We start from the raw sequence: 230,686 nt of genomic DNA, 5'->3' as shown, positions 1-230,686 counted from the left end.
GCGAGGGCCACACGCTGTTTCTGTCCGGAAGCCAGCATGTGAGGATAGTAATCCGCGTGATCCGGCAGCAGACCCACCTGACGCAGTGTTGCGTTAATCCGCAGACGTCGCCCGGCAGCATCGAGATCTGTATTGAGCATCAGCGGCAGCTCAAGGATTTGCCCCGTGCGCTGGCGCGGATTAAGCGAGGTGGCCGAATCCTGGAATATCATGCGGATGCGCTGGCTGCGGTAGCTGTAATCACCAAACGTCAGTTTGTGTTTGTCGATCAGGATTTCCCCGCCACTCGGTTCGATCATCCCGGATAACATCCGCGCGAGGGTGGATTTGCCGGAGCCGTTTGCGCCGGTAATGGCAAGTGTCTGGCCGGGTTGCAGTGTAAAACTGACCGGTTTGACCGCCTCAAGCTGATGACGGCGGAAAAAACCATCCCGGTAACGGAAGGTTTTGCTCAGGTTTTTGACTTCCAGCAGCGGACCGGGCATCACACATCCTCCATATTCAGCGGGAAGTGGCAGGCAAAACTGCGGTTTTTGACTGTCCGCAGACGCGGCGCGTCAATACACACTTTCTGAGCATACGGACAGCGCGGCCCCAGGCGGCAGCCGACCGGCAGATGCTCCAGTGACGGAATCGCGCCCGGCAGGGTATTCAGGCGGCATTTGTGTGCCAGTGCCTTTTCAAAATCAGGGATAGCCCGCATCAGTGCCTGAGTATACGGGTGATGGGGTTTGAGCAGAAGGTCATCCGGCTCGGCACTCTCCACGGTCTGGCCGCAGTAGAGCACATTAATGCGATCCACCAGCTGGCTCATTAACTGCAAATCGTGGCTGATCAGCAGGATGGTCATATTGTTGTTCTGGTTCAGCCGGGTCAGCAGGCGGAAAATCTGCGCCTGAGTATCGGGCTCCATGGCGTTGGTCGGCTCATCGGCGATCAGCAGGCGCGGCTGATTGGCCAGCGCAATTGCAATCATCACCTTCTGGCATTCCCCTTCGGTCAGTTCGTAGGGGTAGCTGCTCATCACATCTTTGTGATCCTTAATACCGACACGGTGCAGCAGCTCAATCGCCCGGCGCTTACGCCAGTTAAAGCGTTGCCACCAGCGGCCTTTGTATGTCCAGCCGGGGATGGACTGAATCAGCTGTTTACCGATATTTTCTGACGGATCCAGACAGGATTGCGGCTCCTGGAAAATCATCGACACATTGTGGCCGATCACCCGGCGGCGCTGGCGGGGTGTGAGTTTCAGCAGATCGATATCATTAAACCGGAAGCGGTCTGCCGTTACGCGCAGATTATCTTTGGTGATACCGGCAATCGCTTTGGCGATCAGACTTTTACCGGAACCGGATTCCCCGGCCAGGCCGCGGAACTCCCCTTCGGTCAGGGATAATGTCACGCGGTCAACGGCTTTGACCGGCCCTGCGGCAGTCATAAATTCAATGGTTAAATTGCGGATATCCAGTAACGGCATTATTCAACCCCCGCATTAATAGCACGCTGTAACCCGGTACCGAGCAGATTCACCAGCAGAACACTGATAAGGATGGCGGTTCCCGGCAGAAGTACGGTCCAGGGCGCCACATAAATCAGTTCCAGAGAATCCCCGAGCATCGCTCCCCATTCCGGGGACGGCAGTTGTGCCCCCAGCTCGAGAAAACCGAGCGCGGCAATATCAAGGATAGCAATGGACAGAGCGCGCGTCAGTTCGGTGACGGTCACGGCACTGATATTCGGCAGCACAGTATGGATCAGAATATTGAGGTTGGACGCGCCGTCGAGCCGGGCGGCAATAACATATTCCTTATCAAGCTCATCATGTACTGCGATATAAATCATCCGCACAATACGCGGCAGCAGTGCCAGTGCCACGGCAATCATGGCGTGGCTGAGACTGGCGCCAAAAAAAGCCACCACAATAATTGCCAGCAGCAGAGAGGGCAGCGCCAGCAGGGTATCAAACATATGGTTAAAAATGGCTGAGCGCAGACCGGTGGTCATCCCTGCCAGACAGCCGATGATAATCCCGGCGACGGCGGCAATGACGGTAACCAGCAGTGCACCGCCGAAGGTGGATTGTGTACCGAGGATCAGACGGCTGAAAATATCACGGCCGAGATCATCCGTACCGAGGAAGAAGGCGACATTCCCGTAATGAGACCAGGAAGGCGGCAGCAACTGATGACCGGCAAATTGCTGGTCGAGCGCATAAGGGGCTATCCAGGTGCCGCCGATCGCCAGCGCAATCAGAAACAGCACGCCGTAAAAACCGATCATAGCCGGAATATCTGCAGTGAAATGCTGCCAGATAACCCGCCCCGGTGACGGCATCCGGTCTTCACGGTAGAAATTATCTGAAGGCATACCATTCCTTATGTTTCAGCGGGCTGCTGACGGCACCCAGAATATCCGACAGCATATTGATAATCATCACCATAGTGCCGACCAGCATGACACCGGCGGAAATCGCGGCAAAGTCCTGCTGGCGGATTGCGGTGATCAGCCAGCGGCCGATTCCCGGCCAGTTAAAGACCACTTCTGTGACCATCGCCAGCGTCAGCATGGTGGAAAACTGTAACCCGAGTTTCGGGATCACCGGCGGCAGCGCATTGTGCAGCACATGACGGCGGATAATGGTCAGCCGGGATAAACCACGGATAGCGGCGGCTTTAATATAGTTCTGGCTGATAATCTCTTCGGTACTGGTGCGCATCAGGCGGATAACTTCCGTCATCGGCGCAATGGACAGCGTGATCACCGGCAGCACCATGTGAGACAGCACATTGAGGATCATCGCCTGACGGTATGGTGAATCCGACAGCCAGGCATCAATCACCGCAAATCCGGTAACCGGTGTTAAATCATACAGCAGGTCAATGCGTCCGGAGACCGGCAGCCAGTCCAGCCGCAGAGAGAAGAACAGGGTAAGCAGCAGTGCCAGCCCGAATACGGGAATCGAAAACCCGACCAGCGCAAAGGTGCTGATGGCGATATCCGCCATTTTATTACGCCAGACCCCGGCAATAATCCCGGCGGGAATACCGACCACCAGCGCCAGCAGAAACGCCAGGCCGCACAGCTCCAGGGTGGCGGGCAGTGCTGCCCACAATTGCCGGCTGACCGGCTCACCGTTAATCACGGAACTGCCGAAGTCCCATGAAAACAGACTCTTATAGTAGAACAGTACCGCATCCGTCAGAGAAGCGCCGCTCAGCGGTGCATTTGCCGGGAAGTAACTCAGGCTGAAACTGAGCACCGACAGAAAACAGAGCGTGATCAGCACCAGCAGCAGACGGCGCAGAATAAAAATAATCATGGTTCAGCCTCCGGCTCCGGGTCATCCCCGGTATCACGGTAGACACCGGCAAAAGAGGTATTACCGAATGCGCTCAGTACCAGCCCTTTAATATCATAGCGGAATGCCTGTAACCGCAGTGAGTAGGCCAGCGGCAGTACCGGCAGATCCTGTGCCAGAATCTGCTGTGCTTTGTGATAATACTCAATCCGGCTGCTCAGTTGCTGCTCAAGCAGCGCCTGGTGGATCACATCATCAAATTCCGGGGAACACCAGTGGCTGAGGTTGGTTTGCGAACCGATAGCCGCACAGCTGAGCAGCGGACGGAAAAAACTGTCCGGGTCATTACTGTCGGTTGACCAGCCTGCAAGGGTAATATCGTGGCTGCGATCCATCAGGCTGTTTTCCTGAAAACGCCCCTCAACCGGGCGGATATTCATTTTTATCCCGACACGGGCCAGATCCGCCTGAATCAGCTCGGCCATTTTCAGCGGGCTGGGGTTGTAAGACTGCGAGGCGGTCGGTACCCAGAGATTCAGCGTCATACCGCTCAGTCCCAGCTCATTGAGCATTGCTTTGGCTTTTTCGGGATTATATTCCGTCACCCTGGTCTGGTTATCATACGCCCAGGAGACGCGCGGCAGAATAGACGCAGCAGTTTCCGCCGTGCCGTAATAGATGGATTTCATCAGGCGCTCATTATTAATTGCGAAAGCAATCGCACGGCGCGCCTGCGGATTATTAAACGGCGGTTTGCTGGTATTAAACGCCAGATACGCGATATTCATTCCCGGGCGCAGCATCAGGCTCAGGCGCGGGTCATCGCGCAGCACCTGTAGCTGGCTGGCGGCGGGATAGGCCAGCACATCACACTCACCGGTGATCAGTTTTGACATCCGTCCGGTGCCGCCCGCCCCGAGATCAACCACCACTTCCTGCATGCGGGGTTTGCCTTTGCGGTAATTATCATGGCGCTGCAGACGGACAAACTGGCCGCTCTGGTAATCATCCAGATAATACGGCCCGGTGCCGACCGGTTTCCAGTCGAGCTGTTCCTGACGGCGGGCTTTCAGCAGGTTATCGGCATACTCTTTGGACAGAACCGGCGCGTAATGGGTTGCCAGATGCCACAGGAAGGAAGCGTCCGGCGTATTCAGTTTAAATTCAACGGTATAATTATTGATTTTGCGGATGGATTTAACATTGGACGCGAACTGCAGACTGTCAAAATAAGGATAGCGGCCGCCGTTGATATAGTGATACGGGTTCTGTTTATCCACCACGCGGGAAAAGCTGAACACCACATCATCCGCATTCATTTTGCGGGTCGGTTTAAACCAGTCAGTAGTCTGAAAATCGGTATCACGGCGCAGATAAAAACGGTAGGTCGCGCCGTTATCCAGCACTGTCCAGCGGGCGGCCAGTTCCGGGATCAGGCGGTAGGTGTAAGGGTCAACATCCAGCAGGCGATCGTAAATCTGTGCCGCCAGCGGCTCGACAATCAGCCCGCTGCTGGCCAGCTGCGGGTTAAATGTACTGACGTTGCCGTTCACACAATAGACAAAACCGGTATCGCGGACCGGCGGCAGCGGAGCGGCCTGAGCCGTGACCGGTTTTACCGGCTGGTCTGTCTGCGGGGCAGGAGCGGCGGCAAAGCCTGAAACAGGCAGGAGAACCGCACAGGCCCGGATAATCCAATGGCGCATAAATCAGTTACCGTTAAAAATGAACAGGGCATTGTATCGCAATTTGTGCGACTAACCAAAAACGGAAGCATTTAATCCGGTTGCGGGCTGCCGGCATGTTTTTTCAGTAATCCGCGAAACTGATGATAGGTCAGATTCAGCAGTTGTGCTGCTTCCCGCTGATTAAACTGCGCGCGCTGTAATGCGGCATCCAGCGCGTCCTTCTCCTGTGTGTGCTGCCACTGCTTCAGGGAGAACGGCAGCGGCGGCAGAGCCTGTGCTTCCGTGTCCGCTGAAAGCACCGGCGAGGTGACAAACGGATTGATCACCAGTTCTGCCAGCGGTTCGGTGGTCTCTCCCTGACGGTACAGGGATCGCTCAATCACATTTTTCAGCTCACGGATATTGCCCGGCCAGTGATAGCTCTGCATCTGCTGCAGGGCGTGCGGGGAGAAACCGGCAAAAAACGGCGTGCCCATCTCCTGACACATCTGCACAGCAAAATGACCGGCGAGTTCGGTCAGGTCGCGCGGGCGCTCGCGCAGCGGCGGGATATTGACGACATCAAAGGCCAGCCGGTCGAGTAAATCGGCGCGGAATTTTCCCTCTGCCGCCAGCGCCGGTAAATCCGCATTAGTGGCGCAGACAATCCGTACATCCGCTTTCAGGGTCTGCTGTCCGCCGACGCGCTCAAATTCCCCGTATTCAATTACCCGCAGCAGCTTTTCCTGCACGGTCAGCGGCGCAGTACCCAGTTCATCAAGAAACAGTGTGCCGCCGTCCGCTCTCTCAAAACGGCCCTGATGGCGGCGCTGAGCCCCTGTAAAAGCCCCGGATTCATGTCCGAACAGCTCGGAATCGAGCAAATTATCGTTAAGTGCCGCACAATTCAGCGCAATAAATGGCTCATCCCAGCGGGGAGAGAGATAATGAAGACGGTGAGCAAATAATTCTTTACCGGTACCCCGTTCTCCGCAAATCAGTACCGGCCGGGCAATTTTTGCCAGCCGCGACACTTTTTCCAGTGCATCGAGGAAGGTATTATCAATACCGATCAGGGTTTCTGTATTATTTTTCATGATTAATTTGACCACTAAATGGCGAATGTCACCACTTTACAAAAAGTCATGATAAAAGGGAAATAAATAAACCTGAGGAAAAACAAACGGGTAAAAAAATCACGGAGTTGGCACGCATCTTGTAATAGTGAATGTGTCATAAGACATAACTGCTGATAAAAGGACATCAATCATGGGAATCTTTTCACGTTTTGCCGATATCATTAACGCCAACGTTGCATCATTGCTGGATAAAGCGGAAGATCCGCAGAAAATGATCCGCCTGATGATTCAGGAAATGGAAGATATGCTGGTGGAAATCCGCTCCACCTCTGCCCGCACCCTCGCGGAACGCAAAAATCTGTCACGTCAGATTGAAAGCGGTGAGCGTCAGGTGAGTGACTGGCAGGAAAAAGCGGAACTGGCGATTGTCAAAGGAAAAGAAGATCTGGCCCGCGCCGCACTGCTGGAAAAACAGCGCGTGGAAGGCCATGTCGATACACTGCGTCATGAGCTGATTATTCTGGACGAAACTATCGCCCGGCTGAAAAATGAAATTAACGAACTGGAACAGAAACTGACTGAAACCCGTGCCCGCCAGCAATCCATGGTGGTGCGTCACGAAGCGGCAAAATCATCCCGTGCGGTGCGCCGTCAGCTCGACAGCGGCCGGATGGATGAGGCAATGGCCCGTTTCGAGCAGTTTGAGGCGCGGATTGACCATATGGAAGGTGAAGCCGCAAGCTATGGTCTGGGGAAAGAAAAATCACTGGAACAGCAGTTTGCCGAGCTGAAAGCGGAAGATGAGATCAGCGCGCAAATCGCGGCCATCAAAGCACGTCTTGAAAAAGAAGAAAAGGGCGAATAAGGTCGGTAACAGGCTTTCCTGAATTAATACCATTAAGGACAAAAATATGGCATTTGTATTTTTAGGTATACCACTGACAATTTTCGTGTTGTTCGTGCTGCCGATCTGGTTATGGCTGCACTATAACAGTCAGCGGGGAAGCCGGGCCGGTGAATTTGAAACCCGCCGTCTTGCGGCGCTGGCGGAAAATGCTCAGCAGATGGAAGCGCGGATCAAAACCCTGGAATCGATTCTGGATGCGGAAAATCCGGGCTGGAGGCAATCATAATGGAATTTCAGTCACGCAAACTGTACCGCTATCCGGATGAAGGTATGTTCCGGGGCGTATGTGCCGGTATTGCCAACTATTTTGATGTACCGGCCTGGATGATCCGCATTATCGCGGTGGTGGCAACATTTACCGGCTTTTTCTGGCTGACTATCACCCTCTATATTCTGATGGGAATGATCCTGCCGGTGGTGCCGCGTGATTACCCCGGCCGCGACGGAGGAGTGAATGCGGCCATGCTGCTTGAACAGACAGAACGCAGCCAGGCGCGTACCGAAAAACGGATCCGCGACATTGAGCGCTATGTGACCTCAGAACAGTATGCGCTCAACCGCCGCTTCCGTGACCTGTAATCTGTCAGACGGAGAACAGTATGAAGTGGCCGGATAAACACACCCTGCTGCGTGCCGGAAAAACCGGGGCGCAGCTGTTAACCACCGCAGCACTGGCGGCAGCACCCGGAGGTATTGCCGCGGTGATTCTGAAATCGGTTACCCGTCCTGCTCTGCGCGGGGCGGCAATACTGGTACTGGAGCCTGTTATCCGTGCCGGTATGAAAAAAGTGATTGGCCGTTTTACACCGGAGAATTATGAAACGACTGCAAAATGAGCTGAGTGCCCTCGTCAACCGGGGTCTGGATCGTCATCTTCGTCTTGCCGTTACCGGACTGAGCCGCAGCGGCAAGACCGCGTTTATTACCTCGTTTGTTAATCAGCTGATGAATGTACAGAGCGGTGCGCGTCTGCCGCTGTTTTCGGCTGCCCGTGACGGCCGCATTCTCGGCGTGAAACGCATCCCGCAGCGGGATCTGGGCGTCCCACGCTTTGCCTATGATGAAGGACTTGCCTCACTGTACGGCACACCGCCGGACTGGCCGGTACCGACACGCGGTGTCAGCGAAATCCGCCTGAAACTGCGTTACCGCACTCAGGACAGTCTGCTGCGCCACTTTAAGGAAACCTCCACGCTCTACCTGGAAATCGTCGATTATCCGGGGGAGTGGCTGCTGGATCTGCCGATGCTGGAACAGGATTACCTCACCTGGTCGCAGCAGATGAAAACCCTGCTCAAAGGTGAGCGGGGAGAATGGGCAGAGCCGTGGCTGGCGCTCTGCCGTCAGCTTGACCCGGATGCCCCGGCGGATGAACAGCAGCTGGCAGCGATTGCACAGGCCTATACTGATTATCTTCACCGCTGCAAAGCGGCAGGTTTTCACTTTATCCAGCCCGGTCGTTTTGTGCTGCCGGGGGATATGGCCGGCGCACCCGGATTACAGTTTTTTCCGTTTATTACCGACCTGATGCCGGATCCGTCCCGGCTGGCCAAAGCGGCAAAAAGCAGTGTTCTCGGCATGCTGCGCGATCGCTATCAGTACTATTGTGACCATGTGGTCAAAGGTTTCTATAAGCATTATTTCCAGCATTTCGACCGCCAGATTGTGCTGGTGGATTGCCTGACCCCGCTCAACAGCGGGCCGCAGGCATTTACGGATATGCGTCTGGCGCTGACCCAGCTGATGCAGAGCTTCCATTACGGCAAACGCACATTATTGCGCCGCCTGTTTTCCTCCTGCATCGACAAACTGCTGTTCGCCGCCAGCAAAGCGGACCATGTCACTGCCGACCAGCACGCCAATCTCGTGGCACTGCTTCAGCAGCTGACGCAGTCAGCCTGGCAGCAGGCCGCTTTTGAGGGAATTAAAATGGACTGCACCGGGCTGGCGTCGGTACAGGCCACGGAATACGGCATGGTGATGCACAACGGGGAAAAAATGCCCGCGCTGAAAGGCACCCGGCTGGCAGATAATACCCCGCTGACTTTCTATCCCGGCGAAGTACCGAAACGGCTGCCGGATGCAGACTTCTGGCAGCAGCAGGGGTTTCAGTTTGAGTCCTTCAGGCCATTACCGATGCGGATGGATACGCCGCTGCCGCATATCAGGATGGACAGTGCGATGGAATTTTTACTGGGAGATAAACTGTCATGAGCGAGCCTATCAAATCCCGTATTGATTTTGAGGAAGCACCGCTGTCGCCGCCGGTACAGGACACCATAAAACCGGCGCAACAATTTGCGGACGATGACAGCATACAGTTTGAACGCACGGAATTCACGGCAGAGCAGGATACAGACGGGGAAGCGGAAGCGCTGCTGATTCAGGCACTGAAACCCCGGCGCAGCCTGTGGCGTAAGCTGGTCTTTGTGGCCGGCGGATTGCTGGGGATCAGCGCCGTCGCACAACTGATTCAGTGGGTGAATGATGCGTGGACAGGTAATGACTGGACCGCCCTTGGCGGGATTGCCGCCACTTTTCTGGTGCTGATTGCCGCCGCCGGCTCTGTTATCACGGAATGGCGGCGCATGTACCGCCTGCGCCAGCGGGCTACAGAGCGCGAGGCCGCAGAGGAATTACTGCAAAGCCACCGTATCGGTGACGGACGTGCATTTTGTGAAAAACTGGCGAAACAGGCCAATATCCCGTCACACCATCCTGCGTTACAGCAATGGCAGAGCCTGTTACAGAGCAGCCATAATGACCGCGAAGTGGTGACCCTGTACAGTCAGCTTGTCCAGCCGGTGACGGATGAACAGGCGCGCCGGGTGATCAGCCGTTTCGCGGCGGAATCTGCGCTGATGATTGCCGTCAGCCCGCTGGCACTGGTGGATATGGCCTTTATTGCCTGGCGTAATATCCGTCTGATTAACCAGGTGGCGGCTATCTACGGTATTGAACTGGGATATTACAGCCGCCTGCGACTGTTTAAACTGGTTCTGCTCAATATTGCCTTCGCAGGGGCATCCGAGCTTATCCGCGAAGTGGGGATGGACTGGCTCTCTCAGGACATCACCGCACGGTTATCCGCCCGTGCCGCACAAGGCATGGGAGCCGGACTGCTGACCGCCCGTCTGGGGATCAAAGCGATGGAACTGTGCCGTCCGCTGCCGTGGACTGCAACAGATAAACCTAAACTTATGGATTTCCGTAAGCAGTTGTTACAGCAGCTTAAACAGGCAGTGCCAAAAGGGAAGAGCGCGGAAAAGTCCGCCCTGTAACCGATAATCCGGCCGGATGCGCATTTTGTGATGTCATCCGGCTTTTTTATGCAGAAACGGGTGTCCGGTCACTGTTTTTTTCACGGCGATCCCGTTATGCTCCCTGCGGGTCGCTGTCTCACCTCTCCGGCGCGGTTTGCCGTCCGCGCTGAATAAAACTTCGTTAACCGACTGACATATCTGTACTTTCATAGCCTTTTCACACGGAACTGTGGATAAACACCGCAGGAACGCATTTATTGTGTCAACAAATCGTGACAGTTTTCATTTTATACCGTAAAATCAGTTTCAATTAACGGGAAAATAATAACTTAAGTGTAAATAGGATCGTAACGATGCGATTGGAAGTAATTTGCCAGGACCGAATCGGACTGACGCGGGAGTTATTGGATCTGCTGGTATTACAAAATATCGACCTCAAAGGCATCGAAATTGCCCGTAACGGCCGGATATACCTCAATTTTATGCAGATCGATTTTTCTGTGTTCCAGTCTCTGATGGCTGAGATCCGCCGGATTCAGGGCGTGGTGGATGTCAGAACTGTTCACTTTATGCCGTCTGAGCGCGAACAGCGCGCCATGTGGGCATTACTCGAATCCCTGGAAGACCCGATTTTATCTCTCGACCTGCGCGGGAATATTGAACTGGCCAACAGCGCGGCACTCTCCCTGTTTGCCACCACCGAAGAGCGCATCCGTCAGCGCAATATCACTTACTATTTCAGCCAGTTCAACTTCACCCGCTGGATTGAGGATGAAGAACCTGCGCCATACAAGGAAACCATCAATCTCAAAGGCCGCTCTTACACCCTGAGTGTGACGCCGATTAATTTTGATGAGAAAGATGACGCCTCCGCCACTATCGGCGCGGTTGTGCTGCTGCGCACCGTCAGTGAGAGCAGCAACGGGCAGAAACGCCGCATGCAGGTGATGCATTCCGGCAGTTTTGATGATTTAGTGGCGAAAAGCGCCAAAATGCGCCATGTGGTCGAACAGGCACAGCGTATGGCAAAAATGGATTCCCCGCTGCTGCTGGTCGGTGAAACCGGGACCGGGAAAGATGTGTTTGCCAAAGCCTGTCATCTCTACAGTGTGCGCGGCAATCAGCCGTTCCTCGGGCTGAACTGTGCCTCGATGCCGGATGATGTGGTGGAAACCGAACTGTTCGGTTACGCTGCCGGTGCTTACGCCAACAGTACTGAGCCGAAAAAAGGCTTCTTTGAGCAGGCTAACGGCGGCACCGTTCTGCTGGATGAAATCGCGGAAATGTCCCCGCAGATGCAGATCAAGCTGCTGCGCTTCCTGAATGACGGTACATTCCGCCGTGTCGGGGAAGAGCATGAGGTGAAAGTGGATGTGCGGGTTATCTGTGCGACCCAGAAAAATCTGCTGGAGCTGGTGAAAGAGGGCAAATTCCGTGAGGATCTCTATTACCGCCTCAATGTGCTGACGCTGACCATTCCGCCGCTGCGCGAGCATCAGGAAGATATCCTGCCGCTGACCCGCGATTTCGTGAAACGCTTTTCCGAAGAGCAGGGTTGTGAAGAACCGCGCCTGGCGCCGGAGCTGGGGCAGTTCCTTTGTGCTTATCACTGGCCGGGCAACGTCCGTCAGCTGCGTAATGTGATTTATCAGGCGCTCTCTTCGCTGGAAGGCTCGCTGCTGCGTCCGCAGGACATCGTTCTGCCGGAACTGGAAGCGGAAATCGGCTTCAGTGAGGATATCCTCAGCGGCTCGCTGGATGATATCACCAAACGGTTTGAGTGCTCTGTGCTGACACGGCTGTACCGCCACTATCCGAGCACCCGTAAGCTGGCGAAACGCCTGAATGTCTCACATACCGCGATCGCCAATAAACTGCGCGAATACGGGCTGAGTCAGCGGCGCAGCGCGGCAAAAGATGATGAGGGAGAGGAAGAATAATTTTTTCCCCGGTAAAAAAAATCCCGCGACCGTCACCGGCCGCGGGGTTTTTTTACAGATACGGGTAACTTATTTCAGTGCATTCAGCGCGCTGTCATAATCCGGCTCTTCGGTGATTTCACCGACCAGCTGGCTGTAAATCACAGTATCGTTCTCATCCAGTACGATCACCGCACGGGCGCACAGACCGGCCAGCGGGCCGCTGCCGATACCGACACCGTAATTTTCACGGAATTCCGGATCACGCAGGGTGGAGAGCATCACCACATTCTCAATACCTTCCGCGCCGCAGAAACGGGACTGCGCGAACGGCAGATCAGCGGAAATACATAACACCACGGTATTGGACAGTTTTGCGGCAGTTTCATTGAATTTGCGCACGGAGGCGGCGCAGACACCGGTGTCCACACTCGGGAAAATATTCAGAATCTTACGCTTCCCGGCGAATTTGGTGAGCTGGACATCTGACAAATCATTAGCGACTAATTTAAATGGTACGGCTTTTTCACCGGCACGCAGCAGTGCGCCGTAAACCAGAACATCGTTACCCTGAAGTTTTACAGTTTGTGTCATTTTTATCATCCTCTGAACGGGCTCATAATTGTTGGTATAAATAATACCTGGCAGGTGTTTTCTCACCGGATATCGTTAATAAAAATGTAATATCCGGTTGTTGTGTTTCGGTAATCATCAGATAATCTATCGGTTTACCATTTTTAATACAAGGCGCCCGTTATGTTCAGGCCAGCAAAATTTTCCCGTTCCGCACTTCTTGCCGGGACGTTTTTCACGTTTTCTTCACTGTTTTGTGCAACGGCGGCGGAGATCCCCGCAGGAACACAGCTGGCAAAAGAACAATCTGTTTATCGTCATCTGAAGGATGAACCCGCGTCTCTGGACCCGATTAAAGCGGTCGGTCTGACCGAAGCTCAGATCCTGCGTGATTTATTTGAAGGGCTGATCAGTCAGGGTGCGGACGGCAAACCGGTGCCCGGTGTCGCTCTCTCCTGGGAGACCCGCAACAATCAGGTATGGACATTCCGCCTGCGTGACGATGCCCGCTGGTCTGACGGCTCACCGGTGACCGCACAGGACTTTGTCTACAGCTGGCAGCGGCTGGTTAACCCGAAAAATCTCTCTACCTTCGCCTGGTTTGCACCGCTGGCCGGCATTAAAAATGCGCAGGCGATTATCGACGGCAAAATGCTGCCGGAAACCCTCGGCGTTGAAGCTGTTGACAACCGGACTCTGCGGGTCACGTTAGACCGTCCTGTGCCGTACTTCCCGAATCTGGCGGCCAATTTCAGCCTTTTCCCTGTGAATCGCGCGGTTGTTGAGAAATACGGCGACAGTTGGATCCGCACCGGGCATCTGGTCGGCAACGGGGCATTTGTCCTGCATGATAGGGTGGTGAATGAGAAAATTGTTCTGACGCCGAACCCGCATTACTGGGATCACAAACACACGGTGCTGACATCGGTTACCTTTGTGCCGATTAACCATGAATCCCAGGCCACCAAACGCTATCTGTCCAATGATCTCGACATTACGGAATCATTCCCGAAAAATCAGTATCAGAAACTGAAACAGGCGATTCCGGATCAGATTTATATCCCGGATCAGCTTGGCACCTATTATTACGCCTTTAACACGCAGCGGGCACCGACAAACGACCCGCGTGTGCGGCAGGCACTTTCCATGACCATTGACCGTAGGGTGATCGCAGAGAAAGTGCTGGGCACGGGCGAAAAACCGGCCTGGCATTTCACGCCGGATGTCACTGCCGGGTTTACACCGGAGCCGGGCCTGTACCAGAAATTTACTCAGGATGAGCTCGACAGCCAGGCAAAAACGCTGCTGGCCGCCGCCGGTTACGGGCCGCACAATCCGCTGAAATTATCTCTGCTGTATAACAGCTCGGAAAACCATCAGAAAATTGCCATTGCCGTCGGTTCGATGTGGAAGAAAAAACTGGGCGCGGAAGTGAAGCTGGTCAATCAGGAATGGAAAACCTATATCGACAGCCGCAATACCGGCAATTTTGATGTGATCCGCGCCTCCTGGGTCGGCGATTACAACGAGCCGTCAACCTTCCTGTCTCTGCTGACCAGCACACACAGCGGCAATATCGCGCAGTATCATAATGAAAAATATGATGCTCTGCTGAAAACTGCTGCGCTGGAAACGGATGATAACGCCCGTAATACCGACTATAACGACGCCGAAAAACTGCTGGCGGAAGACATGCCGATAGCACCAATCTACCAGTACACCAACGGACGTCTGATTAAACCGTGGCTGAAGGGATATCCGGTCAATAATCCGGAAGATGTGGCATACAGCCATAATCTCTATATTATTAAACACTAACCCTGCCTCCGGTTCCCTGCTGCGGACGGCTGCAGGAACCGGCTGAACACACTCAGCAGCTGTTTTCACGGACAATGGGGAGAGACGCATGAGCGCTTTGTACGGATCCGCTTTTCAGGGAACAGATCCCATCTGCCGGGTGCAGTTTGACGGAGAGGGCGGTTGTACGCCGGTGGATGTCAACGCCGTTGCCGGGATAAAAGAACCGGTGTGGCTGCACCTGGACTATTTATCCGCGGATAACCAGCGCTGGCTGCGTGAAACGGAACTGTTGCCGCCGCAGGCGCGTGACGGGCTGACAAACAATGTTATCCGCCCCAGGACACTCCGTATTGGTGAGGGTGCATTAATTACCCTGCAAACCATCAACAATAATGACGGCGACCGGCCTGACCAACTGGTGGCATTCCGTATCTGGATCTGCGGCAGTTATATTATCTCCACCCGCCACCGTAAAGTGCATTCCATTCAGACCATTCAGGATGATTTACAAAACGGTGAAGGTGCAAAAAATACCGGAGAATGGCTGGCGGAAGCGGCGTTCTGCATCACCGACGAAGTGGCAGATTTTATTGAGGACTTACACGATACCCTGATTGATATGGAAGATGCGATACTCGATCAGCATATTCCGGCCCGCGGGGAGCTGGCACTGCTGCGCAAGCAGCTGATTGTCCTGCGCCGCTACATGGCACCGCAGCGCGATGTGTTTTCCCGGCTGGCCTCCGAGCGTTACACCTGGCTCTCAGAGCAGGACAGACATCAGCTGACGGATGTCAGTGACCGCCTGGGGCGGATTATTGACGATATTGACTCCTGTATCGCGCGGACATCGGTTATCTCGGATGAAATCACCAATATGATGGCGGATGCGATGAACCGGCGTACTTACACCATGTCACTGCTGGCGATGGTTTTTCTGCCGACAACCTTTCTGACCGGATTGTTCGGGGTCAACCTCGGCGGGATCCCGGGGGGCGATTTCCCGTTTGCTTTCAGTTTGTTCTGTGTGGGACTGGCGGGTGTTATCGGATTTGTTGCCTGGTGGTTACGTAAGAGTAACTGGTTGTAAAAACGTGTATTTTTATATGATTTTACGTACCGGACTTGAGCTATATCAAGAAATACCACGCCCGGTTAGGGCACTATTACTCCCGCAGGTGAATACAACGTTGAGCGATGAACGTTGTGCTCCATAATTGTAGTTTTTCTCATATTGAGTTCTTATACAGAATATTGACCATTATCATGCCGGTGTATTTTATACATCGGTTTTTTTTTTGCCTGAAACAAACCCGCCAATATTCAGGCCGTACCCTCCGTGGCACGGCACTATAACAGCGTGATTATTTCACTTCCGTCACATCCAGACGTAATTCTGTGAAATCCGGGCTATCGCCGTCATCATCCTCATCTTCCCATACCGGCTGAACAGGCAGAGTTTCGCGGTCAAATGCGAGATCACCACCGTCGACGACTTCACTGCCGTGATGGATAGATTTGAAATCGAATAATTCAGTGTCACATAAATGTGATGATACGACATTCTGTGTGGCACGGAACATGGTTTCAATCCGGCCCGGATAGCGTTTATCCCAGTCGCGCAGCAGATCTTTGATAACCTGACGCTGCAGGTTCGGCTGAGAGCCGCACAGGTTACACGGAATGATCGGGAACCCTTTGGCTTCGGCGAAACGCTCAATATCTTTCTCACGGCAATAGGCCAGCGGGCGGATCACCACATGTTTACCGTCGTCACTCATCAGCTTCGGCGGCATGCCTTTGAGTTTGCCGCCGTAAAACATATTCAGGAACAGGGTCTGCAGAATATCGTCGCGGTGGTGGCCAAGGGCGATTTTGGTTGCACCCAGCTCAGTCGCGGTGCGGTACAAAATGCCCCGGCGCAGACGGGAGCAGAGGGAACAGGTGGTTTTCCCTTCCGGGATTTTTTCTTTCACAATCCCGTAGGTATTTTCTTCGACGATTTTATATTCAACGCCCAGTTTTTCCAGATATTCCGGCAAAATATGCTCAGGGAAACCCGGTTGCTTCTGATCGAGATTCACCGCCACCAGGGAAAAACGGATGGGGGCGCTCTGCTGCAGGCTCTGCAGAATGGAAAGCAGAGTGTAACTGTCTTTGCCACCGGACAGGCAAACCATGATGCGGTCGCCGTCCTCAATCATATTAAAATCTGCGATTGCTTTGCCGGTATGGCTGCGCAGGCGCTTTTGCAATTTATTGATGTTGTACTGTTCTTTCGGTGTATTCATGTCTTACTGTTCTTAACGGGTTTGGCTGGTGCCTGTGTCAGGCCGGCCGCACGGCAACGGAAATCTGAAATAAGGACGCAATGATAGCAGAAGGACGGGGGATTCGGATACGTATGGATTAAAAAGGATGACAGCCCGGAACGGAATGATCCGGGATGACGGGGGCGGGCTGCTGGTACTCTCTGGTATGGTTATTTTTTACTGCGGATTTTACCCCTTCCTCTGCTCTTCATATCAATAGTGATCGTGTCATAGTCTGTTTCCTGACTCTTTTTCTCTTTATAGTTAAGTGAACTCAGTTTGCTGTTTTTTTCGATACAATCAGTAAAAAAACTTTTTACATCAACATTAAACAAAAAAGCGATTTGCAGTAATGTACTGGCTCTTATATTGGTAATGCCCTGTTCATAGCGGGATATTTGCTGCTGACTTAAACCCAGTAATTCGGCAAGTGCCATACCTGATAATCCCAGCGATTTTCTTTTCCGTGAAATTTGCTGACCGATAAAGAGGCTGATTTCTCTCTCATTCATATGCTATGCCCTTAAATTAAAAGCTGTGTGTAATCTTAAATATAGTAATTATGTTAATTGTGTTTATATTGTTCAAATGTTCCCAGATAACTGCCGTCAGTATAAGAATTAAGATGATTCGACATATGGGATAATAGTTTTTTTGAATCAGGATCTCTGTTTAAGATAAATAACACTCTGTGTATAAATTTTTCCGGCGATATATTAAAAATACGCAGTATTAATATCAGTGTATCCAGCGGAATAGCACTGTCACCATTCTCGTAACGGGATATCTGCTGCTGCGATAGCTGTATTATTGAACCTAATTCATGGCCGGTGATACCTTTTGATTTTCGTAATATTCTAATTTCCTGGCCTATAACTGCATGAAGCTCCTTTTTAAAGACCTGGTGTTGACAACTAAGTGCGTGGCAATTATCGGGCTGCATAAAGATACCATCAGGACGTCATTAAACTTAATGTATATTTTAAATACTATTATAGGAAATATCTGCAAGGCAAAAACAGTATATTGTGCATAATATGCAAGCCTTATAATGGTTGTCAATAAATAAAATCCGCAATAAAAATGTACAAAAGAATAAAAAGTAAAATTAAAAACTGGAAATATGCAGATATTACAACGCATATAAAAAAGGAATAAATTGGCTTGATTTTTTATGCATTCATTTGATTTTAAAGAAGAAAACAAAACCAATTTCTGGTGATGTGACAAATAACACTTCTGTGTTGTAGTTATACGCATTTTGCGGGTTTCACTGAAGAGAGGGCAATATGATGATATTCTTTTTGTAATTATAATAATGGAATATGTCAACATTTACGACAATAGTATGCCTTTGTGCAGATAATTATATAACAATAAGTAAAACTAAAAGATTTACAGAGTGTATGACCCTGTGTTTCCGCTCGTCACAAAAAGATGTGTAATTGTAAAAATCAGATATCCGCCGGGGGATTGAAAAGATAACGGCAAAAGCATCAATATCTTTAGTTTTAATATCTTAATGTTTTGTTTTTCTTTACTTTTATGAGTCATGATTAACTCAAAAATATCTTTTATTTCATTGTGTTGATAATGATATTCTCTTTTTGTTCTTTTCCGTTCATACCGGAGTATTGTTTATTAAAAATGATAATTCGTTATAAGGAGGAAAAATTAAACGCTTGTTTGTATCTGAATGGAAACAATTATAACAATAATGCAACCGTCCGGGATGGAAGTAATAAAAACCTGCGATATTATTCGTTATTACCTTCTTTTAATCATTCAATGCATCAGTAAGGTCACCGGAATATATGTTATGGCTGACAACAGATCCCTGTGACAGCCATGAGAACGGATAAAATTTAAGCGTGATTTTGCATAACCGTATTGAATGTTTTTACAACCAGCAGATTACCGTTTTTCAGTGCAGCGTAGTTTTCCTTTATTTCGGATGCAGCGTATTCACGGATTGCCGTATTCAGATATTCAATCAGCTCAATTTTGCAATCCTTGTTTGTCTTATCCAGTGCTGAGAACGGTGTGCTGAGATCTCTGTTTTCTTCAATCAGTCGCTGAAGGAGTGATTTATCTGTTGCCCGCTCAAAATACTGGCCGACAGTAATAACCCGCTCAAGGCCGGTCAGCTTCATAACCATCAGGGTTAATCTGGAGCATACAGAATAAACAGTCTTATTGCTGACAGACATACTTACCTCATCTACGAAAATCATATGATTTATGCTGGTGTGAAGGTTTACAGCATTTCCCTTTTTTAAAAGGTAGAATAATCTGAATGTTGTGTAAAATGGTTAAATTGTACCAATACAGATTACGTATTGGTGCGTAATATCCGTTTATTCACGTAGCCATATTATTAAAAGGAATAACAGAGTGACTAAAAAAATACCGGGCCTGTTTATTGTACTGATTCTGTCCGGATGTGTTTCAGAGGGTACACAACCGGAAAAATATGAAAAGAATAACGATGACCCTTATAAAAACAGCACCGTAAATACTATCCGTGAAAATCAGGAGATTTACAGGGAGCAACTGAGAATAAAACAACACACCGGCGGAGAGGGATAATGACAGTTATTGAGAATAATCATGAGTATACCGGCAGCCGGTTTGAAAAAGCCGATCTCAGTGATCAGACAATCCGTGGTGTGGTGTTTGAGGACTGCACCTTTATCCGCTGTGATTTCAGCTCGGCGGTTGCGCAGCAGTGCCGTTTCACTGACTGTGTGTTTGAGCAGTGCAATATGAGTCTGCTGGCCGTTCCGGAAACCCGGTTTTCCGGCACTGAATTTACCGGAACGAAAATGATTGGTATTGACTGGACAAAAGCATACTGGCCGAAGTTTGATTTTTATTCTCAGCTGGTGTTCAAAGAGTGCATTTTGGACAGTAATAACTTTTTTGACCTCAGATTGCATGAATCGCACTTTGAGTCCTGCCGGATCCATAATGCCGATTTCAGACAGGCGGAGCTGAATAAATCCGTTATGCATGACTGCGATTTAACCGACACACTGTTTATGCACACTAATCTGGAAGGGGCGGATCTTTCCGGCTCTCACTCTTTTTATATCGATATCCGTGAAAATAAAACTGCCAAAGCCACATTTTCCGCATACGAAGCCCTGAATCTGCTGCGGGTGCTTGATATCCGCCTGGCTGATTAAATCGTGCGGCTCCGGGTATATATACCGGATATCTGCTGAATAAAGCGTATAATTACGCAGTAACATCTTCATCAAATCTGATTTTGATGAATAAAGCGACAGTAAGGCTTCTGGTCACTTGCCGGTCTTTGGTATGATCAGTAATAAGTAACTCAATGTATACTGGCGGGGCAATGAGAAAATTTATTCTGTCAGGGATTATGGCCGCATTATTATCCGGCTGCGCAGGTACAGGAAGTAAAACACCGGAAGCACCCTGGGGCTTTACATGGGGGCAGACGCCCGCAGAATTAAAAGCCCTGAATCTGGACGATTTTGACTGCACAAAAACCCGTGATGGCGGGCAATTATGCAGCTCACTGGCATCACCGGATGTTGAAAAGCAATTCTTTATGATGGTCTTTTCACCGGGAGGGCAAAAATTAAATGCAATATCCCGTTTTGGTGTCTGGAGCCATGATCAGGCCGCATTACTGAATGAGTACGATAAAGTAAATGCGGAGATGGAGAAAATCTACGGCAAACCGGCCGGGATAAATGAAGAATATGATCGCAAAACGCCGTTCCTGGCAAAAGTCGCCAAGGGAAAAATCGGTCAGTTTAAGCGCAAATATGAATCAGAAGATACCGAGGTTGTGGTGGGCGTGGTCAGTAATGCCAATCTGGTACAGATAAATGATGAAAAAGATGTCACTTATACTGTGCTGACCATGTATACACTGAAATAAACAGGTACTTGCGGTGCTGAATATTATCACTATGATTCAGCACCGTTCCTTCCTTATTCTCCGGGTATGGTAACCCGGTGTCATCAGCATATTTCCTGACACTCCCGGTAAAAGAGTGTGATCAGTTTCGCTTAATGTCATCCGTTGCTGATTTTTGATACAGCAAAAAAATAGCCTGTGGTATCCCTTTTATCAGTTTTTTTATTTCAAAGGGGATTATCAATGAAATTTATTAATCGTTACAGTGCAATTGCACTGGCTGTTGGTATGTTGTCACTGAATATGACTGCACAGGCTGAGACTGTTTCTCTGAATGCCGCTGCCGCACCGCAGGCTGTGACAGAAATAGCGGTGTTACAGCAGGGGCAGTGGGACAGTTTTAATAAACAGCGCCTGGATGCCATGATCGCCAAAGCAAAACAATCACCGGCACATACCTATTATGCGGTGTTTGACTTTGATAACACCACGGCATTTCTGGATATTGAAGAAGCGGTGATGATTTATCAGCTTGAACACCTGTTATTTGCCATGACACCGCAGGAACTGAAATCTGTTATTTTCAAAGATATTCCGGCCGGCAATTTTTCCGCTGAGTTCAACAATAAAGATGGTAAACCGGTCAATATTGAGAAGGTCGGAGCTGATATTCTGGAAAGTTACCAGTGGCTGTATGACAACTATGATGGTCTGAAGGGTGATAAGCCGCTGTCTGAAATTAAAAAATCGCCGCATTATCAGAATTTCATCACCAAAATGCGCTATTTATATGCGGCAATCGGCGGCACATTTGATCATGCCGTTTCCTATCCGTGGGTCACCTATTTATTTATGAATATGACACCGGAGCAGGTTGCGGATATTACCGCTAAAACCATTGAATGGCAGAAATCAGAGCCGGTTGAAGGCGTGGTATGGGAAAGCCCTGAATCGTTACCGGGACAGGCGGGTATTGTTGAAATTGACTGGCATAATGGTTTCCGTCTGGTGCCGGAAATGCAGGATCTGTATCAGGTGCTGCAAAAATCCGGTATTGATGTCTATGTGATTTCCGCATCGAACCTGGAAGTGATTAAATCGATTGTCACACAACCGCCGTATTCTGTACCGGAGTCACAGGTATTTGCCATGCATTTACTGCGCACCAAAGATAATAAACTGACATCCGATCTGGATCCGGTTTATCCGCAGACTCAGGGCAAAGGGAAAACAGAGACTATCCGTAAGTTTATTCAGGATAAATATGCCGGTAAAGGGCCGTTATTAGTCGCCGGTGACAGTGAAGGCGACCAGAATATGATGTCTGACTTCCCTGATACGGATGTGGTGCTGATTATTAACCGCCTGCGTTCACCGGATAGCATTATCGGGCAGTTATCAAAACAGGCAGTTAAAGAGCACGGTCAAAAGGATGCCAAAGTATTATTGCAGGGACGTAATGACAGCACCGGTGTATTTGTACCGTCACAGCTTCATACCCCGTTGGGTGCCAAAGAAGGGCGGGCGTTAAAATAACAGCACTGACTGTCAGTTTAAGGAAATACTGATAACCCCGGCCGGTAATACACACTATGATAGTAAATAGATATCATTATAAGGAATTCAGAAGGATATGGATAAATATATTGTGTGTTATGAAGGTCTGGGGTTAACCGGCTCGGTACTATTCCGCAGCCATGTGGCTATTAATACCGATATCAGCAGAACGGAAGCGGAACGTTTTATCGCGCTGTTTCACAATGCCGCTGCCGCCGATGCGGCAAAGCATAATATTAACGCGGCACGTTATGTTATCGTGAATATCTGTAAACTGTAGTAATACGGCGGGATTACCGCCGTATTCTTTTTCAGGATAATGCCAGTGTATGGGTAATGGCACAATTTTCAGTAAATGCCTCATCATGACTGACCAGTAATAATGCCCCTTTATAACTGCGCAGCACATTTTCCAGTAATAACCGGGAATCGAGATCCAGATGATTATCCGGCTCATCCAGCAATAAAATATCCGGCAAAGGTTCGGATAATGTTAATGCCAGCAATGTAACTTTCAGCTGTTCACCGCCGCTTAACTGTGACAACGGAATTAATCCCTTATCACCCCTGATCCGCAATGCCCCGAGATGGGTGCGCCAGGTCTGTGCCGGAATGGCAGGATCAAACTCACACAGTGCTTCTGTGACCGGCAGGGCTTTATTCAGCAGCGCCAGATGCTGATCCATATATCGCAGACGGCCGTGCAGGGAGTAATCCCCGGATTTTGCAGTGAGCAGGCCCGCCAGTACTTTCAGTAATGTGGATTTTCCGCAGCCGTTGCGCCCGGCAATATGCCAGTGTTCACCGCCGGAAATAGTCAGCGACAGCGGCTCCTGTGTGCCGGACGGTAAAATCAGATCACGGGCATTGATCCGCACCCGTTTTTGCTCTCCGGTATAATTAAAGGCCAGCATCTGCGGGGTGATATGCTGTATTTTCTCATTCACCTCCCGGCGCTGACTGTCCCGCTGAGTCATAACCCGGTCATGGCGGCCGGTTATTTTTGATTGTTGTTTCTCTGCTTTATTCTTTTTCATATCCAGCAGCAGGGCAGAGGAGGAGCCGGATAAACGGACTTTCTCTCCCTGACGGCGGCGCTGCGCCTTTTTTTCCAGTGTGCGCTGCAACTCCGTTTTTTCTCTGTTCAGCTGCGACTGTAACTGTTTTTCTTCACTCTGTAATGCGCTGAGCTGAAAGGCTTTCTGCTCCGCATAATGGGTGTAATTGCCGCCGTACTCTTCCAGTGCTGACGGCGTGAGTTCAAAAATTCGCTGCATGGTGTCGAGCAAACGGCGCTCGTGGCTGATCACCAGTGCGCCGGCCGGATGATTCCGCAGTTGCTCACTCAGCCAGCAGCGTCCGGCGGCATCCAGATGGTTTCCGGGTTCGTCCAGTAACAGAAAGGCGCGCGGCTGCAAAAAGGCGCGGCAGAGTGCCAGCCGGGTTTGCTCACCACCGCTCAGACTTGTGCAGAGGGTGTCCGCCGGGAGATGCGCCAGCTGCGCACTTTCCAGCAGGGATTGCTGTTGTCGCGGCATATCCCATTTATCCGCCAGAAAATCATAATCCTCCGCGGTGGCGGTGCCGTCCTCTGTGCGGCGCAGTGCGGCCAGAATTTCTGCGGTTCCGAGTGCATCCGCCAGTGTGATACCGGAAAGGCGGGTCAGCTGCGACACATAATAAAACGGTACCTGCCAGCTGATCGTGCCGGAGGCCGGTTGCCGCTGCTGTGCGAGCAGCGACATCAGTACGGATTTACCGCGCCCGTTATGACCGGTCAGCCCCTGAACCTGACGGGTTAATGTACCGCTGATGTTATCAAACAGCGGAATATCGTTAAATGTCACTGATAAGTGAGAAAAATGGCATTGTACGGACATACAAAAGCTCCTGAATAAACAGGGGCAGGCGGATATGCCGGATATAAAAGAAAATGATGACGAGGATAGCTGCCTGCCCGATATCAAAACAACGCATTAATAAAAACGCGGATGATACAGCAATGGGATTCAGGCAATTAAATCATGTCGGCAGACATCCTCAGGGGAAATGAACTGCGGCAATGGTGTCAAATAAATACCGGATTGTAAACCCCCGGTTTCCGGGATTTCCTCAGAGTACGCAGGAATGATTTTTTCCCGGAATGTTACTGTCAATCGCCGGTATTTTCGTTATTCTGTCCGGCCTTGAGATTTTTTTATTTTCCGGCAGCGGAAATTCAGTAACAGGATGGGTTATGAGTTCAGCAGAAACGGTATATCAGGTTGATCAGAAACACCGGATTATCACCTGTGTGATTACATTCTTTGTGGTTATTGTGCTTTATATCGCACTGGCATACTTATTTCAGACACGGATGCCGGGTGTGGCTGCTGCACTGGGTCTGACGGTGTATGTCTATATCGCGCAGTTCCCGGTGATTAAAGTGTACGGCGATAAACTGACATCCAAAATCGCTGTCGGTAAAGTGGTGGCAATGCCGTTTGACGGCGGCCATTTCTCCCTGCAGGAAGTGAAGGGGCTGAAGGCGTTAATGGTCTCGTTTTCCACGGACTCTTATATTCTTAGCTATCATCCGGCAAACAGCCGCCGTGTCCGTATTGTCGGGCCGACACTGAAAAAAGCACAGTTAAAAGCGATTTTTGATGCCATCCCGGAACAGTCAAAACGCGCGTTATAATGCGTTTGCCCGGCGCTGATGCCGGGCATTTGCTTCTGTTCCCTCGTTTCCCGTGAAAACCACATGTGTTACCATGGTCACACTTTTCTGCTCAAAAGCTGTATCGATACAGCTTTTCTTTACGGGGGACCATAATGACTGAAACCCTGTCACGAAATCAGGCCTGGCTGCGGGTAATGGTACTTGCGGTGGCGGCATTTGTATTTAATACCACTGAATTTATTCCGGTTGCACTGCTGAGTGATATCTCGGCGGGTTTTTCGATGCAACCCGCAGAGACCGGACTGATGATCACCATTTATGCCTGGGTGGTGGCGCTGACGTCGCTGCCGCTGATGCTGCTGACGGCGCGTATTGAGCGGCGCAAATTGCTGCTCTGGTTGTTTACCGTATTTGTGATAAGCCACATAGTGTCCGGGCTGGCGCAGCGTTTTGATGTGCTGGTGGTCAGCCGGATCGGTGTCGCACTGGCACATGCGGTGTTCTGGTCGATCACCGCATCGCTGGCTGTCAGGGTGGCTCCTCCCGGTAAAAAATCTCAGGCACTAGGGTTGCTGGCGACCGGTACGGCGCTGGCAACCGTGTTGGGGCTGCCGATTGGCCGTGTTATCGGGCAGTGGGTCGGCTGGCGGATGACGTTCTTCTGTATCGGCGGTCTGGCGTTGATTACCATGGCGGCAATGGCGCGTTTTCTTCCGCTGCTGCCGAGTGAGCATTCCGGCTCCCTGAAAAGTATTCCGGTTTTGTTCAGACGACCGGCGTTAGTGGGGATTTTTGTGCTGACCGCGATTGTGGTAACCGGGCATTTCACTGCTTATAACTATATTGAGCCGTTTGTGCAGACCGTTGCCGGGAAGTCACAGGATTTCGCCACGCTGTTTCTGCTGATTTTCGGGGCTGCGGGGATTATCGGCAGTGTGATTTTCAGCCGTTACAACACCCGGCTGCCGCTGCTGTTTCTGCCTGCTGCGATAACACTACTGACGGTATGCCTGATGCTGCTGATGACCAGCCGCGTGACCGATACCGCGCTGATTATCCTCGGGGTTGTCTGGGGGATCGGTATGATGTGTACCGCGCTGGGATTACAGGTCAAAGTGATCGATTTGTCACCGGATGCCACCGATCTGGCGATGTCTGTTTATTCGGGCATTTTTAATATCGGTATCGGCGGCGGGGCGCTGCTTGGTAATCAGGTGATTATTCATATGGGAATGGAACAGATAGGTTATGCCGGGGCGGTGTTTGCTGTGGCGGGTGTGCTTATCTCACTGTTTGTTTTCAGCCGTTACCGGGCCTTGTTTATACAAAGGCCGAAAGCGGAGAGCCGTATTACCTCGCATAATCCGTCATAAATTAATCATATCCCGCACCGTTTCGCTGCGGGATTTTTTTTCTGATTTCTTTATAATATCCGCCTTACTGAGTGATAAAGATATGAACGGGTGATTTATGAATGGTTTATTGTGGCTGACGCTGGCCGTGGGCGCAGAAGTGGTGGCGACCTCAATGTTACGGGCGGCGGACGGTTTTACCCGGCTGATACCGTCGGTCGTGGTGGTTATCGGTTATTGTGTGTCGTTCTGGGCACTGTCTCAGGTGGTGCGGATGATGCCGCTGGGGATAGCGTATGCTATCTGGTCCGGAATGGGGATTGTGATTGTCTCTGCCGCCGCTTATTTTATCTATCACCAGAAACTGGATTTACCCGCAGTTATCGGGATGGCTCTCATTATTGCGGGTGTATTAGTGATAAATTTATTCTCGAAAAGCAGTGTTCACTGAGCTGCATCCGCAGCTATGAGGCCATAATCATGATATCAGTTCCATTTCTCCGCCGTCCGGGGCGGGTATTGTGCAGTGTTATTGTTGCGGCAGCGGCTTTTGCTGCGGGTTGCAGCAGTTCACCGGATACGGTGCAGCAGAAACAGATCCCGCGCTATCAGCAACCGTTAATTGATTTAACCGAAGATGCCCGTGCCAGCTGCAGCTATGCAGGCGGAACGCCGTCACTTATCCGCGAGCTGAACGGCGCACAGACACCGGGGTGTCAGTTTGCCAACGGCAAACGCTGCAGTCAGCAGTCACTGCTTTCCGGAAGTTGCGGATCGGTATTGTGAGAGATGCTCTGAACAGCCGCGTTATGATAACGCGGCTGTTATTGATTGGGTAAGATCAGAACAGGCGACGCGGCTGTTTGCGGTGAATGAACTGGGATAATAATACCAGCGCACTGATCAGCAGATATACAGCAAAGATACCGATAAGCCACTGCGGCATATCCAGTTTCAGGAATACCCACTGCTGAACGGCACAGTCACCGGATGCTTCAAACACTGACGGCAGCCAGGTATTGAGCGGCAGCCATTCCGGGAAATTCACAAAGAAATCACAGGTATTGAACGGAGACGGGTAGAGCTGGATCATGGTGTGTTCCCATGACAGCTGTAATCCGGCAATCCCGCTGTAAATCCACAGGACAATAGCCAGCCAGCGGATAATGGCGCTGCGCGGCGCTATCCAGCCCAGGAATCCGGCAAAGGCAATGCCCAGAACGGCAATACGTTCATAAATACACATCACACACGGCTGTAATCCCATTCCGTGCTGAAAGAACAGGGCGATACCGTCGAGTGCCAGTGCGGAGATCATCAGTAAAAACCATGCACTGCGGCCCCGCGAACACTCATAAAGATAAGTCAGCATAATTGTATCCGGGTTATCCGATTAATAAGAAACAGATTAACTAACGCAGCGACTGTACGATAAAAAATACAGCAACGCACCCCTTTTCCGCATTTACGGCGGGCAGAAACAAAAAAACCGGAATAACACTGTTATTCCGGTTAGTGCAGTGTAAAAAGGTGGTTACGGCAGTGTAATTACACCATTGGCAGCCATCCATTCTGAAACCGGCACCAGCCATAATTCAACACCGAAGAAACCGACCAGTGTCATCACGATGGTATAAGGCAGCGCCATGATCACCATTTTTCCGTAGGAAAGCCGGATCAGCGGTGCCAGTGCGGACGTCAGCAGGAACAGGAATGCCGCCTGGCCGTTTGGTGTCGCCACTGACGGCAGGTTTGTCCCGGTATTGATAGCAACGGCCAGATATTCATACTGTGTATAGGATACCAGTCCGGCTTTCATCGCCGTCATTGCCTCATTGATATAGACCGTGCCGACAAAGACGTTATCAGAGACCGCCGAAAGCAGGCCGTTGAACAGGTAGAACAGCGACAACTGCGACGACGGATCCGAACTGAGAACGAACTGGATAAACGGTGTGAATAATTTCTGGTCAACAATTACCGCAACGACGGAGAAAAACACAGTCAGCAGTGCGGTAAACGGCAGTGCTTCTTCGAAAGCCTCACCGAGAGCATGTTCTTCCGTGATCCCGCAGAATGCCGTCGCCAGAATAATCACTGATAAACCGATAAGTCCGACTTCGGCGAGATGCAGAGCCAGCGCAGTAATCAGCCAGATACCGATAAGGCCCTGAACAATCAGCTGCATTTTTTCCTGTTTTGTCCGGCGTGCTGCAGATTTTTGTGCATTATCCTCCAGTACGGCTCTTACCCGCTCCGGCAGTTCCGCACCGTAACCGAACAGTTTAAACCGTTCCACCAGGTAGCAGACCAGCAGACCACAGACAAATACCGGAATTGTTACCGGCGCCATGCGCAGGAAGAAATTCACGAAATCCCATCCGGCATGTTTGGCAATAATCAGGTTCTGCGGTTCACCGACCATGGTCATCACGCCGCCGAGAGCAGTACCGATACCGGCATGCATCATCAGGCTGCGCAGAAAGGCGCGGAACTGGTCGAGTGTCTGGCGCTTTTCGGTGCTGTCGATAAATTCATCATCACTGAGCGTCACCGTTTCTTTTCCGGAAGAGGCATACTGATGATAAATCGCATAAAACCCGACAGACACACTGATCACCACGGCGATCACCGTCAGTGCATCCAGAAACGCGGATAAAAAGGCACTTGCCAGACAGAAAGCAAGAGAAAGCGCGCGTTTGGAACGGATAGACAGGAGCAGTTTGGTAAACAGAAACAGCAGCAGCTGCTTCATAAAGTAAATACCGGCAACCATAAAGATCAGCAGCAGGATAACCTCAAGGTTATTCACAATCTCATGGCTGATTTGCGCCGGCGATGTCATGCCGATCAGTACCGCCTCAATCGCCAGCAGGCCGCCGGGTTGCAGCGGATAGCATTTCAGCGCCATCGCAAGGGTGAAAATAAACTCAATGACCAGCAGCCAGCCGGCTGTAAAAGGGTCAATAAAGAAGTAAACAACCGGATTTATAATTAAAAAAAGAATAATAGCAAGCTTATACCAGTCAGGGGAGTGACCCATGAAGTTCTTCAGGAAGGCCTGCCGCATTGATATTTCCATTGTTGCTGTGTGTCCTCCGCAGGGGGTGAAAAGATGATCCGCGTATAACTACAGTGCTTTATACTACGCCGGTATTCTGAATTTATTAAGAATTTAAATCAACTGATGGTCACAGGTTGTACCATTGTGATTTATGACCGGATTCACTCTTTCGCAAGCTGATTGCTATATCGCAGCGTCACATTCTGTTATCATCCGGATAATTGGAAGGTTAATTGTTTTGGACGAAGTCACCTATGGTAATCAAGGCGCAGAGCCCTGCGGGGTTTGCAGAAGAGTATATTATTGAAAGTATCTGGAATAACCGCTTTCCGCCGGGATCCATTTTACCCGCAGAGCGTGAGTTATCTGAACTGATTGGTGTGACCCGGACAACCCTGCGTGAAGTGTTACAACGCCTTGCCAGAGATGGCTGGCTGACGATTCAGCACGGTAAACCGACAAAAATTAATAATTTTTGGGAAACATCCGGACTGAACATCCTGGAAACCATTGCCCGTCTCGATCACGAAAGCGCGCCGAAACTGATTGAGAACCTGCTGGCAGCCAGGACCAATATTGCCTCTATTTTTATCCGTACTGCGTTTCGCAATAATCCGGAAAAATCACTGGAAATTCTCAGTCAGGAAAATGAACCGGATGATAATTCCGATGCGTTCAGCCAGTATGATTATGACGTGTTCCGCGGCCTGGCATTTGCCTCCGGTAACCCGATTTACGGTCTGATCCTCAACGGTCTGAAAGGGTTGTACACCCGTGTCGGCCGCTTCTATTTCGCAAGCCCGGAAGCCCGTAAACTGGCGCGGAATTTTTATCAGCAGCTGACCGGCCTGTGCCGCGAAAAAGCCTATGATAAAGTGCTGGATTGTGTCCGCAGCTACGGCAAAGAGAGCGGTACTATCTGGCAGACCATGCAGAGCGGCATTGCACAGGATCTGAATCCGCAGTAACACAGACTGTATATGATGAAAAACCGGCGCTGAGCCGGTTTTTTGTTATGCGCGGGCCAGTGCCTGTAATATCGCCTGTGACTGTGTCCAGAGCAGGGAGCCACCTTCTTCCGCAAACAGATGATGCTCCGCGTGGGGAAAGCGTCCCGCCAGGATTTTGCCGCCATCCGGGGAGTGCACGGTACTGGTGTCCTTTTCCCCGTACCACAGTGACACCGGACAGGTAATTTGCTCCGGTGTAAATCCCCATTCCTGCATGGCAATCAGCAAATCCTGTGTATAGCCTTCATTTCCCTGAGAAAATGCCTCTGTCATACACTGCCGGTAAGCGGGTAAAAAATCTGCCGCCTGATAAACTGCCAGGTCTGTTTCCCCGCTGTAGTTCAGAATGAAACTCATCAGCCAGTCTGCGGTGATATTTTCCCGTACCCATGAGGTAAACCCGTCAGGCTGAGTCCGTGCGTTCTTCTGCATATCAATGATATCAGCAGATAACAGCGCCCGGGTTGGCGGGTAATCGAACTGATCCTGCCCGGAAATCAGTGCCAGCGCGGAAACTTGCGCATAATAGGCCAGTGCCATGGCATAAACCGCACCCTGAGAGAATCCGGCTGCTCTGAACCGGGTGTAACCCAGCGACTGCATCAGAAAAGTGACATCAGCGGCAAAGGATTCCGGTGATTTTCCGGCATCGGGAGAAGAATTACCGAGCCCGGGGCGATCCGGTGTGATCAGCCGGATATTATTGTCTGCCAGGTAAGGAATACCGAAGCCGGCAGAGCCACTCATGCCTGCACCAGTACAGAACACAACCGGAATACCGGTCTCAGGGCCGGAGTCATACCAACTGAAGCGGCGGCCGTCGGGTAAGAGGGTGATGTTTTTACGTTGGTTTTTAATATTCATCGTTATTACCGGAAAATATGCCGGAAGGCATAAAAAAGAAGAGGGGTTTTCTGATAAATAACCGGCGTAACGTAAATATACGGATTATTTATTCAGTCTGGTGTCATCGGCAACAAAGACGGGTGTCCGGTTGCGTTTCGCGATGAGTTCGCAGCGGTGCCTGCGACAGATAGACTGCATACTATTTAACAAATGCTTATATTACAAGATAATAAAACCATTTTCGGATAAAAGGATAATTTAATTAATTATATCAGTGATTAAAAAAAATACTGTTTTGTGACAGGCAGCAAAGAAACAGACTTAATATGACGTGAGGAGATTCCGCTATGTTGGCAAAATGTTTCTGAAATATTATGCTGATGCTAATGTGAAATAAATAACAAGGCGGCAACATGAACATTGTCATCCTGGGAAGTGGTGTTATCGGTGTCACAACAGCCTGGTATCTCGCGCAGAAAGGGCACGATGTGACTGTTATCGACAGGCAGCCGGCGGCGGCGGAAGAAACCAGCTTCGGTAATGCCGGGCAAATCTCTCCCGGTTATGCCACGCCGTGGGGTGCTCCGGGTATTCCGCTGAAAGCCGTGAAATGGATGTTTGAAAAACATGCACCGCTGGCCATCAGGCCGGATGGTTCGCTGTTCCAGCTGCGCTGGATGTGGCAGATGCTGCGCAATTGCGGCGCTGATTATTACGTCATGAATAAAAGCCGTATGGTACGGATTGCGGAATACAGCCGTGACTGCATGAAAGCATTACGCGCAGAAACCGGAATACAGTATGAGGGGCGTCAGGGTGGCACACTGCAACTATTCCGCACACAAAAACAGCTGGATAACGCAGCCAATGATATTGCAGTTCTGAAACAGGAAGGCGTGGCGTACCGCCTGCTGAGTGCCGGTGAACTGCATGAGGCAGAACCGGCGCTGGCCCATGCGGAACATAAACTGGCGGGTGGCCTGCAACTGCCGAATGATGAAACCGGGGACTGTAATTTGTTCACCAAAAGGCTGGCAGAAATGGCGGAGCAGGCCGGAGTGAAATTCCGCTTCGGTGTCAATATACATCGCCTGCAATTCAGCGGTGATCGTGTCAGCGGGGTGATTTGCGATGAGGAAGTGATCACCGGTGACCAGTATGTGGTGGCGCTGGGGTCATACTCGACAAAATTACTGCACGGCCATATCGCTATCCCGGTGTATCCGCTGAAAGGTTATTCTCTGACCATGCCGATTATTGACGAAAGCCGTGCTCCTGCATCCACGGTACTGGATGAAACCTACAAAATTGCGGTGACCCGTTTTGACCAGCGTATCCGTGTCGGCGGCATGGCAGAAGTGGTTGGTTTTAACCTTGATATTGTCAGACGGCGCTGCGAAACACTGAAAATGGTGGTACAGGATCTTTACGGCGGCGGCGGGGATATCAGCAAAGCCACTTTCTGGACCGGTCTGCGCCCGATGACACCGGACGGCACCCCGATTGTCGGGCCGACTGCGTACAGTAATCTGTTCCTCAATACCGGCCACGGCACCCTCGGCTGGACAATGGCCTGCGGCAGCGGGCAGTTGCTTGCCGATATTATGTCCGGCGATAAACCGGCAATCCGGGCGGATGATCTGGCAGTATCCCGTTATCTGAACGGGTTCAGAACCCGGCTGGTGATCCCGCAGCAGTTACATACCGCATAACCAACAAAATAAGGAGCGGTGATTTTATGCCTCGTCCGATACAGGCTGTGATTGACAGTGAAGCTGTCCGCTATAATCTGGCCCGGGTAAAAGAGCGGGTCAGCCCGTCCCGGGTATGGGCAGTGGTAAAAGCGGATGCATACGGACATGGCATTGAACGGATTTTTCCGGCACTGGCACAGGCGGAGGGCATTGCGCTGCTGGATTTCAGTGAGGCAGTGAAGGTTCGCAAACTGGGTTGGCAAAAGCCGGTTCTGCTGCTGGAGGGATTTTTTCAGCCAGCGGATCTGTCACTGATTGACCGTTATCAGCTGTCAACGTCTGTACACAGTGAGTGGCAGATCAAAGCGATAGAGGAAGCATCATTTATTCATCCGCTGAATGTATATCTGAAACTGAACAGCGGCATGAACCGGTTGGGTTTTTCACCGGCGGCGTATCTGAATGCACTCCAGCGCCTGACAGTATTGCCGCAGGTCGGCACTATCACACTGATGAGCCATTTTGCGGATGCGGATTTAACCGCCGGTATTCATAAACAGATGTCGCGTATTGCACTGTTCAGTTCTCTGAACTTACCGCAGTGTCTGGCAAATTCCGCAGCGGCCATGTGGGAACCGGACACCCGCGCGGATGAAGTGCGCTGCGGTATCATCCTCTATGGTGTTTCACCCAGCGGCAACAGTGCGGATATTGCAGAGTTCGGCCTGAAACCGGCGATGACTCTCCGCAGTGAAATTATTGCTGTTCATGATATTGAAGCCGGTGAAACCGTGGGTTATGGCAGTCGTTTTACCGCCGCGGCACCGATGCGGATTGCCACCATTGCCTGTGGTTATGCGGATGGTTATCCGCGCCATGCACCGGACGGCACACCGGTCTGGATTGCCGGACAGCGCTGCCCGCTGGCGGGACGGATCTCCATGGATATGCTGACAGTTGATATCACCCGCTGTCCGGAGGCGGATATCGGTACACCGGTTGAATTGTGGGGCGCGAATCTTCCGGCGGATGATGTCGCACAATATGCCGGGACTATCGGCTACGAACTGCTGACAGCGCTGGCACGGCGGGTACCGGTGATCACTGCCGGGTAATTATACGTCTTTCCGGCTGTTTTTATGATCCTGATAAATACCCGGCCACTCTGTGCGCAGTAAACTGTTCCGGTTGAAATCAGGCAGGAGTGCGTTATGCAGGCGGGTGTGGAAATCCGGGTGAAGGGAAAAGTTCAGGGAGTCGGGTTTCGTCCGGCTGTCTGGCAGATAGCCCATCAGATGGGATTGTGCGGTGATGTCAGCAATGACAGTGAAGGGGTGCTTATCCACCTTCCGGCAGAAGCGGATATCGCCGGTTTTATCAGCCGGTTACAGGCACAATGCCCGCCGCTGGCGCGAATCGACCATATCGGGCAGCAGCATTATACCTTTGAACAGTGTCCGGCGGCATTTACCATCACCGCCAGCGGACAGGGGGAAATGGATACCGAAATTATCCCGGACGCAGCAACCTGTGATGTTTGTCTGAGTGAATTGTTTGCCCCCGGCAACCGCCGTTACCGTTATCCTTTTATTAACTGCACACACTGCGGGCCCCGTTTCACCATTATCAGGGGAATGCCGTATGATCGTCCGAATACCGCGATGTCGGTTTTTCCGTTTTGTCCGGTGTGTCAGCATGAATACCGTGACCCGGCAGATCGCCGCTTCCATGCTCAGCCGAATGCCTGTCCGGATTGCGGACCGCATATCTGGCTGACGGATCCGCAGCAGCAGATTACCGCCCGCTTTGATGATGCTCTGTCAGCCGCAGTCCGTTTGCTGAAAGACGGCAAAATTCTGGCGATGCAGGGACTGGGTGGCTTTCACCTGGTGGCGGATGCACAAAACAGTGACGCTGTGGCCGTACTGAGAGCCCGAAAACACCGGCCTGCCAAGCCATTTGCGGTGATGATACCGTCCGTTGACTGGTTGGCGGAATGCACAGGCAGGAAGCCGGATCCCGGCCTGATTACCCTGCTGAAAAGCCCTGCCGCACCGATTGTGCTGACAGATGAACCGGAAGTGATCGCCGCATTGTCTCCGCTGGTCGCACCGGGATTGTGTGAAACCGGCATTATGCTGCCGTCTAATCCGTTACAGCACCTGTTGCTGCATGATATTCAGCGCCCGCTGATTATGACCTCCGGGAATGCATCAGGCCATACTCCGGCGCTGGATCACGCAGCGGCATTTGAGCAGCTCAGTTCCATTGCCGATGCTTTTCTGTTACATAACCGCGAAATTATTCAGCGGGCGGATGATTCCCTTGTCCGCTATCAGTCCGGTGATATTCAGGTGCTGCGGCGCGCGCGCGGTTATGTGCCGGATGCTATCGATGTCAGCACAGTGACCGGCAAAAATCCGCCGGCAGTTCTGGCACTGGGTGGTGACCTGAAAAACACCTTCTGCCTGCTGCATCATCAGCAGCTGATTACCGGGCCGCATCTCGGGGATTTGGCTGATCTCTCCGTACAGGGGCAACTGGAGGCTTCGCTGAAACTGTTTGAGCGGATTTATCAGTTCAAACCACAGGTTATCGCCGGGGATGCGCATCCCGGCTATATCAGTCATCAGATGGGGATGGCACTGGCACAGGCGCATCAGGTGCCGTTCATGCCGGTTTATCATCATCACGCGCATATTGCAGCCTGTCTGGCAGAACACGGCTGGCGTCAGGAAGATGGTGAAGTCGTAGGGATAGCACTGGACGGCCTCGGATACGGCGCGGATAACACACTATGGGGCGGTGAAATCCTGGCGGGTGATTACCGTCATATGACCCGTACCGGCGGGTTACCGGCCGTGAGTTTGCCGGGGGGCGACAAAGCGGCGGTGCAGCCGTGGCGTAACCTGCTGGCTCATCTGTATCACGCCGGTTTGTGGCCGTCTTCACCACTGGCATCGCGGCTTGCCGGGAAGAATGTATCATTACTGATTAAAGCCATTGAGCAGGGTATCAATGCCCCGAAAGCATCATCCTGCGGGCGTTTGTTTGATGCAGTGGCCTGTGCGCTCGGATTAACCGCAGATCAGATAAGCTGGGAAGGGGAAGCCGCCTGTGCGCTGGAAAATTGCTCGTTACAGTGTCACAACCAGAATGAGCTTATTACCGGTGAAACACTGCCGCTGACTGCGGATAACACTATTAATTTACGTCCGCTCTGGCAGATGCTGGCGGATGATACTCAGACAATACCGGAAAGAGCATTCCGTTTTCATGTACTGCTGGCAAATACGGTTGCCGGGCTGGCGGATGATACAGCAACCCGGAAAAATACGGATACCATCGTGCTCTCCGGCGGCGTGTTTAATAACCGGTTGCTGCGCCGTATTATTAAGGACAGATTAAGCCACAGACAGGTGCGGGAACCCCGTCAGTTGCCATGTGGAGATGGCGGAATAGCGGCAGGTCAGGCACTTATCGCGGCAATGACATTACTTAACTGAAACCGGTGGCACGATTTAGCACAGTAAATATTTGTAATTTTTATCATCGCTGAATTATCATTCACCGTAATATATGCGCCCCGCAAACATTTGTTGCGGTAATTTGTACATGAATTTAACTCAGGAAATGATAATGCATAAGAAATTAACCGGCCTGCTCAGTCTCAGTATGTTAACTGTCATGTCAGCCTCTGCCTTTGCAGACGACGGAAAATGGTCTGTCGGTGCTTCCGTACTTTATCAGGAGCAGGCATACCGCGGCACAAAAACATCTGATAAATTTATGCCGGTTCCGATGGTTAACTATGAAGGTAAAAACTTTTATTTTCATACTTTAGCGACCGGTTATTATCTGTGGAATGACAAAAAAGATCAGCTGTCCGTTGACCTGTTCTACTATCCGCAGGCATACCGTGCCAAAGATAATAAAGATTCCCGCATGCGCAAACTCGATAACCGCCGTGATACTGCCATGGCCGGGCTGAGCTACCGCCATCATGAAGAGTGGGGAACACTGCGTACCAACTTCTCCGGAGATATCCTGGGTAAAAGTGACGGTATGCGTTTTGATGCCGCTTACCTTTACGGGTTTGAGGGCGATAAATGGTCTGTCCAGCCGGGCGTGGGTGTAATCTGGTCCAGCGAAAAACAGAACCGTTATGAATACGGGATCACCGCTGCTGAATCCCGCCGCAGCGGTCTGGATGAATACCGTCCGGGCAGTAGCTGGACACCGTATGTTGAGGTGACCGGTCATTATCAGTTTGATGAAAACTGGTCTGCATTCGCCATGGGCCGCATCGACCTGTTACCAAGTGAGGCCAAAGACAGCCCGATGGTGGATAAAAAACACACCTCTATCCTGTGGACTGGTGTGACTTATACTTTCTGATAATTCAGTGGTATAACAGAACTGCACCTGACCTGTGTCCGGTGCAGTTTTTTTATGGCTGTTAACCATGCCGGAGGACTTCTGTGATCAGTGTATTGCGTCATTGTCTGCTGTTGCTCTGTTTTTTTGCCTCCGCTGTGTACGCGTGGCAGCCGCAGCAGGGCGATATTATTTTCCATACCTCGCGCACCTCTCAGAGCCTCGCCATACAAAAAGCGACCGGGTCGGTCTACAGCCATATGGGGATTATTCTGTTGCGTGATGGTAAGCCGTATGTGTATGAGGCGGCAAAAACAGTCCGCTTTACACCGCTGAAACAGTGGATTGCACGCGGCACCGGTAACCATTACGTGGTGAAACGCCTGAAAAAGCCGCTGAGTGCCTCACAGCAGCAGGCGTTATACCGTGAGGCGATACGGTATCAGTCCCGGCCTTACGACCTGACATTTTCATGGGATGATGAGCGGATTTATTGTTCTGAACTGGTCTGGAAAATCTATAAAAATGCCCTGAATACAGAGGTCGGTCAGTTACAGACATTGCGGGAGTTTGATTTATCTTCACCGGAAGTACAGGCAAAGATGAAAGAACGGTACGGAAAGGCGGTTCCGCTGAATGAAACGGTGATTTCGCCGGTGGCTGTGTTTGATTCACCGCTGCTGACAACGGTATATGAAAGCCGGTAAGCATTCACCGGCTTTATATGTTCCTGAGCAGCCCGTCAGCCGATTTTCGGGTTCAGACGGATACGGACAGAGAGATGGGACGGTTTATCGCCCTGCGGTGCCATAGGACGGTTAATCCGCGCACTTTCGGCACACACCATTGTTTTATAACCGTCATCCGGCATATCGGCCATTGAAGCGGACAATGCTGCACCGGGGTTCCAGCACACCACATCGCTGTGATGAAAGTGTACCACTTCAATATGACGTTTTAATTTCTTATCGTGGATATAGGTGGATTGCTCCGGCTCGGTATAGATGCGGTCGGTACGGCCGTTGAAAACCAGCTTTGTCTCTTCCGTATATTCTTCACGCTGTGACAGATTATCCAGCAGATGCTGCCCCAGCCCGCTGATACTGACCTGTGCAATATCGCCGACGGTAAAATAGGTATGCAGTGCAGCGGTTGCCTGATACTGCCCGTAAGCTTCCAGCTCAACCTCACAGGTGTCTCCCAGGCGGATGCGGGCGATCAGTGTGAACTCGTGCGGCCACAATTTGCGGGTTTCCGCACTGTCACGCAAGGTGAATGTGAGAAATACACTCTCTTCATTTTCATTATGAGCGGTGAACTCCCACTGCATAATACGGGCAAAGCCGTGGGAAGGTGCCTGCACCGGACCGAACCACGGCCAGCAGACAGGGATCCCGCCGCGGATGGCCACACCCGGGGTAAATGCACTGTTTTCACTGAGCCATAATCCCGGCTGTTCTGAACCGGCCGGTTGCCATGCCAGCACCTGTGCTCCCTGAAAACTGACCGCAGCACGGACTTTCGGATGGTCGATCACAATAACCGGCAAATCCCCCATCTGACGCTGGGACAGCGAAGGGGTGATCGGACTGGTAACCGGTAACGCAAGAAGGCGCTCAATCATAATTTACCCTTTTGTAATAAAAACAGGACATTTACTTTCTACTTTACGACTGTTTACCACAAAACAAAAGAGCCGCAAAAGCGGCTCTTTGTGAGGATAACAGAGTGCAGACTTATTTGGAGATGTGTGCAATCAGATCCAGAACTTTATGAGAATAACCGGTTTCGTTGTCATACCAGGAAACCAGTTTCACAAAGTTGTCGTTCAGTGCGATACCGGCTTTGGCATCGAACACAGAAGTCAGTACTTCGCCATTGAAGTCAGTGGAAACCACGTCATCTTCGGTGTAACCCATTACGCCTTTCAGCTCGCCTGCTGCTGCCGCTTTGATAGCTTCACAGATTTCAGCGTAAGTTGCTGCTTTTTCCAGACGGACTGTCAGGTCAACAACAGAGACGTTAGGCGTAGGAACACGGAAAGACATACCGGTCAGTTTACCGTTCAGTGCAGGGATAACTTTGCCCACTGCTTTTGCTGCGCCGGTAGAAGACGGGATGATGTTCTGGGATGCACCGCGGCCGCCGCGCCAGTCTTTGTGTGAAGGACCGTCAACAGTTTTCTGGGTGGCAGTGGTTGCGTGAACAGTGGTCATCAGACCTTCAACGATACCGAATTTGTCGTTGATGACTTTTGCCAGTGGTGCCAGGCAGTTAGTGGTACAGGATGCGTTAGAAACGATTTCCTGGCCCGCGTAATCTTTGTGGTTAACACCCATAACAAACATCGGGGTCGCATCTTTGGAAGGACCGGTCAGAACGACTTTCTTCGCGCCTGCCTGGATGTGTTTGCGTGCAGTTTCGTCAGTCAGGAACAGACCGGTTGCTTCAGCAACAACATCAACACCGGCTTCGTTCCACTTCAGGTTCGCAGGGTCACGTTCGGAGGTAACGCGGATAGTTTTACCATTAACAACCAGATGGCCATCTTTCACTTCAACGGTACCGTTAAAACGGCCGTGAGTTGAGTCGTACTTCAGCATGTATGCCATGTAATCTGCATCGAGCAGGTCGTTGATTGCAACGATTTCGATATCTGAACGCTCTTGTGCAGCACGGAATACGATACGGCCGATACGACCAAAACCATTAATACCTACTTTGATAGTCATAGTATTACCACCAGCTATTTGTTAGTGAATTAAAGTTGCTACTAAAGTTACCAAAACCTTGCCAGCCGTCAAGCGGAATCGTGTCAATTAATGTCATTTAACATTTAATCTGCTCAACAAATCGCCACTTTCAGTAAATTTGTCGCCGCTATTATCGGGACTTAGCGGAATAAAGACAGCGTGTATGGGGCATAAATGTGAAACATGTCACAAATAAGTGGTGTCAATGCTGACATGACAAGTTTAGAATAACATCCGGTCATTTGATGTTAATTTTTTGTTATTCTGTATTCTGACTGACCCTGCACAATAATGATAAGGATTCAGCTATGTCCGGGACTGATAAAAAGCGGGATACACCCGCTGAGCTGACAGATATTCAGCGCTATGTCACACAGGAAGCGGGAACTGAGCACCCGTTTACCGGCCGCCTGCTCTATAATGAGAAACAGGGGGTATACCGTTGTATTTGTTGTGGTTCTCCGCTTTTTTATTCGGATACCAAGTTTGATGCCGGCTGCGGCTGGCCGAGTTTTTATGAGCCGGTCAGCAAAAGTGCAGTCCGGTATATTGACGATACCTCTCATGGCATGCATCGTATTGAGACCCGTTGCGGCCATTGTGATGCGCATCTGGGACATGTTTTTCCTGACGGGCCTGCGCCGACAGGGCAGCGTTATTGTATTAACTCAGCATCACTGAGTTTTGAAGATGAAAAAACAAAAGCAATAACAAACGGTTAGTTTGGTTATATTGAAATTTAACATTTATATAACGATAGAAAAAACGATTCAGCTTCTGATGTGATCAAAAGGTAAAATCAGATGCTTTCGGGGAAGGAACTGTATGGAAATTGATGATTTATTGTCCGCCATGACGCCGGAAGTCTACGGGCGTCTGGTGACAGCCGTCGAACTGGGTAAATGGGCCGATGGTGTACCACTGACGGAATCTCAGAAAAGCAGCAGTCTGCAGCTGGTGATGTTATGGCAGTCCCGCCATAACGCGGATCCGGCACATATGACGGTGGGGACTGACGGGGAAATCAGCCTGAAAAGTAAGCAGGAGCTGAAAGCGCTGTTTACCGATACGCATCTGGCCACACTGAAACCGCAGGACTGAGTGTAAAACGGGACAGTGTTTACTGTCCCGTCATGACATTTGCTATTCTTTCTCGCCGCAGAACTGAGCCGCTGTCTGCAACCGCGCACCGGCGTTCTCCATCTCCGCAAATGCGGTGAGGCTGTCATCCGGCTTTAAATTAACACCCCGGCAGCCGTCTGTGATCACAGTGACGGCAAATCCTTCCGCCAGGGCATCCAGCACCGTAAATTTAACGCAGTAATCGGTGGCAATTCCCAGAACAGCGAGATGCGTGATCTTCAGTTCTGCCAGCAGTTGCATCAGGGCGGTCGGCTCCCGGTGGTCGTTATCATAAAACGCGCTGTAACTGTCCGTGGCCTGGTTTTCACCCTTATAAATAATATGAGTGATAGCCTGTTTATTCAGGTCAGGATGAAAATCCGCCCCCGGAGTGTTCTGCACACAATGCACCGGCCACCAGACTTGGGGCAGTCCGTTCAGTTCGCCGCATTCACCAATCACTGTCCCGGAATTGACGGCAAAGCTCAGATGCTCAGCCGGATGCCAGTCCTGACTGGCGATCACCGGGATATTCTGTTGCTGACAACGGGCTATCATCCGGTTCGCTGTGCGGATCACCGCATCACTGTCGCGGACAGCCAGGCTGCCGCCCTGACAAAAATCATTCTGAATATCCACCAGAAGCAGTGCCGGTTTCATTGCAGACTCCTTAGTTGTCGTTATAGCTCAGCTCGCCGCGCAGATCCTGCTGCATCAGAATGCGGATCTCATCGCTGGTGTAATCCTGGCTGAGCAGATAATGCAGTTTGGTCAGCGCCGCCTCGAAGGTCATATCAAAGCCGCTGATCACGCCGGCTTCTGCCAGTGCATGACCGGTGGCATAGCCGCCCATATTGACGCGTCCTGAAATACACTGTGTCAGATTGATCACAATGATGCCGCGCTCTGTGGCCTCCCGTAATGCGGTGAGCAGTTTTGGCTGCTGCGGTGCATTACCGACACCATAGGAGCGGATAATCAGTGCCTTGACCGGCTGCTGCAGAATGTTGTTCACCACATCCACTGACAAGCCCGGATACACGGTTACCACGCCGATGGGCTGCGGGGTGATGTTATGCAGCGTGAAAGGTGCGGTGCTCTGCGGCAGCGGGTGAGTATTGAGATTGCGGATATTAATCCCGGCTTCCATCAGCGGCGGGTAGTTCGGGGAGGTAAAGGCCGCAAAGCCGTCAGCATGTGCTTTGACGGTGCGGTTGCCCCGGTATAAGCGGTTATTGAAGAATAATCCCACTTCATTGACCGGATAATTCGCCGCCAGATAAAGGGCATTAAGCAGATTGATCTGGCCATCTGAGCGCAGTGCCTCAAGCGGGATTTGTGACCCTGTCACAATGACCGGCTTGGTCAGGTTCTCAAACATAAAGGAGAGCGCTGATGCGGTGAACGCCATGGTATCCGTACCATGCAGGATAACGAAACCATCATAGTGGTCATACTGGGCTTTGATATCATCCGCGATACACTGCCAGTCATCCGGTGTCATATCGGAAGAGTCAATCAGCGGCTGGTGCTCGGTGATGGTGAAATCCGGCATCTCCGGACGGAAGAACTCCGGCATTTTGGCAACCTGGCGCTGAAGGTGGCCGGAAACAGGGATATAGCCCTGCGCCGAGTGCTGCATACCGATAGTCCCGCCGGTATAGACCACATAAATGGATTTCTTTTGCATGTTACTGCTCTTAACAATGAGTACAGGGAAGGAAATTATAGGGGCTTCAGAAATAAAAAAAAGCCTGTTCGTCACGAACAGGCTTTTGTCAGCTGAGAAGAAAACTTACTGAATATTGGTGCAATTTAAGCAGAATGCATAACGGTACTGCGGATCCGTCAGCATTTTCATAAAGGATGCCTGCTGTGTCAGCTGTGCACCGACCGGCGCCGGGATCAGTCCCTGCAATGATGACGGCAGTGTCACCTTCACATTACCGGCCGTTTCCGCGAGCAGTCTGTCAATGAATGTCATTTCCGGCTGCATCCAGTTCAGTACCGGATGCTCAACAGAAGCCAGTTCTGCCGCTTTGGCAACCGCATCATCAAAATCACCGAGTTTGTCGACCAGACCGTTAGCTTTGGCATCTGAACCGACCCAGACACGACCCTGCGCAATTTTATCCACTTCCTCCGGCGTCTTGTGACGGGATTTGGCAACGAGATTAATAAAATTGCTGTAGCCGCTTTCAATATAGAGCTGCATCAGCTCTGAGAATTCCGGTGTCAGTGCTTTGGTTACGGTGGCATCGGCCAGCGGCGAGGTGGACACGCCGTCAGTGTGCACGCCGATTTCGCTCAGCGAGTCCTCAAATGTGGTGACTACGCCGAAAATACCGATGGAGCCGGTAATGGTGCTCGGTGAGGCAACAATGTAGTTTGCCGGTGTTGAGACCCAGTAACCGCCGGAAGCTGCCACGCCGCCCATGGAAACCACCACTGCCTTGCCGCTCTGTTTCAGTGCCGCGACTTCCGCACGGATCTGCTCCGATGCCGTCACACTGCCGCCCGGGCTGTTCACCCGCAGTACCAGCGCTTTCACTTCCGGATCCAGACGGGCTTCGCGGAGTTGTGCGGCGATAGTATCACTGCCGGCCATGCCGGGGGCATCCGGGCCGTCAACGATAGCACCCTGAACCACAACCACAGCGATATTACCGGTGGTCTTGCCCTGCGGCACGCCGATGTTCATGTTTTTGGCGTACTCGGTAAACGGAATCGCATTGATTGTGTTGTTCTTCTTATCCCAGCCGAAAGTTTTGGCCATTTCGGATTCAAACACGTTAGCCGGCATGATCTCATCAACCAGTTTTTGCGTGACGGCATAAGCGGCATTATCACCTTTTGCCGTTTTCATCAGAGCCAGCATCTGCTGTGCGCCCGGGAAAATGGTGTTCTTACCGGTTTTGCGGTTTTCCGAGAGACTGGTGAGATAGTTATCCCACAGCACACTGATAAAACGCTGTGTGGATTCGCGGGCTTCCGGTGACATATCATTGCGCAGCATCGGCTCAACCGCTGATTTATAGGTACCGACGCGGAAGATATGGGTTTTCACCTTCAGCATTTCCAGCAATTCGTTATAATACAGCGTATTGGTGGCGAAGCCGTAGATACCGACGCTGCCCTGCGGCGGCATATATATCTTGTCTGCATAGGATGCCAGGTAATATTGAGCCTGATTATAGTTGCCGCTGACGGCATAGACCCGCTTACCCTGTTTGCGGAATTCCGTGATGGTTTTACCGATATACTGAAGTGACGGCTGGTCAGCACCAACGAAATCATCCAGCTTCAGGATCATTCCGGTAATATCCGGGTCGGTGGCGGCGGTACGGATAGTTTCCACCACATCAAACAGGGAGTTTTCCTGTAACTGACCGGAAGACGCGCCAAGCAATTGGAGAGAGAGACTTTCCAGCGGACTGTTACGGGTCAGCTGATCGACGACAACGCCGGAAAGATTTACATATAATGCTCCGGGTTCACGGCTGGTCTGAGTATCCTGCTCACTGAGCAGTGCATAGGCCCCGGCGGCTAACAGCAGTATGATGATAAAAAGGACATTGGCGACAAGCTGACGCACAAAATTCAGTATACGCCAGCTCCATTTAAATATTCCGGCAATGATAGTCCATAAAGTATGCATGACGGCTCCAAAGACAAAGATGTCCTGCTATCGTAAAGAGGATGTGCGGATTTGTCAGCCTGAAAACGACACATTGCGGAAAATATAGGCAGTTAAGCAATCTATCCTTAAAAATAGTGAAAAAAGTGGTAGCTTATTAGCGACTAAAAAAGGGGAAAACCGATGGATGCACTGACATTACTACTCAATCGCCGTTCTGCTTCTCGTCTGACCACACCTGCGCCCGAAGGCGAAGCATTAAAAAATATTCTCAATGCCGGGATGCGTGCGCCGGATCATGGCGCGTTACAGCCCTGGCATTTTATCGTGATGCAGGATGACGGCATCACCAAATTCAGTCAGTTGCTCGAAAAAGCGGCAAAAACAGCCGGACTCGGGCCGGAAGTGGAAGAGAAAGCCCACAATGCGCCACTGCGCGCACCGCTGATTATCACGGTTATCGCGAAAGTGAAGCCGGAACATAAAGTTCCTGAATGGGAGCAGGTCGCGGCGGCAGGTTGTTCGGTTCATGCGATGCAGATGGCTGCTGTGGCTCAGGGCTTCGGCGGGATCTGGCGCACCGGCTCGTGGACAAAGGACCCGGTGGTACGGGAAGGTCTGGGATGTGAGGAGCACGATAAAATTGTCGGCTTTCTGTATCTCGGCACTCCGGCACTGAAAGCGCCTGCCAAAGTGGCGGCACCGGATCTGACACCGTTTGTCACGTATTTCTGAGCGGATTGACGTTAACAAGGAGACTATCATGTCAGAAGCGGTGCGTTTAACGCAATACAGTCACGGCGCGGGTTGCGGCTGTAAAATTTCCCCGAAAGTGCTCGATACCATCCTGCACAGTGAGCAGGCAAAATTTATCGATCCTAATCTGCTGGTCGGCAATGAATCCCGTGATGATGCGGCGGTGTATGATATCGGTAATGGTACCGGCATCATCAGCACCACCGATTTCTTTATGCCGATTGTGGATGACCCGTATGATTTCGGCCGTATCGCGGCCACCAACGCCATCAGTGATATTTATGCTATGGGTGGCAAGCCGATTATGGCGATTGCGATCCTCGGCTGGCCGGTCGCCAAACTGGCCCCGGAAATTGCACAGCAGGTGATTGAGGGCGGGCGTGCGGTCTGCCGTGATGCCGGTATTTCACTGGCGGGCGGTCACTCCATTGATGCGCCTGAGCCGATTTTCGGCCTGGCGGTCACCGGTATCGTCCCGACAGATAAAATCAAACAAAATAACCGTGCGAAAGCCGGTTGCCATCTGCTGCTGACCAAACCGCTGGGTATCGGCATTCTGACTACGGCTGAAAAACAGAGCAAACTGCGTCCGGAACATAAAAATCTGGCGCGTGACACCATGTGTCAGCTCAATAAACCGGGTGCGGACTTCTCTGAAATCGACGGTGTAAAAGCCATGACAGACGTGACCGGTTTTGGTCTGCTCGGCCATCTGAGTGAAATCTGTCAGGGTTCCGGGTTACAAGCCGTAATCCACACTGATTCTGTTCCGGTACTGCCTGGTGTGTATGACTATATTGCACAGGGCTGCTGCCCGGGCGGCACTCAGCGTAACTTTGACAGCTACGGCCACCTTATCGGTGAAATGACCGACGTTCAGCGCAAACTGCTGTGTGATCCGCAGACATCCGGCGGCCTGCTGCTGGCGGTTGATCCGGCGGCGCGTGAGGAAGTGGAGGCAGTTGCCCGCAAATACGGCCTGACATTAAGCCCGGTCGGTGAACTGACTGAGCCGGACGCATCCCGTGCACTGATTGAAGTCACCGCATAAACATGCGTTTGTTTATTGCCGAAAAGCCCAGCCTCGCCCGTGCGATTGCGGATGTATTACCCAAACCGCACCAGCGGGGGGACGGCTTTATCCGCTGCGGTCAGAATGACTGTGTGACCTGGTGTGTCGGCCACCTGCTGGAGCAGGCAGAGCCGGATGCGTATGATCCGCGTTATGCCCGCTGGAACCTGGCTGATCTGCCGATTATCCCGCAAAAATGGATCCTCAGACCCCGCGACGCGGTGGCGAAACAACTGCGCACCATCGGTACGCTGCTCAGTTCCGCAACGGAAGTTATCCACGCCGGAGACCCCGATCGCGAAGGGCAGTTGCTGGTGGATGAGGTACTGGATTTCCTGGAGCTCGCGCCGGAAAAACGTCAGCAGGTGCAGCGCTGTCTGGTCAATGACCTTAACCCGCAGGCGGTAACCCGGGCAGTGGATAAAATGCGTCTTAACCGTGATTTTATCCCGCTGTGTGTTTCGGCACTGGCACGGGCACGGGCAGACTGGCTCTACGGCATCAATATGACACGCGCTTACACTATTCTCGGCCGTAATGCGGGGTATAACGGTGTGCTTTCGGTCGGCCGGGTGCAGACCCCGGTGCTCGGGCTGGTGGTGCGGCGTGATGAGGAAATTGAAAACTTTGTGCCGCGCGATTTCTTTGAGGTGCGGGCACATATTGTTACCCCGGCGGACGAACGTTTTACGGCAATGTGGGTGCCGAGTGAGGCCTGCCAGGATTATCAGGATGACGAAGGACGCCTGACTCACCGGCCGCTGGCGGAGCATGTGGTCAGCCGCATCACCGGTAAACCGGCCTTTGTGACCGATTTTCAGGATAAAACGGAAAATGAAATCGCGCCGCTGCCGTTTTCACTGTCTGCGTTACAGATTGAGGCTGCCAAACGCTACGGGTTGAGCGCCCAGGCAGTGCTGGATATCTGTCAGCGTCTGTATGAAACCCACAAACTGATTACCTATCCCCGTTCGGACAGCCGTCATCTGCCGGAAGAGCATTTTGCCGGGCGTCACAGTGTGTTCAATGCGATTTCTGTGCATACCCCGCATCTGCTGCCGCAGGATAACCTCGATGATTCGCAGCGTAACCGCTGCTGGGACGATAAAAAGGTCGATGCGCACCACGCCATCATTCCGACCGCCAAATCGGTCACCGTGTCGCTCAGTGAGAATGAAGCCAATATCTACGAGCTGATTGCGCGTCAGTATCTGATGCAGTTTATGCCGGATGCACAATACCGCAAATGCGTGATTGAGCTGGATATCGCCAACGGCAAATTTGTGGCAAAGGCGCGTTTCCTTTCTCAGGCAGGCTGGCGGACCATGCTGGGTGCCAAAGAGCGTGACGAGGAAAACGAAGGTACACCGCTGCCGGTGCTGACCAAAGGGGATGAACTCCTGTGTGAGCGCGGTGAAGTGGTGGAGCGTCAGACTCAGCCGCCGAGACCCTTTACCGATGCCACGCTGCTGTCAGCAATGACCGGGATTGCCCGGTTTGTGAAAGATAAGGCGCTGAAAAAAGTACTGCGCGAAACTGACGGACTGGGCACTGAAGCGACCCGCGCCGGGATTATCGAACTGCTGTTCCGCCGCGAGTTTTTGTACAAAAAAGGGCGGAATATTCATTCGTCCCCGGCAGGGCGCGCACTGATTCATGTTCTGCCCGAAATGGCCACCTTACCGGATATGACGGCGCACTGGGAATCCACACTGACACAAATCAGTGAAAAACAGTATCGTTATCAGGATTTTATGGTGCCGTTGTCTGAAACACTGACCGGGCTGATAAACCAGGCCCGGCAGAACCGGAATGTCCGTGCTTTCCGTGATTTACCACCACCGCCGCAGGCGAAGAAGGCCGGCGCGAAAGGCAAAGGTAAAACCGCTGCGAAGGGCAAAGGGAAGACCGGCGGAAAAAAAGCGCCGCTACAGGAAGAAGAATAAAAAATGTCCCGCACTGCGGGACATTTTTTTATCAGCGGGTTAAATCAAATTCAGCCCAGATTGGCGCGTGGTCAGAGGGTTTTTCCATACCACGGATTTCATAATCAATGCCGGTGGCGGTACAGCGTGGTGCCAGCGAGTTGCTTGCCAGAATCAGGTCAATCCGCAGTCCCCGGTTGTCATCAAAGCCGCGTGAACGGTAATCGAACCACGAGAAACGGTCGTCTGCATCCGGATACATCGCGCGGTAAGTGTCAGTCAGTCCCCAACTGAGCAGGCGATCCATCCACTCGCGCTCTTCCGGCAGGAAAGAGCATTTGCCGGTCTTCAGCCAGCGTTTGCGGTTGGCGTCACCAATTCCGATATCAATATCCTGCGGGCTGATATTCATATCACCCATAATAACAATCGGATCCTGGTTGGAGCGCCCGGACAGATAGTCCTGTAAATCCTGATAGAACTTGGTTTTCGCCGGGAATTTCAGCGGGTGGTCGCGGCTCTCTCCCTGGGGGAAATAACCGTTAATCACTGTCAGTACCCCGGCCGGGGTATCAATATCCGCCATAATCAGGCGGCGCTGGGCATCTTCATCATCCCCGGCGAAGCCTTTGCGCACGGCAAGCGGCTCTGCTTTGGTCAGCAGGGCGACGCCGTAATGGGATTTCTGGCCGTGATAAAAAATGTGGTAGCCGAGGTGTTTCAGGTCATCGAGCGGGAACATCTCGTCATGGACTTTGGTTTCCTGGAGGCCGATAACATCAGGCTGATGCTGTGCGATAATCGCTTCCAACTGGTGAGGCCGGGCTCTTAACCCGTTAATGTTAAAAGAGACAAACTTCATAGAATTCCAACCGGTTGATGAGTTAACAACAAAAGAGTAACAGATCGCAGAAAAAAAGTAACCCGCCGGCAGAATAATAAAAACCGGCACACCCGGCAGGGGTTAATATATCTTAATTTTAATTGACAAAATAATCAGCATTAATAATGATTATTCTTTCTTCTGTACAGTGAAATGAAATGGGTGTGATAAAAATCGGAAGGAAGATTTTAGTGTTTATGTATTAATCTTTAAAATGAAATTTAATAAAACAGAATAATAAAAATATAACATTGCATTATTGTTATTGTATAAATTTTAATAAAAATCGTATTTAAACTCTTTGTGTAAGAAAAAAACACCAGAAATAAAGTCGTTACATATCAATAAGTAATTATTTAACTGATTATTTACTACAGCACAGGAATCGACATTATGTTTTTTTCAAGGAAGTTAGAAGCCTTTATGGCCGTTGTTGAATACGGCTCACTCAGCAAGGCAGCAAAAGTGATGAACAGGACAACCCCGCCGGTGGCGAAGTCTATCAAGGACTTTGAGATCTCGCTGGGTAAGCGTTTATTTAAACGCGAAAAATTTGGTATGAGCCTGACGCGGGAAGGAATGGAGTTGTACAATGATCTTAAGGATCTTTATATGCAGGAAAAAGAAATCACCAAAAAACATATCAGTGGAACGATATGTAATAAGGTGAATATATTTTATGACTGGGGGAAAAGTAAATATATTGCGGCACTGTACCGGACGGCATTCAAAGCAGGTATACAAATTAATATATTTCGTTTCCACTATGATTGTATTGATGAAATAAATGATTTCGAGGGCAATACGCTGATACTGTCGTCAGAGCAGGTTATCAGCGAACGTTTTAGGCTGCTGCGCCACTTACCGCAGGGACAAATCGGAATTTGCTGCCGTCGTTCACTGTTTCAGGACTGTGATAACAATTTACAGACATTATTATCCTCCTGTGTCTGGTTATGTGAGCCGTTATTATATGAAAGCCCGTTACTCAAAACATTATTGCTGCAGCTCGGTGAGCAGAGCAAACATGAACATGTGCATCTGATCGACAATGTGAACAGTTATCTGCATCTGCTGATTGACGGAGATTATCTCTGCTTTATTGACGAACACCCGAAAACGCTGCCGTACAGCGATGAGCTGATTTTTCTGCCGTTATCGCAGAGTGAGGCGGAAAATCATTGTTATCTGTACAAATCGAAATCACACGCGAGTGTGCTGAACAAAATAATGGATTGTATTGAGAATATGAAATAACAGGAGAGAAGAGAGATGGTGGTGGGAGAAGGATTCGAACCTTCGAAGTCTGTGACGGCAGATTTACAGTCTGCTCCCTTTGGCCGCTTGGGTATCCCACCAAAAATCAAATTGTCTGTCCGTTCAGCTGTTGCCTTGGAACGGGCTGCATAATAGCAAATATGCGGACGCTGTAAAGTAAAAAAAGAGAAAAAATGTGTGGTCGTTGTTTTTTTGCCCGAAGTGCACGTTAACCGTGCAACTTCAGGCAATTAAGCCGTTATAAAATGACAGTACGGTTACCGTAAACGAATACCCGTTGTGTCAGAACACGCCCCAGGGCATGGCTGAGCACATTTTTTTCCACGTCACGACCGGCCATGACCATATCATCGGCGCTGTAAGTGTGGTCGACGTTAATCACGCTCTGGTGAATGATCGGACCTTCGTCGAGGTTATCATTCACATAGTGCGCGGTGGCACCGATAATCTTCACGCCGCGCTCATATGCCTGATGATAAGGCCGTGCACCGATAAAGGCCGGCAGGAAGGAGTGGTGGATGTTGATAATCTGGTTCGGATAGTGCTGCACAAATGCCGGGGTCAGCACACGCATGTATTTCGCCAGCACGACGTAATCCGGCTGATACTGATCAATCTGCTGAATGATCTGCATATCATGCTGCTCACGGGTCAGTCCGTCGTGGCTGATATGATGGAACGGAATACCAAACTGTGTGACCAGATGAGACAGCAGATCGTGGTTGCCGATAACCGCCGCGATTTCGACATCCAGACCGCCGTAGGCGCTTTTCATCAGGATATCGCCGAGGCAGTGTGCTTCTTTGGTCACCATAATGACAATGCGGCGGCGTCCGGCGGTGGTTAATTCGCGTGTGGAGCCTTTCGGCAGGGCATCATCCAGGTCGGTCAGCAGGGTTTCATCGTTAAAAATCCCTTCCAGCTCGGTGCGCATAAAAAAGCGGCCGGTACGGTGATCAACGAATTCATTGTTCTGGACAATATTCAGCTGATGCTTGTAACAAATATTGGTGATCTTGGCGATAAGACCTTTTGCGTCAGGGCAAATGGTTCGCAGAATTTTTTTCTGGCTCGTCTGGTGTTGCATGGAAGGTGTGGATCCTTAATAACTGATGTCGGTGATGTTTGTTTACAGAAGGTGCCTGTCCGGTGTCAGGCACAGCATTTTTTATATTTTTTTCCGGAGCCGCAGGGGCAGGGATCATTACGGCCGGTCTGTGGTTTTACGCCGTCGAGGTACATCCAGCCACCGTCAGTCAGGCGAAAACGGGAACGTTCGTGAATGAATTGTTTATCTTCGGACTTTTTATCAATAAAGCAAGCACAAAATTCAACGAAAGCCTCGTCCGGCGCGGTGCCGGGCTGAAAATCAATGACATTCAGTCCCAGCCATTCTGTTTCACCGAACCCGGCGGTCAGTTCTGTCCGCAGTGCTTCCGCGCGTGCCGGCGGATACCATGTCCGGATCAGATGATCAGCATTATGGGTGACAAACGCACTGTAACGCGAACGCATCAGTGCCCGCGCATCGGGGGCGGACTGCGCACCGGAAAGATAAGGCTGGCAACACTGTGCAAAAGTATCCCCGCTGCCGCACGGGCAGGGATCGGTATCTGTAAAATGAGACATAATTATCAAATAATGTGTTCAGGGTAAATAATCGTAAGGAACAGAGCTCAGATGCTACCGGAAATAGCGATCACACGCTATCCTTAATCTCAGCAGCAGTGCGGGAGCAGCGGCATTCCCGGTGTTCCGGGCACGCTGGGTTGTGAGGCCGGGCAGAAAGGGGATGCGATGAAGCAGGCACTGGACGGAAAACGATTGTTAGTCATCGATGACGACCCGGCATTCAATATGGCGCTGTCATCCTATCTGCGCCTTCTCGGTGCCACGGTGTTATCTGCCGGTGACGGTGCGCGCGCATGGGAATGTATAGAACAGGGCTTTCAGCCGGAACTGATTTTCTGTGACCTCAATATGCCGGTGATGACCGGCGCGGAATTTATTGCCCGGTCACAGTCGGATTTACCGGCCATTCCGGTGATTGTTATCTCTGCGACACAAAAAATGTCGGATATCGATGAAGTGCTGCGTCTCGGGGCAAAAGATGTGTTGTTAAAACCCCTGAACAGGCTGGAAGAAGTGAAAAAATTATGTTTGTCCCACCTGTATCCGTCATTTTTCTCACCGGGGGTGCTGGAAAATAATGATCTCTCCGGGATCTGGGCTCAGTTACAACATAATGTGGATGATGTTTTACGTTTATTAAAACAGCTGAATCCGCCGCCGAGCCAGGTGCTGGCCAATTATCAGATCCGCTATGCGCAATTATCTGATAGCTGCCGGGCGGGGCTGGTATTTGATGTGGCAGAATTTTCTGATAATGAAGTGGCGTTTTATTGTCTCGATATCAGTCAGAATACCGGCAACGGCCCGCTGATGGCGATGTTAATCCGCGTCATCTTTAACGATCTGCTAAAACGCTATATTCATAATCACCACCGGAAATTACCGAGCATGACCGCCATCTTAAATAAGCTGAACCGGTTATTACAGGACGCAGGTATTCCGGGACAGCTGCCGCTGCTGCTGGGGTATTATCACACCCGGCGTAAGTCGGTGTTATTGTCCAGTGCCGGTATCAGTGCCGAATTACGCTCTGACAATCATGTGATCCGCGTTAACCGGGGTATTCCGCTGGGGACACTCTCCTCTGTTTATTCCAGCCAGATAAGTGAATTCAGCCGCCATCTGCAATGCCGGATCTGGAACAGCAGCAGTCAGATTAAATTAAGCCTGACCCCCGGACCGCATCAGGGATAATTACCGGACTTTACCAACCCGTTCAGATATTAAACATCTCTTAACACTAAACCGCATTTACGCGGCACAGAGTATTTATCCCGGAAAATTAGCTGGTATACTCAGTCTCATTATTTTTTATAAATCGCGTATTTATTCTGTTTATGCGCATTGAGGATGATGTATGTCAGTGCAGAAAAATAAAGTACACAAGGCTGTGATCCCGGTTGCAGGGTTAGGAACACGTATGCTGCCGGCCACAAAAGCGATTCCGAAAGAAATGCTGCCGCTGGTGGACAAACCGCTTATTCAGTATGTGGTGAATGAATGTATCGCGGCGGGGATCACTGAAATTATTTTAGTAACCCACTCATCAAAAAACTCCATTGAAAACCATTTCGATACCAGCTTTGAACTGGAAGCCATCCTGGAAAAACGTGTAAAACGTCAGTTGCTGGATGAAGTCCAGTCAATCTGTCCGCGTCACGTTACTATCATGCAGACCCGTCAGGGGATCGCCAAAGGGCTTGGCCACGCCGTATTATGCGCCAGACCAATGATTGGTGATGAGCCTTTCGCTGTGGTATTGCCGGATGTGATTATTGATGAATACAGCACTGACCTGGCGAAATTTAACCTGAAAGAAATGATTGCACGTTATGAAGAACACGGTGCAAGCCAGGTAATGGTTGATCCGGTTCCGCAGGAGATGGTGGCAAATTACGGCGTGGTGGATTGCCACGGTGAAAGCCTGGCCGCCGGTGAAAGCAAACCGATGTTTGCCGTGGTGGAAAAACCGGAACCGGCTAAAGCACCGTCGAATATGTCTATCGTCGGGCGTTATGTGCTTTCCCAGGATATCTGGCCGCTGCTGGGGAAAACTGCCCCGGGGGCCGGTGATGAGATCCAGCTGACTGACGCTATCGCCATGCTGATTGAAAAAAATCCGGTGGAGGCGTACCGTCTGGTAGGCCGCAGCCATGACTGCGGCGACAAAATGGGTTATATGAAAGCCTTTGTCGAATACAGCATGCGTCATAAGCACCTGGGTCGTGAATTCTCAGACTGGCTGAAAACATTACAGAATTAATAATTGTTGCAATAGGTGAACTATGAAAGTAACCGTATTTGGAATCGGATATGTCGGTCTGGTGCAGGCGACTGTACTGGCGGAAGTCGGCCATGATGTTATGTGTGTCGATGTTGATGCAAAAAAAGTGGAAAACCTGAAAAATGGTGTGATCCCGATTTTTGAACCGGGCCTGACCCCGCTGGTGAAGAAAAACTATGAAGAAGGCCGTTTAAGCTTCACCACGGATGCGGCACTGGGTGTGGCACACGGCACACTGCAATTCATCGCGGTCGGTACACCGCCGGATGAAGACGGCTCTGCGGATCTGCAATATGTCACCGCGGTTGCCCGTACTATTGCACAGCATATGCAGGACTACAAAGTGGTTATCGATAAATCCACCGTTCCGGTCGGTACCGCGGATAAAGTTAACGCCACGATTAAAGCCACACTGGCTGAACGCGGCGCGGATATTGCCTATGACGTGGTGTCCAACCCTGAATTCCTGAAGGAAGGGGCGGCGGTTGCTGACTGCATGCGTCCTGAGCGCATTGTTATCGGCTGTGATAATGATCGTGTTATCGATATTATCCGCGAACTGTATGAGCCGTTTAACCGTAATCACGACCGCATGATTGTGATGGATATCCGCAGTGCGGAGCTGACCAAATACGCGGCAAACTGCATGCTGGCGACAAAAATCAGCTTTATGAATGAGATCTCCAACCTGGCGGAAATGCTGGGCGCGGATATTGAGAATGTGCGCCAGGGTATCGGTTCTGACTCCCGTATCGGTTATCACTTTATTTATCCGGGCTGCGGCTACGGCGGTTCCTGCTTCCCGAAAGACGTGCAGGCGCTGATCCGCACCGCGGAACATATCGGCTTTACCCCGCGCATTCTGCGTGCGGTGGAAGAAGTGAACGAACAGCAGAAATACAAACTGCCGTCCTTTATCAAACGTCATTTCGGTGAAAACCTGGAAGGTAAAACCTTCGCGGTCTGGGGCCTGTCTTTTAAACCGAATACCGATGATATGCGTGAAGCCTCCAGTCGTATCCTGTTACAGGAATTATGGGCCGCCGGTGCCAAAGTTCAGGCGTATGACCCGGAAGCGATGCAGGAAGCGCAGCGTATTTTCGGGCTGCGTGATGACCTGGCGCTGATGGGTACCAAAGAAGCGGCACTGCATAATGCGGATGCACTGGTTATCTGTACTGAGTGGCAGAGTTTCCGTGCGCCGGACTTCGATGCTATCAAAGCAGGACTGAAAACCCCGGTTATTTTTGACGGACGTAACCTTTATGACCCGGAACGTTTAGAAAATCGCGGCTTTATCTATTATGGTATAGGCCGTGGTGCTTCCATTAATCCGGTAATCTGAGTCTGAATATGAAAATACTTGTAACCGGCGCGGCTGGTTTTATTGGTTATCATGTCTCGCAGCGCCTGCTTGAGCAGGGGCACGAGGTTGTCGGTGCTGACAACCTGAATGACTATTATGATGTGAATCTCAAACAGGCCCGTCTTGATCTGTTATTACCGCATCCGCAATTTCAGTTTTTTAAAATGGATTTGTCGGAGAAAGCGGCTGTCAGTGAGCTGTTCGCCGCACAGAAATTTGAGCGGGTGATCCACCTGGCGGCACAGCCGGGCGTGCGTTACTCCATCCAGAACCCGATGGCGTATATTGACGCGAATATTCTGGGGCATATGAATATTCTGGAAGGGTGCCGTCATCATAACGTCGGGCATCTGATCTACTCCTCCTCAAGTTCTGTATACGGTCTGAACCGCAAACAGCCGTTCTCTGTTGAGGATGATGTGGACCATCCGGTGTCGTTGTATGCGGCAACGAAAAAAGCCAATGAATTAATGTCACACAGTTATTCACATCTTTATCATCTGCCGACAACCGGTCTGCGGTTCTTCACCGTCTACGGCCCGTGGGGTCGTCCGGATATGGCGTTATTTAAGTTTGTGAAAGCCATGCTGGACGGAAAACCGATCGATGTGTATAACCACGGCAATATGGTGCGCGATTTCACCTATGTCGGTGATATTGCGGAAGCGGTGGTGCGTCTGGTGGATGTGGTTCCGGCGGTAAATAATGACTGGACGGTGGAAGAAGGGCTGAAGTCAGCCAGCTCTGCGCCGTACAAAATTTATAATGTCGGTAACGGTCAGCCGACCCGGCTGGGTGATTTTATTCAGGCGATTGAAACGGCGCTGGATATTAAAGCTGACAAACACTATATGGATATGCAGGATGGTGATGTGTTATCCACTTGTGCAGACTCCTCCGAATTGTATAAAACGATTGGTTTCTCACCGGATACGCCGGTTAATTACGGCGTACAGCAGTTTGTTGACTGGTATATATCGTTTTATCACGGAAAAAAATAAATAACAGCAACGGTTATAAGTATAAAAAGGAGGCGAAAGCCTCCTTTTTGCTGTCCGTCTGACCGGCAGATATAAAAAAGCCCTTCAGAGAAGGGCTTTTCCGGCAGATATTATCACTTACTTGATTAAGAAATCGTTCAGAGATTTACCTTCGTTATCGATAGCTTGTTTGATCACAGCTGGTGTACGGCCCTGGCCGGTCCAGGTTTTGCTTTCACCGTTTTCATCGATATATTCGTATTTGGCAGGGCGCTGAGCACGCTTGGATTTGCGGGCTGTTTTGCCTGTACCCATAGACTGAATTAATTCTTCCGGGTTGATATTCTGCTTTTCAAGCAGCTGACGGAATTCTTCTAATTTACGGGTGCGCTCTTCTTCTTTAGCCTGAGCCTGGGATTCTTCCAGACGGCGTTCTTCAACAACAGAAGTCAGCTTTTCCAGAATTTCTTCTAAAACTTCTAAGCTGGATTCTCTCGCCTGAGCGCGAAGAGTACGGATATTATTAAATGGCTTCAAAGATTCACTCATAATCCTGGTCTCAAATTAAATGTTGGCTGGTGTATAGATAATAATAGATTGCTATTTAAAAATCTGCAATAGCAAATTTCGGAGTAAGGTTAAAACACATTTTTTTTAAAAGCAATTATTTCTGAGGAATAATAAGGGTCTTTTTGGCTTTTCGTTTAAATTTGATAAGGGGACGGGGTGAAAATGCGTTGATGTTCAGCATCTTCATAAAAATTGTTCATAAATGTGGTAGGGAATACAAATTATATTTAACCTTATCTTATGTAAAGAAACGTTATTCTTCGCTCCCGGTATAATGAAAAACAGGATAAAGCGAAGGATACCTGATAACAACAGTGAATATCCGGTATGTAACCATGACCTGTGTGAATTTACGTGTGTGATGAACTCAGGATATTGTGCATGCGATCACGGCATGTGTGAAATACAGATTGCGCTGTTTTTAACACTAATGTGTTAGTATTGTCCCGGATCTTGAATGTGTAAGGGGAGAGAGCCGGTGGCTCAGCTTTATTTTTATTACTCCGCAATGAATGCGGGAAAATCGACAGCGTTACTGCAGTCATCCTATAACTACAATGAACGCGGCATGCGCACGCTGATATTTACCGCAGAGATAGACAACCGCTATGAGCAGAGCAAAGTCACCTCACGTATCGGCCTGAGCGCCGATGCACGGGTCTTTGGCCCTGAGACGGACGTCAGCTCGGTTATTATCCGTGAACATCAGCAGACACCCGTACACTGCGTATTAATCGATGAATGCCAGTTCCTGACCAAAGCACAGGTGGAACAGCTCTGCTGTATCGTCGACGATATTGATATCCCGGTTCTGTGTTACGGGTTACGCACAGACTTTAAAGGTGAGTTATTCAGCGGCAGCCATTATTTATTAGCCTGGGCGGATAAATTAGTTGAATTAAAAACTATTTGTTATTGCGGACGAAAAGCCAGCCGTGTTTTACGTTACGACGGACAGGGGCGGGTTATGTCAGATGGTGCACAAATTGACATCGGCGGTAATGAAAAATATGTATCCGTCTGCCGCAAACATTACAATGAAGCGATACGCGAAGTAAAAGCAGCAGAATATCGGTCATAAATCAGGGAAGCCTCTCTGTTATACAAAAAGTGCCGGGCGTCATTGTCCGGCTTTTTTATATCCGCTGCGGATTGCGCCGGATATCAAAAAACACCGGAACGGTTTCTGCAGGGAAAGTGATGAGGCGGTATTTGAGTCAGCAGGGATAAAATACCGGTGAATACCCCCGGGAGTTACCACAGTTTTGTAACGGGTATTAAGTGAAATATTAAAAACCGGCTGTTCCGGAAAACATGATCAAAAGTGAACAGCTGTTAATACAAAGACAATTATTTAATAATTATTATGAGACGGATATAAAAAAGCCCTCCGGGGAGGGCTTTATGGTTATTATTTGCCGGATTGATGATTATTTCTTAGCATTCCGTTTGGCAACCGGTTTTGGCGCCGCAACAGGAACAGATTCGTCATAGGTGCGTCCGTAATAGGTATCCAGCATGATTTGTTTTAATTCTGCAATCAGCGGATAACGCGGGTTTGCACCGGTACACTGGTCATCAAAGGCATCTTCGGACAGTTTATCCAGTTTTGCCAGGAATTCGGCTTCCGGCACACCGGCTTCACGGATGGATTTCGGGATCCCCAGAGATGCTTTGATTTCATCCAGCCAGATCAGCAGTTTTTCAATCTTCTGCGCGGTACGGTCACCGGCAGCACTCAGTTGCAGATGGTCAGCAATCTCCGCGTAACGGCGGCGCGCCTGCGGACGGTCATACTGGCTGAACGCAGTCTGTTTGGTCGGGTTATCGGTAGCGTTATAACGGATGACGTTACAGATGAGCAGGGCATTAGCCAGACCGTGCGGAATATGGAACTCAGAGCCCAGTTTGTGCGCCATGGAGTGACATACCCCGAGGAAGGCGTTGGCAAACGCGATACCGGCGATAGTCGCGGCATTATGTACGCGTTCACGGGCAACCGGGTTCTTCGCACCTTCGTGATAGCTGGCCGGTAAAAACTCTTTCAGCAGTTTCAGCGCCTGTAATGCCTGGCCGTCAGAGAATTCGTTTGCCAGCACGGATACATACGCTTCCAGTGCGTGAGTGACCGCATCCAGCCCGCCGAACGCGGTGAGGGATTTCGGCATGTTCATCACCAGGTTGGCATCAACAATCGCCATATCCGGGGTCAGCGCATAGTCCGCCAGCGGGTATTTCTGGCCGGTGGTATCATCTGTCACAACTGCAAACGGAGTCACTTCAGAACCGGTACCGGATGTGGTGGTGATAGCAACCATTTTTGCTTTCACGCCCATTTTCGGGAACTTATAGATACGTTTACGGATATCCATAAAGCGCAGTGCCAGTTCCTCAAAATGGGTTTCCGGATGCTCATACATCACCCACATAATTTTGGCTGCATCCATCGGGGAGCCGCCGCCGAGGGCAATAATCACGTCCGGTTTGAAGCTGTTCATTTGCTCTGCGCCTTTGCGGACCACAGAAAGTGTCGGGTCAGCTTCCACTTCAAAGAAAATTTCCACTTCCATACCGTAGGATTTCAGCACACGGGTGACTTCATCCACATAGCCGTTATTGAACAGATAGCCGTCAGTCACGATAAAGGCGCGTTTTGCACCGTCACCGGCGATCTCTTCCAGGGCAACCGGCAGAGAACCACGGCGGAAATAGATAGATTTCGGAAGTTTATGCCACAACATATTTTCAGCTCGTTTTGCCACGGTTTTGGTGTTGATCAGATGTTTCGGTCCGACGTTTTCGGAAATGGAGTTACCACCCCAGGAGCCGCAACCCAGTGTCAGTGACGGAGACAGTTTGAAGTTATACAGGTCGCCGATCCCACCCTGTGATGCCGGGGTGTTAATCAGGATACGTGCGGTTTTCATCTTCTCACCGAAGAATTTCACGCGCTCCGGCTGGTTGTCCTGATCGGTATATAAGCAGGAGGTGTGGCCGATCCCGCCCATTTCCACCAGTTTTTCCGCTTTGATCACCGCGTCTTCAAAATCTTTGCCGCGGTACATGGCTAACAGCGGGGAGAGTTTTTCGTGTGCAAACGGCTCGGATTCATCCACTACGGAGACCGCACCGATAAGAATTTTGGTCCAGGCAGGTACTTCGATACCGGCCATTTCAGCAATTTTCACCGCAGACTGACCGACAATTTTCGCATTCAGTCCGCCGTTGAGCAGAATGATGTCCTGAACGGCTTTCAGCTCTTTGCCTTTCAGAATATAACCGCCGTGGGTTTCAAAACGTTCTTTGACCTGCTCATACACATCATCCACTACGATAACCGATTGCTCAGAGGCACAAATCACGCCGTTATCGAAGGTTTTTGACATCAGAATAGAGGCCACCGCGCGTTTGATATCAGCGGTTTCATCAATTACGACAGGGGTGTTACCCGCGCCCACACCAATGGCCGGTTTACCGGAACTGTAGGCGGCTTTCACCATGCCCGGCCCGCCGGTGGCGAGGATCAGGTTGGTATCAGCGTGATGCATCAGGGCATTGGACAATTCCACTGACGGCTCGTCGATCCAGCCGATAATATCTTTCGGGGCACCGGCGGCAACAGCCGCGTTGAGGACAATCTCTGCTGCTCTGTTGGTGGCTTTTTTCGCACGCGGATGCGGGGAGAAAATGATCCCGTTACGGGTTTTCAGGCTGATCAGCGCTTTAAAAATTGCGGTGGAGGTCGGGTTAGTGGTCGGGACGATACCGCAGATAATACCGATAGGTTCTGCGATGGTGATGGTGCCGAAGGTCGGGTCTTCCGATAAGATGCCGCAGGTTTTCTCATCGCGGTAGGCGTTATAGATATATTCAGAAGCAAAATGGTTTTTGATCACTTTATCTTCAATAATACCCATGCCGGACTCTTCAACCGCCAGTTTTGCCAGCGGGATACGGGCATCTGCTGCGGCGAGTGCCGCGGCCCGGAAGATAGCATCCACCTGTTCCTGGGAGAAACCGGCAAACTCGCGCTGAGCTTTCTTCACGCGGACAACTAATTCATTGAGTTCGGTAACGTTCGTTACGGCCATACAGATCACTCCTGATAAATTGTTAAACTTTTTAAGCAAATCAGCGGATTGATACAATTTGATTATAGCGGTGATATCTTCCGGTAACTAAATCGATTTTGCCGGTAACATAATGCAGATATGCCCGCTGATTTGCTTAAAAAGCCCGTCAGGTCTTTCTGTTCACATTATAGTTGAATCGATTCAACTATAATGAAAGCAGCTTAACATTCAGGGGAAATATTAAAGTGATCTAAATCACAAATGTATCAAGCTGGCACCATTCAGCATGAGTCAAAACGGGAACAATACGGAGTGACGGGAATGGTATCGGGTTTCAATTTCACAGAAGAACTGATGATTGTCTGAAATTCAGGCAGAAGTAAGGCGATATAACTGTATCGAATCAGCCGGAAGCAGAAAATATTCTGCGTAAAGCAATTCCTTTTCCTGCACATTCAACGGTATGATGTCTGTGTTAATAATCACATTTATAATTATTACAACCCCCAGGCGATAGCCTGCTGTTATTATCAGCAGGCTATCACTGTATTATCATCAGGTTGAGGATCCTTTGTGGGCAACACTTTGCTGGATTTTTCCGGTTATTTAAAATTTTTTGTCGGCTTATTTGCCTTAGTCAACCCGGTCGGTATTTTGCCGGTCTTTATGAGCATGACAAATTATCAGACTGCCGCAGTGCGCAATAAGACCAACATGATTGCGAACTTTTCGGTGGCCGTGATTTTGTGCACATCACTTCTGGTCGGCGATAAGATCCTCATTATGTTCGGTATTTCCATCGAATCTTTCCGGATAGCGGGGGGGACACTGATTGTCCTCATCGCCATGTCCATGATCAGCGGTAAGCTGGGGGAAGATAAGCAGAACAAACAGGAGCAGTCGGAAACGGCTATCCGCGACAATATCGGTGTGGTGCCGCTGGCGCTGCCGCTGATGGCGGGGCCGGGGGCTATCAGTTCCTGTGTGGTCTGGAGTGCCCGCTGGCAGGGCTGGCAGAACTTTTTCGGACTGGCGCTGACCAGCATCGTATTCGCGTTCTGCTGCTGGCTGTTGTTCCGCTCCGCGGGACTGTGGGTAAAATACCTCGGACAAACCGGCATCAACGTAGTGACCCGTATTATGGGTCTGATGCTGATGTCATTAGGTATTGAGCTGATCATTACCGGCATGAAAATGAGTTTCCCGGGATTATTGTCATAATCACGTAGTTCATTATTATCAGAACGGGGCCATCGGCCCCGTTTTTATATCTCTTAGTTCTCCATCCGGTGGTCGCCGCGCAGCAGGGCGGCGCGATCAAATTCCCGTTCAATTTTCCCGTTCGCCATAAATGCCGCCCGGTCTGACATATGCGCCACCACATCCGCATCGTGACTGACCAGCAGATAGGTCATGCCGTGGGCGGTTTTCAGATGATTAAGCAGATTGAGAATTTCCGCCTGCACAGACATATCAAGTGCGGATGTTGGTTCATCGAGTAACAGGATTTGTGGGCGCAGCATCAGGGCACGGGCAATAGCAATGCGCTGGCGCTGTCCGCCGGAGAGCTGATGCGGATAACGCTGTGCCACATCCGGCGGCAGCCCGACAGATACAATGGCCTCTGCCACCCGGTTGCCGATGTCATTTTCGCGGTGAATGCGTAATGGTTCGGAAAGCGCCCGGTGAATAGTATGGAACGGATGCAGAGACGCATAAGGATCCTGAAAGACCATCTGCACATTGCGGCGCAAAGCCCCCTGATAACGCTGGCCGGGGTGGATATGCTGTGACAGCAGTTGCACGCCGCCCAGCCATTCCCGCTGTAATCCGGCGATCACCCGCAAAATGGTGGATTTTCCACAGCCGGACTCACCGATAAGACTGAACGTCTCTCCGGCATTGAGATGAAAACCGGCCTGACAAACCACCTGCCGCTGTCCGAAGCTGACGGAAAGATTATTAACTTCAATAATCGGCGCTGAATTATTTTCCGGCATGATGTGTCTCCTGAGTCAGTAACGCCTGCAGGGCGGTGCGATCCAATACCGGCAAATCGGTGCCGTAAGTCTGTGCATCCGGGCGGCAGGTCCATAATGTGCGGGTGTAAGGATGTGTTGCCTGCGGCAGTTGTGCGGCGGGCAGTTCATCCACCTGCTGACCCTGATACATCACCATCACGCGCTGACAATGGGCCGCTACCAGCGGCAAATCGTGGCTTATCAGCAGAAGCCCCATCCGGCGCTCCTCACACTGGCTGACAATCAGCTCCAGAATCTGGTGGCGCAGCCGGGCATCCAGGGCGGAGGTCGGCTCGTCGGCAATTAAGACCGAAGGGTTGTTGATCAGGCCAATCGCAATCATGGCACGCTGTCCCATACCACCGGAAAGTTGTCCCGGATAGCGGGAGAGCGCCTGTTCTGATAACCCGGCGGCACGGGCCATTTCAAAAACACGGTCGCGGCGATCAGATTTGTTCAGTGTCTGATGACGCAGCAGGGATTCTTCAATCTGCTGATACAGATTTCTGACCGGATTCAGCGCATAGCGCGGATCCTGCATGATCATGGCAATGTCATTGCCGCGCAGTGCCGCCCACTGTTTTTCCCGCAGAGACAGCAGGGAGGTCTGACCGAATGTCAGTGTATCCGCACTGACAATCCCCGGTTTGCGCACCAGGCCCATCAACGCTCTGGCGGTCATGGATTTGCCGGAACCGGATTCCCCGACCAGCGCCAGCCGCTCCTGCCCCAGGGTAAAGGAGATATTTTTCACCACTTGTGCGCGGGGGTAATCCACACACAAATTACGGACACAAATAAGCGGCTCAGTCATGTTGCGGCTCCATAATATCCCGTAAACCATCACCCAGAAGATTGAATGCCATACCGGCAATCAGAATGGCCGCGCCGGGAACGGCGGCTATCCACCACTGGTCAAAAATAACCTGCATACCATCAGCAATCATGGCTCCCCATTCCGCCATCGGCGGTTGTGCGCCCAGCCCGAGGAAACCCAGACCGGCGGCCGCCAGGATAATGGTGGCGAGATCCAGTGCCAACCGGACAATAGCTGACGGCAGACAGAGCGGCAGAATGTGTCCCCACAGCAGACGCAGACCACGGATCCCCAGCATTTCCGCACTGGCCAGATAATCACTGTTGCGCAGATGGCGGATTTCACTGCGTGCCTGGCGGGCATAGGCGGGCCACGAGGTCAGGGCGAGAGCCAGTGCGCCGTTAATCAGCCCCGGGCCGAGAATAGCAACAAAGGCAAACGCGAGGATCAGGCGCGGCATCGACATGACAATATCGGTAAAGCGCATCAGAATCGTTTCCACCCAGCGGCCGTAAAATCCGGCCAGAATGCCGATCAATAACCCGGCGGGCAGGGTGATTGCTGCGACCAGTGCAACCAGACCAAACATCGGGCGGGTGCCGTAGATCAGGCGGGAGAGCACATCACGTCCGTAGCTGTCCGTTCCGAGCCAGTGTTGAGCATCCGGTGCCAGCAGGCGTTGTGCCGGGTTTTGCAGTACCGGGTCATAAGGGGCGAGCCACGGCGCAAACAACGCCACCAGCAGCAGAAACAGAATAATCAGGGTGCCCGTCAGCGCGGACGGGGAACGGCGGATTTTCGGCAGTAATGTCATGATTTCACCCGCGGATCCGTTAAACGCACAATCATATCTGTCACGTTATTAATAAAGATAAAGCAGATACCGATCACCAGGGTCCCGCCCATTACGGCGGTGGTATCCCCGGCAAATAAGGCGGCGGTCAGGTAACGGCCGATGCCGGGCCAGGAAAAGACCGTTTCGGTCAGTACCGCGCCCTCCAGCATCCCTGTATAGGCAAGGGCAATCACTGTGATCAGCGTCCCCCGGATATTCGGCAGCACATGACGGAACAGTACCTGCATGTCGGTATTGCCTTTGGCGCGGGCCAGCGTGACATACTCTTTATTCATTTCACTCAGACAGGCGGCGCGCGTCAGCCGGGTGATCCCCGCCAGGCAAAAATAGGCCAGTAACGACACCGGCAGGATCAGGTGTGCCACCGCATTGGTAAATGCGCCGGGGTCATCGGACAACCAGGTGTCGATCAGCACAAAACCGGTTTTCGCCTCGACGGTATACTGATAGATATCATCCAGCCGCCCCGGGCCGGGGCTCCATTGCAGCGTGGCGTAGAACAGCAGCAGCATCAGCAGTCCCAGCCAGAAAACCGGTACTGAGTTGCCAAGGAGTGTCAGGGTGCGGATGATAAAATCAAATGGTGTTCCGGCATAACGGGCGCATAACACGCCGCAGAGAATGCCGAGCGAAGCGCCGATCAACAGTGAGAGCGTCGCCAGTTCAATGGTCGCGGGCAGGGTGGTCAGCACGCCGTCGAGCACCGGCTGTCCCATAGAGGAGGCCATGCCGAGATCGCCGTGCAGCAGACGCTCTGCATAATGCCAGAACTGAATATAGACGGGTTGATCGAGCCCCAGCTCCAGCCGTACCTGCTCATAGGTCTCATGGCTGGCGTGATCGCCGACAATCTGTAATACCCGGTCAACCGGTGAGAGTGCCGACAATGCAAAGGTGATCACCAGTAATCCGAGCAGTGTCAGCGCAAGGGTAAAAATACCCTGAAGCGTCACACGCAGCGTATGGCGAAACAGTGTTCCGGCAGGGGAAATATCGGACATACAGCAGTTCCTGAATAAAAACAAAACACACAAACCCCGTCAGCGATACTGACGGGGTGATAACCGGAAAATCAGCAGATTATTTGGTGACTCTGTCGTAATACACCATGTCAGCGTTCAGTCCCTGCTGATAGCCTTTCACATTGTCACGCAGTACCACCTGGTTTTGTCCCTGTGCCATAAAGACATACGGAGAACTGCGCTGTAATTCTTCCTGCATGGCGGTATACATTTGCGCACGTTTGGCTTTATCCGGCTCAGCGACCGCTTTCAGCGTGGTTTGTGATAACTGAGGAATATCCCAGCCGTTCAGCCACGCAACAGTGCTGCTCTTGCCGTCATTAAAGGCGAAGGCGCTGGCATTGGAATGGGCATCAAAATAGTCCGGGATCCAGAAACGAATGGCCGCCTGATGCTGGCGTGCCCGTACACGGGAATAGACCCGGCTGCCCGCCGCCGGTAATAATTCCACTTTGATACCGCCCTGAGCAAAACTGGCCTGAAGTGACTGAGCGATAGTGATATACGGTGGCTTGTTTTCCACATCGAGGGTGAAATGGGCATCTTTAATCCCGGCGTTTGCCAGAATCTCTTTGGCTTTGGCCGGATCAAATTTATACGGGTTATTTTCCAGCGCGCCCGGTAAACCGACCGGCAGGAAGCTCTGATGAATAAAATACTGGCCTTTCAGTAGATCGCGGGTAATGCCTTCATAATCCACCAGATAACGGGCCGCTTCCCACAATGCCGGGTTTTTCAGCAGCGGATTGGCGCTGTTGCCGGTGTTGAACGCCATATAATCCTGCTCGGCGGACGGAATATTTTCCACCCGTACCCCGGCGCTGTTTTTCAGTGCCGCAGTCTGGTCAGCACCCAGTTCACGGGCAATATCCGCATCACCCTGCTGAATCAGCAGACGGCGGGAAGCCGGATCCGGCACGTTTTTAATAATAATGGACGGGATTTTCGCCTCGCCGGTGGAGACATGCGGGTTAGCGGCCATCACAATCGCCTGGTTTGGCTGATAGACCTTCAGGGAATAAGCACCGCTGCCGGCAGAATGCATTTTCAGCCAGGCATTACCGAAGTCATTATTTTTAATATTCGGTGTCACCAGTTTTTCGTCCACCACTGAGGCTATCGGGGTGGACAACAGATTCAGTGCCACATCCGGGCTGATATCCGCACTCCATTTTATTTTCAGGGTGCGGTCGCCGGTTTTTTCAAACTGCTGCGCGATATTCTCTTTATTCCAGCCAAGAATATTGAGAATAAACGCAGGCGATTTATTCATGACCACAGCGCGCTGGTAAGAGAAGATAATATCTTCCGGGCGTACCGGGTTGCCGGAGGCAAATTTTGCATTCTCTTTAATCCGGACGGTCAGGGTTTTATTGGTGGCATCGGCCTGCCAGTCTTCCAGCAGGATAGCGTCAAGCTGCTCCGGATTATCACGGTTCGGCTGTACCAGGCGCTGATATAAGCTGGGAACGGTCTGGATACTGGACAGTTCATTACTTTCTGCCGGATCCAGACTGACAATATCATCCAGGCTCTGGACAACAATTAAGGTATTCGGTGGTGTGGCGGCAAATGCGGAGACGGAAAAGAGCAGAGCCAGTGACGCTGCCGGATATGTTTTTTTCATATATTTCCCCTGAAACGCGGTGTTATTGATTTTTTGTAATACTGACACGTTAAAAAAAACGGCGCTGTTTTGCAAAGTCTGTTACGTGCTTGTTTATAACTTTTCGTTATAGCCGAAATTAATCATAGTCTGAAATTGCTGACCGGGAGATTTCACCGGCAAAAAAAGCGGAAAAACAGCTGCAATATAACAACAAGTTATCAGCCCATAAAAAATAACACTAAAAATGGCGCTGTATGAGCGGAGACAGTAACCCGTACTGTTCAGTAATAAACGGGTATAACAGATAAAGGTGGTTAAATAAACAACAGAAACTATATTTGCTGTCAATCCATTATTTTCAGCGCTCACCAGATTGATATTTCAGTGAAATTTTTTACTTTACTCTTTTTATTTACAGTTGTTTTTTAAGTGGTTGTTAATATTTAATCAGTTAAAACTGTGATAGAGGCAGGGTTTTTATCTGGAAAAATTGCTTTTTGTTAATTAAATGTTTACTTTTTTATCCGAGCTGAGCAAAACAGCCGGATCATAAGCAGTCTTGGGTTAATGTTTTATTTCAGCGGCAGAGCGGCACTGTTTGCAGATAAAAACAATCACTGCCCCGGAAAATGCACATCAGGCCGGAAAACAGCACCGAAAAACAGGCTGATCCCGTCGCTGACGGCACTTATAAATAAAGCATTTGCGATTTTTTAATCACGTTGTTCATTTAACAGGTGTTATTCAGAAGGGACGGAAGATGAAAAAACACACTATTGCTGTTTCCCTCACGCAGGCGCTGCTGCTGAGTGCACTCTCTTATTCCGCATGGGCGGCACAGGTTCCGCCGGGAACAAAGCTGGCGGAAAAACAGGTTATTGTTATCAATAACGGTACTGAACCGGTATCACTTGATCCGCATAAAGTGGAAGGCGTGCCGGAATCCAACATTATTCTTAATCTGCTGGAAGGGCTGGTTTCCACTGACGGTGATGGTCATATCGTGCCCGGGGTGGCAGAGAGCTGGTCGTCCCCGGATAACCGCATCTGGACATTCACGCTGCGGCCGGATGCTAAGTGGAGTGACGGCTCGCCGGTGACCGCACAGGATTTTGTCTACAGCTGGCGGCGGCTGACTGACCCGAAAACCGCATCACCTTACGGCAGCTATCTGCATTATGCCTATGTCGAAAATGTGGATGACATTATCAGCGGTAAAAAACCGCCGGAAAGTCTCGGCGTCAAAGCGGTTGATGACAGAACCTTTCAGGTTCAGCTGACTCAGCCGGTGCCGTATTTCCCGGATATGCTGAGCCATACCGCACTGAAGCCGGTACCGAAAGGGGCGATTGAACAATTTGGTGATAAATGGACATCCGCCGGAAAATTTACCGGTAACGGCGCATATACCCTGTCTGCCTGGAATGTGAATGAACGGCTGGTGCTTAAACGCAACCCGAAATACTGGAATGATAAAGATACCGTGATTGAACAGGCGACATTCCTGCCGCTCCAGTCAGAAACCAGTGATATTAACCGCTATCGCGCCGGTGAAATAGATGTCACCAACAGTTCGGTGCCGCCGGTTCTGTTCGCCAAAATGAAAAAAGATATTCCGGCGCAGGTTCAGATTTCCCCGTATTTATGCACGTTCTATTATGAAATAAATAATACCGCGGCACCGTTTACCGACCCGAAAGTACGCGAAGCCGTTAAACTGGGGCTGGATCGCGACATTATCACTCATAAAATCATGGGACAGGGACAAATTCCCGCTTACGGTTTTACCCCGCATTATATTAACGGCGGGCATTTCACCACACCGGAATGGGCATCCCTGACTCAGGAACAGCGCAATGAAAAAGGGCGCAAACTGCTGGAAGAAGCCGGTTACAGCGAAAAAAATCCGCTGACCTTTGAATTGCTCTATAACACGTCCGATCAGAATAAACAGCAGGCAATTGCCGCCGCCTCCATGTGGCAGAAAAATATCGGCGCGAAAGTGGTGCTGAAAAACCAGGAATGGAAAACCTCCAATCAGAATCGCCATGAAGGAAATTATCAGGTAGCCCGGGCGACCTGGTGCGCGGATTACAATGAGCCATCCTCGTTTCTGAACATTTTTCTGTCAGACAGCAGTAATAACACCAGTTTCTACCGGAATATTGCATTTGACAGTGCAATGCAGCGTGCTTTGCTGGCAACGGATGAAAAAACACGTCAATCCGCTTACCAGGAGGCAGAAACTCAGTTAGATCAGGACTCTGCATTAATTCCTGTTTATTATCGCGTGAGTGTCCGGCTGATAAAACCATCAGTCGGCGGAATTACCGGCAATGACCCGCTTGATTATATGGATATTAAGCGCTTATATATGGTAGAAACACATTAATAATAAAAAATTTGCACTCACAGAGTGCGAAAAAAATGAAGGTGCGGAAGTTAAAACGAAAAGCACCTGATAAAAACGCAACAAACGCAAAACACATTCGTCAATGGGGAGTTTATGTAAGATGGTTAATTCAACGAAAAAAACACTGCTGGCACTCAGTGTGGTAGCAGCAATGGGGATGGGTATTGGTACACAGGCGTTTGCTGCGGATGTACCGGCCGGTGTTCAGCTGGCAGATAAGCAGGATTTAATCCGCAATAACGGCTCTGAGCCGCAGTCACTGGATCCGCATAAAGTGGAAGGGGTACCGGAAGCGAATATTATCCGTGACCTGATGGAAGGTATTACCCTGGAAGGACCAAGTGGTGAAATTCTGCCGGGCTCGGCAATCTCCTGGGAAAATAAAGATTTTAAAGTCTGGACGTTTAAAATCCGCGAAGATGCAAAATGGTCCAACGGCGACCCGGTCACCGCACAGGACTTCGTTTACAGCTGGCGCCGCCTGGCTGATCCGAATACCGCATCACCGTATGCCAGTTATCTCCAGTATGCTCACGTGGTGAATATTGATGATGTTATCGCCGGGAAGAAAAAGCCGGAAGAGCTGGGCATCAAAGCGCTGGATGATAAAACCCTTGAACTGACCCTCTCTGAAGAAGTGCCGTATATTCCGAAACTGCTGGCGCATAACTCCATGTCTCCGGTGCATCCGGCCACTGTCGAGAAATTCGGTGATAAGTGGACTCAGCCGGGCAATTATGTCAGCAACGGCGCATACACCCTGAAAGACTGGGTGGTTAACGAAAAAATCGAACTGACCCGCAACCCGAAATACTGGGATAACGAAAAAACCGTTATTAATAATGTCCGTTTCCTGCCGATTTCCTCTGAAGTTACTGATGTTAACCGCTACCGCAGCGGTGAAATCGACATGACCTATAACAACCTGCCGATTGAACTGTTCCAGAAACTGAAAAAAGAAATTCCTGACGAACTGCGCATTTCGCCGTATATGTGTACCTATTACTACGAAATCAATAACGAAAAAGCGCCGTTTGATAACCCGAAAGTCCGTGAAGCCCTGAAACTGAGCCTTGACCGCGACATTATGGTCAACAAAGTCAAAGCACAGGGTGATACCCCGGCATTTGGTTTCACACCACCGTTTGCGGATGGTATGTCAGCCAAAGAGCCTGAGTGGTTCGCGAATATGACGCAGGAGCAGCGTAACGAAAAAGCGCGCAAACTGCTGGAAGAAGCCGGGTTTACCAAAGATAAACCACTGAAATTTAACCTGCTGTATAACACATCTGATCTGCACAAGAAAATGGCGATCGCCGCATCGTCTATCTGGAAGAAAAACCTCGGTGCAGAAGTTCAGCTGGTTAACCAGGAATGGAAAACCTTCCTCGATACCCGCCATCAGGGGACTTATGATGTTGCCCGTGCCGCATGGTGTGCGGATTATAACGAACCGTCTTCATTCCTGAATATGGTTCTTTCTTACAGCAGCACCAACACCCCGCATTATAAGAGTGCGGAGTTTGATAAGCTGATGAAACAATCCCTTCAGGTGAAAACCGATGCGGAACGTGCGCAGATCTATCAGCAGGCGGAAGCCCGGCTGGATAAAGACTCTGCCATCGTGCCGGTCTATTACTATGTCAGTACCCGTTTAGTGAAACCGTATGTAGGTGGCTATACCGGAAAAGATCCGCTGGATCACTTCCACACCAAAAACTTATATATGATTAAAAAATAATACCGACGGTTGGCCGCCCTGCGAAGGGCGGCCTGTGTAGTGTGTACCCCCGGAAGCGGGTACTGTATAGGAACGGGCAATGTTTAAGTTTATTCTTCGCCGTATACTCGAGGCGATCCCGACGCTTTTTGTGTTAATTACTATCTCTTTCTTTATGATGCGTCTGGCTCCGGGCAGTCCATTTACCGGTGAGCGTAAATTGCCGCCGGAAGTGATGGCGAATATTGAAGCCAAGTACCATCTTAATGATCCGATTCACGTTCAGTATTTTGATTATTTAGTTCAGTTATCAAAGGGGGACTTCGGGCCTTCCTTTAAATATAAAGATTACTCGGTGAATGACCTGGTCGCCTCCGCGTTTCCGGTCTCCGCAAAACTCGGGCTGGCGGCGTTTGTGCTGGCGCTGATTGTCGGGGTGAGTGCCGGTGTGATAGCGGCACTGAACCAGAACACCAAATGGGACTATACCGTCATGGGCTTTGCCATGACCGGGGTGGTTATTCCCAGCTTTGTGGTGGCGCCGCTGCTGGTTCTTATCTTTGCCATCCATCTGCACTGGCTGCCGGGCGGCGGCTGGAACGGCGGGCAGCTCAGCAATATCATTCTGCCGATGATCGCGCTGTCACTGGCCTATATCGCCAGTATCTCCCGTATTATGCGCAGTTCCATGATTGAGGTGATGCACTCCAACTTTATCCGTACCGCACGGGCGAAAGGTCTGCCGATGCGTAAGATTGTCTGGCGGCATGCACTGCGCCCGGCACTGTTACCGGTGGTCTCTTATATGGGACCGGCATTTGTGGGGATTATCACGGGTTCAATGGTGATTGAGACGATTTTCGGTTTACCGGGCGTGGGGCAGTTATTTGTCAACGGCGCGCTGAACCGCGATTACTCTCTGGTGCTGAGTCTGACCATCCTGGTCGGCACACTGACCATCGCCTTTAACTGTATCGTTGACGTGCTGTATGCCGTTATCGATCCGAAAATCCGTTATTAGTCCCGGAGCACGCTATGTTACCGAATGAAAAAAACCGCGAAGCTCTGGAAAATTTCACGGAGCAGCTTGATGTCGAAGGACGCAGCCTGTGGGCGGATGCCCGCCGCCGCTTTATGCATAACAAAGCCGCGATCACCAGTCTGTGTCTGTTGTTTTTAATTACCCTGTTTGTGATTTTTATGCCGATGCTGTCGGAGTTCGCCTATGACGATACCGACTGGGGCATGATGTCCGCAGCACCGGATACGGAGAGCGGCCACTATTTTGGTACCGACTCCTCCGGCCGTGATCTGCTGGTGCGTGTGGCTATCGGCGGGCGTATCTCGCTGATGGTGGGACTGGCGGCAGCGCTGGTCGCTGTGCTGGTGGGAACACTGTACGGCGCGATGTCCGGCTATGTCGGCGGCAAAACTGACTCGGTCATGATGCGCGTGCTGGAAATCCTCAACTCCTTCCCGTTTATGTTCTTTGTTATCCTGCTGGTGACCTTCTTTGGTCAGAATATTTTTCTGATTTTCGTGGCTATCGGCATGGTTTCCTGGCTGGATATGGCGCGTATCGTGCGCGGCCAGACACTGAGCCTGAAGAGCAAAGAATTTATTGAGGCGGCGAAGGTCTGTGGTGTGCCGACCCGCAATATCATTCTGCGTCATATTGTCCCGAACGTGCTGGGTGTGGTGGTGGTTTACGCCTCACTGCTGGTGCCGAGTATGATCCTGTTTGAATCCTTCCTCAGCTTCCTCGGGCTGGGTACACAGGAGCCGTTAAGCAGCTGGGGCGCGCTGCTCAATGACGGTGCTAACTCAATGGAAGTTTCGCCCTGGTTACTGATGTTCCCGGCAGCATTCCTGGTGGTGACTCTGTTTTGTTTCAACTTTATCGGTGACGGGCTGCGTGATGCCCTTGACCCGAAAGATCGCTGAGGAGGCCGCCAATGACTCAGTTATTACAGGTTAACGACCTGAACGTGACATTCAAAACGCCGGACGGCGATGTCACCGCCGTAAACAAACTTAATTTTTCGCTGGCGGCGGGTGAGACACTCGGGATTGTCGGTGAATCCGGCTCCGGGAAATCACAGACGGCGTTTGCGCTGATGGGACTGCTGGCCCGCAATGGTGTGGTCAGCGGCTCTGCGGTGTTCAACGGGCGTGAAATTCTTAATCTGAAAGAGAAAGCGCTGAACAAAATGCGGGCGGAAGAGATTTCGATGATCTTCCAGGATCCGATGACCTCGCTCAATCCGTACATGAAAGTCAGCAAACAGCTGACGGAAGTGCTGATGCTGCATAAAGGTCTGAGTTCTCACGATGCTTTTGAGGAATCTATCCGGATGCTGGACGCGGTGAAAATGCCGGAAGCCCGCAAACGGATGAATATGTATCCTCATGAGTTCTCCGGCGGGATGCGCCAGCGCGTTATGATTGCGATGGCGCTGCTGTGCAAGCCGAAGCTGCTGATTGCGGATGAACCGACCACGGCACTGGATGTGACGGTGCAGGCGCAAATCATGACGCTGCTCAATGAGCTGAAGAATGAGTTCAATACGGCGATTATTATGATCACCCATGACCTGGGTGTAGTCGCCGGTATCTGCGATAAGGTGTTGGTGATGTATGCCGGACGTACCATGGAATACGGCACGGCCCGTGATGTGTTCTACCATCCGTCGCATCCGTACTCTATCGGGCTGCTTAAAGCGGTTCCGCGCCTTGACGGGCAGGAAGACAGTGAGCTCGCCACGATACCCGGCAACCCGCCGAACCTCCTGCGTCTCCCGGCAGGCTGTCCGTTCCGCCCGCGCTGCCAGTATGCGACAGACGAGTGTGCGCGGCATGAGCCGCCGTTACAGGCATTTTCTCAGGGCCGTTTGCGTGCCTGCTTCAGAACTGCAGAGGAGTTGGCATAATGACACATTCAGAACGTCCGGTTCTGCTGGAAATTGAAGATTTAAAAGTCCATTTTTCCATCAGAGATAACAAACAATGGTTCTGGCAGCCGGCAAAAAGCCTGAAAGCGGTGGATGGTGTGACTGTCCGTCTGTATGAAGGGGAAACACTCGGTGTGGTCGGGGAGTCCGGCTGCGGGAAATCCACGTTTGCCCGCGCGATTATCGGCCTGGTGAAATCCACGGCCGGCCGGGTAACCTGGCTGGGCAAAGACCTGTGCGGTATGAGTGAAAAAGACTGGCACAATGTCCGCAATGACATCCAGATGATTTTCCAGGATCCGCTGGCATCACTTAACCCGCGTATGACTATCGGCGATATTATTGCGGAGCCGCTGCGCACCTATTATCCGTCAATGAGTAAGACGGAAGTGACAGACAAAGTCAAAGCCATGATGATGAAAGTCGGGCTGCTGCCAAACCTGGTGAACCGCTATCCGCATGAGTTTTCCGGCGGACAGTGTCAGCGTATCGGTATCGCCCGCGCGCTTATCCTCGAGCCGAAACTGGTTATCTGTGATGAGCCGGTTTCAGCGCTGGATGTGTCTATTCAGGCTCAGGTGGTGAACCTGCTGAAGGAATTACAGCGGGAGATGGGATTGTCCCTTATTTTTATCGCTCATGACCTGGCGGTGGTGAAACACATTTCTGACCGTGTGCTGGTGATGTATCTCGGCCACGCAGTGGAACTCGGTACGTATGACGAGGTGTATCATAACCCGCTGCATCCGTACACCAAAGCGCTGATGTCTGCGGTGCCGGTGCCGGATCCGGACAAAGAGCAGAATAAAACAATTCAGCTGCTGGAAGGGGAACTGCCGTCACCGATTAATCCGCCGTCCGGTTGTGTCTTCCGCACCCGCTGCCCGCTGGCGGACAGTGAATGCGCAAGAACCCGGCCGCTGCTGGAAGGCAGTTTCCGCCATGCAGTTTCCTGCCTGAAGGTTGATCCGCTGTAAATACGGTAAAGCCGTTAATCTTATTTTTGCGACAGAGCGCCCGGTACGGGCGCTTTTTTTTCATCTCCGCATCCTGCTTTTCCGCACCAGCCGCAAAATCTGACAGAGCGTACTTCGCGGCCTTGCAGGCAGCTTACTGATTCCGTTATTAAAAAGCACAGCCGGTTTTTCAGGTGTGTTAATATCGGAGTGTTGACGAACGTCAACATATAAACTACAGTAGGTACAGGAAATGAAGAAACATCCGGATAAACATATTCAGTCCGCGATTGAATATGCACTGTTACAGGGATGGGTATGGATTGCGCCGGGGAATTCCTCGCATGCATTCTGCCGGTTACGGTGCGGGTCACCGAATGATGAGCACCGGCAGCATCAGATGAGCGTCTGGTCAACACCACGGAATCCGGAAAACCATGCAAAGCAGATCAGACGAAAAGTGGATGCCTGTCAGTGAAAACGGGCAGCAGGAAAGGGGGAAACGATGGCACTGTATAATTTTACGCTGACGCTGTCCGGTGTGACAGCAGATACAGAGAACCTGGAGGATGCCTTATTTGCAGGCGGTTGTGATGATGCATTACTCTGTTTTTACGGTAAATCAGTCTATCTGGAATTTGACCGGGAAGCACCGTCTCTGGATTGTGCAATCCGTACGGCGGTGGAAGATGCGGAGTCAGCCGGTGTGAATGCACGGGTGGAATCGGTGGATTCTGCTCTTGTCGGCCTGAGTGATATTGCGGAACTGACTGGTATGTCACGTCAGGCAATCGCGTTGCTCAAAGATGGTGCGCGCGGCCCGGGCACCTTTCCGGGGCCGGTGCAGCGGCTGCGCGGGCAATCCCCGTTATGGGACTGGGCTGCGGTCGCGTCCTGGCTGATGGCACAAGGGCGGTTGGCTGCACATTCTGAGATGGCAGAAAATGCAAAAATTATCAGCAAATGGAATCTTGCATTACGTGCAGGGGCTGCAGAGGATCCCGCTGAAATTGACATTATCACAAGGTCATTAATCGCCCGGCGTGAAAAATGCCGCTGCTGACCGCGTGACCGGCGGGGAGATTATTCCCGCCAGCGGACAGCGTATTCCGGTGAGCCGGTAAAATGCCGGGAAATCAGCACACGGGCAAAAATCTGATCGATATCTGCATTTTCATCCGGAGCCAGGCCGATAACCACTTCGGCACATTCCGGGTTTTGTGCCAGAAAAGGTGCAAACTCTGACCAGTCACTGCCGGTTGGTACAATTTCAGCACCGCCGATCTCTTCAAACTGAAGGTTAAACAGCAGGACGTCTGCCGGGTCAAGGTTATCCATTGCCTGTTCCAGAAACAGGTCATAGGCCATTTCAATCGTTTCCTGCTCGCTGAGGCGACGGGGAAGAGAGGTACTCATAGGTCAGGTTACATTCCGGTGATCCCCCGCCGTTTTATACCGGCGGGGATAATAAAGAAAGTCAGTTTATCACAGCAGAGGACTGAAGAAATAACATAACCGCTCAAGAACACGGTTGGTCAGCGGACGTTTTTCCCATTCAGTGTAATCGAGGCGGGTTGCGCGTGAAATATAGTCATTCTGGACAATATTCAGGTCACCGGCAAAACTTTCATCATCGATAACGGCGGTGATTTCAAAGTTGAGCCACAGGCTGCGCATATCCAGGTTTACGGAACCGACCATACTGAGCTGGTCATCCACGAGGACACTTTTCGTGTGCAGCAGACCATCCTCGAACAGATAGATTTCCACACCGGCTTCCAGCAGTTCAGTATAAAACGCGCGGCTTGCCCAGCGGACGAGGAATGAGTCATTGAGGCGCGGCATCACAATTGCAACACGCACGCCACGCATGGCAGCGGTGCAGATGGCATGCATCAGGTCATCGCTCGGAACAAAATACGGCGTGGTGAAGGTCAGACGCTCCTGTGCGGCAAAAATAGCCGTCATCAGGGATTGCTGGATCAGCTCTTCAGGGTAACCCGGACCGGAAGCCACAATATTGACGGTATGACCGCTGTCTTTTTCAAACGGCATTTCAATATCGTCCGGCGGCGGCGGTAACAGGCGCTCTCCGCGCTCCATTTCCCAGTCCAGTGCATAGATAATACCGAACAGGGTGGTGACAGGGCCTTCCATACGAACAAGGATATCAACCCATTCACCGACACCGGCGTCCTGTTTAAAGTAGCGCGGATCCACCATATTCATACTGCCGGTGTAGGAAATATAGTTATCGATAGTGACGATTTTCCGGTGCTGACGCAAATCCATCCGGCGCAGGGCGAAGCGCAGAATGTTTACCGGCAGAGCTTCGACAAACTCGATCCCGGCATTGCGCATCATCTCCGGATAATCATGGCGGAAGAAGTGCCAGCTGCCGGCGGAGTCCACCATAATCCGGCATTTTACGCCCCGCTTGGCGGCGGCGAGCAGGGCATTGGTGACATTGTCCACATCACCGCCCGGTTTCCAGATGTAAAACACCATATCAATGCTGTGTTTAGCATTATCGATATCTTTGACAATCTGGCGTAATGAGTCCTCGCAGGTGGTAAACAACTGAATCTGGTTACCTTTTACCCCGGGAATTCCCTGGCGGTGCTCAATCAGCTGAAACAGCGGAGCAGCCTGGGTACTGTTTTCCGTAGCGAAAATGTGTTTTGACTGACGCAGATTTTCAACCCAGCCGGAGACAGACGGCCACATTCCTTTTGCCTGCTCAACCCGGCGGCGGCCGAGATGGAGTTCACCGAAGGCGAGATACGCAATAATTCCGATAAACGGCAGAATATAGATGATCAGTAACCAGGTCATGGTAGATGTTACCGGGCGGCGTTTGTACATTACGCGGACAGAGATACCGGCGACCAGCAGCCAGTAGAAAAGAATACTCAGCCAATATAACAGCGTATAAAATGTCGACATAGGTATTATCTTTCTCTAAGAATAAGGTTTGCAGACAAAACAGGCTCAGGATCTGATTGATACTCCACCGGAAAATGTATCAGAAAGCTTTCTGTAATGCTGCTGTATTTGTGATTTAAGTCAGTTTAACCACTTTTTTCTGCCGGTGTTTGCAGATATTGCGGGAAAGCGGTTGGTTATTGTGTCAGGCAGTTTATAATAATTGCCCTTATTATTAGCTTATTTTTTCACACAGTCTAAAAAAGGGTTTAGTTATGAGACACAGCAGACCGGAAGTTGCACGTTGGCGTATGTTACGGCAGGCAACCCGTCGTCGTCGTCGCTGGCTGGAAAGTCAGTCCCGGCGGAACATCCGGATTTTTGCTCTGCGCAAGCTGGATATCGCGAGACAACGCCGTTCGCTGCTGTTTGCTCAGGCTGAATTAAGCCACTAAGAAGTGACCATCAGCACGATAAGTGACAATGGTTGTGTCTTTCGTATTGAAATTGATTGCTATTTGCATTTACACTAGTGACCATTGTCATTATTAGCTGCTTATAAGATTGTATCGACTATGCCTATTTTTCGCTGGATCAGCTGGCCAATTCTCATTTCTCTTTGTCTGCATGCCTCTGTGGCCGCAGCGATTTACTACAACATGAATAAGGAGGTTGAGGACGAACCTAAAGTGCTGATGGTGGAGATGGCAGCGTTTGCGCCGGCACCGGCAGCAGCTGTGGCTGAACCTCAGCCTGAACCGGAACCCGAAACAGAGCCGGAACCCGAGCCTGAACCTGAGCCGGTCGTGAAGCCGGTTATTGAAAAACCGGTGGAAAAGAAACCGGTTGAGAAAAAACCAAAACCAAAACCAAAACCGAAAAAAGAGAAAAAAGTTGAGAAACCAGCCGTAAAACCGGTTGAAACCAAAGCACCGGTCTCCGATAAACCGCTGTTCAGTGGTACGCCGGAAGGTCAGCAGAATGTGCAGAAAGCCCCTGCAGGCCCGGTCGGAAATGTGGCTTCTGCCGGACAAAGTGATGTTGGCGGTGGTGACCCGAAAGCCCTGAACCGTGCTGATCCGGTCTATCCGGCACGGGCACGCAGCCTCGGTAAAGAAGGGAAGGTGCGGGTCAGATTTGATGTCGATACCGATGGCCGTATTCAGAATATCGATATTATCGAAGCATCACCGAAAAATATGTTTGAACGTGAAGTCCGTAATGCAATGCGTAAATGGCGTTACGAGAAAAAGCCGAAGAAAGGCATGACGACCACCATTATTTTCCGGATCGACGGTAAAACCTCTATTCAGTGATCCGATAAAAAAAGAAAGCCCGGCACATAAAAATGCCGGGTTTTTTGTTTCTGTCTTATTTTGCCGGGAAAAGATCAGCGCGTAAATTCACCAGATTATCCGGTACTACATGAATAACCCCTTCACCCGGAATATCAATTTCCGCAATCATAAACAGAGCCATGGTTGTCAGCAGCGGCAGAATTAAAATCATAATATTGCTGCCGCGCAGTCCGCGGATATTATACCCGATCAGCACATTGGCACTGACGGCAAATAAAATCAGTAATACCCAGGCGGCTCCCGGGATCTGATAGCGCCAGCTGGCCATGGTTTTTTCTTCGGACACATAGAGATCACTGAATGCGGTCAGTACGGAGGCAATCACCGGATTCGGGGCCGTGCGGGCTTCAGATGCAGCGATCTTCCAGAGAGAGGACTGAGCCTCAAGGGAGATATCCCGCCATTTTTCATTTTTTGCCTGTGAGCCGCCGTTAAAAAAATCAATACGTGCGTCAATATACGTGTTAAGCAGAGTATTTGCCCGCAGGTTATTTTCCGGAGACAGTAATTGTGCCCGCTGGAATGCATTACCGATAGCAATAGCTTCGTTTTCTTCCATCTGTTCGCGGTTATTATAGCCGCCGATAGAGATCGTCAGTAAAAAGCCGATTAATAAGCCGAGCAGGGATAATACGGCACCGAGAACAATTTTGGTTTCATCATCTGCTAATTCGGTTTTCCCATGACGTTTTTTGAACAGGTATTTTCCGGCATAGGCCGAGCCGACAGATAAAATAAAGATAACGACAAATAAAATAACTGAATCAGAGACTAAAGCATTAAACAGCGCTGCCATACAAAGACCCTTTAACAGAAAATGCCTCAGCAGAATACTGAGATGCAGGTGGAATAAAGCCGGCCTGAAAAGGCCGGCCGGATATAAAACAGAGATGTCATCCGCTGACGGGAAATGCTGTCCTTTGTAATTATTTCAGCAATCTGACTCTGACAGGTTTCCCTTTGATTTTACCCTGCTGAAGCAGTTTACGGGCCTGCTGCGCGATACCCTGACGCACCGCGACATAAGCATGCATCGGGTGGATCACGATTTTGCCGATATCTTCGCCGTTCAGCCCCATATCACCGGTCATGGCGCCGAGAATGTCCCCCGGACGGATTTTGGCTTTTTTGCCGCCGTCAATACACAGTGTCGCCATTGCCGCATCCAGCGGGGTGATACGCAGCCCGGCAGGGATTGGCTGCCAGTTCAGTTTCATATGCAGCATCTCTTCCAGTGCGTTTGCCCGGACCGCTTCTTCCGGTGCACACAGGCTGATCGCCAGTCCGCTTTCACCGGCACGGGCGGTACGGCCGATGCGGTGAACGTGCACTTCCGGATCCCACGCCAGTTCATAGTTGATCACCAGCTCAAGGGCTTTGATATCGAGCCCGCGTGACGCCACATCGGTGGCAACCAGCACACGGCTGCTGCCGTTGGCAAAGCGGATCAGGGTCTGGTCGCGCTCGCGTTGTTCCATATCACCGTGCAGCACTAAAACACTCTGTCCGCTGCCTTCCAGGGCTTCATACACATCCTGGCAATCTTTCTTGGTGTTGCAGAATACCACGCAGGATGCCGGTTGTTCGCGGCTCAGTAATTTCTGTAACAGTTCAGTTTTGCCACGCCGTGAAACTTCATAAAACTGCTGCTCAACCGCAGGAAGTTCGTCGGTGCTGTTGATTTCGATGGTTTGCGGATCGCGCTGAAAACGGCGGCTGACAGCTGCAATCTCATCCGGCCAGGTGGCGGAAAACAGCAGAGTCTGACGTTCTTCCGGGGTACGGGAGAGGATTTCAGTAATATCGTCAGCAAAGCCCATATCCAGCATACGGTCAGCTTCATCCAGCACCAGTGTGCGGATAGCATCAAGGTGCAGCGTGTCTTTGTTCAGATGGTCAATCAGGCGGCCCGGGGTGGCCACAATAATATGCGGCGGGTGGATCAGTGAATCGCGCTGGGCACCAAACGGCACACCGCCGCATAAGGTCAGAATTTTGATATTCGGCAGATAACGCGCCAGGCGGCGCAGTTCACCGGCGACCTGATCCGCCAGTTCGCGGGTCGGGCACAGAACAAGCGCCTGGGTCATAAAGTGTCCGGCATCGATATGCTGTAACAGCCCCAGGCCGAATGCGGCGGTTTTCCCGCTGCCGGTTTTGGCCTGCGCACGGACATCTTTACCCGCGAGAATGGCCGGTAATGCGGCGGCCTGAACCGGGGTCATGGTCAGATAACCCAGTTCATTCAGGTTGGTAATTTGTTCTGCGGGAAGTGCATTAAGTTCAGCAAATGAGGTCACGATGAAAATTCCGGATTAAATAAAAAGAGAGGTTTGCGGCAATGATACTATTACCGGACGCCGGTGTCGCGGGGAACCTGTGGTTTATTCCGGCAGACAAAACGGCCACTCAGAAGAGTGGCCGGTATGAAACGCATTATTTTAAATCACTGTTACTGCTGTCTAACTGAAAATGACGTTTTCCGTCGGGCAGCGGGCGGGGACGGTTATCCGCATCCACCGCAACATAACTGAAGACAGCTTCTGTTGCCCGGTAACGGTCACCGATAGGATCGGTAGCCACTTTTTTCACCCAGACCTCAACTTTGACTGTCATGGATGAATTCCCGGTTTTCAGGCAGCGCGCATAACAGCAGACCACATCACCGACCGCGACAGAGCGCAGAAAGGTAATGCCGTCCACGCGGACGGTCACCACGCGGCCGAGTGCAATCTCCTTTGCCAGAATAGCGCCGCCGATATCCATTTGCGACATCAGCCAGCCGCCGAAGATATCCCCGTTGGCATTGGTGTCTGTCGGCATGGTTAAGGTGCGCAGCACCAGTTCCCCGTTAGGTAAACATTGTTGTTGAGTCATGAGAAACACTTACATCCGTTTAACGAAAAAGGATACCGGCGGAAACAAACCGATATCCGGTTGATTTTATTATTTTTCTTCTTCCCGTGGCAGATGACGGTAAATATATACCACACTGGCAACGGTAAATACCAGTGTTACAGCGGTCAGACCAAACACTTTGAAGTTCATCCAGGTATCCATGGATAACCAGAACGCGACATACACGTTCACGGCCGCGCAGACGATAAAGAAAAGAGCCCAGGCGAGATTCAGACGCTGCCAGACCTGTGGCGGCAGGGTCAGTTCTTTGCCCAGCATTTTCTGAATCAGCGGCTTACCGAAGATAAACTGGCCGCCCAGTAACACGAGAGCAAACAGCGCATAAATAATGGTCACTTTCCATTTGATAAACTGCGGATCATGGAAAACGATGGTCAGGGTGCCGAAGATGGCCACAATCACAAAGGTGATAACGGCAGATTTCTCCAGATGTTTATACATGAACCAGCGGACAGCCAGCGCCATCGCAGAGGCGGCAATCAGGGCACCGGAGGCGTAATAGATATCCACGGTTTTATATATGGCAAAAAAGATAACCAGGGGGATAAAGTCGAGTAGTTGCTTCATAATTGAGTCTGTCCGAAATTTAAATTTATTTTAAGCACGTGGCATCCAGTCACTTATTTTTAAAGAAAAAAAATATATTACAATTGATTTTGCAATATTTTACCATAAGACGCGGTCTGACTATCTTCTTTATCCGCGTTCGGTTATAAATCAGTTTAACTATTAGCAGTAAAATTAAATTGTACATCTTAATACGATATTTTTATAAGGGGCGATAATGCAGTCGAACCGACTATTGCGCTGGATGCCGGGACTTTCTGTTTTTCTGCACTATGAACGCAAAAACCTGCGCTTTGATATCCGCGCAGGGCTTTCTGTTGCTGCCGTGGCATTGCCGGTGGCTATCGCTTACACGGGACTGATGGGCATTAATGCGATTGTCGGTCTCTACGCCTGTATCCTGCCGATGGTGACTTATGCGCTGTTCGGCTCCTCCCGTCAGCTGATTGTCGGGCCGGATGCGGCAACCTGTGCGGTGATTGCGGCGGCGATTATTCCGCTGGCTAAAGGTGACCCGGATACGCTGTGGCAGCTGGCGATTATCATGACGCTGATGACGGGTGTCTGGTGTCTGATCGCCGGACATTTCAAACTCGCCGCATTCGCAGATTTTTTATCACAGCCGATTTTACAGGGGCTGCTCAACGGCGTGGCGGTGACGATTATTGTCGGCCAGATAGGTAATGTGCTCGGGCTGGATGAACTGCCGTCCCAGCTGATTGAGTGCCTGGTGGCGCTGCCGGAGCATCTGCATCTTATGCATATGCCGACGCTGATCCTCTCCGCTGCCAGCCTGGCGGCGCTGTTTTTATTACGGGCTGTCCGCCGCAGCTGGCCGGGGCCGCTGATTGTGATGACGATTGCCACACTGGTCAGTGCGCAGCTGGATTTTGCCTCAATGGGGATTGCTGTGGTCGGTAATCTCGGTAACGGGCTGCCGCATATCAAAATGCCGGCATTTGACCCGGGTCTGCTGCGTGAACTGGTGATCCCGTCACTGAACCTTGCGGTGATCAGCATTGTCAGCTTTATGATGACGGTGCGCAGTTTTGCCGAGAAAAACGGCTATGCCATCGATGTGGATCAGGAACTGCGGGCACAGGGGTATATCAACATTGCTTCCGGGTTATCCCAGGGGTTCGCGGTCAGTGCCGCGACCAGCCGTACAGCTGTCAACGATGCCACCGGTGGTAAAACACAGATGGTATCGCTGATCGCCGCCGGATTGATCGCACTGGTGCTGTTTTTCCTGACCGGTTTCCTCGGACACATTCCGCTGGCGACACTCGGGGTGGTGCTGATTTACTCCTCCTGGTCGATGTTCAGCATTCGTCAGATTTTCTCTTTCCGTAAACGGAATAAATCGGCTTTCACGCTGGCGCTGTTTACTCTGGTGGCGGTGCTGGTGGTGGGGCTGATCAACGGTATCGGGTTTGCGGTTCTGCTGGGACTGGTACAGTTCCTGCGCACGGTTTTCCGCCCGACAGACCAGTTACTGGGGGTGGATGAGCAGGGGATGATCCATTCCATCAACAACAGTAACGTGGATATTAGTCAGGTTGACGGATTATTGATGTACCGTTTTAACTCGCCGCTGACCTATTTCAACGTTGCGTACTTTAAAAAGCGGGTGTTACAGGTGGTGAATACCGCACCGAAACGTCCCGGATGGGTGGCGGTGGATGCGACCGTCAGCTTTATCAATAATGACATGAGTGTGTTCAGCACACTGAATGAGCTGGTGACTGAGCTGAAAATCAAAGGCGTTACCCTGATCCTGGCGGGACGGCGCACCGAACTGACACGCTGGGTGTCGGAAAATAAAATCAAACGCAATGATGATGATTTGATTATTGTGCCTGATCTCTATTTCGCTATCCGGCTGATTCAGAGCAAACAGCAAAGCCGTGTCAAAGCGATAGAAGAGGCGATGGAACAGGCGGCAGAAGGAGCGGAAAAACCGCTCACCACCTGATTTCAGCGATAAACCCGCCCTGCGGGCTGCGGCGGAACTGTATGGTCATATGATGCAGTTCCGCAATTCGTTTCACGATAGACAATCCCAGACCGCTGCCGGTTTTTTCCTGTCCCGGCGGCCGGTAAAAACGTTCTCCCAGCCGGGCCAGTATCGCATCACTGACGCCCGGACCATCATCCTCAATCACTAACTGCTGCGGTGTCAGCGTCAGCTGAACGGTGCCGCCGGTTTTTCCGTAGCGGATAGCATTATGCAGCAGATTGCGCAGCATGACGGTAAGCAGCAGCTGTTCGCCGCGGATCGTCAGTTCAGGCGCGGCGAGCTCAGATATCACGCTGACCTGATGTGCAGCCGCATCCGGAGCTGTTTGTGCAATGGCATCATTAATAATGGTTGACCAGCGCAGCTCTGTACATTCCTGCGGGTGAGACTGTGATTCCAGCCGTGAGAGGGTCAGTAACTGATCCACCAGGCGGGTGGCGCGGTCAATCCCGGTGATCAGATTCGCGGTCACGTGTTCACGGGTGGCGGGGTCATCCCCGGCAATCTGCATCACTTCAGTCTGTACTTTCAGTGCGGCCAGCGGGCTGCGCAGTTCATGAGCGGCATCAGAGGTAAAGCGGCTTTCCCGCTCGCGCAGATCGCGGATACGCAGAAATAATCCGTTCAGGGCGTCCAGCATCGGGCTGACTTCTTTCGGCAGCACCGGCGGGGCCAGCGGCGTCAGCTCAGCCGGGTTACGGCGCTGTAACTGCCGTGCCAGCAGGCGCAGCGGAGTCAGTGCGCGGGTCAGCAGCCACAGGAACAGAAGCAGCATCAGCGGCAGTGCCACCAGCCACGGGATCGCCTGAGCGGTGATAATGGTCAGCCCCATATCCTCGCGGTATTCCCACTCCTGGCCGACCACGATGATGTAGCGGCCATCGGCGGAAGGCAGCTGCACAAAGCGCCAGCGGTCGTTATCATCCGTCAGCGAGCCGTCCCGGAACCCGTTTTTCTTGTCTGAGAACGGAATTTTCCGGCCGTTTTCGCCGTCATCCAGCACCCGCTCGCCCGACGGACTGAAAATAGCAAAAGCGAATGCATCGTCATCCTGCTTTCCCCGGTTGGCGGAGAGCATTTTTTTGGTTTTCTGTATCGCAGACGGCGGGAACTCGAGCCCGGACGGCAAAACTGACAGACGTTTGGCAAAGGCCATTTGTTGTGTATCGAATAATTCATTGATGGATTTTGTGGTCTGCATCCAGGCGAACACACTGGCGACACCCCAGGTCAGCAGGGTGAGCAGCAGCAATAATCCGCCCAGCCGCAGGCGCAGACTATATGTCTTCATCATTTTTTCCCGCGACATAACCGACACCGTGAATAGTTTTGATAAATCCGCGCCCCAGTTTGCGGCGCAGATGGTGAATATGCACCTCAACGGCATTACTGGAGACATCTTCATCCCAGTTATACAATTTTTCTTCAATCATCGCGCGGGACAGCACTTTCTGCGGATTGCGCAGAAACAGTGCCAGCAGCGCCAGCTCTTTACCTTTCAGTGATACCGGTACGCCGTTGCGGGTGACGGTCATCGCCACCGGATCCATCTCCACGTCGCCGAGCACCAGTTTTTCAGAGAGCTGACCGTAGCGGCGGCGGATCAGTGCCTGTAACCGTGCCGCGACTTCTGCCAGGGCAAACGGTTTGCACAGATAATCATCTGCGCCCTGTTGCAAGCCGCTGACGCGCTGCTCAAGGGCATCACGGGCGGTCAGGATCAGTACCGGTTCGTCGCGCCCCTCTGACCGCCACTGTTTCAGGATATCCAGTCCGTCCATGCCGGGCAGGGAGAGATCGAGGATCACGGCATCATAAGGAGCGGCATAGAGCGCCTCCCGGCCGGTTTGCCCATCGGTAAACCAGTCAGGGGTAAAGCCGAGCCTGCTTAGGCCGATTTTCAGCCCGTCGCCAATCAACCGGTCATCTTCAATTAATAATATCCGCATAATTCTTATCCGTATAAATAGCGCTATACTAGTTTTAACTCAGATATCTCAGGATAACCACCTGTTTTTTCTGAAATTAAAAATATAATCAAAAATGATATCCCCTTAAGATCCTGTTAAGAACTTAATGGTTTAATAGTGTCCATGAAGCAAAGACGCTTCCTCATAAAGGAGATAAATGATGAAAAAATTACCTGCACTCGCATTACTTGCCACTTTACTGGCAGGATCAGCCGGTTCCGTTTTTGCAGCCAACGGCGGTTTTGAAGGTCCCGGTGCAACAGCCGTGACAACCACCACAGCGGCACAAAACGGCGGTTTCAGCGGCCCTGATGCCCGTAAAATGACCGTTGCGGATGCACTGAAATTATCTGATGATGCACCGGTTGTGCTGCGCGGTACGATTGTCCGCCAGCTGGATAACAAACATTATGAATTTAAAGACAGCACCGGGACTATCCGTGCTGAAATTTCCCCGAAACGCTGGGACGGACTGAAAGTCACGCCGCAGGATGAAATTGAGGTCGAAGGGGAAATCGACAAAGAGTGGAATAAAACCGAACTGGATGTAAAAGCGGTACGCAAAGTACAGTAATCACCACCGCAGATACACCGGATAATCAGGCCATCTTATTGGCCTGATTTTTTATCTGCACATTTCTTATTTTCTGTGACAGCAGGTGCAAAATATCTTTCTTCTGTGCCTCTGACTGAATATCCCGCAGCGGAATAATAATACCGTCATATTTACCGTGGTAAAGATAAAACCCGGTGGCGCTTTCGGCATAATCAATGACCGATTCCCAGGCAAAAAAAGAATGGTAAAGGGCAGAAACCTGGTTTATCCCGTCATTATTCAGTTCAAACGTTGCCTGGCGCAGGAGGTAATGTCCGGACTGAACAGAAAGCTGCTTCATAACCCGTCTGCTTTTGACAAAACGGCTGTAAATAAACACCAGTAGTGCTAAAAACCCGCAGCTCAGCCCGTAAAAAACAGAATAAATATCAAATTTGCCCGGCAGCGGCGAAAATGTACTGAAAATAAGTAATAACATTCCGCATAATATCAGCCAGATAAGAATATAAGGAATTCGTCTCCACCCGACCGGCTCCTGATAAAAATGCCGGAAACTGAACGTCTGATAGTCAGCCAGATCCTGAACAGTAAGCGTGACGGGCAGAGTGATCATAATCGTATTCCTTTATTTCCTGAACAGTCTGCACATCATATTGCGCACAAAAAAGACAATATCATTATCTGTGCGCATTATCAGGCCTTACTGATAGTCGCTGGCAGATTGCGATTGTGTAAATAACTGATAGAACCGGAACAGATAAATAATTACCAGTCCGCTGATGACATTATTAATAAACAGAATAACGGTCATCAAAATATGCTCATTTTCTATCGGAAGTTTACTAAGAAACACTACGGATGCCTGTTTCAGGGCAAACCATATTAAAATAGCAGGCAGAAGTGTTCTGATATTTTTCAGGGCAATATTTCCGCTGATTTTAATGGCGGTAAATACGCTGTTCTTTTCGGTGAACATAATGATCGGTGCCAGCGCCAGTAACATAGCCAGAATTAATCCCGGCAGATACATGGCAACAAGCCCGAGGGCAATCACCAGCGAGCAGATTAACAGCAGCACCAGCATGCGCGGAATGCGTCCTGCAGAGCCGGTGATGGCCTGCAACGCGGATACCGGCTGTCCCTGTGAGGCACTGAAGATCAGGAAAATCATGGACGTTACAAAGACGGCATTGCCCAGCAGGGAACTGAAGATAGTTCCGAGGCCGGTTTTCAGCATTTGCCACTGGTCATCGGATGTCAGTGCGGCGACCGCCCGCTGAAAGCCGCCGGAGCCTTCAGTGGCGTAAGTGGTTTCCAGGGCGCGGATAAGCGCCAGACCGTTGGAGTTATAAGTCAGGAGCACATTGAGCCCGACGGTCACAGCGGCGGTGAGCAGCGAAATGATCAGGACAGACAACAGCTGATTACGGAAAAAATTAAGACTGTCGCGGGCAAGAACCGGCACCGGCATGGACATGGAACAACTCCTGTAAGGCATGAAATAAAAACGTTGATGCAATTGTAAAACAGTATGGCGGGGATTGTAACCTGTTCGTCCGGCAGAAATACAGTGATCAGACGGAATATCCGGAAACAGGCAGCCAAAAAGTCACAAAACATTAACAATAATAAAGCAAAATATTCGACGGTATAGTAAGCATCTTATTTTGCAAATTGATATAAAACACACAAAAATGATTGCGCTAAAAATGACGAAGGTTGTTTTTGATGTAAATCAATAAATGAAAATGTTGCCGTGGAATAATAATTTAGATCTTTGTGAAAAATGCGTTTTTATTTAAATGTTGTGATCTGTCTTAGATCATAATTGGATTTAAGGTTGTATATTTCAAACTGTACTTATTGTGTTTTTTTTTCTTTTTTTTAGGATGGGATAGATAATGAAAAAGCTTTCTGCAGTGTGTTTAGCACTGGCAACTGTTTTACCGTCAGTTTCAATGGCACACCAGGCCGGTGATTTTATCGTTCGTGGTGGTACTGCGACTGTACGTCCGAACGTCAGCTCTGATAATGTTCTGGGTTTCGGTTCTTTTGAAGCGAACAATAATACTCAGTTAGGTTTAACTTTCAGTTATATGATCACCGATAATATCGGTGTGGAATTACTGGCAGCGACGCCGTTTGAGCATAAAATCTCTGTTCCGGCTGCGGGTGAAATTGCCTCTGCCAAACATTTACCGCCAACCTTAATGGCACAGTACTATTTCCGTACTCCGGAAGATAAACTGCGTCCGTATTTAGGTGTGGGTGTTAACTATACCTTCTTCTTTGATGAAGGATTTAACGATACCGGTAAAGGCGCAGGCTTAAGCGATCTGAGCATGAGCAGCTCATGGGGTGTGGCAGCACAGGCAGGTCTGGATTATGAATTAGACCAGAACTGGATGCTGAACGCCTCCCTCTGGTGGATGAACATCAAAACTGATGTTGATTTCAAAGCCGGTGGTGCCAGCCAGTCTTACAAAACTAACCTGGATCCATGGGTATTCATGTTTGGTGTCGGTTACAAATTCTGATAATCCTCGTTATCAGTACCATAAAAAACGGCGCAATTCTTATTGCGCCGTTTTTTTATCCGGTAATCTGATATTCAGAGTCACCGCAACTTCATTGAGTTAATAACAACCTTCACACCCGGAACTTTACGCGCGGTATTTACCGCCAGGTTCGCTTCTTTTTCTGAAGAGACAAATCCGCTCAGCTGAACTTTACCTTTAAATGTTTCCACGCTGATTTGAGTGGATTTAATGCCTTTCTCACCCAGTAACGCTGTTTTCACTTTAGTGGTAATGACGGAATCATCAAAATACCCCCCGGTACCTTCACTGGTGGCAGTCGGGGCACAGGCGGACAGGGTGAAAGCCATAAACATGACAACAAAAAATGAGGTGACCAGTTTCATATACTTCATTATGTTCTCCTTATTACCGGCACGGATCGCAGAATAATGTGTGCCTGACCTTTTCAGTATTGATGAAAACCGGATGTTTCTCAACAAAAAATAACCCGCTGTTAACAGCGGGCGGAATGAAAAATTATAATTGCGTTGCGTTTTTCATTTTCTGCGTAAATTCCCGCAGTTTCTGACACATCACCGGTATATTATCCAGATTTGCGGCGATGATTTTTACCACAGCAGAGCCGGAAATCGCCCCTGCAGCACCATTCCGCAGTGATTCCTGTACCTGTTCCGGTTCAGAAATCCCGAATCCCTGAACCGGCGGTGCGGCATTCAGCGCGGTCAGTTTTGCCGTCAGATCAGCCAGGGACTTTTCAGCCCGCTTTTCTGTTCCTGTCACCCCGGCGCGGGAGAGCAGGTAGGTATAGCCTTTTCCGGCGGCGGCCAGTGTTTCCAGTAATTTATCATCCGCATCCGGCGGGCAGATAAAGACCGGTGCGATATTATTGGCCAGCGCGGCATCCCGGAACGGCTGAGACTCATGCAGCGGCACATCGGCGATCAGCACCGAATCCACCCCGGCTTTTGCCGCTGTTTCATAAAACTGACTGATACCGTTATGGAAAACCAGGTTGGCATACATCAGCAATCCCACCGGCAGTTCCGGATATTTTGCACGGATTTGTGCAATCAGCTCAAAGCAGCGTGCCGGGGTCATACCGGCCGCAAAGGCACGAAGGTTGGCATCCTGAATCACCGGACCGTCTGCCAGCGGGTCAGAAAACGGAATACCGATTTCCAGGGCGTCGGCACCACCGTCCACCAGTGCATCAATAATTTGCAGGGAAACCTCAGCGGACGGATCACCCAGAGTGACAAACGGGATAAACGCACCCTGATTACGGGACTGCAAACGCTGAAAAAGTTGTTCATACCGGCTCATCAGAAATCACCTCTTGCTTTAAAAATGTCATAAACAGTGAAAATATCTTTGTCTCCGCGACCGGAAATATTGACGATAATAATTTGTTCTTTCTCCGGATTTTCACGGATCATTTTCAGTGCGCGTGCCAGGGCATGGGAGGATTCCAGTGCCGGGATAATCCCTTCCTGACGGCTCAGGGTTTTAAAGGCGTCAAGTGCCTCGTCATCGGTGGCGGAAACATAATCCGCCCGGCCGATAGCATTCAGATACGCGTGCTGCGGCCCGACAGACGGGAAATCCAGACCGGCGGAGATGGAGTAAGATTCCTCGATTTGGCCGTCTTCTGTCTGCATCATCGGTGATTTCATGCCGAAATAGATACCGATGCGGCCATGTTTGAGCGGCGCACCGTGTTCACCGGTTTCAATACCGTGTCCGGCCGGTTCGACGCCGATCAGGGCGACGGATTCATCGGGAATAAACCCGGCAAATGCGCCGATAGCGTTTGAACCGCCGCCGATACAGGCGATCACCGCATCCGGAAGACGACCTTCACGGGCGAGGATCTGGGCGCGGGCCTCATCACCGATCATACGCTGGAACTCGCGGACAATGGTCGGGTACGGATGCGGACCTGCCGCAGTGCCTAATAAATAGTGGGCGCGGTCATAATTGCCGCTCCAGTCGCGCAGCGCCTCATTACAGGCATCTTTCAGCGTGGCGGAGCCGCTGTGCACCGGAATGACTTCCGCGCCCATCAACCGCATGCGGAACACATTCGGAGACTGACGTTCCACGTCTTTTGCCCCCATATACACCCGGCATTTCAGGCCGAGCAGCGCACTGGCCAGTGCTGCCGCCACGCCGTGCTGACCGGCTCCGGTTTCGGCAATAATTTCCGTTTTTCCCATCCGTTTTGCCAGCAGTGCCTGGCCGAGCACCTGGTTGGTTTTATGCGCACCGCCGTGCAGTAAATCTTCGCGTTTCAGATACAGTTTGGTTTTGCTGCCCGCAGTCAGGTTTTTGCACAGGGTCAGGGCCGTCGGGCGTCCGGCATAGTTTTGCAGCAGATCGGTAAATTCACGCTGAAATTCCGGGTCTTCCTGAGCGGCAATAAAGGCATCTTCGAGCTGATCGAGTGCCGGGATTAAAATCTGCGGCACAAACTGCCCGCCGAATTCACCAAAATAGGGATTTAATTTACTCATTGTTTTCTGATCCTTTTTCTTTTCAGTTGTAGTCAGGCAACTTGCTGATGTAATTGATTAAATATCTGACGAAGTTTTTCTGCATCTTTAATACCGGGGGCGGATTCGGCGCCGGAGTTAAAATCCAGCCCGGCAGCACCGGAAGTGGCGGCGGCGACACAGTTTTCCGCATTCAGCCCGCCTGCGAGGGTAAAGGGTACCGGCAATGAAGGGGGCAGTGTCTGCCAGTCGAACGTCTGCCCGGTGCCGCCTTTGCCGTTATCCAGCACCAGCCGCACCACACCGTCAGGCACGGTGATATCCGTACCGTGCGACATATCCAGCGCTTTCCATATCTCACATTTTGCCGGGAGATGCAGGCGCAGCAGCGCGATATCGTGCTCGTTTTCATCACCATGTAACTGAACCGCATGCAGTTTCAGACGGCGGGCAATGGCAGCGATATCTGCCGGGTCGTGGTTACGGAACACGCCGACGTACGCCAGCGGTGCACCGCGCATCACCTCAGCTGCCTGTACTTCATCCACATAACGCGGCGATTTGCTGACAAAAATCAGGCCGCCGAAGGTGGCACCGGCGTCATAAGCGGCGCGGGCATCGTCTGCTCGGGTCAGCCCGCAGACTTTGTGCTCACCGTAAATCAGGCGGCGGATAGCCGTGTCCAGATCAGGCTGCGCCATAATGGCACTGCCGATCAGGAATCCGTCAGCATGGGGACGCAATTCGCGGATATGCTGATGGGTGGTAATGCCGGATTCACTGATAATAATGCGGTCAGCCGGAATATGCGGCGCGAAATCCGCTGTCCGGCGGCGGTCAATGGAGAGGTCGCGCAGATCGCGGTTATTGATACCGATAACCTGTGCATCAAGGGCAATGGCGCGGTGCAGTTCCTCTTCCGTACTGACTTCCGTCAGCACACCCATGTTGAGGGAATGAGCCAGGGTCGCCAGTGAGTGATAATCCGCATCATTCAGGACAGAAAGCATCAGCAGAATCGCGTCTGCGCCATAGTGGCGGGCGAGATACACCTGATAAGCATCAATAATGAAATCTTTGCACAACACCGGCTGCGTGATCAGTGCGCGCACCTGCCGCAGATAGTCGTGTTGTCCCTGAAAATATTTCTCGTCGGTCAGTACCGAAACTGCTGTGGCATACGGCGCATAGGCCGCTGCGATTTCACTGAGATTAAAATCCTGACGGATAAGCCCTTTCGACGGAGAGGCTTTTTTGCACTCCAGAATAAATGCGGTTTCCGCGCTGCGCAGTGCCTGATAAAAATCGCGGTCACTCAGCGGCAGATTATCCGCAAAACTCAGCAGCGGTTCCTGTTTCTTCCGTGCAACCAGGGAGATACGTTTATCATTCACAATCTGTTCTAATACGGTGCCTTTCATGGTTTATCCTCTCGCGGCCAGGGCGGTGACGCGCTCAAAGGCGTTACCACTGCGGATCATTGTCAGCGCGTGCTGAGCATTGTCCTGTAAGTCTTCGTTATCATTGAGTTTCATCAGCAGGGCGACATTGGCTGCCACGGCGTGACTCTGTGCCGCGGTACCTTCTCCCTGTAATAACCGGGTCAGCAACTGACGGTTTTCTTCCGGGGTACCGCCGCGCAGTTCCTGCATGTCATAACCCGGCAGGCCGAAATCGTCTGTGGTCAGGCGGTATTCGCGGATCTCTCCGTTATGCAGCTCAGCAACCTGTGTCGGTGCGTGCAGGGAAACCTCATCCATTCCGCCGCTGTGTACTACGGCGGCACGCTGGTAGCCGAGGACTTTCAGGGTTTCCGCGACAGGGCGGATCAGCGCCGGGCTGTACACGCCGATCAGGGCAACCGGCGGACGGGCCGGGTTGATCAGCGGCCCGAGGACATTAAATAAGGTACGGGTTTTCAGTTGCTGACGCACCGGTGCGGCAAAACGGAAGCCGTCGTGATAGTGCGGGGCGAACAGAAAACAGACGCCGACATCATCCAGTGCGCTGCGGGACACATCCGCCGGGGTGTCCAGCGCGATCCCGAAGGCGTTCAGTAAATCGGAAGAGCCGGTTTTGCTCGAAACACTGCGGCTGCCGTGTTTGGCGACTTTGATCCCGCAGGCAGCAGCCACAAAGGCGCTGGCCGTGGAGATATTGATGCTGTCGGAAGCATCGCCGCCGGTGCCGACAATATCACTGAAACGATAGTCCGGACGCGGGAAGGCGCGTGCGTTATTCAGACAGGCCTGGGCGGCGCCGGCAATTTCATCCGGCTGCTCGCCGCGCATTTTCATGCTGATCAGCGCTGCCGCCAGCTGGGTTTCACTTAGTTCTCCCCGGATAATTGCGGAAAATAATTCCCGGCTTTCCGCCAGGGTCAGTGTTTCACCCCGGTAAAGTTTTTCAAATAATGTTTGCATCTCTCTGTTCCTTAATCTGTTTTTTTATCTGTTATTCAGGTTGAGTTATGCCTGTGCCCACGCCAGGGTATTAGCCAGCAGGGCTGCGCCGTCCGGTGTCAGGACGGATTCGGGGTGAAACTGTAAGCCGCAGACTTTGTCCTGTTCATGGCGGACGGCCATCACAATATTGTCGCTGGTGGCACACACGGTCAGCGCTTCCGGGATGATTTCCGCTGCCAGTGAGTGATAGCGTGCCACTTTCATCGGGTTCGGCAGACCGGAAAACATGGACTGCTCATCGTGATGCAACTGGCTGGCTTTACCGTGGAGCACAGCACCGGCGTGGCTGACTTTGCCGCCGTAGGCTTCAACAATCGCCTGATGGCCGAGGCAAATACCAATCACCGGGTAACGTCCTCTGACACGGCTCAGCACTTCCGGCTGACACCCGGCATCCGCCGGTTTTCCCGGCCCCGGAGAGAGCACCAGCACCGGGTTTTTCATGGTTTCCAGCGCGGACAGGATGACCTCTGCCGGAACCCGGTTGCGGTAAATCACCACCTGATGCCCCTGAGCACGGAACTGATCGGCCAGGTTATAGGTAAAGGAATCGACATTATCGAGCAGTAAAATATCAGCCATCAGAATGTCTCCTCTGCATGATGGGCGCGGGTGATAGCGCGGATCACCGCGCGGGCTTTGTTGCGGTTTTCGTCGGCTTCCGCCTGCGGGTCGGAATCCAGCACCACGCCGCCGCCGGCCTGCACTGTGGCGATACCGTTTTCGACATAGGCAGAACGGATCACAATGCAGGTATCAAAGGTGGTATCGCCGCGGAAATAGCCGACCGCACCGCCGTAGCTGCCGCGACGGACTTTCTCGGCCTGTGCAATCAGTTCCATCGCACGGACTTTCGGTGCGCCGGTCAGGGTGCCCATATTCATGCACGCCTGATAAGCATGGAAAATATCGAGGTCGTCGCGTAATTCACCGGTGACGCGGGACACCAGGTGCATCACAAACGCATAACGATCCACTTTGGTCAGCTCCGCCACACTGCGGCTGCCGGGACGGCAGATACGGGCGAGGTCATTACGGGCCAGATCAACCAGCATAAAGTGCTCAGCCAGCTCTTTCTGATCCGTACGCAGGTCAAGCTCCAGGCGGCTGTCTTTATCTGCATCCACCGAACCGTCTGCTGACAAACCGCGCGGACGGGTGCCGGCAATCGGGTAGATTTCAATCTGACGGGTTGCCGGGTCATATTTCAGGGCACTTTCCGGTGATGCGCCGAACAGGGTGAAATCCGCATCCTGCATAAAGAACAGGTAAGGGCTCGGGTTGCGGGTTTTCAGTTCGCGGTAGGCGGCCATCGGGGACGGGCACGGTAACTGAAAGCGGCGTGACGGCACGACCTGGAAGATATCACCCTGAATAATGGATTGTTTTAACTGATTAACGATAGTGCAGAAATCAGTATCTGAATGTGACGTTGTCACGCTGATATCTGCGGGCGTAACAGCCGCAGAACCGGTTACCGGCTGTGCCAGAGCCGTTAATACCTGCTGATGCTGTGCTGTCAGGCGGGTTTGTTCTGCGGTATCTGCTGTGAATGTCAGGGTGAACAGTTCACTGGTCTGCTGCTGGTGGTCGATAGTGAGCAGTGTTTCCGCCAGATAAAAACAGTAATCCGGGCAGTTGTTAGTGCGTTCAACCGGCGGCAGTGACTCAAAGGCCGCGACCAGGTCGTAGCTGAACAGTCCGCCGCAGAACAGCGCGTGACGGTCATCTGCCTGTGACGGCAGATTCATCAGGGTACGGAGTACATCAAAGACCGATGCGGCACGCAGACGGGTATCTTCATCCGCATAGGCGGCCGGTGCAGTGAAATGCAGTGTCAGTGTGTTACCGCTGATAGTCCCGGCGGACAGACTTGCCTGCAATACCGGCAGTAATGCCGCGCCGTTGGCAGTCAGTGCTTCTGCGGTGACGGTGTGTCCGGTGCAGCGGATGCGCAGTGCGCTGTGCAGCACCAGCATGCTTTTTAAATTTGCTCTGGATGCGATTTCGGCGGATTCTAATAACAGCGTTGCAGGACGCTGTGCGCAAAGCGCGGTGAATACCGCCGCCGGGTCGGGCTGATAAGCCGGATAAGCTGTCCGGATGTGTTGTGTGAAAATCGTGCTGTCCATGATAATTACCTTGCTATGTGAATTTTTTGCCATAAAAAAACCCGCCACGGGGGCGGGTTCTGTGCTCTGGTACAGCCGGTTAACTGACATGCACGCACAACCATTCCGCCCGACGGGAAAGATTGCGCCACCAACGATTGTTCAGTTTGTGCATGTTCATGGGATGTCCTCAGTATAAACAGTGATTACAGATAACTCGTTCTGCGTACTAGTTAACTAGATCGTGATTGGTGTGTCAAGGCTTTTTGTGGAATACTGTGCGTCCCGTAAATGCGGGTGAGATTTTATGAGGTCACTTCTGGCAATGTATTGTCAGAACATAAGGGAGACGCGATGGAGCCGGAAAATACAGGTATTGACCTGTCGTGCTATGATTTACACAGCCATACCACTGCGTCAGACGGCATGCTGACACCGGAGCAGTTACTGGACAGAGCCGTTGAGATGAAGGTGACCGTGCTGGCAATTACCGATCACGACACCACGGATGCTCTTCCGGCAGCACATCATTATCAGCAGGCAAATAATTTACCGCTGACGGTGATTAATGGTGTTGAAATATCAACGCTTTGGGAACATCATGAGATTCATATTGTCGGGCTGAATATTGATATTACCCATCCGGCAATGACAGAATTACTGGCGCACCAGTCAGAACGGCGCCGGGCACGCGGGATGCTTATCAGTGAACGGCTGGCAAAGGCCGGAATTGAAGGCACCTGGGAAGAGGCGAATGCGCTGGCGCAGGGCGGTGAAGTCACGCGCGGACACTTCGCCCGGGTGTTGATCGCCCGTGGTGTGGAACCGACAATTCCGAAAGTGTTCAAACGCTATCTCGCCCGTAACAAAACCGGCTATGTACCGCCGCAGTGGTGTGATATCCCTGACGCGGTACAGGCCATTCATGCCGCCGGCGGACAGGCCGTACTGGCACATCCCGGCCGCTATGGCTTATCCGCCAAGTGGCTTAAGCGCCTGTGTGATTTCTTTAAACAGGCCGGTGGGGATGGCATGGAAGTGGCGCAGTGTCAGCAGGCTCCGGATGAGCGCCGGACTCTGGCGCAATACGCAATAACATACGGATTAAAAGCCTCCCAGGGATCCGATTTTCATCAGCCGTGTTCGTGGATAGAACTGGGCCGTAAATTGTGGTTACCGGGTGATGTAATACCAATCTGGCAGGATTGGTCACTGAAGGATTAACAGAGGAAACAACATGGGCCAGATGTTTTATATCCATCCGGATAACCCGCAGGCACGCCTGATCAATCAGAGCGTGGAGATTTTTAACAAAGGCGGTGTGGTGATTTACCCGACCGACTCCGGCTATGCCATTGGCTGCCGCCTGGAAGATAAAGATGCGTTACAGCGGATCTGCCGTCTGCGTCAGATAGACAGTAATCATAACTTTACCCTGATGTGCCGCGATTTATCGGATATCTCCACCTATGCACATGTGGATAATACGGTATTCCGTTTAATCAAAAATAATACACCGGGTAATTACACCTTTATTCTGCGGGCGACCAAAGAAGTGCCGCGCCGTCTGATGAGTGAAAAACGTAAAACCATTGGTCTGCGTATTCCGGCAAACCCGATTGCCATGGATTTACTTGCCGCAATGGGTGAACCGCTGATGTCCGCCAGTCTGATTTTACCGGGCAATGATTTTGCGGAATCTGACCCGGAAGAAATTAACGATACCCTGGGCAAGCAGGTGGATCTGGTGATCCACGGCGGTTATATCGGCCAGCAGCCGACCACGGTTATCGATCTGACTGACGACGTGCCGGTTGTGGTGCGTGAAGGAACCGGAGATGTAACGCCGTTCCTGTGACTGCCGTGTGCGTCACATGTGTAAAATGCGTTAGCGCCGTGCATTAACCTGTGTATAATGCTGCGGTTGATTTTTATGACGCCTGTGAAGGCGACAGCAGAGGGTGCTCAATGAGCCAGAAAACAGAAAAGTTACAAAAGGTGTTGGCGCATGCAGGGCATGGCTCACGCCGCGAAATTGAAAGTTACATCGAAGCGGGACGTATCTCTATTGACGGCAAAACTGCCACACTGGGTGACCGTATCGATGTTAATACGAATGCTAAAATCCGCCTCGACGGCCGGATTTTAGGTATCAAAGATGCACAGAAAAACCCGTGTCGTGTACTGGCATATTATAAGCCGGAAGGGGAATTATGTACCCGTCATGACCCGGATGGCCGTCCGACAGTCTTTGATCGTCTGCCGCGTATTCAGGGAGCCCGCTGGATTGCTGTCGGCCGCCTGGATGTGAATACCAGCGGATTACTGCTGTTCACCACCGACGGGGAACTGGCGAACCGCCTGATGCACCCGAGCCGTGAAGTGGAACGTGAATATGCGGTCCGTGTCTTCGGTGAAGTGGATGATGCCAAACGCAATCAGCTGCTCAAAGGTGTTCAGCTGGAAGATGGTCCGGCCTCATTCCGTTCGCTGAAATTCAAAGGCGGGGAAGGTATCAACCAGTGGTTTAATGTTTCCCTGACCGAAGGCCGTAACCGCGAAGTCCGCCGGATGTGGGAAGCGGTCGGTGTGCAGGTCAGCCGCCTGATCCGTGTCCGTTACGGCGATATCGATCTGCCGAAAGCGCTGCCGCGTGGCGGATGGGTGGAACTGAACCTGGAAAAAACCAACTACCTGCGCGAACTGGTGGGACTGCCGGCGGAAACCACCACCAAGGTTTCTGTGGAAAGTGATAAACGCCGGATCAAAGCCAATCAGATCCGCCGTGCGGTAAAACGTCACTCACAAGTCGGCACCACCGCATCAAAACGTAATTCCGGGCGTCCGTCATCAACCCGTCAGGGTACCGGAAATACACAGAAACGCCGTACCGGTAAATAATAATCCGGTTACGTAAAACCGGTATTTTCTGTTATTTCAGCCTGTATTTGTTCTTATAAACGTCCTGTGCCATCGCACGGGGCGTTTTTTTGTACAGGAGTCATGCAAATACCCGCAGTGTGGGTTAAAATAATCAAAACAGTATTTCCCGCCGGTGAATGACCGGGAAACAGAGATATATCTGCGAGGAGATGATTATTGCGATAACCAGATGCGGTCTGTTAACGCTCATCTTTCTGCTCCCCGGATGTGATGACGAAACACAGCCCGGCACACCTGAACTGAGCCGGTATTACTACAGTAATATTACCGGGGATGATCTGTTTTTTACGGTAAACGGAAAAAGTTATCACCTTGCACATGACGCGGAGGGCATTGTTTATCTGCCATCCGGTCTGAATAAGCTGGAAACCCCGCAGGGACAACAGATTTCCTTTATGGCTTATCCCGGAAACAGCGGCGGAATCCTCAATCCTTCCCGTGCCCGTTATTATTCCTATACCATTCATGACGGCGATACGCTGTATTCACCGCAATTTAATTCCATGGTAAAGACATTTAAATTTGACGGCCATTATTATCAGGGACCGTTGCGGACCAGTAATGCCGACGTTATCGATAATAACCTGTTTAAATGCCGGTTCTCTTCCGATGTACCTGATATAAAAGCGGTGCTGGACAGATTTATTGCCGGAGAAAAAGGAATGATGACAATCTGTATGAATGAAAATGAATTCCGCCGGTTCCTGGAATACAATCCGCGCGGTGTCAGTTTATTACCGGATAATACGGTGCTCACCCCGGAACAGGATGCGGATACCGGTAATACTTTCCGCCCGCATGACATTCAGTTTCAGGATGCGGAATTGCGTGAGGATGCAGAGAAAATCACTGATATTGTGACGGAGTTCCGGCATCAGACTGATGTGACAAAAAAATATGAAATATACAGCCGTTATCACACGGTACTGATGCGGATGGCTAATCGTTACCGTCAGATACTGCTGCAAAGCGATAAAGAGAATAAGACTGACAAAGAAGAGAGCCGGAGATTCAGTGAGTTTGTGCAGGAAACCGGTGAAATTTTCGGTGCCGGGGTTTTACCGCTGCAAACGGATGAAACGCCCCCGGCACACTGACGTTACTGCCTTTAATTATTCCGCCGGTCCGGCTTTGCGTCCGGGCTGCGCATCATAGCTGATCCCGTTTTTACCGGCACTGTCATCACACATCACATATAAATAGGTCGGCATAATATCCGCCGGGGTTTTCAGTTTTTCTGATGCCTCATCCGGAAATGCGCCGGCGCGCATGGCCGTGCGGGTACCGCCCGGATTAATGCAGCTGACGCGCAGCCCTGTGCCTTTATATTCCTCAGCCAGAACCTGCATCATACCTTCAGTGGCAAATTTTGAGACGGCATAGGCTCCCCATGCGGCACGGCCTTCGCGGCCGACACTTGATGATGTGAATACCAGCGAACTCTGCGGGGATTTCAGCAGGAGCGGTAACAGTGCCTGTGTCAGTATAAAGGTACCATTAACATTCACCTGCATTACATCCTGCCATAACTGTACCGGCTGCTCAGTGAGCGGCGCGACCACGCCCAGAATACCGGCGTTGTGCAGTACGCCATCCAGCCGCGGAATCTCCTGTTCCAGCGCGGCAGCGAACTGACGGCTTTGCGCTTCTGTCAGTGTCAGTAAGTCCTGATGATAAATACGCGGCACTGACCCGTAACGCTGCGTGATTTCATCACGGACGGCCTGTAATTTGGATTCTGTCCGGCCGGTCAGGATCAGTTCCGCACCGTAGCGGGCATAGGTCAGGGCGGCTTCACGGCCAATCCCGTCACCGGCACCGGTTATCAGGATGATTTTATTCTTCAGTGCATCAGGGGAGGACGGGGAAAAGCGGGATACATCATTATTATGCATGGTGATAACTCCGGAAAAGCAAATGGACGGGTATCACATCCCGGACAGGGTGTGAACCCGTTTTTATCATACCGTCCTCAGGGCGTGATTGCCATCAAGGGTTACAAAACTAGTTGAGCATTTATCAGATTTTTTAGTTAAAATAGTGCCATTCAATTTAACAGTATTAAGGTGTGCCGGTGGAGTTTCTCTCACAATACGGTTTGTTTCTTGCTGAAACCGTAACTATTGTTCTGGCAATCATTGCCATTGTCGTGTTCTTTGTCATGCTCAGCATCCGTAAAGGGCAGTCTCTGGGTAAATTACGTCTGACGGATCTGGGTGAAAACTACCGCGACAGACAGCGTGAAATGCAACATGCCCGCATGAGCGAAGCAGAACAGAAAGTCTGGAATAAAGCGTTTAAAAAACAACAAAAAAACGAAGATAAAAAAGACAAAAGCAACGCCAAAAACGGTCAGACCCGTCTGCGCAAATCCTGTATCTATGTAATTGACTTTAAAGGCAGCCTGGATGCGCACGAGGTGGAATCACTGCGTGAAGAAATCACCATTATTCTGTCCGTGGCCGAGCCGGGTCTGGATGAAGTGCTGGTGCGTCTGGAAAGTCCGGGCGGACTGGTTCACGCCTATGGTCTGGCAGCCGCTCAGCTGACCCGTCTGCGTGAGAAAAATATCCGTATTACCATTGCGGTTGATAAAGTCGCGGCCAGTGGTGGTTATATGATGGCGTGTGTGGCGGATAAAATTGTGGCCGCGCCGTTTGCGATTGTCGGTTCGATTGGCGTGGTGGCACAGGTGCCTAACATCCATCGTCTGCTGAAGAAAAATGATATTGATGTGGAAATGCATACTGCCGGTCAATATAAACGCACGCTGACATTCATCGGGCAGAATACCGATGAAGGCCGTGAGAAATTCCAGCAGGAGCTGGATGAAACGCACGTTCTGTTCAAAAGCTTTGTTTCTCAGAACCGTCCGTCTCTGGACATTGATAAAGTGGCGACCGGTGAACACTGGTACGGCACCCAGGCAAAAGAGCTGGGACTGGTTGATGAGCTGGCAGTGAGTGATGATTTAATTGTCGCGGCAATTCCTGACCATGAAGTGATTCAGGTGCGTTATTTCCGCCGTAAGCGTCTTATTGATAAAATCACCCAGAGTGTGATGATGAGTGCTGACCGCCTTATTCTCCGCTGGTGGCAGCGCGGGAATGGCCCGGTCGGGAAATAACCGTCTCAATATAAATAACGGCAGCGCAGGCTGCCGTTATTCTTTGCGGATTATTATTATCCGACCGGTGACTATTCTGGTATCCGTCTGTTAATCCGCCAGATGATATTGTTCTGACAGAACGTGAGCGAGATGTTTAAACATATTAAAGACGGCCGCACTTTTGAGTGTCGGCAGGCCCTGGTCGTCTAAAAAGTATTCACCTTTAAAAACCAATACGCCGGATTTCTGTTCAACATCATCAGCCTGCATACCCTCCAGAAAATCTTCATGTTCCTGTATGATTTTATTGGCTTTTTCTAACAGCTCTTGTTTGCTGATGGCGATGGTTTCTTTTTGCATTCTGTGAACTCCTTTGAAAAATAATTTGTTGCGCATCACTATTTATCAGGTAGAGTGTGAACTTTTCAAGAGCCCCGCAACGTGGCGGGAAGACTATTTGCGTAATACACTCCGGTGACGGCGATATTAAAAATACATCATTTCCTGACAGATGTTTTGAGTTGAAACAAAGCATTAGTATAAAAAGAGTTGATCTATTACGAAAGTGCCTCAATATAAAAGGCAGTGTATTTAACGCAAAAATTGGCGTTTTTATAATCGCCCCGAAAATTTAGGTAATGATAATTATGGGTAAAGCTCTTGTCATCGTGGAGTCCCCGGCAAAAGCCAAAACGATTAACAAGTATCTCGGCAAAGACTACGTGGTGAAATCCAGCGTCGGTCACATCCGGGATCTGCCGACGAGTGGTTCAGCGAGCCGTAAACCCGCTGCTGCAGGCGATAAAACGAAAAAAGTTAAAAAAGACGAACGCACAGCGCTGGTCAGCCGGATGGGTGTTGACCCGTACCACGGCTGGGAAGCGGATTATCAGATTCTGCCGGGCAAAGAAAAGGTTGTTTCTGAATTACAGCACCTGGCCGCCGATGCATCACACATCTATCTCGCAACGGACCTTGACCGCGAAGGGGAAGCCATTGCATGGCACCTGCGGGAAGTGATCGGCGGTGATGACAGCCGCTTCAGCCGGGTTGTATTTAATGAAATCACCAAAAATGCGATAAGTCAGGCGTTTGAACAGCCGGGCGAACTGAATATTGACCGTGTGAATGCCCAGCAGGCGCGCCGCTTTATGGATCGCGTGGTGGGTTACATGGTGTCTCCGCTACTGTGGAAGAAAATTGCCCGTGGTTTATCCGCCGGTCGTGTGCAGTCTGTCGCGGTGCGTCTGATTGTTGAGCGCGAGCGCGAAATCAAAGCGTTTGTACCGGAAGAGTACTGGCAGATCCACGCACTGCTGTCTGATAAAAAAGATCAGCTGCGCATGGAAGTGGTGCAGGAAAACGGCAAAACCTTTAAAGCGGTCAATGAGAAACAGGCACATGCTGCTGTCAGCAAGTTACAGGCTGCCACCTTTAAAATTACTGACCGCGAAGACCGTCCGACCTCCAGCAAGCCGGGTGCACCGTTTATTACCTCCACACTCCAGCAGGCCGCGAGCACGCGCCTGAGCTTTGGTGTGAAGAAAACCATGATGATGGCACAGCGTCTTTATGAAGCCGGTCACATCACCTATATGCGTACCGATTCCACCAACCTGAGCCAGGATGCCATTACAATGGCGCGTGACTATATCACTGAGAATTTCGGTGATAAGTATCTGCCTGCCTCGCCGAATCTGTACAGCAACAAAGAGAATTCCCAGGAAGCGCACGAAGCTATCCGTCCGTCTGATATCGCTGTAACGGAAGAGATGCTCAAGGATATGGAGCCGGATGCGCGCCGCCTGTATCAGTTGATCTGGCGTCAGTTTGTCGCGTGTCAGATGACACCGGCAAAATACGATTCCACCACACTGACCGCAGAAGCGGGTGATTTCACACTGAAAGCCAAAGGGCGCACACTGCGTTTCGACGGCTGGACCAAAGTGATGCCTGCACTGCGTAAGAATGATGAAGATAATACGCTGCCTGCGATTGCGCCGGGCACGGTCATGACGCGCGAAGCGATTGATCCGGTACAGCACTTCACTAAACCGCCTGCGCGTTTCAGTGAGGCGTCACTGGTTAAAGAGCTGGAAAAACGCGGTATCGGTCGTCCGTCCACCTATGCGTCAATTATTTCCACCATTCAGGACCGCGGTTATGTGAAAGTGGAAAACCGCCGTTTCTATGCTGAGAAAATGGGTGAAATTGTCACCGATCGTCTCGAAGAAACCTTTGCGGAACTGATGAACTACGACTTTACCGCACGGATGGAAAATCAGCTCGACCATATCGCCAACAATGAAGCGAAGTGGAAATCGGTGCTGGACGAATTCTTTGCTGATTTCAGCAAGCAGCTGGATAACGCGGGCAAAGAGCCGGAAGAAGGCGGTATGCGAACGAACCCGATGGTCATTACCTCGATCATCTGTCCGACCTGTTCCCGCCCGATGGGGATCCGTACCGCATCCACCGGGGTATTCCTGGGCTGTTCCGGTTATGCTCTGCCGCCGAAAGAGCGCTGCAAGCAGACCATCAACCTGATTCCGGAACACGAAATCCTCAATATCCTTGAAGGGGATGACGCGGAAACCAATGCGCTGCGTGCCCGCCGCCGCTGCCCGAAATGCGGCACTGCGATGGACAGCTACCTGATCGACACCGGCCGTAAACTGCATGTCTGCGGTAACAACCCGGAATGTGAAGGGTACGAAGTCGAAGAAGGTGAGTTCCGCATTAAAGGGTATGATGGCCCGGTCGTTGAATGTGAGAAATGCGGCTCTGAGATGCACCTGAAAATGGGGCGTTTCGGTAAGTACATGGGCTGTACCAACGACGAGTGTAAAAACACCCGTAAAATTCTGCGTAACGGTGAAGTCGCTCCGCCGAAAGAAGATCCGGTTCCGTTACCGGAACTGCCGTGCGAAAAATCAGACGCGTACTTTGTACTGCGTGATGGTGCTGCCGGTATCTTCCTGGCGGCGCACAATTTCCCTAAATCACGGGAAACCCGTGCACCGCAGGTAGCAGAACTGGTTCGCTTTAAAGATCGTCTGTCTGAGAAAATGCGTTATCTGGCGGAAGCGCCGGTGGCGGATCCGGACGGTAATCCGACGACTGTCCGCTGGAGCCGCAAAACCAAACAGCAGTATGTGGCATCCGATAAAGACGGCAAAGCCACCGGCTGGTCTGCATTCTATATCGACGGCAAATGGGTTGAGAAAGCCAAATAATCTGTCGTTATAGGGTTCTGTTGTCACAATAATAAAAACCGGTCAGGATTTCCCTGACCGGTTTTTTTATGCCGGAAACAGTGTTCTGGCGGTGTATTGTACGGCAGACAGTGATTAATAGCTTTTTGTTATAAGCATTAAATAAAATAGCCTAAGAAAGGAATAGCCGTGATTTCCCGCGCTTTGCTGAGAAATGCGCAGTATCAGGGCATTGAGCTGTTATTTTTTGGCTGGTGCCCGTGCATTTTTTGTTATATCGTCACTGAATAGAATAACGTTATAACAATTTGCTCACTTATTCTTTTTCGGAATAATAAAGATGAAAAAGGAGTAAGCAATGCCGAACCTGCACGGAAAGGAATAAGCGGATGAAATTACAGCAGCTGCGCTATATTGTGGAAGTGGTTAATCACAATCTGAATGTCTCCTCGACTGCCGAGGGGCTGTACACATCACAACCCGGTATCAGTAAGCAGATCCGGATGCTGGAAGATGAGCTGGGAATGCAGATTTTTGCCCGCAGCGGTAAACATCTGACCCACGTGACACCGGCCGGGGAATCTGTTATCCGCATCTCCCGTGAAGTGCTGGCGAAAATAGATGCCATCAAGGCTGTCGCCAGCGAGCACACGTATCCGGAGCAGGGAACCCTGAGTATCGCCACGACCCATACTCAGGCGCGTTATGCACTGCCGCCGGTCATTAAAGGCTTTATTGAGCGTTATCCGCATGTTTCCCTGCATATGCACCAGGGCACACCGACACAGATAGCCGAGGATGTCTGCAAAGGCAACAGCGATTTTGCCATCGCGACAGAAGCCCTGCATCTGTATAACGATTTGATTATGCTGCCGTGCTATCAGTGGAACCGGGCCGTGGTGGTCCGCCGTGATCACCCGCTGGCGCAGCGGCGCGACCTGACTATCGCGGATATCGCGGAGTATGAAATTGTCACCTATACCCACGGTTTCACCGGCCGTTCCGAGCTGGACAGCACCTTTGAAAAACAGGGGCTGAAACCGAAAGTCGTCTTTACCGCAACAGATGCGGATGTGATTAAAACCTATGTCCGTCTCGGGCTCGGGATCGGGATTATTGCCAGTATGGCGGTCGATCCGGAGACAGATAAAGACCTCGTCAGTATCGATATGCGGGATAAATTCAGCTACAGCACCACAAAAATCGGTTTCCGGCGCGGTAGTTTCCTGAGAACCTATATGTATGATTTTATGTGGCGTTTCGCGCCGCATCTGACGCGCGATGTGGTGGATAAAGCGATTGCGCTGCGTAATAATGAAGACATCGAAGCCATGTTTAAAGACATTCCGCTGCCGATTGTCTGAATACTTATTATCAGGGGAACTGATGAGTAAATTATCCGCACTGACAGGCGCTGTCCTGCTTGCCGCCGGGCTGTTGCCGGCGGTTGTATCTGCATCCGTACCGGCGGCACCGGTCTGTAAAGAGACCGTGCGTGACCCGGAAAGCTATGATTCAACGGATGAATGCTACTACAAAGGCAGCAATCTGGTACAAACTTACGGGATCTACCGCAACACAACCGGAGAGCCAAAGAATCTGACGGAAAAACTGACACCCGGCACGGATCAGTCTTTCACAGATTATGGTGATACGGTCAGTCTGGAATACAAATGGCGGGGCAATAATCACCTGACGGTAACGCAGTTATTTAACGGCGGTCAGGATACCATCTCATTTGAGAATGACGGGCAGGGAACCCGGGTTATTACAGAATACAGTCCGGATTAATTATCCTGCAAAATTGTTAGTTTTGGTTACATTGAATTAACAAATTGTGTGGCTGCCCCCGCAAAGATTACGGGAATATGGTATCTTTATAATGAAAATAATAAGGAAGATACCTGTTTAACCCGTACACTCTGTGTGGAGGCGTTATGTCGTTAACCTTAAAGCAACAGTGTGAAACCCTGCTGACAGCGGGTGGAAAACACTACCATATCTATCATCTCTCCCGCCTGGCGGAACAGCTCGGCAATCTTGATAAACTTCCCAAATCCCTGAAAGTGCTGGCCGAAAACCTGTTGCGTAATCTCGATGGCGACAGCGTACAGGTGCGCGATTTACAGGCGCTGATCGACTGGCAGAAAACCGGCACCGCTGACCATGAAATTGCCTTCCGGCCCGCCCGTGTGCTGATGCAGGATTTTACCGGTGTGCCGGCGGTGGTGGATCTGGCGGCGATGCGCCAGGCTATCCGCGTGCTGGGCGGAGAAGAGAGTAAGGTCAATCCGTTGTCGCCGGTCGATCTGGTTATCGACCACTCGGTGATGGTGGATGAATATGCCAGTGAGCAGGCTTTTGCTGATAACGTGGCCATTGAAATGTCACGTAATAACGAGCGTTACCGCTTTCTGCGCTGGGGACAACAGGCCTTTGACCGCTTCCGTGTGGTTCCGCCGGGAACGGGGATCTGCCATCAGGTCAACCTCGAGTACCTCGGGAAATCAGTCTGGTATGAAACCCGCGACGGTAAAACCTATGCTTATCCGGATACCCTGGTCGGGACAGATTCCCACACCACCATGATTAACGGCCTCGGCGTGCTGGGCTGGGGCGTGGGCGGTATTGAAGCGGAAGCCGCGATGCTCGGACAGCCGGTGTCAATGCTGATCCCGGATGTGGTCGGGTTTAAACTGACCGGCCGTCTGCGCGAAGGGATCACCGCTACTGACCTGGTACTGACTGTGACACAAATGCTGCGCAAACACGGCGTGGTGGGCAAATTTGTTGAATTCTGGGGTGACGGTCTGGCGCAGTTGCCGCTGGCTGACCGCGCCACGATTGCCAATATGGCACCGGAATACGGTGCAACCTGTGGTTTCTTCCCGGCGGATGAGGTCACACTCAGTTATATGCGTCTGACCGGGCGTAGTGATGACGAAATCGCACTGGTGGAAACGTACTGCAAAGCGCAGGGATTGTGGCGTCACGAGGGGGATGAGCCGCGCTTTACCTCCGGGCTGGCGCTGGATCTGGCGGATGTGCAGACCAGTCTGGCCGGGCCGAAACGTCCGCAGGACAGAGTGGTGCTGGCGCAGGTACCGGGCGCGTTTCAGGCGGCGGTTGATCTGGAACTGAACAAAAAGTCCCCGGCGGCGAAAGTGCCTGTTTCTCTGCATGGCGACGATTTTACCCTTGAGGATGGTGCCGTGGTGATTGCCGCTATCACATCCTGTACCAACACCTCCAACCCCGGTGTGCTGATGACCGCCGGTCTGCTGGCAAAAAATGCCGCTGAAAAAGGGCTGACCCGAAAACCGTGGGTGAAAACCTCTCTGGCCCCCGGTTCGAAAGTGGTGACAGATTACCTGAATGCCGCCGGATTCACGCCGTATCTGGATCAGCTGGGATTCAATCTTGTCGGTTATGGTTGTACTACCTGCATCGGCAACTCCGGGCCGCTGGATGCGGAAATCGAAACCGCCATTAAAGAGAATGACCTGACAGTCGGTGCCGTGCTGTCCGGCAACCGCAACTTTGAAGGGCGCATCCATCCGCTGGTGAAAACCAACTGGCTGGCTTCTCCGCCGCTGGTGGTGGCTTATGCACTGGCAGGCAATCTGCACTGTAATCTGGAAACCGATCCGCTGGGTTATGACAAACAGGGCAAGCCGGTACTGTTAAAAGATATCTGGCCGGATAATGCCGCAATTGCTGCCGCAGTGGAAAAAGTGAAAACAGAGATGTTCCGCAAAGAGTATTCGGCAGTGTTTGACGGTGATGAGCAGTGGCAGTCACTGCCGGTGGAAAATACCCCGACTTACCAGTGGCAGCCGGATTCCACCTATATCCGTCATCCGCCGTATTTTGAGGGAATGCCGGTTTCCCCGGCGCCGGTCAAAGATGTAAAACAGGCGCGGATTCTGGCGATCCTCGGTGATTCTGTCACCACTGACCATATCTCTCCGGCGGGGAACATCAAAGCAGACAGCCCGGCGGGGCGCTATTTACAGGCACACGGCGTGAAACCGGCGGATTTTAACTCCTACGGCTCACGGCGCGGTAACCATGAAGTGATGGTGCGCGGCACGTTTGCCAATATCCGTATCCGCAATGAAATGGTGCCGGGCACGGAGGGCGGATTTACCCGCCATATTCCGTCCGGGGAAACACTGGCTATCTTTGATGCCGCAATGCGTTATCAGGAATCAGGGACACCGCTGGTGGTGATAGCCGGAAAAGAGTACGGCTCCGGATCCAGCCGTGACTGGGCAGCGAAAGGCACTAATCTTCTGGGTGTGAGAGTGGTGCTGACGGAATCCTATGAGCGGATCCACCGTTCTAACCTGATTGGTATGGGGATCCTGCCGCTGGAGTTTCCGGCGGGAACCGATCGCCGTACGCTGGGGCTGACCGGGGATGAACTGATTGATGTCGGCGGCCTGAACAGTGTCACACCAAAACAGATTGTACCGGTGAAAATCACACATGCGGACGGACGTGTGACTGAACTGAATGCGCTGTGCCGTATCGACACACAGACGGAGCTGGAATATTACCGCCACGGCGGCATCCTCTGCTATGTGATCCGGCAGATGCTGGCGTAACGTATTCAGACAGGTAAAAACAAAGCGCGGCATTTGCCGCGCTTTTCTGTTTTTACTGACTTTTGCAGGTGGATCAGTGATTACAGCCCGGAGACTGGCACAGCATGTGTCCCATTTTCTCCGCTTTGGTATCCAGATAATGGGCATTAGCCGGATTACGGCCGACAATCAGCGGCACGCGTTCAGTAATGTTAATCCCGGCCTGGGTCAGAATCTCGACTTTTTCCGGGTTATTGGTCAGCAGGCGGATGGCGTGCACATCCAGCAGTTTGTACATATCGGCGCACAATGTGAAATCGCGCTCATCCGGGGCAAAACCCAGCTTCTGGTTGGCTTCAACAGTATCCAGCCCGGTATCCTGTAATGCATAGGCGCGGATTTTATTCAGCAGGCCAATATTACGGCCTTCCTGACGGTGATACAGTAATACACCACGACCTTCTTCCGAGATTTGTTTCAGAGCAGCTTCCAGCTGGAAACCACAGTCACAGCGCAGGCTGAACAGCGCGTCACCGGTTAAACATTCTGAATGGACACGGGATAACACCGGCTCATCACCGCTGATGTCCCCGAACACCAGAGCCACGTGATCGTGACCGGTGGCAATTTCTTCAAATCCGACCATCAAAAATTCCCCGAACGGGGTAGGTAATTTTGCCTGTGCGACACGTTTTAACTGCAACTCTTTATTCATGATTTATTAACTCATTGATATAAATATCTTTATTTAAACGCACATAATCGTATTGGCGATGTTATTATCTGCGTTGCCCGGGAAATGAAACTGACATTCCATTTGCGGGTCAAATAACTGAACATGACCATAGTAGTACATCAGTTTGACAAAAATAATATTTATTTTTAACGGAATGATTCAACCCGGATGAAAAACCTGACAAAACCCTTTATCGCCGGTGTCATATTACTGATGCTGGTACCGCTGGTGACATTACTGACCGGCTGGCGCTGGCAGCCATCAGGTGATGATGACCTGCTGCGCGGCCTGTGGCACCTGACAGATACCGCGGCATATCCGCTGGCCATTATCGTATCACTCATTTTTTGTATTCTGTTTGTCCGTTTGTTTCGCGGCAGCAGAAAGCAGGCACTGCGTGCAGCAGCACTGATCCTGGTGGTGGTGGCTGCCGGACAGGGTATCAAAGTGGCGATGAAAAACACCATTAAAGAGCCGCGCCCGTATGTGGTCTGGCTGACACAGCAACATATTGTGTCAGAAAAAGGGTTCTATGACCTTTCCCGGAAAGCACGGGCACAACTGCTGGAAAATACCGTGAAAAATCATTATCAGGTGCCCGGCTGGCTGCTGAAACACTGGAAAAGTGAAACCGGTTATGCGTTTCCATCCGGTCATGCACTGTTTGCCAGTGCGTGGGCGCTGATACTCTTTGTGTTTTTTACCGCACAGGGCCGCCGCGGGCTGGCGGGCGTGATTCTGCTGTGGGGCATTCTGGCGGAATACAGCCGCCTGGCGCTGGGGATGCACTGGCCGTCAGATATCATTATGTCTGTGATTATTAACGCAATCCTGGCCGGAATATTCTTTATCTGGCTTAACAGACAGAAGGAAAATGGTGTGCAACCGCCGCCGCTGACCTGAAATCATGTTATTATAAGGCGCGTGAAACCCGTTGCCGGTATTCTGTGCGGATACCGGCAAAAAAGCGGAAAAAACTCGGGAACACAACAAATTACTTTCATTCTCCCCGGGGTAAATGGTAACTTAAGGGGTTAGTGCGTCTGCAAGAAGCAGGCGCGGAATGCAAGCCTGATAATAGGAACGCCGGTGAAATATTTTCTGATTTTTATCCTTGTACTGGTGGTTTTCATCATTTCGGTGACACTGGGCGCAAATAACGATCAGGTAGTCACATTTAATTATCTGATTGCGCAGGGACAGTATTCTGTATCCACCTTGCTGGCCGTACTGTTCGGTATCGGTTTTGTGCTGGGCTGGATTGTCTGCGGTCTGTTTTATTTACGTCTGCGGTTGTCGCTGGCCCGTGCCCGGCACCGGATCAAACGTCTGGAAGCTGACCAGACGGTGCAGTCTTCCGGTTCGGTTGCACTGCGGGACACCACTAAGGAATAAGCATTATGCTTGAGCTGTTGTTTCTTCTGTTGCCCATTGCTGCCGCATACGGCTGGTATATGGGGCGGCGCAGCGCGCAGCAGAATCAACAACAACATGCTGACCGCCTGTCACGCGACTATGTGGCAGGCGTAAACTTTTTGCTGTCCGATCAGCAGGATAAAGCGGTTGATTTGTTCCTCGACATGCTGAAAGAAGACAGCTCTGCATTTGAAGCTCACCTGACACTCGGCAACCTGTTCCGTTCGCGCGGCGAAGTGGAACGTGCCATCCGCATCCATCAGTCGCTGATGGAAAGCGCCTCTCTCTCCTATGACCAGCGTCTCCTCGCCACACAACAGCTGGGCCGCGATTATGTGGCCGCCGGGGTCTATGACCGGGCGGAAGTCCTGTTTTTACAGCTGATTGATGAGGCGGATTTCAGACAAAGTGCACTCCAGTCGCTGTTATCGATCTATCAGTCCACCAGTGACTGGAGCAAAGCTATCGATATCGGTGAAAAGCTGCTGAAACAGGGTGATAGCGGGCAGCGGGAGAATATCGCTAATTTCTATTGTGAGCTGGCATTGCAGGCGCTGGGCAGCGATAACACTGACGGGGCATTTGCGTATCTTGCCAAAGCGGCGGGGGCGGATAAAAACTGTGCCCGGGTGTCGATTATGCAGGGGCGCATTCATATTGAACGGGCGGAATACAGCAAAGCCGTTACCGTGCTCAAGCGGGTGTTTGAGCAGGATAAAGAAATGGTCAGTGAAACACTGCCAATGCTGGAAACCTGCTACACGCACCTTGATCAGCCGGCAGAATGGGCAGAATACCTGCTGCACTGTTCGGATGAAAATATTGGCGCTATTGCCGAACTCTATCTTGCGGATATTATTGAACAGCAGGAAGGGCCGGAAATGGCGATCACCTATGTTAACCGCCAGTTGCAGCGCCATCCGACCATGCGTCTGTTCTGCCGTCTGATGGAATATTATCTGTCAGAGGCGGAGGAAGGGCGTGCCAAAGAGAGTCTCGGCCTGCTGCGTAACATGGTCGGCGAACAAATCCGGACAAAACCGGATTACCGCTGCGGCAAATGCGGATTTACATCACACGCCCTGTACTGGCACTGCCCGTCCTGCCGGTCATGGGATACTATCAAGCCTATCAGAGGGCTGGACGGACAATGACAACGTCACATTTACCCGTAATTATTTACCCGTATTAATTCACCAACCACAGGTAATACATTCATGACATCTCTTTCTTCGCATACAGGCCGTGCAGATATCGCATCGCCTGTTATTGTTGCGCTCGATTACGACAACCCGGATGACGCGCTGGCTTTTGCCGACCGTATCGATCCGGCACAGTGCCGTCTGAAAGTCGGTAAAGAGCTGTTTACCTTCTGCGGGCCGGAATGTGTCCGCGCACTGCAGCAGCGCGGGTTTGAGGTCTTTCTTGACCTGAAATTCCATGATATTCCGAATACCGCGGCGCATGCGGTTCGGGCAGCGGCTGAGCTGGGTGTGTGGATGGTTAACGTCCATGCGGCAGGCGGCGAACGTATGATGACAGCAGCGAAAGAGATTCTGCTGCCGTACGGTAACGATGCGCCGCTGCTGATCGCGGTAACTGTGCTGACCAGCATGGAGCAATCCGACCTGGCCGGAACCGGTATTGATGCCACACCGGCAGAGCACGCGCTGCGTCTGGCAAAATTAACACAGAACTGCGGGCTGGATGGTGTGGTCTGTTCTGCTCATGAAGCGAAACTGATGAAAGAGACCCTGGGCCGGGAATTTAAACTGGTCACGCCGGGGATCCGCCCTGAAGGCAGTGATGCCGGTGACCAGCGGCGTATCATGACACCACCGCAGGCAGTCAGTGCCGGGGTGGATTACATGGTTATCGGGCGGCCAATCACCCGCAGTGATAACCCGCAGGCGGCATTACAGGCGATTAATGCTTCAGTGGGAGTATTATAAGATGGACAATAATTCACGCCTGGTTTATTCCACAGATGCCGGCCGTATTGATGAGCCGGAAGTCAAAGCGGAACGCCCGAAAGGTGACGGTATTGTCCGTATTCAGCGTCAGACCAGCGGCCGTAAAGGTAAGGGTGTGTGCCTGATCACCGGTATTGATTTGGATGATGCTGCACTGAGCAAGCTGGCGGCAGATCTGAAAAAACGCTGCGGCTGCGGCGGGGCGCTGAAAGATGGTGTAATTGAAATTCAGGGTGATAAACGCGATTTACTGAAGCAACTGCTGGAAGAGAAAGGCTTTAAAGTCAAACTGGCAGGCGGCTGACAGAGAGATAAGGCGTCCGTTGCGGACGCCTTTGTCACTGACCGGCCTCGTGGCCGATAATCCCGCCGACGGCAGCACCACCCACTGTACCCAGACCGGAACCATCCGTCAGGATCGCGCCGCTGATAGCACCTAACTCAGCACCAATTGCGGTATCTTTCTCCTGCTCTGACAGGTTCTTACAGCCGCTGAGTGCCAGCAGGCCACCAGCAACAAGCAATGCCGTTACTATTTTCTTCATCTCATTTCCCCGCTGAATGTCTGATTATCATCACTATAGCAATCACGTTACTAATTACTATCCTCATGATTTAAATAAAATTTAAATGCTGATAAAGGTATTAATGTCCGGGATTTAATGACAGGAACAGCGGCGGGTTCTGAGTGGCAGGAATAAAAAAAACCGCCGTTAATACAAAACGGCGGTTCTTATCAGTCAGTGATTCCGGATCAGAGCGGGCGGGCCAGAATACTGCGGGTTTCCATCTTAACTTCCTCAATTTTCACCGGAATGATGTCATTGAGGCGGTAACGTACTTCACCTTTAATCAGCACTGAGCCGGTTTCCTGGCTGCACTGGAGCTCATCTTTGACCGGGTGAATAAAGGTGCCGGGGATAAAGGCGACCGCGCCGTTGTTTGTCAGACGGACACGCACGCCACCGCGGGTGATATCAATGATCTCAGCCGGGAACGGGGTATCTGTACCGGCATACGGCTGCAGATAACGGGCATATAACCAGTCACCGACATCACGCTCTGCCATACGGTTGGCACGGCGGCGCTCTGCCAGGTGCTCGGCCAGGGCTTCAGCTGGTTTTTCCGCAGACTGACCGGCGATAATCGCTTTCAGCAGACGGTGGTTCACAATATCGCTGTATTTACGAATAGGGGATGTCCAGGTTGCATAGCCATCCAGTCCCAGACCAAAGTGCGGGCCTTTTTCCATGCGGACTTCGGCAAAGGTCTGGAAGCGGCGGATACGGCTGTCGAGGAACTGTGTCGGCTGATTATCCAGTTCACGGCGCAGACGACAGAAACCGTCGAGAGTCAGTAATTCTTCAGCGCTGAAGTTAATACCGTTTTCGGCGAGCAGGGCAACGGCCTGACTGATGGTCAGCGGATCCAGCCCGGTGTGCACGTTATAGACACCAAAGCCGAGTTTTTTATCCAGCACTTGTGCGGCACAGATATTGGCGGTGATCATCGCTTCTTCCACAATGCGGTTGGCACTGCGGCGCTGTTCAGCCACGATATCCGTCACTACGCCGTTTTCATCAAGGATAAAGCGGTAATCAGGACGATCTTTAAAGACCAGCGCATGAGTTTCACGCCAGTGATGGCGGCGCTGATACATATCCTGCAACAGGGAAATCTGACGGCGGATAGTTTCATCCGGCGTCACGCGGTCAGCCACACCTTCCAGCAGGTCGGAAACATCGTCGTAAGCCAGCTTGGCTTTGGATTCAACCCAGGCGGCGAAGAATACGGCATCATCAGACAGAGAGCCATCCTCATTAACGGAGACCTGACACACCAGTGCCGGGCGGCGCACATGCGGATGCAGCGAGCACAGGTCATCAGACAGGTTACGCGGCAGCATCGGGATATTAAAGCCCGGCAGATAGTTGGTAAATGCGCGTTTATGGGCAATAGCGTCCAGCTCGCTGCCGGCCGGGATGTAGCTGGTCGGGTCCGCAATCGCGATAGTCAGCTGAAGCTGATTGTTATCACCGGTAGTGATGTAAAGTGCATCATCCATATCTTCGGTGGATGCGCTGTCGATAGTGACAAAATCCAGATGGGTCAGATCAGTACGCGGCAGATTATCATCCGCCATGGTTACCTCAACCGGCTCCGGCTCTTTCAGTGCGTGCTGGTGGCGGGTCAGTGTCACCCACCACGGCGCGTAATGGTCGTCCGCATCGGTGATAAAGCCGGTGATTTCCGCGTGGAAGCTGCGATCACCTTTCAGCGGGTGGCGGCGCATTTCCGCAACTGCCCAGTCACCCTGACGAAACTCATGATCAACGCCTTTTGCCGGACGGCAGGGAATGGAATCTTTTAACAGCGGATGATCAGGAATGATCCAGAGACGGTCATCATTTTCCTTGCGCTGCACACGGCCGACAAACCGGTCCAGAAACGGGGTGATCAGCGCTTCAGGCTCAGCCACATCTTTATTATTCACCGTGTGAATAGCTGCGGTGACGCGGTCGCCGTGCATGACTTTTTTCATCTGCGGCGGCGGAATAAAATAGGATTTTTGTCCGTCAACTTCCAGGAAACCGTAGCCTTTATCGGTACTTTTTACGATCCCTTCGACACGCAATGTTTTATCGTGGAGCTGTTGTTTTAGCTGAGCTAACAGCGGGTTATCTTGAAACATAGGTTCCCGTACTGGTTGGGTGAGCAAATTTATGGTTATTTTTACGCGAATTTACGCTGCCCGCAAGCACAGAGGGCAATTTCTGTTTAAAGCGCAGCAGATTAATCTTCCGGATACACTTTTTCGCTGAATTCACACAAATCCTCAATGATGCATGAACCGCAGCGGGGTTTGCGGGCAACACAGGTATAACGCCCGTGCAGTATAAACCAATGGTGGCAGTCGACTTTAAATTCTGCCGGAACAACCCGCAATAATTTTTGTTCCACCTCATCCACATTTTTACCGGGGGCAAATTTTGTGCGGTTACAGACACGGAAAATATGGGTATCAACAGCAATGGTCGGCCAGCCGAACGCAGTATTGAGCACCACATTGGCAGTTTTGCGCCCCACACCCGGCAGCGCCTCAAGAGCAGCTCTGTCTTCCGGCACTTCGCCGTTATGCAGCTCAACCAGCATCCGGCAGGTTTTAATCACATTTTCTGCTTTGGTATTAAATAACCCGATGGTTTTAATATAGGATTTCACACCGTCCACACCCAGATCCAGAATGGCCTGCGGCGTATTGGCAACGGCATACAGCGGACGGGTGGCTTTATTGACACTGACATCTGTCGCCTGGGCGGATAATAAGACGGAGATCAGTAATTCAAACGGAGAATCAAACAGCAGTTCAGTGGTGGGTTGCGGGTTGTTGTCCCGCAGGCGGGTCAGGATTTCAATACGTTTTTCTTTATTCATAACGACATTGGCTCATTCATGATAAAAGCAGCCTCCCGGAGAGGAGCCTGCTTAATTATACAGTTATTTGACCAGATGGCTTCCGCATCCTTTTTCAGTTTCATATTGCGGAGCGGCAGGTGCATTTTTGCGTTTTTTCATTTTCTCATCAATAAGATACTTGCCTGCCAGCATTAAGCCAAGCCCGATAAAGGCACCCGGTGGCAGCATAGCCAGCAGGAACGGGGTGTCAAGATGCAGCACATCGACGCGCAGCACTTTGGCCCAGTCACCGAGCAGCAGATCCGCACCGTCAAACAGAGTGCCGTTACCGAGAATTTCACGCATGGCACCGAGCACAAACAGCGCGGCGGTCGCACCGAGCCCCATAGCCAGGCCGTCAATCGCAGAAGGGTAAACGGCATTTTTGGCAGCAAACGCTTCGGCACGGCCGATGACAATACAGTTGGTCACAATCAGCGGGATGAAGATACCGAGCGACTGATATAAGCCGAAAGCATAGGCGTTAATCAGTAACTGAACCGCAGTCACGACGGAGGCAATCAGCATCACATAAATAGGAATGCGGATTTCTGACGGGATCCAGCGGCGCAGTGCGGAAACCGCCACGTTAGTACAAATCAGCACCAGGGTGGTGGCCAGTCCCAGACCCAGCGCATTGGTGACCGTGGAGGAAACCGCCAGCAGCGGACACAGCCCCAGTACCTGAACCAGGGCAGAGTTGTTTTTCCATAATCCGTCGGCGAATAACTCTTTAATCTGACTCATTATTCTGCTCCGCATTGAGGTAAGGTGTTCAGCAACGGCGGCAGTGTCTGCATATAATCCGCTGTTGCACGGACAGCATTGACGACTGCGCGCGGCGTGATGGTGGCACCGGTGAACTGATCAAAATCCCCGCCGTCTTTTTTCACTGCCCAGTGCGGGTCATCAGCGGATTCAATGTGTTTGCCGCTCAGAGAGGTGATCCAGTCGGAAATCCGGGTATCAATTTTATCACCCAGCCCCGGTGTCTCTTTGTGTTCGGTCACGCGGGAGCCGAGCACGGTACGGTTAAAATCAGCCGCAACCAGCAGCTGAATATTACCGGAATAGCCGTCCGGTGCGGTGGACTCCAGCACTGCGGCGACAGGTGTGCCGTCTTTGCGGGCAACATACAGCCGGTGCGGCAGTTCATTACCCAGGGCAGGATCGGTGACCAGATAACACTCTGCAATCACATCATTATTATAAACCGATTCCGGCAGGATTTCGGCAAACAGTGCCTTTTGCTGTGCGGCGGCCTGCTTATCAATTTCCGGTTTTGTCAGGGTGTAGACAAACCCGCTCAGCCCGGTGGTACCGGCGGCAAACAGGGCGAGGATCAGGCCGTAACGGCGTAATGTGGCAATCATTTATTCCCCCGTTTGTGCCCGTAAACACGCGGTTGTGTGTAGGTATCGATCAGCGGCACGGTGATATTGGCCAGCAGGACGGCAAATGCCACCGCATCCGGATAACCGCCGTAAACACGGATAATCCACAGCAGAAGGCCGATCAGTATCCCGTATATCAGGCGGCCGCGTGGTGTGGTGGAAGCGGTGACCGGGTCGGTAGCGATAAAGAATGCCCCGAGCATGGTGGCACCGGAAAACAGCTGTATAACCGGGGATGTAAAGTGTGATGAATCAATCAGGTATCCGATCACTGACAATACCGCGAGTGTTACCAGCATGGCGGCCGGGATCTGCCATGAAATCACTTTACGGTTAAGCAGAATACAGCCGCCGATCAGGTAACCGATATTCACCCACTGCCAGCCGATACCGGCGACAGAGCCCTGTAAAACGGGTTGTGTCAGGATTTCGGACATATCGCGGGTCAGCAGACCGGTTTTGAAACTGTCGAGCGGAGTCGCCTGGCTCATACCATCCGCTCCGGCGCGTAACTGCTCCAGTGTCTGGCCACCGTCTGATAACCCGGTGAAAATCACATGCAGACTGTCACTGAGCGAAACCGGGGTGATTTGCAGACTCTCCGGCGGCAGCCAACTGGTCATCTGTACCGGGAAGGAGATCAGCAGCACCACATAACCGACCATTGCCGGGTTAAACGGGTTTTGTCCGAGACCGCCATATATGTGCTTGGCAATAATCACGGCAAAGAATGTACCGATAACAATCATCCACCACGGCGCCAGCGGCGGAATACTGACAGCCAGCAGCACTGCAGTGACCAGCGCAGAGTTATCTTTCAGATACGGCATCACAGGCTGATTGCGCAGCCGGACAGCAATACTTTCGGTGACCAGCGCAGTGACAACTGCAATCAGAATCTGAAACAGGGTACCTGCGCCGAAAAACCAGAGCTGCGCGGCAATTCCCGGGATCATGGCAATCACCACCCACAGCATGATGGCGGAGGTGTTGTCACGGTTATGCGTAAACGGTGATCCCGCAATTTTCAGCCGGTGCGGGGCGTTTGAGGAAACGGGCCTAAATTTCATGCTTATTTCGCTTCATTAATCAGTGGTTTCTTCAGAATGTTGTGCAGCGGCCTGAGCGGCTTTTTTCGCTTTGGCGCGGGCAATCGCGGCAGCAACAGCAGCTTTGCGCGGATCTGTCTCTGCTTCCGCTGCCGGTTGAGCAGCTTCCGCCGGAGCTTCAGCAGTCTGAGCGGCTTTTTTCGCTTTAGCACGGGCAATGGCGGCAGCAACAGCGGCTTTGCGCGGATCTGTCTCTGCGTCTGCGGCTGGTTGAGCAGCTTCCGCCGGAGCTTCAGCAGTCTGAGCGGCTTTCTTCGCTTTGGCGCGGGCAATGGCGGCAGCAACAGCGGCTTTGCGCGGATCCGTTTCTGCGTCTGCGGCTGGTTGAGCAGCTTCCGCCGGAGCTTCGGCAGCCTGAGCGGCTTTCTTCGCTTTGGCGCGGGCAATGGCGGCAGCAACAGCAGCTTTGCGCGGATCTGTCTCTGCGTCTGCGGCTGGTTGAGCAGCTTCCGCCGGAGCTTCTGCGGCCTGAGCGGCTTTCTTCGCTTTGGCGCGGGCAATGGCGGCAGCAACAGCAGCTTTGCGCGGATCTGTGTCTGTTTCCGCTGCCGGTTGTGCAGCTTCCGCCGGAGCTTCGGCAGCCTGAGCGACTTTCTTCGCTTTGGCGCGGGCAAGGGCGGCAGCCACTGCGGCTTTACGCGGATCGGCGTCTGCTTCTGTCGCCGGTTGTGTTGTTTCAGCCGCGAGAGCCGCTTTTTCTGCCTGACGTGCGCGGGCCTGTGCTTTACGGACTTCGCGGGCAGCAATCACGGCGCTGTTATCCGGTAAAACGGACGGATTAACAGAAATCGTCATCCCTGCATTGCTGTCTTTGGCTTTCACGCGGGCAAGGGCGGCGCTGATAGCCGCACTGTCTTTCTCATCCACCTGAACAGCCGCGCTTTTATGGCGGGCTTCACGGGCTTCTTTTTCCCGTGCCATTCGTGCCTGTTTGGCTTCAAAGCGGATTTTGGCATCTGCGGCGCGTTGGGCTTCTTCGCGGATCTCAATGACCTGTGCTTTTTCCTGACGGTAATACTGCACCAGCGGAATATTGCTCGGGCAGACCCAGGCACAGGCACCGCATTCAATGCAGTCAAACAGATGGTGCTGTTCTGCTTTTTCGTGTTCATTACCTTTACTGAACCAGTAGAGCTGCTGCGGCAGTAATCCGGCCGGACAGGCATCCGCACAGTGACTGCAGCGGATACAGGCTTCTTCCGGTGCAGCTGGTTCCATCTCGTTCGTGGTTGGTGCAAGAATGCAGTTACAGATTTTTACTACCGGCACATCGAGATCCGGCAGTGTAAAGCCCATCAGCGGGCCGCCCATCACAACCATTTGTTCATGCTGAGGACGGAAACCGGCCTGTTGCAACAGGAAACGGACCGGCGTACCGAGTCGTGTCCAGAAGTTACCCGGTGATTCAACCGCTTCGCCGGTTACTGTTACCACGCGCTGGATCAGCGGTTCGCCGTCGGTAATGGCGCGCTTGATGGCAACCACAGTTCCGACGTTCTGCATCAGCACGCCGATATCAGAAGAGCGTCCGCCGGATGGTACTTCGCGGCCGGTGAGAATTTTGGTCAGCTGTTTGGCGCCGCCGGACGGGTACTTGGTCGGGATCACCCGCACGAAAATCTGTTTTTCCCCGGCAGTAACGTCACGCAGTGCGGCAATCGCCTCCGGTTTATTATCTTCAATGCCGATAAGCACCTGTTCCGGCTCAAGAAGGTGCATCAGAATACGGATACCGGTGAGAATTTCCCCGGCATGTTCCTGCATCAGACGGTCATCCGCCGTGATATAGGGCTCACATTCCGCCGCATTGATAATCAGAGTGCGGATAAGATCACCGCCGCCTTTCAGCTTGCTGGCGGTCGGGAAGCCTGCGCCGCCGAGACCGGCAATCCCGGCCTGATGAATGCGGTCAGTCAGCTCTGTTTTGGAAAGAGAGGTAAAATCCGTTGTTTTTTCCGCCGGGTACGGGGTATCCAGCCCGTCAGTCCGGATACGGATGCACGGCGCGGTCAGCCCGGACGGATGCGCGGTCACACAAGGCTCCACGGCAGTCACCGTGCCGGATGATGAGGCGTGCACCGGCAGGCTGCGGCCGGTTCCGCGTGTCAGCGGCTGACCTTTCAGGACATGGTCGCCGGGGCTGACCAGCACATCGCCTTCGTTCCCGATATGCTGCTGGAGCGGAATAATCAGTTCTTCCGGTACCGGGCACACCCGCATCGGTGTCCGGCTGGACTGTAATTTCATTTCCGGCGGATGAATGCCGCCGTCAAAATCCCATACCCGGTCTTTTTTCAGAAAGTTGAGCAAATTGAACATAAAACTTACGACGCCTCAATCTGAACAGGTTTGACAGGAGTACCGCCGGTATCCGCCGGAATATTTCTGACCGGAATGGTGTTTAAATCCCACTTCCAGTTACGCGGGGTGACGGCGACCGGGATCATCTCAATGCAATCTGTCGGGCAGGGTGCGACACACAAATCACACCCGGTGCAGAGATTTTCAACCACAGTGTGCATGGCGCGGGTGGCACCGATAATCGCATCCACCGGGCACGCCTGAATACATTTGGTGCAGCCGATGCACTGGTCTTCATGAATAAAGGCCACTTTACGCACCGGATTGAGTACGGACTCGTCACCGTCGAGCGGCTGCGGATCCACACCCAGCATATCCGCCAGTTTCAGCATCACCTGCTCGCCGCCGGGGGCACAGCGGTTTATTGCGCCGCCATTGGCAACAGATTCCGCATACGGGCGGCAGCCGGGAAAACCGCACTGGCCGCACTGACTCTGCGGCAGAATGTCATCAATTTTATCCACAATGGGATCTTCCTCCACTTTGAAGCGGCGGGAGGCGTAACCAAGTATCAGACCGAATGCCAGACCCAGCAGGCTGAGTACGGCAACGGCAATCCAAATCATTGTCATCAGAATTTCACCAGACCACTGAAGCCCATAAAGGCCAGAGACATCAGACCGGCCGTGACCAGCCCGACAGACGCCCCGCGGAAAGGCGCCGGCACATCTGCCGTTGCCAGCCGCTCACGGATAGCGGCAAACAGCACCATCACCAGGGAGAAACCGGCTGCCGCACCAAAGCCGTAAACGGCGGATTGCAGGAAATTATGCGACAGGTTTATGTTCAGCAGCGCCACACCGAGTACCGCACAGTTGGTGGTGATCAACGGCAGGAAGATCCCGAGCAGCCGGTAGAGCGCCGGGCTGGTTTTCCGCACCACCATTTCGGTGAACTGCACCACCACGGCGATCACCAGGATAAAGCTCAGTGTGCGCAGATAGAGAATATCCAGCGGGATCAGGATAAAGGTATCCATCAGCCACGAGCAGACGGAGGCGAGTGTCATCACAAATGTGGTGGCAAACCCCATGCCAATCGCGGTTTCCAGTTTTTTGGAGACCCCCATAAAGGGGCACAATCCTAAGAATTTGACGAGTACGAAGTTGTTAACCAGCACCGTCCCGACAAAAAGTAATAAGTAGTCAGCCATTACAATGCCCAAAGCGAGTCTTTAAAAACATACAAATAAAGCACATAAAAAACCGGGATCCCCGGTAAGCGGGGTGAATAATAGCAATCCCCGGGCATCCGGGGTTATCGGGATTGTGTGAAAGCGCGGATAACTGTGTGTATCAGAATGAAAAAGCGGCAAAACTGATGAAAACCGGGCACAGCATTTGCGTCACGGAATCAGTTAGTGGTACTTTTCAGGAGGATGACAGATTCTGAAAGCATGTTTTTATCCGTTAACATGACAATCCCCCGGAGGGAGTGATGACGAAAATACTGAAAGTGGGCCTGATCGGGTACGGTTTTGCCGGAAAAACATTCCATGCGCCGTTTATTGTCAATAATGCCAATATGGAACTGGCCAAAGTCGCGAGCAGTGATGCCGCCAAAGTGCATGCTGATTATCCGGATGTGCAGGTTGTCGCCACACCGGAAGATATTTTTGCTGACCCGGCCATTGACCTCGTCGTGATCCCGACCCCGAATGACACCCATTTCCCGCTGGCGCGGATGGCGCTGGCTGCGGGTAAACATGTGGTGGTGGATAAGCCCTTTACCCTGACATCGGAAGAGGCATTTACCCTGGCAAAACAGGCGGATGACGCCGGACTGGTGCTGTCTGTTTATCATAACCGCCGTTTTGACTCCGGGTATCTGACGCTCAAATCCCTGTTTGACAGTAAAAAACTCGGGGCTATCAAATATTTTGAAGTCCATTTTGACCGCTACCGCCCGCAGCCGCAAAAGCGCTGGCGCGAAGCTGCTGCATTAGGCAGTGGTATCTGGTATGACCTGGGTTCTCATCTGATTGACCAGGCACTGCAGTTTTTCGGCAAACCAACGGCGATCACTGCCGACCTGGGGATGATCCGTCCGGGTTCTGAGGCGGTGGATTATTTCCATGCGCAACTGCACTATCCGGATGTCAAAGTCGTGCTGCATGCCACCACGGTCGCGGCAGCGGAATCCCCGGTGTATATCGTTCACGGCATGAAAGGCAGCTATGTGAAGTACGGGCTGGATCCGCAGGAAAATGTACTGAAAGCAGGGCAGATGCCGGTCGGTGTCAACTGGGGTCATGACAGCCGCGACGGGGAACTGAGCTTATCACCGGACGGTATTGAAGTGATCACAGAAACGTATCCGAACAAAGCCGGGCACTATGGCCGCTATTACGCGGAAGTGGCTGAGGCGATTATCAATAACGGCCCGACCCCGGTGACGGCGCAGGAAGGGGCGGAAATTATCCGTATTATAGAGGCCGGTATGGAATCGCATAAAACCGGACGGACTGTGACACTGTAACAAATAGTCATTACTTCTTATTGCAGACAAAAGTGAATAACGCATGACAAACTGGTGGCAGAAACTGCGGTTAGATCCGTTCCTGGTCATAATGATCACGGTTGTTATTTTGGCGTCACTCTTTCCGGCAACCGGCAGTGTGGCGACCGGATTCCGCTATCTGACCACCGCCGCGATTGCGTTATTGTTCTTCTTCCACGGCGCAAAACTCTCTCGGGAAGCGATTGTGACAGGGATGGGGCACTGGCGTCTGCATCTGATGGTGTTCTCCAGTACTTTTATCCTCTTCCCGCTGCTGGGGCTGGGTTTACAGTTCCTGGTACCGGAATGGATGTCTCCGACCATTTACATGGGTTTCTTATACTTATGTGCCTTACCGGCGACAGTACAATCGGCTATCGCCTTTACCTCTGTCGCGGGCGGAAATGTGGCGGCGGCGATTTGCAGTGCATCCGCCTCCAGTATCCTTGGTGTGTTCTTATCACCGGTCATTATCGGTTTTATGATGGAAACGCAGGGCGCGCATGAACTGGATACCCTGGGTGCTATCCGCTCTATTTTATTGCAGCTGATGCTGCCGTTTGTGGTCGGTCATTTTTCCCGTCCGCTGATTGGCAAGTGGGTGGATCGCAATAAAAAAATCATTAATAAAACAGATCGCACCTCTATTTTGCTGGTGGTGTATGTCGCTTTCAGCGAAGCGGTTGCCGAGGGGATCTGGCAGAAGATTGATGCAATGTCTATTCTGCAGATTGCGGTGGTGTCGTGCGGGTTGCTGGCGATTGTGCTGGTGATCAACGTGTACGGCTCACGGGCACTCGGCTTTAATAAGGCCGATGAAATTACCATTGTATTCTGTGGTTCGAAGAAAAGCCTGGCAAACGGCGTGCCGATGGCAAACGTTATGTTTCCGCCGGCCGTGGTGGGAATTCTGGTGCTGCCGCTGATGCTGTTTCATCAGATCCAGCTGATGGTGTGTGCGGTGATGGCGGCGCGCTATGCGCGGCAGGGGAAAGAACATTCACAGGAGTAATTATGAGCAGGGTTATGGCAGGATGCCTGATACTTCTTTTTGTCAGTTTCTTTGCCCGTGCGGATGTGCAGGCTCTGCCGGAACTGAAACGGGAACGGGTTATTGACAGCGCCGGTCTTCTGACCGGCTCTCAATTAACACAGCTTAACCGGCAACTCATTGAGTATGAACTGAGCCGCAATGACGGCAGCCAGTTCGTGGTGTTTATTGTGCCGTCAACCGGCGGAGAAAGTATTGAGACATTTGCGCACCGTGCGTTTAATACATGGAAGATCGGCCGCAAAGGTCAGAATAACGGACTGTTGCTGGTCGTGGCGGTGAATGACCGTAATTTGCGTTTTGAGGTCGGCTATGGACTGGAAGGTATTCTGCCGGATGTCTCCGCAGGCCGTATTATCCGTCAGCGTATCACCCCTGAATTTAAAAAAGGCCATTATTTTACCGGAATTGAAGCGGGTGTGACCGATGCCATTGATATTATCAGCGGAAATGAACCGGAATATATCAAATCAGAGACATCCGGAACAGAAGCATTAAAACTCAAACGACTGACGATTATTTATCTTCTGACCTTTATTACGGTGTATCTCTGGTCATTATTTATTGGTTCTCCCCGCCGTAAGAAAAGGATAGAAAAGCAGGTTCTTAACGATATTGAATATCTGAGAGAAGAATACGCGAAATCCAAAAACAAGAAAAAACGTCAGCCTGAACGGATAATCCGCCTTGCGCAGAAACGCCTGACGGCATTTTTGCAGTATAAGTATATTTATCCGACACCGCTCGGCCATACTGTGAACGTATTATTTTATTCAGTTCTGATTTTTATAATGACACGGGTTCTGATAGACGGAGATCCTGATCCTGATGCGTTGTTCATCAGTATAATGATGCTCATTTTTCTTAATGTATTTGGCTCACTATTTATTTGTTATTTGTTATTTGTTATATACATTAATTCCGGAATATCTTACTCAGGAAGCGGAAATACGGAAATTAACCGGTGTCATAGCAGGTACAGGAGGCGGGTATTCATCCGGTTCTGATAGTGGCAGTTACAGCAGCAGTTCCGGCGGTAGTTCCGGAAGCAGCGGATCGTCCGGTGGCGGAGGCGGCAGCAGTGGTGGTGGCGGTGCTTCCGGGAGCTGGTAAAAGACATAAAAAAGCCGTGACAAAGAATGCCACGGCTTTTTTTTACCGGAATGGCGCTTACTGGCCGCGTTTTGCTGCCATTTCTCTCAGTGCCGCTTTTTCCTCTGCGGATAAAAAGGCTATTTCCAGCCCGTTAATCTGAGCCTGTTCAATTTCTGCCTGTGTCAGACCGGCTGCCGGGGCAGCAACATTGTATTCATGGGCAATCTCAATACCCTCAACCGCCGGGTCATCCGTGTTGATGGTAGCGGCAATGCCGTGTGCCAGGAACTGTTTCAGCGGATGCGCGGCCAGTGACGGCACGGTGCTGGTCTGAATATTCGAGGTCAGGCAGGATTCCATACCGATGCGGTGCTCTGCCAGGTAATCCATCAGCGCCGGGTCTTCAATCGCCATCACACCGTGACCGATGCGCTGTGCACCCAGGTTGCGGATAGCCTGCCAGATACTGGCGGCGCCGGCGGCTTCTCCGGCATGGGCGGTGATGGCCCAGTTGACGTCACGGGCTTTGCGGAAATGATCGGTGAATAAATCGCCCGGATAACCGGATTCATCACCGGCAATATCCAGTGCCACAATCCGCTCATGGTGAGCGAGCAGGGCATTCAGCTCTTCATGACAGGCATCTGTACCGAATGTCCGGCTCAGAATACCAATCATATTAATCCGTACCGGGCTGTTGCGGACTTCGGACGCCACACCATCCAGTACCGCTTCCACCACGCCTTCAACGGGCAGATGGTGTTTCATCGCCATATAGTAAGGGGAAAAGCGAAGTTCGGCGTAATCCAGCCCGGCACTGACGGCATCCTGCACGTTTTCAGCGGCCACACGGCGGCAGGCATCGAGGTCTGCCAGCACGGAAACACCCCAGTCCAGCTTACTCAGAAACTGCACCAGATCCGGTTCATTGCTCATCACCTGCACATGCGGGCGCAGGGTTTCAGTCTCATAAGCGGGCAGCGGCAAATTGTGCTGACGGGCCAGATCCAGAATGGTGGACAGGCGGATATTACCATCGAGATGGCGGTGCAGGTCGGTCAGGGGAAGTGAGCGGTTAATCATTGTGGTATTCCTCAGATGATAAAAAGCCAGTCTGACGACTGGCTTTTGTCTGATCAACAGATAATAACAGTGTGAAATTACTGAGCAGCAGGAGCCGCAACGTCAGCAGCCGGTTCTTCACCGATAGTCACGTCTTCAGTAACATCACCGTTAGGATCCATTTCGATTGCTTCTTCCTCGTAACCTTCGTCGTCACCGCTGTTGTCGCTCAGTGCACCGTACTGGTCATATTTTTCCAGGAATTCAGCAACGGTGAATTTTTTACCGTTGAAATCGATGTTGTTGTTGCTGTATTTCAGATCCATGGTGATCGCTTTATCGGTCACTTTCACGATTTCCATCATGGCACCCATGCTGGCCATCTGAGCAACACCCTGTTCACCCTGTTCTTTGGCTTCTTTCGCGCCCATACCCTGTGACTGCATGGCAACTGCAACGAAATCAGTCAGCATCGGTTTGGACAGATCCATATTGAACCCGAACTCTTTCACCAGAACCGGCAGAACTTTCTCAAAGCTGCCTGCGTGTTCCAGTGCTTTAAAGCTCTCTTCGTTCAGTGCGTTGAAGGTCACGTTCAGGTTAACTTTTGACTCACCGCCGCTGTTTTTCCAGCTCAGAGGTGCGATAGCGAAGGACGGGCTGTACTTGAACAGACCCAGTGCATTGGATTTCATTTTCTCATCCAGTGCTTCCATTTTCGCATCGTCGAAATCTTCGGTGTACATAGACTCAGACAGTTTGGTGTACTCTTCAACAGATGCCATCAGCGTATTCGCGGAAGTGGCATCCAGATCTTTCAGAGAACCTTTCAGGCTGATAGCGCCGAGATCGATATCACGGTAGCTCAGTGAACCCAGGCTGTAATCAACATCTGCAGTCAGTTTGTTATCTTTACTGCCGGAGGTGCCGTTCAGTTTCAGATCTTTCAGAGAAACGGTATCGCTGTAATTAACAACCGCTAACTCTTTCAGGCTCAGATTCTGGTCACCCAGGTAGAAGTAGCTGTCACCGGATTTGGCAACATCGCTGTCAAATGACAGGCCTTTCATCACGATACTTTCGCGATCGCCTTTACGGTAAGTCAGTTCATTGCTGCTGCCTTTACCTTTGACGTTTTTGAATTCTTTGTCGAATTTAACGTTCAGATCAGCACCGGAGAATGCCAGCTCTTCACCGTCTTTCTTATAGTTGATTTTGCTGACAGCAAGATCAATATCGAAACTCTGGTCGTAGCTGATACGGGTATCCGTTGCAACCGGGGATTTACCGCCGGTGATTTCGAAGGCTTGTTTGGTGATGTCATTGTTTTCCAGCTCAGAGTGGATAGCAGCCATATTTGGCGAGAACACCATACTCTTAAGCTGAGATAACGGGAACGGACCGTGATCGATAGTATTGAGGATCACAAGTTCTTCGCCGGAGGTATCACCGCTTTTTTTCGTTTCTTTGATGATCAGTTTGACATCAGAGCTGAAAATACCGCGTGAAAAATCTTTGGCGGTCAGCGTGACAGGTGCATCAGGGTAGTTGTCCTTGATTGCTTTATTCGCTTTGGCGATATACTCATCAAGGTTTGCTTCAATTTTCTTACCTGTCTGCCATGAAGCTACACCCCATGCGGCGCCTAATGCGACAATAACGCCAACAGCAACTAACGACTTTTTCATAGATCAATCCATCCTTTATATGCGATTTATTTTGCAGGTTTTCGCACGGTATCAAAATTAACGGGCAGTTCAATGGCGGACTGCCCGGAGAAAATTAGAGAAGTTACTTACACAGCATTATAAACGCGGGCAATGATTCCTTCACCATCTATTTTAAACTTTCTTTCTATAGCAGAAAGAAAAACAGATTCACCTGAGATAACTCTTAATTGTTCTGTTTCTGTAGTGATAACTGCATGACCTTCCACACAAAAAAGAATATTAGCACTGTTATTCTCAAGAATCATTTCCTGATTATGCAATTTCATCACCGAAAAAGAAAAATCAGCAACCGGAATCGGGAAAATTTCAGTGTTGTTAATATGTTCCGGCTGCATAAATAAACTTTTTGCGTGTTTCGGTACAAAATCAAGGTTATTCAGCAATTCACCGACATCAATATGTTTTTGTGTCAGACCTGCGCGTAACACATTATCCGAGTTAGCCATGACTTCCAGCGCAGTTCCTTCAAGATACGCATGGGGTGTGCGGGCATACAGGAACATTGCCTCTCCGGGTTTTAATTCAACAACATTGAGCAGCAGCGGGGTGAAAAGGCCGTTATCGTCAGGATAAAACTCTGTCATCTTACGGATGGTATCCCACGGTTCACCCTGACGGCTGTTCAGTGCGGATTTCAGTACAGCGACAGCCCGTTCTTTGGTGTCCCCGCTCATGGAGAGCAGACGGGTAAACAGAACGGACAGGTGCTCCTCTGACGGCGAGGCAATAAAACGTTCAATGGCAGGATGTGCCGGAGCGACCTCACTGAGCAGTCCGGCAATGTCGGCCAGCGGACGGAATGCATTCATTGCGCGGAACGGGGTGAGGGCATAAACCAGCTCCGGCTTATGGTTATCATCCTTATAATTACGAACCGGTGAATCCAGCGGGATCCCGGCGTTGTTTTCGCGGGCAAATCCTTCCTCTGCAGCGGCTTTATCCGGATGAACCTGTACCGACAGCGGCTGAGCGGCACTCAGCACTTTAAACAGAAACGGCAGCCGGCGAAAACGGCGGTTAATTTCATCCCCGAGCGCGGACTGCGGGTCACCGGCAATAAAATCATATAAAGAGCAGGTGTTGCCGCGGGTGTCTGTCACCACCGAACTGGCTTTCGGATGGGCGCCCATCCATAATTCGGCCATCGGCTGCTTGTCAGGGTTCGGGTAACCGTACATTTCTGTCATCGCGGTATGGCTTCCCCAATCATAGAATTGCACCTGATTCTGCATTTTTAACATAGCAACGCTCTCTTTTTAAACAGTTAACAATAAGATAGTAACAATAAAGCAATAACTCCGCCCGGATCGCATAATCGGAAATGAAAGTATGGCAAGATAGGCCCGTTTTCAGAGTCTATCTGTAACTTTCGGGATTTTAAATCCATTTTATTTTGTGTGCTAAGGAGAGACTAATGGCAGCCACGCGTATTGAAAAAGACTCAATGGGCCCTATCGATGTTCCTGCGGACAAATTATGGGGCGCTCAGACCCAGCGCTCTCTGGAGCATTTCCGTATTTCAGTTGAAAAAATGCCTGCGGATCTGATTGCTGCGCTGGCCATTACAAAAAAAGCAGCGGCAGCTGTCAACTGTGATCTGGGACTGCTGGCGAAAGAGCGGGCAGATGCGGTGATCGCCGCAGCGGATGAAGTGCTTGCCGGTAAACATCCGGAAGAGTTTCCGCTGGCAATCTGGCAGACCGGCTCCGGCACACAGAGTAATATGAATATGAATGAGGTGCTGGCAAACCGTGCCAGTGAAATCCTCGGCGGGAAGCGCGGCGGCGAACGTATTGTTCATCCGAATGATGATGTGAACAAAAGCCAGAGCTCTAACGACGTGTTCCCGACAGCGATGCATGTCGCTGCAGTGATTGCGGTCAGCACACAGCTGATCCCTGAGCTGAAATCCCTGCACAGTGTTCTGGCCGCGAAAGCGGAAGCTTACCGTGATATCGTGAAAATCGGCCGTACCCACTTACAGGATGCGACACCGCTGACACTGGGCCAGGAGATTTCCGGCTGGGCGGCAATGCTGCAATATAACCTGAAACATCTGGAAAACAGCCTGCCGCATCTGAGTGAGCTTGCACTGGGGGGCACTGCGGTCGGTACCGGTCTCAATACTCATCCGGAATATGCTGTTCGCGTGGCGAAGAAAATTGCTGAACTCTCCGGTCAGCCGTTTGTGACGGCACCGAATAAATTTGAGGCGCTGGCTACCTGTGATGCACTGGTTCATGCCCATGGCGCACTGAAAGGGCTGGCAGCCTCACTGATGAAAATTGCCAATGATGTCCGCTGGCTGGCATCCGGTCCGCGTTGCGGCATCGGTGAAATTGCCATTCCGGAAAACGAACCGGGCAGTTCTATCATGCCGGGTAAAGTGAACCCGACACAATGTGAAGCCATGACGATGCTGTGTGCTCAGGTAATGGGTAATGATGTGGCGGTTAATATCGGCGGGGCATCGGGTAATTTTGAACTGAACGTGTTCCGTCCGATGGTGATCCACAACTTCCTGCAATCTGTCCGCCTGCTGGCTGATGGTATGCGCAGTTTTAATGAGCACTGTGCGGTCGGAATCGAACCGAACCGCGAGCGGATCAGCCAACTGCTGAATGAATCACTGATGCTGGTTACGGCGCTGAATACGCACATCGGTTACGACAAAGCCGCTGAAATTGCGAAAAAGGCCCATAAAGAAGGTCTGACCCTGAAAGCCTCTGCCATGAAGTTAGGTTATCTGACAGAAGCTGAGTTTGATGCATGGGTACGTCCGGAAGATATGGTCGGCAGCATGAAGTAATCCGCAGTCAGGAATCGTGATAACGGAGTCGCTGATGGCTCCGTTTTTACATTACTTCCATATATACATACAGTCGTGATATCACCGGAATTAATTTCTTTGCTTTCGGTCTGTGACGGATTTTGATGTTTTCCGTATCATAATCCGGTAGTACGCCTGTTACCGGTTTTTCCTCATTCTCATCACAAAATACAATCAGCGGCGATGCACAGGCATACTGCACCTGCTTTTGCGCTTCGCTGTACCAGACTCTGGCGATTGGCTGTACTTTTACCGGTCGTTTGATTTTGAGTATGGCGTCTTCCGGCACCTGTTTTAAGGCGGAAATCTCTTTCGCCAGATAAACCTGCCGTTCTTCACGCGTCAGAGACTGAATGGCGCGCGGGTTCTGATATTGTTCTTCCAACTGAGATAACAATGTATCGCGATCCACCTTCTGAATAATATGTTTATTGGCCCAGCCAAACCGGACTGAGGAAGGGGAGGTGACTGACTGGATCTGCCGGTAGGCATTGAGTGTAATCAATCCTTTTATCTGATTGTGTACGAATTCAAAACGCTGTGTTTTGTCCACACCGGAGGTTTCTGTCACGATTGAGGCCAGTTGCTGTTTCAGCCTGTTAACCTCATTAAGCTGTTGCTGCATTATTTTTCGTTGTGCAGGGGAGAGTGTAATGAGCAGTACACCAGGCAACCGGATGGCAGATTTGCTGCTGATTTCCTGATCATTATCGAAGATAAACAAACGTTGATAGTGGGACAGCGCCAGGGAAACAGCATCTTCGCCACTGACCGGAATGACAGAAATGGTGTTGACGGTGTTATTTTCCTCTCCTTTCAGTATCTCAGGAAGTTGGTAAACCTCAGCAGTCCGGGAAGGGTGCAGCCGGATAGCTTTGCATAATGTATTCAGTGCCGATTCCAGCTGATTAAAGCAGTCGGTGAGAGAAATCATTGCATCGTATCGCATATATCGCCATTTTAGTTACAACATACAAAAGTGTTTTTATCATATTAACTCAGCATCGTGCCTTGTACAAATACATTTTGTCTGGCACGAGGGGAGGGACTGAAGTGTCAGTTTTCACCGTTAACCCACAGCATCGTGGGTTAACGGCAAAGTTTGTGGGTGTATATCAACGTCGCATTATCCCTTTACGGTTAATGTGCGTAAAAATGATTGCTCATCATTAGTATGGGATAATAATATACGGCTGTATTTTTATATTTTGCTGCAATAAGCCTTAGTCTTTGGGCAGTTATCATAAACAGAGTGGATTTCTGCTGGTTCCCAAAGGTCTGGTGGTGTTTCATCTGCATTATGTTTTGGAAAACAGCTGTGAATCATAAGTGAGCTACTTAAAATAAGTGTCAGCATAAAGACTCCTTAACATGATTCATAAAAGTAAGTTACTTGTGTATATCTGCCATCATTTAAGATCGATTTTTTTAATGGCCCCATATAACCGGGCAGTATTCCGGTGCAACAATATCACAAGACTCAAATGAATCCACTGATGAGAATAATAAGGTTCCGGTTAATAAAAGTGTCAGCATAGTTACCTCAGTTTATCAGGAATGAATATATTATCTGCTGGGTATCAGATTTCAGCAAAATGGATTGGACAGCGAGCAGGTATTTTCCCGGTATATTATCAATTCTTTTTCAGGTTGTGGTGACTGCGTTAGTTTCGGGTCTCCGGGAGGAAAGATATCATATGTAAACAGGGAAGTGCTCAGTATCAGTGTCAGCATATTAACCTCGCATGCGTCTTTTGTGGTGAATGAGAGTGTGTCTGGCCTGATAACATTAACGTAAATCCTGCCTGGTGGTAATTAACTGGATTAGGTATTTTTCTTGTAAGATATATAAATACGTGATTATTATTTTCGTTATTTTTATCAGATTTCTCAGCAGGTAATTAAAAAGCACCACCAATGAACTTTTCATTGGTGGTGCTAAAAATATAAATAAATCAATACAGGAAATTATAGATATGAAGATGCTAATACCATGGTGCTTGTTACGCAGTAAATATTTACTCCGTTATTTCTGTTAATCCGACAGGCGGCCAGATATCACAGGACTCAGGGTAATTAATATCACACTGATACAGATTGCTGAACACGAGTGTACTGCTCAATATAAGTGTTATCATAAAACCTCACCGGATCAAGAACATTTACTGTTGCGAAACATATGCAGATTACATATCTGTATGCTGACCGGCAATTAACCCGATGAGGTATTTTATATGACATAACTATTAATTACCTGACTGTATTAGTTATGTACTATGAGTGAGCGTGCTTATTCAGATACAGAGCAATCAGCACACCGGTTGCCAGCATAGCGGCAATAAACCAGCCGATGCCATTCCAGTGCCAGTAAGACCAGAAAACACCGCCCAGAGTACCGGCAATGCTGGAACCGCCGTAATAGCAAAACAGGTACAGTGAGGATGCCTGGGCTCTGGCGCGCCGGGCGCGGCGTCCGACCCAGCTGCTGGTGACGGAATGGGCGGCAAAAAATCCCGTCGTCAGTACCAGCATACCGATCAGAACTGCTGCCAGTGAACTACCGAGCGTAATGAGAATCCCGGTCAGCATTAATGTGACTGCACCAATCAGTACTCTGCCGTAGCCGTATTTCCGTGTCAGTGCGCCTGCTTTTGAGGCACTGTAAGTTCCTGACAGATAAACTATCGATAACATACCGACAACGGCCTGGCTGAAGTGATACGGCGGCTCCATCAGCCGGTAGCCGATATAGTTAAACAGGGTGACAAAGCTGCCCATAATGATAAAACCGATGGCAAACAGCCACGGCAGACCATCATCACGGCAGTGCAGGATCAGGTATTTCCACAAGCTTTTCGGTTTCAGTGAACTGGCTCTGAAATGGCGTGACGGCGGCAGTAACCGCCAGAACAGAAAAGCACCGAACAGAGAAAATGTTCCCAGTACCAGAACGGCAATCCGCCAACTGGCATAATCCGCAATAACGCCAGTGATCAGGCGTCCGCTCATCCCGCCGATAGAATTACCGCTGATATACAGCCCCATAGACAGGGCAACATAGCTGGGATGAATTTCCTCACTCAGATAGGTCATGGCCACGGCGGCGACGCCACTGAGAGATAATCCGACCAGGGAGCGGACAACCAGGATCCCCGCCCAGCTGGTGGTAAACGCACTGAGCAGGGTAAAGATTGCCGCGCATGTCAGGGATATCACCATAACATTTTTACGTCCGACCGCATCTGACAGCGGGCCGGTGATCAGCAGCCCGACGGCCATGAATCCGGTCGCCAGAGAAAGGGACAAACTGGCCTGCGCCGGTGATACCGAAAAATCGTCTGACAACAACGGCAGGATCGGCTGTACAAAATAGAGCAGAGCAAACGTCGCCAGACCGACCATAAAGAAAGAGAGAGTGACACGCAGATACAGTTTGTCGTCGCGCTGGATATAGTGCTGCTTTGCCTGATCATTCTGCACCGGTGAGGTCACACGGTTGTCAGTTATCAGTTTATTCTCGTCTGTCATACACTTATCTCAGCATTTGGTAATAATACCGAGCATAAAAAGATGCTGGTATTTTGTCTAATATATTAATACTCTTGTTTGATATGTTTTACGACCTAATGAGGGAATAATGATCGAATTCCGCCATCTGCGTTATTTCATTGCGGTCGCTGAAGAGCTGCATTTCGGACGGGCAGCGGAGCGTCTCAATATCTCCCAGCCTCCGCTCAGTCAGCAGATTCAGGCACTTGAAAACGCGATTCCGGCTAAATTACTGGCACGGAACAACCGGAATGTCAGTCTGACCCCAGCGGGCGAAATGTTTCTGCGTGAAGCTTACCAAATCCGTACTCAGGTCGAGGCAGCGGTTGAAAAAGCAGCCAGAATGGATCGCGGGGAACTGGGGGAAGTTTCTGTCGGCTTCACTTCCACAACCCCGTTTATGCGTCATATTACGGCGACATTCCGCCAGTACCGTGAAATATACCCGGATGTGGCTATCCACATGCATCAGATGAATACCAAACAGCAGATTAACCCGCTGCTGAGCGGCCGGATTGACTTCGGTGTAATGCGCAATACGCAACTGCCGGATAATCTGGTTCATGAACTGCTGTTTAAAGAACGATTTATGCTGGCGGTCTATGATGATCATCCGCTGATGAAATACCTCAAAACGGGCATTCCCCTGGAGATGCTCACTGGCGTACCATTGGTTTTCTTTGAGCGGGATGTGGGAACGGCGCTGTATGATGAGATTATCAATCTGCTGAAAAAAGCGGGTGTCACACCGGTTATCGCCCAGGAAGCAGGGGAAGCTATGACTATTCTGGGGCTGGTCTCTGCCGGGTTAGGTGTTTCACTGGTAACGGAATCTTTTACCCGTATGAAAGTGGATGGTGTCCGTTACATTCATTTAGCTGAAAATCAGGCATTTTCTGAGGTCTGGCTGGTGTATCATAAGCACAATACACTTTCTCCGGCCGGTCAGCGGCTGATTGAGATGCTGAAAAATAATGTGTTCCGCTGAGCGGGATCTGACTGTCAGGAGTTCGGATGTTCCGGCGATACCGGTTTTCTGTTATTACCGCATTTCTTTTTCTTTTATATACAAGCGCCGCGGGAGCAGGGGTATCGCTCAGCTATTTCTATCAGCCGGATGGCTCACGCAAAATTGCGCCTGACAATATTACTGCACTGACCGGGCAGTTTCTCGGCGTACCTTACCGCGCCGGTCAGCTGATTGGCTCTCCCGGATCACCGGAAATTCTGGTGGCTGACCTGAACGCGCTCGATTGTTTCACTTTTCTGGATTACACCGAAGCACTGAAACGCAGCCCGCAGCAGCAGAATTTCCGCAACAGACTGATGCACATCCGTTATAAAAACGGAGAGGTGAATTATTATCAGCGTCGTCATTTTTTGTCGGATTGGGTCAGCGGCCCGCAGCCTGTGGCTCAGGATATCACCCGGCAACTGTCGCCGGATTACCGGGTGACACACAAGATGCTGAATCAGAAAAAAAACGGCTCCCGTTATATCCCCGATATTCCGGTTACGGCACGGGATATCACCTGGCTGCCGGTTTCCGCACTGACACCCGCTGTGCTTTCACAATTGCAGACCGGTGATTATATCGGTATCTATTCTGACCGTCCCGGCCTGGATGTCTCGCATGCCGGAGTTATTATCCGTACCCCGGACGGGCTGTTTTTACGTAATGCCTCATCAAAACGGAATGAACAACGGGTCATTGATTCACCATTACGGACATATCTGCAAAATAAAACAGGAATTGTGGTTTATCGTTCGGCTTTTGCCCCCTGACTGTGAATCATTTCACAGTTTTGTGTGAAGCCACTTACTAAGCGCGTATTTATTCGGATAATTAACATCTTAGCATCATCTGCATAGGATTATTATTGGTGAAACCTTCAGCACAGCCCGGACATATTGACCATATAAAACAAACCAATATGGGGGTTGTGTACCGTTATATTGATCGTGAAGGCCCCATTTCCCGCATTTCACTCTCGAAAAAATCACAGCTGGCACCGGCGAGTATCACCAAAATCACCCGTGAGCTGATGGATGCGCATCTGGTCCGGGAAACTGAGTTTCCGGGATTAGGCTTTCGCGGCCGCCCGGCAGTGGGGCTGAAAACGGACTGTGACGGCTGGCATTTTTTATGTATCCGAATTAACCGGGGGGAACTGGTTTTTGCGCTGCGGGAACTGAGCGGAAAATTACTGGCCGAAGATATTATTGCATTTCCGGCGGATAGCCGGGATTTTGTCACCCTGTTTCTGGCACAGGTTGATGCCTTCTTTTCCCGTAATCACCGGATAACCGAGCGCCTGACTGCTATTGCCATCACCACCGATGCCATTGTTGACCCTGCAAACGGTATCATCCGCCATTCCCCGTACTATCAGCTGACCGATTTACCGGTAGCAGAGATTCTTTATCAGCATACCGGGATGCCGGTATTCCTCCAGCATGGTATTTCTGCCTGGTCTCTGGCGGAATATTTTTTTGGTGCGGCGAAAGAGTGCAGGAATATTATCCAACTGGTGATTGATGAAAATGTCGGTGCTGCCATTATTACCGACGGTGCATTGCTGCATGCCGGCAGTCACAGCACGGCAGAAATCGGTCACACACAGATAAACCCGCAGGGTAAACCCTGTTACTGCGGTAATCACGGCTGTCTGGAAACTGAAATTGGTCTGCATCATGTATTGGAAATGGCCGCTCAGTTCCTGGCCGTTCCGGAGGGGCAACCGCTGACCGCTGAAATGCTGTGCCGCGCGGCACTGGACGGTAATCCCGCCGCCCGTGAGCTGATAGAGCAGGTGGGGCAGCATATCGGGGATATTGCCGCCGTGATGGTCAATATCTTTAATCCGGAGATTATCCTGATTGGCTCACCATTAAACCCGGCATCCTCTGTTTTGTTTCCCGCCATCGGCGCCCGGATTACGCAGCGCGCCTTGCCGGCATTCAGCCGGGAGCTGACAATGACTTCATGCGAATTTACTAATTGCGGTACATTACCCGGCGCGGCGTTAATCAAAGAGGCACTGTATAACGGCTCACTTCTTATCAGACTGATGGATGGTTAAATAATTCTGTAGTGTCTATCTTTGACATAAAACAAATAAATGACAGGGATTTGTTCATGAAAACAGGATTTTCGCAAAAAATTGCGCTGGCGCAAGCCTGATATAAACCGGATGTCTTACACTGCTTCCGTTATCAATTTTGATACGCACCTCTTGATATAACGGAAAAACATCTATGTTAAGGCGCTTGTTTATAACCGGCACAGATACGAATATCGGCAAAACTGTTGCGACGCGGGCTTTAATGCAAGCCATCAACCGCCTGGGTAAATCTGTCGTTGGCTATAAACCAATCGCGACAGAATACCACGACACACTTAACGGCAAACGTAACCGTGATGCGATGATCCTGCATGATTCATCATCAGTTGATGTTTCTTATCAGGATATCAACCCGGTCATGCTGGAAAGTAATTACGGTCAGACGACCACCGACGTTCAGTTTCCTGCATTATCGCAGGGTCTGGAAAAATTAAGTCATCTGGCGGATCAGGTCGTGGTGGAAGGGAACGGCGGATGGCGTTATTTACTGAATAACGAGACTTTTTTATCCGACTGGGTGAAAAAGGAAAAACTGCCGGTGATCCTGGTGGTCGGGATCCAGTCCGGTTGTGTGAACCATGCATTATTAACCGCCGAAGCCATTAAAAATGATGATCTGGAAATTATCGGCTGGATTGCGAACCGGATAAACCCGGGGTTATCACACTACGCACAGGTTATGGATCGCTTACTGACGCATTTACCGGCACCACTGCTGGGCGAGATCCCGTATCTGCTGCGTCCGGAAGAGCGGGAGTTGTCGCACTATCTCAATGAAGAGCAGATTGAAATGCTCTGGGGTGAGGCGTTAGCGGCGTCCTGAGTCTCTGGTAAGAAATACAAAAGGGCTGATAAATCAGCCCTTTTTCATGGTCAAAACCTGACAGCGAGATACTATTTACGCAGATAAATAATATTCTGAGTTTCGTTGTTGCAGTTACCCACAACCTGACCTTCTGCCTGTGCCGCTTCTTCAGCCGGAACCACAGTCAGTGTAAAACCGTCAGCAGGAACACCATTGCTGATGATTTTCTGCGAAATTTCCTCAGTCACACTTTCACAGGATGCCTGCGCCATAACAGGCGAAACGGCAAACAGAACAGCACTGAGCGCAATCAGTTTTTTCATTATTTATCCTTAAATGTATTTATTTCCAGCCAGTGGAAACTTCACGCCCTGTATTTGCATCAAGGCAGCGCAGCGTATTAGGTTCCCAATACGCGGTAACAACCGAGCTTTTTAAACATGCATCTTCAGCATCAATAGCACGGTCAACTTTGTCGAACTCTTTTTCCGCACGGCGGTTGATCTTCTGACGCAGGGAACGGGTATCATCCCATTGCTCTTTTTCCTGGCGTGCTCTCTCTTTTTCAAGCGCAGTATCGCCGCCGCTGATCACACAAGTGCTGCCGGGGCTGCAATTGGTGGTGGCTGCGCCTGCATGAGCTGCAAACATGAAGGGTGCAGCAAAGGCGGTCGCGATAAACCACTTTTTGAGCATGGAGTTAGTCATTGTCGTGTTTTCCTCAAAGTTCAAACCTGCAAACGTCATTCTGATCGTGAGCATTATAGCAAAGTGTATTAATGCACCAATAAAAGACAACGTTTTTCAGCGATAATTTCAGGTAATTTAAGAAAATTACCTGATTATACGGATACCGGCTTATCTTTTGTGGTGGTTTCAGCCTTCGCGGTGCACACTCAGCCCGGCGAATGACTGACAGACCGGCATCATTTCCATAGTATTAATATTTACGTGCGACGGCAATGTTGCAACCCAGAAAACAGCTTCCGCGATATCATCCGGCATCAGCGGATCAGTATTTTTATAGGTATTTGCGGCTTTTTCCTCATCCCCGCGATAGCGGATACCGGAAAACTCGGTACCACCGACCATGCCCGGTTCAATATCAGTCACACGGATTTTTTTACCGGCCAGATCTGCGCGCAAAGCCAAGCTGAACTGGCGGACAAACGCCTTGGTGCCGCAGTAAACGTTACCACCGGCATACGGCCATGACCCGGCGGTTGAGCCCAGGTTAATGATATGGCCGCGGTTTCTTTCCACCATTCCCGGCAGGATTGCACGGGTCATATGCAGCAGCCCTTTGATGTTGGTGTCCACCACCACATCCCATTCTGCCGGATTGCCTTTATCAACGGTTTCCATACCCAGCGCCAGTCCGGCGTTATTGACCAGAACATCAATTTCGCGCAGGGATTCAGGCAGTGAATTAATCACATTATCGACCGCCGGGCTGTCTGTCATATCCAGAGCCAGCGGGAAAAATTTGCTTCCGAACTCTTTTTGCAGTTTCGCCAGGCGTTCAATACGGCGGCCGGTGCCGATAACGGTATGGCCGTTCTCAATAAATTTGCGGGCAAATGCCTCACCAAAACCTGCTGTTGCACCTGTAATTAAAACAATCATCACATACTCCGATTCTGTCAGCGGGGATCCCCGGAAAAAATAACAATAACCATGGCGATATAATACCGGTGGTAATATCCTGATAGTGTATCGTGTCTGCATGACAGAAAGCGGGTTACAGATTCCGTTTTTCAGTTTTCTTCACGGAAAAACACTGAAGTTAATCAATAACAACCTGATTATATACAGGAGACAGAAAATGGTTCAGGGTCAATGTTTGTGCGGTAAAGTAACAGTATCTGTGCCAAAACAGGTGCACGATGTTTCTGTCTGCCATTGCGGCATGTGCAGAAAATGGAATGGCGCACCGTTTATGTCCGTGGATTGCGGCAGTGATGTGACGCTCAGTGGTGAGGAATATATCACCCGTTATCACTCCTCAGAGTGGGGCGACCGTTGTTTCTGCCGCGAGTGCGGGACACACCTGTTTTATTACCTGAAACCGGCAGATCAGTATTATGTCTCTGCGGCACTGCTGGGAGAGACAACAGAATCCCGCCTCTCAATGCAGATTTACACTGACAGTAAACCGGCGTATTACAATTTTGCGGAAAAAACGCCGATGCTGACTGAGCAGGATATTCTGGCAATGTTTCATGCTGAATAATATTTAAAGCCAGATAAAACAGAAAGCGGATACCTGAGTATCCGCTTCGTTTTTCTGCGTTGCCGGGCAGAGAAATTAAATAACAAACAGATCCATAAACTCGCTGACAGACATGGATTCGAGTGTTTTACGGTCACGGGCAGCATTCAGAATGCGCTGCTGCTGCGTTTCCGGGAACATACGCGCCAGATTGGTACGGAATTTCGCCAGCAGCAGCGGAATACCTTCCTCACGGCGGCGGGCGTGCCCGACCGGATATTCGACCACAACCTCATCCAGCACGGTACCGTCTTTCAGGGTCACGGTCAGGGCGTTGGCGATAGAGCGTTTTTCCGGATCATGATAATCACGGGTGAACGCGGTATCTTCCTCACAGTGAATTCGGGCACGCAGGGCATCGATACGGCTGTCTGACGCGATCCCGTCTTCATAATCTGCGGCGGTCAGGCGACCGAAGATCAGCGGAACTGCCACCATATACTGAATACAGTGATCACGGTCAGCCGGGTTATTCAGCGGGCCGTGTTTATCGATAATACGGATACAGGCCTCATGGGTGCGGATAGTGACTTTCTCAATATCATCTGCGGTTTTACCCAGTGCCGCCAGTTTGTGATGCAGTGTCATTGCTGCTTCAACGGCGGTCTGTGAGTGGAACTCTGCCGGGAATGAAATCTTGAACAGCACGTTTTCCATCACATAAGAGCCGTAATCGCGCTGGAATTTAAACGGTTTGCCGTCAAACAGCACGTCATAGAAGCCCCAGGTTTTGGCAGTCAGCACGGTCGGATAGCCCATTTCGCCTTTCTGCGCGAACAGCGCCAGACGCACCGCCCGGGAAGTGGCATCACCCGCAGCCCAGGATTTACGTGAACCGGTATTCGGCGCATGGCGGTAGGTCCGCAGAGACTGGCCGTCCACCCATGCATGGGAAACCGCGCTTAATAACTGCTCACGATCCAGCCCCAGCATTTCGCCGACAACTGCCGTAGACGCAACTTTCACCAGTACAACGTGGTCAAGGCCGACTTTGTTAAATGAGTTTTCCAGTGCCAGGCAGCCCTGAATTTCATGGGCTTTGATCATGGCGGTCAGCACACGTTTCAGCGGCAGTGGTGCTTTGCCTTTGGCAATCGCTTCACGGGATAACCAGTCTGCAACGGCCAGGATACCGCCGAGGTTATCGGACGGATGACCCCATTCCGCCGCCAGCCAGGTATCGTTGAAATCGAGCCAGCGGATCATGGCACCGATATTGAAGGCCGCCTGAACCGGATCCAGCTGGAATTGGGTACCCGGTACTTTTGCACCGTTCGGGACAATGGTTCCCGGCACAACAGGGCCGAGCATTTTTTTGCACGCCGGATATTCCAGGGCTTCCAGACCGCAACCCAGAGTATCCAGGAAGCAGTAATATGCGGTGTCATAAGCGCGATCACTGCTGATGTCCATATTCAGAACATAATCAGTGATGTCCTGAATGACCTTGTCGTACTCTTGATGCTGCGGGGTAAAAGATGCTGACATACTTTATCTTCCTTTTTAATCAATAATTAGCGCGCTTTAAGGGGTACGAAGGTCTGGTTTTCCGGTCCGGTGTAATTGGCGGACGGACGAATAATTTTATTATCCAGACGCTGTTCAATGATGTGTGCAGTCCAGCCTGCGGAACGGGCAATAACAAAAATCGGGGTAAACATGGCGGTCGGCACACCCATCAGGTGATACGCCACCGCTGAGAACCAGTCGAGGTTCGGGAACATCTTCTTGTGCTGAGACATCACGGATTCAATACGATCCGCAATATCAAACAGGCGGAAATCTTTCGCTTCTTCGGATAACTCACGGGAAATCGCTTTGATAACCTGGTGACGCGGGTCAGCAATGGTATACACAGGGTGACCGAAGCCCATCACGACTTCACTGCGGGTGAGGCGGGCGAGAATATCGGCCTGAGCTTCATCCGGTGAGCTGTAACGTTTCTGAATTTCCAGAGACACTTCGTTGGCACCGCCGTGTTTTGGTCCGCGCAGTGCGGCAATCGCCCCGGTGACGGAGGAGTAGAAATCCGTTCCGGTGCCGGCGATAACACGGGCAGCAAAGGTGGAGGCGTTAAACTCATGTTCTGCATAGAGAATGAACGAGGAGTTCATAAAACGCACCCAGTTTTCAGACGGTTTTTTGCCGTGCAGCAGATGCAGGAAATGGCCGCCGCAGGTATCGTCATCAGTTTCGGTATCAATGCGGCGATCATTAAAGGCATAGTGATACCAGTAAAGCAGCATGGAGGTCAGGGAAGAGAGCAGGCGATCGGCGATATCACGGGCACCGGATAACGGATGACCCTCTTTTTCCGGCAGAACGCAGCCCATAATAGACACGCCGGTACGCAGCACATCCATCGGGTGGGCAGAAGCAGGCAGCGCTTCCAGGGCTTTCTTCACACTGTGCGGCAGGCCGCGCAGTGATTTCAGTTTCGCCTTGTAAGCGGCCAGTTCTGCGGCGTTCGGCAGTTTTTCATGGATCAGAAGATGAGCGACTTCTTCAAAATCACATTGTGTGGCTAAATCCAGAATGTCATAACCGCGGTAATGCAGGTCGTTCCCGTTAATCCCCACAGTACAGAGTGCAGTATTGCCGGCAGCAACGCCGGACAGTGCGACGGATTTTTTGCCTTTCTTCAGTGCAGGTTCAGGTTTGCTAAGTTGTTCATTCATGACGGGTGATCCTTATTATTATAGTGAGTGTACAACCTGCTTCGCGTTATCTTTCAGAGGTTATTTTTTCTGCGAAAACAGTGCGTCGAGCTTATCTTCATAATCGTAGTAGTTAATGCTTTGGTATAATTCATCACGGGTCTGCATCTGTGAAATCAGGCTCTGTTGCGTGCCTTCACGGCGCAGGGTGTTATAAACATTTTCAGCGGCCTTGTTCATGGCGCGGAAGGCGGTGAGCGGGTACAGGGCGATAGCGATATTCACACTGCGCAGCTCATCCAGGGTAAACAGCGGTGTTTTACCGAACTCGGTAATGTTTGCCAGTACCGGAACGCTGATTTTGTCGGTGAACAGACGATACATTGCCAGCTCTGTAATCGCTTCCGGGAACAGCATATCCGCACCGGCATCGATATAAGCCTGTGCGCGGTCGAGAGCGGACTCCAGACCTTCCACCGCCAGCGCATCGGTACGCGCCATCACCACGAAATTCTCATCAGTCCGTGCATCGACCGCGGCTTTAATGCGATCAACCATTTCCTGTTTTGAGACGATTTCTTTGTTCGGGCGGTGACCACAGCGTTTTGCGCCGACCTGGTCTTCAATATGCATCCCGGCAGCCCCGGCTTTGATCAGGGATTTCACGGTGCGTACCACGTTAAAGGCTGACGGGCCGAAACCGATATCCGCATCCACCAGCAGCGGCAGATCACACACATCCGTAATACGGCGGACATCCGTCAGTACATCATCCAGTGTGGAAATGCCCAGGTCAGGAATACCCAGAGAGCCTGCGGCAACACCGCCGCCGGAGAGATAAATTGCTTTGTAACCCGCACGTTTTGCCAGCAGTGCATGGTTGGCATTAATAGCACCGACCAGCTGCAGCGGGGATTCAGACTGTACAGCGTCGCGGAATGCGCGTCCTGCGGAATAAAGTGCCATATATTCACCTTGTTATTAGTTTGATACTCAGATGTTATAAAGCAATCGCTATGCCAATCAGCCGGGTAAGGTAACTAAAACGCGAGATACATCACACATTTGGCGTATTTATCCTGTCATTACGTTACCCACTATAGAATTTGCCGATTCCGTCTGACAAGCGGGATGTTAGCTTTCTGTGATGGTGATGCTATTTATGTTTCAATATAGCTGTTAATGTGTTTCATAAGATTAATATGAAACATCTGAAACGCATGAAACAGGGGAGAAACGTATGGCTCAGAGTGACAAACCGGTGATCTGGACGGTCTCCATTTCACGCCTTTTTACCCTGTTCCGTGATATCAGCCCGGAATTCAGTGCCCGTGCCAGTATCAGTGCGATCAATCTGGGGTTCGATGCCGCAGTAGAGGCGATTCGTGAACGGCTGAAAACAGAACGCTGTGATGCGATTGTCAGTGCGGGCTCTAACGGCGCGTATCTGAAACAGCATCTGCCGGTGCCGGTAATTGTCGCAGCGCCGGGCGGGTTCGATATCATGCAGGCTTTGGCGCGGGCACGGCAGCTCAGTCAGCGCATCGGCCTCATTTATTACCGTAATACTTTTCCGGCTCTGGATTCGCTGGCGCAGAGTTTCGGCATGCAGATTGAACAACGCAGTTATGTAACCGCCGAAGACGCACGGGCAGCCTGTCTTGCCCTGAAAGCGGACGGTATTTCTGTGGTGGTGGGGGCCGGATTAATCACCGATATCGCCGCAGAGTGCGGCATGACCTGTATTTTCATTTATTCCAATGATGCCGTCCGCCGGGCATTCACCGATGCAATAGAACTGACACGCATCCGCGACCAGCCGCAGAACATGCCGCTGCCGGTGGCGGGCTCTCTGAATGTCCGCCATACGCTGAATGATATTCTCGGCACCTCGCCGGTGATGGAACAGGTGCGTGAAACCATCACGCTGTTCGGGCGCTCGAAAGCGACAGTGATGATCCAGGGGGAAAGCGGTACCGGTAAAGAGATGGCGGCACAAGCTATTCATCATGAATATACGTTGTTTCATAAACATAAGCGGACGAAACGCGCTGCACCGTTTGTGGCGGTGAACTGCGGGGCTATCCCGGAGAGCCTGCTGGAAGCGGAACTCTTTGGTTATGAGGAAGGCGCATTTACCGGTTCGCGGCGCGGCGGCCGTGCCGGGTTATTTGAGGCAGCGGACGGCGGCACACTGTTTCTGGATGAAATCGGTGAAATGCCGGTATCGCTGCAAACCCGCCTGCTGCGGGTGCTGGAAGACCGTGCCATTGTGCGTATCGGCGGCTATAAACCGATTACCGTGGATGTGCGGGTGATTTGTGCGACTCACAATGATCTGGATAACCGGGTGGCGGCAGGGACATTCCGTGCCGATCTGTTTTACCGGCTGGGGGTACTGCGTCTGCAGCTTCCGGCACTGCGAGACCGTGGGGCGGATATCCTGTTACTGACAGAAAAACTGCTCAAACTGGCGTTTGCTGAGCTGGATCTGCCGCTGCATCGTGGCCATCTGCAGCAGATTCTGGCATGCAGTGATTTTTTCTATCACTACCACTGGCCGGGAAATGCCCGCGAGCTGCGTAATCTGATGGAACGGGTGGCGCTGTATTGCAGTGCTTATCCGGATAAAATTATTACAGAATCATTATTACTGAAGCTCTCTCCTGAACGGCGCACGGTGATTGCTCCCGCCCCTGTGACCGATCTCCCGCCTGAGCCGGTGAATACCGCCACGGCAACAGAAGCGGTAGCCCGTTTCCGGGGGGATCGCCGTGCTGCCGCCGACTGGCTGGGGATCAGCCGTACCACTCTATGGCGCCGTCTGAAACAGGAACAGAACACTTCATCCTGACTGTCCGCCGCTTTATACTGTGCCTCAGAATTGAAAAGCAAGAGCCGGAGTGTTTGTCTGTATCCGGCCTGCAATACTGTCATCACCGGAAAGACACAGGAAACAGAACGGAGGCGTTATGTCAGATCTCTTTGCTCACGATGAACCGCTTGCAGTGGCACCCGATGCGTATCTGCTCAAAGGTTTTCTCAGTGATGAGGATGAGATGCTGCTGGCGGAAATCCGCCGCCTGACGGCCATTTCACCGTTCCGCCACATGCAGACGCCCGGCGGATACCGGATGTCTGCGGCCATGAGCAGCTGCGGCACATACGGCTGGATCTCCGATGCCAAAGGTTACCGCTACTCACAAACAGATCCGCTGACCGGCAATCCGTGGCCACCGCTGCCGGATGCGTTTTTGTCACTGTCGCAGCTGGCTGCAGAGCGGGCCGGGTTTCACGGATTTTCGCCGGACAGCTGTCTGATTAACTGTTATGCACCGGGCGCCGGTATGTCTCTGCATCAGGACAGGGATGAGCCGGATCGCCGCCAGCCGATTGTGTCATTTTCACTCGGTCTGCCGGTGCAGTTTCAGTTCGGCGGCAGTGAGCGGCATCATCCCCTGAAAACCTTTGCGCTTGAGCACGGTGATGTACTGGTGTGGGGCGGCCGTTCCCGTCTGAATTACCATGCTGTCCGTCCGGTAAGAGCCGGGGTGCATCCGCTTGCGGGTGCCCGGCGGTTTAATCTGACCTTCCGCTGCGCGCGGTAACGGAGAAACAGGATGACAAAACAGACAATACTCTCAGACGATGCGTGCTGGGCAGCGCTGGTCGCCAGAGATAAAACAGCCGATACGCTGTTTGTGTATGCGGTGAAAACCACACAGACATGGGGATTTCCGTCCACTGTTGTGCGGCTGCCGAAACGGGAAAATACTGAATTTTTTGCCACGCCTGAAGAGGCGGAGGCTCACGGCTACCGCGCCGGGAAGCGCCGTCAGCGCAGCGGTGAGGCCATGACGCAGCGCCATGCGGAACAGGTGGTGCTGGCCTGCCGTGAGCTGGAAACGCGGATCGATAATGGTGAACCGCTGCCGTCACTGGCAGAGCTGGCCACACTGTGCGGCGTGAGTCAGTTTCATTTTCACCGTATTTTCCGCTCACATACCGGACTGACACCGGCGGCATGGGCAAAAGCCTATCGCGGGGATAAACTGCGGGAACAACTGACAAAACAGACGACAATCACCGGTGCAATTGCAGAATCCGGCTTCAGTTCCGGCAGCCGGTTTTATGAATCGTCGGATACACTGCTTGGTATGACGCCAAAAAGCTGGCGGGCAGGCGGCAAAGGGGCGCGGATTTTCTTTGCTCTGGCGATATGTGCGCTGGGAGACATTCTGGTGGCGCAGAGTGAAAAAGGTATTTGTGCCATCCTGCTGGGGGATGATGCGGAAGCGCTGTTACGGGATTTGCAGGATCAGTTTCCCAATGCGGAACTGGTCGGCGGTGACGCACAGTTTGAACAGGTCGTTTCCCGGGTGATCGGATTTGTGGAAGCACCGTCTTCCGGGCTTGATCTGCCGCTGGATATCCGGGGAACTGCATTTCAGCGCCGGGTCTGGCAGGCATTGCAGTCAATCCCGGCGGGTACGACTGTCAGTTACCGGGAGATTGCGGAGCGGATCGGCTCCCCGAAAGCGGTCAGAGCGGTGGCTGGTGCCTGTGCGGCAAACTGTCTGGCAGTGGCTATCCCGTGTCACCGGGTGGTGAGAACCGGCGGGGAACTCGCGGGTTACCGCTGGGGGATCGAACGGAAAAAACGTCTGTTGCAGCGCGAGGCATTGCAGCAGGAAACCGGTTAAGAATATAAGGGATACGGATGCGTTTTCGCACAGATGTTTTTCGAACAACAATGTTACTGAGCAGTTTATTCTTTGCTGTTTTGCCGGTGACGGCAGCCGCCGCACCGGCAACGGCGGAGGTCATTATGGATAATGACGCAACAATTCCTGCGACAGCGACCGGTCCGTTATTTGACTGTGACAGTGAGCTGATAAAGCTGATTGCAGGCAGTAATCACGGGCTTGTCCGCGCAGAAAAGGTCACGGCGGATAGGCTGGGGATTTATATTGAAAACCGGGATATCAACGAGCTGGCAATTCAGCTTTCTGATACACGGCAAAAGCCCTCACCGGAATCGCCGGGAGCAGGGCAACTGGGCTGGGTGACTTACAATATCAAAGAAAATACCCTGACAGCGACAGGGGCGGATGCGGAGCATCCCGTCCCGCTGACCTTCAGCGCAGCGCAGGGTGAACGGCTGCAATCCTGTCTGAAAAAAGAGAAAACGTGTCAGCAGATCCTCAGTACGCTCCGCTACGAACCCTTTATTGCCATGTCGCCGGAGTGGCGCGTCACCGGCAAAGGCCGGGCTTATTTTTATGCAGCACCGGCGGAACAGTGCCGTAATGATAATGTCTTTGTGGTTCCGGGGGATGTCCTTCAGGTGGTCGGATTGCGGACTACGGAACCGGTGAAAGGGGAAAAAGAGGGCTGGCTGCTGGTGGCTTACGGCAATGCGCAGGGCTGGATTAATGTTAACCGGCTGGCGTCACAGGACGCGCTGTGCGATGCGGCAACCGTGAACGCGGACAAACAGTATCAGGCGGGCCTGAAAAACAGTAAGCCTTCCTCATACAAATACAGTGTGACACAAAATCGCCTGCGTTTTTATGATGCTCCGGATAAGGGTTGTATTACGGATGCTGCGGATTTTGTGGTGAAAGATGATGCGATCTGGGTGGATCGTCCTCAGCCATATCAGGGATTTGTTCATGGCCGTTATATATATCCGGCCACCGGTAAAGTCACAGAAGGATGGCTGGAAGCAGACGGACTTAAAAAATGAATTAAAAAGGCCGTTACAAAAAACGTAACGGCCTGCATTTATAATGGCGTATTACAGTCCCAGTTCATCCCGCAGTTGCGCAATCTGTTCGCGCCACTGTTGTTGCAGAACCGGTTTCTGATGTGCGGGTTTGCGCTGCAAATCCGCCGCCAGTTTTTCCTCCAGCGTAATCAGTGCCGCCAGCGAATCCTCTTCGTCACTGACCGGAACGGATGGCTCCGGAACCGCCGGTAACACGCTGTTGCCGGTGCCGGAATCTGCATTCAGGGCACGGATAGCATCATAGACCTGATCCAGATCGTGATATTCCGTCAGTCGGTTACCGTCGATATACCAGAAGCGGTTACAGCTTTTTTCGATCAGCTCCCGGTCGTGACTGACCAGAATCAGCCCGCCCTCAAACCGGCTGATTTCCTCCGCCAGCGCCAGTTTTCCGTCCATATCCAGGTGGTTGGTCGGCTCATCCAGTATCAGCAGGGAATAGTTGGCCAGGCTCAGTCCGACAAACAACAGCCGCGCCCGTTCACCGCCGCTCAGGGCAGATACCGTCTGCTGATGGCGCAGATACGGGAAACCGGCGCTGATCAGTGCCATTTTCCGCTGCTCATCAATCAGTCGCGCGAATGGTTTCAGCGCATCCATCAGTGAATCACTGTCATTCAGTTGCACCAGTTTCTGGTCGTAATACCCCAAATGCACACGGGGATGCAGCACCAGCGGGCTGTCCGGCAGTGTTACCTCCGGTTTCTGAGACTGTGACCAGATCATCCGCAGCAGTGAGGATTTTCCGGTGCCGTTTGCGCCCATCACCGCAATGCGGTCGCCGGATTTCACAGACACATTGTCTGTCACATACAGCGGCGGACAATTGTCTGCCGGGATCACGGACAGCTGATTAAAGGCACACAGCCGGTCTGCCCGCAGGGTATCCCCGGTCAGCTTAAGCTGCCACTGACTGCCGATCGCCAGTTCAACCTGATCATCCTGCAACCGGTCTATCTGTTTTTCCATCTGTTTGGCTTTACGGGAAAGGGCTTCGTTATCATACACTTTCCCCCATATCGCCAGCCGTTTGGCACTTACCGCAATGCGGTCGATCTCTTTCTGCTGCGCATTGTGGCGGTGCTCATCACTTTCGTCCTGTTGCGCCAGCGCTTCCCGCGCCTGTGTGCAGGGCAGACGGAACGCTGAAACGTTACCGTCCCGCAGCACCCAGGTGCAGTTGGTGACGTGATCCAGCAGGGCGTTATCGTGAGAAACCAGGATAAAGCTGCCGCGCCAGTTTTTCAGGAACTGTTCCAGCCACAAAATGGTCGGCAGATCCAGATGGTTGCCCGGTTCATCCAGCAATAATAAATCCGGCCGGCTGATCAGCGCCCGTGCCAGTAACAGCCGGGTATGCTGGCCGCCGCTCAGGGTAGTGACCGGTAACTGCCACTGTAGCGGGTCAAACCCCATCTCTGTCAGCAGCATTTCTGCCCGCCACATTTCGGACAGATGCTGTTCCGCCGGTAATTTTTCCAGCACGGCATCCGCCAGTGACAGAGTATTCAGGGATTCCGGCAGATGCTGTTCGATATACGCCATAATGACGCGGTTGGCCGGGGTAATGGTGCCTTCATCCGGTGCCAGCTGGCCGGACAACAGCTTCATCAGGGTACTTTTCCCGCAGCCGTTATGACCAATCAGGCCGATTTTTTCTCCCTGATTCAGGGCGACAGAAATATCGGTTAACAGTGGTGTGTGACCGGGATGGAATGACAGATTACGGGTTGATAATAATGTGCTCATAGCTTACTCAAATTTCAGGCATAACAATGCCATGGGTCATAAAACGCGATAACCCTGTAAGCTGAGGAAGGATGTTAAATTCAGTAAAGCTTCACTCAGGCAGGATTAACGCACAGCGTTAACAGAAAAGCCTGAGTTCTGACGATTACCAAAGAAATGTGAGAATTCAATCACATAACTTAACACCATAATTAGCCTCCTTATTTATTTTCTGAGTTGATGGATACGAGCATCATACCATTGCCTGTGAATAACAGACAATGGTGGTGCTTAATTTGCCTTAAACTTCCGGAACAGAAGGTTATTTTCTGGCGTTTTTCTCTGTGGTGTCATGATAAAAACGTCTTTTGTATAACGGGGACGACACCATGCCATTAAAGCGAACCGGATTAAAACTGGATTTTTCACTGCTTAACCTGCCGGAGAAAGATGATAAAAAAACACACTTGCCGACAGATGATTATTTGAAACAGCATATTGATGCCTTATTGATACAGATGAAACAAATGCCGGTTTCATTCATAAAAGAGGCAGAGAATGCGCCGGATTATCCGATGCTGCAACAATGTGGTTATTCCTCACGATATAACGGATTTCATTTATCTAATGATTGCGGTGATGTATTTATCCGCGCCCGCAGAGAGAAACCTCACTGCGCTGGTGGGTTTGAAGGTGATAAATTTCATTTGAGTGTGCATGAATCACAGATTGCACAAGCGGTCACTATGCTGTCAGGAGCGCTGTTTTCAGATAACAATCCCTGTGACAGATGGAAAATAACGGATATTTCACAGGCAGAGCCTGACAGCAGAGTTAAACGCGGAGCCCAGATAACTTTGTATGTTCGTCCTGTTCCGGGTGAACATCCTTATAGCGCAGAGCTGCTCAGTGAAACCCGCAGATTTATCACCGGGCTTGAATACCGTCTGACAGAAGGGGGGATTGTACCGGGAGAATACCCTTTATCAGATATCCGTCCGCCACACTGGCAATTTACCAGCTACCGTAATGAAATTATCAGCGGGCGTGAGGGCTGTGAGGCGGACCATCAGCGGTTAGCGGAATCCGCATTTTACCGGCTGATGACAGCTCGGGATTAATCGGCAGCGGGGCGGAACATATCACAATGCGGAATACCGTCCTCGTCATAAACGTCAGAACAGACGGTAAAGCCGCATTTTTCATAGAAAGCGGTCAGATGCGCCTGTGCACTGATAACAATGCGCCGTGTCCCGAAATGCCGGTATACCGCCTGAACGGCGGTAGCCATCAGCGGATAGCCCAGTTTTTGCCCGCGGAATTGCGGATTGATCACCACCCGGCCGATAGCTGCCGGTGCCGTGCTGTTTTCCGGCGGAAGAATACGGCAGCAAGCCATGATTTCACCGTCCTGTTCCGCCCAAACGTGCAGCGCCGTGAGGTCGGCGCCGTCCGGATCGAGATAACAGCAGGTCTGTTCAACCACAAATACCGCGCAGCGCAGCGCCAGCAGGCGGTAGAGTGTCTGCGGGGAGAGGTCATGCAGGGCAGCTGTCTGCCAGTTAATCGGTGTCATGTGTCTGTCCGTCAGTAGTAAGAGAATTATGCACCGGGCATAAAAATCAATATGTGCATCAGTAATATCATGATTACGGATCCCATTCAGCCGGATAATGGTTTTCAGCCTGAGATAGTGCGACAACAATTGCTCTGTCCGCTGACGGCCCATGCACGGGTTTACGCCGAACGCCATCCGGGTGGCGGTGTGCGGTAAATGTCCGGAAGGCAGAATAAACATAATCAGCTCATTATAGTGTGGGTAAGGCCATGTAATACCAGCCGTAAATATCCATATAGCGTTCGGTGGTGCGTGAGGTTTCGTATTTCACATCCTGAAAACCCCGGCGCAGATACAGCTCTCTGGCTTTTATATTTAAGTCAGAGACATACAGTGATAACCGGTTAATGGCCGGGTCCGCCCGTAATTGTGTGGTGATCTCATCGAGAATCTGATTGCCTATCCCGCTACCGCGCAGTGATTCATCCACACACAGGTAGGACAGATAAGCCGTATCCGCCGCCGGAATATGGACAAACATCTGAAAAATCCGGCGGATTTTCAGAAAGGGAATAAAACCGGCTCTGCGCAGGATAGCCAGAGAAGAAACCGGTGCCGGGGCGTGCTGCGGCGGGTGTTTAACCCCGAAAGTCAGGCCATATACGGCGACCAGTCTGCCATTACGTTTTACCTGAAAGTGGCGGTCATACGGGTCACTGAGCCCGCGCTGCCAGAACATCGCCAGCACGGCCTGACGCTGTGCATCCGGCATGGTGCTGACCGTTTTGAATTTGGATGAAAATGCCTGATAAAACAGGGCAGTGGCAGGCTCTAACCCGGTTTCATCCAGACATTCGGTGATTAATCTGCTGTTATCAGTAGCAGATGTACTGTTTTTTATTATGTTTGTCATAATCTTCAATACAGAAAATGTGGTATTATAATAGATAGAGTAATCAGTCTAATTTCTATTATCCGGTTTTTCGGAGACACTTCCTTATGGAAAAATTAACGGAAAAGCAGCAGCGCAAACGTCGTCAGATCCTTGACGCTGCAATGCATTGTTTTATCGAAAAAGGTTTTCATTCCACCTCGACGGCGGAGATTTGTAAAGCCGCCGGGATGAGCCCCGGGAATCTGTTTCATTACTATCCGACTAAATACGCCATCATTGAAGCGATTGCGGAACTGGACGAGGATGACCACAAGGCGATTCTGAGTATCGGTGATGCGCCGGGACATACGGCAGATATTATTGAAAAAATGATAACGGCGTTGATTATGTTGTATAACGAGCCGGGTTATACCCGACTCAGCCTGGAGATTATCACTGAGGCAAGCCGTAACCCTGAGCTGAATACGGCTTTTGTTGTTAATGAGCAGCGGCTGCACAAAAAATTCTGTGATGTGCTCAGACGCGGCATGGCTGCCGGTGAGATTGACCCGCAGCTGGATCCGGTACAAACCGCGTCCTGGCTGCTGGTGATGGCGGACGGCACGCTGGGGCGTGAGCTGACGGAACCTGAGTTCAGCCGGGAAGCGTTTCTCTGCGGGTTACGTGTGTTGCTGAGAAAGGCGCTGAAGCCCTGAATCACGCTTCGCTGACAGTCCGTTGCATCACCGTGACCAGCTCGTCATTGATCACATCATCATATATAGCCTGCCAGCCCATCCGTGCATACATGGCCTGTTTATCCGGTGTGTAGAGATTCAGTGCTGGCAGGTGGCGCTCTCCGGCGGCGGCAAAGACCGCCTGTGTCAGGGCGCTGCCGAGGCCTTGCCCGCGGGCTGCGGGCAGGGTGTAAATCTCGCCGGTCCACCAGTCCGCATTTGCCATACGGCAGGTTTTCAGCTCCCGCCAGATCAGGCTGGCCGTCCCCGATAGTGCACTGTTTTTATCCGTGGCGACAAACAGCATTTCGTCGTTATCACCGTTCATCCGTTTTATCAGACGCGCCAGGATAATTTCCGGTGTCTGCCACTGCGGTAGTTCCTGCCATTCCTGGTGTAAAACCTGAGCAATGCTTTCCAGCAGCGGTAAATCGCCGGGTAAACCGGTAACAGGGCGGATATTCATGATAATGATGCTCCGGGGCGTTCAATAAGTTCGGTAATTAATGCCAGTACCGGCTGAAACAGCGCCCGGCTCTGTTCAAAGGTGTAATCAGTCCGGCGGATCGCCACCGTATGGCCGTGCAGGGCATCCGCCAGCAGATGCAGAATAGCGGTCTGCCGTGACTCATTCAGCCCGCAGGGTGCAATAATGCGCAGATAGCGCTGACGGAAACAGCCGGACGGGCCGTCACTGTCCAGTGATAACAGAATATCCAGCAGATCACTGTAAATATAGAGCAGATGCAGATAACTTTCTGCCAGTCGCTGAAGCTCCTGTTGTACCGGAGCCTGTGCCGATGGCTGATAAATATCATCCACCAGGGCAGTGGCGAGGGCTTCCAGCAATGCCTGTTTATTGCGGAAGTAATAATAAATCGCCATCGGATCGACCTGCAACTGTGCGGCAAGGACGCGGATCGACGGTACTTTTCCCTGTTCCTGTAACAGTTTTCCTGCTCCGGACAGAATATTTTCTGCGGTCAGTTTGCTGCCCCGGTGAGCAGGGCGTCCGCAGGGCGGTATTCGGGATGATGTCATAGGTTGCCTCTGTCAGCGGAAATGGTGGCGGTATTTACGGATAAAACCGGTCACGGACATTGGTTGTTTTCCGGTGATTGCCGTGAAATTATCAAAAGTGGTGCCACGAAAATACTCAGCGGCTTCGGCCCGTTTTGTGTTTACCCGCCAGATGCTGGTTCAGGCCAGACAACGGAACGGAAAAGATCCGTTTGTACAGGAAATTAACTGATGTTTGCCGACGGACGTACCCGGATCACGTTGCTGGCGGTTGTGTTTATCACCTCAATGATGCTGACGTTTTCTGATTCATTTTTTTCAGCGCCGGAGAGAATACGCACCCGCAGTTATCTGCCGGAAAAAAAAGCGGTAGAACTAACGTCACTGGCCATCAGCAGTTTCCGCGATGGTGTGATGATAACCGGTGCCAGAGACGCTATGCGGGTTGATCTCGTTACCTGTGATCAGAAAACCCGCAGTTGCAGCCACAGTAAAAATATTGCTTTTAACCCGGCAGAAGAGCCTGATATTCCGCTGCTGAACCTGAAAATATCCCCGGATAAAAAAGCCATCGGCGATTACCTGCACAAACAAACCCATTACCTGAGGCGCAGTGAAGTCTACGGCGACAGGCCGCTGGTGCCGGTCACCTATATTATGACTGAGCAGAAAGGGGATTTACGGGTCAGCGCGATGTTTATGGGGCAGGTACAAAGCCAGCTGTGTGATATGCAGGGACGCTGCCTGATTATTTTCAGTGATTATACCTCCTACGGCAAAGAATATGTCTTTTACTCCCGGGACGGTGGTCAGCAGTGGCAGTGGTTATCACAGTGGACAATGCCGGAACCCGCCGGAGAGACTCAGCTTCTCGCTATCACAGAACCCGGCAGTGTGCTGATGGTGCAGAGGGACACACTGTATCAGACCCGTGATTCCGGAAAACGCTGGCGGCCTTTATTCAGCATGGATAACCGGAAAAAACGGTATCAGGATGACGGACGCTGGTATACCAGCCTGAGCACCACTAAATGGCACTATAACGGAGACGCGCGGGTGATCGCATGGATGAAGGATGAACAAAATGATCCGGAAAACACGATACTGGCTTGTTTTAATACCCGGACCTCAGAAACTGAATCTGATCAGGTTGTCCCCGGGGAGATTGACGCGCTCGACAGTACCACCGGCGGAGAAATTTATTTTGTGCTGACAGAAAAAACCCGTAAACGGCCGGAGGTTAACCACTTTAACTGTAAGGGTGATTATTCACAGCGGCTGGAAACCGGCGGATCTTATATTAACGGACTGCGGGGCGGCAGTGATGATTTACTGATAGCGGGGTCAGGTTCAGAAACCCGGATATCGGATGATGGCGGGCTGAACTGGAATACAGCAGCACCATTGGCGAAAGAGTACGGGGAAACCATTTTATTTGATAAATGGCGCAATCGTCTGTTCTATTTTCAGGAGAGTCACTACAGCAATAGCCTGACAGGAAACCGTGACGGCATTGAGTATAAAACCTCGGCGGTGCAGTAATGATATCCGCCGCTGTCGTTAAGGCAGCGGCGGTGATGTATTCAGGCGGCGGCCTTTTCCGCCGGGGATTCATTCATACTGTGGCGCAGTAAAAACATCACTACCAGAATCACAATACCGGTTGCCAATCCGGCGACATTTACGGAATACCAGCCCGCATAACAGAAGGCGAACCCGGCCAGCAGACTGCCAAGCGCCCCGAAACTGAAGATAAGAAAATCGGTCGCACCCTGGATTCTAGCCCGTTCATTGCCGGTATAAGTGCGCGGCAACAGATGCGTGGTGCTGATCAGAATAAAGTTCCACGCCAGCCCCAGCGAGGTCATGGCAATGAGAAAATGCGCGTAACTGCTGCCGGTCAGACTGACTGCATTGCTGATTAACAGGCAAATCACTCCCAGCCAGACAAAGCATTTTACCCCGACCCGGCTGATTAACTGCCCGGTAAAGAAAGAGGGCGCAAACATTCCCAGTATATGACACTGAAACACAAAGGCAATTGCCGGGAATTCAAATCCCTGCGCTTTCATCGCCAGCGGGAAAGCACCGACCATATACACTACCAGCGCATACCCGGCGGCACTGACCACGGCGATCAGAATCAGCAGCGGCTGGGAATATAACTGACGGTATGGGCGGTTTTTTGCGGTATCGCTGATTTGAGCGGGAAGCTGAGCTTTCAGCGGCAAAAATGTCAGCAGAACAAAAGCCATCAGATAAATAGCCGTCAGCGCGCCGAACGTGCCGAGGAACGGATAAGCCGCCACCAGTGTCCGGGTGGACATCGCCAGTGACGGACCGATCAGCACGGCGATAATCCCGCCGCTCATCACCACGCCGATAGCTTTTGCCCGCAGCGCGGCAGGGGCTTCCTCCAGTGCGGCAAAGCGGTATTGCTGGGCGGTACCGATGGCAATACCGGTAAAGAACGTTCCGGCGGAAAACAGCAGCATGTTGTGTGTATAAATACCGGCGATTGCCAATAATGCACCGGCCAGCCCGCCGATATTACCGAGAATAAACCCGGCGCGGCGGCCGAAACGCATCATAAAGTGAGCCATCGGCACTGAGGCGGAAATCAGGCCGATATATTGTGCCAGCAGCGGGATCGTGGCATGTGCCGGATCTTCCGCCAGTTGTGACCCGATAAGAACGGCAACGGAAAGCACCAGGGCATTCCCGGTGGTAAATAAGGCTAAGGCGGCAGAGAGCCAGTAAACAGAACGCGGCATAATAATTCCTTATTATTCAACAGAAAAAGTGAATAATGACATCAAACGGAAATCAGTATGCCGGATGATAAAACTTCAAGTTAACTTTAAGTCAAGCGGGATTTTTCACCGCTTTGCTTCTGTTTTTTTTCAGACTGACACTCAGGATTTTGCGGAATTTCGGGCACGCCAGATGGTTTTCTGCCGGGCACTGCTCAATATGCAGCAATCCCTGTTTCAGATTTTGCAGCTCGCGGATTTTCTGGTCAATTTCTGTGATTTTTGCCTGAATTGCCGTCCGTTCAATCCCTTTTGACGGCAGTTCGCTGAGCATGACCGCGATTTCATCCAGCGAAAAATGTCCTTGTTTGGCGAGAATGATCAGGGACAGCCGGGTCAGCACCTCTTCATCATAAATACGAGTCAGGCCCCTGCGCCCGGCAGGCGTGATCAGGCCTTTGCTTTCATAATAGCGGATGGTGGCGGTTGTCAGGCCGGTCAGCTCTGCGACACGGCCGATATCAATCATTTTCATGCTGCATCACGCAGGGATGCCAGGGAGCGGATCTGTTTACCGTCCGGTGTGAAATTATCCGCTGACAGCCACTGTTCCAGGGCGTGGTTAACCAGCGGCCATTCACGGTCAGTAATGGAAAACCATTCGGTGTCACGGGTGCGGCCTTTGACAACCCGCGCCTGACGGAAACAGCCTTCATACTGAAAACCCAGGCGCAGTGCCGCATTGCGGGACGGTGCATTGAGGCTGTCACATTTCCATTCATAACGGCGGTAACCGAGGGTATCAAATACATATTTCATCAGCAGCCAGTGGGCTTCTGTTGACATCACCGTGCCGCTGAGCAGCGGGGAAAAATGCACATGACCGACTTCCGTGACGCCGTTTTTCTCATCAGTCCGCATCAGGGAAAACAGGCCAACGGCTTTGCCGGTGTGCTTATCCGTAATCGTGAAAAACAGCGGATCCGACGATTGTGCATTTTTTTCGGTACGGGCGCGGTATTCATTCAGATCGGCCGGTGGTTCATCCGGCAGCCAGGTCCAGTAACGCCCGTCAGGGGCGAGTGAAAATGCCCGGTACAGGTCATCCGCATGGGACGGGCTCAGCGGATCGATCCGGCAGTGACGGCCTTCCGCACTGATGCGGGCAGGGTAAGGGCGGGCGGTCCAGTCCGGAACGATATCACCGACAGTTTGTCCGAATGCATTTATCTGACTCATTTATTTTCTCTCCGCGCTGTTTTGCTTTCCTGTACTGTAATATGCTGAACGGGATGAGAAAAGAGCCGGTTTTTTAAAATTTCAGAGAACCACTTCAGTGATTGGTATTTACAGCACGATTTTCCGGCAGAATAATTTTGATGCGGTAAAATAGTGCTGTTCAGATAAATAAAACGCCGGGAAATCTTCCGGCGTATTATTCTGTGCTAATCAGATACAGATCATTAAATATGGATATTCACGGATTATTTCCCGGAATATACTCTGGGGGAGTACATAACCTTGATGTATTCTCCGCTATAATCAGAAAAATAGTGGAAACAGAGACTGACAGGCAAATTATGGCGGTATTTCGTTATCATAATGTGATATTTCCGTAAATCTGTTAACAGCCTCTGATCTGATGAAATACAGGTTAACAGTGATGAGTGAAGCAGTAAGAGAAACACCCGTGCGGCGTAAAAAGAAACTGAATGGCCGGAATTTTTCACAATTTTTTATCTGCCTGTCTGTGTTGCTTGCTGCCATGTTTTTTTCACTGTTTTACGGCAGCGTCAATATGGAATTTCATCAGAAGCTGGATACGGTAATCAAAATTATTAGCGGGGGCATCAGCGGTGATGATCTCCTGCCGTATGAAACCATCATTTATAATATCCGTTTGCCCCGGATTATCCTGGTGGCAATTACCGGTGCATCCCTGTCGCTGGTGGGGATCCTGATGCAGACCATAACCCGCAATGAACTGGCCGACCCGTATATTCTCGGGGTTTCCTCCGGTGCCAGCGCGGGGGCGGTATCTGCCATTGTGCTCGGGTTATTTGCTTTTATGTCACCGTATAATGTCTATATCGGTGCATTTGCCGGCGGGCTGATTTCCACTGCTATTATTGTCCTGTTTAATTTCAAAAAGAGCAATATGACCAATCTGGTGCTGATTGGTATCGGTATTTCCAGTCTGTTTTCTGCTATCACTACTGCCATTATTTATCTGTCCAAGAATGAAAGTCAGGTTAAAAGTGCAATGTTCTGGATGCTGGGCAGTTTCTCCGGTATTAAATGGTCTTATATCCCGCTGCCGCTGGTGGCATTAATTGCAGTATTAATTTTTTGTCTGTTATTCAGCAATGTGCTTGATACGTTATTACTGGGTGCAGATGCATCTGCACAATTAGGTGTAAATGTCGGTGCCATCAAGCTGGCAGTGATTATTTTATCATCTTTTGTGGTCTCTATTATTGTGGCCAATGTCGGTGTGATTGCGTTTATCGGTCTTATTATTCCGCATATTGTCCGTAATACGATTTCCGTGAAGCACTTTAAGTTATCGCTCTATTCCTGCCTGGTCGGTGGTGCATTTCTGGTGATTATTGATACGATTTCCCGCAGCTGGTTTAAACCGGAGGAAATTCCGGTCGGTATTCTGACCTCACTGATAGGTGCACCGCTGTTTGTTTATATCATTATTAAAGCGAACAGGAGCCGGTAACGTGAGTACTGTTGATATTAATGACCTGAATTATAACGGGATACTGAAAGACATTAATCTGTCATTTTCCGGCAAAAGAGTGATCGGTATTGTCGGGCCTAACGGCTCCGGTAAAACGACTTTATTACGGCATATTTACCGGGATATCAAAACCCGGGGCACCGTTTTCTTTGATAACACGGATGTGGCTCAGTTTTCTGTCAAATCACTCGCCCGCAATATCTCGGTACTGACGCAGTTTAATGACCAGGTGGAAGGCAAACTGACCATTGAGGAAATCGTGGTGATGGGGCGGATGCCGTATAAAAAACATTACGTGGATTACAGCGACCGGGATTTTGTGATTGCAGACAACTACATGGCATTGTTTGGTCTGCAGAAAATGAAAAATAAAGAGTATCACGCACTGTCCGGTGGTGAGAAACAGCGGGTGATGCTGGCGAAATGTTTTTCCCAGGAAACCGATATTATGATCCTGGATGAGCCGACCAACCACCTGGATATCCGCTATAAAGTGGAAGTAATGAAAGCGCTGGCCGCATCAGAATCCACCGTAATTATGACCATTCACGATATTAATTTATCCGCAAAATACTGTCAGCATCTGATCCTGATGAATGACGGGCAAATTTATGCGCAGGGCACACCGGCGGAAGTACTAACCCGAGAGTGCTTGTTTGATGTATTTGGTGTGGAATTTACGGTATTACCGGTAGAAGACCGTGTTGCTATATTTTTATAATCCGGATGAGGAAATTATGAAAAAATTATTATTAGGTACCCTGGTTATCTCTGCATTGTTTTCCGTGACAGCCACTGCGGAAAATAAAAAAGCACAGGCTTATGTTCCTGTTGAATTCAGTGCAAAACTGGATGGCAACGAATATCACTTTAAACCGGAAACATCCCCGCAGCGTATTGTTTCTCTCAGCCAGATCACCACCGAAATGCTGCTGGCACTGGATTTGGGGGACCGTATGGTCGGTACCGCTTTTCTGGAAGAGCCGATTTATCCGCCGGTAAAAGCAGCATATGACAAAATTCCCGTATTGGCAGAAAAATGGCCGTCTTACGAAGTCTTTATGTCTGTCAAACCCGATTTCGCCACCGGCTGGGCAAACTCATTCTCAAAACTGGCACTGGAAGCCAATAAAATTGTGCCGGAAGGGGTTGCCGTTTATGTGCCGGAATCCATGACATCACCGAAAGCAGATGTGAATACCTATTTTAACGACATGCTGAAATTTGGTGAGATCTTCGGTGTGCAGGAGACAGCTGAAAAATACGTGGCAGCAGAAAAAGAAAAACTGAATACCGTTATCAGCCAGATTCAGGCGTATCCGGAAAAAACCGCCTTTATTTTTGATTCTCAGGACGGTAAACCCTATACCTTCTTTGATGGTTATACCTCAGAGATGCTGAAACTGATTTCTGTTAAGAATATTTTTGCCGGCAAAAATACCGGAAAAACCTGGGCGGTCGGTAACTGGGAAGATGTGATTATGTCTGATCCGGAAGTGATCATTATTCCTGTCTATAAAGGCTTCCGTAATGATGATGATTATGACCAGAAAGTGGCATTTATTGAAGCCATGCCGGAAATGCAGGGTGTAAAAGCCGTGAAAAATAAAAATTATATTAAAGTGAATCTGTCTGAATTAGTGCCGGGACCGCGTTCGATTGATATTTTGCCGGTGCTGGCAAAAGAAATTCATGAAAAACCGTAACGTTCTCTGAGTTCCGCACCGGGTTTCCGGTGCGGACAGTTAAATAATCAGAACAGATAAATCAGGGTATAGAAAAATACCAGCGTCAGAACCACGGTCAGCAGGGTATTTTTAATCAGCCGTGCGGCGATAATACAGAACAGTGTACCCCATAAATACGGATTATCACTGATATCACGGAACTGCTGTTCCTCCAGTAATATAATCGGTGCGCAAATAGCCACCAGCAGACAGGGCGCGGAATAGGTCAGGGCCTGCTGAATAAAAACCGGCAGCCGCAACGGTAATCCCGGAATCAGAAAAATAAAGCGCAGCGAAAACAGCATCAGTGTCAGTGCGAATATTAATCCCCAGCTCATTTTACATCCCCCCATTTACGCCCCAGCAGAACGGCCAGCAGCATGGCGCTGACGCCGGCAATCACCGCGCTGCCCTGTACACCGGCGCGGGTCAGAATAATCGTGACCACAAAGGAGAACAGGGCCCCGGCGAGTGCACTTTTTGATTTGATCAGCGGCACCACAATCGCCAGCAATGTCGCCACCACCGAAAAGTCGAGCCGGAGCCGGCTCAGGTCGCTGATGCTGTGTGCCAGCACAATGCCGAGAATACTGACCAGCACCCAGACCAGATAAAAACTCAGTCCTGCGCCGAACAGATACGCAAAACTCAGGCGCTGCCGCCCGGCGACACTGACCGCAAACAGTTCATCCGTCAGCAGAAAACCGATACCGGCCCGCTGCAGCGGGGAAAAAGGGCGCACATGCGGGCGCAGTGTCAGCCCGTACAGCAGGTGTTGTGAGGTGATAAAAAAGACGGACACGATAATGGTGATCACCCCGGCACCGCTGTTAAGCAGGCCGAGTGTTACCAGTTGGGCAGCACCGGCAAAGACCATTGCGGACATCGCGACACTTTGTGCAAAGGTCAGGCCGCTGTCCACCGCCATCGATCCGGCGAGGATCGCCCACGGCACCACGGCCAGGTTGAGCGGGGTCATATGCAGTGCGCCGGTGAGGAAATCTTTCAGCGGAGAGGCGGGTAAATCTGTGGTTGTTGTCATTGTTATCATCCGTACAGCGTAAAACAGTCCGGATACTCTGCCATGACACAACAACAGAAAGATTGTACAAAATTGTTCAGCGGGATCAGCGGTGCAGCATAAATTTGCCCGGTGAGACTCCCATTGCCCGTTTAAAATGGCGGGTAAAGTGGCTTTGGTCGGTAAATCCGCACTGTAAAGAAACATCCGCCGGGCGGTCGCCATTTTGCAACAGCTGACGCGCTTTGCGCAGGCGTGCCTGAATCAGCCACGCGTGGGGCGGCATGCCGTAACGCAGACGGAACTGGCGCAGAAAATACCACGGGCTGAGATTCGCCATTGCGGCCAGTTCATCCAGGGAATAATCGGTTTCCGGATGGCTGTTCATCATCTCTGCAATATGCTGCAGGCGCTGACCGGCCGGGGTGATCTCCGCCGGGCGAAAGCCTTTTTTATTGTGGCGGGTGATAAGCCAGGCCAGGGTTGAGAGCAACAGGGAGCCTTTCAGCAGCCGGTTATCCGGCTTCAGCAATACATCAAACAGCAGGCGTAACTGTGCGGCAAGGCCGGGATCATGGACCACCGCGTGAGAAAACCAGGGGACAAAGCCCCGATCGGCCGATTTGAGATCCTGCATCAGCGCATCCAGCATTTCCGGTGTCGGATAAATCGCACGGTAGGCCCAGCCGGTTTCCAGTGCCGATGAACCAGTGTGGATTTCATCGGAATTCACCAGAATGATATCGCCGGTCGGGGCATAATGATTACTGCCGGTGCGGAAAAACTGCTGAACACCTTCGTCAATCACACCAATACAAAAGCCTTCGTGCGTATGGCGGCTGAATTTCTGCTGATAGTAACGGGCAGAGATCATCCCCAGACCATAAAAATCGTCCAGATGAAAATAATCAGCCTGTTCACGGCAATGCCCGTCACTCTGCATGGTGTGTCCTGCTCTGTCTTTACGGTAACCAGTTATTATCGCGCTGCGTTACATTCTGTCTTGTACAAAATTGCGCAGCTGCGCGATATCAGCCGATCAGTTTCCGTGCTGCCAGGTCTTTCACAATCAGTGCCGCGACCAGAGAACAGCGGGGCAGATCACGGCTGTCCAGCCAGTCCAGTTCAGCAATTTCCGCGGCCGGTTGCAGTACGCCGGTAAATTCCGCCTGATAACAGCGGATACGCACCTGTGTGCCATCCTGTTTACCGTCCGCCTGACCGGTGAATTCCCCGTAAAACGTGATGGTGTCCGGTTTCAGTGTCACCGTCAGTTCTTCGTCAATTTCGCGGAACAGAGCCTGTTCGTCAGTTTCACCGGCTTCGCGTTTGCCGCCCGGCGCGTAGAACAGGGTTTTGTTATGAGAGCGGACCATGGCTACCTTGCCGTCTTTCAGCGTGATCAGTGCCAGTTTATCGATCATTTTTGCCGTCATTGCTGTTCCTTTATCACTCTGGTGAATGTGTGCTTTGCAGCCATTATGACACTGTGCTTTCCGGAGAGTGTCAACTTTTTTGCTACTGACAGTTTCCGTGACTGATCTTCCGTGCTGATCGCAGATTTGCCAGGATAAGCACCGGATATATCCGCACTATCAATTCACATTATTTATATCAGGAGCATTTATCGTGCTTCCTGCGGGTATCTCTATGAAAAATAACGTTATGCTGATTTTACTCTCGCTGTCACTGGCGGTCTTCGGCGTCATTACCACAGAAGTGGCGGTGATTGGTCTGCTGCCTGCCGCAACTGACGGAACAGTTGCAGATCACGGCACCGCAGGTCGGGTTTCTGGTCAGTATCTATGCTGTGGTGGTCGCCATTACCGGGCCTGCCATCACGCTGATGCTGGGGCGCTATAACCGCAAAACAGTTTTGCTGGTGATTATGGCGATTTTTATTATTTCCAATATCGCGTATGCCATTACGCATCAGTATGATGTGATTCTGTTTTTCCGTATTTTACCGGCACTGACGCACGCGGTATTTTTTGCTATTGCCCTGGTGGTGGCCGCCAATGTGGTGCCGCCTGCACGATCTGCCCATGCGATTGCCATTGTTTTTTCCGGGGTGGCTGTCGGCATGGTGCTGGGAATGCCGCTCAGTGCCTTTATTGCGGAAATGTTTACACTCAATGCTGCGTTCTGGTTCGGTGCGCTGACCAGTGTGGTTGCTTTTACGGGGATCGCGCTGTTTGTGCCGTCATTACCGGTGACACAGGCGCTGAAAGTGCGTGAACAGCTGGCGATTCTGCAACGTCGTGATGTATGGCTGAGTATTGCGGCAGTGACACTGATTTTTTCGGCGATGTTTGCAGGGTTCAGTTATATCGCCGGTTATCTCGTCACTATCACCGGTTTTTCCAACAATACGACCAGCGCATTATTGGTGGTGTTCGGCATCAGTGGTTATTTCGGCAACTTTATTTTCAGCCGGTATTTACAGCGCAATGTCATTAAAACCACGTCACTGTATCCGCTGCTGTTTATCCTGATTTACCTGGCGGTCTGGCTCTGCGGTCCTTCGCTGCGGCTGATGGTGCCGGTGGTGGTGCTCTGGGGAATACTGCATACGTCCGGGCTGATTGTCAGCCAGACCCGGCTGCTGCGTGAAGCCGGGAACACGCCGGAATTTGCCAACAGTCTGTATATCGGATTTTCCAATCTCGGGATCACCCTGGGCGCAATGGCCGGCGGGCGGATGATCCGCAGTTTTGGCGTTGAAACCATTATCTGGGAGGGAATTGTCTTTGCGGCGGTAATCCCGGAAAAAGAATCCGTTTTCTGCATGAGCGATTTATCACAGTGATGGTTAATGATTTCATCATAATCGTTTTCTGTGATAAAAATCATCAGCTCTGCTCTGTTAACACATAAAAAGGATAATAACGTTGAATACCCGCACTTATCAGTTTTACCAGGTCGATGTTTTTTCTGATGTACCGCTGCTCGGCAATGCGCTGGCGGTGGTGGTTGATGCAGATGATATGACGGATGAGGAAATGCACCGTTTTGCCCGCTGGACAAACCTCAGCGAAACCACCTTTTTGCTGAAACCGCAGGATCCGCAGGCCGATTACCGGGTCCGCATTTTTACGCCGGACGGTGAATTGCCGTTTGCCGGACACCCGACCCTGGGTACCTGTTATGTCTGGCGCGAAACACAGCAGTTTAATGATAAGCGCGATATTATTCAGGAGTGCGGAGTCGGTATGGTGACTGTCCGTCAGCAGGATAACCGGCTGGCATTTGCAGCCCCGGCACTGTTACGCGGCGGGGATACTGATCCGCAGCAGGTGGCATATATTGTGAAAGCACTGGAGCTGCGTGATGAAGATGTGGTGCGCTCCGCATGGGTGGATAACGGCCCGGGATGGATTGGCCTGCAACTGACTTCTGTTGCGAAGGTGCTGGCAGCGAAACCGGATTATTCTCTGCTGGACGGGTACGATATCGGCCTCTGTGCACTGTATGATGACCAGAGCGGACCGGTTCAGCTGGAAGTCCGTGCATTATGCTGTTCTCTGGGGGAAGAAGACCCGGTGACCGGCAGTCTGAATGCGTCGCTTGCCCAGTGGCTGACCGGCGAAGGTATTTTACCGGAATGCTATGTGGCCGGACAGGGACAGGTTATCAGCCGTGACGGCAAAATCTTTGTCACTAAGGAAGCGGGTCAGGTATGGGTTGCCGGGGATGTGACCTGTGTGATCACCGGACAGGCAGCGCTGCGCTGACTGAAAACAAACCAAAAGGATAATTACCGTGAACAACAAAACCCATTCCTTTTATCAGGTTGATGTGTTTTCTGATGTGCCGCTGCTGGGTAATGCACTGGCGGTGGTGGTTGATGCGGATGATCTGACGGATGAGGAAATGCACCGTTTTGCCCGCTGGACAAACCTCAGTGAAACCACCTTTTTGCTGAAACCGCAGGATCCGCAGGCTGATTACCGTGTCCGCATTTTCACCCCGGATGGTGAATTGCCGTTTGCCGGACACCCGACCCTGGGCAGTTGCCATGTCTGGAAGCAGTATACCGGTTTCAGTGAAACGCGGGATATCATTCAGGAATGTGCCGCCGGGCTTATTACGCTGCGTCAGTCTGAACAGGGAACTGCCTTTGCCGCACCACCGATGATTAACGAGCGGGATCTGACAGAAGACGAGTGCAATACGGTTGCATCGGCATACGGTATCCCCCGCAGTGCCATTTTGCAGGCAAAATATATTGATAACGGCCCGGCATGGACAGGGATTGAGGTGGATTCCGTTGCCCGCCTGCTGGCAATCACCCCGGATTATGCGGTGCTCAGCCAGTCAGGGAATAATGCGCTGTATAAAATCGGCGTGTTTTCCCGGTATCCGGCAGGCAGTGATGCCGTACTTGCGGTAAGGGCATTTATTAACCGCAGAGGCGCGGAAGACCCGGTAACCGGCAGCCTGAATGCAGCACTGGCACAGTGGCTTATCAGCAACGGCACATTGCCGTCGCACTATCTGGCGCGGCAGGGTGAAAGTGTGAAACGTGACGGCTGGCTGAGTGTCCGGCAGGATGCCGACGGGATCTGGGTCGGCGGTGTTGTGACAGACTGTATCCGGGGTCAGGTTTCACTGCGCTGAAAAATACTCACCGGCGGATATTATGCCGCCGGTGATGTCAGTGCAGACTGCAATACCATCTGACCGGCACGAACCATCTCTGCCAGTTGCCCGGCACTTTCACCGGCCCGGGCGCGCAGGGAAATACTGTGCAGGAACGCAGTCAGTGTTTTCGCCAGCAGCGGGGCGCAATCCGGATCGTGCAGCGCAGTTTTCTCTTCATTCAGACAATCCAGCACCATCATCTCCTGCGCCGCAATCACTTCCTGCAGACGCTTGCGGATGGCAGGGTCGTACACTTCGGCGGCGGCTGTCGATAACACCATGCATCCTGCAGGGCCGTGCTCTCCGGTATAAAGGGTGACGGTTGCCTGTAACCAGCGGGTCAGGCGGGCGGCCAGCGGCTCACCGGGCGTCTGCGGTGCCAGTGCGGCGGAGTAATGCGCCTGAGCGATTTCACCGAACCTGTCCATTGCCAGCTGATAAAGCCGTTCTTTATTACCGAAAGCAGCGTACAGGCTGGGTTTCCTCATGTCCGTTTCTGCGGCCAGTTCATCGAGAGACGTTGCGGTATACCCTTTGCGCCAGAACTGCGCCATGATTTTATCCAGTGCGGCGGCACTGTCGTAATTCCGGGGTCTGCCTTTTTGTGCCATTTGATTACCGATCAGTATAAAAACAATTTACATCATTGTACCTCATGCATTATTTTACCGGTTAGTAAATAAATGTTGTCACGGAGTATTTTGATGTCTGATCATGATTATGCAGTTGAAACTATTTACGGGCTGAGCACGCCTTCCATTCAGGCGCTGATCGCTGCCGGACGCGCATCACAGCCCGCATTACTGAAAGTCGGCATTTTTGTCTGTCCGGGTTATATGCCGATGGATATCAACGGTGCGCAGTCTGTTTTTACGATTGCAGGGGCGGAAATCTATTTTATCTGGAAACGCCGGGAGCTGGTGGAGGGCTATATCGGCTGGCCGACGATGCCGACAATGACCTTCGATGAGTGTCCGGATGATCTGGATGTACTGGTGACCGGTATGGTGCCGCCTGAGGTGATTGAAGATCCGGAGGTGATCCGCTTTTTCGCGCGGGCAGGGCAAAAAGCAAAATATGTGATTGGCACCTGTTACGGTTCGCTGATGCTGGGTACAGCCGGATTACTGAAAGGCAGAAGGGCAACCAGTAACAGTAATGTGGTGCCGATGCTGCCGGATGTCGGGGCTGTTACCGTCGGCGGCAGTGATGTGGTGATAGACGATACTATCTACACCTCCGGCCCGGCTACCGGTTCGTTTGATGCCTCATTACTGGTGCTGAAAGCCCTGCGGGGTGAGGAACTGGCTGCGCTGGTTGAACTGGCGATTGAATATGACCCGCGCCCGCCGTTCCGCACTGGCTCCCCGCAACTTGCAGGGCCGGAAATGACCGCCATATCACAAAGTATGACCGCGCCGCTGAACCGGCAATATCACGAAGCGGCGAAACGGGGCTATGCCCGTTATCAGCAGATGATTCAGGACTGACAAACCGGGTAATAGGTTGTCAAATCCGGGATTTTGTTTTTTATCCAGTCAGTGATAAGAGACAATGCTCCCGGATGATAGGCTTCCCGTCCGGCATACAGAAACTGCCACTGGCGCAGTACCGGCCAGTCGCTGCTGAGCTGATAATTATAGGCGGGTGCCTGTAATAAACCGTGCCCGGCCTGCGGAAAGACAATGACTTTTGTCTTTGGATTATCTTTCAAAAGTGACTGATAACGGCAGGAATTCTGCCGGGCATCGACATTCAGATCTTCCGCGCCCCATACCGCCAGCACACGCCCGTTCATCTGAGGGATTGCCGGGGTGGCATCACTGAGATAATTTTTGACCACAAATTCAAAGCGGTCGGGTGTCATATCACTACGTTGTGCCGGGTCTTTTGAGCCATTGCGGCCAAATATCCGGTCATTCTCTGCCTGTTCTGCTGCCAGCAATTGTTTAATGTCTCCCGGCGATTTTCCCTGCTGTGCGTAGCGCAGCCCCTGATAAAATTGTCCCTGATCCCGCCAGTTCACCGCACCGCCGATAATCACGGAAAAATCAGGCTGCGATTGTGCCGCCGCTGCCGGGATCACCCATCCTGCCTGGGAGAAACCAAGAAAGCCAATCTGCACCGGGGTATTCTGATAAAGGGATTGCAGCAATGTCAGTGCGGCCACGGCTTCCTCTGCGCGATCATCCATTGATTGATGCAGCCAGTTTCCCTGACTGTTACCGATACCGGCTTTATCCCAGGAAAATACTGCAATACCGGCATCCAGCAGGGTATTAAACAGCGGGTTATATCCGTTGTCTGAATATCTGTCCTGCGGGCCGTCACCGTGGATTATCACGGCAACCGCTGCCGGATGTCCGTTGCCGGGCAGCAGCAGGGTACCGGAAAGCCTGTTTCCCTGTGAGGTGAAGGTCAGTTCTTTTGCCACTGCATTGTCAAAATCAAAATCATCAAGATGGCTGGTAAAAAACAGTACCAGTCCGGCAATCAGTAACAGCAGAGCAAGCCCGGCAAGTTTCCGGCGGAAATAACGCTGTATCATGTTGTTATTCTTCGCCCCCGCGAACAGTGATCATCGCAGGGAATGCAGGGCGGAGAAAGGCGGCAGCAGCGGCTCGGGCCAGCGTTTCGGTATCGCACTCTTCGCGGTTGGATAACGCGACGATAGTGGTGTCTGATTTTGTCAGCCGGATAAAGTAAGTGCTGGTACCCATCCAGCCTCCGGCATGTTCCAGACTCAGCTCACCGAAATGATGAAGGGTATGTAACCCCGCAGCATAAGGCTCATAATCCGTAACGGGCGTGCCGTTTTTTGTCAGCGGGGAAAGGGTTTCTGACATCTGTTGTATCAGCGCAGTACCACCGATGCGGGCGGTGCGGTAGTTTTCGCCCCATTTCATCAGGTCAGCGGCACTGGAATGTACCGCGCCGTCGCCGGTGTGTGTCCACGGGCTTTCAGAAATCCGCCACTGACCGGCAGCTTTGCCGTAGCCGGTGGCAATGGTCTGCGGTGCCGGATATTGCTCAACAATAAAAGTATGGTTCATTTCCAGCGGTGCAAAAATCCGTTCACGGGCAAAATCAGCAAATGACTGCCCGCTGACCCGCTCAATAACCTGAGATAGCAGAAAATAGCCGGTATTACTGTAATCATGGCGGGTTCCGGGCGGAAAATCCGCTTCTGTCTGACTGACCAGATCCGCCAGGGTTTCCTGTGGTGTCAGCGGATCATAAAAGCCGGTTTTACGGGCAAAAGCCAGATCCATATAATCCTTCAGTCCGCCGGTGTGGTGCAGCAGGTGGCGTAATGTCACCGGACGTGCATATTCGCCCAGCTCCGGCAAGACGGACAAAACAGAATCACTGAGCGAAATTTTACCTTCCTGCACCAGTAACAGCAGCGAAAATGCGGTGAATTGTTTGGAAACGGAGGCTAAGTTGAAAATAGTGTCCGGTGTTACCGGCGTGCGGGTTGCCACATCCGCCATGCCCCGGCAGCTGTACCATGTTGCGCCGTTATCGGTATGTACCATGACGATAACACCGGGCTCATCCGGCGAAAAGCCTTCTGTCAGCGCATTCAGTGCCGTTTGCATTATTGTTTCTCTCTTATTTTTACAGGGCAGGTTTATTTTAAGACTAATTGCGCTGAAAAATATTGTCGAGAAGATACTGAGATGCGCCGTCAGCGGCTTAAGGTAGTGTTCAGATTAACCGGTGCGTTTAAAACACTGGCTGTGTTGCAGAACAAAGTCGATAAAACAGCGCTGCCGGGGAGAAAGTGCCTGACTGCGGTAATACACCGCATTAATCGGTAGTTTGTTTTCATAAGTGTATGATGTCAGAACCTGACGAAATTCCCCGTTTTCGCGCATTTCGTGTGTCACAAAATCGGAAATACAGGCAATTCCCGCGCCGGAACGTGCCAGATTGCAGATAATTTCCCCGCTGCTCGCAGCCAGTGACGGGGTAATTTTCAATCCCTTTTTATTACCGTTATACAGCGGCCAGGTGTTCAGGCTTTCCGGTGTGATAAATCCCAGCAGAGTGTGCTGTGCCAAATCTTCCGGCGTTTTCGGTTCGCCATGCTGCTGAAGATAACGCGGACTGGCCAGAATCCGCTGGCGGGTGTAGCCCATCAGCGTGGCATGCAGGGAAGAATCCGCCAGCGGACCGAAGCGGAATGCGATATCGGTTTGTTTTTCCAGTAAATTGGTGATGCCTTCATAGTTAGTCAGTTCAAGACGGATTTGCGGATAACGTTCATGGAATTGTGTCACCAGCGGTGCTATCACATGGAGCTGAACAGGTGTTGAAGCATCAATACGCAGTGTGCCGGAGGGGATCTCTTTGTGGTTCATCAGCACATCTTCCGCTTCCTGCGCCAGTTGCACCACATCACGGGCTTTTTGTAAAAACAATGCGCCTTCTTCACTCAGTTTAAGCCGCCGCGTGGTGCGGTACAGCAGCGTACTGTTCATCTTTTCTTCAAGACGCAGCAGGGCGCGGCTGATGGCGGATACGGTCAGCCCGTTTTGTGCGGCAGCGGCTGTGACGGAGCCGCTGTCAACGACGGCAATAAATGCCCGCATTTCTTCCAGGGTGATTTTCATTATTGCGTTTTATTCAATTGTTTTTTGCAGATTAGCGGCTGTTTCCGCAAAAATCAATGTGGCAGAATCGCCGTCCTGACAACACTGTGACGTTGTTTTTTATTCTGAGGACATTATGCGAACAAATACTGCTCTGTTATCCCTGTCTGTCGGCGCGTTTGCTATCGGGGCAACGGAATTTTCCCCGATGGGTATGCTGCCGGAAATCGCCGGGTCACTGGCTGTTTCCATTCCCGCCGCCGGGATGCTGGTTGTGGTGTATGCACTGGGCGTGATGCTGGGTGCACCGGTGATGACGTTACTGCTGATCCGGCGTTCGCCCAAAGCGGCACTGATTTTCCTGATGAGCATCTTTACGGCAGGTAATGTGCTGTCGGCACTGGCGCCGGATTACAATACACTGCTGTTTGCCCGCTTTATCACCAGTCTGAATCACGGCGCGTTTTTCGGCATCGGTGCGATGGTGGCGACACGGGTGGTAGCCAAAGGCAAAGAAGCCGGGGCGATTGCAGGTATGTTTATGGGGCTGACCATTGCCAATATCGGCGGCGTTCCGGCGATCACCAAACTGTCTCAGATGCTGGGCTGGCGTGAATCCTTCTTTGTGGTCAGTCTTCTCGGCCTGCTGACAATGGCGGCGCTGTTGCGATCACTGCCGCGTAATATGCAGGGACAAGAACTTAATCTGCGCCGTGAATTACAGGTACTGACCCGTCCGGCGGTATTACTGGCAATGTTGTGTACTGTGCTGGGTGCCAGTGCCATGTTTACGTTTTATACCTATATTGCCCCCGCACTGACCTTTATCTCGTCTGTGCCGGAAACGCAGATCAGCATCATGCTTGTTCTGGTCGGACTGGGCTTCACACTGGGGAATTATCTGGGCGGTGTATGGGCAAACCGTTCGGTTTCCCGCACATTGTACGGATTATTTGCACTGCTGGCGCTGACGATGGTTCTGTTTCCGCTTATGGCCCGTGACACTGTCACTGCGGGGATTATGCTGGTTATCTGGGGAGCGGCCAGTTTTGGTATCGTTCCGCCGCTTCAGGTAAAAGTGATGCAGGTAGCCTCAGAAGCGCAGGCGCTGGCCTCATCAGTCAATATCGGTGCCTTTAATCTCGGCAATGCAGTCGGTGCCGCGCTGGGCGCATCGGTGCTGGCAAACGGTGGTGATTATGCCGGTGTCAGTTATGCAGGGGCAGCGGTAGCCGCCGCCGGATTAGTGGTGCTGCGGATAACCTTACGCCGGACAAAATCGCAGAAGCCTGCTTCAGATGCAGAGCAATGCACGACTATATAAATGAATCAGCAGGTTAAACCAGTATGGCAGTCCGTGATGTAAATCCACGGACTGCTTGTCTTTTATGCGGGTTATTGATTAGAGTGGTGAATTCTGTTTACTGCTAACCGGTGATTTTGCTATGACAACCTCTTCTGACACAACATTCCGTACGTTGTATCCGGCCATTGAGCCTTATGAGACCGGGTTTCTCGATGTTGGTCATGGTCACCGGATCTATTACGAACGCACCGGCACACCCGGTGCGAAACCGGCTGTTTTCCTGCACGGCGGACCCGGCGGCGGAATCAGCCCGGAATACCGGCGCTATTTTGATCCAGCCCGTTATGATGTGCTGCTGTTTGACCAGCGCGGTTGCGGGCGTTCAACACCGCATGCGGAAATTTCCCATAACACCACATGGGATCTGGTGGAGGACATTGAGCGGCTGAGAAAGCATATCGGTGTCAGTAAATGGCTGGTATTCGGCGGCTCCTGGGGTTCGAGCCTCGCACTGGTATACAGTGAAACGCATCCGCAGCAGGTCAGTGAAATCATTTTGCGCGGTGTGTATACCGTGACAGAGGCGGAACTGAACTGGTATTACCAATTTGGCGTTTCACAGATGTTCCCGGAAGAGTGGGAAGCCTTTTTGGCACCGGTTCCGGTGCAGGAACGGCACAATATGATTGCTGCCTATCATAAACTGCTGACCGGTGATGATGTTCAGGTTCAGCTGGCGGCGGCCAAAGCCTGGACTCTGTGGGAAGGGAAAACCACCACACTGCTACCGGATGCAGAGCACGTTGGCGAATTTACTGATGACCATTTCGCCATCGCCTTTGCCCGGCTGGAAAATCACTATTTTTATCACCGGTGCTGGCTGGAGGAAGGTCAGTTGCTGCGTGATATTCACCGGCTGCAGGGTATTCCGGGAATTATTGTTCACGGCCGTTATGATATGCCGTGTCCGGCAACCTTTGCGTGGCATCTGCATAAAGCCTGGCCGGGATCGGTGCTGCACCTGATTGAAGGTGCAGGGCACGCGATGTCTGAACCGGGGATCCGGGATCAGCTGCTGCGGGCCACAGACTATTTTGCCGGTCAGGAGCCATGACCGGTAATCTGCAGGGTATTTTGGGGCTGGTGATCACCAGCTCCGTGCTGATTGCCATTCCGGGGCCGAGTATTTTGTTTCTGGTCGGCCAGGCGTTATCTGCCGGGAAGAAAAATGCCCTGAAAGGCGTGGCGGGAAATGCCATCGGTATGTACAGCATTGCGGTATTGCTTTCTTTCGGAATTGGTGCGGTGCTGATGTCTTCTCCGCAGATCCTGATGATTATCCGTCTGATCGGGGTACTGGTTTTGCTGCTGATTGGCTGGCAGTATGTCCGGGCATCCCGGATCAGTATGGCGATGGATATGCCGGCGAATAAAGGCCGTCAGTCGTTGTTTGCCGGTATTATTGTCGGTGCCGCGAACCCGAAATCCGTGATTATGTTTGGTACGATTGTTCCCGGATTTACCGGTGAAATTCCGCCGGAGATGTCCGCTACCACTGTGTTGCTGCTGATGTCGCTGATCCCGATAGCCCTGGGCATTGTTATCGATATTATCTGGGTTTATGCCGCACATGCTGTTAAATCCGCATCATTTTTCCGGGGAAACAGTCTGCGCTGGTTTAATCTGTGCGGCGGTATCCTGATGATCCTTATGGCATTACTGCTGGCGGTGGCATCGGTGATTTAATCTTCACTGGTAACCGGCGTATACACCAGTAACCGGTTGGATTTATCGATATCAAATGTCAGGGACGCATACTCGTAGGTTTCCCGTCTGCCGTTAAATTCAATTTCACGGATACCGTTACAGGGCTGATATATTTCGTGTTTATTCCACAAGATGTCAAAAGCCGCAGATTCCTGACATAACGCCGTTATCATCCGCTGAATATTGGGGTCATGCTTTGTTCTGGCATAATCCCGGCGGAAACTGGCCAGCAGACGCTGAGCATCGGTTTCCCAATCAATAAAGCGGGTCTGATAGCGGGGATCGGTAAACAGCAAATAGAGAAAGTTACACATCCCGGGCTGTGCTTCAGAAAAGTGCAGGTAACGATCTGCTTTTTCATTATACGCCAGCACATCCCAGTGCAGATTCAGCACATAGCAGAGATAATTATCCGGAAAATCATCCAGCATCCGGGTGATAACCGGCGGCACATGATGCTCTGTATCACCGGAAGCTTCCGGAGCCCGCTGGTGAGCCAGCAGATACAGGTGCTGGCGTTCTGCTTCATTCAGACGCAGTGTCCGTGCCAGGTTGTCCAGAAAGCGGGTGGATACTCCGATTTCACGCCCTTGTTCCAGCCAGGTGTACCAGGTCAGGCCCACCCCGGCAAGTGCGGCGACTTCTTCGCGGCGCAGACCGGGAGTACGGCGGCGCGAAGTATGCGGCAGCCCCACACATTCCGGGGTCAGACTTTCGCGTTTTGTGCGTAAAAAATCAGCCAGTTCCGGCCGCGTGCGCGGGTTTTCACTCATTATCAGATGCCTTATGCTATGTTGCCCTGAGTTCCTGTCACTATTAGTAATAGTATAAACGGTTAAATTGTAACAGAATAACGACCTGATTATAGTCTCATTCCTGCTTTTAAAAATGGCAAAATGAGAAAAACATGAATCAGCAGCAACGTATTGCACTGTTTGTATTAGTCCTCGCCGGGTTTGTCACTATTTTTGATCTGTTTGTCGTCAATGTGGCGATAGTCAGTATCGAACGCGGCTTACAGGCTAGTTTCACTGAACTGACACTGATTATTGCCGGGTATGAACTGGCTTTCGGCCTGCTGCTGATCACCGGTGGGCGGTTGGGCGATATTTACGGACGCCGCCGGTTATATCAGGCCGGAATGGCCTTTTTTACACTCGCGTCACTGTTGTGTGCTGTCGCACCGACAGCCTTATTACTGGTGATTGCCCGTTTTATCCAGGGACTGGCTGCCGCATTACTGTTCCCGCAGGTGTATGCAGGTATTCGCCTGAATTTTGATGAAACACAGGCAAGAAAAGCATTCGGCTGGCTGGGGATGACGCTGGGGCTGGCCGCGATTGCCGGTCAGGCACTGGGAGGCTGGCTTATTACCCTGAATCTGTTTGATATGAGCTGGCGGCTGATTTTTCTGGTTAATCTCCCTGTTGGTATTCTGGCTCTGGTATTGTCCCGCCATTTACAGGAGGGGCGCGTTGCGGACGGACTCACCACTGACTGGCCGGGCGTACTGTTATCCGCTGCCGGAATTACCGCATTTCTGTTACCGCTTCTGATGTTACCGGTTTGGGGCCTGACACTTTTCAGTGCCGGATTGCTGTTTACGGGTATGGTTCTGTTGTTCTGTTTTGTCCGTTATCAGCAGCATTTATCACGCACCGGACAAACGCCGCTGTTTGATATTGCGGTATTGAGTAACCGGCCATTTGTTACCGGCACCGGCGCTGTGCTGTGTGTCTATGCCACCTCATCCGCATTTCCGCTGATACTTTCCCTGTTACTGCAAAACGGTATGGGGGCTACACCGCTGGAAGCCGGGCTGATTTTTGTACCGTCCAGTATCGGCTTTGTTATTGCCTCCTTTATTACCCCGCGAATGATTATCGGACGGGGCGAACCGGTGATTTATTACGGTGCATTAGGGTATGCCGCCAGTTATCTGGTATTAATTGCCGGGCTGAATTTCCTGCCGCAAAGCACCGCAAATACGATACTCAGCCTGTTTCTGTTTTTGGTCGGGTTCACACAGGGCATGATTATGACCCCGATGCTGAACATTGTGCTGTCCCGGGTTACACCGGCACAGGCTGGGATGGCATCCGGACTGACGGCCACATTACAGCAGATTGGTGCGGCAACCGGTGCAACCGCAGTATCGGTTATTTTACAGTTTTCACTCCGGCACAGCGGAGATACGGTACTGTTATCCACCCCGGCCGCAGTTTACAGTGTCAGCCTCGGGTTCAATGTGCTGATGGCACTGTGTGCCGCATATCTGATTTACCGCATAACACGCGCCCGGCAGCCGGAAATAGTTTCCTGTCTGTAGTGCATCATTACGGATGTATTAAAAAAAGAAAATACCCCGAATTGTGTATTTTCAGCCAATGTGATACCACGTAATGTACGAATAACAGCGATACAGGGAGTTGTCTGATGATTACAATTTCACACCTTGACCATCTGGTTCTGACGGTGGCCGATGTTGAAAAAACCTGTGATTTTTACCGTCGCGTACTGGGGTTTTCGGTCATTACGTTTCGCGGGGATCGCAGGGCTTTAGTGTTTGGCCGCCAGAAAATTAACTTGCATCAGGCAGGAAATGAATTTCTGCCGAATGCGGATAAACCGGTACCCGGTTCAGCAGATCTCTGTTTTCTCACCGGGACCCCGGTTGAACAGACGCTGGCGCATCTGGCAAAAGAAAAAATTGTTGTGGAAGAAGGGCCGGTGGAACGCACGGGGGCAACCGGCCCGATAATATCAGTCTATTTCCGTGACCCGGATTTAAACCTGATCGAGATTGGCCTGCCGGTGACGTCCCGGCCGGTATAAGCGGATAACAAAACCGCAAATCAATATCAGCACTATTGCAGCACAGATGAGTGCTGCAATGACATTTTCCTGTAAGGAGAACGCAGACACCATCATGCCACCGGCAGCAGACCCGGCAGCAATACCGGTGTTGAAAAAGGCGATATAAAGTGACCCGGTTATTTCAATCGCTTGTGCGCTGTAGCGGATCATCCAGTTCATCAGCGTCACAGATACGCCGCCGTATGCCATTCCCCAGAGCGTGAGAATAATGATGTGTGATGCAGGAACGGCAGGCAGCAGGAGTAACCCTGCCAGGCTCAGGGCAATACCGCCGGTAATGCAGAATACGGCACGGAACAGATGACGACCGGACAATAACCCCAGCACGAAATTACCGGCAATACCTGCAATGCCGTACAGCGCCAGTAACCCGCTGAGTTCATGTGCCTGCAACTGAGGATCCCGTTGCAGAATCGGGCGGACAAAGGTAAATGCCATAAAGTGGGCAGTCACCAGCAGTAATGTGATCAGCAAGCCTGTCCGGATAACCGGGCGGCGGAGCTGGGTCAGAAAATCGCGGACAGCTGGTGCCTGAACCGGCGGCAGAGAGGGAAGATTCAGCATCAGCAGCAACACGGCCAGGGAAAACAGGCTCATGATACCAAACACACCACGCCAGCCGACCCATTCACCGAGGATCACCCCGGCGGGAATTCCCAGTACGGATGCAGCGGCAACACCGGCAAATATCAGAGAGGTGGCAAGCGCCACATGCCGGGAATCGACCAGCCTGACAGCTATTCCGCCGGCGATTGCCCAGATCCCGCCGATGCTCAGCCCGACAATAATCCTGGCCGCGACCAGAACAGAGAAGTGGGTGGCTGTTGCCGCACAGATATTGGCCACCATTAATAACAGCATCAGTATCATCAGCAGATAACGACGGTTCAGGCGGCCGGTGAACAGAATAATCAGGGGGGAACAAAGCGCAGCGACCAGGGCCGGTATGGTTAGCATCAGGCTGACATACGCCTGCGGCACCCGGAACTCTGCCGCAACCGGTGTCAGTAACCCGACCGGCAGCATCTCTGTGGTGACCACGGCAAACGTTGCGAGGGTCAGCGCAACAACAGAAAACCATCCCCGGCGGGCAGGCGGCAATGAAGGTGATAAACAATGACTGTCTGACATACATTCCTCATGGTAATAACTTTACTTGAGAAGAGAGTCTATCTGCGCCAGTATGACAGATAAATATCATCTTTGGCCAAACACCGGGGACAAATCGTGGCAGATAAAAATGGTTTACTGCTGGATAACTTATTCGATGTGCTGGTTTTTGTACGGGTCAGTGAAACCGGTAATTTCACATCAGCAGCTGAAAAACTACAGATTTCACGTTCCGCTGCCGGAAAATGCCTTCAGCGCCTGGAAAACCGTGTCAGTACCCGCCTGCTTCACCGGACCACACGGCGGTTGCGTCTCACAGAAGAGGGCGAATGTTTTTATCTGCATGCCAAACGGATATTATCCGAGGTGGATGATGCGGAAAATGCATTATATGAAGGCAGACAAAAACCTTCCGGCACATTGCGGGTCGCTGTTCCTGTGGTTTTTGGCCGCAATTATGTGATGCCGGTGATACAACAGTATGCCGCACAATGGCCCGATGTTGATATTGATGTCAGTTTTTCTGATGATTACTGTGATCTGATTCAGGAAGGTATTGATGTGGCCGTGCGTATCGGCGGTAATGATGATAGCCGCCTGGTGCGTAAAGTTCTGGCGCCGCATCGCCTGGTGACCTGTGCGTCACCGGGTTATCTGGAACGGCACGGTATACCTGAAACACCGGAACAGTTAGCAGCACATGAGTGTCTTATCTTCCGCCACCGGGGACGAAATGTTCCCTGGCAGTTTATGCGGGATAAAAACGTTCAGTTGCATCCGGTCAGCGGCCGGTTCAGTCTGGGAGATACCGGCGCGGTTCTTGATGCTGCACTGGCTGATGGCGGAATTTGCCAGTTGGGTGCTTTTCTGGCCGGGCCTGAGATAGCGAAAGGGGCATTGCAGCCGGTACTGACTGCATTTACACCGCCCGGAGAACCCGTGAGTGCGGTATATCCGTCAAAACAATTTCTGGCGCCGAAAGTCCGCGAGTTTCTCAATACACTGGAAACACAATGGCAGGGGAAAGCCATATGGGAATCCCCGTTAATCAATCATAAGGAATAACTGATGACAGATAGTGAATTTCTGGCTCAGGCGATAGCACTGGCCCGCCGGAATGCCGAAAAGGGCGGTCGCCCGTTTGGTGCCGTTGTGGTCAGAAACGGGGAAATTGTCGGTGAAGGGGTTAATCAGATGCTTGAGCTGCATGACCCGACCGCTCATGCGGAATTGCTGGCTCTGCGCCATGCCGGTAACAACCTCCGGCAGACCCGGCTGGAAGATTGTGTGGTGTATGCCAGCGGACAGCCATGCCCGATGTGTCTTGCCGCAATGCGGATGGCGGGTGTGACCCGTGCTGTCTATGCTTATTCCAATGCGGATGCGGAACCTTACGGTTTATCAACAGCATCCATTGCACTGGCTTTACGGGCCGATCCGCATGAACAAACGGGCTTCTCTTTTACACAGCAAAAACCGGAAGGTGAGCCATCACTGTATGATTTCTGGCAGCAAAAACAGAACTGATTATAGTTGCCACTGATGCTGCCGGGTTTCCGGCAGCCGGTATTCCTGATACCATACCCGCCGGTATCCTCTGCTGGTTTCGTATTTTTACCTTCTGTATTTTCCGCTCTGTTTTACATCCCTCTTATTTATCCTCTGAATATGCTGCTGTTTGTCTGCAGTGCGCCCTCAGTCTGCCAGTCATTTCGCCTGTTTTATTTTCCCCTGATGAGTGAATTCAATCCGTAACCCGTTTATTTTCATTTTGTTATACAGGATTTTTATGATTTCACCTTACACATTGCCGGTACTGGCATTCACGGTATTTTTTACCGGCGTTACTGAATTTATGGTTTCACCGATGCTCACGCCGCTGGCGGCTGCATTTGATGTCACACCCGCACAAGCCTCATGGCTTATTGCAGTGTATACCTTATCGTATGCAGTGGCTGCACCGGTGCTGGGACGATTATCAGACCGTATCGGCCGTTACCGGATGTTACGTGCTGCATTATTGCTGTTTGTGGCAGATGGTATCGCACTGGCACTGGCACCGTGTTTCAGTGTGGCTGTGGGCTTGCGTATTCTGGGCGGTCTGGCCTCTGCTGCGCTGATCCCATCTGTTTTTGCACTGATTGCAGAACAATTTCCGCATGACAGACAGGCTTCCGCGATGGGACTGGTGATGACGGGTATGACCGCCGGTATTATCTCCGGCCCGGTGATTGCCGGATGGCTGACAGTCCGCTGCGGCTGGTATGCACCTTTTCTGCTGACTGCCGCCGGAAGTCTGGTCATGTGGATAGCCTGTTGTTTTGTGTTTCGCGGTGTCAGCCGGACTTCCTCTCAACCGTCAATCCGGCCCGGTAAATGTTATTCACGGGCATTATCGGGGCTGATCACGGCAAAAGGTCTGTGGAACGGTACTGCAGTGGTTATGTTTGTTCTCAGTGGTGAATTGCTGCGTGACCGGTTCGGGCTGAATACAGAAACGATAGGGCTTATCAGTGCAATATTCGGTGGCGGATTACTGACCGGGAATCTTCTGATGCCGCTGCTCCGGCGTTTAAGCGGTACAGATACCCGGCTGCTGCTCATCAGCCTGATAGTGATGAGTGTGATGATTGCCGGATTTATCAGCGGAACAGGCGGGCTTCCCGGGATGATGTTGTGGATGTTATTGCAGGGATGCGCTCTGGGAATTGCCGCTCCCGTCAGTACAGCCATCATTGCTGAGCATGCCGGAATACGTAAAGGAGAGGCTCTGGCATTGTCAGAAAGCATGAATAATCTGAGCATCTTTATTTTATTACCGGTGGCCGCAGCACATCAGGATAGTCAGATATTATTACCCGCAGTTACCGCGCTATTATTTTGCGCTACGGCACTGACGGGGTACATTCTCAGTCCGATATATTGCAAAAAGTAATAATAACGAGAGAAATTATCTCTTCCGGAACTCATTGATACCGATCACGTTTACCCGAAGCGAAAATCAATATCATTTACGCTGTATATATAAATATATAACGATGACAGTAAAACGATAACGGATGGTTCTATGAAGACTAACTATATTTCGCGGGCACTGCTGCCTGCGCTGATTTCTGTTGCCCTTTTTCCGGCGCAGCAGGCACTGGCAGATACCATAATTGTGACGGACAAGCCTTCTCATATCACCCCGCAAACACAAGCCGGTGCCGGTTTTGTGGCGACCGATATTGATATGGGGCCGCTTGGTACCCGCCAGTGGCTGGATATTCCCTACAGCAGCAATACGGTCAGCGAAGCGATGATCCGTAATCAGCAAAGTAAAAGTGTCAGTGAAATGCTGAAATATCTGCCGTCTTCTCAGATGCAGGCCCGCGGCGGCATGGATGTGGGCCGTCCGCAGAGCCGGGGAATGCAGGGTAGTGTGGTGGAAAACAGCAGACTGAACGGCCTGAATATTGTCTCCACCACCGCGTTTCCGGTGGAAATGCTGGAGCGGCTGGATGCCGTGAACAGCCTGACCGGTGCAATTTACGGCCCGGCCAGCCCTTCCGGTCAGTTTAATTTTATCTCTAAACGGCCGACTCAGGATCCGCTGCACCGGGTGACGGTAGGATATCAGAACCGTAATGCTTACAGTGCACATCTGGATCTTGGCGGTCAGGTGGATGAAGAGAAGACTTTCGGCTACCGCCTGAATTTACTGGATGAAGAGGGTGAAGGTTATGTCCGGAACAGTAAAATCCGCCGTCAGCTGGCCGCTGTTGCCCTGGACTGGCAGATCCGGCCGGGAACACAGATACAGCTGGATGCCAGTCACTATCATTTTGTGACCAAAGGATTTCCCGGCAGCTTTGGTTACGGCCCGGATATTGATTTACCGAATGCGCCGGACAGCTCCAACCCTGACCTTGCACTCAATACCGCCGGTAATGACCTGACGACAGATTCCGTCAGTACCCGTTTTACCCACTATATGAATGATGACTGGTCACTGAGCGGCGGTATCGGCTATCAGCAGGCAGATCGGGCAATGCGCTCTGTTTCGTCGCAAATTCTGGACAGCAAAGGGACTATCAGCCGTTCAATCACGGATTCTCCGGCAGCCGGTCGTTTCCGTGTGCTGAGTAACAATCTCGCCCTGAACGGTCAGTTTGATACCGGCTCCGTAAACCATGATGTTGCTCTCGCCACCACCGGTTATACCTGGTCAATTTACAGTGCCAAAGAGCGGGGTAAAACCTTTCAGCTCGGCAATACCAATATGTATGACCCGTCTTCCATGACCGAACCTTCCGATGGCCGCATCAGAACCGGCGGGGAACGTTACAAAGCCAGTGAAAACCAGCAGCAGAGTATTATCATTGGTGACACTGTCACGTTTAACCCACAATGGTCTGCCATGGTGTATGTCAGTCAGAGCTGGATCACGACCCGTAACTTCGATAAGCAGGGACACAAAACTGACCGTGATCAGCAGACCGGTACCAGCCCGAATATGGCGCTGATGTACAAAATCACTCCGGATGTGATGACCTATATCAGTTATGCCGATTCTCTCCAGCCCGGGGATACCGCGCCGGATGATGATAAAGTCAAAAACCGGGGTGAAACACTCAGCCCGTACCGCAGTACACAATATGAATGGGGTATTAAAGCCAATACCGGCAATATGAACCTGAGTGCCGCAGTTTTCCGCCTCAAACGGCCGTTTGCTTATACCGATAGCGACCAGATCTTTAAAAAACAGGGCGAACAGGTAAATGACGGGCTGGAACTGACTGCCACCGGCAATGTCTGGCAGGGGCTGAATATCTACAGCGGTGTCACGTTCCTGAAAGCAGAACTGACGGATACCGGAAACAGTAAGACTGAGGATAAACGGGTTGTAGGGGTGCCGAAAGTACAGGCAAACCTGCTGATGGAATACAGCCTGCCATCTGTTCCGCAGTGGGTATACAGTGCCAATATTCATTACACCGGCAAACGGGCAGCAAATGATACCAACACCAGTTGGGCGGACAGCTACACCACACTGGATCTCGGTGCCCGCTATACCACTCAGATAGAAAATGTACCGGTCACACTGCGGATCTCTGCGGATAACGTTACCAACGAGCATTACTGGGCGTCTATTTTCCCCGGCAACAGTAACGGTAAAAATGGCGGCGCCAATGCCTTTACCGGTGCAGGCCGTGAATTCCGGGCTACCGTATCATTTGATTTTTAGCACGGAGGCAGCGTGATGCGGCACTATTTATCAGCGTTATGCCTGTTATTTGTCAGTACCTGCGCTTTCAGTACCCCGGCGGAAACCCCGCCGGAACCGGCACTGCGGATAGCAACACCGTGGCCGGCGCAGAATGCGATTATTATGATGCTGGGTTACGGCAGTAATATCACCGGAACCTCGCGGGTTGCCAAACAGATCCCGCTGTTCCGTCAGATGCTGCCGCAGATTGATGATGTGCCGGTCATCGGCACCACCGGCGGAAATGAGCTGAATATTGAACAAATTCTGAGTCTGAGGACAGATATTTTATTTATTCATGACGGGATCCGCGTTCCGCAGCAGGAGGTGCTGGCACAGGCCGGTGTCCGTGTGCTGGCTTTTAAAGCCAACAGTATGGATGCACTGCGGGAGCGGGTAAAACTGACCGGTGAGGCGCTTGGCCCGGATGCGGCAGAGAAAGCGGCGCAATATGAGCGCTATTTCCGTGACAATATCCGCCGCGTGCAGGAACGGCTGAAAAATGTTCCGGCGTCTGCCCGTCTGCGGGTGTATCACAGCATGGGAAACCCGTTATATACCTCAGGGCGGCCATCGCTTAATCAGGACTGGATGGATCTGGCCGGCGCAGTCAATGTGGCAGAAAACTGGTTTCCGGCACACAGCAGTGCTAACGGAGAGGTATCATCAGAGCAGATTATCGCGGCTGATCCGCAGGTGATTATTGCGATGAACCGGCGGGATGCAGAATTTATTCAGCAATCGCCGCAATGGCAGTCAATTGATGCCGTGCGTAACGGGCGGATCTATACCAATCCGCGTGGTATGTTCTGGTGGTGCCGCGAAACGTCAGAGGAGGCATTGCAGTTTCTCTGGCTGGCTACAGTGCTGTACCCGGACGCCTTTGCGGATATTGATATGAGAAATGAAACAGCCACGTTTTATCAGACGTTTTATGGGATTACGCTGACACCGCAGCAGATCACGGATATTCTGCAACCGGAGTGATCCGGATATGCCGTCGCCGGTTTCCGGTGACGGCATTGTACCTCTTTTATACTTTCACAAATTCAATATGCTGCAGCAACCCGCCGCCGGAAAGGGAACGGTCCTCATGTAATGTCAGCACAATATCGCCTTCCTCAAGGTTCACCCGGGTCTCCCGGTAAATGACCGGGCCGTAATTTGACCCGGATTTATACGGTGTCAGCACCGTTTTGGTTAAATCTGTCAGATGGGTATCGGTAACAATTTTTCCGGCCTGTTCAATCCGCAACTGAGTTTCATAATCGAAACTAAGGGAATTGGTCATATAGGCATAGTACAGGCGGATATGGTACTGCCCGGCGCTTCTGACCGGCAGTGTGACCGGGTCTCCGACTCTGTCATAACTGCGGGGTTTGGCGGCGGATAAATAATTGTAGCTGCCGTTAGCAGAAGAATTTCCGGCGGTCAGGAACAGATTGCCGAGATAAACCATATGGTTTTCAGCATTAACCGGATTGGCAGCGATATCGCTGCGTTCAGAACAGACCCTGGTGGATTTTTGTTGCGCGCCGTAAGTCAGATGATCCTGAATATTGGTGTACCCGGATGTCCAGTAAATAACGGAGCGTTTGGCCTGGCTTTCCGGATCATAAAAATCATCATTTTCGGTGTAATTATTGATTTCTGCAGTCAGCACGTCTTTAAACATAATATCCGCCTGTTCCGTCAGAGTTTTGCTGTATTTTTCCAGCATATCAGAGGCATAGCCCCAACTCTTGCCGAATACCAGGGTATCGCGCAGTGTAAAGAAATAGAGCAGGCAGGACAGGGCACACACGCCGCACAGCCGGACAATACCTATTCTTTTTGCGGTATTGATGCTGAGAATGCATAAGCGGCTCATACTTGCGATGGCAATCTTATTGCGTACCACAATCAGCTGGCGCGCCTCTTCTGTCGGTGAATTCTGCCAGGAGCTGATAGCATCCTGCAGGCTTTCGGCATCTTTGCGGACGGCCTGATATTCTGATTCCAGCCATTCAGAGGTATTTTTCATCAGTGTTTCCTGAATAATACCAATAACATCCACTTCCTTTGGCTCTGTCATTTTTTTATAAACCAGTTTCAGCACCATGCTGAGAATGGTGGTGGCAATTCCCTGCGGTGAAGCGGCAGGTACGGCGAAAGAGGCGGGCGGGATCATATTCAGTGCCTGTAACGTCAGCATATGCAACTGTGGCTGGGTACTTTCTGCGGCAAGGTGAAAGGCAGAAGTCTGAGTCATAATGTTTCTCCGGCAGATAATAAACAGATAAGGGGAAATCAGTTTATGGCTGCTTATCTGCCGGTAACAGACTCATTTTTATCAGATTTATGAGAAACGCTATTACAGAGGTTTTTCCATAACCTGCGGGTGATATTCACTGACCGGGTAAACATTCAGTTCTGTTTCTGAATCCCGGGAAGCAGAAAAATGATAGCGGTACGCGGAATATCCGGCATTGCTGACATAAATAGTTACCTGCTGGTTTTACGCTTTTAAAACAGCCTGCCGGATAAATTAAACCGGAACCTGAAGGGTTTATAAAATATTATCCGTCAAATCAATAGAGTGACACTATTTTACTGAGAAATTAGGAATTTTCCTTGTTGTGGTAAATGACTGTAGTACCTTGATATTATTCTGATTTTACAATTCAACATAAAATGACACGATAGTATTTCGTGCCCTGGTATGCTAAAACACGGTGTGCTGAAAATCAGAAAAGCAGTTTAATTGATTTTTTTTAAAAGGAAATTTTCAGATGATGTTTATCGACAGGGTTATTCACCTGGTGCTCAGTGGTATTATTATCGTAGGTGTCTATCAGTTTTATTTCTTTACGCAACGTCATATGGTCAGGCCGGTTAAAACATTTAACTCTGCACTGGATGAAAAAATTCCTTTCTGGCCCTGGTGGTCCTGGATCTACAGCTTTCTTTATTATCCGGCGATTCTCTATCTGAACTGGATTATTCAGGATTCACGTCAGTTTATCATCATCGTATTCAGCTATGTTATCCTGTTACTGATGCAGATGTTTTTCTTTGTGGTGTATCCGGTTGCCACGCCGCCGCACTGGCGTGAAATGAATACCGGGAAGAAAGCGTCCGAAAAATTCCTGCTGTTTGTGCAGAAATTCGACGATACATCCAACTGTTTCCCGAGCATGCACGTCTCTGTTGCCACATTAACCGCGCTGCTGGCCTATGCCACTCTCGGACCATGGGTATTCATGTTCCCGCTGTTAATCGCCTTATCCTGCATGTTCACCAAACAGCATTATATTATTGATTTACCGGCAGGTGCCGTACTCGGCTGGCTGGCTTATCAATGTTATGTAGTATTAATATAATACCCTCATGACTTAATTGCCGCATTCAGTGCGGCATTTTTTTTGCCCGGATTCTGGTTATATTCACTGATACTGAAAAAATTCAGACTGAGCCAGGCGAGGATCATATAGATGATAAGTCCGGAAATATCGGTAAGGTAAGTTCGTCGCAAGGGCATTTGTTGAATGGAATCAACAAAAAACCTGCAAAATGCAGGTTTTTGGGTATACCTTACTATTGCTTTTTTCCGGCGGAATATCAATGCGCCATACGCGCAAATCCATCCGCCAAATCACGCTTCAGGTCATCAACATCTTCCAGCCCGATTTGCAGGCGCAGTGTCCGCCCGCCCGGATTCCACTGTGTGACGGTGCGGTATTCCGCGCAATCAAACGGTGTGATCAGGCTTTCAAAACCACCCCAGGAATAACCCATGCCGAAGATGGAGAGGCCGTCCAGTAACCTGCCGACGTCATCCTGTGTAAATTTCGGATCCAGGACCACTGAGAACAGGCCGGAAGAGCCGGTGAAGTCACGTTTCCAGATCTCGTGCCCCGGGCAGTCTTCAAAGGCCGGATGCAGCACGCGGATCACTTCCGGACGCGATTTCAGCCAGTGTGCAATATCCAGCGCCCGTGACTGCGCTTCTTTCAGGCGGATTGACAGGGTACGCAGCCCGCGCAGTGCCAGGAAGCAATCTTCCGCGCCCGGCAGCATTGCCATCAGATCATAGGTTTCCCGCAGTTTCGGCCACCATTCCGCGTTGGCGGAGACAATTCCCATCAGCAGATCGGAATGACCGCCCAGATATTTGGTACCGGCCTCAAGGGAGAGGTCGCAGCCCATATCATGCGCCCGGAAAAACAGCGGGGTTGCCCAGGTATTATCAATAATCGTCGCGATATTGTATTTTTTCGCCACCGCCGTAATGGCCGGAACATCCTGAACCTCAAAGCTCTGCGATCCCGGGGACTCCAGGAAAATCGTGCTGGTGTTGCTTTTTATCAGAGATTCAATGTCACCGCCGATCATCGGGTCGTAATAGGTGATGGTGATCCCCATTTTTTCCAGCAGACCACGGCAGAAATTGCGGGTCGGACGATAAACACTGTCCGGCATCAGCAGGTTATCGCCGCTTTTCAGTGTGGTCAGCAGCGCCAGCACAATGGCGCCCAGCCCGGATGGTGACAGCACGGTTCCTTCGGCGCCCGCAAGGGCGCTCCAGGATTGCTCGAGGTTCTTAATGGTCGGCGTGCCCGCAGTGCCGTAGTTAAACTCAGCCCGGTTATTGAGCAGGGCATCCATAGTCGGGAAAACCACGGTAGATCCCCGGTAAACCGGAGCATTAACAAAACCGGACTGAGACGCCGGGTCGCGTCCCAGCTGCGTTATCTGTGTATCAATATGAAAATCTGAAACGGTTTTTTTAGTCATAACATCCTCACGCGTAATACGTCATTATTCATTTACAGCGTTATTCGAAAAACTTAAAGAACGGAGAGAGACACAACAGCACGCCGAAGAAGATAATAAACCAGACTGTTGCACCTTTGAATTTATGTAAGACCGGCACGCGGTAAACCAGATAGCACGGGATCAGGCAGGAAACCACGCCGAATAACGGCCCGCCGAGCTGCATAAAGAACAGAATTGAGAAGCGGGTGGAGACCCAGAACCACAGGGACAGGATCACCCCGATACATACACCGTAATGCAGTACGGTCTGATTAATGCGCTCCTGCGGCATAAAGCGGGTCAGGATATTCACCACAATACCTTTAATCGCTTCCTGGAAACCCAGATAAATACCGAGAAACGCGGTCAGAATCGCGAAAATATTCAGCATTGCGGTCATGACTTTAACAACGGAGCCCGGAATTACCTGTGCGGCAATTGCCAGTGCCGAGATATTCTGCTCAAACGCTGAGACGGCCTGGTCGTGGCTTATCGAGAACGTAAACGAGAAGGCAAAGAACAGAACAGCAACGGCCAGAATAATATACGCCACCCGGTTTGCCCGTACCGCGCGGTAAGTTGCGACACGCTTGTCTTTTTCCAGTCTGCGGTAGGCAATGTTCATCGGGCTTAAAATCTGCACGAACAGAATGGAGAACAGGGTAAACGGCAGTGTCAGAAACACATCCCGCAGGAACGGCAGGAAGTCCGGGAACGCGCTGATATTGGCAAAGTTCCAGTAAGGCACCATTACAATCCCGAGTAATACGATAATCCCGAATTTCACTATTACCATCGGGCCGGAGACCTTAAATAACAGGCGCTCCCCCTGTGCGGCGACAGCCACCAGAACCGTCAGGATAATCAGCCCGTACCACACCGAATCTGATAACAAACCTTCTGTTAAACCGAATGTTTTGATGTAGGAGGCACTGTCAAAGGTCACGGCGAGCGAATAGGAGAACATGCCGTGCAGCAGCATCAGGAAATAGGCGATACCAAGGGCAACCCCCCAGTTTTTCCCCAGATACTGCGTGATAACGCTGGCATAGTCTTCACATTCTTCCGATTCTGATAATGTCCTCAGATATAAATTCTGCAGCCAGTAAATCGCCGGATATGACAATAATGTGGCGGCAATAAATACCCAGATGCCTTTAATACCAATCTGAACCGGCATAAAAACAATCCCGGAACCGATCGCCATCCCGATACATAATACAACCCACCCGGCATCATATTTGGTAAAGGGTATCTTTTTTAAATCACTATTTGCATTTGCACCTGTCTGAATGCTGTCTTGCATAGTCAATTCCTCAACGTTATAGATTTAATTATTTAAAAAGTCAGGAACAACGTGAATATATTTATGTTGTATGGATACAGTGTTATAAAGCCATTGTTATAGTAAGGGGTAACACGCAGGCTGAACAGGGTACGACTATGCTAATAAATAAAAACACTTTTGCGTTTAAAGCAAAAATTGACAGCTACGCGATTTTTCGCCATCTGGAGCTGTTTATCAAAATTGTGGAGTGCAACAGTTTCAGCGGTGCGGCACGAAAACTCAATGTAACACCGTCGTCTGTCAGCCGTGGCTTACAGCAGCTGGAAGAGCAGCTCGGTGTGGTTCTGCTGAAACGAACCACCCGCAATTTTATCCTGACTGAAGCCGGACGTTATTTATTGCAGAGGGCGCAACAGTTACTGACAGATCTCGATGACTCATTAGTGAATACGGCGAGTTTTTATCAGCATGCACAGGGACAGCTAAAAATAACCTGTTCAATTGCCTTCGGCGTCTGCCATTTAATGCGGCTTTACAGCGAATACCGGGAAATAAATCCGCAGGTCAGCTTATCCGTTGATCTGAACGATGCATTAATTAATTTAAATGAAACTGACTTTGATATTGCATTGCGTATTACCAGTCATCCGCCGGAAAATTTTGCATTACGGAAACTATGCAATATAAATTGGATCTATTGCGGCAGCCGTCATTATTTTGAACAAAACGGGATCCCGCAGTCACCGGCGGATATTGCCCGGCACAATTGTTTAATTAATCCGAATATCCCGGACACCTGGCGGATGAATGATAAAGACGGTGTAGCCTATCCGCTGGCGATCAACAATATGATTGAGGTCAACAGCAGCCTGGGATTACTGGAGGCGGCGCGCTGTCATCAGGGGATTGTCTGCCTGCCGACCTATATGCTGGGAAACTATATTGATAACGGTGAATTATTGCCGGTATTACTGGATTACAATCCGAAAACCACGCCGTTCGCGCTCTATGCACTTTACAGCCCGGCGCACACCCATGCCCCGAAAATCCGCACCTTTATTGATTTCCTGGCGGATAAGCTGCCGCTTGACCCGCCGTGGGACAGCTGGATGCATCAGGACAGAGTAGGGAGTTCCCCGGCATAAACATAATAGGTTTCAGTCACGTCATGGCCGCCCCAGTCATAGGCTTGCGCGGCGATACGCTGTAATCCTTTGTGTTCATAAAAACCGAAATCGGAATCACTGTCTGTCCAGAGGAAATAACGGGCGGATTGTTTTTCCCGCAGATAATCCATCGCCAGCTGCCAGAGCCGGTTACCGATACCGTGTCCGCGGAAGCGGGCATCTATCATAAACAAATTCAGAGAGGCATCGAAATTCCCGTCACAGGAAGCCAGCAGATTTCCGTTGATAATCAGCGTATTCAGATACATATCAAACAGGGTTTCTTCCTGCGGGTCACGGGCGATAATATTTTTCAGGGCAGAATACTGACGGGTTTTGGCGTGGACTTTCTCCCGCAAATCGGCAGATGCCGTGACCGCCATAATACCGGCGATGGTATCGCCATCCCGCACCACAAAAATTCGTGATGAGGTCAGAATGACATCATCCAGCAAAAATTCCGCCATCGGCAGAACTTTCTCTTTCGGGATCCAACTACGGTAATCCCAGGTGGTGATAATTAATTCATTAATTTGTGCGATATCTGCATCAGATATTGTGTGTAATTCGCTGTAACTCAGTGCCTGAGTGTCACTCATGCAACCCGCCTTGTTTGTGGATTATCTGCGGCAGATTATATCGTCAGCATTAATATGCCTGCAAATAATGCTGGCAGTTTTGCCATTGCCGGAGGCGGATAAAGCGATTAGAGTGTTCTGCAAACCCGCAATTTTGCTGACATCCGGTGAACTATGACTTCCGAACAGAGCACTGTCCGTATTATTGATACCATCACGCTTTCCGATAACTGGTATATCCTCAAAAAATATGTCGTTGATTATCTGCGCCGCGACGGCACCCGCCAGCGTCTGGAGCGGGAGGTCTATGACCGCGGTAACGGTGCGGTTATTCTGCTGTATAACCGCCAGAAAAACAGCGTCATTCTGATCCGTCAGTTCCGTTTGCCGGTGTATGTCAACGGCCATGACGGCTTTCTGATTGAAGCGGCCGCCGGTCTGCTGGAAGAGCAGGATCCGGTATCCCGCATCAAAGCGGAAGCAGAGGAAGAGACTGGTTTTCGCATTACCGATGTTGAAAAAGTCTTTGAAGCCTTTATGAGCCCGGGAGCTGTCACCGAGAAACTTTATTTTTTTATTGCCGAATACGAAGACAATAACCGGCAGACGGCCGGTGGCGGCCTGCCGGAAGAGGGCGAAGATGTGGAAGTGCTGGAAATGCCGTTCCCGCAGGCTCTCGCAGCGATCAAAAGCGGTGAAATAAATGATGGCAAAACGATTATGTTGTTACAGCATCTGGCGTTGTCGGGGAGAATGGCATGACGGACGAAGAAAAAGAACAGAAAGAAGCACAGTTAATCCGTGATTTTCTGACAAATGCAACGCCGGAACAGCGGCACTTGTTTATCGCCCGGTCTAATTATGACAGTAATTATGATGCACTGAACGAACTGGCGGCGGATCCGCAACTGGATCGGGCATCCGCACTGCTGATGTACTGGTCTTTGGGTGCTGCCTGGTATGTGCAGTATGGCCATGATGATGATGTACCGGACTATTCACGGCAAACACTGGCATTGATCCGGTTAATTGAAACCCGCTATTCTGCGGGGTTTTATGCCGATCATGGTATCTGGTTTGACCCGATGCAGTCAGAAGGCGGACGGCCGGATGACTACCCGGACCTGCCGGTCAGGCGGCCTGTGCCTGACACCATGCTGATCGCCGCACCCGGTGATGTGTATGTTGATTTGGATGATGAGGCTTATGATGACGGTTTACCATTACCGCTGGCAGAGCAGTTGTATGCACTCTATGAATAGCATTTGCTGATGAAAATCAACCTGAATCATGTCCCGGTTACTATCCGCAGCCAGGTTGCATAATATGCCGTTACTTAATGGTGATGCGGCAGTGATATTTGACGCCGTTCCGCAGACCGATCTGAAACGGGCATTTTCCGCGACACTTGCACAATGGAACACACCGGAGGATTGGGAAAATGATGAGTGCAATATCATTCTGGCTTTGTCGCGCATTGCTTATACTCTGACAACCTGGCACATTGCATCCAAAGCAGACGCTGCGGCGTGGCTGGCTGAATCAATTTCCGATCCGCAACTGCAGCAACTGTTGCAGGCAGCAAAGCATAGCTATCTGACCGGTGAATCATTTCCGGTTTCTGATAAACAGGCAATCAGCTGCTGCATTCTTTCTCTGCGGGCTTTATGTGACGAAAAATTATCATGAAAACAACAAAATACCTCCCGCTGATTTTGTCTCTGCTATTGCCGTTATCAGCGGTTGCTGCACAATTATCACCGGAAAATGTGGTATTGGATTTCTACCGTCTCAATTTGCAGGATCCGCCTTCTGATGGTTATGCAAAAAGCCAGGATTTGTATGTCAGTCCGGCGTTGCAGGAAAGCATCAGTGAATCCCTCAGTTGTAATTTCGATGGTCCGGGCACTGATCAGGCGTTCTGCGACCAGCCGCGTCCCTGCAAAGAAACCGAATATAGTTATATCTGTCTGTGGGGAGAGCATTGGGTGGAAAATGATGTCAATTATTACACCAAGTCACAGGATTACCCGGATTCGTGGATGACAGAGCGCGCGGCACATACTGAATCACAAACCCCGGATACTGCCACAGTGCGCATCACACTGGGTAAAGCACCGGAGCCGCTGCGGTCATTCCGGGTAAAACTGATTCAGCAAAACGGACAGTGGAAAATTGATAGTATTGTGATGCTTGAGTGAGGCTGTGGGGTTATACCCGGCAGGCTTATATTCATTCAGGTTCAGACAGCATTACAACAGGGAAAATACCGGGGAAAAATTGCGTCATACTTAACACCCGTTCTTCCTTCTGGTATTAATGAGCGCAGATCTTTTCCCTTCTTTCAAACCGGGTGTAAACTGGCAGAAATGCAGATTGCATGAGGTCAGTCCGTCTGCGGGCATCCGGCATATTATTCCGGTTATGGTACTATAAAAACAGGAGCCGCACGCGGGGTACAGACGGGTACTGCCGTGAAGTGGTCACAGGATATTATGGCTTTACGGGAAAAAGACAATGCCATCGCCATTACCGGCCTGGTCATTTTAACACTGATCTGGAGTTACAGCTGGATCGCTATGAAGCAGGTCACGCACTATATTGGTGCGTTTGACTTTACGGCGATGCGCTGTGTATTCAGTGCCATTATGTTATTACTGGTGCTGTATATCCGCGAACGCGCGATGGGGCGGAAAATCCGCTTTACGCCATTCCGCTACACTCTGGGGATAGCCGTCCTTCAGACCTGCGGTATGGTCGGGCTGGCACAATGGGCGCTGGTCAGCGGCGGTGCGGGGAAGGTGGCGATCCTCAGTTATACCATGCCGTTCTGGGTGGTGATTATGGCAGCAGTATTGCTCGGTGAGCGGATGCGCCGCCTCCAGTATGCGGCTATTTCAGTTGCCGGTGCAGGGCTATTGTGTGTGATCCAGCCCTGGACGCTCGATTTCGCCTCTATGAAAAGTGCCTTTCTGGCCGTGGCATCCGGTATCAGCTGGGGAGCGAGCGCGATTGTGGCGAAAAAACTCTACAGCCGCTATCCGCAGGTGGATTTACTCTCTCTCACCACCTGGCAGATGGTGTATGCCGCAATTATTATGACCGTGGTGGCGTTGTTGGTGCCGCAGCGTACGATTGACTGGCAGCCGTATGTCTTCTGGGCACTGAGTTACAGCGCTATTCTGGCGACCGCCGTTGCCTGGAGTTTATGGCTGTTTGTGCTGAGAAAATTACCGGCGGGGATTGCCAGCCTGAGCACACTGGCGGTGCCGGTCTGCGGTGTGCTGTTCTCATGGTGGCTGCTGGGTGAGGAGCCGGGCAGCACAGAAACGGCAGGGATCGTGATGATTGTGCTGGCACTGGCGGTGATAAGTATTAAACGGCCGAAAAAAACTGCCTGACATCCGCAGCAGACTCTGCTAAAACAGAATCACTGAAATGATGATTATTTCAAAAAGGTTAATACCATGAATTCATACAGCACATCCGGCATGATTATTATCTCCGCACCATAGCGGGGGATGTGCTGTATTCAGAACCCGCCGCCTGAGCGGGTTTTTTATTGCTCTCTCAGCGGCATAACAGACAGGGAGCAATCATGTCAGAAACACAATCCGCCGCCTCACTGCATTTCCTCTGCGGCAAAATCGCCTCAGGGAAATCGACACTGGCACAACAATTAGTCCGCGAACAACAGGCGGTTCTGTTGTCAGAAGATACCTGGCTGGCGGCGCTGTATCCGGGACAAATCACACAGCTGGCTGATTATATTGAAAAAAGTCGTCTGCTGAAATCCGCCCTGGAGCTGCATCTGGTGACATTATTACGACAGGGAGTAACACTGGTTCTGGATTTTCCGGCGAATACCCCGGTACAACGCCGGTGGCTGAAAGGGCTGGCAGAGCAGGCCGGATGCAGCTATTGCTGCCATGTGCTGGATGTGAGTGATGAAGAGTGTAAACGGCGGCTGGCCGCAAGGAATCTGAACGGGGAAAACCCGTTTGCCACCTCAGCGGAGCAGTTTGATCTGATTACTGCACACTTCAGTTATCCGTCAGAAGAAGAAGGGCTGGTCATCAGCGGCCGGTGAACCGCTTAAGCTGGTCGGCCAGCAGGGTTTTGACCAGCCAGATGGCTTCTTCACAGACTTTTGCTTTCAGCGCCGGGTCAGCAAACATCATCAGGCACAGTGACTCGGTTGCACCGAAAATCATCACAGAAGTCCATTCCGGGATCCGGAAATTATCCGGCAGCCAGCGCTGCAGTGCACGTTGCAGGATCTGGCAGAAAAAATCCTGCACTTCGCGGCTGATCCCCGCATATTCAGGATAGGCTTTCAGTGCCGCCACGGTGGCATTGAAGGCTTCCCCGTCATCCGCCATCACATCAAAATAGGTCGTGATAAAGACAGAAACGGCCTGATCGAGGTCCGCTATCGGCTGTTCCATCCCGGTATTCATCCGTTCAGTCAGAACATCATCACTGTATTTAAACAGCGCGTGCAGCAAAGACTTGCGGTTGCCGAAATGTTTGTAGGTTACCGGCTTGGTCACGCCCGCCTTTTCCGCAAGGGTAATGAGGGTCAGGGCATCGGTGCCTTCCGCCAGGATAATGCTGTTGGCGACATTGAGCAGCTGTATCTGGCGCTCGTCGCGCTGTAAACGTCCGGACAAATCTGCCTCCTCATTGATATTAAAGTCGTTCTGTCTGCCGGAAAGTGTATCACAGAGTTCCCGGTCGCGGTCAGCTGGCAGAAAAGATCGAAAAAAGATCGGAAAGGTGTTTACAAGTTACCAAAGGTAACATATAACTATACCAAAGGTAACTTATAAACGTTTCACCTGCAACCAGAAATCAGTGAGGATGTACCATGCCGTGGATTTTATTAATTACTGCCGGATTATTTGAAGTCGTCTGGGCATTTACCATGAAACAATCAGAGGGTTTCACCAAACTGGGGCCGTCAGTGATCACCATTATTGCCATGCTGATAAGCTTCGGGCTGCTGGCAATGGCCATGCGGGCACTGCCGCTGGGGACGGCTTACACCATCTGGACCGGGATTGGCGCTATCGGTGCCTTTATCGTCGGGATTGTGGTGCTGGGAGAACCGGCAAACATGATGCGGATTATCGCAGGGGTATTAATTATCTCCGGGCTGGTGATGATGAAATTAGCCAGCCCGGCATAAAAGATTCAGTACTGTGTTGCTTGCCGGCAGATATTGCCGGCTTTTTTGTTACAACAGGGGCAGTTCCCGCGCCGGGATCACATCTTTCATTACCAGGGTGGAGGTCAGGCGCTGAACCCCCGGCATGGCGGCCAGGCGGCTGTCATATAATTTCTGAAAGGCATCGATATCTTTGACCACAACGGTCAGCATATAGTCCGGATCGCCAAACAGCCGTTTGGCTTCGATAATCTGCGGAATATCCGCCACCGCTGTCTCAAATTTGCTCATACTTTCCTGGTTGCCGTCTTTCATAGTGACAAACACCAGTGCGGAAAAATTCAGCCCCAGCACGCGCGGATCAAGCTGTGCGCGGTAATCGCAGATAGCTCCGGATTGCTCCAGTGCTTTCAGCCGCCGGTGGCAGGGGGATAAACTCAGACCCACGCGATCTGCCAGCTCAGTGACAGTTAATCGCCCGTCGAGTTGTAATTCAGAAAGAATCTTCCTGTCAAAGCTGTCCATTGATGATTTTCTCCCTCAAATAAGGTAAATCAGGGTCTGATTAGCAAGCACATTCTACCCGAATACAGATATTCTTCCTATCAGTTTCCGGTACAGGACAGAGGTATGCGGGAACTGGTTTCTGAAAAATGTCAGATATGCCGGCAACCGCCCCCGCCGGGTCTGACGAAAACAAAAAGCCCCGTTTCATGGCTCTGAAACGGGGCTTTTCTTATTGGCAGAACGGAAATCAGTTGTTTTCTGATTCAATACCGCGGCTGCGCAGGTACTCATCGTAACTGCCGGTAAAGTCAGTGACTTTCTCCGGTGTGATTTCGATGATGCGGGTCGCCAGGGAACTGACGAACTCACGGTCATGGGAAACAAACACTAATGTTCCCTGATATAACTCCAGCGCCATATTCAGGGATTCAATGGATTCCATGTCGAGGTGGTTGGTCGGTTCATCCATAATCAGAATGTTTGGTTTGGTCATCATTAACTTACCAAATAACATCCGGCCTTTTTCACCCCCGGATAACACCTGTACGGATTTTTTAATGTCATCCTGGGAGAACAGCAGGCGGCCCAACACACTACGGACTGATTGCTCATCATCACCCGGCTGCATCCACAGGCTCATCCAGTCGAAAACCGTCATATCAACTTCAAAATCGGTGGCGTGGTCCTGCGCGTAGTAACCGATATTGGCGTTTTCAGACCACTTATAACGGCCGGTATCCGGTGTCAGTTCACCGACCAGGGTTTTCAGGAAGGTGGATTTACCCACACCGTTCATTCCCAGAACCGCGACTTTTTCACCCACTTCCATCATCATATTGACGTTTTTAAACAGCGGGGCGTTTCCGTCATAACCTTTGGACAGGTTTTCCACTTCCAGCGCATTACGGAATAATTTTTTATCCTGCTCAAAACGGATAAACGGGTTCTGACGGCTGGACGCTTTAATCTCGGTCAGCTGAATTTTTTCAATCTGTTTGGCGCGGGAAGTCGCCTGACGGGACTTGGAGGCATTTGCGCTGAAACGGCTGACAAATGACTGCAATTCACTGATTTGTGCTTTCTTCTTCGCGTTATCCGCTAACAGACGTTCGCGCGCCTGAGTGGCGGCAAACATATATTCATCGTAGTTGCCCGGATGCACATTCAGGCTGCCGTAGTCCAGATCGGCCATGTGCGTGCACACCATATTCAGGAAGTGGCGGTCATGGGAAATGATGATCATGGTGCTGTTGCGCGCATTCAGCGTCTGCTCCAGCCAGCGGATGGTGTCGATATCCAGGTTGTTGGTCGGTTCGTCGAGCAGCAGAATATCCGGGTCCGCAAACAACGCCTGTGCCAGCAGCACACGCAGTTTCCAGCCGGGTGCGATTTCACTCATCGGGCCGTTATGCTGTTCCAGCGGGATCCCCACACCCAGCAGTAATTCACCGGCGCGGGATTCCACGGTGTAGCCGTCCATTTCAGCAAACTGCACTTCGAGATCCGCCACGCGCATACCGTCTTCTTCGCTCATGTCCGGCAGGCTGTAGATGCGGTCACGCTCCTGTTTGACTTCCCACAGTTCGGTGTGACCCATAATGACTGTGTCGAGCACAGAAAATTCTTCATAGGCGAACTGATCCTGTTTCAGTTTACCCAGACGTTCGTTCGGGTCGAGAAACACGTTGCCGCTGCTTGGCGCCAGATCACCGCCGAGAATTTTCATAAACGTGGATTTACCGCTGCCGTTTGCGCCGATCAGGCCATAGCGGTTACCGCCGCCGAATTTGACAGAGATATTTTCAAACAGCGGCTTGGCGCCGAACTGCATCGTAATATTGTTGCTGATTAACAAGACGAATACTCATAAGTTAAAGGAGAAAATAAACGGCGGGCATTATGCCACAGATGGGCGGCGAGGCACAGATGTATAAAAAAAGGGCGGTAACCCGGCAGGCCACCGCAGTACATATTATTGTGAGTTCGGATCCATGGCATAGATTTCACCGGATTCATCTTCCGGTAGTCCGTAATTCAGAACATCATAGATCCCCAAATCGGTTTTACAGACCTTTTTATTGATGACTTTATCGCCTTTATAGACTGCCAGGCCGGTAAATTCCCAGCCGCGGCCCATTCCGCTGTATACCACATAGTTAAACGGGCCGTTTTCAAAGCGGATATACGCCGAACCACCGCCGCTAAACATGGTTTGTCCGACATAAACACCATTTTTCGCATTGCCTTTTACCGGCAGGGTAATTTCCGGCTTTGCCAGCGTCCCGTAGCGGTATGCCGGCGTTTTACCTTTTTCCACCACCACACTGACATATTTATTATTTTCCAGCTGACAGGTAAACTCCTGAGCCAGCGCGGGGGCTGATAACAGCCCGGTTACGATCATCCCGGTAAGATGCTTTTTCATTTTTCTGCCTTTACAGGTTATTGTCCGGAGTCCGGCGTGTTATTAATTGTTGTGACCGGCTATTTATTAGCACAAAAATGAATTTATTTCCGGTTTTCCGGAGCAGGATAAGTATATATGCCATGGACTTTTGCACATCCGGCGATTGTTTTTCCCCTGAAACAATCCCGTTACGGGCGGTGGCTGAATCTGCCCGCGCTCATTACGGGCAGTGTATCGCCGGATTTGCTGTACTCTTCCGGGATGTACCGCGCAGCGGATGAGGCGCACCATTTTACCAGCTGGTTTTATACCGGACTGCCGGTGTGTCTGGCAGTTCTGGCGGCACTGTGTACGGCGCCGCTGGCGTACCGTCTGGCGCAGACAGCAACCGGTGTTCATATAAATCGTTTTGTCTTTTATGAATTGTCGTTTTCTGTCTCATTTTTTGCCGGTTTTGTTGCTCTGGCGGCACTTTTTCAGGTTATCAGAAAGCGTTAATGCGTTATGATCGCGGATTAAATTTTGCAGTACAGAGGAAAGTAAACAGTGGCGATTTGGGTGGATGCGGACGCCTGTCCGAAAGTTATCAAAGAGATCCTTTACCGGGCAGCGGATCGGGAAAAAACAGAAGTCACCTTTGTGGCCAATCAGCGGCTGGTGGTACCGCCGTCACCGTTTTTAAAAACATTGCAGGTCTCTGCCGGGTTTGATGTGGCCGATAATGAGATTGTCCGCCGTGTGCAGAAAGATGATCTTGTCGTCACCGCTGATATTCCGCTGGCCGCTGAAGTGCTGGAGAAGGGCGCGGTCGCACTGAACCCGCGCGGCGAACGTTATACCCCGGCGACTATCCGTGAGCGCCTGACCATGCGTGATTTTATGGACACTATGCGGGCTTCCGGCATCCAGACCGGCGGTCCGGCGGCACTGAACCAGCGTGATCGCCAGTTGTTTGCCAATGAACTGGATAAATGGTTTCTGCAGCTCAGAAAACGTACGCCATCCGCCTGATCTTTCCCTCATTGTTAATATCTTTATAAAACGCCGGGTGCTGCTGTGGCATCCGGCGTTTTATTTTTATCCCTGATGTAACAACTTCTTAAAAAAGCTCACTATTTAGCCTTATCCACTATAATAACAAGGGTTTATGATATTTCCAGCTGGTTTTGCCGCAGACGATCCGGCCTGAATCCTGTTTATCACCTCGTCAAATCCGATACTTTATATCGGAAATTCCTGATAAAGCTTACCTTAAGTCTCGTTATTATTAACATTGCACTATATTCATTAACATTATAATGATAGTTGTTATAATTAGTGTGCTACTTAATTAAAAAAATGCCACACAAATATTACAGATAATGATGAGGCTTTAGATGAAAATCTCACGCAGAAAGTTAATTTTAGGGGTTGGTGCTGCCGGCGTACTGGCAGGTGGTGCTTCAGTATTAGTTCCTATGGTTCGCCGCGACGGCAAATTTGTGGAATCGACTTCACGCGCAAAACATGTTGACGGCACCGAAGGTGCATTACCGAAAGAGTCCGATGCAGTCATTATCGGCGGCGGCATGATGGGGATCATGACAGCGATTAACCTGGCGGAAAGAGGCATGAGCGTCACCGTCCTGGAAAAAGGTGAAATCGCCGGTGAGCAGTCCGGACGTGCTTACAGCCAGATCATCAGCTACAAAACATCAAAAGAAATTTTCCCGCTGCACCATTACGGCAAAATGTTATGGCGCGGTATGAATGAAAAAATCGGGGCGGATACCAGCTATCGTACCCAGGGTCGTGTTGAGGTACCGTCAAGCGCGGAAGATCTCGCAAAATCACAGGCCTGGGTTGAGAATGCCAAAGAGTGGGCCGCTGATTTCGAAGCACCGCTCAACACCCGTTTCATTCAGGGCGACGAACTGAAAAAACGCCTGGTTGATGCCAAAACAGACTGGCCGATCGCCGGTTTTGAAGAAGATTCAGGCAGTGTTGACCCGGAAACCGGTGTACCGGTTCTGGCGCAGTATGCCAAGTCTCTGGGTGTTAAAATCTACACTAACTGCGCGGTCCGTGGTATCGAAACTGCCGGTGGTAAAGTCTCTGATGTGGTCACAGAGAAGGGTGCAATCAAAACCTCTCATGTGGTCCTGACCGGCGGTATCTGGTCACGCCTGTTTATGGGTAATCTGGGCATTGATATCCCGACACTGAACGTCTATCTGTCACAACAGCGTGTTTCCGGCGTTCCGGGCGCACCACGCGGTAACGTGCATCTGCCGAGCGGCATTCACTTCCGCGAGCAGGCAGACGGCACATATGCCGTGGCACCGCGTATCTTCACCAGCTCTGTGGTGAAAGACAGCCTCCTGCTGGGGCCGAAATTCCTGCATCTGCTGGGCGGCGGTGAGCTGCCGCTGGAATTCTCCATCGGTGAAGATTTGTTCAACTCCTTCAAAATGGCAACATCCTGGAACCTCGATGAAGTCACACCGTTCGAGACTTACCGCATCGCAACCGCCACACAGAATACCGAACACCTGGATGCGGTATTTGCCCGCATGAAAGCGGAATTCCCTGTATTTGAACAATCGAAAGTCGTTGAACGCTGGGGCGCGGTTGTTGCACCAACCTACGACGAACTGCCGATTATTTCTGAAGTGAAAGAGTATCCGGGTCTGGTGATCAACACCGCGACTGTCTGGGGTATGACAGAAGGTCCGGCATCCGGTGAAATCACTGCGGATATCGTGACCGGTAAAAAACCGGTTATTGACCCGGCTCCGTTTAGTCTTTCACGTTTTAGTTAATTTTCTGATTACTTACGTTGATACTATTAAGAGGCTTAATATGCGTTACAAAAGTTTACTGTTAGCTCTTCCGCTGGTCTGGGGCGCGGCTCACGCGTCAGAAGGTGTTGTTCATCATAAACTGAACGGTATGCCTATCTCTGAATCTGTGGAAATCAGCAGCAGCAAAAATATTATTTTCCTCAGCGGTAAAGTACCGACCAAAATTTCCAAAGACGCACCGGAAGGTGTTCTGGCGTCATACGGCAATACTGAAGCACAGACCATCAATATCATGGAACAGATCAAGGCGCACCTGGCTGGCTTAGGTCTGGAAATGAAGGATGTGGTGAAAATGCAGGTATTCCTGGTCGGCGGCGAAGAGACTGACGGTAATATGGATTTCGCGGGCTTTATGGCCGGTTACTCCAAATATTACAACGACAAAGATTCCGGTAACACATTACCGGCGCGTACCACTGTTCAGGTTTCTAAATTAGCAAACCCGGCATGGCGTGTAGAGATCGAAGTGACAGCTGTTCGTCCGTAATGGTATCAGCGCGTTAACAGCGGGTTTGCCTCCGGAAGGGGCAAACCCGTTTTTTATTACCTGATATCAGAACATTATCCGGCCTGATGCATTCCGGATACCCCGTGGTTAAATTATAGAACTGTCCTGTACCTTATTCTGATGTAAAAAAGAAGCCCGGACATATTGCCGGAATACTTCGGAGAAATAAGAATGACCACAGCAAATTCTGAAAAACCGCGTAACGGATATTTGACGGATTATCAGTACAATGGGGTATGGCGTAAAGGGATAAAATTTCCGGAAGGGAAACTGAGCTATTATGACCAGTATGATATTGTTATTGAAGGTATTACCTGGCAGTCACCTGAACAGATTGACAGCGAAAATATAATTCTGGTTCCGGCAGAAGAGGATATCGTATGGAACAGCCGGATCGGGATATATGGTTCGCGGGGTTCTGAAGCCAGTGAGACCGTTTATCTGGAAGGAACCGAAATTAAACCATTCGGCGGCAAAATAGACAATTCCGGAACACAAACCCGGGTTGTGTTCGAAGAAGGCAGTGTTACCCGTTATAATAATTATCAGGCTGTCATCGGCGGCAAAAAATATACGGATTTACCTGTTGATTCCGCCAATAATGCGATCGGCCTGACGGTTAAAATGGGTGAATATGACGGTGTGGTTTTATCCGGGCTGAATGACCGCAGTCAGCCGGTCACAATTTTTGAAAAAGACGGCGAAAATAAACCATTACAAGGTTTTGTTATTTTTCACGGCAGCACATCTACCTGTATCATGTTTCGTAAAGGTGACCTCACTGCCTTTGCTGCCGGGTATAAATTGTACTATGAGGATACCTTTACCACCGCATCAATTAACCTTGAGCCGATTCATATCCGTTTTGAATCCGTAGGTAAAAATATCCGCACAGAAGTACGTTTGGTTGCCCTTGACAGTAATGGTGCAGAGGGGGAAACCTTATTCCGGGGTCGTTATAATCAGGGATAAACTTTATATTCCTGGTTTTACTGTGTTAAAGCTGCGAACAACCAGTAAATTACTTATTGTTCGCAGCGGGACTTTACCACTCCTTCACATCCCGGTCGGCTTTGGTGACGGAGGTCAGTTTTGCCAGACGTGGTAATAATGCTTTTTTCAGATCATCGATAAAGGTGTAAATCACTGGTACAAACAACAGACTGAGAATAGTGGAGCTTATCAGCCCGCCGATAACCGCAATCGCCATCGGCGCGCGGAACCCCGCATCTGCGCCGGACGTCAGTACCAGCGGGATCATGCCGGCAATCATGGCAAATGTGGTCATAATTATCGGGCGGATCCGCTCGCGTCCCGCGTCTTTTACCGCCTGTTCACGGCTGAGCCCGGCGCGCTCTTTTTCCAGGATAAATTCCACCAGCAGAATGGAGTTTTTTGTCACAATGCCCATCAGCATCAGAATGCCGATAATCACCGGCAGATCGATCATTGCCCCATACAGTACGAGAGCGATAATCGCGCCGCCGACAGAAAACGGCAGGGCGGCGAGAATGGTGACCGGCTGGAGAAAATCTTTAAACAGCACAATCAGAATCGCCAGCACCAGCAGAATACTGAACAGTATGGTACTGCTGAAACGCATAAACATATCATTCATATATTCCATATCGCCGTATTCCAGTTGTGACACTGTCGCCGGGAGGTTCTGATACTCCGGCAGCGCCATCACTGCATTCAGTGCTTCACCGAGTGATAAACCGGTCAGATTAGCTTCCACCGACATTTTCCGGGCGCGGTTTATCCGGTCGATTTGTGCCGGCCCATCACTGAAATCAATGGTTGCCACCGCTTTCAGCGGTACATTTCCCTGAGCCGTGCTTCGTACGGATAAATCATTCAGCACACGGATATCATTCCGCTGATATTCAGGCAGTACCACCTGTAATGCCAGTTGTCTGTCCGGCAGATTGAATTTGGCACTGCGGGAGCCTGATTCCCCCATGGTAGCGATCCGCAGCGTGTCGGCGATTTCACTGACACTCACGCCGGTCCGCCCGGGGCCGTCAGGACGCGGTGTGACAATCAGCTCTTTGCGCAGCAGCGGTTTTATCACCTGCACATTACTGAATCCCGGCAGGCGGGCAATACCGTTACGCAGATTTTGCATGGCACTTTCCAGTTCAGCCGGGTCTGTGCCGGTGAAAACCAGCGAAAACTCTTTGCCGCCGTTACTGTTGCTGAAGTTATAACGGGCATCCGGCAGTTCACTGAACAGCGGGGCGATTGCGTGCTCAAATTCCTTCTGTGACAGTTCACGGTCACCGGGATCAACCAGTGTCAGAATGATTTCCCCCTTATGCTGCGCGATACCATCCGCATCATCCGCCACACCCGCAATGGTATAAACGGATTTTATCTCCGGCCGGTCTTTCAGGGATTTTGTCAGTGTCCGCAGGCGTTGCTGTGTCTGCTCAACCGGCGTGCCGGGCGGCAGTTCCACTTCAATCTGTGTCACACTGATATCGCCCTCCGGCATAAAGCCGACAGGCAGCCGGGTCACGGAAGCCACAGAACCCACCAGAAATACTAATGCCAGCGCCAGTGCGGTTTTCCGATGTTTCAGTGTTGCAGATAACAACCCGGTGTATTTTTCTATCCAGCGCGGTACGGCTGATTCCGGATGCGGTTTCTTTGACGGTAACAGGATATACGCGGCCATCAGCGGCGTAACCAGCCGTGCAACCAGCAGAGATGAGAACACCGCCGCAGATACCGTCACTCCGAACGGCACAAAATATTTGCCGACAAATCCGCCGATAAAACTGACCGGCAGGAAAACCGCCACAATGGTCAGTGTGATCGCAACAATCGCAAAACCAATAGCATCAGAGGCTTTGAGTGCAGCAAGATACGGGCGCTCACCGCGCTCAATGTATTTCTGGATATTCTCGATTTCCACAATCGCGTCATCAACCAGGATCCCGATAACCAGTGTCAGTGCAAGCAGGGTGATGCTGTTGAGACTGTAATCAAACAGTGCCAGCACAAAAAATGCCGGTAATATGGATAACGGCAGCGCCACTGCCGCAACCAGGGTTGCCCGCCAGCTTTTCAGGAAGAAAAAGACAATCACGATGGTCAGGAATGCCCCTTCCAGCAGGGTTTTAATCGTCAGCTGATAGCTTGATTCGGTATAAGTAACGGTGGATGAGATCAGTTCAATCGTCAGTTCCGGATGTTTGGCGGCGATCTCCGTCAGGGCGGCATTTACCTGTTCCGCCACGGCGGTATCACTGGCACCTTTGGCGCGGAATACAGCAAACCCGGCCACATCACGGCCATTGAGCTGAGAAATACTGCGGGTGGTTTTTTGTCCGTTATAGATCTCCGCAATATCACCCAGTTTTATCCATTGCTCATTTTCAGCAGGCAACTGAATGCTTTTAATATCATCAGCCGTTGTTTTTTCACCCAGTACACGGATGGTATGGGCCAGCGAATTATACTGCGATGAGCCACCTGCCGCGTTCTGATGCACACCGCGCAGCCATTCATTCACAGTAACCACCGACAGATTCAGGGCAGAGAGTTTGTCCGCGTCCGGTTCAATGCGGATCACCCGGTCAGCGCCGCCCTGACGGCTGACTTTCTGAACGCCGGGTAACATAATCAGCTGCTTACTGATGGTGTCATCAATAAACCAGGAAAGATCGGCTGCCGGAACGGTATCGGATGATACGGCGTAGCGCAGTATGGCACCGCCTTCGACGTCTATCCGGTTAATCAGCGGTTCATCAATGCTTTGCGGCAGTTCTCCCCGAATTTGTGAGATCTGCTCGCGGACATCATTAGTGGCAATATACGGATCAACATCGAGGTTAAATTCCACCGTAGTTGAGGAAATACCTTCTGTTACGGAAGACGAAATATGACGGATGCCGGGAATGCCGGAAACGGCCCGTTCGACCTGTTTGGTCACCGCATTTTCCAGCTCTGACGGCGAGGAGCCGTCCTGAGTGACCGTCACTGTCACAATCGGGAAGTTAATCACCGGATTGGCTGTTACCGGCAATTGTGCAAAAGAAAATAACCCGGCAATGGTCAGCGCCAGAAAAATAACAATGACCGGAACCGGACGGGTGATAGCCCATGAGGAAAGCTGTAATTTCATTGTGCGGCCTTCACCGGTGTGACGGTGTCATTATCAGTTAAAAATGCCTGCGCATTGACCACCACATCCGCATCCGGCGGAAGCGGGCTGAGGACAGTAATCTGCCCGTTATCAATAGCGCCGGTCTGCACCGGCTGCTGCATCACTTTGTTATTTTTCACGATAAACACTGTGCGTTCACCTTTCGCACCGGTGCGTACCGCACTGTAAGGCAGGCTTTGATACTCACGGGGCGCGGCCGTGTATGTCAGTACGCCGGTCTGTCCCTGCCGTAAATCAGCGCCGTCCGTAACAGTGACCCGTACACGGCCGGACTGTGTCAGCGAGGAAAGTACCGGTGAAATAAACCGGACAGTGCCGTTCAGTTGCCGGTTGTTGGCCGTTTTCATCGTGACTGCCGACGTTTCCTGCATTTGCGCCAGTTCATCAGCCCCCGCAGTAGCCTCAAATTCGATCTCACCGTTTTCGATCAGCTTAAACAGCAGGGTGTTATCAGACAGCATGCCCTGTACCGCGTGGCGCTCACTGATAATCCCAGCGGCCGGAGCATAGATTTTTGATTTATCCTCCTGGCTTTTTTCCCGTGCCAGTTGCGCCTGTAACTGACGCAGTTCTGCCTGCCCGGCATCAACCAGTGCCCGCTGGGCCTGGGTGTCTGATTTGGCTTTTTCAAATTCACTGGCGGAAATAACGCCGCTGCGGGCGAGTTTTGTCATCCGGGTCAGATCACGCTGAGATTGCGCCGCCAGCACACTTTGCTGCCGGATATACGCGGCTGCTTTTTCCGTTTCTGCCTGCAACTGCCGGACAGCGGCACTTTGCAAAGGGGATTCCAGGGTTGCCAGCAACTGATTTTTCTCCACCGGCTGACCTTCCTCAGCAAATACTGCCGTCACCGTCTGTTGCTGCAGCGGCGAGCCGATAGCAATTTCATTTCTGGCCACAAATTTTCCCGGCAAGGTAATGACCGGTGCAGAGCGGATTATTTGCGGATGCGTCACACTGACCCGCACATCATCTGCCAGGCCGGCAGGTGATACAGAAAATAAAAAGAGTGTGGTTACTATCAAAATACGGTTTTTCATCGTGGTACAATTTCCGTCCGGAAGCATTGCCCGCTAAAATAAACTAAATAGTCTAATTTTCCTTAAACCCGCGTTAAGCCGCGATTTTTCGTTAAGCTGAATTAAGCTTTTCCGGGGAGAACCCCGTTATGGATCCGCTGCACAGCATTGCCGTCACGCTTTTTTTGTTTGTCCTGACTTTTTTCAATCCCGGGGCAAATCTGTTTATTGTGGTGCAGACCACACTGAGTTCCGGACAAAAAGCGGGGCTGACCTGCGGTTACGGCGTGGTGCTGGGCAATGCGATTTACTCGGGGCTGGGATTATTCGGGCTGGTGAAGGTGTAGGTCAGCCCCGCACGGTGGCTGTAAACTGAGGTATCACTGTTTTGTGTTGTTCCGCTGAGGTTGTTGGTGGTTTTCAGTGAGGAATCATCATAACGGCCGCTTAAAATCAGGCTCCATTGCTGCCAGCGCAGATGATCCTGCATATAAACACCATAGCGCTGGTAAGTTTGTCCGGTAGAGGTGGATAATGTCATGTGCGGCGTAAACTGCGGGCGGTAGTGAGAACCGTACGGATCAAATGTTACCGTTTGCGAGCCTGACCAGTCCTTATCCAGCTTACCGGTCTGAAGATCAAAGCCGGTCAGAATTTCATGGGATACCGGGCCGGTGAGGGTTTTGTAAATCAGCTGATTATCCGCCGCCAGGGTTCTGGCCCGGGACGGGGAATCCTGATACACCGCAGTCAGCAGACGTCCGTCCTGCACAAATCCCCGCGTAAAATCACGGCGGATATACGTTTTCACATCCGCATAGCGGAGGTTCTGTTTCAGTGTCAGTGAATCCGATACCTGCCAGCTGACCAGCGAAGTAATGGATTGCTGTGTCCGGCCCGATTTTTCATGATCAGGATTACTGTAGTTGCGGTGCCTGTCAAGACAGCAGCCAGGAATCAATTTGTGCACCCCAGATCCCGCTGTTACCCGCGACCCGCAGGCTGTCGAGATAATAATCCGCATCAAACCCGCGCATTTTCGAAAAATCAATGCTATTGCCGAAGCCCCCGAATTTTTCACTGGCCACCCCGGCGCTGTAGCGCAGCGCTTTGCTGAGGGACTCAGCCGGCAGGGTATCGAGCTGATCACGGCGGATCACTGATACAAACTGCGGCGTTTCCGCCAGTGCGGCGGAGCCTTTTGTTGCCGAGGACTGACGCAGGGCACCATAACCGTGCGGCTCATAATGAACATCATCCGCAGCGGTGACATACACCACATCGTCCGGTTCCGCTGAAACAGACGGAGCAGACAGCAAAGAGGCAGAAAAAACAGATGTAATAACGACAGGGTAAGAACTCAGTAATCGGCGCATGAGGGTTTTTCTCAGTTGATCAGAACAGCGGCAGTACATACATTGACCGACCATCAGTCGATAATGGTGGTAATTGTTTTCATTTGCATTTAAAAAATCAGGATGGAAGGGACACAAAATTTCGCTATAGTGGGGCGGATTCCATCACCCAACGGACCGGGAAATGACAAAAAATACACTGAATAACACAGAACAGTCTGCACAGAGCGGTATAAAAATCTATCTGAGAAACGGGCTGTATTTTGTGCTGTTTTTAATGGCAGTACAGTTACTGACCACACTGACCGGTGGGGGATTAACTGCGCTGGGTATTGAGCCGCGTACGGTTAACGGGCTGTTCGGTATTTTCCTTGCGCCTTTTATTCACAGCAGTTGGGGGCATTTATTCAGTAACCTGCCACCGCTGTTAATTCTCAGTGTGTTACTGATGATCCCGTCAGTGAAACATTATATTAAGGCGTCCCTGTTTATTATTATCGTCGGCGGATTACTGGTCTGGTTATTCGGGCGGACGGCCGTACATGTCGGGGCGAGCGGCTGGATATTCGGTCTGTGGGCGTTACTGATTTATCAGGGGATTTTCCGCCGCAAACCACTGGATATTATTATCGGCATTGTGGTGCTGATTTATTACGGCGGCATGATCAGCGGACTGTTTCCGGGACAGCAATTCGTCTCAGTTGAATCCCATCTGAGCGGTGCCGCCGCCGGGGTTTTATTCGGCTGGCTGCAATACCGCAAGCAGAAACAGAATAACAAACCGGTATAACACTCTGCCGGGTGATAACACCCGGCATCATAATCTGTCAGCCGCGGATGCGGGATGTCAGACCTTTCAGGAAATAACGCAGCAGCTGATCACCGCAGTCGCGGTAATTTTTATGATCCGGATTGCGGAACAGAGCGCTGATTTCCGGTTTTGACACCCGGAAGTCGGCACGCTGAAAAATATCAGCCATATCCGTATCCTTCAGTTCAAACGCAACGCGCAATTTTTTCAGGATAATATTGTTGGTCAGACGGGCATCTACCGCCGGTACCGGGCGGCTTTCATCTTTGCCGCGGCGGAAAATAATCAGTCCGTTGAGAAAATGACCGGTCACATTATCATCACAAAGCTGATAATCCGCTTCATCTTCTTTTTTCAGCCAGTCGCTCATCTGCGCTTTGGTGACAGTTAATCCGGCAAGTCCGGTGATTTCGGCCATTTTTGCGTCACTCAGATCCAGCATGTAGCGGACACTGCGCAGAACATAGTTATTCAGCATAAACAGGGGTTATCCATGGAAGGAGTTATAAACCCTGCAATACTAGTGATTATCCGTCCGCATTTCAATGAAATCCGCTGGTTGGAAGTGGATTAATGGCGGTGATATAGTAGGTTTTTCCGTTCAGTCATGAGGTTACTATGTCATTGTCCCGCGCGTTTGCCACCACACTGCTTGCTGCTGCCTGCTCCGCTTATGCTGCCGACCCGGCAGATCTGATGATAACGGACGGCACTGTGCTGACCATGAACCCGGAAAATACGGTGTTTGAACACGGTACCGTGGTGGTCAGTGACGGAAAAATTGTCGCCGTCGGCGGCCCTGAGCTGACAGCGAAATATCAGGCAAAGAAAGTGCTGGATGTAAAAGGCGATATTGTCATGCCGGGGCTGATAAACACCCACACTCACGGCTCAATGACGGTTTTCCGCTCTCTCGGGGATGATGTGCCGGATCGTCTGCACCGCTATATTTTCCCGCTGGAAAATAAACTGGTTTCCCGCGATATGGTGCGCACCGGTGCCAATCTGGCCAATATCGAAATGATTAAAGGCGGCGTGACCACCTATGCGGATATGTATTATTTCGAAGATGAGGTTGCGAAGACCGTAGATAAGGCGGGTTTACGCGCCGTGCTGGGTGAGACCATCATTAATTTCCCGGTTGCGGATGCACAGACGCCGGAAGAAGGGATCGCGTATGCGGTACGCTTTATCAATGAATACAAAGATCATCCGCGCATCACACCTGCATTCGCCCCGCATGCCCCGTATACCAATACCACTGAAAACTTACAGAAAATCGCGGCACTGTCTGAAGAGCTGAATGTACCGGTGATGATCCATCTGGCGGAAACGGATCGCGAAAAAGAAGAGATAGCCAAACGCACCGGCGGGAAAAGCCCGGTACAGTATATGGCGGATATCGGCGCGCTGAATAACCGCCTGCTGGCGGCACATGTCATTATGGCCGATGATAATGACCTGGATCTGCTGAAAAAATATGATGTCGGGGTGGCACACAATATCAGTGCCAATACGAAATCCGCCAAAGGTGTGGCACCGGTCACGCAAATGCTGGAAAAAGGGATCCGCACCGGTCTCGGTACCGACGGGCCGATGTTCTCCAATACATTAACCACCATGAATGAACTCAATCTGGTCGGTAAAATCCATAAACTGGAAACCAAAAACCGCGCGGCCATGCCGCCGCTGACCGTGGTTGAAATGGCGACCAAGGGATCGGCCCGTGCACTGCATATGGATGATAAAATCGGCTCGCTGGAAACCGGAAAACTGGCAGATATCATTGTGGTGGATACCAAAGCACCTAATATGGTGCCGGTGTATAGTCCGTATGCCGCCCTGGTTTATGGCGCAAACGGCGCCAATGTCCGTCATACCATTGTTGACGGTGTGATCCTGATGGAAGACCGGCAGTTACTGACCGTCAATGAAAATGAAATTATTCAGGATGCACAGCGTTTTGCGGAAAAAGTCCGTGAAACCGTGCGCGCTTCAGGGGAAGAGGTGAAATGACAGAAAAACTCAAATGTGCGCTGATTTATGATTTTGACGGCACCCTGGCTGAAGGTGATTGTCCGGAACACGGGCTGATGCCCGCATTGGGTATCAGTGACACGAAAGCATTCTGGCGGGAAGTGAAGCGGTTTGCCAAAGCAGATGACGGCGACGAAATCCTCTCCTATATGGGATTACTGGCCGCCAAGGCCGCGAATAAAAAGTCAGAGGAACTGAGTATTGAAAACCTGAAGAAACACGGTGCGACGATTCCGTTGTTTCCCGGGGTGACAGAGTGGTTCACCCGGATCAATGCCTGGGCCCATGAGCAGGGGCTGGACCCGGAACACTATATTCTGTCCAGCGGACTGGACGGTATGATTCGTGGTACGGCTATCGGCCATGAATTCCGCGATATTTTTGCCTGTAAATATCACTATTCCGCTGACGGAAAAACAGCACAGTGGCCCGCTCAGGCTATCAACTACACCACCAAAACACAGTTTTTATTCCGGATAAACAAGGGAATACATAACTCGTGGGATAATGTGGCGGTTAATCATTTTATCGAGCAGGAAGAACGCGCTGTGCAGTTCCGCCATATGATCTATTTCGGTGATGGTGATACCGATATCCCGGCCATGAAGATGGTGCGTTATCAGGGCGGTTTCTCACTGGCGGTGTTTGATCAGAAGAAATGGGGCAACCCGGAAACACAGAACAAGGTCGGCAAGCTGATCGCAGAAGAGCGGGCAAATTATGTGGTACCCGCAAACTATGAGGAAGGCAGCCAGCTGGATGTGACCGTAAAAGGACTGTTACAGCTGTTCCGCCGTAAGCGCTGATATCTGCAAACCCTTATTGGTGACACTGTCACATAAAATACGGGTATTACATGTCCGTTCAGAATATTTTTGCCCGGTCACCGTCCGTAGCCTGTCAATTGGTGTACCATAACGACAGATACTATTCAGAATAAGAAATGTATGGAGAAAGTATGAAATACCAAAATGTGACTGACACGCCCGGTGAGAATTCCTATTTCCTCGTTTTTAATCTGACAGATACCCCGCAAACGCGGGAGACGGTTGTTACGCTGTGTAATAACCTGTCCGGTATTCTGCGCAGCATCCGTAACCGCTTTCCGAAACTGGAAGTCAGTTGTGTGATGGGCTTCGGGGCGGATGCGTGGCAAAAACTGTTTCCGGATGCGGGCAAACCCCGTGAACTGAATACTTTTGAAGCAATTAAGGGACCGCGCTTTACCGCCGTATCCACCCCCGGTGATATCTTCTTTCATATCCGCGCCCTGAATGTGTCCGCCTGTTACGAGCTGGGCTCAATTATCAGCCGTGCTCTGAGCGGTGCAGTGACCTGTGAGGATGAAGTTCACGGTTTCCGTTATATGGACGGACGCGCAATTATCGGCTTTGTCGACGGGACAGAAAACCCGGAATTTGAGGATGAGCGCAAAGAGTATGCGGTTATCGGCGACGAAGATCCGGGATTTGCCGGCGGCAGCTATGCCTTTGTGCAGAAATACATTCACGATATGGATGCCTGGCAGAGCCTGAGCACCGAAGATCAGGAAAAAGTCATTGGCCGTCATAAATTCAATGATGTCGAACTGACCGATGAGCAGAAAATCCCCGGCTCCCACAATGTGGTGACCAATATTCAGGACGAAGAGGGCAATGACCTGAAAATAGTCCGCGCCAATATGCCGTTCTCCAACCCGGCCAAAAATGAGCACGGCACCTATTTTATCGGCTACGCCCGTTATTTCTCCACCACCCGCAGAATGCTGGAAAATATGTTTGCCGGAAAAGAAACCGGTGCCACCGATGAATTACTGAAATTCAGTACCGCCGTGACCGGTACACTGTTCTTTATTCCGTCACCGGCCATGCTGGATGATGTTGAATAACTGACCTGATCCGGGAGATCGCTCCCGGATCACTTTTCCCGTCTGTTGTTTCCGCGTTTTTTATTGGTATTTCCCCGTTGTCTGCGGTAAAGTTTCCGGCTTTTTTCCGGCATGGCAAACAGCGGAGGCATTATGTTTATTGGTTTTGATTACGGAACATCCAACTGCTCAGTGGCAGTGATGAAAGAGGGCACTCCGGTGTTATTACCGCTGGAGGGGGATAATGTCTATATTCCGTCCACCCTGTGTGCACCGACACGCGAATCCGTCTCCGAACACTTATTCCGTCACCGCGATATTCTGCCGTCGGATAATACCGGCGAACAGTTATTACGCCGCTCTATCGCCTTTAACCGCGAAGAAAGTATTGAGCTGGTGCCGGAGGATATTTTGTTCGGTCAGGCCGCGCTGGAACTCTATCTTAATGATCCGCGTGACGTGTATTACGTCAAATCCCCGAAATCCTTTCTCGGTGCTTCCGGGCTGCATGATGTGCAAATCAGCTTCTTTGAGGATCTGGTCTGCGCCATGATGGCGAATATCAAATCTCAGGCAGAGCGTTCAACACAGGAAACTATCACCGAAACGGTGATCGGCAGACCGGTTAACTTCCACGGACTGGGCGGCGAAACCGCCAATCAGCAGGCGGAGGCCATTCTTCTGCGGGCGGCAAAACGTGCCGGTTTTCAGCAGATTACCTTTCAGTTTGAACCGGTGGCGGCCGGGCTGGAATATGAGTCGGTACTGAATACGGATCAGACGGTGCTGGTGGTGGATATCGGCGGCGGTACCACCGACTGCTCACTCATCCGCATGGGGCCGGGTTACCGGGGTCAGGCCGATCGCACCGGCAGTCTGCTGGCACACAGCGGGCAGCGGGTCGGCGGAAACGATCTTGATATCTATCTGGCCTTTAAACAGCTGATGCCGCTGTTCGGGATGAACAGCCGCGCGGCTTCCGGTATCGAAATGCCGCTGATGCAATTCTGGAACCCGATCGCCATTAATAATGTGGAAGCACAGAAAGAGTTCTACTCCCGTCAGAATCTCACACTGTTACAGCAACTGAAGCGGGATGCGGCAGAGCCGGAAAAACTGCTGCGTCTGCTGGAAGTGTATAACCAGAGCCTGGGTTACAGCATTGTCCGCCGGGCGGAAGAGGCAAAAATCGCGCTTTCCGCCTCACCGGAATACCGTGCGGCAATCCGCCTGCTCAGTGAAACGCTGGAGACAGACATCAGTGCGGCGGAGATGGAAGAATCGATTTCCTCCCCGAAAGATAAAATGATTTCCCTGGTGAATGATGCAGTGCAGCAGGGCGGCGCAACGCCGGATGCTATCTTTATCACCGGCGGATCAGGCCGGTCGCCGGTGTTATGCCGCGCGATTGAGGCACAATTACCGGGTATTCCGGTGGTCAGAGGAAACGATTTCGGCTCGGTAACCGCCGGTCTGGCACGCTGGGGCGAAATTTGTTTTAAATAAACTTGCAACAGACCGGTCGGTCTATTAAAGTATTGTCATGAACAAACACACTGAACATGATACCCGCGAACATCTTCTGGCTACCGGCGAACGCCTGTGTCTTCAGCGCGGCTTTACCGGCATGGGGCTGAGTGAGCTGCTGAAAACGGCCGGGGTGCCGAAGGGCTCGTTTTATCACTATTTTCGCTCCAAGGAATTATTCGGCGTAGCTCTGCTGGAACGCTATTACGAAGATTACCTGGAACGCCTGACCGGTCATTTTGAGCACGGCCCCGGGAATTACCGTGATCGCTTTCTCGCGTATTACGGCGATATTCTGAAAAATGCCTGTCAGCACAGCCGTATTCAGGGCTGTCTGACGGTCAAATTATCCGCCGAAGTGTGTGATTTATCGGAAGATATGAATGCCGCGATGGATAAGGGCGTCAGTAAAGTGATCGCACTGCTGGCGCAAACCCTGGAAAACGGACGAAAAGAAAATTCGCTGATGTTTCAGGGCGATGCGCAGCACGCCGCACAGGTATTTTATTCATTATGGCTGGGGGCAAATTTGCAGGCAAAAATTTCCCGCAGTACCGCGCCGCTGGAAAGTGCACTGGCGCATGTTGAAACACTGATTACCGCGCCTGAGTAATTTTTTCGCAGGCGTTTTTATTTATCTGAAAACTAGTCGACTGGTCTAATCCGGAGATACTATGTCACAACAACCATTGTCACAGAAAAAACTGTTTACCCCGCTGAAAGTAGGCGCCTTTACCGCACCGAACCGCGTATTTATGGCGCCGCTGACCCGGCTGCGCAGTATCGAACCCGGCGATATCCCGACCCCGCTGATGGGTGAATATTACCGCCAGCGTGCCGGTGCAGGGCTGATTATCTCGGAAGCCACTCAGATTTCGGCACAGGCCAAAGGCTATGCCGGTGCGCCGGGTCTGCACAGCCCGGAACAGATTGCGGCCTGGAAAAAAATCACGGCCGGTGTGCATGACGCAGGCGGCCACATTGCTGTCCAGTTGTGGCATACAGGGCGGATTTCTCATAACAGCATTCAGCCGGGACAACAGGCACCGGTAGCGCCGTCTGCGATCAGTGCCGGTACCCGCACCTCACTGCGTGATGAAAACGGTCATGCTATCCGTGTTGATACTTCCATGCCGCGTGCGCTGGAAACCAGTGAAATCCCGGGGATTGTGAATGATTTCCGTCAGGCGGTAGCTAATGCCCGCGAGGCCGGGTTTGATATGGCAGAGCTGCATTCCGCTCACGGTTATCTGCTGCACCAGTTCTTATCACCGGATGCCAACCACCGTACCGATCAGTACGGCGGCAGCCGCGAAAACCGCGCCCGTCTGGTGCTGGAAGTGGTGGATGCAGTCTGTGCAGAGTGGGGACCGGAACACATCGGGATCCGTGTGTCACCAATCGGTTCTTTCCAGAATATGAGCAACGGCCCGGATGAAGAGGCGGATGCCCTGTATCTGATTGAGGAACTGAATAAACGCAATATCGCCTATCTGCATATGTCTGAACCGGACTGGGCAGGCGGCAAGCCGTACAGCGAAGATTTCCGTCGTAAGGTTCGTTCTCTGTTCCGTGGTGTGATTATCGGTGCCGGGGCTTATACCCCGGAAAAAGCAGAAGATCTGATTGAAAAAGGGCTGATTGATGCGGTGGCATTTGGCCGTGATTATATCGCCAACCCGGATCTGGCCGCGCGTCTGGCGAAAAAAGTACCGCTGAACCCGCAGCGTCCGGAATCCTTCTACGGCGGTGGTGCCGAAGGGTATACCGATTATCCGTTTATGTCATAAAAACATTAATCCGGCGGCAGAAAACAGCCGCCGGGTTATTTTTACGGACGGATAATCGTATGTGCATACACTGTACTGTAACCATCCATCTCTATTTTGCGGAATTCCACATCAAAGACTTCATTTAATAAAGAGGATTCCAGCAGTGCGGCGGATGAACCGAAATAGCGCAGTTGTCCCTGTGATAACACAATAACCGATTCAAAATAGCGGAATACCATATCCAGCTCGTGCAGACACACCACCACCAGTTTTTCTTTTCCCTGTGCCGTTAAATCTTCAATCAGCTGCATGCGGTGTTTTATATCCAGCGCCGCACCCGGTTCATCGGCAAATATCACCGGCGGATCACACATCAGTGCCATTGCGGTCAGTACCCGGCTTTTTTCCCCGCCTGATAATATATGCCAGTGTTTATCCAGTAACGGCTGTAATTCATATTTGCGGCAGGCGGCTTCTTTTGCGGCTTTCGGGTCAGATGCCCGCTCTGCGGCCAGTGAAATTAATTCCTCTGTGCGCTGATCCCAGCAGGGATTAAAACTCTGCGGAATAAGACCGATTTTCTGCATCCGCGCCGCTCCCTTATAACGGCTGATATTTTTCCCGCCCAGGGTAACGGCGCTGAATACCTCCGGGTCAAGCCCGGATAAGGCCTTTATCAGGGTGGATTTACCGGAGCCGTTCGGGCCGATAAGGGCAATGCTGCCTCTGGCGGGTAAATGCAGGAAATCAACCGTCAGTATTGTTTTATCCTGTTTACGGACGTTCAGTTTATTCACTGTGATCATGATTTTCTCACCCGTTTCGCCAGCAGATAAATAAAGAAAGGGCCGCCGATAAAGGCGGTGATCAGCCCGAGCGGTATTTCCCCCGGCGGCAGCAGGCTGCGTGATAATGCATCGGAGAACATCACCAGTGCCGCACCAATAACAGCGGAGGCGGGCAGTACATATTTATGACGGGCACCGACCTGCCAGCGGGCAATATGCGGGGCAATCAGCCCGATAAAACCAACAACGCCGCCGAGTGAAACGGCAATTGCCACAATGGCGGATCCGGCAATTAAGGCCAGCACGGTAAACCGTTCAACGGATAAACCGAAACTCATGGCCATTGTTCTGTCCAGTCCCATTAAATCCAGCCCGTCAGATAACAGATAAACGGATAATAAAATGGCGGCCAGGGTTAATATCAGGCTGATGATCAGACCTTCTCCGGACGGAGTTTGTATTCCGCCCAGAATCCAGCTTAATACCACCTGGAGGCTGGTACTTTCATCGGATAATGCCATCATCATAAACGAACGGGCGGCATTTAATACCGCACTGACCGCCACCCCGGTTAATAACAATGTGGCGGTATCCAGTGAACCGGCAATCCGGGAGACAGATAACACAATAAATATCGCCGCCAGTGCGCCGCTGAAGGCAAACAGCGGCAGCGATACCGCCAGCGGTAATCCGAGCGGCACTAATAATGCCACTGTTCCGCCGATCGCGGCACCGCCGGAGGATCCTAATAACCACGGCTCTGCCAGCGGATTGCGGAATACTCCCTGAAAAATGGCACCGCTTAATCCCAGTAATGCGCCGGTAAATCCGGCGGTAATCACACGCGGTAAACGCCATTCTGTTAATAAGCGGGATGTCAAATCATCACTGTAAAACAGGGCGCTTACCACCTTCAGCGGACTTTCCCATGTATGTCCCGCACAGGCGGAGAAAATAAATGCGGCGAAGAAAATGAGTAACAGACTGACTATTTTCACTGTCTCAGGCTCCATTGCTCAAAGATGTCAGACATATATTCAATGCCATCAATAATCCGCGGGCCGGGAATAAGCACATACGCACTTTTGACCGGATAAATATCATTATTTTTAACAGCTTTCATTTGTGACCAGCCGGGAAGTGTCAGTAAATCCCGGATTTTGTCTCCGGAAATGGTGTACAAAATAATATCCGGGTCGGCGGCGATAACCGCTTCCGGAGATACCTGTTTCAGCGCCGGTCCGGCCTGTTTATATTCCTCCAGCGCCAGGGTTCCGCCCGCTTTTAAAATGGAATCGGCGGTGTAACCCGGTGTTTTTTTATACACCTGCGGCCTGGCAACCAGTAATAACCCGTTACTGACCTGACCGGTGATCATAATGACCCTTGGTGCGCGGTAACCTGCGGGCTTTTGCTGAACATTGTGCAGCCGCTGTTCTATTTCTGCCGCCACCTGTTCGCCTTTTTCCGTTGTTTTGGTGACCTGTGCCACCAGACGGATATTATGAATAATTTCCTCAATACTGTTTCCCTCCAGCACCAGCACAGGAATGCCGAATTTACGCAGCGGTGTTAATAACTGATGCGTGGCCTGGCGGGCAGGGGTCATAATCACCAGATCCGGTTTCTGTTCAATGATCCGCTCAAGGGAAAACCCGAGGCGGCCGCCGATTAACGGTTTATTTTTGATTTCATCCGGGAAATAGGTGTAGGCATCAATACCGGCGATATTGTCAGCCAGTCCGAGGATCGCCACAATTTCGGTATTTGATGAAAAGATAGTCACAATACGCTGCGGTTTTTCGTTCAGCGTGACCGGCGCAGATAATTGCGCCATCATACTGAAAGCAGGCAGAGCACGGCACAGGGCCATGCTCAGAGTGATAATTATAATCAGGACTTTCATTATTGCCGGTTAAAAACGGTATGTCACACCGGCAATAAATGACCGGCCCGGCATAGAGGTTCCCAGACTGCCGTTGGATTTTGACGGCAGCATAATATACGGGTCTTCATCCAGGGCAAAAAATACCGGATGCTCGTTTTTATCCAGAATATTGTCTATCCGTCCGTACAGCGTCAGTGACTGGCTGATATCCACATCCGCCTGAAGATTCCAGACCATAAACGGCGCTTTGCGCATCACATAAGAAGAATAAGGGCGGACATCCGGGATAATTCCTTCCTCTGTTTTATACCACATCGGTCCGCGCAGAATTCCCTGTAACTGGAGGCTCCACGGATAACGGGCATTGGTAAAATAGAGCTCGTTAATAAACGCCGCCTGATACTGATACATGCGCTGAACTTTATTACTGTTATTAGTTGCGGTTATTTTGGCGCCTTTATCTTCCATATCGAAATTCCAGCTGCCGTTTAAACGCATGACCCAATCCCAGTCTGTCTGCCAGTCAAATACACGGTTAACGGTGGCACGGCTGTTAATTTCCAGCCCGCGTACCACAATATCATCGTCGCTGTTGGCGTACTGATAGACATTCGGTGCCAGAACGTTGGTCTGTATTCTGTTCTGAATCGTATTTTGGAACAGGGCAATATCGACGGAATTCAGGGAATCACCAAGTGTCGCGCCCACTTCAAACTGACGGTTACTTTCCGCTTTCAGGGAACTGTTGCCCAGATATTGCGTACCGGACAGCGTAATATAATCCGCGCCCAACTGTGTGGCGGTCGGCGCACGGTAGCCGGTGGCGACAGAGGATTTCAGGTTCAGCCAGTCATTGACCTGATAGTTGGTACCGAGACTCCAGGTTAACTTATTATATGAGGCACTGCCGGTGAACTGATTATCCAGGTTCGGTGTTTTATCGAAATTGGTTTTCCCGTAGGTATAACGCATCCCGCCGCGGATTATCCAGCTGTCATCAAATAAACTCTGCCGGTCATCGAAATAAACGGCATACTGATTTTCAGTCTGGTTATTATCATACGGCGCGGATTGTTTCAGCGGGTTGCCGCTGACACTGACCTGATCCCGTTCTGAACGCAGACGGCTGTATTCGTAATCCACCCCTAATAACAGATCGTTCTGCTCATGGAGTTTAATCACCGGCTGGAATTTCACGCCGTAAATATCCAGTTGGCGGCGGTTATGATCACTGCGGGTTTTTGCGGTTAACGGTGATGCCCAACGGAAATTATCCACATCCTGCACAAAATAGGCGTGGCTGTTCATTCTGAAAATACTGTCGTCAGTGCCGTTTTTCCAGACCACATCCGCTGAACGGTTATAACGGGTATCTTTGGCGTAAATATTCCCGGTTGATCCCCGGAAACCGCCGTCATAAATACCGTCAGTCCGCAGTGACACATCGAGCAGGTTACTTTCGTTGATCTGCCAGCCTAAATTACCGCTTAAACCAAAGCGTTCCCAGTTGGTATTTTCCTGTTTGTGGCCGCCTTTCCCTGAATGGTAATCATCGCGGCGTCCGGCTTCAAACCCGACATAGCCGTAAATATCGCCGTCATCATTCTGAAAACCATAGCCGCCGTAAGTCTGTGCCAGTCCCCAGGATCCGGTTTCTGCTGAGATTTTCCCGCCTTCGTCGGTTAATCCGTTTTTCAGGAAAATATTAATCACGCCGCCCATCGCCTGGGAGCCGTAAATAACCGAAGAAGGGCCCCGGATAACTTCAATCCGGCTGACATCTTTCGGTGATAATTTGGATAAGTTCGCGGTTCCTGCCCGGCGGCCGTTAACTAATACCAGCACCTGTCCGGCAAAATCTTTTCCCTGACCATCCGTTGCAGCACCGCGGATATTAATGGATGTCTGCCCGGGACTCCATTCACTGAAAAAGCCGACGCTGTTCTGTGCCAGTAATTCGGTCAGACTTTCCGCCCGTGAGCGTTCAATCTGGTCGCTGTCGATAACCTGGGTGGTAACGGTGGATTTTCGCTGCTGTTCTTCACGCCCTGAAGCGGTGACGATTAGTGTGTCACTGTCCGGATCCTGTTTTGCGGTATTTTCCGCCCCGGCGGAGAATTGTGAATATGACAGGATCAGTGAAACCAGTGCCAGTTTCCTGCTGTTTATTTTCATTGTTAAAAACTCATTTTTATATAATGCCTGATCAAAACACCGGCTGTTACCGGTGAATTTCCCTGAAACAACTTTTCTGAAACAAATAACATCAAGTGTTAATGCGATCCGTTTTCATCTTAAGAAAACAGGAAAGGCTAAGTCACTAAAAAATATGACTAAAAGTTCGAAACGGGAAAGCGGTCAAGGTAATTGAAAATAAACCGTTATAATCACATGGGTGAATTATAAAAAAGGTGAGCAGATGTTGAAAATATGCTGCGTTGTTAAAAAGTCGGCGGCACCGGTAGCGTTGCCGCTTTTCCGGATTGGCGGTTTAATTCTCTGTTGCGCCAGAAGATTTACGGTCCCGGTTATCAGTGCGTTGTGTTCCTTACCGTCTAGTGTCTGAACAGGGTAAGAGAGTGTTCACCGCCGGGACAGCAGATATATCTGATAAGAGGTTAACTATCCTTAACTTGATTTTGCGCCATAACGGCGAATAATGGGGCGGGTAAAATTCACAGATACACGCAGTTGTTTATTCCCCGGGGTTTCTTCATGGTCAGTGGTTTATTTATCGGCATCCTGTTCGGCGGATTGCTCCAGTCAGGTCAGTTCTGTTTTGTTTCCGGATTCAGAAACATTCTTTACCAGCGAAATACCCGGTTTCTTACCGCACTGCTGATTGCGGTCACTATTCAGTCCGCAGGTTTCTTTGCTCTGGAATCCGCCGGATTATTACATATACCGGAAGGAAATCTGCCAATCACCGCAACACTTGCCGGTGGTCTTTTATTTGGTGCGGGCATGGTACTGGCCGGTTGTTGCGGCAGCGGCGCATGGTTTCGTTCCGGTGAAGGATTAACCGGTACCTGGATTGCCTTATTTGCCTTTGTTGTTACCATGGCGACCGCTCAGAAAGGCAGCCTGAAACATTGGTTTGAACCCTTATTACAGCATCCCGCACAGCCGGATACGATTTATAAAACACTGGATATCTCTCCGTGGTTTCTGGTCGCGTTTTTAATTATTCTCACCGCCGGATTACTGATTTATCAGCATTATCATCCCCGTTATACGCCACCTTCACAGGGACGCTTTAATTATCTGCCGCTGAATATTACCGGTATGCTGATCGGTATTCTCGGGATTATTGCCTGGGTTTTCAGTGCTGAGGCCGGACGTAATTTTGGCTATGGCGTTGCTGTTCCTTCCGGCAATGTTATTCAGTATCTGATCACCGGACAGCAGCGTTATTTTAACTGGGGAACCTTATTTGTTATCGGTATTTTCGCCGGTTCAATGATAAGTGCGGTTATCCGCAAAGAATTCAGATTAAGACTTCCGCCTGATGGTATTACCGTCGTTAAACGCCTGACCGGCGGGATTGTTATGGGAGCAGGGGCAACACTGGCAGGCGGCTGTACCGTCACGAATTCCCTTGTGGCAACCGCTTATTTCTCCTGGCAGGGATGGATTTCCACATTCATGATTATGGCTGGTGTTTGGATCACCAGTTATTTTTTCCGTTCAGGGCAATGTCGTTTATAGGATCACATATGAAAACAAAATCACTCTTTCTTCTGATACCGTTATTACTCTCAGGTTGTGACCAGACGGTGGTAAAAGAGATCGGCATTGAAGAATTGTCGGAGAACCTGAACAATCCGGAATACATTATTATCGATACCCGGCCGGACAGTTTATATTTCGGTTTTAAAGATAAAGGCGCGGCCCGCGGCGGCCATATTAAAGGTGCGATGCAGTTTACTACCGGCTGGCTGGATTTTATCGATGAGAATAAATTTGATACGTTTGTCGAAGAAAAGGGGATTTCCAAAGAAAAAACCCTGGTATTTTACGACAGTGACCCGGATTCACTGGAACGTATTACTGCTGAATTTGCTGCCAAAGGTTTTCAGGTCAGGGCATTTAAATCCTTTATCCAGTACAGCAATTCTGATCTGCCGATGGATAAATACCCGAATTACTTTCTGAGTGTTTCTCCCGCCTGGGTTCAGGCCGCACTGAACGGTGAAAAACCGGAAAGTTATACCAGTGATCAAAAACCGGTGATATTTGAAGTGTCGTGGGGGGATGCGGAGCAATCAAAATCCTATGCAACGCATATTAAAGGTGCTTTCCATTTTAATACCGACTGGATAGAAAATGCGCCGGTCTGGAATTTATCCGAACCTGACGTTATCAAAAATAATCTGCTGAAAAACGGGATCCGCAAAGATACCCCGGTTGTCGTCTATTCTGAAAATCAGATGGCAGCATTGCGGGTATTATGGGCACTGAAATGGGCGGGTGTTGAGGATGTCCGTTTCCTGAACGGCGGTTTAAATGTCTGGACTGATGCGGAATTACCAACGGAAACCACCCTGAATATTCCGGTACCGGTTGCGGATTTTGGTGCGGAAATTCCGGTTAATCCGCAGGTCACTATTGCCATGCCGGCAGAAGCCATACAGGGTCAGAAATCCGGCCTTAAACTTATCAGCAACCGGACATGGGATGAACATACCGGCAAAATCTCCGGTTATGACTATATTCCGCGCAAAGGTGAACCGGCCGGGGCAATATGGGGATTCGGCGGTAAAAATTCGAATGATATGTCCGATTACTATGACCCGGACGGCACATTACGTAATCCGGAAGAGATTTTTGCTTTATGGAAAACGCAGGGTATTGAACCGACAGACCAGGTCGCGTTTTACTGTGGTACCGGCTGGCGGGCAAGTGTTTCCTGGTTTATGACCCAACTGGCGGGCTGGGAAAACAGCCGGATTTATGACGGCGGCTGGAATGCCTGGCAGATGGATCCGACATTACCGGTATTAAATAATATTCAGAGCCAAAAACCGGCAGCACTGAATGATTATGGTGAAATAATCAAAAAACCGGGACAATCCTGTAAAAGCTGATTTAACTGAAACACCGGTTTCCGCAGAAATAACGGAAGCCGGTATTATTGGTTATTTACCATGGGCCTTCCGGCCAGATGCTGTCTGTTTTTTTGGCAGCATCATCATCCAGTGAATCGAGATATAAATTCTCAACCTCGGTACGGGCCCAGGGAGTGCGGCGGAGAAATTTCAGACTTGATTTTACACTGGGGTCATTCTTAAAACAGTTAATATTGATTAACTTACCCAGCTTTGCCCAGCCATATTTTGCAACCAGTGCATTAACCTGCATTTCGAGAGTAACGCCATGCAGCGGATCGTTGGATTTGTGGGCTGTCATGAATGAATATCCTGTTATTTTGCCTGAGCCGGGAAGAATACCGCAAACGCCGGAGTATGACAATTATCCCTCCGGCAGACTCATTCCGTATTACTTCAGGATCTGCATTCTTCCGTTAGTCACCTTACCTTCACTGACTAATTTTCCGGCAGTATCGAATTGTTTAACTGAGCCGGTAAGGGCACCGTTTTCCATTGTACCTTGTATATAGACCCCATTACTGGCGGAGTCGTGATAATATTTGAACGGGCCATATAACCGTCCGTCACGGACAGTTACTACTGACAAAAACCACCATTACCGTTAAAGATGGCATATTTAATTGGGGTAGTGACGTGTATCAGAGTGCCGGCGCCCATGAATATCATTTAACATAATATACGTTATGCGAACC

224 protein-coding genes, 1 tRNA gene and 2 pseudogenes (1 of these 227 cut by a window edge) are annotated in these 230,686 nt (G+C 51.1%); 120 read left to right on the top strand and 107 right to left on the bottom strand.

Annotation, left to right across the window (positions count from 1 at the left end; translation table 11 throughout):
• The 6 genes from sapF to pspF form a co-directional block, all read right to left on the bottom strand.
• Nucleotides 1-485, bottom strand: the 5' portion of a protein-coding gene (sapF, locus tag X965_RS05325; protein WP_004235496.1) for a putrescine export ABC transporter ATP-binding protein SapF. Its footprint begins 325 nt before the window's first position; only the first 485 of its 810 coding nucleotides appear in the window; its start codon is at nucleotides 483-485; its stop codon lies off the left edge, out of view.
• Nucleotides 485-1,477 carry a putrescine export ABC transporter ATP-binding protein SapD gene (sapD, locus tag X965_RS05320; protein ID WP_004235497.1) on the bottom strand — a complete coding sequence of 331 codons (993 nt, stop codon included), beginning with the start codon at nucleotides 1,475-1,477 and terminating at the stop codon, nucleotides 485-487. Before sapD ends, sapF begins: the two co-directional genes overlap by 1 nt.
• Complete coding sequence (sapC, locus tag X965_RS05315; RefSeq protein WP_004235498.1) at nucleotides 1,477-2,367, bottom strand: putrescine export ABC transporter permease SapC; 891 nt, start codon at nucleotides 2,365-2,367, stop codon at nucleotides 1,477-1,479. The genes sapD and sapC overlap by 1 nt, the downstream gene beginning before the upstream one ends.
• A complete protein-coding gene (gene sapB / locus X965_RS05310) occupies nucleotides 2,354-3,319 on the bottom strand; it encodes a putrescine export ABC transporter permease SapB (protein ID WP_036417316.1) in 966 nt (321 codons plus the stop codon). The genes sapC and sapB overlap by 14 nt, the downstream gene beginning before the upstream one ends.
• Nucleotides 3,316-5,004 (bottom strand): ABC transporter substrate-binding protein SapA, encoded by a 1,689-nt coding sequence (gene sapA / locus X965_RS05305; RefSeq protein ID WP_036417314.1) that lies wholly within the window; start codon nucleotides 5,002-5,004, stop codon nucleotides 3,316-3,318. Before sapA ends, sapB begins: the two co-directional genes overlap by 4 nt.
• 71 nt (nucleotides 5,005-5,075) lie before the next feature.
• Nucleotides 5,076-6,062 (bottom strand): phage shock protein operon transcriptional activator, encoded by a 987-nt coding sequence (gene pspF / locus X965_RS05300; RefSeq protein WP_036417364.1) that lies wholly within the window; start codon nucleotides 6,060-6,062, stop codon nucleotides 5,076-5,078.
• A gap of 172 nt (nucleotides 6,063-6,234) precedes the next feature.
• Between pspF and pspA the strand changes: the two genes are divergently transcribed.
• The 7 genes from pspA to tyrR all read left to right on the top strand — a co-directional run bounded on the left by pspA (nucleotide 6,235) and on the right by tyrR (nucleotide 12,154).
• A complete protein-coding gene (gene pspA / locus X965_RS05295; RefSeq protein WP_004235502.1) occupies nucleotides 6,235-6,909 on the top strand; it encodes a phage shock protein PspA in 675 nt (224 codons plus the stop codon).
• 46 nt (nucleotides 6,910-6,955) lie between these two features.
• Nucleotides 6,956-7,177, top strand: coding sequence for an envelope stress response membrane protein PspB (gene pspB / locus X965_RS05290; protein ID WP_004235503.1), 222 nt, complete (start codon nucleotides 6,956-6,958; stop codon nucleotides 7,175-7,177).
• The gene (gene pspC, locus X965_RS05285; RefSeq protein ID WP_004235504.1) at nucleotides 7,177-7,530 is read left to right on the top strand and encodes an envelope stress response membrane protein PspC; all 354 of its coding nucleotides are present in this window, start codon (nucleotides 7,177-7,179) and stop codon (nucleotides 7,528-7,530) included. The genes pspB and pspC overlap by 1 nt, the downstream gene beginning before the upstream one ends.
• A gap of 20 nt (nucleotides 7,531-7,550) precedes the next feature.
• Nucleotides 7,551-7,787: a hypothetical protein gene (locus X965_RS05280; protein ID WP_004235505.1), complete on the top strand. Its 237-nt coding sequence runs from the start codon at nucleotides 7,551-7,553 to the stop codon at nucleotides 7,785-7,787.
• Nucleotides 7,768-9,165, top strand: a complete 1,398-nt coding sequence (locus X965_RS05275; RefSeq protein WP_036417311.1) for a YcjX family protein — start codon at nucleotides 7,768-7,770, stop codon at nucleotides 9,163-9,165. The genes X965_RS05280 and X965_RS05275 overlap by 20 nt, the downstream gene beginning before the upstream one ends.
• Entirely contained in the window at nucleotides 9,162-10,232 is a 1,071-nt protein-coding gene (locus X965_RS05270) for a YcjF family protein (protein ID WP_004235507.1), read from the top strand. Before X965_RS05275 ends, X965_RS05270 begins: the two co-directional genes overlap by 4 nt.
• Nucleotides 10,233-10,567: 335 nt before the next feature.
• Nucleotides 10,568-12,154 carry a transcriptional regulator TyrR gene (gene tyrR / locus X965_RS05265; protein ID WP_015422750.1) on the top strand — a complete coding sequence of 529 codons (1,587 nt, stop codon included), beginning with the start codon at nucleotides 10,568-10,570 and terminating at the stop codon, nucleotides 12,152-12,154.
• 69 nt (nucleotides 12,155-12,223) lie between these two features.
• On the opposite strand, the gene tpx is transcribed toward tyrR, so the two are convergent.
• Entirely contained in the window at nucleotides 12,224-12,727 is a 504-nt protein-coding gene (tpx, locus tag X965_RS05260; protein ID WP_004239128.1) for a thiol peroxidase, read from the bottom strand.
• A gap of 162 nt (nucleotides 12,728-12,889) precedes the next feature.
• Here tpx and X965_RS05255 point away from each other — a divergent pair, with 162 nt between their 5' ends.
• On the top strand, nucleotides 12,890-14,524 hold the full coding sequence (locus tag X965_RS05255) for an ABC transporter substrate-binding protein (RefSeq protein WP_036417309.1): 1,635 nt from the start codon (nucleotides 12,890-12,892) through the stop codon (nucleotides 14,522-14,524).
• An 88-nt stretch (nucleotides 14,525-14,612) separates the two neighbouring features.
• Entirely contained in the window at nucleotides 14,613-15,596 is a 984-nt protein-coding gene (gene zntB / locus X965_RS05250) for a zinc transporter ZntB (RefSeq protein WP_004235512.1), read from the top strand.
• A gap of 274 nt (nucleotides 15,597-15,870) precedes the next feature.
• Here zntB and ttcA read toward each other — a convergent pair whose 3' ends face one another.
• The 4 genes from ttcA to X965_RS05230 form a co-directional block, all read right to left on the bottom strand.
• Nucleotides 15,871-16,797 (bottom strand): tRNA 2-thiocytidine(32) synthetase TtcA, encoded by a 927-nt coding sequence (ttcA, locus tag X965_RS05245; protein ID WP_004235513.1) that lies wholly within the window; start codon nucleotides 16,795-16,797, stop codon nucleotides 15,871-15,873.
• A 191-nt stretch (nucleotides 16,798-16,988) separates the two neighbouring features.
• Nucleotides 16,989-17,330 (bottom strand): helix-turn-helix domain-containing protein, encoded by a 342-nt coding sequence (locus X965_RS05240; protein ID WP_004235514.1) that lies wholly within the window; start codon nucleotides 17,328-17,330, stop codon nucleotides 16,989-16,991.
• Nucleotides 17,331-17,383: 53 nt separating this feature from the next.
• Nucleotides 17,384-17,761 carry a helix-turn-helix domain-containing protein gene (locus X965_RS05235; RefSeq protein WP_004235515.1) on the bottom strand — a complete coding sequence of 126 codons (378 nt, stop codon included), beginning with the start codon at nucleotides 17,759-17,761 and terminating at the stop codon, nucleotides 17,384-17,386.
• Nucleotides 17,762-18,683: 922 nt separating this feature from the next.
• Nucleotides 18,684-18,977: a hypothetical protein gene (locus X965_RS05230; protein WP_225310078.1), complete on the bottom strand. Its 294-nt coding sequence runs from the start codon at nucleotides 18,975-18,977 to the stop codon at nucleotides 18,684-18,686.
• Nucleotides 18,978-19,406: 429 nt separating this feature from the next.
• Here X965_RS05230 and X965_RS05220 point away from each other — a divergent pair, with 429 nt between their 5' ends.
• From X965_RS05220 to X965_RS05205, 4 genes are all read left to right on the top strand, one after another.
• On the top strand, nucleotides 19,407-20,006 hold the full coding sequence (locus X965_RS05220; RefSeq protein WP_004235518.1) for a pentapeptide repeat-containing protein: 600 nt from the start codon (nucleotides 19,407-19,409) through the stop codon (nucleotides 20,004-20,006).
• A gap of 173 nt (nucleotides 20,007-20,179) precedes the next feature.
• The gene (locus tag X965_RS05215; RefSeq protein WP_024473208.1) at nucleotides 20,180-20,734 is read left to right on the top strand and encodes a hypothetical protein; all 555 of its coding nucleotides are present in this window, start codon (nucleotides 20,180-20,182) and stop codon (nucleotides 20,732-20,734) included.
• A 222-nt stretch (nucleotides 20,735-20,956) separates the two neighbouring features.
• Nucleotides 20,957-22,249: a phosphoserine phosphatase gene (locus tag X965_RS05210; RefSeq protein ID WP_024473207.1), complete on the top strand. Its 1,293-nt coding sequence runs from the start codon at nucleotides 20,957-20,959 to the stop codon at nucleotides 22,247-22,249.
• A 97-nt stretch (nucleotides 22,250-22,346) separates the two neighbouring features.
• Nucleotides 22,347-22,550, top strand: a complete 204-nt coding sequence (locus tag X965_RS05205; protein WP_024473206.1) for a hypothetical protein — start codon at nucleotides 22,347-22,349, stop codon at nucleotides 22,548-22,550.
• Between the two features lie 31 nt (nucleotides 22,551-22,581).
• Here the strand turns inward: X965_RS05205 and X965_RS05200 are convergent, their stop codons facing one another.
• The gene (locus X965_RS05200; RefSeq protein ID WP_036417307.1) at nucleotides 22,582-24,150 is read right to left on the bottom strand and encodes an ATP-binding cassette domain-containing protein; all 1,569 of its coding nucleotides are present in this window, start codon (nucleotides 24,148-24,150) and stop codon (nucleotides 22,582-22,584) included.
• A 356-nt stretch (nucleotides 24,151-24,506) separates the two neighbouring features.
• Between X965_RS05200 and X965_RS05195 the strand changes: the two genes are divergently transcribed.
• The 4 genes from X965_RS05195 (at nucleotide 24,507) to X965_RS05180 (ending at nucleotide 27,070) form a co-directional block, all read left to right on the top strand.
• Nucleotides 24,507-24,950, top strand: a complete 444-nt coding sequence (locus X965_RS05195; protein ID WP_236595556.1) for a hypothetical protein — start codon at nucleotides 24,507-24,509, stop codon at nucleotides 24,948-24,950.
• Between the two features lie 134 nt (nucleotides 24,951-25,084).
• The gene (locus X965_RS05190) at nucleotides 25,085-26,305 is read left to right on the top strand and encodes a sugar transporter (RefSeq protein WP_004235526.1); all 1,221 of its coding nucleotides are present in this window, start codon (nucleotides 25,085-25,087) and stop codon (nucleotides 26,303-26,305) included.
• A gap of 97 nt (nucleotides 26,306-26,402) precedes the next feature.
• Nucleotides 26,403-26,735, top strand: coding sequence for an SMR family transporter (locus X965_RS05185; protein ID WP_004235527.1), 333 nt, complete (start codon nucleotides 26,403-26,405; stop codon nucleotides 26,733-26,735).
• A gap of 29 nt (nucleotides 26,736-26,764) precedes the next feature.
• A complete protein-coding gene (locus X965_RS05180; protein WP_004235528.1) occupies nucleotides 26,765-27,070 on the top strand; it encodes a DUF333 domain-containing protein in 306 nt (101 codons plus the stop codon).
• A gap of 55 nt (nucleotides 27,071-27,125) precedes the next feature.
• Here the strand turns inward: X965_RS05180 and dsbB are convergent, their stop codons facing one another.
• Entirely contained in the window at nucleotides 27,126-27,656 is a 531-nt protein-coding gene (dsbB, locus tag X965_RS05175; RefSeq protein ID WP_004235529.1) for a disulfide bond formation protein DsbB, read from the bottom strand.
• Nucleotides 27,657-27,818: 162 nt separating this feature from the next.
• A complete protein-coding gene (gene nhaB / locus X965_RS05170; RefSeq protein WP_015422744.1) occupies nucleotides 27,819-29,366 on the bottom strand; it encodes a sodium/proton antiporter NhaB in 1,548 nt (515 codons plus the stop codon).
• A gap of 236 nt (nucleotides 29,367-29,602) precedes the next feature.
• Between nhaB and fadR the strand changes: the two genes are divergently transcribed.
• Nucleotides 29,603-30,316 carry a fatty acid metabolism transcriptional regulator FadR gene (fadR, locus tag X965_RS05165; protein WP_004235531.1) on the top strand — a complete coding sequence of 238 codons (714 nt, stop codon included), beginning with the start codon at nucleotides 29,603-29,605 and terminating at the stop codon, nucleotides 30,314-30,316.
• A 45-nt stretch (nucleotides 30,317-30,361) separates the two neighbouring features.
• Here fadR and X965_RS05160 read toward each other — a convergent pair whose 3' ends face one another.
• Nucleotides 30,362-31,222 (bottom strand): alpha/beta fold hydrolase, encoded by an 861-nt coding sequence (locus tag X965_RS05160; RefSeq protein ID WP_036417305.1) that lies wholly within the window; start codon nucleotides 31,220-31,222, stop codon nucleotides 30,362-30,364.
• Nucleotides 31,223-31,617: 395 nt separating this feature from the next.
• On the opposite strand from X965_RS05160, the gene X965_RS05155 reads away from it, so the two are divergent.
• The 5 genes from X965_RS05155 (at nucleotide 31,618) to X965_RS05135 (ending at nucleotide 37,982) form a co-directional block, all read left to right on the top strand.
• On the top strand, nucleotides 31,618-32,916 hold the full coding sequence (locus X965_RS05155; RefSeq protein ID WP_004235533.1) for a D-amino acid dehydrogenase: 1,299 nt from the start codon (nucleotides 31,618-31,620) through the stop codon (nucleotides 32,914-32,916).
• A gap of 26 nt (nucleotides 32,917-32,942) precedes the next feature.
• Nucleotides 32,943-34,013, top strand: coding sequence for an alanine racemase (gene alr / locus X965_RS05150; protein ID WP_036417302.1), 1,071 nt, complete (start codon nucleotides 32,943-32,945; stop codon nucleotides 34,011-34,013).
• Nucleotides 34,014-34,109: 96 nt separating this feature from the next.
• Nucleotides 34,110-36,404, top strand: a complete 2,295-nt coding sequence (gene hypF, locus X965_RS05145; protein ID WP_036417300.1) for a carbamoyltransferase HypF — start codon at nucleotides 34,110-34,112, stop codon at nucleotides 36,402-36,404.
• 133 nt (nucleotides 36,405-36,537) lie between these two features.
• Nucleotides 36,538-37,296 (top strand): MipA/OmpV family protein, encoded by a 759-nt coding sequence (locus X965_RS05140; RefSeq protein WP_004239151.1) that lies wholly within the window; start codon nucleotides 36,538-36,540, stop codon nucleotides 37,294-37,296.
• 95 nt (nucleotides 37,297-37,391) lie between these two features.
• Complete coding sequence (locus X965_RS05135; RefSeq protein WP_036415875.1) at nucleotides 37,392-37,982, top strand: YiiX family permuted papain-like enzyme; 591 nt, start codon at nucleotides 37,392-37,394, stop codon at nucleotides 37,980-37,982.
• Nucleotides 37,983-38,017: 35 nt separating this feature from the next.
• Here the strand turns inward: X965_RS05135 and X965_RS05130 are convergent, their stop codons facing one another.
• Nucleotides 38,018-38,899: a D-hexose-6-phosphate mutarotase gene (locus tag X965_RS05130; protein WP_004239155.1), complete on the bottom strand. Its 882-nt coding sequence runs from the start codon at nucleotides 38,897-38,899 to the stop codon at nucleotides 38,018-38,020.
• 112 nt (nucleotides 38,900-39,011) lie between these two features.
• Entirely contained in the window at nucleotides 39,012-40,007 is a 996-nt protein-coding gene (gene gapA / locus X965_RS05125) for a glyceraldehyde-3-phosphate dehydrogenase (RefSeq protein ID WP_004235539.1), read from the bottom strand.
• Nucleotides 40,008-40,336: 329 nt separating this feature from the next.
• Between gapA and msrB the strand changes: the two genes are divergently transcribed.
• Both msrB and X965_RS05115 read left to right on the top strand, forming a co-directional pair.
• Complete coding sequence (gene msrB, locus X965_RS05120; protein ID WP_036417298.1) at nucleotides 40,337-40,750, top strand: peptide-methionine (R)-S-oxide reductase MsrB; 414 nt, start codon at nucleotides 40,337-40,339, stop codon at nucleotides 40,748-40,750.
• A 103-nt stretch (nucleotides 40,751-40,853) separates the two neighbouring features.
• Complete coding sequence (locus X965_RS05115; RefSeq protein ID WP_004235541.1) at nucleotides 40,854-41,129, top strand: YeaC family protein; 276 nt, start codon at nucleotides 40,854-40,856, stop codon at nucleotides 41,127-41,129.
• A gap of 42 nt (nucleotides 41,130-41,171) precedes the next feature.
• Here X965_RS05115 and pncA read toward each other — a convergent pair whose 3' ends face one another.
• The 3 genes from pncA to sppA form a co-directional block, all read right to left on the bottom strand.
• The gene (gene pncA, locus X965_RS05110; RefSeq protein WP_036417295.1) at nucleotides 41,172-41,810 is read right to left on the bottom strand and encodes a bifunctional nicotinamidase/pyrazinamidase; all 639 of its coding nucleotides are present in this window, start codon (nucleotides 41,808-41,810) and stop codon (nucleotides 41,172-41,174) included.
• A 10-nt stretch (nucleotides 41,811-41,820) separates the two neighbouring features.
• Nucleotides 41,821-42,840 carry an asparaginase gene (gene ansA, locus X965_RS05105; RefSeq protein ID WP_004235543.1) on the bottom strand — a complete coding sequence of 340 codons (1,020 nt, stop codon included), beginning with the start codon at nucleotides 42,838-42,840 and terminating at the stop codon, nucleotides 41,821-41,823.
• Nucleotides 42,841-42,945: 105 nt separating this feature from the next.
• Nucleotides 42,946-44,808: a signal peptide peptidase SppA gene (gene sppA, locus X965_RS05100; RefSeq protein WP_036417294.1), complete on the bottom strand. Its 1,863-nt coding sequence runs from the start codon at nucleotides 44,806-44,808 to the stop codon at nucleotides 42,946-42,948.
• A 162-nt stretch (nucleotides 44,809-44,970) separates the two neighbouring features.
• Between sppA and X965_RS05095 the strand changes: the two genes are divergently transcribed.
• Genes X965_RS05095 through X965_RS05085 form a run of 3 tightly spaced genes read left to right on the top strand, consistent with a single transcriptional unit; the run spans nucleotide 44,971 to nucleotide 48,561 of the window.
• Nucleotides 44,971-45,522 (top strand): NAD(P)H nitroreductase, encoded by a 552-nt coding sequence (locus tag X965_RS05095; protein ID WP_036417293.1) that lies wholly within the window; start codon nucleotides 44,971-44,973, stop codon nucleotides 45,520-45,522.
• Nucleotides 45,523-45,550: 28 nt separating this feature from the next.
• Complete coding sequence (gene selD, locus X965_RS05090; RefSeq protein WP_036417291.1) at nucleotides 45,551-46,594, top strand: selenide, water dikinase SelD; 1,044 nt, start codon at nucleotides 45,551-45,553, stop codon at nucleotides 46,592-46,594.
• Between the two features lie 2 nt (nucleotides 46,595-46,596).
• Nucleotides 46,597-48,561 carry a DNA topoisomerase III gene (locus X965_RS05085; protein WP_036417289.1) on the top strand — a complete coding sequence of 655 codons (1,965 nt, stop codon included), beginning with the start codon at nucleotides 46,597-46,599 and terminating at the stop codon, nucleotides 48,559-48,561.
• Between the two features lie 31 nt (nucleotides 48,562-48,592).
• Here the strand turns inward: X965_RS05085 and xthA are convergent, their stop codons facing one another.
• On the bottom strand, nucleotides 48,593-49,402 hold the full coding sequence (gene xthA, locus X965_RS05080) for an exodeoxyribonuclease III (RefSeq protein ID WP_004235548.1): 810 nt from the start codon (nucleotides 49,400-49,402) through the stop codon (nucleotides 48,593-48,595).
• A 414-nt stretch (nucleotides 49,403-49,816) separates the two neighbouring features.
• Here xthA and X965_RS05075 point away from each other — a divergent pair, with 414 nt between their 5' ends.
• Entirely contained in the window at nucleotides 49,817-50,680 is an 864-nt protein-coding gene (locus X965_RS05075) for a LysR family transcriptional regulator (RefSeq protein WP_036417287.1), read from the top strand.
• Nucleotides 50,681-50,696: 16 nt separating this feature from the next.
• Here the strand turns inward: X965_RS05075 and X965_RS05070 are convergent.
• The 3 genes from X965_RS05070 to X965_RS05060 form a co-directional block, all read right to left on the bottom strand.
• Nucleotides 50,697-50,781, bottom strand: a tRNA-Tyr gene (locus X965_RS05070).
• A 158-nt stretch (nucleotides 50,782-50,939) separates the two neighbouring features.
• The gene (purU, locus tag X965_RS05065; protein WP_004239162.1) at nucleotides 50,940-51,788 is read right to left on the bottom strand and encodes a formyltetrahydrofolate deformylase; all 849 of its coding nucleotides are present in this window, start codon (nucleotides 51,786-51,788) and stop codon (nucleotides 50,940-50,942) included.
• A 65-nt stretch (nucleotides 51,789-51,853) separates the two neighbouring features.
• Nucleotides 51,854-52,330, bottom strand: coding sequence for a YchJ family metal-binding protein (locus tag X965_RS05060; RefSeq protein ID WP_004238203.1), 477 nt, complete (start codon nucleotides 52,328-52,330; stop codon nucleotides 51,854-51,856).
• 168 nt (nucleotides 52,331-52,498) lie between these two features.
• Here X965_RS05060 and rssB point away from each other — a divergent pair, with 168 nt between their 5' ends.
• The 4 genes from rssB to X965_RS05040 all read left to right on the top strand — a co-directional run bounded on the left by rssB (nucleotide 52,499) and on the right by X965_RS05040 (nucleotide 56,984).
• On the top strand, nucleotides 52,499-53,527 hold the full coding sequence (rssB, locus tag X965_RS05055; RefSeq protein WP_004238202.1) for a two-component system response regulator RssB: 1,029 nt from the start codon (nucleotides 52,499-52,501) through the stop codon (nucleotides 53,525-53,527).
• Nucleotides 53,528-53,690: 163 nt separating this feature from the next.
• On the top strand, nucleotides 53,691-54,596 hold the full coding sequence (gene galU, locus X965_RS05050; protein WP_032098117.1) for a UTP--glucose-1-phosphate uridylyltransferase GalU: 906 nt from the start codon (nucleotides 53,691-53,693) through the stop codon (nucleotides 54,594-54,596).
• Nucleotides 54,597-54,618: 22 nt separating this feature from the next.
• On the top strand, nucleotides 54,619-55,962 hold the full coding sequence (locus X965_RS05045) for a UDP-glucose/GDP-mannose dehydrogenase family protein (RefSeq protein WP_004238197.1): 1,344 nt from the start codon (nucleotides 54,619-54,621) through the stop codon (nucleotides 55,960-55,962).
• 8 nt (nucleotides 55,963-55,970) lie between these two features.
• The gene (locus tag X965_RS05040) at nucleotides 55,971-56,984 is read left to right on the top strand and encodes an NAD-dependent epimerase (protein ID WP_036417284.1); all 1,014 of its coding nucleotides are present in this window, start codon (nucleotides 55,971-55,973) and stop codon (nucleotides 56,982-56,984) included.
• A gap of 117 nt (nucleotides 56,985-57,101) precedes the next feature.
• Here the strand turns inward: X965_RS05040 and X965_RS05035 are convergent, their stop codons facing one another.
• Nucleotides 57,102-57,512 carry an H-NS family nucleoid-associated regulatory protein gene (locus X965_RS05035; RefSeq protein WP_004238195.1) on the bottom strand — a complete coding sequence of 137 codons (411 nt, stop codon included), beginning with the start codon at nucleotides 57,510-57,512 and terminating at the stop codon, nucleotides 57,102-57,104.
• Nucleotides 57,513-58,011: 499 nt separating this feature from the next.
• Here X965_RS05035 and X965_RS05030 point away from each other — a divergent pair, with 499 nt between their 5' ends.
• On the top strand, nucleotides 58,012-58,614 hold the full coding sequence (locus X965_RS05030) for a thymidine kinase (protein WP_004239170.1): 603 nt from the start codon (nucleotides 58,012-58,014) through the stop codon (nucleotides 58,612-58,614).
• A 349-nt stretch (nucleotides 58,615-58,963) separates the two neighbouring features.
• On the opposite strand, the gene adhE is transcribed toward X965_RS05030, so the two are convergent.
• Complete coding sequence (gene adhE, locus X965_RS05025) at nucleotides 58,964-61,624, bottom strand: bifunctional acetaldehyde-CoA/alcohol dehydrogenase (protein WP_024473182.1); 2,661 nt, start codon at nucleotides 61,622-61,624, stop codon at nucleotides 58,964-58,966.
• Between the two features lie 555 nt (nucleotides 61,625-62,179).
• On the opposite strand from adhE, the gene X965_RS05020 reads away from it, so the two are divergent.
• A complete protein-coding gene (locus X965_RS05020) occupies nucleotides 62,180-62,827 on the top strand; it encodes a YchE family NAAT transporter (RefSeq protein ID WP_004239175.1) in 648 nt (215 codons plus the stop codon).
• A 53-nt stretch (nucleotides 62,828-62,880) separates the two neighbouring features.
• Here the strand turns inward: X965_RS05020 and X965_RS05015 are convergent, their stop codons facing one another.
• The 5 genes from X965_RS05015 to X965_RS04995 all read right to left on the bottom strand — a co-directional run bounded on the left by X965_RS05015 (nucleotide 62,881) and on the right by X965_RS04995 (nucleotide 67,949).
• Nucleotides 62,881-63,606 carry an ABC transporter ATP-binding protein gene (locus X965_RS05015; RefSeq protein ID WP_004238191.1) on the bottom strand — a complete coding sequence of 242 codons (726 nt, stop codon included), beginning with the start codon at nucleotides 63,604-63,606 and terminating at the stop codon, nucleotides 62,881-62,883.
• Entirely contained in the window at nucleotides 63,593-64,441 is an 849-nt protein-coding gene (locus X965_RS05010; protein ID WP_015422739.1) for an ABC transporter ATP-binding protein, read from the bottom strand. The genes X965_RS05015 and X965_RS05010 overlap by 14 nt, the downstream gene beginning before the upstream one ends.
• Complete coding sequence (locus X965_RS05005; RefSeq protein ID WP_004238189.1) at nucleotides 64,434-65,258, bottom strand: ABC transporter permease; 825 nt, start codon at nucleotides 65,256-65,258, stop codon at nucleotides 64,434-64,436. The genes X965_RS05010 and X965_RS05005 overlap by 8 nt, the downstream gene beginning before the upstream one ends.
• On the bottom strand, nucleotides 65,255-66,301 hold the full coding sequence (locus X965_RS05000; protein ID WP_004238188.1) for an ABC transporter permease: 1,047 nt from the start codon (nucleotides 66,299-66,301) through the stop codon (nucleotides 65,255-65,257). The genes X965_RS05005 and X965_RS05000 overlap by 4 nt, the downstream gene beginning before the upstream one ends.
• 79 nt (nucleotides 66,302-66,380) lie before the next feature.
• The gene (locus tag X965_RS04995; RefSeq protein WP_036417282.1) at nucleotides 66,381-67,949 is read right to left on the bottom strand and encodes an ABC transporter substrate-binding protein; all 1,569 of its coding nucleotides are present in this window, start codon (nucleotides 67,947-67,949) and stop codon (nucleotides 66,381-66,383) included.
• A gap of 742 nt (nucleotides 67,950-68,691) precedes the next feature.
• On the opposite strand from X965_RS04995, the gene X965_RS04985 reads away from it, so the two are divergent.
• The 8 genes from X965_RS04985 to X965_RS04950 all read left to right on the top strand — a co-directional run bounded on the left by X965_RS04985 (nucleotide 68,692) and on the right by X965_RS04950 (nucleotide 77,034).
• Complete coding sequence (locus tag X965_RS04985) at nucleotides 68,692-70,323, top strand: ABC transporter substrate-binding protein (protein ID WP_004238182.1); 1,632 nt, start codon at nucleotides 68,692-68,694, stop codon at nucleotides 70,321-70,323.
• 121 nt (nucleotides 70,324-70,444) lie between these two features.
• Entirely contained in the window at nucleotides 70,445-72,085 is a 1,641-nt protein-coding gene (oppA, locus tag X965_RS04980; protein ID WP_004238181.1) for an oligopeptide ABC transporter substrate-binding protein OppA, read from the top strand.
• 79 nt (nucleotides 72,086-72,164) lie between these two features.
• Nucleotides 72,165-73,085 (top strand): oligopeptide ABC transporter permease OppB, encoded by a 921-nt coding sequence (gene oppB / locus X965_RS04975; protein ID WP_004238180.1) that lies wholly within the window; start codon nucleotides 72,165-72,167, stop codon nucleotides 73,083-73,085.
• Nucleotides 73,086-73,099: 14 nt separating this feature from the next.
• The gene (gene oppC / locus X965_RS04970; protein ID WP_004238179.1) at nucleotides 73,100-74,008 is read left to right on the top strand and encodes an oligopeptide ABC transporter permease OppC; all 909 of its coding nucleotides are present in this window, start codon (nucleotides 73,100-73,102) and stop codon (nucleotides 74,006-74,008) included.
• Nucleotides 74,009-74,019: 11 nt separating this feature from the next.
• Complete coding sequence (locus X965_RS04965) at nucleotides 74,020-74,994, top strand: ABC transporter ATP-binding protein (protein WP_004238178.1); 975 nt, start codon at nucleotides 74,020-74,022, stop codon at nucleotides 74,992-74,994.
• Nucleotides 74,994-75,992 (top strand): murein tripeptide/oligopeptide ABC transporter ATP binding protein OppF, encoded by a 999-nt coding sequence (gene oppF / locus X965_RS04960; protein ID WP_004238177.1) that lies wholly within the window; start codon nucleotides 74,994-74,996, stop codon nucleotides 75,990-75,992. The genes X965_RS04965 and oppF overlap by 1 nt, the downstream gene beginning before the upstream one ends.
• A 232-nt stretch (nucleotides 75,993-76,224) precedes the next feature.
• On the top strand, nucleotides 76,225-76,449 hold the full coding sequence (locus X965_RS04955; protein ID WP_004238176.1) for a hypothetical protein: 225 nt from the start codon (nucleotides 76,225-76,227) through the stop codon (nucleotides 76,447-76,449).
• A 27-nt stretch (nucleotides 76,450-76,476) separates the two neighbouring features.
• Nucleotides 76,477-77,034, top strand: a complete 558-nt coding sequence (locus tag X965_RS04950; protein ID WP_036417280.1) for an AlpA family transcriptional regulator — start codon at nucleotides 76,477-76,479, stop codon at nucleotides 77,032-77,034.
• Nucleotides 77,035-77,054: 20 nt separating this feature from the next.
• Here X965_RS04950 and X965_RS04945 read toward each other — a convergent pair whose 3' ends face one another.
• Both X965_RS04945 and cls read right to left on the bottom strand, forming a co-directional pair.
• Nucleotides 77,055-77,387 carry an HI1450 family dsDNA-mimic protein gene (locus X965_RS04945; RefSeq protein WP_032098125.1) on the bottom strand — a complete coding sequence of 111 codons (333 nt, stop codon included), beginning with the start codon at nucleotides 77,385-77,387 and terminating at the stop codon, nucleotides 77,055-77,057.
• A gap of 69 nt (nucleotides 77,388-77,456) precedes the next feature.
• Complete coding sequence (gene cls, locus X965_RS04940; protein ID WP_004238173.1) at nucleotides 77,457-78,917, bottom strand: cardiolipin synthase; 1,461 nt, start codon at nucleotides 78,915-78,917, stop codon at nucleotides 77,457-77,459.
• Between the two features lie 254 nt (nucleotides 78,918-79,171).
• Between cls and X965_RS04935 the strand changes: the two genes are divergently transcribed.
• Nucleotides 79,172-79,351: a YciY family protein gene (locus X965_RS04935; protein WP_015422737.1), complete on the top strand. Its 180-nt coding sequence runs from the start codon at nucleotides 79,172-79,174 to the stop codon at nucleotides 79,349-79,351.
• A 120-nt stretch (nucleotides 79,352-79,471) separates the two neighbouring features.
• A complete protein-coding gene (locus X965_RS04930; protein ID WP_004238170.1) occupies nucleotides 79,472-80,212 on the top strand; it encodes a TonB family protein in 741 nt (246 codons plus the stop codon).
• A gap of 55 nt (nucleotides 80,213-80,267) precedes the next feature.
• Here X965_RS04930 and X965_RS04925 read toward each other — a convergent pair whose 3' ends face one another.
• From X965_RS04925 to X965_RS04910, 4 genes are all read right to left on the bottom strand, one after another.
• Nucleotides 80,268-81,050: a hypothetical protein gene (locus X965_RS04925; protein ID WP_004238169.1), complete on the bottom strand. Its 783-nt coding sequence runs from the start codon at nucleotides 81,048-81,050 to the stop codon at nucleotides 80,268-80,270.
• A 130-nt stretch (nucleotides 81,051-81,180) separates the two neighbouring features.
• Nucleotides 81,181-82,554: an ATP-dependent RNA helicase DbpA gene (dbpA, locus tag X965_RS04920; RefSeq protein ID WP_015422736.1), complete on the bottom strand. Its 1,374-nt coding sequence runs from the start codon at nucleotides 82,552-82,554 to the stop codon at nucleotides 81,181-81,183.
• A gap of 136 nt (nucleotides 82,555-82,690) precedes the next feature.
• Nucleotides 82,691-83,131, bottom strand: a complete 441-nt coding sequence (gene yciA, locus X965_RS04915) for an acyl-CoA thioester hydrolase YciA (protein WP_004238167.1) — start codon at nucleotides 83,129-83,131, stop codon at nucleotides 82,691-82,693.
• 69 nt (nucleotides 83,132-83,200) lie between these two features.
• Nucleotides 83,201-83,740 carry a septation protein A gene (locus X965_RS04910; RefSeq protein ID WP_004238165.1) on the bottom strand — a complete coding sequence of 180 codons (540 nt, stop codon included), beginning with the start codon at nucleotides 83,738-83,740 and terminating at the stop codon, nucleotides 83,201-83,203.
• A gap of 217 nt (nucleotides 83,741-83,957) precedes the next feature.
• On the opposite strand from X965_RS04910, the gene X965_RS04905 reads away from it, so the two are divergent.
• Nucleotides 83,958-85,715, top strand: a complete 1,758-nt coding sequence (locus tag X965_RS04905; RefSeq protein ID WP_015422735.1) for a SulP family inorganic anion transporter — start codon at nucleotides 83,958-83,960, stop codon at nucleotides 85,713-85,715.
• On the opposite strand, the gene qseC is transcribed toward X965_RS04905, so the two are convergent.
• Nucleotides 85,705-87,051, bottom strand: coding sequence for a quorum sensing histidine kinase QseC (qseC, locus tag X965_RS04900; RefSeq protein ID WP_004238162.1), 1,347 nt, complete (start codon nucleotides 87,049-87,051; stop codon nucleotides 85,705-85,707). The two genes, X965_RS04905 and qseC, sit on opposite strands and share 11 nt — an antisense overlap.
• Nucleotides 87,038-87,709, bottom strand: a complete 672-nt coding sequence (gene qseB / locus X965_RS04895; RefSeq protein ID WP_004238161.1) for a quorum sensing response regulator transcription factor QseB — start codon at nucleotides 87,707-87,709, stop codon at nucleotides 87,038-87,040. The genes qseC and qseB overlap by 14 nt, the downstream gene beginning before the upstream one ends.
• Nucleotides 87,710-87,890: 181 nt before the next feature.
• Here qseB and X965_RS04890 point away from each other — a divergent pair, with 181 nt between their 5' ends.
• Nucleotides 87,891-88,304 carry a YgiW/YdeI family stress tolerance OB fold protein gene (locus X965_RS04890; protein WP_015422734.1) on the top strand — a complete coding sequence of 138 codons (414 nt, stop codon included), beginning with the start codon at nucleotides 87,891-87,893 and terminating at the stop codon, nucleotides 88,302-88,304.
• A gap of 25 nt (nucleotides 88,305-88,329) precedes the next feature.
• Here the strand turns inward: X965_RS04890 and X965_RS04885 are convergent, their stop codons facing one another.
• Both X965_RS04885 and X965_RS04880 read right to left on the bottom strand, forming a co-directional pair.
• Nucleotides 88,330-88,899, bottom strand: coding sequence for a YcxB family protein (locus X965_RS04885; protein WP_004238159.1), 570 nt, complete (start codon nucleotides 88,897-88,899; stop codon nucleotides 88,330-88,332).
• 87 nt (nucleotides 88,900-88,986) lie between these two features.
• Complete coding sequence (locus X965_RS04880) at nucleotides 88,987-89,763, bottom strand: YciC family protein (protein WP_004238158.1); 777 nt, start codon at nucleotides 89,761-89,763, stop codon at nucleotides 88,987-88,989.
• Nucleotides 89,764-90,187: 424 nt separating this feature from the next.
• On the opposite strand from X965_RS04880, the gene ompW reads away from it, so the two are divergent.
• Nucleotides 90,188-90,823, top strand: a complete 636-nt coding sequence (ompW, locus tag X965_RS04875) for an outer membrane protein OmpW (RefSeq protein WP_004238157.1) — start codon at nucleotides 90,188-90,190, stop codon at nucleotides 90,821-90,823.
• 80 nt (nucleotides 90,824-90,903) lie between these two features.
• Here the strand turns inward: ompW and X965_RS04870 are convergent, their stop codons facing one another.
• The 6 genes and pseudogenes from X965_RS04870 to X965_RS04840 form a co-directional block, all read right to left on the bottom strand.
• On the bottom strand, nucleotides 90,904-91,218 hold the full coding sequence (locus tag X965_RS04870; protein ID WP_004239204.1) for a BON domain-containing protein: 315 nt from the start codon (nucleotides 91,216-91,218) through the stop codon (nucleotides 90,904-90,906).
• A 124-nt stretch (nucleotides 91,219-91,342) separates the two neighbouring features.
• Nucleotides 91,343-92,149 (bottom strand): tryptophan synthase subunit alpha, encoded by an 807-nt coding sequence (trpA, locus tag X965_RS04865; protein ID WP_004238155.1) that lies wholly within the window; start codon nucleotides 92,147-92,149, stop codon nucleotides 91,343-91,345.
• The gene (gene trpB / locus X965_RS04860; RefSeq protein WP_036417278.1) at nucleotides 92,149-93,339 is read right to left on the bottom strand and encodes a tryptophan synthase subunit beta; all 1,191 of its coding nucleotides are present in this window, start codon (nucleotides 93,337-93,339) and stop codon (nucleotides 92,149-92,151) included. Before trpB ends, trpA begins: the two co-directional genes overlap by 1 nt.
• Nucleotides 93,340-93,371: 32 nt before the next feature.
• A complete protein-coding gene (trpCF, locus tag X965_RS04855) occupies nucleotides 93,372-94,739 on the bottom strand; it encodes a bifunctional indole-3-glycerol-phosphate synthase TrpC/phosphoribosylanthranilate isomerase TrpF (protein WP_036417276.1) in 1,368 nt (455 codons plus the stop codon).
• A gap of 3 nt (nucleotides 94,740-94,742) precedes the next feature.
• Nucleotides 94,743-96,365 (bottom strand): annotated as a pseudogene (gene trpD / locus X965_RS19725) (bifunctional anthranilate synthase glutamate amidotransferase component TrpG/anthranilate phosphoribosyltransferase TrpD).
• Nucleotides 96,365-97,915 (bottom strand): anthranilate synthase component 1, encoded by a 1,551-nt coding sequence (locus X965_RS04840; RefSeq protein WP_036417271.1) that lies wholly within the window; start codon nucleotides 97,913-97,915, stop codon nucleotides 96,365-96,367. Before X965_RS04840 ends, trpD begins: the two are co-directional and overlap by 1 nt.
• A 333-nt stretch (nucleotides 97,916-98,248) precedes the next feature.
• Here X965_RS04840 and X965_RS04835 point away from each other — a divergent pair, with 333 nt between their 5' ends.
• From X965_RS04835 to X965_RS04820, 4 genes are all read left to right on the top strand, one after another.
• Nucleotides 98,249-99,118, top strand: coding sequence for a PHP domain-containing protein (locus tag X965_RS04835; protein WP_036417269.1), 870 nt, complete (start codon nucleotides 98,249-98,251; stop codon nucleotides 99,116-99,118).
• Between the two features lie 13 nt (nucleotides 99,119-99,131).
• On the top strand, nucleotides 99,132-99,752 hold the full coding sequence (locus X965_RS04830) for an L-threonylcarbamoyladenylate synthase (protein WP_004238147.1): 621 nt from the start codon (nucleotides 99,132-99,134) through the stop codon (nucleotides 99,750-99,752).
• A gap of 110 nt (nucleotides 99,753-99,862) precedes the next feature.
• Nucleotides 99,863-100,795 carry a 23S rRNA pseudouridine(2605) synthase RluB gene (gene rluB, locus X965_RS04825; protein ID WP_004238146.1) on the top strand — a complete coding sequence of 311 codons (933 nt, stop codon included), beginning with the start codon at nucleotides 99,863-99,865 and terminating at the stop codon, nucleotides 100,793-100,795.
• 191 nt (nucleotides 100,796-100,986) lie between these two features.
• On the top strand, nucleotides 100,987-101,934 hold the full coding sequence (locus X965_RS04820; RefSeq protein WP_004238145.1) for a hypothetical protein: 948 nt from the start codon (nucleotides 100,987-100,989) through the stop codon (nucleotides 101,932-101,934).
• A 15-nt stretch (nucleotides 101,935-101,949) separates the two neighbouring features.
• Here the strand turns inward: X965_RS04820 and X965_RS04815 are convergent, their stop codons facing one another.
• Nucleotides 101,950-102,732, bottom strand: coding sequence for a YciK family oxidoreductase (locus tag X965_RS04815; protein ID WP_004238143.1), 783 nt, complete (start codon nucleotides 102,730-102,732; stop codon nucleotides 101,950-101,952).
• 179 nt (nucleotides 102,733-102,911) lie between these two features.
• On the opposite strand from X965_RS04815, the gene sohB reads away from it, so the two are divergent.
• Nucleotides 102,912-103,964, top strand: a complete 1,053-nt coding sequence (gene sohB / locus X965_RS04810) for a protease SohB (protein WP_004239219.1) — start codon at nucleotides 102,912-102,914, stop codon at nucleotides 103,962-103,964.
• Nucleotides 103,965-104,054: 90 nt separating this feature from the next.
• Here sohB and X965_RS04805 read toward each other — a convergent pair whose 3' ends face one another.
• The gene (locus X965_RS04805; RefSeq protein ID WP_015422731.1) at nucleotides 104,055-104,306 is read right to left on the bottom strand and encodes a YciN family protein; all 252 of its coding nucleotides are present in this window, start codon (nucleotides 104,304-104,306) and stop codon (nucleotides 104,055-104,057) included.
• A gap of 287 nt (nucleotides 104,307-104,593) precedes the next feature.
• Here X965_RS04805 and topA point away from each other — a divergent pair, with 287 nt between their 5' ends.
• From topA to acnA, 4 genes are all read left to right on the top strand, one after another.
• A complete protein-coding gene (topA, locus tag X965_RS04800) occupies nucleotides 104,594-107,182 on the top strand; it encodes a type I DNA topoisomerase (RefSeq protein ID WP_004239222.1) in 2,589 nt (862 codons plus the stop codon).
• A gap of 368 nt (nucleotides 107,183-107,550) precedes the next feature.
• Nucleotides 107,551-108,525 (top strand): HTH-type transcriptional regulator CysB, encoded by a 975-nt coding sequence (gene cysB / locus X965_RS04795; protein ID WP_004238139.1) that lies wholly within the window; start codon nucleotides 107,551-107,553, stop codon nucleotides 108,523-108,525.
• 22 nt (nucleotides 108,526-108,547) lie between these two features.
• A complete protein-coding gene (locus X965_RS04790; protein ID WP_004239223.1) occupies nucleotides 108,548-108,952 on the top strand; it encodes a hypothetical protein in 405 nt (134 codons plus the stop codon).
• A 146-nt stretch (nucleotides 108,953-109,098) separates the two neighbouring features.
• The gene (gene acnA / locus X965_RS04785) at nucleotides 109,099-111,771 is read left to right on the top strand and encodes an aconitate hydratase AcnA (protein WP_004238137.1); all 2,673 of its coding nucleotides are present in this window, start codon (nucleotides 109,099-109,101) and stop codon (nucleotides 111,769-111,771) included.
• Between the two features lie 73 nt (nucleotides 111,772-111,844).
• Here the strand turns inward: acnA and ribA are convergent, their stop codons facing one another.
• The gene (gene ribA / locus X965_RS04780; protein WP_024473150.1) at nucleotides 111,845-112,453 is read right to left on the bottom strand and encodes a GTP cyclohydrolase II; all 609 of its coding nucleotides are present in this window, start codon (nucleotides 112,451-112,453) and stop codon (nucleotides 111,845-111,847) included.
• Between the two features lie 201 nt (nucleotides 112,454-112,654).
• Between ribA and X965_RS04775 the strand changes: the two genes are divergently transcribed.
• The 5 genes from X965_RS04775 (at nucleotide 112,655) to yciH (ending at nucleotide 116,179) form a co-directional block, all read left to right on the top strand.
• Complete coding sequence (locus X965_RS04775) at nucleotides 112,655-113,389, top strand: phosphatase PAP2 family protein (protein WP_004238135.1); 735 nt, start codon at nucleotides 112,655-112,657, stop codon at nucleotides 113,387-113,389.
• 186 nt (nucleotides 113,390-113,575) lie between these two features.
• Nucleotides 113,576-113,881 carry a LapA family protein gene (locus X965_RS04770; protein WP_015422730.1) on the top strand — a complete coding sequence of 102 codons (306 nt, stop codon included), beginning with the start codon at nucleotides 113,576-113,578 and terminating at the stop codon, nucleotides 113,879-113,881.
• 5 nt (nucleotides 113,882-113,886) lie between these two features.
• Nucleotides 113,887-115,056, top strand: coding sequence for a lipopolysaccharide assembly protein LapB (lapB, locus tag X965_RS04765; RefSeq protein ID WP_004238133.1), 1,170 nt, complete (start codon nucleotides 113,887-113,889; stop codon nucleotides 115,054-115,056).
• Between the two features lie 63 nt (nucleotides 115,057-115,119).
• Entirely contained in the window at nucleotides 115,120-115,854 is a 735-nt protein-coding gene (gene pyrF, locus X965_RS04760) for an orotidine-5'-phosphate decarboxylase (RefSeq protein WP_004238131.1), read from the top strand.
• 1 nt (nucleotide 115,855) lies between these two features.
• Entirely contained in the window at nucleotides 115,856-116,179 is a 324-nt protein-coding gene (gene yciH, locus X965_RS04755) for a stress response translation initiation inhibitor YciH (protein WP_004238130.1), read from the top strand.
• A 34-nt stretch (nucleotides 116,180-116,213) separates the two neighbouring features.
• On the opposite strand, the gene X965_RS04750 is transcribed toward yciH, so the two are convergent.
• The 9 genes from X965_RS04750 to rsxA all read right to left on the bottom strand — a co-directional run bounded on the left by X965_RS04750 (nucleotide 116,214) and on the right by rsxA (nucleotide 125,348).
• Complete coding sequence (locus X965_RS04750; RefSeq protein ID WP_004238129.1) at nucleotides 116,214-116,420, bottom strand: glycine zipper 2TM domain-containing protein; 207 nt, start codon at nucleotides 116,418-116,420, stop codon at nucleotides 116,214-116,216.
• Nucleotides 116,421-116,629: 209 nt separating this feature from the next.
• Entirely contained in the window at nucleotides 116,630-118,567 is a 1,938-nt protein-coding gene (locus tag X965_RS04745; RefSeq protein ID WP_036417268.1) for an exoribonuclease II, read from the bottom strand.
• Nucleotides 118,568-118,668: 101 nt separating this feature from the next.
• Nucleotides 118,669-119,310 carry an endonuclease III gene (nth, locus tag X965_RS04740; RefSeq protein ID WP_004238127.1) on the bottom strand — a complete coding sequence of 214 codons (642 nt, stop codon included), beginning with the start codon at nucleotides 119,308-119,310 and terminating at the stop codon, nucleotides 118,669-118,671.
• A 63-nt stretch (nucleotides 119,311-119,373) separates the two neighbouring features.
• Nucleotides 119,374-120,078, bottom strand: coding sequence for an electron transport complex subunit E (locus X965_RS04735; protein ID WP_004238126.1), 705 nt, complete (start codon nucleotides 120,076-120,078; stop codon nucleotides 119,374-119,376).
• Nucleotides 120,078-120,704, bottom strand: coding sequence for an electron transport complex subunit RsxG (gene rsxG, locus X965_RS04730; protein ID WP_004238124.1), 627 nt, complete (start codon nucleotides 120,702-120,704; stop codon nucleotides 120,078-120,080). Before rsxG ends, X965_RS04735 begins: the two co-directional genes overlap by 1 nt.
• Nucleotides 120,701-121,795, bottom strand: coding sequence for an electron transport complex subunit RsxD (gene rsxD / locus X965_RS04725; RefSeq protein ID WP_004238123.1), 1,095 nt, complete (start codon nucleotides 121,793-121,795; stop codon nucleotides 120,701-120,703). Before rsxD ends, rsxG begins: the two co-directional genes overlap by 4 nt.
• A gap of 15 nt (nucleotides 121,796-121,810) precedes the next feature.
• A complete protein-coding gene (rsxC, locus tag X965_RS04720) occupies nucleotides 121,811-124,153 on the bottom strand; it encodes an electron transport complex subunit RsxC (RefSeq protein WP_015422728.1) in 2,343 nt (780 codons plus the stop codon).
• A gap of 5 nt (nucleotides 124,154-124,158) precedes the next feature.
• Entirely contained in the window at nucleotides 124,159-124,767 is a 609-nt protein-coding gene (rsxB, locus tag X965_RS04715; RefSeq protein WP_004239234.1) for an electron transport complex subunit RsxB, read from the bottom strand.
• On the bottom strand, nucleotides 124,767-125,348 hold the full coding sequence (gene rsxA / locus X965_RS04710) for an electron transport complex subunit RsxA (RefSeq protein ID WP_015422727.1): 582 nt from the start codon (nucleotides 125,346-125,348) through the stop codon (nucleotides 124,767-124,769). The genes rsxB and rsxA overlap by 1 nt, the downstream gene beginning before the upstream one ends.
• Nucleotides 125,349-125,632: 284 nt before the next feature.
• On the opposite strand from rsxA, the gene X965_RS04705 reads away from it, so the two are divergent.
• From X965_RS04705 to X965_RS04695, 3 genes are read left to right on the top strand one after another with little or no spacing between them, the layout of a single operon-like run.
• Nucleotides 125,633-126,673: an oxidoreductase gene (locus X965_RS04705; protein ID WP_036417266.1), complete on the top strand. Its 1,041-nt coding sequence runs from the start codon at nucleotides 125,633-125,635 to the stop codon at nucleotides 126,671-126,673.
• Nucleotides 126,674-126,716: 43 nt separating this feature from the next.
• Nucleotides 126,717-127,706 (top strand): bile acid:sodium symporter family protein, encoded by a 990-nt coding sequence (locus X965_RS04700; RefSeq protein ID WP_004238377.1) that lies wholly within the window; start codon nucleotides 126,717-126,719, stop codon nucleotides 127,704-127,706.
• Between the two features lie 2 nt (nucleotides 127,707-127,708).
• On the top strand, nucleotides 127,709-128,752 hold the full coding sequence (locus X965_RS04695; RefSeq protein WP_051997311.1) for a YgcG family protein: 1,044 nt from the start codon (nucleotides 127,709-127,711) through the stop codon (nucleotides 128,750-128,752).
• 163 nt (nucleotides 128,753-128,915) lie between these two features.
• Here the strand turns inward: X965_RS04695 and add are convergent, their stop codons facing one another.
• From add to manA, 3 genes are all read right to left on the bottom strand, one after another.
• On the bottom strand, nucleotides 128,916-129,923 hold the full coding sequence (gene add / locus X965_RS04690; protein WP_004238379.1) for an adenosine deaminase: 1,008 nt from the start codon (nucleotides 129,921-129,923) through the stop codon (nucleotides 128,916-128,918).
• Between the two features lie 77 nt (nucleotides 129,924-130,000).
• Nucleotides 130,001-131,590, bottom strand: a complete 1,590-nt coding sequence (locus tag X965_RS04685) for a YdgA family protein (RefSeq protein ID WP_004238380.1) — start codon at nucleotides 131,588-131,590, stop codon at nucleotides 130,001-130,003.
• Nucleotides 131,591-131,697: 107 nt separating this feature from the next.
• Nucleotides 131,698-132,873 carry a mannose-6-phosphate isomerase gene (manA, locus tag X965_RS04680; RefSeq protein WP_036417264.1) on the bottom strand — a complete coding sequence of 392 codons (1,176 nt, stop codon included), beginning with the start codon at nucleotides 132,871-132,873 and terminating at the stop codon, nucleotides 131,698-131,700.
• 173 nt (nucleotides 132,874-133,046) lie between these two features.
• Here manA and fumC point away from each other — a divergent pair, with 173 nt between their 5' ends.
• Nucleotides 133,047-134,441 carry a class II fumarate hydratase gene (fumC, locus tag X965_RS04675; RefSeq protein ID WP_004238382.1) on the top strand — a complete coding sequence of 465 codons (1,395 nt, stop codon included), beginning with the start codon at nucleotides 133,047-133,049 and terminating at the stop codon, nucleotides 134,439-134,441.
• A 46-nt stretch (nucleotides 134,442-134,487) separates the two neighbouring features.
• Here the strand turns inward: fumC and tus are convergent, their stop codons facing one another.
• The 3 genes from tus to X965_RS04665 form a co-directional block, all read right to left on the bottom strand.
• A complete protein-coding gene (gene tus, locus X965_RS04670) occupies nucleotides 134,488-135,411 on the bottom strand; it encodes a DNA replication terminus site-binding protein (protein WP_036417261.1) in 924 nt (307 codons plus the stop codon).
• Nucleotides 135,412-135,663: 252 nt separating this feature from the next.
• The gene (locus X965_RS19290) at nucleotides 135,664-135,819 is read right to left on the bottom strand and encodes a hypothetical protein (protein ID WP_155251728.1); all 156 of its coding nucleotides are present in this window, start codon (nucleotides 135,817-135,819) and stop codon (nucleotides 135,664-135,666) included.
• 917 nt (nucleotides 135,820-136,736) lie between these two features.
• Nucleotides 136,737-137,990: an MFS transporter gene (locus X965_RS04665; RefSeq protein WP_004238385.1), complete on the bottom strand. Its 1,254-nt coding sequence runs from the start codon at nucleotides 137,988-137,990 to the stop codon at nucleotides 136,737-136,739.
• Between the two features lie 106 nt (nucleotides 137,991-138,096).
• Here X965_RS04665 and X965_RS04660 point away from each other — a divergent pair, with 106 nt between their 5' ends.
• The 4 genes from X965_RS04660 (at nucleotide 138,097) to bioD (ending at nucleotide 141,959) form a co-directional block, all read left to right on the top strand.
• Nucleotides 138,097-138,999: a LysR family transcriptional regulator gene (locus X965_RS04660; protein ID WP_024473132.1), complete on the top strand. Its 903-nt coding sequence runs from the start codon at nucleotides 138,097-138,099 to the stop codon at nucleotides 138,997-138,999.
• Between the two features lie 26 nt (nucleotides 139,000-139,025).
• Entirely contained in the window at nucleotides 139,026-139,796 is a 771-nt protein-coding gene (locus X965_RS04655) for an N-acetylmuramoyl-L-alanine amidase-like domain-containing protein (RefSeq protein WP_004238388.1), read from the top strand.
• A gap of 98 nt (nucleotides 139,797-139,894) precedes the next feature.
• Complete coding sequence (locus tag X965_RS04650) at nucleotides 139,895-141,094, top strand: ROK family protein (protein WP_036417259.1); 1,200 nt, start codon at nucleotides 139,895-139,897, stop codon at nucleotides 141,092-141,094.
• A 175-nt stretch (nucleotides 141,095-141,269) separates the two neighbouring features.
• Nucleotides 141,270-141,959 (top strand): dethiobiotin synthase, encoded by a 690-nt coding sequence (gene bioD, locus X965_RS04645; protein ID WP_015422723.1) that lies wholly within the window; start codon nucleotides 141,270-141,272, stop codon nucleotides 141,957-141,959.
• 71 nt (nucleotides 141,960-142,030) lie between these two features.
• Here bioD and X965_RS04640 read toward each other — a convergent pair whose 3' ends face one another.
• The 3 genes from X965_RS04640 to ydfG all read right to left on the bottom strand — a co-directional run bounded on the left by X965_RS04640 (nucleotide 142,031) and on the right by ydfG (nucleotide 143,567).
• Nucleotides 142,031-142,264 carry a DUF1161 domain-containing protein gene (locus X965_RS04640; protein WP_004238391.1) on the bottom strand — a complete coding sequence of 78 codons (234 nt, stop codon included), beginning with the start codon at nucleotides 142,262-142,264 and terminating at the stop codon, nucleotides 142,031-142,033.
• A gap of 19 nt (nucleotides 142,265-142,283) precedes the next feature.
• Nucleotides 142,284-142,649: a DUF1283 family protein gene (locus X965_RS04635; protein ID WP_004239248.1), complete on the bottom strand. Its 366-nt coding sequence runs from the start codon at nucleotides 142,647-142,649 to the stop codon at nucleotides 142,284-142,286.
• A gap of 168 nt (nucleotides 142,650-142,817) precedes the next feature.
• Nucleotides 142,818-143,567 (bottom strand): bifunctional NADP-dependent 3-hydroxy acid dehydrogenase/3-hydroxypropionate dehydrogenase YdfG, encoded by a 750-nt coding sequence (ydfG, locus tag X965_RS04630; RefSeq protein ID WP_004239249.1) that lies wholly within the window; start codon nucleotides 143,565-143,567, stop codon nucleotides 142,818-142,820.
• A gap of 100 nt (nucleotides 143,568-143,667) precedes the next feature.
• Here ydfG and X965_RS04625 point away from each other — a divergent pair, with 100 nt between their 5' ends.
• The gene (locus X965_RS04625; protein ID WP_080939488.1) at nucleotides 143,668-144,174 is read left to right on the top strand and encodes a GFA family protein; all 507 of its coding nucleotides are present in this window, start codon (nucleotides 143,668-143,670) and stop codon (nucleotides 144,172-144,174) included.
• Nucleotides 144,175-144,249: 75 nt separating this feature from the next.
• On the opposite strand, the gene X965_RS04620 is transcribed toward X965_RS04625, so the two are convergent.
• The 3 genes from X965_RS04620 to prpB are packed head-to-tail and all read right to left on the bottom strand — an operon-like array spanning nucleotide 144,250 to nucleotide 147,836.
• Entirely contained in the window at nucleotides 144,250-145,701 is a 1,452-nt protein-coding gene (locus tag X965_RS04620) for a bifunctional 2-methylcitrate dehydratase/aconitate hydratase (RefSeq protein WP_015422721.1), read from the bottom strand.
• A 26-nt stretch (nucleotides 145,702-145,727) separates the two neighbouring features.
• Nucleotides 145,728-146,891, bottom strand: coding sequence for a 2-methylcitrate synthase (prpC, locus tag X965_RS04615; protein WP_036417257.1), 1,164 nt, complete (start codon nucleotides 146,889-146,891; stop codon nucleotides 145,728-145,730).
• A gap of 60 nt (nucleotides 146,892-146,951) precedes the next feature.
• Nucleotides 146,952-147,836, bottom strand: coding sequence for a methylisocitrate lyase (gene prpB / locus X965_RS04610; RefSeq protein WP_004239252.1), 885 nt, complete (start codon nucleotides 147,834-147,836; stop codon nucleotides 146,952-146,954).
• 274 nt (nucleotides 147,837-148,110) lie between these two features.
• Here prpB and prpR point away from each other — a divergent pair, with 274 nt between their 5' ends.
• From prpR to X965_RS04590, 4 genes are all read left to right on the top strand, one after another.
• Nucleotides 148,111-149,724 carry a propionate catabolism operon regulatory protein PrpR gene (gene prpR, locus X965_RS04605; protein ID WP_036417256.1) on the top strand — a complete coding sequence of 538 codons (1,614 nt, stop codon included), beginning with the start codon at nucleotides 148,111-148,113 and terminating at the stop codon, nucleotides 149,722-149,724.
• 118 nt (nucleotides 149,725-149,842) lie between these two features.
• Nucleotides 149,843-150,478 (top strand): DNA oxidative demethylase AlkB, encoded by a 636-nt coding sequence (gene alkB, locus X965_RS04600; RefSeq protein ID WP_036417253.1) that lies wholly within the window; start codon nucleotides 149,843-149,845, stop codon nucleotides 150,476-150,478.
• A gap of 12 nt (nucleotides 150,479-150,490) precedes the next feature.
• Nucleotides 150,491-151,573, top strand: coding sequence for a bifunctional DNA-binding transcriptional regulator/O6-methylguanine-DNA methyltransferase Ada (gene ada, locus X965_RS04595; protein WP_036417251.1), 1,083 nt, complete (start codon nucleotides 150,491-150,493; stop codon nucleotides 151,571-151,573).
• Between the two features lie 125 nt (nucleotides 151,574-151,698).
• The gene (locus tag X965_RS04590; RefSeq protein WP_253280762.1) at nucleotides 151,699-152,619 is read left to right on the top strand and encodes a hypothetical protein; all 921 of its coding nucleotides are present in this window, start codon (nucleotides 151,699-151,701) and stop codon (nucleotides 152,617-152,619) included.
• Between the two features lie 51 nt (nucleotides 152,620-152,670).
• On the opposite strand, the gene X965_RS04585 is transcribed toward X965_RS04590, so the two are convergent.
• Nucleotides 152,671-154,410: an ABC-F family ATP-binding cassette domain-containing protein gene (locus X965_RS04585; RefSeq protein ID WP_036417246.1), complete on the bottom strand. Its 1,740-nt coding sequence runs from the start codon at nucleotides 154,408-154,410 to the stop codon at nucleotides 152,671-152,673.
• A 368-nt stretch (nucleotides 154,411-154,778) separates the two neighbouring features.
• Between X965_RS04585 and X965_RS04580 the strand changes: the two genes are divergently transcribed.
• The gene (locus X965_RS04580) at nucleotides 154,779-155,510 is read left to right on the top strand and encodes a virulence protein (protein WP_004239258.1); all 732 of its coding nucleotides are present in this window, start codon (nucleotides 154,779-154,781) and stop codon (nucleotides 155,508-155,510) included.
• Here the strand turns inward: X965_RS04580 and X965_RS04575 are convergent.
• Both X965_RS04575 and X965_RS04570 read right to left on the bottom strand, forming a co-directional pair.
• Nucleotides 155,507-156,187 (bottom strand): GNAT family N-acetyltransferase, encoded by a 681-nt coding sequence (locus X965_RS04575; RefSeq protein WP_371257980.1) that lies wholly within the window; start codon nucleotides 156,185-156,187, stop codon nucleotides 155,507-155,509. The genes X965_RS04580 and X965_RS04575 overlap by 4 nt on opposite strands.
• 10 nt (nucleotides 156,188-156,197) lie before the next feature.
• Nucleotides 156,198-156,860, bottom strand: coding sequence for an N-acetyltransferase (locus tag X965_RS04570; RefSeq protein WP_004238406.1), 663 nt, complete (start codon nucleotides 156,858-156,860; stop codon nucleotides 156,198-156,200).
• A gap of 86 nt (nucleotides 156,861-156,946) precedes the next feature.
• Here X965_RS04570 and X965_RS04565 point away from each other — a divergent pair, with 86 nt between their 5' ends.
• On the top strand, nucleotides 156,947-157,537 hold the full coding sequence (locus X965_RS04565; protein ID WP_004238407.1) for a TetR/AcrR family transcriptional regulator: 591 nt from the start codon (nucleotides 156,947-156,949) through the stop codon (nucleotides 157,535-157,537).
• Nucleotide 157,538: 1 nt separating this feature from the next.
• Here X965_RS04565 and X965_RS04560 read toward each other — a convergent pair whose 3' ends face one another.
• Both X965_RS04560 and X965_RS04555 read right to left on the bottom strand, forming a co-directional pair.
• Entirely contained in the window at nucleotides 157,539-158,024 is a 486-nt protein-coding gene (locus X965_RS04560) for a GNAT family N-acetyltransferase (RefSeq protein ID WP_036417244.1), read from the bottom strand.
• Nucleotides 158,021-158,599, bottom strand: a complete 579-nt coding sequence (locus X965_RS04555; protein WP_004238409.1) for a TetR family transcriptional regulator — start codon at nucleotides 158,597-158,599, stop codon at nucleotides 158,021-158,023. Before X965_RS04555 ends, X965_RS04560 begins: the two co-directional genes overlap by 4 nt.
• 82 nt (nucleotides 158,600-158,681) lie before the next feature.
• Between X965_RS04555 and X965_RS19875 the strand changes: the two genes are divergently transcribed.
• The gene (locus tag X965_RS19875; RefSeq protein WP_004239264.1) at nucleotides 158,682-158,810 is read left to right on the top strand and encodes a hypothetical protein; all 129 of its coding nucleotides are present in this window, start codon (nucleotides 158,682-158,684) and stop codon (nucleotides 158,808-158,810) included.
• A complete protein-coding gene (locus X965_RS04550; protein WP_036417242.1) occupies nucleotides 158,810-160,120 on the top strand; it encodes a hypothetical protein in 1,311 nt (436 codons plus the stop codon). Before X965_RS19875 ends, X965_RS04550 begins: the two co-directional genes overlap by 1 nt.
• 41 nt (nucleotides 160,121-160,161) lie before the next feature.
• Here X965_RS04550 and X965_RS04545 read toward each other — a convergent pair whose 3' ends face one another.
• The 3 genes from X965_RS04545 to X965_RS04535 all read right to left on the bottom strand — a co-directional run bounded on the left by X965_RS04545 (nucleotide 160,162) and on the right by X965_RS04535 (nucleotide 162,570).
• Nucleotides 160,162-161,352 (bottom strand): MFS transporter, encoded by a 1,191-nt coding sequence (locus tag X965_RS04545; protein ID WP_036414851.1) that lies wholly within the window; start codon nucleotides 161,350-161,352, stop codon nucleotides 160,162-160,164.
• 91 nt (nucleotides 161,353-161,443) lie between these two features.
• Nucleotides 161,444-161,866 carry a MerR family transcriptional regulator gene (locus X965_RS04540; RefSeq protein ID WP_004238412.1) on the bottom strand — a complete coding sequence of 141 codons (423 nt, stop codon included), beginning with the start codon at nucleotides 161,864-161,866 and terminating at the stop codon, nucleotides 161,444-161,446.
• A complete protein-coding gene (locus X965_RS04535; protein ID WP_004238413.1) occupies nucleotides 161,863-162,570 on the bottom strand; it encodes a GNAT family N-acetyltransferase in 708 nt (235 codons plus the stop codon). Before X965_RS04535 ends, X965_RS04540 begins: the two co-directional genes overlap by 4 nt.
• Before the next feature lie 403 nt (nucleotides 162,571-162,973).
• Between X965_RS04535 and X965_RS04530 the strand changes: the two genes are divergently transcribed.
• The 3 genes from X965_RS04530 to X965_RS04520 are packed head-to-tail and all read left to right on the top strand — an operon-like array spanning nucleotide 162,974 to nucleotide 165,786.
• Nucleotides 162,974-164,059: an iron ABC transporter permease gene (locus X965_RS04530; RefSeq protein ID WP_080634069.1), complete on the top strand. Its 1,086-nt coding sequence runs from the start codon at nucleotides 162,974-162,976 to the stop codon at nucleotides 164,057-164,059.
• Between the two features lies 1 nt (nucleotide 164,060).
• On the top strand, nucleotides 164,061-164,801 hold the full coding sequence (locus X965_RS04525) for an ABC transporter ATP-binding protein (protein ID WP_036414845.1): 741 nt from the start codon (nucleotides 164,061-164,063) through the stop codon (nucleotides 164,799-164,801).
• A 16-nt stretch (nucleotides 164,802-164,817) separates the two neighbouring features.
• A complete protein-coding gene (locus X965_RS04520; RefSeq protein WP_036417241.1) occupies nucleotides 164,818-165,786 on the top strand; it encodes an ABC transporter substrate-binding protein in 969 nt (322 codons plus the stop codon).
• A 47-nt stretch (nucleotides 165,787-165,833) separates the two neighbouring features.
• On the opposite strand, the gene X965_RS04515 is transcribed toward X965_RS04520, so the two are convergent.
• The 4 genes from X965_RS04515 to X965_RS04500 form a co-directional block, all read right to left on the bottom strand.
• Nucleotides 165,834-166,145: an AzlD domain-containing protein gene (locus X965_RS04515; protein WP_036417239.1), complete on the bottom strand. Its 312-nt coding sequence runs from the start codon at nucleotides 166,143-166,145 to the stop codon at nucleotides 165,834-165,836.
• A complete protein-coding gene (locus X965_RS04510; RefSeq protein ID WP_051997310.1) occupies nucleotides 166,142-166,849 on the bottom strand; it encodes an AzlC family ABC transporter permease in 708 nt (235 codons plus the stop codon). Before X965_RS04510 ends, X965_RS04515 begins: the two co-directional genes overlap by 4 nt.
• A gap of 85 nt (nucleotides 166,850-166,934) precedes the next feature.
• A complete protein-coding gene (locus tag X965_RS04505; protein ID WP_036417236.1) occupies nucleotides 166,935-167,771 on the bottom strand; it encodes an AraC family transcriptional regulator in 837 nt (278 codons plus the stop codon).
• Nucleotides 167,772-167,859: 88 nt separating this feature from the next.
• Entirely contained in the window at nucleotides 167,860-168,264 is a 405-nt protein-coding gene (locus tag X965_RS04500) for an NUDIX domain-containing protein (RefSeq protein WP_036417234.1), read from the bottom strand.
• Nucleotides 168,265-168,557: 293 nt separating this feature from the next.
• On the opposite strand from X965_RS04500, the gene X965_RS04495 reads away from it, so the two are divergent.
• The 3 genes from X965_RS04495 to X965_RS04485 all read left to right on the top strand — a co-directional run bounded on the left by X965_RS04495 (nucleotide 168,558) and on the right by X965_RS04485 (nucleotide 171,448).
• The gene (locus tag X965_RS04495) at nucleotides 168,558-169,637 is read left to right on the top strand and encodes an MFS transporter (protein ID WP_253280761.1); all 1,080 of its coding nucleotides are present in this window, start codon (nucleotides 168,558-168,560) and stop codon (nucleotides 169,635-169,637) included.
• A gap of 82 nt (nucleotides 169,638-169,719) precedes the next feature.
• Nucleotides 169,720-170,562, top strand: a complete 843-nt coding sequence (locus tag X965_RS04490; protein ID WP_036417232.1) for a PhzF family phenazine biosynthesis protein — start codon at nucleotides 169,720-169,722, stop codon at nucleotides 170,560-170,562.
• A 28-nt stretch (nucleotides 170,563-170,590) separates the two neighbouring features.
• Nucleotides 170,591-171,448 carry a PhzF family phenazine biosynthesis protein gene (locus X965_RS04485; RefSeq protein WP_036417231.1) on the top strand — a complete coding sequence of 286 codons (858 nt, stop codon included), beginning with the start codon at nucleotides 170,591-170,593 and terminating at the stop codon, nucleotides 171,446-171,448.
• A 20-nt stretch (nucleotides 171,449-171,468) separates the two neighbouring features.
• Here the strand turns inward: X965_RS04485 and X965_RS04480 are convergent, their stop codons facing one another.
• A complete protein-coding gene (locus tag X965_RS04480; RefSeq protein ID WP_004237638.1) occupies nucleotides 171,469-172,083 on the bottom strand; it encodes a TetR/AcrR family transcriptional regulator in 615 nt (204 codons plus the stop codon).
• A gap of 93 nt (nucleotides 172,084-172,176) precedes the next feature.
• On the opposite strand from X965_RS04480, the gene X965_RS04475 reads away from it, so the two are divergent.
• Complete coding sequence (locus X965_RS04475; RefSeq protein WP_036417228.1) at nucleotides 172,177-172,962, top strand: DJ-1/PfpI family protein; 786 nt, start codon at nucleotides 172,177-172,179, stop codon at nucleotides 172,960-172,962.
• Here X965_RS04475 and X965_RS04470 read toward each other — a convergent pair.
• The 3 genes from X965_RS04470 to X965_RS04460 all read right to left on the bottom strand — a co-directional run bounded on the left by X965_RS04470 (nucleotide 172,953) and on the right by X965_RS04460 (nucleotide 176,091).
• Nucleotides 172,953-174,020 carry a S9 family peptidase gene (locus X965_RS04470; RefSeq protein WP_036417226.1) on the bottom strand — a complete coding sequence of 356 codons (1,068 nt, stop codon included), beginning with the start codon at nucleotides 174,018-174,020 and terminating at the stop codon, nucleotides 172,953-172,955. The genes X965_RS04475 and X965_RS04470 overlap by 10 nt on opposite strands.
• Before the next feature lie 4 nt (nucleotides 174,021-174,024).
• Nucleotides 174,025-175,074 (bottom strand): serine hydrolase, encoded by a 1,050-nt coding sequence (locus tag X965_RS04465; protein WP_004237634.1) that lies wholly within the window; start codon nucleotides 175,072-175,074, stop codon nucleotides 174,025-174,027.
• Between the two features lie 114 nt (nucleotides 175,075-175,188).
• Complete coding sequence (locus X965_RS04460; protein WP_004237633.1) at nucleotides 175,189-176,091, bottom strand: LysR substrate-binding domain-containing protein; 903 nt, start codon at nucleotides 176,089-176,091, stop codon at nucleotides 175,189-175,191.
• Between the two features lie 115 nt (nucleotides 176,092-176,206).
• Here X965_RS04460 and X965_RS04455 point away from each other — a divergent pair, with 115 nt between their 5' ends.
• From X965_RS04455 to X965_RS04445, 3 genes are all read left to right on the top strand, one after another.
• A complete protein-coding gene (locus X965_RS04455; RefSeq protein ID WP_004237632.1) occupies nucleotides 176,207-177,394 on the top strand; it encodes an MFS transporter in 1,188 nt (395 codons plus the stop codon).
• Between the two features lie 121 nt (nucleotides 177,395-177,515).
• A complete protein-coding gene (pip, locus tag X965_RS04450; protein ID WP_004237631.1) occupies nucleotides 177,516-178,490 on the top strand; it encodes a prolyl aminopeptidase in 975 nt (324 codons plus the stop codon).
• Nucleotides 178,487-179,122, top strand: a complete 636-nt coding sequence (locus tag X965_RS04445) for a LysE family translocator (protein WP_036417224.1) — start codon at nucleotides 178,487-178,489, stop codon at nucleotides 179,120-179,122. The genes pip and X965_RS04445 overlap by 4 nt, the downstream gene beginning before the upstream one ends.
• Here X965_RS04445 and X965_RS04440 read toward each other — a convergent pair.
• Nucleotides 179,119-179,916, bottom strand: coding sequence for a helix-turn-helix transcriptional regulator (locus X965_RS04440; protein ID WP_036417223.1), 798 nt, complete (start codon nucleotides 179,914-179,916; stop codon nucleotides 179,119-179,121). The two genes, X965_RS04445 and X965_RS04440, sit on opposite strands and share 4 nt — an antisense overlap.
• Before the next feature lie 134 nt (nucleotides 179,917-180,050).
• Between X965_RS04440 and X965_RS04435 the strand changes: the two genes are divergently transcribed.
• Complete coding sequence (locus X965_RS04435) at nucleotides 180,051-181,472, top strand: MFS transporter (RefSeq protein WP_036417222.1); 1,422 nt, start codon at nucleotides 180,051-180,053, stop codon at nucleotides 181,470-181,472.
• A 107-nt stretch (nucleotides 181,473-181,579) separates the two neighbouring features.
• Nucleotides 181,580-181,978: a VOC family protein gene (locus X965_RS04430; RefSeq protein WP_004239294.1), complete on the top strand. Its 399-nt coding sequence runs from the start codon at nucleotides 181,580-181,582 to the stop codon at nucleotides 181,976-181,978.
• On the opposite strand, the gene X965_RS04425 is transcribed toward X965_RS04430, so the two are convergent.
• Nucleotides 181,931-183,151, bottom strand: coding sequence for an MFS transporter (locus X965_RS04425; RefSeq protein ID WP_036417219.1), 1,221 nt, complete (start codon nucleotides 183,149-183,151; stop codon nucleotides 181,931-181,933). The two genes, X965_RS04430 and X965_RS04425, sit on opposite strands and share 48 nt — an antisense overlap.
• A gap of 72 nt (nucleotides 183,152-183,223) precedes the next feature.
• Between X965_RS04425 and X965_RS04420 the strand changes: the two genes are divergently transcribed.
• From X965_RS04420 to X965_RS04395, 5 genes are all read left to right on the top strand, one after another.
• Nucleotides 183,224-184,195, top strand: a complete 972-nt coding sequence (locus X965_RS04420; protein ID WP_081113459.1) for a LysR family transcriptional regulator — start codon at nucleotides 183,224-183,226, stop codon at nucleotides 184,193-184,195.
• A gap of 3 nt (nucleotides 184,196-184,198) precedes the next feature.
• Nucleotides 184,199-184,657 carry a nucleoside deaminase gene (locus tag X965_RS04415; RefSeq protein WP_036417216.1) on the top strand — a complete coding sequence of 153 codons (459 nt, stop codon included), beginning with the start codon at nucleotides 184,199-184,201 and terminating at the stop codon, nucleotides 184,655-184,657.
• A gap of 262 nt (nucleotides 184,658-184,919) precedes the next feature.
• Complete coding sequence (locus X965_RS04405; protein WP_051997309.1) at nucleotides 184,920-186,065, top strand: MFS transporter; 1,146 nt, start codon at nucleotides 184,920-184,922, stop codon at nucleotides 186,063-186,065.
• A 132-nt stretch (nucleotides 186,066-186,197) separates the two neighbouring features.
• Nucleotides 186,198-188,357, top strand: coding sequence for a TonB-dependent siderophore receptor (locus X965_RS04400; RefSeq protein ID WP_036417210.1), 2,160 nt, complete (start codon nucleotides 186,198-186,200; stop codon nucleotides 188,355-188,357).
• Nucleotides 188,358-188,372: 15 nt separating this feature from the next.
• On the top strand, nucleotides 188,373-189,365 hold the full coding sequence (locus tag X965_RS04395; protein WP_032098969.1) for an ABC transporter substrate-binding protein: 993 nt from the start codon (nucleotides 188,373-188,375) through the stop codon (nucleotides 189,363-189,365).
• A gap of 46 nt (nucleotides 189,366-189,411) precedes the next feature.
• Here the strand turns inward: X965_RS04395 and X965_RS04390 are convergent, their stop codons facing one another.
• Nucleotides 189,412-190,629, bottom strand: coding sequence for a hypothetical protein (locus X965_RS04390; protein WP_036417208.1), 1,218 nt, complete (start codon nucleotides 190,627-190,629; stop codon nucleotides 189,412-189,414).
• A 520-nt stretch (nucleotides 190,630-191,149) separates the two neighbouring features.
• Between X965_RS04390 and X965_RS04385 the strand changes: the two genes are divergently transcribed.
• Nucleotides 191,150-191,740 carry a phosphatase PAP2 family protein gene (locus X965_RS04385; protein ID WP_004237617.1) on the top strand — a complete coding sequence of 197 codons (591 nt, stop codon included), beginning with the start codon at nucleotides 191,150-191,152 and terminating at the stop codon, nucleotides 191,738-191,740.
• A 238-nt stretch (nucleotides 191,741-191,978) separates the two neighbouring features.
• On the opposite strand, the gene metC is transcribed toward X965_RS04385, so the two are convergent.
• Both metC and X965_RS04375 read right to left on the bottom strand, forming a co-directional pair.
• Nucleotides 191,979-193,154: a cystathionine beta-lyase gene (metC, locus tag X965_RS04380; protein ID WP_004237615.1), complete on the bottom strand. Its 1,176-nt coding sequence runs from the start codon at nucleotides 193,152-193,154 to the stop codon at nucleotides 191,979-191,981.
• Nucleotides 193,155-193,194: 40 nt separating this feature from the next.
• The gene (locus tag X965_RS04375) at nucleotides 193,195-194,481 is read right to left on the bottom strand and encodes an amino acid permease (protein ID WP_036417206.1); all 1,287 of its coding nucleotides are present in this window, start codon (nucleotides 194,479-194,481) and stop codon (nucleotides 193,195-193,197) included.
• 137 nt (nucleotides 194,482-194,618) lie between these two features.
• Between X965_RS04375 and X965_RS04370 the strand changes: the two genes are divergently transcribed.
• Nucleotides 194,619-195,608 (top strand): LysR family transcriptional regulator, encoded by a 990-nt coding sequence (locus tag X965_RS04370; RefSeq protein WP_036417204.1) that lies wholly within the window; start codon nucleotides 194,619-194,621, stop codon nucleotides 195,606-195,608.
• Here X965_RS04370 and X965_RS04365 read toward each other — a convergent pair.
• Nucleotides 195,578-196,228, bottom strand: a complete 651-nt coding sequence (locus X965_RS04365; protein WP_036417202.1) for an N-acetyltransferase — start codon at nucleotides 196,226-196,228, stop codon at nucleotides 195,578-195,580. The two genes, X965_RS04370 and X965_RS04365, sit on opposite strands and share 31 nt — an antisense overlap.
• A gap of 153 nt (nucleotides 196,229-196,381) precedes the next feature.
• Here X965_RS04365 and X965_RS04360 point away from each other — a divergent pair, with 153 nt between their 5' ends.
• From X965_RS04360 to X965_RS04335, 6 genes are all read left to right on the top strand, one after another.
• Complete coding sequence (locus tag X965_RS04360) at nucleotides 196,382-196,969, top strand: NUDIX domain-containing protein (protein WP_004237608.1); 588 nt, start codon at nucleotides 196,382-196,384, stop codon at nucleotides 196,967-196,969.
• Nucleotides 196,966-197,469 (top strand): DUF4274 domain-containing protein, encoded by a 504-nt coding sequence (locus X965_RS04355; RefSeq protein ID WP_004237607.1) that lies wholly within the window; start codon nucleotides 196,966-196,968, stop codon nucleotides 197,467-197,469. Before X965_RS04360 ends, X965_RS04355 begins: the two co-directional genes overlap by 4 nt.
• A 64-nt stretch (nucleotides 197,470-197,533) precedes the next feature.
• Nucleotides 197,534-197,896 (top strand): aminoglycoside adenylyltransferase domain-containing protein, encoded by a 363-nt coding sequence (locus X965_RS04350; RefSeq protein ID WP_004237606.1) that lies wholly within the window; start codon nucleotides 197,534-197,536, stop codon nucleotides 197,894-197,896.
• On the top strand, nucleotides 197,893-198,408 hold the full coding sequence (locus X965_RS04345; protein ID WP_004237605.1) for a DUF3828 domain-containing protein: 516 nt from the start codon (nucleotides 197,893-197,895) through the stop codon (nucleotides 198,406-198,408). The genes X965_RS04350 and X965_RS04345 overlap by 4 nt, the downstream gene beginning before the upstream one ends.
• 294 nt (nucleotides 198,409-198,702) lie before the next feature.
• Nucleotides 198,703-199,608, top strand: a complete 906-nt coding sequence (locus X965_RS04340) for a DMT family transporter (RefSeq protein WP_004237604.1) — start codon at nucleotides 198,703-198,705, stop codon at nucleotides 199,606-199,608.
• Between the two features lie 197 nt (nucleotides 199,609-199,805).
• Nucleotides 199,806-200,297, top strand: a complete 492-nt coding sequence (locus X965_RS04335) for an ATP-binding protein (protein WP_036407997.1) — start codon at nucleotides 199,806-199,808, stop codon at nucleotides 200,295-200,297.
• Here X965_RS04335 and X965_RS04330 read toward each other — a convergent pair.
• Nucleotides 200,284-200,880 (bottom strand): TetR/AcrR family transcriptional regulator, encoded by a 597-nt coding sequence (locus tag X965_RS04330; RefSeq protein ID WP_004237602.1) that lies wholly within the window; start codon nucleotides 200,878-200,880, stop codon nucleotides 200,284-200,286. The two genes, X965_RS04335 and X965_RS04330, sit on opposite strands and share 14 nt — an antisense overlap.
• 197 nt (nucleotides 200,881-201,077) lie before the next feature.
• On the opposite strand from X965_RS04330, the gene sugE reads away from it, so the two are divergent.
• Nucleotides 201,078-201,398: a quaternary ammonium compound efflux SMR transporter SugE gene (gene sugE / locus X965_RS04325; RefSeq protein ID WP_004237601.1), complete on the top strand. Its 321-nt coding sequence runs from the start codon at nucleotides 201,078-201,080 to the stop codon at nucleotides 201,396-201,398.
• Nucleotides 201,399-201,446: 48 nt separating this feature from the next.
• Here sugE and X965_RS04320 read toward each other — a convergent pair whose 3' ends face one another.
• From X965_RS04320 to X965_RS04310, 3 genes are all read right to left on the bottom strand, one after another.
• Nucleotides 201,447-201,902 (bottom strand): Lrp/AsnC family transcriptional regulator, encoded by a 456-nt coding sequence (locus tag X965_RS04320; protein ID WP_004237600.1) that lies wholly within the window; start codon nucleotides 201,900-201,902, stop codon nucleotides 201,447-201,449.
• Between the two features lie 229 nt (nucleotides 201,903-202,131).
• On the bottom strand, nucleotides 202,132-203,739 hold the full coding sequence (locus X965_RS04315) for an ABC-F family ATPase (protein WP_071592711.1): 1,608 nt from the start codon (nucleotides 203,737-203,739) through the stop codon (nucleotides 202,132-202,134).
• A gap of 117 nt (nucleotides 203,740-203,856) precedes the next feature.
• On the bottom strand, nucleotides 203,857-204,309 hold the full coding sequence (locus tag X965_RS04310; RefSeq protein ID WP_004237597.1) for a hypothetical protein: 453 nt from the start codon (nucleotides 204,307-204,309) through the stop codon (nucleotides 203,857-203,859).
• A 117-nt stretch (nucleotides 204,310-204,426) separates the two neighbouring features.
• Between X965_RS04310 and X965_RS19220 the strand changes: the two genes are divergently transcribed.
• The 5 genes from X965_RS19220 to X965_RS04285 all read left to right on the top strand — a co-directional run bounded on the left by X965_RS19220 (nucleotide 204,427) and on the right by X965_RS04285 (nucleotide 208,614).
• Nucleotides 204,427-204,789 (top strand): DUF4184 family protein, encoded by a 363-nt coding sequence (locus X965_RS19220; protein ID WP_036417200.1) that lies wholly within the window; start codon nucleotides 204,427-204,429, stop codon nucleotides 204,787-204,789.
• A 48-nt stretch (nucleotides 204,790-204,837) separates the two neighbouring features.
• The gene (locus X965_RS04300) at nucleotides 204,838-205,302 is read left to right on the top strand and encodes a YaiI/YqxD family protein (RefSeq protein WP_015422708.1); all 465 of its coding nucleotides are present in this window, start codon (nucleotides 204,838-204,840) and stop codon (nucleotides 205,300-205,302) included.
• 365 nt (nucleotides 205,303-205,667) lie between these two features.
• Nucleotides 205,668-207,092, top strand: a complete 1,425-nt coding sequence (locus X965_RS04295) for an FAD-binding oxidoreductase (RefSeq protein WP_036414800.1) — start codon at nucleotides 205,668-205,670, stop codon at nucleotides 207,090-207,092.
• Between the two features lie 40 nt (nucleotides 207,093-207,132).
• Nucleotides 207,133-207,621 carry a RidA family protein gene (locus X965_RS04290; protein ID WP_036414797.1) on the top strand — a complete coding sequence of 163 codons (489 nt, stop codon included), beginning with the start codon at nucleotides 207,133-207,135 and terminating at the stop codon, nucleotides 207,619-207,621.
• 192 nt (nucleotides 207,622-207,813) lie between these two features.
• Entirely contained in the window at nucleotides 207,814-208,614 is an 801-nt protein-coding gene (locus tag X965_RS04285; protein WP_004237591.1) for a hypothetical protein, read from the top strand.
• Between the two features lie 73 nt (nucleotides 208,615-208,687).
• On the opposite strand, the gene X965_RS04280 is transcribed toward X965_RS04285, so the two are convergent.
• Together X965_RS04280 and X965_RS04275 are read right to left on the bottom strand one after the other, a co-directional pair.
• On the bottom strand, nucleotides 208,688-211,774 hold the full coding sequence (locus X965_RS04280) for an efflux RND transporter permease subunit (RefSeq protein WP_004237590.1): 3,087 nt from the start codon (nucleotides 211,772-211,774) through the stop codon (nucleotides 208,688-208,690).
• Nucleotides 211,771-212,859, bottom strand: a complete 1,089-nt coding sequence (locus X965_RS04275) for an efflux RND transporter periplasmic adaptor subunit (RefSeq protein ID WP_004237589.1) — start codon at nucleotides 212,857-212,859, stop codon at nucleotides 211,771-211,773. Before X965_RS04275 ends, X965_RS04280 begins: the two co-directional genes overlap by 4 nt.
• A gap of 128 nt (nucleotides 212,860-212,987) precedes the next feature.
• Here X965_RS04275 and X965_RS04270 point away from each other — a divergent pair.
• Nucleotides 212,988-213,176, top strand: a pseudogene (locus X965_RS04270) (LysE family transporter); the annotation flags it as partial.
• Here X965_RS04270 and X965_RS04265 read toward each other — a convergent pair.
• Together X965_RS04265 and X965_RS04260 are read right to left on the bottom strand one after the other, a co-directional pair.
• Nucleotides 213,146-213,808 (bottom strand): TonB-dependent receptor, encoded by a 663-nt coding sequence (locus X965_RS04265; protein WP_036417198.1) that lies wholly within the window; start codon nucleotides 213,806-213,808, stop codon nucleotides 213,146-213,148. The pseudogene X965_RS04270 and the gene X965_RS04265 sit on opposite strands and share 31 nt — an antisense overlap.
• Nucleotides 213,777-214,214: a TonB-dependent receptor plug domain-containing protein gene (locus X965_RS04260; RefSeq protein ID WP_036417196.1), complete on the bottom strand. Its 438-nt coding sequence runs from the start codon at nucleotides 214,212-214,214 to the stop codon at nucleotides 213,777-213,779. The genes X965_RS04265 and X965_RS04260 overlap by 32 nt, the downstream gene beginning before the upstream one ends.
• A gap of 163 nt (nucleotides 214,215-214,377) precedes the next feature.
• Here X965_RS04260 and X965_RS04255 point away from each other — a divergent pair, with 163 nt between their 5' ends.
• Entirely contained in the window at nucleotides 214,378-214,983 is a 606-nt protein-coding gene (locus X965_RS04255; RefSeq protein WP_004239338.1) for a rhomboid family intramembrane serine protease, read from the top strand.
• Between the two features lie 37 nt (nucleotides 214,984-215,020).
• On the opposite strand, the gene X965_RS04250 is transcribed toward X965_RS04255, so the two are convergent.
• The gene (locus X965_RS04250) at nucleotides 215,021-215,482 is read right to left on the bottom strand and encodes a DUF1456 family protein (protein WP_004237586.1); all 462 of its coding nucleotides are present in this window, start codon (nucleotides 215,480-215,482) and stop codon (nucleotides 215,021-215,023) included.
• A gap of 140 nt (nucleotides 215,483-215,622) precedes the next feature.
• Between X965_RS04250 and X965_RS04245 the strand changes: the two genes are divergently transcribed.
• The 6 genes from X965_RS04245 to X965_RS04220 all read left to right on the top strand — a co-directional run bounded on the left by X965_RS04245 (nucleotide 215,623) and on the right by X965_RS04220 (nucleotide 222,225).
• Nucleotides 215,623-217,020 (top strand): amidohydrolase, encoded by a 1,398-nt coding sequence (locus tag X965_RS04245; RefSeq protein ID WP_036417193.1) that lies wholly within the window; start codon nucleotides 215,623-215,625, stop codon nucleotides 217,018-217,020.
• Nucleotides 217,017-217,847 (top strand): haloacid dehalogenase-like hydrolase, encoded by an 831-nt coding sequence (locus tag X965_RS04240; RefSeq protein WP_004237584.1) that lies wholly within the window; start codon nucleotides 217,017-217,019, stop codon nucleotides 217,845-217,847. The genes X965_RS04245 and X965_RS04240 overlap by 4 nt, the downstream gene beginning before the upstream one ends.
• 152 nt (nucleotides 217,848-217,999) lie before the next feature.
• A complete protein-coding gene (locus X965_RS04235) occupies nucleotides 218,000-218,929 on the top strand; it encodes a Dyp-type peroxidase (protein ID WP_004237582.1) in 930 nt (309 codons plus the stop codon).
• Between the two features lie 132 nt (nucleotides 218,930-219,061).
• A complete protein-coding gene (gene yegD / locus X965_RS04230) occupies nucleotides 219,062-220,414 on the top strand; it encodes a molecular chaperone (RefSeq protein WP_015422706.1) in 1,353 nt (450 codons plus the stop codon).
• Nucleotides 220,415-220,451: 37 nt separating this feature from the next.
• The gene (locus X965_RS04225) at nucleotides 220,452-221,048 is read left to right on the top strand and encodes a TetR/AcrR family transcriptional regulator (RefSeq protein WP_036417191.1); all 597 of its coding nucleotides are present in this window, start codon (nucleotides 220,452-220,454) and stop codon (nucleotides 221,046-221,048) included.
• A 76-nt stretch (nucleotides 221,049-221,124) separates the two neighbouring features.
• Complete coding sequence (locus X965_RS04220; protein WP_036417189.1) at nucleotides 221,125-222,225, top strand: alkene reductase; 1,101 nt, start codon at nucleotides 221,125-221,127, stop codon at nucleotides 222,223-222,225.
• A gap of 41 nt (nucleotides 222,226-222,266) precedes the next feature.
• On the opposite strand, the gene X965_RS04215 is transcribed toward X965_RS04220, so the two are convergent.
• From X965_RS04215 to X965_RS04200, 4 genes are read right to left on the bottom strand one after another with little or no spacing between them, the layout of a single operon-like run.
• The gene (locus X965_RS04215; protein WP_036417187.1) at nucleotides 222,267-223,013 is read right to left on the bottom strand and encodes an ABC transporter ATP-binding protein; all 747 of its coding nucleotides are present in this window, start codon (nucleotides 223,011-223,013) and stop codon (nucleotides 222,267-222,269) included.
• Nucleotides 223,010-223,993, bottom strand: a complete 984-nt coding sequence (locus X965_RS04210; protein WP_015422705.1) for an iron ABC transporter permease — start codon at nucleotides 223,991-223,993, stop codon at nucleotides 223,010-223,012. The genes X965_RS04215 and X965_RS04210 overlap by 4 nt, the downstream gene beginning before the upstream one ends.
• Entirely contained in the window at nucleotides 223,990-224,901 is a 912-nt protein-coding gene (locus X965_RS04205) for an ABC transporter substrate-binding protein (protein ID WP_036417185.1), read from the bottom strand. Before X965_RS04205 ends, X965_RS04210 begins: the two co-directional genes overlap by 4 nt.
• 9 nt (nucleotides 224,902-224,910) lie before the next feature.
• Nucleotides 224,911-227,058, bottom strand: coding sequence for a TonB-dependent siderophore receptor (locus X965_RS04200; RefSeq protein WP_036417183.1), 2,148 nt, complete (start codon nucleotides 227,056-227,058; stop codon nucleotides 224,911-224,913).
• A gap of 540 nt (nucleotides 227,059-227,598) precedes the next feature.
• Between X965_RS04200 and X965_RS04195 the strand changes: the two genes are divergently transcribed.
• On the top strand, nucleotides 227,599-228,591 hold the full coding sequence (locus tag X965_RS04195) for a YeeE/YedE family protein (protein WP_004237572.1): 993 nt from the start codon (nucleotides 227,599-227,601) through the stop codon (nucleotides 228,589-228,591).
• Between the two features lie 8 nt (nucleotides 228,592-228,599).
• The gene (locus tag X965_RS04190; RefSeq protein ID WP_004237571.1) at nucleotides 228,600-229,970 is read left to right on the top strand and encodes a rhodanese-like domain-containing protein; all 1,371 of its coding nucleotides are present in this window, start codon (nucleotides 228,600-228,602) and stop codon (nucleotides 229,968-229,970) included.
• 55 nt (nucleotides 229,971-230,025) lie between these two features.
• On the opposite strand, the gene X965_RS04185 is transcribed toward X965_RS04190, so the two are convergent.
• The gene (locus X965_RS04185) at nucleotides 230,026-230,292 is read right to left on the bottom strand and encodes a VF530 family DNA-binding protein (RefSeq protein WP_036417181.1); all 267 of its coding nucleotides are present in this window, start codon (nucleotides 230,290-230,292) and stop codon (nucleotides 230,026-230,028) included.
• Nucleotides 230,293-230,686: the final 394 nt, after the last annotated feature.

This window comes from Morganella sp. EGD-HP17 (genome assembly GCF_000512315.2).
GTDB classification, from domain to species: domain Bacteria; phylum Pseudomonadota; class Gammaproteobacteria; order Enterobacterales; family Enterobacteriaceae; genus Morganella; species Morganella morganii.
Note: the sequence above shows the minus strand (reverse complement) of the source record. Positions and strands in the feature narration are given on the sequence as shown.

Coding starts and splice junctions, on each gene's coding strand:
- X965_RS04360 (WP_004237608.1), top strand. CDS start 196,382: ATGACTTCCGAACAGAGCACTGTCCGTATTATTGATACCATCACGCTT.
- X965_RS19290 (WP_155251728.1), bottom strand. CDS start 135,819: ATGCTGACACTTATTTTAAGTAGCTCACTTATGATTCACAGCTGTTTT.
- X965_RS04665 (WP_004238385.1), bottom strand. CDS start 137,990: ATGACAGACGAGAATAAACTGATAACTGACAACCGTGTGACCTCACCG.
- trpCF (WP_036417276.1), bottom strand. CDS start 94,739: ATGAAAGGCACCGTATTAGAACAGATTGTGAATGATAAACGTATCTCC.
- add (WP_004238379.1), bottom strand. CDS start 129,923: ATGATTAACCGCTCACTTCCCCTGACCGACCTGCACCGCCATCTCGAT.
- X965_RS04440 (WP_036417223.1), bottom strand. CDS start 179,916: ATGAGTGAAAACCCGCGCACGCGGCCGGAACTGGCTGATTTTTTACGC.
- oppF (WP_004238177.1), top strand. CDS start 74,994: ATGACACATTCAGAACGTCCGGTTCTGCTGGAAATTGAAGATTTAAAA.
- X965_RS04195 (WP_004237572.1), top strand. CDS start 227,599: ATGGTCAGTGGTTTATTTATCGGCATCCTGTTCGGCGGATTGCTCCAG.
- X965_RS04965 (WP_004238178.1), top strand. CDS start 74,020: ATGACTCAGTTATTACAGGTTAACGACCTGAACGTGACATTCAAAACG.
- X965_RS04635 (WP_004239248.1), bottom strand. CDS start 142,649: ATGACTAACTCCATGCTCAAAAAGTGGTTTATCGCGACCGCCTTTGCT.
- X965_RS05015 (WP_004238191.1), bottom strand. CDS start 63,606: ATGCCGGAAAATAATTCAGCGCCGATTATTGAAGTTAATAATCTTTCC.
- qseB (WP_004238161.1), bottom strand. CDS start 87,709: ATGCGGATATTATTAATTGAAGATGACCGGTTGATTGGCGACGGGCTG.
- X965_RS05130 (WP_004239155.1), bottom strand. CDS start 38,899: ATGATTGAGCGCCTTCTTGCGTTACCGGTTACCAGTCCGATCACCCCT.
- X965_RS04890 (WP_015422734.1), top strand. CDS start 87,891: ATGAAAAAATTACCTGCACTCGCATTACTTGCCACTTTACTGGCAGGA.
- sapB (WP_036417316.1), bottom strand. CDS start 3,319: ATGATTATTTTTATTCTGCGCCGTCTGCTGCTGGTGCTGATCACGCTC.
- X965_RS04705 (WP_036417266.1), top strand. CDS start 125,633: ATGACGAAAATACTGAAAGTGGGCCTGATCGGGTACGGTTTTGCCGGA.
- X965_RS05160 (WP_036417305.1), bottom strand. CDS start 31,222: ATGAATATTAAAAACCAACGTAAAAACATCACCCTCTTACCCGACGGC.
- X965_RS05190 (WP_004235526.1), top strand. CDS start 25,085: ATGACTGAAACCCTGTCACGAAATCAGGCCTGGCTGCGGGTAATGGTA.
- X965_RS04400 (WP_036417210.1), top strand. CDS start 186,198: ATGAAGACTAACTATATTTCGCGGGCACTGCTGCCTGCGCTGATTTCT.
- dsbB (WP_004235529.1), bottom strand. CDS start 27,656: ATGCTGACTTATCTTTATGAGTGTTCGCGGGGCCGCAGTGCATGGTTT.
- fumC (WP_004238382.1), top strand. CDS start 133,047: ATGGCAGCCACGCGTATTGAAAAAGACTCAATGGGCCCTATCGATGTT.
- X965_RS04540 (WP_004238412.1), bottom strand. CDS start 161,866: ATGAAAATGATTGATATCGGCCGTGTCGCAGAGCTGACCGGCCTGACA.
- yegD (WP_015422706.1), top strand. CDS start 219,062: ATGTTTATTGGTTTTGATTACGGAACATCCAACTGCTCAGTGGCAGTG.
- X965_RS04640 (WP_004238391.1), bottom strand. CDS start 142,264: ATGAAAAAACTGATTGCGCTCAGTGCTGTTCTGTTTGCCGTTTCGCCT.
- X965_RS04260 (WP_036417196.1), bottom strand. CDS start 214,214: ATGCGCCGATTACTGAGTTCTTACCCTGTCGTTATTACATCTGTTTTT.
- X965_RS05075 (WP_036417287.1), top strand. CDS start 49,817: ATGTTTTTTTCAAGGAAGTTAGAAGCCTTTATGGCCGTTGTTGAATAC.
- tus (WP_036417261.1), bottom strand. CDS start 135,411: ATGCGATACGATGCAATGATTTCTCTCACCGACTGCTTTAATCAGCTG.
- nhaB (WP_015422744.1), bottom strand. CDS start 29,366: ATGGAAATATCAATGCGGCAGGCCTTCCTGAAGAACTTCATGGGTCAC.
- X965_RS04310 (WP_004237597.1), bottom strand. CDS start 204,309: ATGAAAAAGCATCTTACCGGGATGATCGTAACCGGGCTGTTATCAGCC.
- X965_RS05155 (WP_004235533.1), top strand. CDS start 31,618: ATGAACATTGTCATCCTGGGAAGTGGTGTTATCGGTGTCACAACAGCC.
- X965_RS04530 (WP_080634069.1), top strand. CDS start 162,974: ATGAAATACAGGTTAACAGTGATGAGTGAAGCAGTAAGAGAAACACCC.
- X965_RS04750 (WP_004238129.1), bottom strand. CDS start 116,420: ATGAAGAAAATAGTAACGGCATTGCTTGTTGCTGGTGGCCTGCTGGCA.
- X965_RS05180 (WP_004235528.1), top strand. CDS start 26,765: ATGATATCAGTTCCATTTCTCCGCCGTCCGGGGCGGGTATTGTGCAGT.
- X965_RS04775 (WP_004238135.1), top strand. CDS start 112,655: ATGAAAAACCTGACAAAACCCTTTATCGCCGGTGTCATATTACTGATG.
- X965_RS04835 (WP_036417269.1), top strand. CDS start 98,249: ATGGAGCCGGAAAATACAGGTATTGACCTGTCGTGCTATGATTTACAC.
- X965_RS04910 (WP_004238165.1), bottom strand. CDS start 83,740: ATGAAGCAACTACTCGACTTTATCCCCCTGGTTATCTTTTTTGCCATA.
- X965_RS05005 (WP_004238189.1), bottom strand. CDS start 65,258: ATGACATTACTGCCGAAAATCCGCCGTTCCCCGTCCGCGCTGACGGGC.
- X965_RS05095 (WP_036417293.1), top strand. CDS start 44,971: ATGGATGCACTGACATTACTACTCAATCGCCGTTCTGCTTCTCGTCTG.
- rsxD (WP_004238123.1), bottom strand. CDS start 121,795: ATGAAATTTAGGCCCGTTTCCTCAAACGCCCCGCACCGGCTGAAAATT.
- X965_RS04625 (WP_080939488.1), top strand. CDS start 143,668: ATGACAGAAAGCGGGTTACAGATTCCGTTTTTCAGTTTTCTTCACGGA.
- metC (WP_004237615.1), bottom strand. CDS start 193,154: ATGACTAAAAAAACCGTTTCAGATTTTCATATTGATACACAGATAACG.
- msrB (WP_036417298.1), top strand. CDS start 40,337: ATGTCCGGGACTGATAAAAAGCGGGATACACCCGCTGAGCTGACAGAT.
- X965_RS04215 (WP_036417187.1), bottom strand. CDS start 223,013: ATGATCACAGTGAATAAACTGAACGTCCGTAAACAGGATAAAACAATA.
- X965_RS04905 (WP_015422735.1), top strand. CDS start 83,958: ATGCAGTCGAACCGACTATTGCGCTGGATGCCGGGACTTTCTGTTTTT.
- adhE (WP_024473182.1), bottom strand. CDS start 61,624: ATGGCCGTAACGAACGTTACCGAACTCAATGAATTAGTTGTCCGCGTG.
- X965_RS04555 (WP_004238409.1), bottom strand. CDS start 158,599: ATGACATCATCCCGAATACCGCCCTGCGGACGCCCTGCTCACCGGGGC.
- pncA (WP_036417295.1), bottom strand. CDS start 41,810: ATGAAACCGGCACTGCTTCTGGTGGATATTCAGAATGATTTTTGTCAG.
- X965_RS04460 (WP_004237633.1), bottom strand. CDS start 176,091: ATGAAAATCACCCTGGAAGAAATGCGGGCATTTATTGCCGTCGTTGAC.
- pspB (WP_004235503.1), top strand. CDS start 6,956: ATGGCATTTGTATTTTTAGGTATACCACTGACAATTTTCGTGTTGTTC.
- X965_RS04275 (WP_004237589.1), bottom strand. CDS start 212,859: ATGAAAAACCGTATTTTGATAGTAACCACACTCTTTTTATTTTCTGTA.
- X965_RS04200 (WP_036417183.1), bottom strand. CDS start 227,058: ATGAAAATAAACAGCAGGAAACTGGCACTGGTTTCACTGATCCTGTCA.
- X965_RS04925 (WP_004238169.1), bottom strand. CDS start 81,050: ATGGCAGCGCTGTTTAATGCTTTAGTCTCTGATTCAGTTATTTTATTT.
- X965_RS04535 (WP_004238413.1), bottom strand. CDS start 162,570: ATGAGTCAGATAAATGCATTCGGACAAACTGTCGGTGATATCGTTCCG.
- X965_RS05140 (WP_004239151.1), top strand. CDS start 36,538: ATGCATAAGAAATTAACCGGCCTGCTCAGTCTCAGTATGTTAACTGTC.
- X965_RS04190 (WP_004237571.1), top strand. CDS start 228,600: ATGAAAACAAAATCACTCTTTCTTCTGATACCGTTATTACTCTCAGGT.
- X965_RS04550 (WP_036417242.1), top strand. CDS start 158,810: ATGTTTGCCGACGGACGTACCCGGATCACGTTGCTGGCGGTTGTGTTT.
- X965_RS04425 (WP_036417219.1), bottom strand. CDS start 183,151: ATGTCAGACAGTCATTGTTTATCACCTTCATTGCCGCCTGCCCGCCGG.
- X965_RS04285 (WP_004237591.1), top strand. CDS start 207,814: ATGACCACAGCAAATTCTGAAAAACCGCGTAACGGATATTTGACGGAT.
- X965_RS05195 (WP_236595556.1), top strand. CDS start 24,507: ATGAGTTCAGCAGAAACGGTATATCAGGTTGATCAGAAACACCGGATT.
- X965_RS04355 (WP_004237607.1), top strand. CDS start 196,966: ATGACGGACGAAGAAAAAGAACAGAAAGAAGCACAGTTAATCCGTGAT.
- yciH (WP_004238130.1), top strand. CDS start 115,856: ATGGACAATAATTCACGCCTGGTTTATTCCACAGATGCCGGCCGTATT.
- galU (WP_032098117.1), top strand. CDS start 53,691: ATGTCAGTGCAGAAAAATAAAGTACACAAGGCTGTGATCCCGGTTGCA.
- X965_RS04945 (WP_032098125.1), bottom strand. CDS start 77,387: ATGAGTACCTCTCTTCCCCGTCGCCTCAGCGAGCAGGAAACGATTGAA.
- X965_RS05185 (WP_004235527.1), top strand. CDS start 26,403: ATGAATGGTTTATTGTGGCTGACGCTGGCCGTGGGCGCAGAAGTGGTG.
- X965_RS05045 (WP_004238197.1), top strand. CDS start 54,619: ATGAAAGTAACCGTATTTGGAATCGGATATGTCGGTCTGGTGCAGGCG.
- cysB (WP_004238139.1), top strand. CDS start 107,551: ATGAAATTACAGCAGCTGCGCTATATTGTGGAAGTGGTTAATCACAAT.
- pip (WP_004237631.1), top strand. CDS start 177,516: ATGACAACCTCTTCTGACACAACATTCCGTACGTTGTATCCGGCCATT.
- X965_RS04815 (WP_004238143.1), bottom strand. CDS start 102,732: ATGCATAATAATGATGTATCCCGCTTTTCCCCGTCCTCCCCTGATGCA.
- X965_RS04565 (WP_004238407.1), top strand. CDS start 156,947: ATGGAAAAATTAACGGAAAAGCAGCAGCGCAAACGTCGTCAGATCCTT.
- ompW (WP_004238157.1), top strand. CDS start 90,188: ATGAAAAAGCTTTCTGCAGTGTGTTTAGCACTGGCAACTGTTTTACCG.
- X965_RS04470 (WP_036417226.1), bottom strand. CDS start 174,020: ATGATACAGCGTTATTTCCGCCGGAAACTTGCCGGGCTTGCTCTGCTG.
- X965_RS04590 (WP_253280762.1), top strand. CDS start 151,699: ATGGATAATGACGCAACAATTCCTGCGACAGCGACCGGTCCGTTATTT.
- prpR (WP_036417256.1), top strand. CDS start 148,111: ATGGCTCAGAGTGACAAACCGGTGATCTGGACGGTCTCCATTTCACGC.
- X965_RS04880 (WP_004238158.1), bottom strand. CDS start 89,763: ATGTCCATGCCGGTGCCGGTTCTTGCCCGCGACAGTCTTAATTTTTTC.
- acnA (WP_004238137.1), top strand. CDS start 109,099: ATGTCGTTAACCTTAAAGCAACAGTGTGAAACCCTGCTGACAGCGGGT.
- X965_RS04375 (WP_036417206.1), bottom strand. CDS start 194,481: ATGCAAGACAGCATTCAGACAGGTGCAAATGCAAATAGTGATTTAAAA.
- X965_RS04255 (WP_004239338.1), top strand. CDS start 214,378: ATGACAAAAAATACACTGAATAACACAGAACAGTCTGCACAGAGCGGT.
- pspC (WP_004235504.1), top strand. CDS start 7,177: ATGGAATTTCAGTCACGCAAACTGTACCGCTATCCGGATGAAGGTATG.
- X965_RS04560 (WP_036417244.1), bottom strand. CDS start 158,024: ATGAATATCCGCCCTGTTACCGGTTTACCCGGCGATTTACCGCTGCTG.
- X965_RS04365 (WP_036417202.1), bottom strand. CDS start 196,228: ATGAGTGACACTCAGGCACTGAGTTACAGCGAATTACACACAATATCT.
- rsxA (WP_015422727.1), bottom strand. CDS start 125,348: ATGGCTGACTACTTATTACTTTTTGTCGGGACGGTGCTGGTTAACAAC.
- X965_RS04340 (WP_004237604.1), top strand. CDS start 198,703: ATGGCTTTACGGGAAAAAGACAATGCCATCGCCATTACCGGCCTGGTC.
- hypF (WP_036417300.1), top strand. CDS start 34,110: ATGCAGGCGGGTGTGGAAATCCGGGTGAAGGGAAAAGTTCAGGGAGTC.
- nth (WP_004238127.1), bottom strand. CDS start 119,310: ATGAATAAAGAAAAACGTATTGAAATCCTGACCCGCCTGCGGGACAAC.
- X965_RS04395 (WP_032098969.1), top strand. CDS start 188,373: ATGCGGCACTATTTATCAGCGTTATGCCTGTTATTTGTCAGTACCTGC.
- sugE (WP_004237601.1), top strand. CDS start 201,078: ATGCCGTGGATTTTATTAATTACTGCCGGATTATTTGAAGTCGTCTGG.
- tyrR (WP_015422750.1), top strand. CDS start 10,568: ATGCGATTGGAAGTAATTTGCCAGGACCGAATCGGACTGACGCGGGAG.
- X965_RS04935 (WP_015422737.1), top strand. CDS start 79,172: ATGAGACACAGCAGACCGGAAGTTGCACGTTGGCGTATGTTACGGCAG.
- X965_RS04225 (WP_036417191.1), top strand. CDS start 220,452: ATGAACAAACACACTGAACATGATACCCGCGAACATCTTCTGGCTACC.
- cls (WP_004238173.1), bottom strand. CDS start 78,917: ATGTCGACATTTTATACGCTGTTATATTGGCTGAGTATTCTTTTCTAC.
- X965_RS05200 (WP_036417307.1), bottom strand. CDS start 24,150: ATGTCCGTACAATGCCATTTTTCTCACTTATCAGTGACATTTAACGAT.
- trpB (WP_036417278.1), bottom strand. CDS start 93,339: ATGAGTAAATTAAATCCCTATTTTGGTGAATTCGGCGGGCAGTTTGTG.
- oppA (WP_004238181.1), top strand. CDS start 70,445: ATGGTTAATTCAACGAAAAAAACACTGCTGGCACTCAGTGTGGTAGCA.
- X965_RS04185 (WP_036417181.1), bottom strand. CDS start 230,292: ATGACAGCCCACAAATCCAACGATCCGCTGCATGGCGTTACTCTCGAA.
- X965_RS04695 (WP_051997311.1), top strand. CDS start 127,709: ATGAGCAGGGTTATGGCAGGATGCCTGATACTTCTTTTTGTCAGTTTC.
- X965_RS05000 (WP_004238188.1), bottom strand. CDS start 66,301: ATGTCCGATATTTCCCCTGCCGGAACACTGTTTCGCCATACGCTGCGT.
- ttcA (WP_004235513.1), bottom strand. CDS start 16,797: ATGAATACACCGAAAGAACAGTACAACATCAATAAATTGCAAAAGCGC.
- rssB (WP_004238202.1), top strand. CDS start 52,499: ATGAAGCAGGCACTGGACGGAAAACGATTGTTAGTCATCGATGACGAC.
- X965_RS04885 (WP_004238159.1), bottom strand. CDS start 88,899: ATGATCACTCTGCCCGTCACGCTTACTGTTCAGGATCTGGCTGACTAT.
- X965_RS04280 (WP_004237590.1), bottom strand. CDS start 211,774: ATGAAATTACAGCTTTCCTCATGGGCTATCACCCGTCCGGTTCCGGTC.
- X965_RS05040 (WP_036417284.1), top strand. CDS start 55,971: ATGAAAATACTTGTAACCGGCGCGGCTGGTTTTATTGGTTATCATGTC.
- X965_RS04805 (WP_015422731.1), bottom strand. CDS start 104,306: ATGCAAAAAGAAACCATCGCCATCAGCAAACAAGAGCTGTTAGAAAAA.
- X965_RS04430 (WP_004239294.1), top strand. CDS start 181,580: ATGATTACAATTTCACACCTTGACCATCTGGTTCTGACGGTGGCCGAT.
- selD (WP_036417291.1), top strand. CDS start 45,551: ATGTCAGAAGCGGTGCGTTTAACGCAATACAGTCACGGCGCGGGTTGC.
- xthA (WP_004235548.1), bottom strand. CDS start 49,402: ATGAAGTTTGTCTCTTTTAACATTAACGGGTTAAGAGCCCGGCCTCAC.
- X965_RS04435 (WP_036417222.1), top strand. CDS start 180,051: ATGAATCAGCAGCAACGTATTGCACTGTTTGTATTAGTCCTCGCCGGG.
- trpA (WP_004238155.1), bottom strand. CDS start 92,149: ATGAGCCGGTATGAACAACTTTTTCAGCGTTTGCAGTCCCGTAATCAG.
- bioD (WP_015422723.1), top strand. CDS start 141,270: ATGTTAAGGCGCTTGTTTATAACCGGCACAGATACGAATATCGGCAAA.
- purU (WP_004239162.1), bottom strand. CDS start 51,788: ATGCAACACCAGACGAGCCAGAAAAAAATTCTGCGAACCATTTGCCCT.
- alkB (WP_036417253.1), top strand. CDS start 149,843: ATGTCAGATCTCTTTGCTCACGATGAACCGCTTGCAGTGGCACCCGAT.
- X965_RS04790 (WP_004239223.1), top strand. CDS start 108,548: ATGAGTAAATTATCCGCACTGACAGGCGCTGTCCTGCTTGCCGCCGGG.
- X965_RS04245 (WP_036417193.1), top strand. CDS start 215,623: ATGTCATTGTCCCGCGCGTTTGCCACCACACTGCTTGCTGCTGCCTGC.
- manA (WP_036417264.1), bottom strand. CDS start 132,873: ATGTTAAAAATGCAGAATCAGGTGCAATTCTATGATTGGGGAAGCCAT.
- X965_RS05060 (WP_004238203.1), bottom strand. CDS start 52,330: ATGTCTCATTTTACAGATACCGATCCCTGCCCGTGCGGCAGCGGGGAT.
- X965_RS04930 (WP_004238170.1), top strand. CDS start 79,472: ATGCCTATTTTTCGCTGGATCAGCTGGCCAATTCTCATTTCTCTTTGT.
- X965_RS05275 (WP_036417311.1), top strand. CDS start 7,768: ATGAAACGACTGCAAAATGAGCTGAGTGCCCTCGTCAACCGGGGTCTG.
- X965_RS05210 (WP_024473207.1), top strand. CDS start 20,957: ATGAAATTTATTAATCGTTACAGTGCAATTGCACTGGCTGTTGGTATG.
- oppC (WP_004238179.1), top strand. CDS start 73,100: ATGTTACCGAATGAAAAAAACCGCGAAGCTCTGGAAAATTTCACGGAG.
- X965_RS04250 (WP_004237586.1), bottom strand. CDS start 215,482: ATGCTGAATAACTATGTTCTGCGCAGTGTCCGCTACATGCTGGATCTG.
- sppA (WP_036417294.1), bottom strand. CDS start 44,808: ATGCATACTTTATGGACTATCATTGCCGGAATATTTAAATGGAGCTGG.
- X965_RS05280 (WP_004235505.1), top strand. CDS start 7,551: ATGAAGTGGCCGGATAAACACACCCTGCTGCGTGCCGGAAAAACCGGG.
- rsxC (WP_015422728.1), bottom strand. CDS start 124,153: ATGTTCAATTTGCTCAACTTTCTGAAAAAAGACCGGGTATGGGATTTT.
- X965_RS05205 (WP_024473206.1), top strand. CDS start 22,347: ATGGATAAATATATTGTGTGTTATGAAGGTCTGGGGTTAACCGGCTCG.
- X965_RS04235 (WP_004237582.1), top strand. CDS start 218,000: ATGAAATACCAAAATGTGACTGACACGCCCGGTGAGAATTCCTATTTC.
- X965_RS04335 (WP_036407997.1), top strand. CDS start 199,806: ATGTCAGAAACACAATCCGCCGCCTCACTGCATTTCCTCTGCGGCAAA.
- X965_RS05115 (WP_004235541.1), top strand. CDS start 40,854: ATGGAAATTGATGATTTATTGTCCGCCATGACGCCGGAAGTCTACGGG.
- X965_RS04950 (WP_036417280.1), top strand. CDS start 76,477: ATGGCACTGTATAATTTTACGCTGACGCTGTCCGGTGTGACAGCAGAT.
- X965_RS04475 (WP_036417228.1), top strand. CDS start 172,177: ATGTCTGATCATGATTATGCAGTTGAAACTATTTACGGGCTGAGCACG.
- zntB (WP_004235512.1), top strand. CDS start 14,613: ATGAGCGCTTTGTACGGATCCGCTTTTCAGGGAACAGATCCCATCTGC.
- X965_RS05035 (WP_004238195.1), bottom strand. CDS start 57,512: ATGAGTGAATCTTTGAAGCCATTTAATAATATCCGTACTCTTCGCGCT.
- X965_RS05230 (WP_225310078.1), bottom strand. CDS start 18,977: ATGGTTATGAAGCTGACCGGCCTTGAGCGGGTTATTACTGTCGGCCAG.
- X965_RS04745 (WP_036417268.1), bottom strand. CDS start 118,567: ATGTTTCAAGATAACCCGCTGTTAGCTCAGCTAAAACAACAGCTCCAC.
- X965_RS05255 (WP_036417309.1), top strand. CDS start 12,890: ATGTTCAGGCCAGCAAAATTTTCCCGTTCCGCACTTCTTGCCGGGACG.
- qseC (WP_004238162.1), bottom strand. CDS start 87,051: ATGAAGACATATAGTCTGCGCCTGCGGCTGGGCGGATTATTGCTGCTG.
- X965_RS04735 (WP_004238126.1), bottom strand. CDS start 120,078: ATGAGTCAGATTAAAGAGTTATTCGCCGACGGATTATGGAAAAACAAC.
- X965_RS04575 (WP_371257980.1), bottom strand. CDS start 156,187: ATGTTTATTCTGCCTTCCGGACATTTACCGCACACCGCCACCCGGATG.
- oppB (WP_004238180.1), top strand. CDS start 72,165: ATGTTTAAGTTTATTCTTCGCCGTATACTCGAGGCGATCCCGACGCTT.
- X965_RS04870 (WP_004239204.1), bottom strand. CDS start 91,218: ATGAAGTATATGAAACTGGTCACCTCATTTTTTGTTGTCATGTTTATG.
- X965_RS04700 (WP_004238377.1), top strand. CDS start 126,717: ATGACAAACTGGTGGCAGAAACTGCGGTTAGATCCGTTCCTGGTCATA.
- X965_RS04505 (WP_036417236.1), bottom strand. CDS start 167,771: ATGCAGAGTGACGGGCATTGCCGTGAACAGGCTGATTATTTTCATCTG.
- X965_RS04685 (WP_004238380.1), bottom strand. CDS start 131,590: ATGAAAAAGTCGTTAGTTGCTGTTGGCGTTATTGTCGCATTAGGCGCC.
- pyrF (WP_004238131.1), top strand. CDS start 115,120: ATGACATCTCTTTCTTCGCATACAGGCCGTGCAGATATCGCATCGCCT.
- X965_RS04580 (WP_004239258.1), top strand. CDS start 154,779: ATGCCATTAAAGCGAACCGGATTAAAACTGGATTTTTCACTGCTTAAC.
- X965_RS04570 (WP_004238406.1), bottom strand. CDS start 156,860: ATGACAAACATAATAAAAAACAGTACATCTGCTACTGATAACAGCAGA.
- sapD (WP_004235497.1), bottom strand. CDS start 1,477: ATGCCGTTACTGGATATCCGCAATTTAACCATTGAATTTATGACTGCC.
- X965_RS04415 (WP_036417216.1), top strand. CDS start 184,199: ATGACAGATAGTGAATTTCTGGCTCAGGCGATAGCACTGGCCCGCCGG.
- X965_RS04655 (WP_004238388.1), top strand. CDS start 139,026: ATGTTCCGGCGATACCGGTTTTCTGTTATTACCGCATTTCTTTTTCTT.
- X965_RS04995 (WP_036417282.1), bottom strand. CDS start 67,949: ATGAAAAAAACATATCCGGCAGCGTCACTGGCTCTGCTCTTTTCCGTC.
- ada (WP_036417251.1), top strand. CDS start 150,491: ATGACAAAACAGACAATACTCTCAGACGATGCGTGCTGGGCAGCGCTG.
- X965_RS04345 (WP_004237605.1), top strand. CDS start 197,893: ATGAAAACAACAAAATACCTCCCGCTGATTTTGTCTCTGCTATTGCCG.
- sapA (WP_036417314.1), bottom strand. CDS start 5,004: ATGCGCCATTGGATTATCCGGGCCTGTGCGGTTCTCCTGCCTGTTTCA.
- X965_RS04205 (WP_036417185.1), bottom strand. CDS start 224,901: ATGAAAGTCCTGATTATAATTATCACTCTGAGCATGGCCCTGTGCCGT.
- X965_RS04390 (WP_036417208.1), bottom strand. CDS start 190,629: ATGACTCAGACTTCTGCCTTTCACCTTGCCGCAGAAAGTACCCAGCCA.
- X965_RS04620 (WP_015422721.1), bottom strand. CDS start 145,701: ATGTCAGCATCTTTTACCCCGCAGCATCAAGAGTACGACAAGGTCATT.
- pspA (WP_004235502.1), top strand. CDS start 6,235: ATGGGAATCTTTTCACGTTTTGCCGATATCATTAACGCCAACGTTGCA.
- X965_RS04500 (WP_036417234.1), bottom strand. CDS start 168,264: ATGACGGCAAAAATGATCGATAAACTGGCACTGATCACGCTGAAAGAC.
- sapC (WP_004235498.1), bottom strand. CDS start 2,367: ATGCCTTCAGATAATTTCTACCGTGAAGACCGGATGCCGTCACCGGGG.
- ydfG (WP_004239249.1), bottom strand. CDS start 143,567: ATGATTGTTTTAATTACAGGTGCAACAGCAGGTTTTGGTGAGGCATTT.
- X965_RS04240 (WP_004237584.1), top strand. CDS start 217,017: ATGACAGAAAAACTCAAATGTGCGCTGATTTATGATTTTGACGGCACC.
- gapA (WP_004235539.1), bottom strand. CDS start 40,007: ATGACTATCAAAGTAGGTATTAATGGTTTTGGTCGTATCGGCCGTATC.
- prpC (WP_036417257.1), bottom strand. CDS start 146,891: ATGAATGAACAACTTAGCAAACCTGAACCTGCACTGAAGAAAGGCAAA.
- X965_RS05270 (WP_004235507.1), top strand. CDS start 9,162: ATGAGCGAGCCTATCAAATCCCGTATTGATTTTGAGGAAGCACCGCTG.
- X965_RS05240 (WP_004235514.1), bottom strand. CDS start 17,330: ATGAATGAGAGAGAAATCAGCCTCTTTATCGGTCAGCAAATTTCACGG.
- fadR (WP_004235531.1), top strand. CDS start 29,603: ATGGTAATCAAGGCGCAGAGCCCTGCGGGGTTTGCAGAAGAGTATATT.
- X965_RS04840 (WP_036417271.1), bottom strand. CDS start 97,915: ATGGACAGCACGATTTTCACACAACACATCCGGACAGCTTATCCGGCT.
- X965_RS05085 (WP_036417289.1), top strand. CDS start 46,597: ATGCGTTTGTTTATTGCCGAAAAGCCCAGCCTCGCCCGTGCGATTGCG.
- X965_RS04405 (WP_051997309.1), top strand. CDS start 184,920: ATGATTTCACCTTACACATTGCCGGTACTGGCATTCACGGTATTTTTT.
- prpB (WP_004239252.1), bottom strand. CDS start 147,836: ATGGCACTTTATTCCGCAGGACGCGCATTCCGCGACGCTGTACAGTCT.
- X965_RS04385 (WP_004237617.1), top strand. CDS start 191,150: ATGATGTTTATCGACAGGGTTATTCACCTGGTGCTCAGTGGTATTATT.
- X965_RS04320 (WP_004237600.1), bottom strand. CDS start 201,902: ATGGACAGCTTTGACAGGAAGATTCTTTCTGAATTACAACTCGACGGG.
- X965_RS05010 (WP_015422739.1), bottom strand. CDS start 64,441: ATGACTGAGCCGCTTATTTGTGTCCGTAATTTGTGTGTGGATTACCCC.
- yciA (WP_004238167.1), bottom strand. CDS start 83,131: ATGACTCAACAACAATGTTTACCTAACGGGGAACTGGTGCTGCGCACC.
- X965_RS04290 (WP_036414797.1), top strand. CDS start 207,133: ATGCGTTACAAAAGTTTACTGTTAGCTCTTCCGCTGGTCTGGGGCGCG.
- X965_RS04830 (WP_004238147.1), top strand. CDS start 99,132: ATGGGCCAGATGTTTTATATCCATCCGGATAACCCGCAGGCACGCCTG.
- X965_RS04585 (WP_036417246.1), bottom strand. CDS start 154,410: ATGAGCACATTATTATCAACCCGTAATCTGTCATTCCATCCCGGTCAC.
- X965_RS04820 (WP_004238145.1), top strand. CDS start 100,987: ATGATTATTGCGATAACCAGATGCGGTCTGTTAACGCTCATCTTTCTG.
- topA (WP_004239222.1), top strand. CDS start 104,594: ATGGGTAAAGCTCTTGTCATCGTGGAGTCCCCGGCAAAAGCCAAAACG.
- X965_RS05215 (WP_024473208.1), top strand. CDS start 20,180: ATGAGAAAATTTATTCTGTCAGGGATTATGGCCGCATTATTATCCGGC.
- X965_RS04515 (WP_036417239.1), bottom strand. CDS start 166,145: ATGAGCTGGGGATTAATATTCGCACTGACACTGATGCTGTTTTCGCTG.
- rluB (WP_004238146.1), top strand. CDS start 99,863: ATGAGCCAGAAAACAGAAAAGTTACAAAAGGTGTTGGCGCATGCAGGG.
- X965_RS04465 (WP_004237634.1), bottom strand. CDS start 175,074: ATGCAAACGGCACTGAATGCGCTGACAGAAGGCTTTTCGCCGGATGAG.
- rsxG (WP_004238124.1), bottom strand. CDS start 120,704: ATGATTGCCACATTACGCCGTTACGGCCTGATCCTCGCCCTGTTTGCC.
- X965_RS04370 (WP_036417204.1), top strand. CDS start 194,619: ATGCTAATAAATAAAAACACTTTTGCGTTTAAAGCAAAAATTGACAGC.
- X965_RS04985 (WP_004238182.1), top strand. CDS start 68,692: ATGAAAAAACACACTATTGCTGTTTCCCTCACGCAGGCGCTGCTGCTG.
- X965_RS19220 (WP_036417200.1), top strand. CDS start 204,427: ATGCCATGGACTTTTGCACATCCGGCGATTGTTTTTCCCCTGAAACAA.
- X965_RS04510 (WP_051997310.1), bottom strand. CDS start 166,849: ATGACAACAACCACAGATTTACCCGCCTCTCCGCTGAAAGATTTCCTC.
- X965_RS04455 (WP_004237632.1), top strand. CDS start 176,207: ATGCGAACAAATACTGCTCTGTTATCCCTGTCTGTCGGCGCGTTTGCT.
- X965_RS04295 (WP_036414800.1), top strand. CDS start 205,668: ATGAAAATCTCACGCAGAAAGTTAATTTTAGGGGTTGGTGCTGCCGGC.
- X965_RS05220 (WP_004235518.1), top strand. CDS start 19,407: ATGACAGTTATTGAGAATAATCATGAGTATACCGGCAGCCGGTTTGAA.
- alr (WP_036417302.1), top strand. CDS start 32,943: ATGCCTCGTCCGATACAGGCTGTGATTGACAGTGAAGCTGTCCGCTAT.
- X965_RS04350 (WP_004237606.1), top strand. CDS start 197,534: ATGCCGTTACTTAATGGTGATGCGGCAGTGATATTTGACGCCGTTCCG.
- X965_RS04955 (WP_004238176.1), top strand. CDS start 76,225: ATGAAGAAACATCCGGATAAACATATTCAGTCCGCGATTGAATATGCA.
- lapB (WP_004238133.1), top strand. CDS start 113,887: ATGCTTGAGCTGTTGTTTCTTCTGTTGCCCATTGCTGCCGCATACGGC.
- X965_RS04480 (WP_004237638.1), bottom strand. CDS start 172,083: ATGGCACAAAAAGGCAGACCCCGGAATTACGACAGTGCCGCCGCACTG.
- rsxB (WP_004239234.1), bottom strand. CDS start 124,767: ATGACAATGATTTGGATTGCCGTTGCCGTACTCAGCCTGCTGGGTCTG.
- X965_RS04520 (WP_036417241.1), top strand. CDS start 164,818: ATGAAAAAATTATTATTAGGTACCCTGGTTATCTCTGCATTGTTTTCC.
- pspF (WP_036417364.1), bottom strand. CDS start 6,062: ATGAAAAATAATACAGAAACCCTGATCGGTATTGATAATACCTTCCTC.
- X965_RS04545 (WP_036414851.1), bottom strand. CDS start 161,352: ATGCCGCGTTCTGTTTACTGGCTCTCTGCCGCCTTAGCCTTATTTACC.
- ansA (WP_004235543.1), bottom strand. CDS start 42,840: ATGCAAAAGAAATCCATTTATGTGGTCTATACCGGCGGGACTATCGGT.
- X965_RS04445 (WP_036417224.1), top strand. CDS start 178,487: ATGACCGGTAATCTGCAGGGTATTTTGGGGCTGGTGATCACCAGCTCC.
- tpx (WP_004239128.1), bottom strand. CDS start 12,727: ATGACACAAACTGTAAAACTTCAGGGTAACGATGTTCTGGTTTACGGC.
- X965_RS05235 (WP_004235515.1), bottom strand. CDS start 17,761: ATGCAGCCCGATAATTGCCACGCACTTAGTTGTCAACACCAGGTCTTT.